This window comes from Xanthomonas sp. NCPPB 2933 (assembly GCF_056725225.1).
Window position 1 is genome coordinate 288,357 of record NZ_CM161518.1, and the last position, 228,282, is coordinate 516,638.

Genomic DNA, 228,282 nt, shown 5'->3' on the forward strand with positions numbered 1-228,282 from the left:
CTGCACTTGCCAGTGCGATACCGCTGACGTCGTCGTCCTCGCTGGCAGTGACGAGCAGGCGCTCGGCACGCTGCCACTGGCCATGATCGGCCGCGCGCAGGCCTTCGATCAGGCGGGCGCGGCCCTTCTTGCGGCGGTACTTGCCCCAGACCCGGAACGGCAGGCTGATCAGGGTCCACACCAGCCACAGCACCAGCAGCGCGATGACCAGGATCAGCAGCGCCTGCGGCATCGCCGCGCGGTAGTCGTTGCCGCCGACGCTGACCACCACATTGCCCAGGTCGTAACTGTTTTGATGCGACAACCATTGCGCACCGAGCACGCCCAGCGCCACGGCAACCAACAGAATCAAGACGGTACGCAACACTTTCATTGGGTGGATCTCCCTTCACGCATGGCCTGCAGTTGCAGCAGGGTGGTGCCCAGTTCCGGCAGGCGCGGACGCAGTGGCGCTTGTTGCAAGGTGCGCAGGCGCGTGCGGGCCTGGCGACGTTGTGGCGAATCCGGCCACAGCCGGGTGGTCCAGGTGTCCACGCGCCGCAGCGATTGGACGAAGCCGGCGGCATCGCCGCGTTCGGCCGCAGCGCGGGCCAGGCTGACTTCGATCTGCAAGGCATCGCGCGCGGCGTTGCGGTCGCCGCCGACGAGCAGTGCATCGCCACGGCTGGGGCGAATGTCCACCAGCGGTGCGAGCACTTTCTGCCACCACGGCTGCGCGGCTTCGTTCTCTTGCGCGGTGTGTTCCGGCAAGCGCTGCAGATCGGCGGCGAGTTTGTCCAGCAATTGACCGGCTTGCGCTTGCGGGCCAGCGCCGAGGCGGTCCAGTGCGTCGCGTTCCTGCACCAGCGCCTGGCGCAGATTGAGATAGCCCGGGTCGTCCACGCCGTTGAGTGCGGCATTGGCCAGCGCATAGGCACGGCGTGCGCCATCGGCGTCGCCGGCAATACTCAGGCGTTGCTGGCCGAGCCGCAGCAGCAGTTCCACTTCATCCAGACGCAGCGCCTGCGCGCCATGTCGATTGGGATCGGCCAGTTTTTGTACGGTTTCTTCAAGCAACGCGCTGCGCTGGCTCAGCCCGAGCATTTCATCGCGTAATACACGATTGGTCGCTGCGGCATCCTGCAGGCGCTCGTTGGCCAGGCGCTGATCGCGGCGCAAGGTTTCCAGCATCTGCTGGGTGCCATCCCAGCGTTGCTGCTGCGCTTGGGCCGCCTGCAGCTGCCCGCTTTGATAGGTCTGCCATGCGCGCCAGCCCAGAAACAGCGCCACGCCCACTGCCGCCACGGCAACCGCAAGCAGCAGCCAGGCCACGGGGAAGCGTCGCGTGGAAGCGGGCATTTCAGTCATTGGGACATCCTCGGGAGGTCACGACTGGCGCATGCGCCACAGTCATCTGGTACAGCATGGCGTGCCGCAGCAGACACCCGCAAGCGCTGGATGGATTCGGAGTTCAGCAAGGTCGTGATGGTGTCACGATCGCTGCAGCGGCGGCGGCCAATTGCTCGGGCAGTGGACCTGCGGCGCGCACCACATGCGTGAAGCCGGCGGCATGTGCGGATGCGCGCATGCGCTCGCTGGAGGCCACTACCGGATGGAGTCGCCAGGCATCGACCAACGCTGCGGGCAATTGCTCTAACACCAGCGATAGCGCTTCGGCGCTGCTCAATGCCAGCACGCTGCGTGGCAGTGCACTGGCCAGGGCGTGCACGGCCGATGCGCGCAATCGCAGCGCGACGCGTTGATAGACATCGGCGCGCAGGACACGGGCGCCACGCTGCTCCAGTGCCGGTGCCAGCATGCCGCGCCCGCCTGGCGCAGTGATCAGAGCGACTGTCTGCAATGGCGGCTCGAACAGTGGCAGTGCCAGAAGTCCTTCGCTATCCATGCGCGCAGGGCGCACCACTGCATCGATCCCGCAGGCCTGCAATGCGCGCGCGGTGCCGTCTCCCACGCTTACCCATTGCGCCTGCGCTGGCCGCTGCAGCGGTGAAAGACGCTGCGCGGCGTGCACCGCTGCCGGGCTGGTGAATACCGCGATCGGTGCCTGCAGCGCTTGCTCCAGTGCAGCCCGTGCCTGTGCGGTGTCGTTGGTCTGCAGCCGCCATGGCGACAGCGCGAGCAGCCGTCCGCCATGCCGGGCGGCGGCCCGCCGCAGTGGCGCGTGCTCACCGCTGGGCCGCAGCGAGATCAGGGTCCAGGCGTCGGTCGAGGAAGTGGGCCGGGTCATCTCACGATTATGCGAGAACGTTGCGGCGTCAGGGCGAGATGGCACCGCGCCGATGTCGCCGGTGGCGATCTCATCGGACCGGAATGCCGTCACTCGCAGCAGCGTTTGCAGGCGAAATCGCCTGCGTTCATGAATGAGACGGGTGTCTCATTTCGTAACCTCTTGTAAATCTCGTGGATCCGGCCACGATCCGCCTCGACAGCCACGCCGGAGTAGTACCGTGATCAAGTCCTACCTCATCAACATGCAGCGCAGTAGCGACCGTTTGCAGGCCATGTCGGCGCGGTTCCAGGCGCTGGGCATGCCGTTCGAGCGCATTCCCGCCTTCGACGGCGCCACGCTGACGCCCGAGCAGATCGCCGATTTCGTGCGCGAACGCCCGCTGGAAGGTTCCGGGGATGGCTTCAGCACTGGCCCGCGCAAGTGGACCGCTTCCAACATCGGCTGCTTTCTGAGCCATCAGGCCGCGTGGCGCATCGCGGCGGACTCCGATGACGCCTACACCGCCATCTTCGAAGACGACATGCATCTGTCCGACGCGCTGCCGGCGCTGCTGCGCAGCACCGAGTGGCTACCGGCGGGCAACAGCATCGTGCGGCTGGAACCGTCTTACAACCGCATCAAGCTCGATAGCAAGGTCGCCGACATCGGCGGGCGTCAGCTGCGCCTGGTGCGTCCATCCACCTATCAGCACTGCTGGCCGGTGTGCGCCGGCGCGCTGATCATCAGCCGCGATGCGGCACGCTTGTTGCTGGCCGCCGAAGCGCGCTGGCACACCATGGCCGATATTTTTCTGTTCGGCTGGAACGAATCGCCGGTGGCACAGCAGTTGTCCACCTATCAGCTCTCGCCGGCGGCCTGCATTCAGGACAAGTTCTTCCACAACGCCCCGGAGCAGATCGTGTTCACCAGCACCATCGATGCGCCGCTGACGCAGGCGCAGAAGCAGCGCAGTGCGCATTGGAAGGCGAAAGCGACCGCGTTGTTGCGTGTGGCGCAGGGCTATCGCAAGGTGGTGTTCGCGCCCTAAGCGGCGCGATAGCGAAGGCCTGCAACGAGACAGCGCTGAACGTGTTTTACCATGCGGTACCGCATGTATTTCAGTGCACAAGACGCTCGCAGAACATTGCGGCATGATGCCGCCCTTCGCCGTCTTTCAGCCTTCGCCGATGACTCCTTCGTGCACGCTCGCATCCGCCCTGCAGTCGCTGCAGCAGCAATTCATTGCCATGCCGCCGGTGCTGTCGATGGGCATCGCCGTCGATGGCTTGCATGACGGCGCGCTGCGCTTGCGTGCGCCGCTGCAGGCCAACGTCAACGACAAGGCCAACGCGTTCGGCGGCAGCCTGGCCTCGCTGATGACGCTGGCCAGTTGGGGCTGGCTGACCCTGCAGCTGCAATTGGCCGGCCACAGCGCCGATGTGTACGTGGCCGACAGCCAGCTGCGCTACGTCGCACCGGTGTACGAAGACCTGGTCGCCAATGCCGAGCCATCCGAGATGGGCAGTTGGGATGCGTTTCTGGCCACCTTCCGCCAACGCGGCAAGGCGCGCATCGGCATGCGTGCGCAGATTGCGCTGGGGTCGGGCTCGGCGGCGGCGACCTTGAGCGGGCGCTTCGTGGCGTTTCCAAAACGGTAGGATGCGGGCTGGATTTAGGGGAATACGCATGCGTGCAGTGATGGGGGCAATGCTGTTGCTCGGGCTGGCGATGGTGAGCGGTGTGGTGTGTGCCGGCAGCCGTGCCCAGGCGCGCGCGCTGGAGACCACCCAGGCTGCCTACACGGCCGCCGTGCGCTGGAGCGACTTCGACGCCGCGCAGGGCTTTGTCGAACCCACGTATGCCTTGGTGCATCCGCTCAGCGATCTGGAGCGCTCGCGCTACGAACAGGTGCAGATCTCCGGCTACCGCGAGGTGCGGGTGGGCGAAGATGCCGCGGGCGACCTGCGCCGCGAGGTCGAGTTGCGCGTGATCAACCGCAACACCCAGGCCGAGCGGCTGGTGCGCAGCATCGAGCTATGGCGCTGGGACGCCGAGCGCAAACGCTGGTGGCTGGCCAGCGGCCTGCCCGATCTGTGGCAGGGCCAATAGCCCGCACCGCTGCGCCCTGGCCGTCGCGTGCGCCAGCTGTGCGACAATTCCCGCCCGCTTGAACGACCCTGACCCCGTGAATTTCGAAGAGCTGCAGGCCTTTGTCGGCCGCAACCCCATGTTGTCGCTGGCCCTGGTGGGCCTGACCATCGCCCTGATCGTCACCGAGGTCGCGCGCCTGTTCCGTGGGTATCGCGCACTCACGCCGGCCGAGCTGACCCGTTTGATCAACAGCGAGAATGCGCTGGTGATCGACCTGTCGCCCACCGCCGATTTCGAAAAAGGCCATATCGCCGGCAGCCGCAATGTGGCGCTAGCCAAGTTCGACCCGGCCGGCAAATTGCTTGCCAACGCCAAGGCCTCCCCCGTGGTGGTGGTCTGCCGTAACGGCAACGCCTCGGCAGGCGCGGCCAAGACGCTCAAGAAGGCCGGCTTCGAGAAGGTGTACTGGCTCGATGGCGGCGTGGCTGCCTGGCAGATCGCCGAACTGCCGCTGGTCAAGGGTCGCGCCTGATCTCACCTTGTACGGCCGCAGGCAAGTCCCCATTGCTTGCGTGAGAGACTCGCGCTTTCACGCCTGCATCATTCAACGCTGCATCCACCGAACCGTTTTTTGGAGTTAGGAATGTCCGACGAAATCATCAACGGCGCCGTTGCGCCGGCCGACGCCGCTGCTGGCCCCGCTTTCACCATCGAGAAGATTTACGTCAAGGACGTTTCTTTCGAATCGCCGAACGCACCGGCCGTCTTCAATGACGCCAATCAGCCCGAGCTGCAGCTGAACCTCAATCAGAAGGTGCAGCGCCTCAACGACAATGCCTTCGAAGTCGTGCTGGCCGTGACCCTGACCTGCACCGCCGGTGGCAAGACCGCCTACGTGGCCGAAGTGCAGCAGGCCGGCGTGTTCGGCCTAGTGGGTTTGGAGCCGCAGGCGATCGACGTGCTGCTCGGCACCCAGTGCCCGAACATCCTGTTCCCGTATGTGCGCACCCTGGTCAGCGACCTGATCCAGGCCGGCGGCTTCCCGCCGTTCTACCTGCAGCCGATCAACTTCGAAGCCCTGTACGCAGAAACCCTGCGCCAGCGCTCGCAGGGCGAAGGCACCTCGCTGGCCGATTCCGAGCCGGCTGGCAACGCCTAAGCGTTGCGTGCGCCGATGAGCGATTCGAAGCACAAGATCGCCGTCCTCGGCGCCGGTTCCTGGGGCACGGCCCTGGCCGCGCTGCTTGCCAGACACGGTCACCCGACCGTGCTCTGGGGGCGCGATGCGGCGATGGTGGATGCCATCGACCGCAATCACGAAAACGTGCGCTATCTGCCGGGCATTCCACTGCCCGAGAGCCTGCGCGCGACCACCGACCTGCAGCTGGCCGTTGCCGATGCAAGTTGGATCCTGGTCGTGGTGCCCTCGCATGCGTTCACCGAAACGATCCAGTTGATTGCACCATTGCGTCCGGCCAGTGCCGGCGTGGCGTGGGCGACCAAGGGATTCGAGCCCGGTTCCGGGCGGTTCCTGCATGAAGTGGCGCGCGCCATCCTCGGCCCCAGCGTGCCACTGGCCGTGGTGACCGGGCCGTCCTTCGCCAAGGAAGTAACGCTTGGTTTGCCGACCGCCATCACCGTGCACGGCGACGATGCGGCGTTCGCGCAGGTCGTGGCCGATGCCATGCATGGCCCCACCTTCCGCGCCTATACCGGCGATGACATGGTGGGTGCCGAGCTCGGTGGCGCGATGAAGAACGTGCTGGCCGTGGCCACCGGTGTGGCCGATGGCATGCAGCTCGGTCTCAATGCACGCGCCGGTCTGATCACGCGTGGCTTGAACGAGATGCTGCGCCTGGCGGCGGTGATCGGTGCGCGTCCGGAGACCTTGATGGGCCTGGCCGGATTGGGCGATCTGGTACTGACCTGCACCGGCGATCTGTCGCGTAATCGGCGGCTGGGTCTGGCATTGGGGCGTGGCCAGAGCTTGAACGATGCGATCCGCGAGATCGGCCAGGTGGTCGAGTCGGTGCAAACCGCCGATGAAGTCATGCGCCAGGCCGAACATCACGGCATCGAACTGCCGATCTCCAACGCCGTGCGTGCCGTGTTGCATGGCGAGATCACACCGGAAGCCGCATTGAAGGAACTGTTGGCGCGCGAGCGCAAGCCCGAGTATCCGCAGGCGTTGTTTACCTGATTGGTCGGTAACGCGCCTCGCGCGTCGCGTGGTGGAGTGAAGACACTAAAAAGCCCGGCAATGCCGGGATTTTTAGTGTTTGCGCACTTGTCGTTGCGTGCATCAAGGCGAAAGCTTCTCGCGTCGCAGCCATGTAAACGTGCTGCGCACTACGTTCCAGCGCAACAGCCCGTCCACACGGCATCTAGCGATCGAGTGCGCTGCATTGCAATCATCCAATCGCGCAAAAGAAAGAAGCCCGGTCGTGGGACCGGGCTTCCAATGCAACGCGGGAGAGAGAGTCGCGTTGCGTTAAACGTGCGGCTTACCAGCTGAAACGCGGGCCGACCGACCATTCCTTGTTGCCGTCGCCATCCATACGGATGTCGCCGTTGATGCCCCAGTTCTGGTTCAACTTCACCTGGGCGCCAAGGCGGCCGTAGAAGGTGTCGTCCAGATCGATGCCACGCTTCTTGGAGAAATCTTCGTAGCCAGCCAGAGCGTAGACTTCGAAATGCTCGCCGAACGAGTTACGCAGGCCAGCTTCGACGCTGAAACCATCGAAGTTGATGTTCGGGGTGTCCAGGTCCAGCTTGCGGTAGGCAACGCGCGCCAGCAGGTCGGTGCTGGTGGCCACTTCGTAGTTGTAGCCCACGCCCACGCCCCATTGCTGGAAGTCGGTGTTGGAGCTTTCGAACACGTTGTTGTCGTCGTCAGCGTTCTGCTTGCTGTAATCGCCGAACACGTGGATGTTCGGGGTGATGGCGTAGGAGCCCTTCACGCCCCAACCATCGGCGTCGCGACCTTCTGTCGGAGTGCGCACATAGTCGCCTTCGACGAAGTTGTAAGAGATGTTTTCAGCAGCGGAGGCCGCAAACGGCAGAGCTGCGAGAAGGCCGAGGGCCAGCAAAGAAGTCTTCATGATCGAGATACCTGTACTTATTGATTTGGGCCGGCGCTGAGGCGGATGCCGTTCGCTGCCGAGATGTAAATTCTCCGTTATTCGATGGAACGCGACATGAATTTTGAACTGACTGGTGCATGAATCATCGCGCCCGGTTCAGTTCCGGTTTTTGTCATCAAGCTGCAATGCGTGTGGCGCACACGCAAAGCGTGATGGGGTGTGAGTTACCTCGCGCCAATGTGAGATGCGCGTGTAGAAGCACCTGTTTTACAGCGATTTTTGCCATCTGCATCAAGGCGAGGACATTGCACTGACGCTGCGGCTGGGACCATGCAGGCTTGTTGAACATCTCTGGAGCTGCATCGTGGCGAAGAAAAAGACGTTGGCGCGGTTTCTGGCCGAGACGCTGCAGAGCGCGGGTGTGGAGCGGATCTGGGGTGTGACCGGCGACAGCCTCAACGGCTTGACCGATGCCTTGCGTGAGATGCAGACGATCGAGTGGATGCATGTGCGCCACGAAGAAGTCGCCGCATTCGCCGCTGGCGCCGAGGCGGCAGTGACCGGCCAGCTGGCCGTGTGTGCGGGCAGCTGCGGGCCGGGCAATCTGCACCTGATCAACGGGCTGTTCGATTGCCATCGCAGCCGTCAGCCGGTGCTGGCGATCGCCGCGCATATTCCCTCGTCCGAGATCGGGCTGAGTTATTTTCAGGAGACCCACCCGCAGGAGTTGTTCCGCGAGTGCAGTCACTTCGTGGAGTTGGTGACCAACCCGGCGCAGCTGCCGGAAGTGCTGCATCGGGCGATGCGCACCGCCATCCTGCAGCAGGGTGTGGCGGTGGTGGTGATCCCCGGCGATATCGCGTTGCTGGAAATGGACAAGCACGTGTCCAGTGCCTGGCCGCAACTGCGCCAGCCGCGCGTGCTGCCAGCCGCCGAAGACGTGGCGCAGTTGGCCGAGCTGTTGCAGCAAAGCGAGGCGATCACGCTGTTGTGCGGCAGCGGCTGTGCGGGTGCACACGATGCGGTGGTGGCATTGGCCGACACCTTGGGTGCGCCGATCGTGCACGCGTTGCGCGGGAAAGAATATGTGGAGTGGGAAAACCCGTTCGATGTCGGCATGACCGGTCTGATCGGTTTCAGTTCCGGCTACCACGCAATGCTCAACTGCGACACCTTGATCATGTTGGGCACGGATTTCCCGTATCGGCAGTTCTACCCGAAGGACGCGACCATCGTGCAGGTGGATCGCGACCCCGGCGCATTGGGACGGCGCACGCCCTTGCAACTGGGTATCGCAGCGGATGTGGGTGAAACCATTGCCGCCTTGCTGCCGCACCTGCAGCAACGCGAGAAGCGCGACTTCCTGGAGAAATCGCTTGCGCATTACCGCAAGGCGCGCGAAGGGCTGGACGATCTGGCGGTGCCGGCAGACCCGGGCGAGCCGCTGCATCCGCAATTCGTGGTGCGGATGATCAGCCAGATTGCCGACCAGGATGCAGTGTTTACCTGCGATGTCGGCACGCCGACGGTGTGGGCCGCGCGCTATCTGCGCATGAACGGACAACGCCGTTTGCTCGGCTCGTTCAATCACGGTTCGATGGCCAATGCGATGCCGCAGGCGCTGGGTGCGCAAGCGGCGTTTCCGGGCCGTCAGGTGATTTCGCTGTCTGGCGATGGCGGCTTTGCGATGTTGATGGGCGATTTCATCTCGCTGGCGCAGCTGCGTCTGCCGGTGAAGATCGTGGTGTTCAACAATGCCTCGCTGGGATTTGTGGCGATGGAGATGAAGGCCGCCGGCTATCTGGACACCGGCACCGAGTTGCGCAATCCGGACTTCGCTGCGATGAGCAATGCGATGGGTATTTTGGGCATCCGTGTGGATGAGTCGTCGCAGCTGGAACGTGCATTGCGGCAGGCGTTTGCGCATTCCGGCCCGGCGTTGGTGGATGTGCGCATCGCCACACAGGAACTGGCAGTGCCGCCGGCGATCAAGTTGGAACAGGCCAAGGGGATGGGCCTGTATCTGCTCAAGGCGGTGATGAGTGGTCGCGGCGATGAGGTGATCGATCTGGTCAAGACCAATATGCGTTAACGCCATCGCCGCGTTCGCCACTGCACGTCTTCATCGGATCCTTTCGTATGCCTCGTTCGTTGTTGCGCCAATTGCTGTTGATCTGGGTGGTGATCCTTGCCGCCTGCGTGGGCGTGGCCACGATGTTGTATGGCCTTTACCGACAGACCGAAGGCGTGCGGTTGGACGAAGCGCGCCAGCAATTGACCGCGCAGTGCACGCGCATCGTGCAGCGCTACGCCGGTGCAAGCGAGGCCGCGCGCAGTGGCGACAACGGGGCCGGGCTGGCGGCGGTGGTGGTGCAGTTGGTGCTGGCCGATGCGCCCGGTGTGGAGGGCGGCGTGTGGAATCTCGACAAGGGATTCATTGCGTACGCCTATCCCACTTACGACGGCAGCGATCACAAGACCGATATCCCCGCTGCCGAGTGGACCACGATCGTCAGTACCGCGCGGCAGAGCGCAGTGGGCAACAAGGCGGTGGAATTTCGTCGCGATGGCAGTCGCGAAGTGGTGTTGATCAGCGCCTGCCCGCTGGCCTCGGGCACCGCCGCATGGACCATGTCGCGGGTGCCGGCGAGTACCTCCGATGCCTGGCGGCCGTTGGTGATCGGCATGTTGCTGATCTTCGCCATGGTGGCGGTGTCGGCGATTGCGTTAGGCGTGGTGGTACGGCGTTGGAGTCAGCGCCTGCGGCGGATCCAGCAGGCGATCGCCGCCGATACCGAGCTCCCGCAGATTCCGGTCACCGGTGCCCCCGAGCTGGATCGGTTGGGCGCTGCGGTGAGCGACTACGCACAGCGCAATGCGCAAGCGCTGGCGCAGACACGGCGGCTGGCCGACGAGCTATCCCGGCACGAACGTCTGGCCGCGCTGGGCCGCCTGACAGCGACGGTGGCGCATGAGATTCGTAACCCGATCGCCACCATGCGTCTGGCGGTGGAAAACGATATCGCCAGCCGGCAGAGCACGCCGGACGATGCCGCGCATGGCGAGCTGATGCTGGGGCAGATCCGCCGCCTGGATGGGGTGGTGGAAAGTCTGCTCGGCATGGTGCAGCCGATCCGTCTGCAGTTGGAAACGGTGGTGGTGCAGGACTGGTTGGCGACCTTGCTGGATCCGGCCTTGCTACCGCCAGGCACGCCTGCGCCACAGCTGCGCGTGCCTGCTATGCCGTTGCAATGGACGCTCGACCCGCAGCAGCTCGGGCGCGCCGTGCACAATCTGCTGCGCAACGCGTTGCAGCATGCCGACGCAGGCAGCACGGTGACGTTGGAGGCCAGCGCCAGCGATGATTTGTTGCAGCTACAGGTCTGCAATCGCGGCGCGGCGATTGCCAAGACCATTGCAGCGCAGTTGTTCGAGCCGTTCGTCAGCGGTCGCAGCGATGGCAATGGCCTCGGTCTTGCCCTGGTGCGCGAGATCGCGCGCGCGCATGGCGGGCAGGTGCGTTACGTACATGCCGATGGCATGACCCATTTCATTGTGGAGCTGCCATGGCGCGCATCCTGATTATCGATGACGATGCGGCGTTTCTTGCCACCTTGCAGGCAACGCTGCGCTCGCTCGGCCATACGGTGATCGCGGTCGATAACGGCGCCGATGGATTGGCGCGCTTGAACGAGGGCGGTATCGAGCTGGCGTTCGTGGACTTCCGCATGCCCGGGATGGACGGGATCCAGGTGCTGCGCGCGCGGGCGGACGATGCCCGTGCGCATCAGGTGCCCTTGGTGATGCTCACCGCGTACGCGTCCAGCGGCAACACCATCGAAGCGATGACGCTGGGTGCGTTCGATCACCTGGTCAAACCGGTGGGGCGTGCCGATATCGTCGAGGTGGTGGAGCGTGCATTGGCAAGTCGCGCTGACACCGACGCCGATACCGCGGCGACCGAGCTGCCTGAAGACGACGATGCCCTGGTCGGCCACAGCCCGGCGATGCGTAACGTGCATAAACGCATCGGGTTGGCGGCAGCCTCCGATTTGCCGGTGTTGATCACAGGCGAGACCGGCACCGGCAAGGAGCTCGCCGCGCGCGCCTTGCATCGTGCCAGCGCACGCGCGAATGCGGCGTTCGTGGCGGTCAATTGCGCGGCGATTCCGTTGGAGTTGATGGAGAGCGAGTTGTTCGGCCATCGCAAGGGCGCGTTTTCCGGGGCGACCGGCGACCGCATTGGCCTGATTCGCGAGGCCGATGGCGGTACCTTGTTTCTGGACGAGATCGGCGACATGCCGCTGCCGATGCAGGCCAAGTTGCTGCGCTTTCTGCAGGAAGGTGAAGTCACGCCCCTGGGTGGCCGCGGCGCGCAGAAGGTGGATGTGCGCGTGCTGGCGGCCACGCATCGCGATCTGGCGGCGTGGGTGACCGCAGGCCAGTTCCGCAGCGACCTGCGTTATCGCCTGAATGTGGTGCCGATCGAGCTGCCGCCGCTGCGCGAACGCGGGCAGGACATCGTGCTGCTTGCGCAGTATTTTTTGCGCACCGGCGAAGGCGCAGCGCGTGCGTTGTCGCCGGACGCGCAAGCTCGGCTGCTGGCCTATCCGTGGCCCGGCAACGTGCGTGAGCTACGGAATGTCATGCAACGCAGTCAGCTGCTGGTGCGTGGCCACAGCATCACCGCCGAGGATCTGGACGAGGCGCTTGGTCACAGTGCCGAGCAACCCGTGACGACGGCGCCGCAGGAAGGCACCTTGCCCGAGGCAGTAGCGCGACTGGAAAAACAGATGATCCAGGACGCATTGGCGCACAGTGGCGGTAACCGCGCCGAAGCCGCGCGCCGGCTCGGCATTCATCGCCAGCTGCTGTATCGCAAGCTCGATGAGTATGGGTTGTAGTAGGCGCAGCGATAAAACCCGAATGCGATGTTTGCAGGCTGGCGTAGTCGGTGTTTTGGCTGCGATGCAGTACGCGCACAGCAACACGCGCACATGTGGGTGATTGCAGGCCGCTGGTGCCACACGCAGTGCTTGGCCACTGATGTTCACAGCAGATCTTGCGCCGGGAGAGTGCTCTTGCTTTCGCATAGTCATGCATAAAGAGGCTGAAAAGTGTCTGCAAAGCGGACAGTGGTGTATGAAACGCAGACGCTCATTCGTCCAACTGCATGTGCAAAACCCTTGAAAAACAACGCATTCGACGTTGGCACGATTGCTGCTTTGTCTTCAGGGCAAGCGGCGCTCCTGCCGCTCTGGAGACATCACATGATTCGTCAGACCGCACTCGCTTTCGCACTGGCCTGCAGCGTGGCGACCGCCGCCGCGCAGGTTCCTGCAGCGCCGGCCGCACCGGTTGCCCCGCGTCCGCCGGTTGGCATGCCACCACCGGCGCCGCCGATGCCGCCTGCACCACCTGCACCGGTCGCCGCTACCCCGGTGAGTGTGACCGGCACCGTCGAGCGCTTCATGCTCAATCCCAACGGCGAGGTCGACGGCCTGTGGTTGCGCGATGGCACCCAGGTGGCGTTTGCGCCGCATCTGTCCGGCGAACTGCAGGCAGCCGTGCGCCGTGGCGATGCGGTCACCGTGCAGGGTTATCGCCTGGGCAGCCTGCCGGTGCTACGTGCCAGCAGCATCCGTTCCACGCGTGGTGGGCGCGAGGTGGTCGACCGACCGCCGCCGACCGCCGCCATGCCGCCCGCGCCTCCGGCACCCGCCGCATTGACGCCGTTGCAGGCCGAGGGACGCATCGAGCGGTTGGTCTACGGCCCCGGTGGCGAGACCAATGGCGCATTGCTGAGCGATGGCACGCTGGTGCGGATGCCGCCGCATCTGGCGCTGCAGTTCGGCGATTTGTTGCGCACCGGTGCGCCGCTGAGCGTAAGCGGCTTCGGTGTTGCCACGGCCACCGGCCGCGCCATCGAAGCCACGCAGTTGGGTCGCGATCGTGCCTCGCAGCGCGCCTTGTTCAGTCCTCCGCGCCCGGATGGTCCGGTGCCGCCCGCACCACCGGCGCCGCCTGTCCCGCCGGCCGCACCGCCACCCCCGGCTCCGGCGCCGCGTTGATCCATCGCGCTGTCGCACACGCGGCGGCGCTCACACCGTTTCTCTCTATGCGCCTGTCCTGCCACGTGTCATGCGTGGCGACGGGCGCGGCTTGCCGGCATTGGCCGGTCCTACTTTCGTTGGAGTTCTTTCATGCATTGGGTCGATCCTGATTTCCTTCCCGAAACCCGCGGCACGCTGGCACGCTTTCTGCTCAATCCCAAGGCCGATATCGATGGCCTGCTGCTGACCGACGGCACCGAAGTGCACACACCGCCGCATCTGTCTGCCGCCTTGCTCAAGGCGCTCAAGCCCGGCAGCACGTTGACCGTGCGTGGCCTCAAGCCGCGCGATGTGGACATGCTGGTGGCACTGGCGATCGATCCGGAAGGCGGCAAGCGCATTCTCGATGAAGGCCCGCATGGGCCGCACGTCAAACCCAAGCCCAAACCGCCTGCCGGCAAGCCACCCAAGCCGCAACGTACCCAGCACAGCGGCAGCATTGCGCGGTTGCTGCACGGCCCGCACGGGCAGGTGCACGGCGTGTTGCTGGATGACGGGGTCACGGTGCGGTTTCCACCGCATGCTGGCGCCGACTTTTCCAAGCAGCTGATCGTTGGCAAGGCGCTGGTGGCAGAAGGCGATACCCAGGCGACGCCGCACGGCGTGCTGATCCACGCGCATGCGTTGGGCGCCAAGGCCGCATCGCTGAAGCAGATCGAGCATCCGCATGGCCCGGGTGCACATAAGCCCAAGCCCAAGCACTAGGTGCCCGCGATGCGGCTGCCGCGTTGGTGCGATGCGATCGCAATCGGGTCGGCCATGCACGCCAGCGTGCGCAGTCGCTTTCCATCGTGTAACGGAGAACGCCGATGCGCATGAGCACACCGCGCCCACGTGGCAGCCGCGCACTGGAGGCGCTGCATTTCAGCGTGGCCGATGTGCAGGACGGGCTGGGGCCGTTTCTCAGCGTGTTTTTGCAATCCAAGGGCTGGTCGGTGGCGGCGATCGGTACGGTGATGAGTGTGGGCGGCATCGCCGGCATGCTTGCCACCACGCCGGCTGGCGCACTGGTCGATACCACCCGGCGCAAGCGCGCCGTGGTGGTGGTCGGCTGTCTGACGATTCTGCTGGCCACTGCACTGATCTGGCTGCGGCCGAGCTCCTCCGGTGTGGTCGCCGCACAGATCGTCTCGGCGTTGGCGGCAGCCGGTATCGGCCCGGCGCTCACCGGCATCACCTTGGGGCTGGTGCATGCGCGTGGGTTCGATCATCAACTGGCGCGCAATCAGGTCGCCAACCATGCCGGCAACATGCTGGCCGCACTATTGGCCGGCTGGCTGGGATGGCGGTACGGGTTTGCGGCGATCTTTGTGCTCACCGCAGCTTTCGGCATGCTGGCGATCGTGGCGGTGTGGCTGATTCCGTCGGCGGCCATCGACCATCGCGCCGCGCGCGGTCTGGGCAACACCGACGGCACGGACACTCTCAGTGGTTGGCGCGTCTTGCTGACCTGCCGACCGCTGGCGTTGCTGGCCGTCACCCTGGGGCTGTTCCATCTGGGCAATGCAGCGATGTTGCCGCTCTACGGCATGGCGATCGTAGCCGCGCATGCGGGCGACCCGAGTGCGCTGACGGCCACCACGATTGTGGTGGCGCAGGCCACGATGGTGGTGGTGGCGTTGTTGGCGATGCGCTGGATCCGCGTGCACGGACATTGGTGGGTGTTGCTGGTGGCGTTCATGGCGTTGCCATTGCGCGCGCTGGTCGCCGCATCGCTGATCCAGGGCTGGGGCGTGTTTCCGGTGCAGATGCTCGATGGACTCGGTGCCGGCCTGCAGGCCGTGGTGGTGCCGGCGCTGGTGGCGCGTTTGCTGCAGGGCACCGGGCGCGTCAATGTCGGTCAGGGTGCGGTGATGACGGTGCAAGGTGTGGGCGCGGCACTGAGCCCGGCATTCGGTGGCTGGCTGGCGCACGCCTTCGGCTATCGCGTCGCGTTTTTGGCGCTGGGCGCGATCGCGTTGTTGGCGGTGGCGCTGTGGGCAGGCTGCCGCGGCATGTTGCGGTCAGCGATCGATGTGCAAGCGGTGCAGTGAAGCGGTGGCATGAGCGCGGCGCCCAGGCACAACATCGCAAGCAACAATCGAGTGGTGCGGATTGCGCGCAGAACCATCACCGTCGCGCGATACGCCGCTTTCCGGCAGCGATTAGCCGCCCGTCAGTTGTGCAGTCGTATCGATCATTGCGACTTACTGACCGCCGCTGAAGTCCCACTGCCGCCAGGCTTCGAACACCATGACCGCGACCGTGTTGGACAGATTGAGGCTGCGGTTGTCCGGTCGCATCGGCACACGCAGCCGGTGCTGTGGCGGGATGGATTCCAGTACATCGGCCGGCAGGCCACGGGTTTCCGGGCCAAACAAAAAGGCATCGCCATCTGCGAACTGCGGTGTGTCGTAACGCACGCTGCTACGCGTACTCAGTGCAAACACGCGCTTGGGCGCAATTGCGGCAAGTGCGGTGGGCAGGTCGGCATGCACCTGCAGGGTTGCGTACTCGTGATAGTCCAGGCCGGCGCGTTTGAGCTGCTTGTCGCTGAGGTCGAAGCCGAGCGGCTCGATCAGGTGCAGGCGCGCGCCGGTGTTGGCGCACAAGCGAATCACATTGCCCGTATTGGGCGGAATTTCTGGCTGAAACAGGATGACATCGAGGACGGGTGCTGACATGCGCGCAAGTGTAACTGCGCGCGTGCTTAAAGGCCGAGAGTGGCGCTGACCAGCGCTTCCAGCTCGACCGGCGCCGGCTGCAGCTGCGGCACCGGCAGGTTGACGATGACCTGCCCCATCAGCGCGCCAATGGCGGCAGCGGCCTGGCCCGAAGCGGTCTGTGCACTGGCGGCGGTGCTGCGGACCACCAGGTCGGCGCGCTGTTCGGCCGAGGGGCGGACCTGGACGGTCGCCAGGGTGACGATGCGCGGGCCAGCCTGTTCGGCGGCGAGTGCAGCCAGTTGCTCGGCCGACGGACGCACCTGCACGGCGCTCAGGGTGCGGATGTCGCTGCTGCGCTCCAGTATCTGCTGGGCGATCTGGTCGGCAGCCGGGCGAACCTGCACGGTGTCCAGCGTGGTCAGGCTGGCGGCCTGGGCAAAGCCGGCCAGGGCGGTGCCGGCGAGCAGGGCGGCGGAGAGGGCGATGCGCAGGGTCTGGGTCTTCATGGTGAGGTCTCTTGGTGTGGGTGGGCAGTGGTGTGGTAGTAATGTAGTACACCGTTTCGGTATGCGCAAGGATTTTCTTGGTGCTTTTTTATTTATTCAGCCGGGAGTCAGATTCAGGTGGATACACGACACGGCTGGGCTGCTTGCCGATGAACTAGAGCAAATGGCGTGCCAGCATCAGTACATTGATTTCAAAGGGATTTTTTGTTCGCGGCAGTGTCCGCGTCCGGACACCCGGACGCGCGCGGCGCCTGCGGACAGCGCAGCGGAGAGGTCGTCAGGGCGATGGAGGTGATATTCGGCGCGCTGAATGACTCGATGGCGGGCACACGGCACGCGCTGATTGCCGGCAGACAACTGCGGCACAATCCGGCTTTACCCACAGGTGTCTAAGACTTATGCGCGTGCTCATGCTGTCTGTTCTGGTTGCCGCTACCACCGCGGCCTGCACCTGGGTGCCGATCGAACAAAGCGGCAAGAGCGTGCAGGTCCTGCCCGCAGGCCCTGTGCCAGCTGGCTGTCAGCAGCAGGGCGAGGTCGTGGTGTCGGTCAAGAGCAAGGTCGGCTTCTATAACCGCAACCCGTTGCGGGTGCAGGAAGAGCTGGAGACGCTGGCACGCAACGAGGCCCCCGGCGCCAATGCCAACACGGTCCAAGCGCAGGGCCAGCCGGCCGATGGCAGCCAGCGTTTCAACGCGTTCCGCTGCCCGCCGCGCTGAACCGTTGGGCTAGAGCGAGGCCGGTTCAATTGTAAAGATGCGGTAAAAGCGGCCAGCAGCTAGACTGACGCCCCCTCGCCTGACGCCATGGCGCTATTTCGATGCTCTTCCAGAATGTCTCCATCGCGGGACTGGCGCATATTGATGCGCCGCACACGCTGACTTCCAAGGAAATCAACGAGCGCCTGCAACCGACCTACGACCGTCTCGGGATCAAGACCGACGTGTTGGGCGACGTTGCCGGTATCCATGCACGGCGCCTGTGGGACCAGGATGTCCAGGCATCGGACGCCGCCACGCTGGCCGCACGCAAGGCCCTGATCGACGCCGGCATCGGCATCGAAAAGATCGGCCTGCTGGTCAACACCTCGGTGAGCCGCGACTACCTGGAGCCGTCCACGGCCTCCATCGTGTCCGGCAACCTTGGGGTCGGCGACCACTGCGTGACCTTCGACGTGGCCAACGCCTGCCTTGCCTTCATCAACGGCATGGACATCGCCGCCCGCATGCTGGAGCGTGGCGAGATCGACTACGCGCTGGTCGTGGATGGCGAGACCGCCAACCTGGTCTACGAAAAGACCCTCGAGCGCATGACCTCGCCGGACGTCACCGAGGAAGAGTTCCGCAACGAACTCGCCGCGCTGACGTTAGGCTGCGGCGCTGCGGCCATGGTGATGGCGCGCACCGAGCTGGTGCCCGACGCGCCGCGCTACAAGGGTGGCGTGACCCGCTCGGCCACCGAGTGGAACAAGCTGTGCCGGGGCAACCTGGACCGCATGGTCACCGACACCCGGCTGCTGCTGATCGAAGGCATCAAGCTGGCGCAGAAGACCTTCCTGGCCGCCAAGCAGGCGATGGGCTGGGCGGTGGACGAGCTGGACCAGTTCGTCATCCACCAGGTCAGCCGCCCGCATACCGCCTCGTTCGTGAAGTCGTTCGGCATCGACCCGGCCAAGGTCATGACCATCTTCGGCGAGCACGGCAATATCGGCCCGGCGTCGGTGCCGATCGTGCTCAGCAAGCTCAAGGAGCTGGGCCGCCTGAAGAAGGGCGACCGGATCGCGCTGATGGGCATCGGGTCGGGGCTGAATTGCTCGATGGCGGAAGTGGTTTGGTGAGTTGCATCTAGCGACGTGTTAAAAAAAATGGATTTTTAGTACACGTCATTGCATCATGTTCGCTCTTGCAACATGACCGGTGTAGGCATGGACGACACGCTGGTGTTCAACCCCGAGCAGCCGTACAACGCGCTCCCGCCGCTTCCTCCGGCGGGAGACATCGAAACGCGCAGCCTGCTCAAGGCCTGCATCGTTGCACGCACCGCGCTGGCCGAGCTGAAGCAGGCCACCGCGCTGTTGCCCAATCCGGCAGTGCTCATCAACACGATCCCGATCCTGGAAGCACAGGCCAGTTCGGAGATCGAAAATATCGTCACCACAACGGACGACTTGTTCCGTTATGCAGACGATCAGGAACGCGCCCAGAACCCGGCAACCAAAGAAGCCCTGCGTTACCGCAGCGCGCTCTACGAAGGGTTCCAGTCGCTGCGGCGACGACCGCTATGTACCGACACCGCCGTGGTGGTGTGCAGCCGCATCAAGGCCGTGCAGATGCAGATCCGTCGCGTGCCCGGGACTGCGCTGGCCAATGAGCAGATCCATCAGATCATCTATACCCCGCCGGTTGGCGAGGCATTGCTGCGCGACAAGCTGGCGAACTGGGAGCGCTTTATTCACGAGCACACCGACATCGATCCGCTGATTCGGATGGCGGTGGCGCACTACCAGTTCGAAGCGATCCACCCGTTCACCGATGGCAATGGGCGCACCGGGCGTGTCTTGAATCTGCTGATGCTGATCGAGCAAGGGTTGCTCGATGTTCCCGTGCTGTACCTGTCGCGCTACCTCATCCGCCATCGCAGCGACTACTACCGCTTGCTACTAGATGTCACACGGCATGGTCGCTGGGCCGAATGGATTCAGTACATGCTCGCAGCTGTTGCCGAGACCGCTGCATGGACGACGGCAAAGATCCAGGCAATCCGCGAATTGGAAACGCAGGCGCGAGACCACGTGCGAGAACACGCTCCCAAGGCCTACAGCCGCGAACTCGTTGAACTGATCTTCAATCAGCCGTACTGCCGCATCCAGAATGTGGTGGACGTGATGGGCGTCACCCGGCAGACCGCTGCACGCCATCTCAAGGAACTGGTGGATATCGGCATGCTGCAAGAGCAGCGCCTGGGTAAAGAAAAATTGTTCCTGCATCCGGCGTTTCTGCACCTGCTATCCAGTGATGGGCATCAACTGCCGACTTATCGGATGCATTTGCGGGAAGCGGAATGACGCTGGCTGTGTACTCCGACATCTGCCACGCGTTGGAGATGTCGCAATACGGCGATCACCGTGGTGCTCCTCGTCTGTACGTGCCACGTCAACATCTGCATCACGCAGCTTCTCTTGAAACGAATTGGATACTTTTGCCATGACCTACCCCGGCTATCCCTTCACTCCCAAGCGCCTTGAGGTGCGTCCCGGCATTGCGATGTCGTATCTGGACGAAGGTCCGCGCGATGGCGAAGTCGTCGTGATGCTGCACGGCAATCCGTCGTGGAGTTATCTGTGGCGGAACCTGGTGAGTGGCCTGTCGGATCGTTACCGCTGCATCGTGCCCGACCATATCGGCATGGGGCTGTCCGACAAGCCGGACGATGCGCCCGACGCGCAGCCGCGTTACGACTACACGCTGCAGTCGCGCGTGGACGATCTGGACACGCTGTTGCGGCATCTGGATATCAGCGGGCCGATCACGCTGACGGTGCACGATTGGGGCGGCATGATCGGCTTCGGCTGGGCGTTGTCGCATCACGCGCAGGTCAAGCGGCTGGTGATCACCAACACCGCCGCATTCCCGTTGCCGCCGGAAAAGCCGATGCCGTGGCAGATTGCGATGGGCCGGCATTGGCGGCCGGGCGAGTGGTTTATCCGTACGTTCAACGCGTTTTCGTCTGGCGCTTCGTGGTTTGGCGTATCGCGGCGGATGCCGGCCGCCGTGCGTCGCGCGTATGTGGCGCCGTACAACAACTGGCGCAACCGCATCTCCACCATTCGCTTCATGCAGGACATTCCGCTGTCGCCCGCCGACCAGGCCTGGTCGCTGCTGGAACGCTCGGCGCAGGCATTGCCCTCGTTTGCCGACCGCCCGGCTTTCATCGCGTGGGGGCTGCGCGATATCTGCTTCGACAAGCACTTCCTGGCCGGCTTCCGTAAGGCATTGCCGAATGCCGAAGTCACCGCGTTCGACGATGCCAATCACTACGTGCTGGAAGACAAGCACGAAGTGCTGGTGCCGGCGATCCGTGCGTTTTTGGAGCGCAATCCACTGTAAGCGCCGCTGGTTTACTCATGCAGGCGCACAGCAGGCGCGGTGCAAGCTGCGCGCAAAAAGCGGATGGACAAGTGGAGAGAATCGGCCACGCAGTCGTTCTGTGGGTCGCTGCGAGTGGATGCCGCACTTAATCGCAGCGATCAGCCGTTACTGCGGCGGCAGCGGATTGCGCTGTGCGTCGTCCACGCCGAGCCAATCGGCCTCGGTGAGCGCGTGCAGGCCGTGCGCCAATCGCGACTTGTCGCATTGCGCGCTGCGCTCCCCAAACTCCAGCGAGGCCGGCACGGCGGCGCAGGAGGAGGGGCGGCGGTCGTGGATGCTGCAGCGGCTGTAGCGACCGATGTCCGCGTCCAGTGCGATGCAGCGCGGCTGCGATTGCGAGGTGCCGCGCATAACGCGCTCGTGCGTGCGCAATGACTCGGTCAGCTCGATCGGCACCCTGCCGCCCAATGCGGGGTCGGCTTCGCTCCAGTGGAAACTGACGCGGAAGTAGGCGCAGCAAGCGCCGCAGGTGAGGCAGGGATGTGCCATGGAATGCCGGGCCTTGCGCGGCGAAACAACGTGGAGAGCGCGGCATTCTGACCGAACCACGCCACGATACAAGTGGCACGGACGCGCGCCTGTTAGCGGTTCATCTGCGCAAGTTGGGCAAGCGCATGTACACGATGGGGGCGAGTCGCACATTGGGCAGGAAATTTAGTGCGAACCCTGCACCGCATCGCTATGGCCGCATGGCGCTTCATCAGGGCAACTCGGGGATAGGCGATGCCGGCGCGCTCCATCGGGCGTATGACGTTTTGAAATGACGCAAGCGGGGCGGCACCGTCGGCGCATGGGTGATAATGCGGCAATGACAACTCTTCTCTGCAATATCGCCGCCACCCTGCCGGAACTCGCGCGCGAGCGCCCCGAGCAGATCGCCATCCGCTGCCCGGGCCGTCGCGCCGCCAACGGATTTGCTGCCTACGATGTGACTTTGAGCTATGCCGAGCTGGACGCGCGCAGCGATGCGATCGCCGCCGGGCTGGCATTGCATGGCATCGGACGTGGCGCGCGCGCGGTGGTGATGGTGCGTCCATCGCCGGAGTTCTTCCTGTTGATGTTTGCGTTGTTCAAGGCCGGTGCGGTGCCGGTGCTGGTGGATCCGGGTATCGACAAGCGCGCGCTCAAGCAATGCCTGGACGAAGCGCAGCCGCAGGCGTTTATCGGGATTCCGCTGGCGCAGCTGGCGCGTCGTCTGTTGCGTTGGGCACGCTCTGCCAAGCAGATCGTCACCGTCGGTGGCCGCTACGGCTGGGGCGGGGTGACGCTGGCGCGCGTGGAGCGCGATGGCGCCAGCGCCGGCAGTCAATTGGCCGACACTGCGCCGGACGATGTAGCGGCTATTCTGTTCACCAGCGGCTCCACCGGCGTACCGAAGGGCGTGGTGTATCGACACCGGCATTTCGTCGGGCAGATCGAGTTGCTGCGTAATGCATTCGACATGCAGCCCGGTGGTGTGGATCTACCGACGTTCCCGCCGTTTGCCTTGTTCGATCCGGCACTGGGGCTGACCTCGGTGATTCCGGACATGGATCCGACCCGCCCGGCCACCGCCGATCCGCGTAAGTTGCACGATGCGATCAACCGCTTCGGTGTGACGCAGTTGTTCGGCTCGCCGGCATTGATGCGTGTGTTGGCGGACTATGGCCAGCCACTGCCCAACGTGCGCCTGGCCACCTCGGCCGGTGCGCCGGTGCCGCCGGATGTGGTGGCCAAGATCCGCGCGCTGCTGCCGGCAGATGCGCAATTCTGGACGCCGTATGGCGCCACCGAATGTCTGCCGGTGGCAGCGATCGAAGGCCGCACGCTGGATGCCACCCGCGCAGCCACCGAGGCAGGTGCCGGCACCTGCGTGGGCCACGTGGTAGCACCCAACGAAGTGCGCATCATCGCCATCGACGATGCGGCCATTCCCGAGTGGAGCGGCGCGCGCGTGCTGGCGGTGGGCGAGGTCGGCGAGATCACCGTTGCCGGTCCCACCACCACCGATACCTACTTCAACCGCGACGCAGCCACGCGCATCGCCAAGATCCGTGAGCGCAGCAGTGATGGCAGCGAGCGCATCGTGCATCGCATGGGCGATGTGGGGTATTTCGATGCGGAAGGGCGCTTGTGGTTCTGCGGCCGCAAGACCCATCGCGTGGAAACTGCAACGGGCCCGCTCTACACCGAGCAGGTGGAGCCGGTGTTCAACGTGCATCCGCAGGTGCGGCGCACCGCGTTGGTCGGTGTGGGCGCAGCCGGACAGCAGCAACCGGTGCTGTGCGTGGAGTTGCAGCCGGGTGTCTCGGCATCGGCGTTTGCGGAGGTGGAAACCGCATTGCGTGCGTTGGGCGCTGCGCACCCGCACACTGCAGGGATCGCGCGTTTTCTGCGCCATTCCGGGTTTCCGGTGGACATCCGCCACAACGCCAAGATCGGTCGCGAAAAGCTGGCGGTCTGGGCGGCGCAGCAGTCGCACTGAGCCCAACGATGCGCGCGCGTTATCGTCTGGATGACCTGCGCATCGATGTGGCGCGTCAGCGCGTGGAGCGCGGCGGTGTCGCGCTCGAGGTTGGCGGGCTGAGTTTCCGCCTGCTGCACTATTTGCTGCAGCAGGGGCAGCGGGTGGTCGGTTTCGACGAGTTGATCCAGAACGTGTGGGCACCGGCGCTGGTCAACGAAGAAACCGTCACCCAGCGTGTGCGCCTGTTGCGGCAAGCCTTGGGCGACGACTCGCGGCAACCGCGTTACCTGCGCTCGGTACGCGGGCAGGGTTATCAACTCTGCGTACCGGTACAGCTCGAACAAGCATCGCCCGCAGACGCGCTGCGGCGACCTGGAGTCTGGATTGCTGCCGGCATCGTGGCGTTGGTCTGCATCGGCGCAGGCGTGATCTGGTGGCTGCAAACGCGTGATGCGCCACCAGCGCAAGCCGCATTGTTGCAGCGTGCCGATTACTACGCCGGCATCGGCCAGCGCGACGACAACGAACGCGCCATCGGCTTGTATCGCCAACGCCTGCAGGAAGCACCGGACGATCGACAGGCGCAACTCGGCCTCAGCCGCGCCTACAGTGCGCGCGTGTGCCAATACGACAGTGATGCCGCGTTTGCGCTACAAGCCTTGCGACTGGCCGATGCTGTTGTGGCCGTGCAACCGGGCCTTGCGGCAGCGTACGCCGCGCGTGGTTATGCGCTGGATTGTCAGGGCCGCAATGGCGATGCCTTGGCAGCCTACGAACAGGCACTGCAGCTGGATCCCAGTGCCGATGCGGTGCGCGGCTCGGCTGCGTATCTGTACGAGCGCCAGGGGAAATTGATGCAGGCGCTGTCGGCCAACCTGGCGGTGCGCGACCCGACGCGCGTGCGATTTTTGCCGATCCAGATCGCCAGCAATCTGAGTCTGCTCGGTTATGCGAGTGCAGCCGAGGCGCGCTACCGAAAGAATTTTCAGCTGTACCCGGACGATCCTTTCTCCAATCTGGCCTGGCCTACGTTCCTGTTCGAACATGGCCGCGCGGCCGAAGCGCAGACGGCGTTGAACGAGGCGCAGAGCCGTGGCACCGAGTACGCAGGGCTGTCGTTGCTACAGGCCGAGCTTGCGTGGCTACGTGATGACAAGGCGCTTGCGCGTGTAGCGGCGCTTCGTGCGGTGCAGCTCCGACCGCAGGGCAGCTTCGCGCAGACCGTGGCGTGGACGCTGCAGGCGCAGCCGCTACCGGAAGCCGCAACGCTGCATGTGCGCGCGCAGGAATTACTGCTCAGCGTGGAGCGCGGAGGCGACCCGTTCGATGCAGTCGACGCGGCAATGCTGCTGCTGTGTGCGGATGCTCCGGACGCGGCGATGCGCGCCCTGCAGCATGCCGAAGCCGCCGGCTACCGCAACGCCGGCTATCTGCGTCAGTCGCCGCTGCTGCAGCCGCTGCGCGCCCTGCCGGAGTTTGTAGCGTTGCTGACACGTATCGATGCCGATCTTGCTGCCCAGCGTGCGCAACTGCGTCGCCGCAATCTGTTGCCGGCAGATGCCGTGTGCGAGCGGGGCTAAGACACTGCATCGATTCGTTTGGATGCGCTTCACGCTCAAATCGCAGTACATGCGCTGTATGCCGCATACAGCAACTGCGCTCGCTGCTCATTGCGTAGTCGTGCGGTAAGCCACTTCGGAAAATTACTACACACACTGCTAGCCGGGCGCGGCCGGGTTTGTAGTTTTCATCAGCACTCGACAACGTAGACAGGTGCGATGTCCTCACCGCTTGCGGGACCGTGTGGCGGCATGGATGCCGCCACCGAGCCCCCAAGGATGGGTTCACGGCGTGTCCCGCAAGCGGTGAGGGCATCGCGCCCTCGACCCGCTCGGCCTGGGAGCATCCAACTGCGCCGAAGCTCAAGCTCTCGGTTGCTTTGAAAGCTGATCGAGCGGTGCGGATGCCTCGGGTGTAGAGCGCTTGGTCTGCGGTTTTTCTGCAGGGCCCTTGCCCGGCCACCATCGCGGGACACGCTGCAAGTACGTCCTTGTAAGCTCTTACGCGGCATCCATGCCGCGTAAGGTCCCGCGACGGTGGCCGGGCAAGGACCAGTCGAGAGGGTCGCTGTGCGTGGTTACAAGCAGTGTTGCGAGCATTGCATGCAGCGCGGCGTTCAGATGCGGTGGGGTCTGATCGGCTCCTTTCGATCTGCAATGTCACTGCCATTCCTGACATCACTCCACTCGTCAACGAAGGCGAATGCAGCCAGCGGGTTGGCGCTATCGATGCAGTTTTGGAGAGGTTTCGTTAGCGCGCTTGGTTGCCCTCAGGCAGCGCCTTGAGCACATAGTCGGTCAGCAACCGATGTGATTGCTGGTGCATCTGCCGGGTGTTGTAGGCGCTGCGCGTGAGCACTACCACCAACCGTTCTGCGGGTACGACGAAGACGTAGTTGCCGCCATTGCCGGACATCGCCCAGGTGTCGCGTTGCACGCCGTGCACCGGAAACAGGAAGTGCCAGAGTTGGTAGCCATAATCGACGTCCTCGCGTGCCTGCGCATGCACGCTGGTCATCGTGCCTATCCAGTTGGCGGCAATCACCTGGCGGCCTTGCCAACGTCCCTGTGCAAGTAGCAACTGGCCGAGTTTGGCCAGGTCGCGGCTGCGATAACGGGTGCCGCCACCGCCCATGCCCACCCCTTCGGACGACACATTCCACTGCACCTGCTCGATCCCGAGCGGCTTTTCGAGCACCTGTGCGGAGAATGCCTGCAGCCGCTGTCCGCTGGCTTTTTCCAGCACCGCACCGAGCAGGAAGGAGCCTGCGGTGCAATACGAAAACGCGCGGCCGTGCGGGCTCTGCGCGGGCCGCTGCGTCCATGGCGCGTAGCCACGGATCGGCAGATCCAGGGCGAACTGCGTCCAGTCCGCACTGACGTACATGCGCTCTTCGTTGCCGGCGGAAAAGGCGTTGTCGTCGTTGCATTCCAGCTGCGAGCTCATCGTGAGCAGGTCTTCGAGGGTGATGTCGCGCTTGCGCGGATCCGGATGCTGCCATTGGCGATCGCCGAAGTAGTCGTAGACCTTGGCTTGCGCGTTGGGGATCAACTTGCGCGCGATGGCCGCACCGACCAGCAGCCCGGTGACGCTCTTGGTCAACGAGCGGGTGTCGTGCAAGGTCTGGCGATCGGCATCGCCCAGGTAGTGTTCGTAGACCAGTACGCCATCGCGCACGATCAGCACGCTGGTGGTGGATGGCGCCAGATCGCCTGCCAGTGCCTGTTCCATCTGTGCAAGCACGGGCAGGTTCCAGCCGCTGGCGGCAGCGTTGGCGACCGGCCAGCCGTCATCCAGGGCCGGCGGCGGGGTGGCCGCTGGAGGCACAGTCGGTGACGCGGCAGCCGATGGACCTGGTGTGGCAATGCCTGGAGTGGCGGCTCTTGGAGAAGCGGCTCCTGGAGAAGCAATAGGCGGGGCGGCATGCAGCGGGAAGATGACGAGCAGGGCGGACAACAGCAGCGACAGGCGGGTCATGGTGACTCCAGCGATCCAGGGTCCCGCCATGACGCCAGCAGCGCGAATGAACTGCCTGATGTCTCAATGAAGATTTATGAAGCTCTTTGCGATCAATGGCTTGCGTAAGCCGCAGGCGGTTGCCTGCGCGCGTCGCATCGCGATAACGGTCCGGTCCGGCTATTGTGTGCGCCCTGCAGGAACAATGGATGTGGCGCAATGAAGGTGCTGGTGACCGGTGGTGGTGGCTTTCTCGGCCAGGCGTTATGCCGCGGCCTGCGCGCGCGCGGGCATGAGGTGGTGAGTTTCCAGCGCGGCGATTACCCGATTCTGCAGACCTTGGGCGTGGGCCAGATCCGTGGCGACTTGGTCGACCCGCAAGCGGTGCGGCACGCTTTTGCCGGTATCGATGCGGTCTTCCACAACGCGGCCAAGGCCGGTGCGTGGGGCAGCTACGACAGCTATCACCAGGCCAATGTGGTCGGTACGCAGAACGTGATCGACGCGTGTCGTGCCAATGGCGTGCCGCGCCTGATCTACACCTCCACACCCAGCGTGACCCATCGCGCCACCAATCCGGTGGAAGGTCTGGGGGCCGACGAAGTGCCCTACGGCGAAGACCTGCGCGCAGCGTATGCAGCCACCAAGGCGATCGCCGAGCGTGCGGTGCTGGCGGCCAACGATGCGCAGCTGGCGACGGTGGCCTTGCGTCCGCGTCTGATCTGGGGGCCGGGCGACAATCACCTGCTGCCGCGCCTGGCAGCACGTGCGCGCGCCGGGCGACTGCGCATGGTCGGCGATGGCAGCAACCTGGTGGACAGCACCTACATCGACAACGCCGCACAAGCGCACTTTGATGCGTTCGAGCACCTTGCACACGGGGCTGCCTGCGCAGGCAAGGCGTACTTCATTTCCAATGGCGAACCGTTGCCGATGCGCGAGTTGCTCAATCGCTTGCTGGCCGCAGTGGGTGCACCGGCAGTGACGCGTTCGCTGTCGTTCAAGACCGCCTACAGAATCGGTGCGGTGTGCGAGACCATGTGGCCACTGTTGCGTCTGCCAGGCGAAGTGCCGTTGACGCGTTTTCTGGTGGAACAATTGTGCACGCCGCATTGGTACAGCATGGAACCGGCGCGTCGCGACTTTGGTTATATACCTAGTATCAGCATCGAAGAAGGCCTACAGCGGCTGCGATCCTCATCTTCCAACGACATCGCCATCACCCGGTAAAGACCGCCATATCTTCAGGATACGTCTGCGCCGATTCGGCACGACAACTTCTGGAATCCTTGCCATGCTGCATTACGCCATCATTTTCTTCGTCATCGCCATCATCGCCGCTGTGCTGGGCTTCAGTGGTATCGCCGGTGCGGCGACCAACATCGCCTGGATCCTGTTCGTGGTGTTCCTGATCCTGGCAGTGATCTCGATGTTCCGTCGCGGCAAGGTTTAACCATCTAGCTGCGAGACGTCACGGCAGCGGCGCTGCCGATTGACGCTCACATGGCCCGCTTCCGCAAGGAGGCGGGCCATGTGCGTTGTGGACGCTCTACAATTGAATTGCGGCTGTTTTAAAGCAGTTTTTCGAGGTATTGCACGTGCTTACCGTTGGCCAGTAGCGCATCGCCGATCGGCAGGAAACCCAACTGCAGATGCAGTGCCAGCGATGCCGGATTGGGTGGGAGCAGGTTGACCTCGCAGACCAGTCGCGGTTGCGCTGCCGTGCGTGCGACGCGGATGAGGTCGTCATACAACTGCCTGGCAAGGCCGCGCCCCTGCGCATGCGCAGCAACTACGATGCGGTCGATGTAGACGAAGCGCGCGAAGCGTTGCGCCATCCACGCGAAGTTCGAATTGGCGTACGCCGCATTTTGATCCAACGCGATCAACAAGCCATCCGCTGGCGCGACGATGCGTGCGTGCCAGGCCAGTTGCACCAATGCGGCCAGTCCATCGGCATCCAGCAACGACAATTCGGTGGCATGCGCATTGTTGAGTGCGAGCAGTGCCGGGTGATCGTGCAACTGCACCTCGTGCAACTGCGATGGACTCATCAGCGCGGTTCCACCGCACTACGCAGCAGTTGATCGTCAGCGTGCCGCTGCAACGCCAGCTCGATCAACTGCGTGATCAAACTCCGATAGTCCAGCCCGCTTGCCTGCCATAGCTTGGGATACATGCTGATCCGGGTGAAACCCGGCAGCGTGTTGACCTCGTTGATCACGATGCGGCCATCTGCGCAGAGAAACACGTCCACACGCGCCATGCCGGCGCAGTCCAGCGCTTGGTAAGCCTGCACCGCAATCTGCTGGATGCGCTGCTGTGTCTGCGCATCGATGTTGGCCGGAATCACGATCTCGGCGCCGTGTTCGCTGATGTACTTGGTCTGGTAAGAGTAAAACGCGTCGTGCACCACGACTTCACCGCATACGCTGGCCTGCGGTCTGGCATTGCCCAGCACGGCGCATTCGATCTCGCGCCCAGTTACCGCTGCTTCCACCAGCACCTTGTGGTCATACGCCAGCGCCAACGCGAGTGCGGCGGCAAACTGCTCCGCAGTGCGCACCTGGCTGACGCCGACCGATGAGCCTTGATTGGCCGGTTTGACGAACAACGGCAAACCGAACTGTGCAACCAACGCATGCACGTCGGCGTGTGCGGCGGTGTGGCGGTTGAAGCACACGAACGGCGCCACCTCCAGCCCGGCATCGCGCAGCACGCGTTTGGCCATGTCTTTGTCCATCGCCACTGCTGAGCCGAGCACGCCGGAGCCGACGAAGGCCAGATTGGCCATGCGCAATAGCCCTTGCAGCGAGCCGTCTTCGCCCAGCGTGCCGTGCACGATCGGAAACACCACATCGATCTGCGCCAGCGCCTGCTCCGGCTGGGTCGGACGCAATTGCTGCTGGTGCGCACCCGGCAGCAGCGCCACGCCGCGACCGCTGCGATGCAAGGCGATGCGCGCCGGGTCGTCGGCATTGAGCAGGAAGCTGTCCGGGTCGTTGACGTGCCACTGGCCTTGCTTGTCGATGCCGATCAGCACCGGCTCGAAGCGCTGCGGATCGAGCGCATCCAGAATATTTCTCGCCGATTGCAGCGAGACCTCGTGCTCGGCCGATTTGCCGCCGAAGATGAGACCGACCCGGATCTTGCGCATCGCCTGCTCCTGCTACCTGTTCAATGAGGTCGCCAGCATGCCCGCGGCCGGCGCGCTGAAGGAAGTCCTCCATGACCGACGCAAGCGGCCTTGCCACCAAGGCGAGCTGCCATGACCGCCGCGTCCGCCTCCGGCGTGCACTCGCCAGCTCACCATCAAGCAGTTGCGACATGCGGGGACGGTAGAATGGGCCCATGCCCGGATCACTGCTCAACTCACTCAAGCCGCTCGCCGGCCAGGCCCTGCAAGCCGCGCTCAATCGCGCGCTGGCGCTGGACCCGGATACCCGCGACGCCCTGTTGCCGCTGGAAGGCCAGCGCATCGCGCTGACCCTGGAAGCCCCCGCACTGGCCTTGCAGATCCGCGTGCACGAGCGCCGGCTGCTGGTCGGCCCGGTGGACCAAACGCAGGAGCCAGACCTCGCCGTGCGCAGCACCCTGGCCGGCCTGCTCGGCCAGCTGCCGTTTCTGGCCAATGCGCGCCGCAGTGGTGCGCCGGCGGGCCGGCTCAAGGTCTCCGGCGATGCCGAACTGGCGCGCCAGCTGCAGCAATTGGCAGGGCGGTTCGATCCGGATTGGCAACTGCCGTTCGTGGCGGTGTTCGGCGATATCCTGGGCGTGCAGATCGCCAGCGCGGTGCGTGCAGCGCTGCAGCAGGCGCGCCGCAGTGCAGTGGATCTGGCGCATAGCGCGGCCGAATTCGTCACCGAAGAATCGCGCGATGTGGTGCCACGCGCCGAACTCGAAGCCTTCCACGACGATGTCGACGAACTACGTGACGACGTCGAACGTCTGGCCGCACGCGTCACCCGCCTGCGTGCTGCCGGAGGTGCGGCATGAAGGCGCTGCTGCGGGCCAGCCGCATCGGCCGGGTGATCCTGCGCTATCGGCTGGACGTCTTGCTGCAAGGCACGCCGGCCGAGCGCTGGCTGCGCCTGGCCAAGCCATTCGTGCCGCGTGCCAGCGCCGAGATCGCCGCGCAATCGCGCGGTGCGCGCCTGCGTCTGGCGCTGCAGGAACTGGGGCCGATCTTCGTCAAGTTCGGGCAGATCCTGTCGACCCGGCGCGACCTGATTCCGGCCGACGTCGCTGACGAATTGACCCTGCTGCAGGACCGGGTCAAACCGTTCGACGGCGAAGTTGCGCGGTTGATCGTGGAGCGTGCGCTGGGCCTGCCGGTGAGCGTGGCATTCGCCGCATTCGACACCGTGCCGTTGGCCTCGGCCTCGATCGCGCAGGTGCACGCAGCGACTTTGCCGCCGGACGCCAATGGCGTGCGCCGCGAAGTGGTGGTCAAGGTGTTGCGCCCGGATATCGAGCGCCAGATCGATGCCGATATCGCCTTGCTGCATTCGTTGGCCACCCTGGTCGAGCGCACCCACCCGCGTGCGGACAAGATCCGCCCGCGCGAAGTGGTGGCCGAGATCGAAGCCACCTTGTCGGCCGAACTCGATCTGCAACGCGAAGGCGCCAACGCCAGCGTGCTGCGCCGCTTCTGGGAAGGCTCGGACGATTTGTACGTGCCCGAGGTGATCTGGTCGCACACCGCCGAGCGCGCGCTCACCCTGGAGCGCGTGTACGGCATTCCCTCCGACGACATTGTCAAGCTCGATGCGGCCGGTATCGATCGCAAGGCGCTGGCGGCCAAGGGCGTGCGCGTGTTCTACACGCAGGTGTTCCGCGACAACTTCTTCCATGCCGATGCGCACGCCGGCAACATCTGGGTCGACTCGGACCCGGAGCGCCGGCTCAATCCGCGCTTCATCGCGCTGGATTTCGGCATCATGGGGCAGCTCTCGCAGGAAGATCAGTACTACCTGGCCGAGAACTTCATGGCGATCTTCCACAAGGATTATCGCCGCATGGCCGAGTTGCACGTGGAGGCAGGCTGGATGCCGGACAACGTGCGCATCGACGAACTGGAAGCGGCCGCGCGCTCGGTGTGCGAGCCGTACTTTACCCGGCCGTTGTCGGAGATTTCGCTGGCCGAAGTGCTGATCAAATTGTTCCGCGTCGCGCAGCGTTACGAATTGACGCTGCAGCCGCAGCTGATCCTGTTGCAGAAGACCTTGCTCAATATCGAAGGTGTCGGTCGTCAGCTGGATCCGAAACTGGATATCTGGGCGGTGGCGCGGCCGGTGCTCGAACGTATCCTGCGCGAGCGTTACAGCCCGCGCCGGGTGCTGGGCGAATTGCGCAAGCGTCTGCCTGAAATCATGACGCATGCGCCGGACATGCCGCGCCTGGTGCACAGCTGGTTGAAGCAGCAGGTGGAAGGCCGCCATCAGCTCGATATCCGCTCGGCCGAGTTGCGCGCGCTGGATGTGAGCCTGCGCAAGTTGCAGACGCGCGTGGTCACCGCCATCACCGGCAGCGGCCTGCTGGTGGTCGCCGCCGTGCTGTATGGCCTGCACCCGAACGGCTGGTATCTGGGCACTGTGCCGGTGTGGAGCTGGGTCAGTGGCACAGCCGGCTCGGTAGCCTTGCTGATCGCCTGGCTGCGCCGCTGACACATTGCGATAGGTGGCCCGCTGCATTCGGCTGCACTTCGGCAGTGCCTGCAGCGGGGCACCAACGCGGCCTTCGAGTCGTGGCGCGGCAACGCAGTGGCATGCGGTGTCAGCGATGCGGATAATCCGCCGGTGAGCACATCCCCCAAGCATCTGCAGATTCTCCACCAGGACGATGTCCTGGCCGTCGTCAATAAACCCGCGGGCCTGATGGTCCACGACAGCAAGCTGGCGCGCGGTGAGGACGACTTTCTGGCCGACCGCCTGCGCGAGCAGCTGGGCCGGCCGATCTTTCTGGTGCACCGGCTCGATCGCGCGACCAGCGGTTGCTTGCTGCTTGCGTTCGATCGCGAGAGCGCCAGCACGCTGGGCAAGGCCTTGATGGCCGGCGAATTGGAGAAGGACTATCTGACGGTGTGCCGCGGCTGGCCGGCCGAGCAGCAGTTCATCGTCGATCACGATCTGGACGGCGGCCCCGGCAAGCCGGTCAAGAAGCCGGCAGTGACCCATTTCCAGCGGCTGGCCATCGGCGAGCTGGAGATTCCGTCCACCGGCTTTGCCACCTCGCGCTATGCGTTGCTGCGCTGCCAGCCGCAGACCGGGCGTTTTCGGCAGATCCGCCGGCACATGAAACACCTGTCGCATCACATGATCGGCGACACCAGCCACGGCGATGGTCGGCATAACCGGAGTTTTCGCATGCTGGGCATCCGTCGCATGTTGCTGCACGCCGAGCGCTTGGGGTTTCCGCATCCGGCCGATGGGCGGCGTCTCAGCGTGGTGGCGCCGCTGGATGTGGAGTTTGCGAAAGCGTGTGCATTGTTCGGGTGGGACGTGGCGGGATTGCAAGGCACGACACACGTGCAGTGATGCGGCGTGGTCATGGATGTGTCAGTGCATCAACGTCGAACGGCAACGTTTTCAGGCAGCCGTACCCTCACCCCAACCCCTCTCCCGACGGGAGAGGGGCTTGACTGTTCCTTCTCCCCTCGGGAGAAGGTGCCCCGTAGGGGCGGATGAGGGTGCGAGCGAAGCCTGGTGGAGTTTGAATGCACGCGCGGCTTCGCCTCTTACCCTCATCACGCCAACCCCCTCTGCCGCAGTAGAGGGGCTAAAGCAGGCGTCTCTCGCTGACAGGAAAGTTGGGCGCTGCCGTCCTCGTATGCGCAATCAACCCCACATCCGCAACCGTCGGGATCACGCTGTTACGAATCCCCAATCCCAATTCCCCAATCCCAGCCCTTCAGGGCTTCTGAGCCGCCGCCGGCTCATTGACGATCTTCTCCAGATCCTTCTGCAGATCGGCAAACAGCGGCAGCATCTTCTGCTGGATCGCGCCCATCAGGTTCTGGGTCAGGGCCGGGGTCTTGTCGAGCAGGCTCTGGCCGGCCGAGCTCTCGTAGAACTCGGCCATGGCCAGCACGTCCTCGCGCGAGAACGAGCGCTTGTAGATGTCCACATACATCGGGCGCAGCTCCGACCACGACAGTGCCTTGCGTACGGTCTGGCGGGTACGGTCCTGGATGCGCTGCAACTGCGCCTGTTGGGCAGCGTCGAGTTGGCGCTGCGCGGTGAGCTGGGCGAATTGCTGCTGCTGCATCGCTTCGATCTGCGGCAGCATCGTGTCCAGCATGGTCTGCGCGCGTGAGGCCGCCAGCAATCGGTTGACGTCGGCATCGCTGGGCGCCTGCGCAAACGCAGCGGGCGTGGCGAGTGCCAGTGCGGCCAGCACGATCAGACGGCGCGCGAAGGCGCGGGCGGCGGCAACGGAACGAGGTGGTGTCATCGGAGCATCCTGCAAAACTGGGGACCGGCCGCAGCATACGGGAGCCGGCGTTCGCGCGCGCGTCCACGCCGCTGCCGATACAATCGCCGGACAATGGCCAGCGACCCGATCCAGATCACCCCCAGCCTGACGATTCCGCCCAGCGAGATCGTCGAACGCTTCGTGCGCGCCAGCGGCGCCGGTGGGCAGAACGTCAACAAGGTCTCCACCGCGGTGGAGCTGCGTTTCGACGTGGCCGGATCGCCGTCGCTGCCCGAACCGCTGCGCGCGCGGCTGCTGTCGCGGCGCGACCGCCGCATGACCGCCGAGGGCGTGCTGGTGATCGACGCGCAGCGCTTTCGCACCCAGGACCGCAACCGCGAGGATGCGCGCGAGCGGTTGGTCGAAATCATCAATGCGTGCCTGTCGGTGCCCAAGCGCCGGGTCGCCACCAAACCGAGTCATGGTGCCAAGCTGCGGCGGCTGGATGCCAAGCGTGAGCGCAGCCATATCAAGCGTGGACGCTCTGCGTCCCACTGGGAGTAAGCGTGAGTCACACCGACCCGTCGTTGCCACCGGTAACACAGGCCAACATCCTGCTGCAGTCAACCCCGCCCAGAATGCCGCGTGCTCACGGCCGCTTCGGCCGCTGGCTGGGCCGCACCGCACTGCGCCTGACCGGATGGCGCTTGCTCGGGCGGCTGCCCGACGAACCCAAGCTGGTGATGATCGTTGCCCCGCATTCGTCCAACTGGGACGGCTTTGTGGGCTTTGCGGCCAAGTTCGCGCTGGGCTTCGATGTGCGCGTGCTGGGCAAGGCGCAGTTGTTCTGGTGGCCGCTGGGCCCGCTGCTGCGCAAACTGGGCGCCATCCCGCTGGACCGCAGCTCGCCGCAGGGCACCATCGGCCAGGCGGTGCGGCTGATCCGCAACTCCGAGCAGATGTGGTACGTGATCACCCCCGAAGGCACCCGCAAGCGCGTGGAAAACTGGAAGGCGGGCTTCTGGAAGATCGCCTCCGACTCCAAGGTGCCGATCCTGCCGGTGTATTTCGACTATCCCAGCAAGACCGTGGGCATCGGCGAGCCGTTCTGGACCGGCACGGACATGGCCGCCGATATCGCCGCCATCCGCACCTGGTACCGGCCGTGGCGCGGCAAGCATCGCGATACGCTGTGAGGATGCGGCCGCGCGCTTGAAAGGTTTTGTCACTGCCGGTCGCCTGCATTCATGACCGGCGCCGCTAGGTACCTCGCTGCCTCCACCGAGGAAACACCATGATGGGCTCGTCCGCACGCGCACTGTGTTTGTCGCTCTCGCTCCTGCTTGCTGCCGGCCCGGCGCTGGCGGCCACGCCGATGCTGGTGATCCACGGCGGCGCAGGTGTCGAAAAAGCCGGCCTTTCCAAAGACGAACAGGCGCAGGCGCGCGAGGCGATGCAACGCGCGCTGCGAGCCGGTCACGCGGTGCTGCAACGCGGTGGCAGCGCAGTGGATGCGGTGGCCGCCACCATCACCGTGCTGGAGGACGCCCCGCAGTTCAACGCCGGGCGCGGCGCGGTGTTCACCCATGACGGCAAGAACGAACTGGATGCGGCGATCATGGACGGCGCCACCGGCAAGGCCGGCGCGATTGCCGGCGTGCACACGGTCAAGAACCCGATCCAGCTGGCGCGCAGCGTCATGGACCGCTCCAAGCACGTGATGCTGGCCGGCGCTGGCGCCGAACAGTTCGCGCGCGAGCAAGGTGTCACCCTGGTCGACCCAAGCTATTTCCGCACCGACAAGCGTTGGCAGCAACTGCAGAAAGCGCTCAAGGCCGAGGCCGGCGACCGCAAGGCGCAGGCCGAACTGGATCTGGAAACCGCCAAGCACTTCGGCACTGTCGGTGCGCTGGCGCTGGATCGCGAAGGACACTTGGCCGCCGGCACCTCCACCGGCGGCATGACCAACAAACGCTACGGCCGCGTCGGCGATGCGCCGATCATCGGCGCCGGCACCTACGCCAACAGCCAGTGCGCGGTGTCCGGTACCGGCTGGGGCGAGTTCTACATCCGCGCGGTGGCCGCCTACGACATCTGCGCGCGCATGAAATACGCCGGCCAGTCGTTGCAACAGGCGGCCGAAGCAGTGATCGACCAGGAGATTCCCAAGGCCGGTGGTGACGGCGGCGCCATCGCGTTGGATGCGCAGGGCAATGCCGCGTTCCCGTTCAACACCGAGGGCATGTATCGCGGCTGGATCGGCGCCGATGGCACGCCGCACGTGGCGATCTTCAAGGACGAGACGTTGTAGCGCACATCCTCAACCGAACCCGTCCATCCAATCCAACGGCACATGCCAGCGGCCCGCAAACCCGCTAGCGTGACCGGCTGCTCTACCCACTCAGGAATTACACGCCATGTCGCGTACCGTCGTTCTGGCCGCTGCCATCACCCTGGCACTGGCTGCTTGTTCTGGAAAAGATTCGTCCGGTAAGGAGTCCACCACCGTGCCCGAGAAGACCGCCGCCACCCCGGCCGCCGATGCCGCGCCGAACCCGCTGCTGACCCCCAGCACGCTGCCGTTCCAGGCGCCGCCGTTCGACAAGATCAAGGACAGCGATTACCTGCCGGCCTTCGAAGAAGGCATGCGCCTGCAGTTGGCCGAGATCCGCAAGATCGCCGACAACCCCGAACCGCCCACCTTCGACAACACCATCGAAGCGATGGAGCGTGGTGGCGAAACGCTCTCGCGCGTGTCGCGCATCTTCTTCGGACTGGTGCAGGCCGATACCAGCGACGCACGCCAGAAGATCCAGGAAGAGATCGCGCCCAAGCTGGCCGCGCACCAGGACGAAATCAATCTCGATCCCAAGCTCTTCGCACGCGTCAAAACCCTCTACGACCAGCGCGACACGCTGAGCCTGGACCCGGAGCAGAAGCGTCTGCTCGAGCGCGATTACGAAGAACTCGTGCGCGCCGGTGCGCAGCTGTCCGATGCCGACAAGGACAGCCTGCGCAAGCTCAATATCGAAGAGACCACGCTCTCCACCCAGTTCCATACCCGTCTGGTCGCCGCCTCGGCTGCCGGTGCGGTGGTGGTGGACGACAAGGCCAGGCTCGATGGCCTGAGCGAAGGCGATATCGCCGCCGCCGCCGATGCGGCCAAGGCGCGCAAGCTCGACGGCAAGTACCTGCTCACCTTGCAGAACACCACCCAGCAGCCGGTACTGGCCTCGCTGAAGGACCGCCAGCTGCGCGCCGATGTGCTCAAGGCCTCGGAGACGCGCGCGGAAAAGGGCGATGCCAACGACACCCGCCAGACCATCCAGCGTCTGGCGCAACTGCGCGCGCAAAAGGCCAAGCTGCTCGGTTTCGACAACTACGCCGCCTACAGCCTGGGCGACCAGATGGCCAAGACCCCGGCCGCCGCGCTCAAGCTGCTGACCGACACCGTGCCGGCGGCCACCGCCAAGGCACGCCGCGAAGTGGCCGAGATGCAGAAGGTGATCGACGCCCAGCGTGCTGATTCAAAGACCGGCGGTTTCAAACTCGCCGCCTCCGATTGGGACTTCTACGCCGAGCAGGTGCGCAAGGCCAAGTACGACCTGGACGAGTCGCAGATCAAGCCGTATTTCGAACTGGACAACGTGCTGCAGAACGGCGTTTTCTACGCGGCCACGCAGCTGTACGGCATCACCTTCAAGCAGCGCACCGACATCCCGACCTATCACGCGGACATGAAGGTGTATGAAGTGTTCGACGCAGACGGCACCTCGATGGCGCTGTTCTATACCGACTACTTCAAGCGCGACAGCAAGTCCGGTGGCGCCTGGATGGACGTGTTCGTCGAACAGGACGGCCTCACCGGTGCCAAGCCGGTGGTCTACAACGTCTGCAACTTCACCAAGCCGGCCGCCGGCCAGCCGGCGCTGCTGAGTTTCGACGACGTCACCACCTTGTTCCATGAGTTCGGCCACGCGCTGCACGGCATGTTCTCCAAGGTGAAGTACCCCTCGATCGCCGGCACCAGCACCTCGCGCGATTTTGTCGAGTTCCCCTCGCAGTTCAACGAACACTGGGCCTCCGACCACAAGGTCTTCGCCAACTACGCCAAGCACTACCAGACCGGCGCGGCGATGCCGGCCGAGCTGGTGGAAAAGATCAAGAAGGCCAAGACCTTCAACAGCGGCTATGCGACTACCGAATATCTCTCGGCCGCGTTGCTCGATCTGGCCTGGCACACCCAGCCGGCCGACGCATCGTTGCAGGACGTGAGCAAGTTCGAAGCCGATGCGTTGAAGCGCTTCAAGGTGGACTTGGCCGAAGTGCCGCCGCGTTATCGCAGCAGCTATTTCGACCACATCTGGGGCGGCGGGTATTCGGCCGGGTATTACGCCTACTTTTGGTCGGAAGTGCTCGACGACGACGCGTTCGAATGGTTCAAGGAAAATGGCGGTCTGGATCGCAAGAACGGCGACATCTTCCGCGCCAAGATCCTCTCGCGCGGCAACACGGTGGACCTTGCCACGCTGTACCGCGACTTCCGCGGCAAGGATCCCAGCGTCAAGGCGCTGCTGGAGAATCGTGGGCTGACCGAGTAAGTCGAGGTAGCACGCCGATGCAAGCGAAACGGGATGGCCTAGGCCATCCCGTTTCGGTTAGAGGAACAGCGATTCGTCGTTGGCACGTTCGCTTGGGACGGAGCAGGGAATACTGATGACCCGCCAACGCTGGCGAATGCTGCACGGATGTTCCGGCAATCCGCCACCGGCGCTGTCCGCAAGCGTACGGCGCGCACCGCTAGCGGCACCTTTCGCCAGCAATTAACTCACCCCGCCTGTGCAGGCCATTCAGTGGAAGCGCATGTGGTGGATGCCGATAGATCCGCTACATCGCCCGCCGCGCCTCCCCGCTCATAGGAATGACCCACAGCATGCTCCGTACCCTCGCCCTGGCCGCCGCCATCACCCTGGCACTGGCTGCCTGTTCCGGAAAAGAGTCGCCGGGTCAGCCACCCACCGACGCGACCGGGAAGACCACAGCTGCGCAGGTGCCCGATCTCCGCTCGAATCCGCTACTGATTCCCAGCACGTTACCGTTCCAGGCGCCGCCGTTCGACAAGATTCAGGACAGCGATTATCTGCCCGCGTTTGAAGAAGGCATTCGGCTGAGTCGAATCGATTTGCGCAAGATCGCCGACAACCCCGAGCCAGCGACGTTTGAAAATACGGTGGAAGCGCTCGAGCGTAGCGGCGAAACGCTGTCCAGGGTATCGAATATTTTCTTCGCATTATCGTCGGCCGATACCAATGATGTGCGCCAAAAGATCAAGCAAGAGATCGGGCCAGAATTGGCCACACTTGGGGATGAGTTCGGTCTGGACCCAAAGCTGTTTGCACGCTTCAAGACCCTCTACGATCAGCGCGACACCCTTGCCCTGAATCCGGAGCAGAAGCGCCTGCTCGAACACGATTACAACGCCTTCATTCGTGATGGCGCGCAACTGTCCGATGCCGACAAAAGCAGCTTGCGCAAGCTCAATGTGGAAGAAACCACGCTCACCACCCAGTTCCACACCAAACTGACCGCTGCGACACTCGCCGCAGCGGTGGTGGTGAACGACAAGTCCAGACTCGATGGGCTCAGCGATGGCGATATCGCCGCTGCCGCCGCTGCCGCCAAGGCGCGCAAACTCGACGGAAGCTATTTGCTGAGCTTGGAAAACACCACGCAGCAACCGGTGCTAGCGCAATTGAAGGATCGCGCGCTGCGTGCGCAGATCATGAAAGCCGCGGAAACGCGCGCAGAACAGGGCGATGCCAATGACACCCGCCAGATCGTCCAGCGCCTGACCCAATTGCGTGCGCAAAAGGCCAAGCTGCTCGGCTTCGATACCTATGCCGCCTACAGCCTGGGCGACCAGATGGCCAAGACGCCGCAGACCGCGCTGAAGCTGCTAACCGACACCGTGCCGGCAGCCACCGCCAAGGCTCGGCGCGAAGCAGCCGAGATCCAGAAACTGATCGACACCCAGCATGGCGGTTTCACGCTTGCCGCTTCCGATTGGAACTATTACGCCGAGCAGGTTCGCAAGGCCAAGTACGATCTGGATGACGCGCAGATCAAGCCGTACTTTGAGTTGGATAATGTGCTGCAGAACGGGGTTTTCTACGCTGCCACCCAGCTGTACGGCGTAACTTTCAAGCGGCGCACCGACATCCCGACCTATCACCCGGACGTCAAGGTGTATGAGGTCTTGGATGCGGATGGCACCTCGATAGCGCTGTTCTACGCCGACTATTTCAAGCGTGACAGTAAGTCGGGCGGCTCCTGGAACGGCTCGTTTGCGGAGCACAACGGACTGAGTGGCGCCAAGCCGGTGGTCGTCAACGTCTGTAATTTTACCAAGCCCGCTGCCGGTCAGCCCGCGCTGCTGAGCATGGTGGAGGTCACCTTGATGTTTCATGAGTTTGGCCATGCGTTGCACCACATGTTTTTCGCAGGGAAATACCCATCCTTGGGCAGCGGCAACACCCCGCGCGACTTTGTTGAATTTCCTTCACAGTTCAACGAGCACTGGGCGTCGGATCCGGCTGTTTTCGCCCACTATGCCAAGCACTATCAGACCGGCGCAGCGATGCCGACCGAGTTGGTGGAGAAGCTGAAAAAATCCAGGACCTTCGACAGCGGCTATAAGATCACCGAGACACTGTCGGCCCAACTGCTGGACCTGGCGTTGCACACTCGGCCCGCCGACGCACCCGTGCTGGATGTGAGCAAGTTCGAAGCCGATGCGCTGAAACGCTTCAAGGTGGATTTGCCCCAGGTGCCGCCGCGCTACCACACCAGCTATTTTGATCACATCTGGAGCCGTGGATACTCGGCGCGTTACTACGCCTACTTCTGGTCGGAAGTACTCGACGACGAAGCATTCGAATGGTTCAAGGAAAACGGCGGCTTGAACCGCAAGAACGGCGATCTCTTCCGCGCCAAGATTCTTTCGCGCGGTAACACCATGGACCTTGCCACGCTGTATCGCGATTTCCGCGGCAAGGATCCCGGCGTCAAGGCACTGCTGGAAAACCGCGGTTTGGCGGAGTGAGCGATGCGCGTGTGTAGGTGTTGCATGCGCTTTTTTCGCGTGCAATGAGCAACTGAGACGGGATGGCCATGCGCCATCCCGTTTTTGTTTGTGGATAGACCGCATCAGGTAATGGTGTTGCTATTTGCTGCCGCTGCGGTATCGGGCCCGGAGAGCAGAAAGCCGAGGCAACGGCATCAACAGCACGCCACCAACAGCAACGCGTCCAGTGCCATGCCTTTCGTCACTTCCGCCGATCCGCTGCGCAAGCGCATCTTCGACAGGCCATCGCCCGCCCGCCATTCACACCAACAGGTGCCTCATGAACCAACCCACTGACACCGCTTCACGTCTGCAACGCGCCGCGCACTGGTCGCGCAAGGAACTGCTGCCGTTGCTTGTGCTACTGGTGCTGATGACCGCAGCACGCTCCTCGTTCGCCAATCATTACCAGGTGCCGAGTGGCTCGATGCAGCCCACCCTGGAGCCGGGCGATCGCGTGGTGGTGGACATGCATGCTTACGGCTGGCGACTGCCGTTGAGCAATCGCATTCTCGTCAATGGGGATCAGCCGCAACGTGGCGAGGTGGTGGTGTTCGATTCGCCGCGCGATGGTACACGTTTGATCAAGCGTGTGGTGGCAGTGGCAGGCGACCGAGTCGACTTGATCGACGGCCATCTGCAGATCAACGGTGAGCCCTTGGCATCGGAAGGCCGCGATGCCGAGCGCTTCGGCGCGCATATGGCGCAGTTGAATCTCGGCAATGGCGGTGGCCCCAACATCGCCGGGCTGACAGTGCCGCCCGGCAAGCTGCTGATGTTGGGCGACCATCGTGGCAACAGCCTGGATGGCCGCTATTTTGGATTGGTCGATGTACCGGCGGTCTATGGCAAGGCGGTGGCGGTGTATTACCGGCGTGGCGAAGGATTGGAGTGGCAGCGCTTGTGATCCGCGATGCTCCTCGCTTCAAGTCAACCAGGCGCATACGCATCGCCCAGCTGTGTTGGATGCGCTTAGCGCAGCTGAGTCCCCAGGCAACGCCAGCACTGGACGATGCGTTGTAGGCGTCGATAGCAGGCGGTGGCAATAGCACGTTGCGCAAACACCACGCGCTCGTGCGCCACTGCCGCCATTCAACCAGCTACTGCGTCGCCACCATTCCATCCGACGCCGCTGCCGCCGCATCCTGCCGCCACCAACGCACGCGATTGGCTGGCGCCTGCAGATCCACCCGCTCGCCCATGCACGGCGTGACCAGTGCGACGCCGGCGCTGTCGGCTAGTGTCACGATCCGGTCCAGCGGCTCCTGCCACGCGTGCATGGCCAGATCGAAGGTGCCGTTGTGGATCGGCAGCAGCGTCTGCCCGCCCACGTCCAGATATGCCTGCAGGCTCTGCTCCGGTTGCATGTGCACATGCGGCCACTGCTGGTCGTAGGCGCCGTTTTCGATCAGCGCCACGTCGAACGGGCCGAGCTGCTCGCCGATGGTCTTGAAGTGCGGGCCATAGCCGCCGTCGCCGCTGAAGAACACGCGCAGGTCGCGGTCCTGGATCGCCCAGGAACACCACAGCGACCGCCCGCTATCGAACAACCCGCGCCCGGAAAAATGCTGCGACGGGGTGGCGGTGAGTTGCAGGCCATCGATGGTGATCGCCTCCCACCAATCCAGCTGACGCACCTTGGCCGGGTCCACGCCCCAGCGCACCAGCAGATCGCCCACACCCAGCGGTGCGACAAACACGCCCACGCGGTCGGCCAGCGCGCGGATGCTGGCGCGGTCGAGATGGTCGTAATGGTTGTGCGACAGGATCACCCCGACCAGTGGCGGCACATCGTCCAGCGCGATCGGTGGCGCGTGGAAACGCTTGGGCCCGGCGAACGGCACCGGCGAGGCGCGCTTGGAGAACACCGGGTCGGTCAGCCACCACCCGCCGGCCAGCTTCATCAGCACGGTGGAATGGCCCAGGCGATACAAACTCCGATCGGGTGCGGCAAGCAGCTGCGCGCGCGTCAACGGCTGCACCGGCAACGGGGCGGACGGCACCGTGGTGCTGGGCTTGGCGAAGAAGACCCTCCACAGCAGTCCGATCTGCTCGCGCAGGCTCAGCGTGACAGTCGGCAGCGGCAGCACATTGCGAAACCGGCCACCGCGGAACTGCGGCGAGGCGGCATAGGGGGAAGGGCGAGGAGAAGCCATAGGAGAGTCCGACCGAGACGTGGGAATAGCGATAAGGAATGCGAGCGACCAAACACGACTGCGCGACTGCCAGATGGGCTGTGCTCGGCGCTGAGGAGCTGCAGAGACCGTTCGTACGCTGCGGTTCCTACGCGCCGGCTGCGCCCGCGTGACACTCGCGTGTCACGCTGCTGACTGCCGAGATTACACTACACAGTGTAGTTTTATTTCTGTGAAAGTAAACTACCGGGTGTAAAATCGGCAAATGTCGACTGCCTCTTCCCCTCCAGCCGCGCCGCAGCGGCTGACCGACCGCAAGCGCCACGCCATCGTGGAGGCGGCCATTGCCGAGTTCCGCCAGCACGGTTTCGAGGCCACTAGCATGGACCGCGTGGCGGCCACCGCCGGGGTGTCCAAGCGCACCGTCTACAACCATTTCCCCAGCAAGGACGCGCTGTTTGGCGAAATCCTGCGCGGGCTGTGGCAGCGCAGCGCCGATGCGGTGAACCTGGCGTACCGGCCCGACCAGCCGTTGCGCGCGCAGTTGATAACGTTGCTGCAGCAGAAGCTGCGTCTGCTCGACGACCCGGCGTTTATCGATCTGTCGCGTGTGGCCCTCGCCGAGGGCATTCACTCCCCGGCGCGTGCCCGCGAACTGATATCGCAGCTGGGCAGCAAGGAAGAAGGCACCACCACCTGGCTGCGCGCCGCACTGGCCGACGGCCGCCTGGCCGGCGTGGAGGCGGACTTCGCCTCACAGCAGCTGCAGGCACTGGTCAAAGGCTTCGCGTTCTGGCCGCAGCTCACCATGGGCCAGCCGCCTTTGTCGCCGCAGCAACAGACGCAAGTGGCCGAATCGGCGGTGGCGATGTTTTTGGGGTTGTACGGGCGCGAGTGAGTGCGCTCGTGATGCGCCTTTAGTCCTTCGACCACACCGCCAATGCATAGCCGTGCGGATCGGCGAAATGAAAGCGTCGCCCGCCCGGAAACGCGAATAGCGGTTTGGTGATCTTTCCGCCAGCCGCTTCGATGCGGGCCTGGCTATGGGCAAGGTCATCGGAGGCAAGCACCACCAACGCGCCGCCGGGCTGCGCAGGGCCGTGGAAGAAGCCGCCGGTCAGGCGCCCGTCGCGGAATTCGCAATAGTCCGGGCCGTAATCCTGAAACGTCCAGTCAAATGCTTGCGCGTAAAAGGTCTTGGCGATGGCGATCGAGTCGACGGCGAATTCGAGGTAATCAATGCGGTGCTGTGGCGCGTTGTCGGTCATGGCGTGCTCCTGGAATGGAGGCACAGCATGCAATCGGTGCATGCACGTGGCTTGGCGAAAACGGCCAGCTCAGCACGCGTGCTGCTGTACCAACACGCGCGGGCTCAGGCCGCTGAGCTGGCGTGCATCGCGCACTAGATGTGGCGCATCGCCATAGCCTGCGTCCAGCGCAGCGTCGGTCAACGTGCGGTGCTGGCGGGCGATACGCAGAAAACGCTGCAACCGAAGAATCCGTTCCAAGGTCTTGCTGCCGTAGCCGAATGCGTCCTGGCAGCGGTGGCGCAATGAGCGCTCGCTGATGCCCAGCGATTGGGTCAGCTCGGCAAGCCGCATCGGCCTGCCGACAGCCAACTGATCGAACAGCCAACTGATCGAACAGCCATGCCATCTGTTGATCTTGCGATGTGGTGTGCTGTTGGCAGAGCGTGTGCAAGGTATGCAGTGGATCGGCGCCATCTTCCAGGCGATGTTGCCAGGTGCGGCCCTGCACGCCCCATAGCGATTCCAAGGCAACGCGTTGGTCAGCGATGGCGTGCAACGGGAGCTTCAACAGGCCGGCCGCTGTACCCGCAGCCAGACGCACTCCGCTCAGCACACTTCCCGACGCGGGCGATGCCATAGCGGCTGTGCGATCCGGCCCGGCAACGAAAACCGTGGTGCCATCCCAGATCAGATCGACGCTGCCATCGGGCAATATCAGTACGGGTTCCATCGAAATCGTGCTCTGGCGAAATCGCCAGCTGCACTGCAGTTGCGCACGCAACGCAGGAGGCGCTGCGCTTTCGGCATAACAGGACTCAGAGGGGTCGGACATCACTGCGCCATGTAAAGAAGTGGATGCGGTGCTGCTCAGCTACTGCAGCGTTGAGAATGCACATTGCCAATCGCATGCATTCGACACGAAATGCCAATACGGAAGTACGCAACGCGGCGACCGGCGCCACACGCAGTCTGCCAGCGCTGCAGCGTCAATGCGTTGAGTTACCCGCACCCAACCCATTGGCATCGGCCGCGTGCCGGCCACGTTGCAACCAGGCCACCATCGGCGAGGTCATCACCGTGGTCACCAGGGTCATGCCGAATAGCAGCGTAAACAGATCCGGCCCGATCACGCCGCTGTCCAGGCCGATCTTGATCACCACCAGCTCCATCAGGCCGCGCGCGTTCATCAGTGAGCCCACGGTCAGGCTGTCGCGCCAATCGTGGCCGCTCAGGCGCGCGCCCAAGGTGCAGCCAACCAGCTTGCCGGTCACCGCCACGCCGACCACCAGCGCGAAGCCGGCGATGCCTGCGCCCACCAAGACGCCCGGGCTGGTGGCCTGGCCGGCGACCGCAAACAGCACCGGCATCAGCAAGGTGATCGCCAATGGCTCGATACGCCCGGCCAGGTGTTCCAACAAGCGGTCTTCGCGCGGCACGCAGATGCCGAACAGGAACGCGCCGAAGATCGCATGCAGGCCGATCCATTCGGCCACTGCGGCGCAAGCCAGCAAACCGATCAACACCCACACCAACGCAGTTGGCGCATAGCGCCCATCGCTCACACGCGGCCGCAGCAGGCGCGCGTAAGCGGGCTTCAACAGGCCGAACACCACCGCAATCAACACCAACGCACCGGCGGCAGTGAAGCCGACACCGCCATGCGTGTTGCCGCCGGTCAGCGTGAGCACGAGCGCCAGGAAGATCCACACCGTGGCATCGTCGATCACCGCCGCGCCCAGCGCCAACCGGCCCGCAGGCGTGCGGGTCAGATTGCGGTCCTTGAGGATGCGCGCCAGCACCGGAAATGCGGTGACCGACATCGCTGCGGCGATGAACAACGCAAACCGCCAGAAGCCGATGCCCTGCGGTGCAAAGTGCGCAAACAACCACGGTGCCGCAGCCAGGCCGAGCAACAACGGCAGCACGATGCCCGACAAGCCCACCAGGATCGATGCACGCACCTGCGCTTTGGTGCCTTCCGGCGCGCGCAGCTCCACGCCCACAATGAACATGAAGAGCACCACGCCGATGTTGGCCAAGCCGGACAACGGCGGCAGGCTGTTGAAGGCGAACAACACGCCGTGCAAGTCCGGCAACCATGCGCCGAATGCGATCGGCCCCAGCAACAACCCGGCCGCCATTTCGCCGATCACCGGCGGCTGCCCGACGCGTTGCAACAGCGCGCCGCATGCACGTGCCGCGCCCAGGATCACCGCCAACTGCACCAGCAACAACGTGGTCGGATTCATTGCGTCAGCCTTTGCATCGGTTGAGTCGGCTCGCCCCGCAATGCGGGTGTGCTGTGCGTAAGCTCAGTCGTTCCCCCGGACCGAGCAGCTGTTGATGACATGTAGTGATACCCACAGCATCGGCCCAGTCTATGACGATAACCACAGTGCAATGGCGTCGAGCCGACAGGAATTCTGCTTGATGCTGAGTGGTTCTTGCTGCCTACGTTAGCCTCTCGCCTACGCCGCCTTGTGGCGCTTGCAGGCCTTGATCACGCTGCGCTTTGAAGCGGCGACGTGCCTGCCGTGCAAGACATCGCCCACGTAGAGCGCATGCCGAACTCATGCGCAGTGCTTGTCGCAACGTCCGACGAGTCGAACTTATACGCATGCAGCAGGCAGAAGAAACTCACCGCTCCGAATCGCCACTTTCGTCATACCCGCGCGGGGTAAACAGATCCGGCTGGATCAGCTCGATAAACGCGCGCGCCTGCGGCGAGAGATACTTGCCTTTGCGTACCACTACGCCATAGCTGCGGGTAGGGAAATAGTCCTTAAGCGAGCGTGTAGCGAGTTTGTCGCGGTCGGCGTCGGTGACGCAGATTGCGGTGACGATGGAAATGCCCATGCCCATCGCCACGTATTGCTTGATCACCTCCCAACCGCCCACTTCCAAGGCCACTGTGTAGGGCACGCGTGCCTGCTGGAAGACCAGATCGACCAGTCGATAGGTCACCTGCCTGCGCGGCGGCAGGATCAGCGGATACGGCGACAGATCCTGCAACGTGACGGTGGGCTTGCTGGCCAGCGGGTGATCGGGCGGGGTGATCAACAACTGTTCGAAACGATACACCGGCGCGTAGTTGAGGTCGGCCGGCACGTCCAGCATCGAGCCGACGGCCAGGTCCACCGCATCCTCGCGCAGCAGGTCGGTGCCGTCGGCGCTGATGGCGTTGTGCAGGGTCAGCCGCACGTCCGGATGGCGCGCACGGAAGTTCGCCACGATGCGCGGCAGCAGATACAGGATGGTGGAGCTGTTGGCGGCGATATTGAGCTCGCCCGCATCCAGCCCGCGCACCTTCTCGCGAAAGCTCGCCTCCAGACCGTCCAGGCTTTCCACCAGCGGCAGTGCCATTTCGTAGAGCAGCTGGCCCTCGCGGCTGGGTGTCATCCGCCGCCCGGAGCGCTCGAACAAGGCCACGCCCAGGTCGCGTTCCAGCGCCTGCAATTGCAGCGTCACCGCCGGCTGGCTGACGTAAAGCGCCTCAGCCGCCCGTGAGACCGAGCCTAATCTAACCGTCTGGCAGAACGCACGCAGCGGCTTGAGCCGGTCGGATTTGTAGGAAAATCGAGGGGTTGGCGCCATTTGGGTGGGTACGAAAATCCACTATAAGCTTGGCTTATTTACAGCATTGATAAAACTGCTTTGTCAAATAGTTGCTGGCAGCGCACGGTGCAAGTCCGGATGCAAAGGACTTACGCCATGTCTGCCACCGCTTTCGCTCCACGCTCTACCGAACGCGCCACTCCCGGTCTGTCGCTGACCACGCAGGTGGCCGGTCAGGCAGAACTCCTGCCAGCCGCCGCGTTGGCGTTGCTGGTGTCGCTGCACCGGGCGATCGAACCCGGTCGCCAGCAGCGCCTCGCCCAGCGGCGGGTGCGCCAGGCCGAGTTCGACGCCGGCCAGTTGCCGGACTTCCGCCCCGACACCCGCGCCATCCGCGCCGGCGACTGGCGCGTGGCCGCACTGCCGGCGGCGCTACAGGACCGCCGCGTCGAGATCACTGGCCCCACCGATCCGAAGATGGTCATCAACGCGCTGAATTCCGGCGCCAAGGTGTTCATGGCCGACTTCGAAGATTCCACCGCGCCGACCTGGCGCAACCTGCTGGCCGGCCAGCGCACGTTGGCCGCCGCAGTGCGCGGCGATCTCAGCTTCGATGCGCCCAACGGCAAGCACTACGCGCTGCGCCCGGAAGCCGAGCGCGCGGTGTTGATCGTGCGCCCACGCGGTTGGCACCTGGACGAGAAGCACGTGCTCATCGATGGTCAGCCGCTGGCCGGCGGCCTGTTCGATGCCGCCCTGTTCGCCTACCACAACGGCCGCGCGCTGCTGGCCAAGGACCGCGGCCCGTATCTGTATCTGCCCAAGCTGCAGAGCATGGAAGAAGCTGCACTGTGGGAGACCGCGCTGGCGCATATCGAAGCGATGCTCGGCCTGCCGCATGGGCAGATCAAGGTCACCGTGCTGATCGAAACGCTGCCGGCGGTGTTCGAGATGGACGAGATTCTGCACGCGCTGCGCGATCGTATCGTCGGGCTCAATTGCGGGCGCTGGGATTACATCTTTTCGTATCTGAAAACCTTCCGGGCGCATCGCGACCGCGTACTGCCCGAGCGTGGCCAGGTCACCATGACCCAGCCGTTCTTGAAGGCGTATTCGGAACTGTTGATCAAGACCTGCCATCGCCGTGGCGCGCATGCGATGGGCGGCATGGCCGCGCAGATTCCGATCAACCACGACGAAGCCGCCAACGAGCAGGCGATGGCCCGCGTGCGTGCCGACAAGTTGCGCGAAGTGACAGCCGGGCACGATGGCACCTGGGTAGCGCATCCGGCCTTGATTCCGGTGGCAATGAAGCTGTTCGACGAGCACATGCCCACCGCGCATCAGCATCACGTCTTGCGCAACGATGTGCAGGTGACGCGCGATATGTTGATCGCCCCCTCGCCGGGCAACGTCACCCGCGCAGGGTTCGAAGGCAATGTGGAAGTGTGCGTGCGTTATCTGGCCGCCTGGCTGGACGGCAATGGCTGCGTGCCGATCCACAACCTCATGGAAGACGCCGCCACTGCAGAAATCAGCCGTGCGCAACTATGGCAGTGGCTGCATCACGGCCAGCATCTGGACGACGGCACTGCCATCGATCAGCAGTTATTGCAGACCGCGTTGCGGGCGCTGCCGGCACGCCTGGGCGCGACCAACGCACTGCCTGGCGCTGCGCGCATCGATGACGCCATTGCCTTGCTGGAAACACTCAGCCGCGCCGATGAACTGGCCGACTTCCTCACCGTGCCGGCCTACCGATTGATCGATTGATCTATCCACTGCAGCGACAGGCCACAGCACGCGCGTTGTCGCCGTAACCCTTCAACACAACGCATCACGACAACGCAGCACATCGCCCGATTGCGCCGACGCGCGCAACGACGGCTTTGCCATGCCTTGAGCACACCTCAACGCGCCATTCCTTCCTCGTTGCATCCGCCGTATCCCTGTCAGGAGAACGCACCATGAGCAACACACTGCAGACCGCCGAACAGATCCAGCAGGACTGGGCCAGCAACCCGCGCTGGACCGGCATCACCCGCAACTACACCGCGGCCGATGTGGTGCGCTTGCGTGGCACCGTGCATGTCGAGCATTCGCTGGCACGGCTGGGCGCGCATAAGTTGTGGAACTCCTTGCACACCACGCCGTTCGTCAATGCGCTGGGCGCGTTGACCGGCAATCAGGCGATGCAGCAGGTCAAGGCCGGTTTGAAGGCGATTTACCTGTCCGGTTGGCAGGTCGCCGCCGATGCGAATCTGGCCGGGCAGATGTACCCGGACCAATCGCTGTATCCGGCCGATTCGGTACCGGCAGTGGTCAAGCGCATCAACAACACGCTGCTGCGTGCGGATCAATTGCACCACGCCGAAGGCAACGATGACATCGACTTCCTGCAGCCCATCGTGGCCGATGCCGAAGCCGGCTTCGGCGGCGTGCTCAACGCCTTCGAGCTGATGAAGGCGATGATCGAAGCCGGCGCCGCCGGCGTGCATTTCGAAGATCAACTGGCGTCGGTGAAAAAGTGCGGCCACATGGGCGGCAAGGTGCTGGTGCCTACGCGTGAGGCGATCGAAAAGTTGAATGCCGCGCGTCTGGCGGCCGATGTGCTGGGCGTGCCCACCCTATTGATCGCACGCACCGATGCCGAAGCGGCCGATCTGATCACCAGCGATGTAGATGCCAACGATCAGCCGTTCACCACCGGGCAGCGTACTGTCGAAGGCTTCTTCAAGACCCGCAACGGACTGGATCAGGCGATCAGCCGTGGGCTGGCTTACGCACCGTATGCGGATCTGATCTGGTGCGAGACCGGCAAGCCGGATCTGGAATTCGCGCGCGCCTTCGCCCAAGCCATCCATGCCAAGTTCCCCGGCAAATTGTTGGCCTATAACTGCTCGCCGAGCTTCAACTGGAAGAAGCACCTGGACGACGCCACCATCGCCAGATTCCAGACCGAACTGGCGAGCTACGGCTATAAATTCCAGTTCATCACCCTGGCCGGCTTCCACGCCTTGAACTACGGCATGTTCAACCTGGCCCATGGTTACGCACGCCGCCAGATGAGCGCCTTCGTCGAGTTGCAGCAGGCCGAGTTCGCAGCGGCAGACATGGGCTTTACCGCAGTCAAGCATCAGCGCGAGGTGGGCACCGGGTACTTCGACGCGGTGACGCAGGCGATTCAGCAGGGGCAGTCGTCTACCACCGCGCTACGTGGGTCGACCGAGGAAGAGCAATTTCATAGTGAAAAGGCGGCTTAGAGCGACTAACAAAACGTGGCGAGCGCCTGCCTGGCGGCCGCGCAGTAGTTTTTGTTAGCCGCTCTTAGCCTGCAGCAGGCCACCAGGTGCAGCTCGGGAGGGAGAGGGCTCGGGAAACCGGGCCCTTTTTTTTCACTTCATACCCGTCATTCCGTCTCTTCATCTGTGAGAAATAGTGTGACCTGGTGCTGAACAAAGGGGTCCTGTAGGATTTGTCCATGGGCTAACGTTGTAGGCCAGCCTAAGGAAATCTGGATGACTTGCCACAACACCGCAGGCGCGGTCGAACCGACTGGAGGCGTTGCCAAAACGTTGTCCGACGGGCTGCATGCGCTGATGACTGCCGAAGAGCTGGCGTTTTTCGCCCGCTTCGGCCGTGCGCGCGAGTTGGCGGCGGGCCAGGCGCTGTTCGAGCGTGGTGCCGTGGGCACGCAGATGTTCATCGTTGTCAGCGGCCAGATCGATCTGGATTTTGGTGAGGACCTGATGCTCAAGCATCTGGGCCCGGGCGAATTCTTCGGCGAACTTGGCTTGCTGATCGGCGACCACGCACGCAGTGCCGGCGCCAGTGCCTCCACCGACAGCCGTTTGATCGAACTGGCACACGACGATTTTCAGCGCCTGGTCGATCACGACCCGTCGATGGTGGCGCATTTTCTGCGCCGCTCCATCGTGCGTGTGGTCAACAACGAGCAGTTGCTGATCCGTCAGCTGCGCCGTCGCAACCACGATCTGGAAGCGGCGCTGGACAATCTCTATGTCACCTCGCACAAACTCAACCACACCGAAGAGTTGAGTCGCACCGACGAGCTCACCGGCCTGCACAACCGCCGCGGTCTGGCGCTGCATCTGCAGGAATGTCGGCGTTCCGGCGCGGTGCCCGGTGTGGGCCTGATCCTGATCGATTGCGACCGTTTCAAGCGCATCAATGACGAATTCGGTCATCTGGCCGGCGACCGTGTGCTGCAGAACGTTGCCCATGCACTGCGCTCGGTGATCGCCGATGGCGATCTGGCCTGCCGGCTGGGCGGCGACGAATTCTGCGTGCTGGTCGCGCAAGGCACGCGGGAACTGATGCACCACATCGGCGAATGCATCGTGCGCGCGGTGGAAGCACGCCTGGGCAACACCCAGAGCGAGCAAGGCTGCTCGGTCAGTCTTGGCCTATGCATGATCGATGCGGATGCGGCATGGAACGACTGGTACACGCTGGCCGATAGCGCGTTGTACCAGGCCAAGCGGCAGGGCGGTAACGTGTTGTGCATGCACGAAGCACCTGCGCCGGGTAGCACGCTGGTATCGGGTAACACGCTCGCCTCTGGCAATCACTGAGCAATGAGCACGCGCACCCACGCACGCAAGGATGCGTCGTCGGAAGCGATCCAGGCGCCGCGTCTGCGCACCTTGCTGTTGACCGATCTATGCGATTCCACCGCACTGGTCGAGCGTATTGGTGACAACGCCGCCGCCGCATTGTTCCGCGAGCATGACCGTCTGGTGGTTAAACTGCAGCAGCAATGGCGCGGCCGTCTGATCGACCGCTCGGACGGGCTGTTGCTGCTGTTCGATCGCCCCATCGATGGCCTGGGCTTCGCACTGGATTACGCACGTGGACTCAAGGCGATGGGCGATGCCCGCGCGCTGACGCTATGCGCGCGCCAGGGCCTGCACGTCGGCGAAGTGCTGACCTGGCGCAACAGCGACGAAGCGGTGAGCATCGGCGCCAAACCGCTGGAAGTGGAAGGCCTGGCCAAGCCCACCGCCGCCCGCCTGATGTCGATGGCACGGCCCGGGCAGATCCTGATCTCGGCGGTGGCCGAGTCGCTGACGCATCGCGCTGCGCGCGAACTGGGCACGCATGCTGAGCGACTGTTGTGGAAATCCCACGGTCGCTGGCGCTTCAAGGGCGTGCCTACGCCAATGGAGATTTACGAGGTCGGCGAGATCGATGTCACGCCGCTGCGCGCGCCCAGGCATTCGCCCAAGGCATGGCGGGATATTCCGCTATGGCGCCGGCCGGCAGCGCTGTTGGCAGAAACGTTGTTGGTCGTCACTGTCTGTGTGTCGGTGTGGTTTTTCACTCGCGCCGAGCCCGCGATCGCTTTCGCCGAACGCGGTTGGGTGGTGGTGGGCGACTTGCGCAATCTGACGGGCAATACGCTGCTCGACAGTTCGCTGGAGCAGGCGCTACGTATCAGCCTGGAGCAGTCGCGCTACGTCAATGTCCTGAGCGATATGAAAGTGCGCGACACAATGACCCGGATGAAACGCGATCCGGACAGCGTTGTCGTCGATCGTGCCATCGCCTCGGAAGTGGCCATGCGCGATGGCGCCAGTGCAGTCATTCTGCCGACTGTGGCCGAGATTGGGGGCAAGCTCCGCTTCAGTGTGGAGTTGGTGGATCCACGCACGCAGACCACGGTGTACTCGGAGTTTGTGCAAGGCGATGGCTTACCGTCCGCGCTGTCGTCCGTAGATCAGGTCACCCGTAAGTTGAGGCAGGGACTTGGCGAAGTTGTCGCTTCGATCGACAAGCATTCGGTGCCATTACCCGCCGTTACCACCTCAAGCCTGGATGCATTGCGTGCCTATGCCCTCGGTGTCGACGCCACGGTGAAAGGCCAGTGGAGCCAAGGCATGGAACTCTTCGAGCGCGCGGTTGGCATCGACCCGGAATTTGCCTTGGCCTATCTGGGCGCAGCACGCATCAAGGTCGCCATCTCCAACCGCGATGGCGCGCTGCCGTATCTGGATCAAGCGATCCGTTTCCGCCGGCGTTTGCCGGAGCGTGACCAGCTCTATCTGGATGCCTGGGCGGCCGAGTTGCGTGCGCCCGAGAAAGCGTTGCCGCTGTGGCGAACCCTCGCATCGCTGTATCCGGACAACTTCGCTGGAACCGCCAATGCCTCCTGGCATCTATTCGTTGCCAATCGTTTTGCCGAGGCGCTTCCCTATGCGCAGGCAGCCGATGTTCCGCAGGATCCGCTACGTGCGATCGCCACGGATCGGGTTGGACGCATTTTGCTGGCTCAGGGAAAAGCCGAGGCCGCATTAAAGTATTTTGTCCCTGATGACGTTGATCGCGCCGGTCCGCTACGGCGGCGGGCCAGCGCGTTGGCATCACTGAATCGCTACGCCGAAGCACAGCAAGCGCTCGATACGATCGTGAGGAGCGGCTATGTCAACGACGATGTGGTGCCGTTGATCGACCGCACCAGTATTGCGATCGATCAGGCCGACTGGATGGCTGCGCGCGCTTCCATTGCGCAAGCTCTGACGCGTAGCAAGCAGGCCGACGATTTCCTTTATCGGCAGTTCCTGGTCATTGCGTTGACGACGGACGCCCTAACCGATCCGGCCACCCCAACCAAGCTGAAGCCGACGTTCGATCGGTTGACATCAGCAGTAACCGACGACAGGTTGGCGATGGCGAACCAGCAGGACAATGCAGCGATGGTCTTGATAGTGGCCAGCCACGCACAACGCAGCGGCGACGATAGTCTGACCGCGCGCGCGCTTGAGGCGATCAGGCCGGCACTGGTACATGAAACGCCGGTACTCGCCGACCTTCGCGCGATTGTCGAAGCCCAACATCTTGCGCTGACGGGCGACCGCGCGGCGGCTATTGCGCACCTGCCAGTCGGTGACGACACGCTCTTCCAGACCCGCGTTGCGCTGTATGCGCTGCTGAGTGACAGCGGACGACATGCCGAAGCGCTGCAACAAGCACGTTGGCTATCCCTGCGCCGAGGTCGCGCTTACATCGAAGCGAACGCGTCACAAACGCTGCAGCCGCTCAATGTGGCCGATGCGCGGCTGGCACAGCTCTGGATGGCCGAGTCGTTGCATGCACTCGGCCGCACCCACGAGGCACGCGAACAGGCGCAGGCATTTGTGCGTGCGTGGCCTGTATCGCGTCTGCCCGCTTACCTGCGCACCAGGGTAGAGCGGATGCTCTCCGACTCGAAGGCGAAAATCACGGTGTGATTGGCGTTCTCGGTCAGGTAGCTATGCAGCTCGGTGCGGGCCAGTGCGATCTCTTCCTTCGAAGCGAGCTGGTTGGTGGTCATACAGAAGTATGGCTCTCCCATGCTGGGCACGCGGTCGTCGGCGTTCGCACCGGCCGCGCCAATCCGGGCAAGCGCTTGAGCCGGATTAGATTGAAAGCATTCGCGGAAGTCGTCGTCGCTGGACAGCAGCTCCAGCAGCTTGTCGGCAATGGATGCATCCAGCGGAGGATGTGCGTTATCGGCTGAGTCGGTCATGGTCTTGCCTGCGGAATGAGGGTGTGTGGTGCGTGGTGTGACAGGAGAGCTGACACAATATCGACCATGCTCATGCGTCCTTGAGATGTTCCTATGCAGATCCGTCGCTGTGCCACGCTGTTCTTCGAACTTCGCAACGATGCGGTGTTCGATCTTGCTCACTTGCTTGCCGGCGGCGATGGGCTGCGTCGTCGCGCACGATGGCTGGCACTGGCGCCGCATCTCGATGCAGAAGTGGAGGTCGGCACAGCCGAGCGCGAGTGGTTGGGTGAGTTGAGCCCAACGCGCTGGCGGTCAATCGATCAGATGCAGCCACCACCGGCCTGGCTCGATGGATTGATCGAGCAGGGGCTTGTGATCAGCGATCAACCGGAGCATGCAGCGCATCGCCACAATGACGAGCGGGTGCAGCAGCAGCGCTGGTGGCCATTGGCTGCGTTGTGGCACCGCTTCGCGCGTTGGAAAGGCGAGGACAGCGTGGCGACGATGGAGGCGCAAGGTCTGACGACTGCAGAAGGCATGGTGGAGCGCCTGGGTGCGCCGCCGGCAGAGGTTGTTAGCCGTGGCGAGGAAGGCGCCGAAGCCCGAATAGCGTTGCCGCGCGCAACGCCGGGTACGTTCGATCAACTGCTGGCGCGGCGCGTGACCTGCCGCAATTTCGATACGCAGCGCCCGCTATCAAGCGAATTATTGGCCCAGATGCTCGAACGCAGCGTCATGGCGAGCGCGCGGATCGAGGTGGGGCACGATACCGCATTCTTGAAGAAGCCAGTGCCATCGGGAGGCAGTCTGCATCCCACCGAAACCTATCTGCTGGTACAGCGGGTCGAGGGCATAGCAAGTGGCCTGTATCACTACCGCCCGCTCGACCATGCATTGCACCCCTTGCCATCGCCTGCACAGCCGCTCGCGGAATTCGCACGCAAGGCGGTGTCGGGGCAGCACTGGTTTGCCGATGCGCCGGTGCTGTTGATTCTGGCGCCGCGGTTTTTACGCAGCTTCTGGAAATATCGGAACCATGCCAAGGCTTACCGTGCAATGATTCTGGACGTGGGCCATATTGCACAGACGCTCTATTTGAGCGCGACCGATTTGGGGCTGGGAGCGTTTGTCACCTCGGCAATCAACGAGGTGGATATCGAACACGCGCTAGGCCTGGATGGCCTGCAGGATGGCCCGTTGGCCATCTGCGGCTTCGGTTGGCGTGCCGAGGAAATGAAAAATACCGAGCTGGATCCTGGCGGCGCAGTGTGGTCGATCGGTCTTGATCGAGAGGCTTCCAGAGAGATCGGGCAACAGTAGCGAGCAAGCATCGGGCCTCGACACATCTATCGTGCGTTGAGGCGATTTTATGCGTGCTGCGTGCTGCGTGCTTCGAACGCCGGAGGTGCACGCGTCAGCGCTCGCCTTTGCAGGCGAGCGCAATAGCAGGTGCCATCACTGGGAAGCGATCGACCCCTTTGGCCGATTACCGCCGAATCGCCTGCGTATGCGTCTTCAACGCATCGCTCAAGCCTTGCACCTTGTCCGCGCCTTCCGGGACGGTGATGCTGGAGCCGGTCAGATCTTCGCCGATGGGTTGCACGCGGCCGCCCAGGCATTGGCCCAGGAAACCCTCGGTCACCGCGTTGAAGGCCTTGCTGTTTTCCGGGCGCCGGAAGCCGTGGCCTTCGTCCGGGAACAGCACGTAGGTCACCGGAATGTTCTTGGCCTTCATCGCGTTGACGATCTGGTCGCTCTCGGCCTGTTTGACGCGCGGGTCGTTGGCGCCCTGGCCGATCAGCAGCGGCTTGCTGATCTTGTCGACATGCGTGAGCGGTGAGCGATCGGTCAGCCATTGCTTGCCGGCAGCGGTGGCCGGGTCGCCCATGCGCTTGGTCGCCTGCTTGTAGAAGCTGGCCCAGTACGGCGGGATGGTGGCGAGCAAGGTGTTGAGGTTGGCCGGGCCGACGATGTCCACGCCGCACTTGAACGCGTCCGGGGTGAAGGTCATGCCGGCTAGCGTGGCGTAGCCGCCGTAGCTGCCGCCCATGATGGCGACCTCATTGGGGGTGGTCACGCCCTGTTTGACTGCCCACTGCACCGCGTCGAGCAAGTCGTCGTGCATCTTGCCGCCCCACTCGCCGTTGCCGGCATTGGTGAACGCCTTGCCGAAGCCGGTGGAGCCGCGGAAATTGACCGCCAGCACCGCATAGCCGCGATTGGCCAACCATTGCTCGTACGGCCCGTAGCCGTAGCTATCGCGCGCCCACGGGCCGCCATGCACGAACAGCACCAGCGGCACCGGTTTATCCGCCTTGCCGTCGTGGTTGGCGTCGGCCTCGGCGGGCAGGGTGAGATAGCTGACCAGCTTGAGGCCGTCGCGCGAGGTCAGTTCCTGTGGCCACATCGGCACCAGCGGTTTGCCATCCAGCGCAGGTCGGGCGGAGAACAGCTTGGTCAGCTTGCCGCCATCGGCGCGATCGTAGCGGTAGTAGGTCAGCGGTGTTTCCGCTGCCGAATACGCCACGATCCAGGTGCGGTCATCGAGCGTGCGTGATGCGATGCTGGCATCGCCTGCGCCAAGTGATTTGAGTTTCTGCAGATCGGCGGCGATGCCGGTATCCAAGGCCTTCCACTCTTCGCGCAGGTAGTCGGTGGACACCGCCTGCACCACGCCGGTCCTGGGGTCGTTCAAGGTGGTGCCGACATCGGCGCGCGGGTTTTCGAACAGCAGCGTGCGTGCATTGCTGGCGGTGTCGATGGCATACAGCGCCGAGGTGTCGCGGTTGCGCGAATCCTGCATGTACAGCGTCTTGCCGTCGTCGGTGAGCCCCTCGGGCGCGGTGTTGGTGACATCTTCGAACGGGATGCGGTCCACGCGCTTCCATGCCTTGCCGTCGGGCACCAGCAGTTCTCTGCCGGCATCGTCGGTGGCGCGGGTGGCGTAGCGCAGTCGGTAGTCGCCGTCGAGCAGATAGCTTTCCAGACTGTCGGTGTTCTTCTGCACCAGCGTGCGCTTGCCCGAGGCCAGGTCGACCCGGTACAGATCGTGCCACTTGGCGTCGCGGTCGTTCATGCCCACCATGATCGATTCGGGATGCTGCGCGCTGACGCGGTACATCTCGGCCGTGGTCTTCTTGAACGGCGTGAGGTCCTTGCTGCTGCCATCGGTCAGATTGACCGAGAACAGATGGAAGTCTTCATCGCCGCCGTCATCGCGCAGATACAGCAGCGTATTGGGTTGATACGTCCAGAAATAATTGCGGATGCCGCGGGCGGTGTCCTTGGTGATTGCATGCGCCTGATCCGGCGCATCCACCGGCGCGACCCAGACATTGAGCACGCCCTCCAGCGGTGCCACCCAGCTGAGGTATTTGCCGTCCGGGCTGATGGTCACGTTGGCGCGCTCGGGATTGCCGAACAGCGCATCGCGGGTGATCAGTTCCGGGGGTGCTGCCGGCGCTGTCGCGGTTGCTGCGGGCGGTGCGGCCTGATCGGTCGTGGACGCGGTTTTGTCGCTGCAGGCAGCCAGCGCCAGCACGATGCTGGAAACAAGAAGCAGGCGTTGCATGAAAGCCTCCGGTGAGAATCGCAGCCACGCCGGCCGCTTTCCCCAACGCTAGGCGCAATGCCCGCGCATACGAGCGTGCCGTTGGTCACCCTTTGGTGCGGCGCTACGCAGACGCGGACACAAATTCCACTAGCGCAACACCATCGGCGACCAGATCGCCTTCTGCGACCAGATACGCCTGCACGGTGCCATCGCCGGGGGCGTGCAGGGTGTGTTCCATCTTCATTGCTTCGAGCACCACCAGGGCTTGCCCGCGCGTGACCGGCTGGCCGACCGCGGCAACCAGCGACACGATGCGGCCCGGCATCGGTGCGGTCAGGCCGCCGGTTTCATGCGCGGGTTGATCTGCCTCGACCAATGCGTCGTGGTGGCGGAAGACCGCACGGTCTTCAGCGCCGATCAGGGTCAGCGTGCTGCCGTCGCGCAGCACCTGTGCGCGCCATTGCCGTCCATCCATTTCCACGCGTAGCGCGGTGTCCTGCGTTTGGTAGCGCAGGGCGTGCGTGTTGCCCAGGTCAGTAACCTGCCAAGCATCGGCCAGCCGCCGCACGCCTAGCTGGCGCCGCTCGCCTGCGGCCTCCAGCGTGATGGCGTGCGCTGCATGCGCCCCGATACGCCATCCATCGGTGTTTCCCCATGGCGAGAACGGGTCGGCCGGATCGGGCGTGGCGTCGGGCACCGCCTCGGCCATCAGTACGGCAGCCAGGCACCACCACGCACTGTCTGGCGCATGCGCTTGCGGAAACAGGGCCGCATGCTCGCGTTCGATCAAGGCGGTGTCCAGATCGGCCGAGGCAAACGCCTTGGTGCCGATCAGGCGCGACAGAAATGCACTATTGGTCGTGACACCGACTGCATGGCACTGCGCAAGCGCCTGACGCATGCGTGCAAGCGCAGCGGGGCGATCGACATCCCACACGATCAGCTTGGCAATCATCGGGTCGTAATACGGACTGATGGTGTCGCCTTGCTCCACGCCCGCATCGATGCGCACATGCGCACTGGGTGCAGGCAGCTGCAGCTGCCGCAGCGTGCCGGTCGAGGGCAGAAAGCCGCGCTCGGCATCCTCGGCATACAGGCGCGCTTCCAGCGCATGCCCGTGGATGCGCAGTTCGTGCTGACGCTGCGGCAGCGGCTCGCCGGCGGCCACACGCAGCTGCCACTCGACCAGATCGGTACCGGTGATCAACTCGGTCACCGGGTGCTCGACCTGCAGCCGGGTGTTCATTTCCATGAAATAGAAATCGCCATCCGGGCCGGCAATGAACTCCACCGTACCCGCACCGACATAGCCCACGGCGCGCGCAGCGTCCACGGCGGCCTTGCCCATCGCTGCGCGGCGTTGTTCGCTCATGCCGGGGGCGGGCGCTTCTTCCAGCACCTTTTGATGGCGGCGCTGCACCGAGCAGTCGCGTTCGAACAGATACACCACCTCGCCCTGCGTATCGCCGAACACCTGGATCTCGATATGGCGCGGGCGTTCGACATACTTTTCCACCAGCACCTGTGCATTGCCGAATGCCGACTGGGCCTCGCGCTGGCAGCTGGCCAAGGCCTCTTCGAAGACAGCGCTGGCATCCACGCGGCGCATGCCCTTGCCACCGCCGCCAGCACTGGCCTTGATCAAGACGGGGTAGCCGATCGCATCGGCCTGCGCGCGCAGGAAAGCCGGCGCCTGTTCGTCGCCGTGGTAGCCCGGCGTCAGCGGCACACCGGCGCGTTGCATCAGCGCCTTGGCCGCACTCTTGTCGCCCATCGCGCGAATCGCGGCTGCAGGTGGGCCGATAAACGCGATGCCAGCCTGCGCACAGGCATCGGCAAACGCCGCATTTTCCGATAGAAAGCCATAACCCGGATGGATCGCCTGCGCGCCGCTTGCGCGTGCGGCATCAAGAATGACCTCGCCGCGCAAATAACTCTGCTGCGCCGGTGCCGGACCGATATGGATCGCTTCATCGGCCAGGCGTACATGCCGCGCATCGCGATCGGCATCCGAATACACCGCCACCGTCGCGATGCCGAGCTTGCGACAGGTGTCGATGACCCGGCACGCGATCTCGCCGCGATTGGCGATCAGGATCTTGTCGAAGTACGGCTGTGTTGCTGTGGCGTTGGATTCGCGCTGGGTCATGACGAAGTTCTCTGCACGTCGCCATGGCGGCGGGGACTGCGATGAAAAAACGATTTGTTCACCGCCTCACATCCGGAACACGCCGAAGCGTGTCGTTTCGATCGGCGCATTCAACGCAGCCGACAATCCCAGCCCAAGCACACGACGTGTATCGGCCGGATCGATGATGCCGTCGTCCCACAACCGCGCACTGGCGTAATACGGATGCCCCTGCTGCTCGAACTGTGCCCGGATCGGCGCCTTGAACGCCTCTTCTTCCTCGCCCGACCAGGCCCCACCCTTGGCCTCGATGCCGTCGCGGCGCACCGTTGCCAACACGCTGGCGGCCTGTTCGCCGCCCATCACACCGATGCGTGCATTCGGCCACATCCACAGGAAGTTTGGCGAGTACGCCCGGCCGCACATGCCGTAATTGCCGGCACCGAACGAGCCGCCGATCACCACGGTGAACTTGGGCACCTTGGCGCAGGCCACCGCCATCACCAGCTTGGCACCGTCCTTGGCAATGCCGCCGTGCTCGTATTTGCGCCCGACCATAAAGCCGGTGATGTTCTGCAAAAACACCAGCGGAATGCCGCGCTGCGTGCACAGCTCGATGAAGTGCGCGCCCTTGAGCGCGGACTCGGAAAACAGGATGCCGTTGTTGGCGATGATGCCGACCGGGTAGCCGTGCAGATGCGCAAAGCCGGTGACCAGGGTACTGCCATAGCGTGGCTTGAATTCGTCCAGCTGCGAGTCGTCGACGATGCGCGCGATCACTTCGCGCACATCGAAGGGCTTGCGTGTATCGGCAGGAATCACGCCATACAGTTCGTCGGCGGCATGCCGCGGCGGCAGTGGTGCACGCAGTGCCAATGTTGCTGCCGGCTTGCGCCAATTGAGTTGCGCGATGATGGCGCGCACGCGCGCCAAGGCCTGCAGATCGTTGTCGGCAAAGTGATCGGCCACACCGGAGATGCGCGTGTGCACATCCGCACCGCCGAGTTCTTCGGCACTGACTTCTTCGCCGGTGGCCGCCTTGACCAGCGGTGGGCCGCCGAGAAAGATCGTGCCTTGCTCGCGCACGATCACCGTCTCATCGCTCATCGCCGGCACGTAGGCACCGCCGGCGGTGCACGACCCCATCACGCAGGCGATCTGCGGGATGCCGTTGGCCGAGAGGTTGGCCTGGTTGTAGAAGATGCGCCCGAAATGATCGCGGTCGGGAAACACTTCATCCTGCAGCGGCAGAAACGCACCGCCGGAGTCGACCAGATAGATGCACGGCAAGCGGTTCTGCTGCGCGATTTCCTGCGCGCGCAGATGCTTCTTCACCGTCATCGGGTAATAGGTGCCGCCCTTGACGGTGGCATCGTTGGCCACGATCACGCATTCCACCCCGGACACGCGCCCGATGCCGGCCACCACGCCGGCGCAGGGCACCTGATCGTCGTACATGCCGTGTGCGGCCAGCGGCGCGATTTCCAGCAAGGCGCTGCCCGGATCCAGCAAAGCATCGATGCGATCGCGCACCAGCAATTTGCCGCGGGCGGTGTGCTTGGCGCGCGCGGCCTCGCTGCCGCCCAATGCGGTCTGCGCCAGCGTGCTGCGCAGATCCTCGATCACTGCACGCAGTGCGGCAGCGTTGTGTTGGAAGCTCTCGCTACTGACCTGCAGCTGGCTGGTGATCACGCTCATGATGGCTCCGTCAGGCGGTGCGTTCGAACAACTCGCGGCCGATCAACATGCGTCGGATCTCCGATGTACCTGCACCGATTTCGTATAGCTTGGCATCGCGCCACAGGCGCCCGGTGGGATAGTCGTTGATGTAGCCGTTACCACCCAATACCTGGATCGCCTGGCCGGTGAGCCAGGTCGCCTTTTCGGCGGCGTAGAGAATCGCGCCGGCCGCGTCCTGGCGTGTGGTCTGCCCGGCATCGCAGGCGCGCGCCACTGCATATACGTACGCGCGGCAGGCGTTGAGCCCGACGTACATGTCGGCCAACTTGGCCTGCATCAACTGGAAGGTGCCGATCGGCTCGCCGAACTGCTTGCGCTCGTGCACGTACGGCAGCACCACATCCATCGCGGCGGCCATCAATCCCAGCGGGCCACCGGCCAACACCACACGTTCGAAATCCAATCCGGACATCAGTACGCGCACACCACCGTTGAGCGTGCCCAGCACGTTCTCGGCCGGCACTTCGCAATCGGTGAACACCAATTCGCAGGTGTTGGAGCCGCGCATGCCGAGCTTGTCGAGCTTCTGCGCAGTCGAAAAGCCGGGCATGCCCTTTTCGACGATGAAGGCGGTGATGCCGCGTGCGCCGGCGCCCGGATCGGTCTTGGCGTACACCACCAGCACATCGGCGTCCGGGCCGTTGGTGATCCACATCTTGTTGCCGTTGAGCACAAAGCGGTCGCCGCGCGCGTCGGCACGCAGCTTCATCGACACCACGTCCGAGCCGGAGCCGGCCTCGCTCATCGCCAGCGCGCCGACATGCTCGCCGGTGCACAGCTTGGGCAGGTAGCGTTGCTTCTGCTCGGGCGTGGCGTTCTTGCGCAGCTGGTTGAGGCACAGGTTGGAATGCGCGCCGTAGGACAGCCCGATCGCGCCGCCGGCCCGCGAGATTTCTTCCATCGCCACCACATGCGCCAGATAGCCCATGCCGCTGCCGCCGTAGTCTTCTTCCACGGTCAACCCGAGCAGGCCCTGCTCGCCGAACAGGCGCCACAGCTGCGCGGGGAAAACATTGTCCTGATCGGCAGCGGCCGCGAGCGGGGCAATATGGTGGCTGGCAAAGGCCGCTACGCTTTCGCGCAGCAGATCGATTTCTTCGCCAAGCGCGAAGTTCAAGGACGGCACGTGCATGGAGCGACTCCGCAAGGATCGGGGTGTGCCGGGTGGGAGCGGGCAGGCCGCACGGCGTTTGTGCGCAGCCTAGCGGTCCGCAGTGAAAAAGTGAACTAAAATTCAACTATTGAACCCAGAATCACACCATGGCTTATCGACGCTCCGCCCTGATGGAAGAACGCCTGGCCGGCAACCGCGAACGCATCCTGCACGCGGCCCGCGCCCTGATCGCCGAAGGCGGCTACCGCAATGCACCTGTGACCGCCGTCGCCGCCGCAGCCGGCGTCTCGACCGGGCAGATTTACCGACATTTCCCTTCGAAAGCCGAGCTTTTCGTGGAAGTTCTCAACGAAGCCGTGCAGCGCGAGATGATCATCCTGCACACCATCGCCACCACCCAGGCCAGTGCCGCCGAGCGCCTGCGTAACGCCATTGCCACCTTCGTGCGGCGTGCGCTGGCCGGCCCTGCGTTGGCCTACGCGTTCATCGCCGAGCCAGTGGAAAGCGAAGTGGATGCCGAGCGCATCCGCGGCCGGCGCCTGTTTGGCGAGGTGTTCCGCCAGTTGCTCGCCGAAGGCGTGGCGGCCGGCGAATTCCCGCAGCAATCGCTGGACGCAGCGGCGGCCTGCATCGTCGGCGCCTTCACCGAGGCCTTGGTGGGCCCGGTTGCCCCCAGCCGCGGCGACCCGCAACAGGGCGAGCAACTGGTCGAGGCGATCTGCGGCTTCTGCTTGCGCGCGGTGGGTGCGCGGCAGTCGGCCAGCTGACAGTGCACTGACCACGGACAGGCTGTGCTTCATTGATGCGCCTAACTGTGCATATACTGTGCAAACCCCTTGCTGGAGTCGTGCGATGGTCGCCGTCCTCAATCCCCTGGCCCTGACCGAACGCCTGCGCGTGCCGGATCGCACCATCCTGTCGCCGTCGGCCATGGCCGGCCTGCTGGATCTATCGCAACAGGAACTGGCCGAACTGGCCGGCGTGCATCGCAACAGCCTGCGCGTGCACCCGGAAAGCCCGCGCGTGCAGGACCTGCTGCGCAACCTGTCGCGCTTGCTGGTGGCGATGGCGCAAGTCCAACCGGACGAACGCCAGGTGGTGTTCCACCTCAAGAACACGCCGATCCCCGCGTTCGAATTCGCCACCTTGCTGGAGGTGGTCAAACAGGGCCGCACCGACGATGCATTGACCTACCTGCGCACCGTTGAAGCCGGGGCTGCCGGTTGAAGCTGAGCGCCCCGGCGCACTGCACGTTGTATCGCGCCTTCACCCCGCGCTGGGCCGCCGAACCGCTGAGCGGCGCCGGTGCCGCGCGCTCGGGCGGGCGCTTCAATCGTTTCGGTCAACCCGCCTTGTATCTCTCGCAGCAACTGGAAACCGCTGCCGCCGAATACGCGCAGGCCGCGCCGTTTCTACCGCCGTTTACGTTGGTCAGTTACGCCGCCGATCTGCCCGCGTTGGCCGATTTGCGCCTGCTCGATGCAAGCTGGGATCCGCTCTGGGTCGATTGGACCGAGGACTGGCGCAAGGCGATGGTCAACAAGATCGAACCGGTGAGCTGGGTACTCGGCGACATGCTGCGCGAGGCAGGGATTCCGGGCGTGATCTTTCCCAGCATGGCGTTGCCGGAGGGCATCAACGTGGTGCTGTTCCTGGACATGCTGCAGCCTGAGCAAGTGCTGCGCGTGCTCGACGATGGCCGCCTGCCGCGCGATGGGCGGAGTTGGGGCGATCCGTCGGTTGTGGTGTAACGCGCGCGCGAGACATGACGCCACGCTCGAATTTTCAACCAACCAACAGCTGCACCACACCGGCCAGCACCGGCGCGGCCACTGCCGTCGGCAGAATCAATCCACGCCGATACGGCAGCAACCACAGCGACAGCAACGCCGCAGCACCGGTCAAGGTACCAATCCACAACACCGAACCGATGCCCCAGCCCTGCGCGTGTACCGCCAGGCCAAAGGTGAGCAGCAACAGCAGCCAACCCAGCGCACGCAATTGCCGCGAGCGCGCAGCGCCCAGCATGCGGCCACGCACTTCCTGCTGATGCTTGTCCATCGCCAGGCATAACGCAGCGAATCCCGAAAAATTCAGTGCCAGCAAGAGCAATACACTCATGCGCTTTCCTGCATCGGCACGCTGTTCTGCGCAGGCGCAGTGGCGCGCGCGCGTCGCGCAGATGCCGATTGCGGGGCCTTCCAATGCTGCAAACGCCAACCTGCGATCCCCAGACACACGCCAAGGAACAGGCACACCAGATCGACACCGGCCAGCGCCCATTGCCCGACCGGCAACGTCACGCCCAGATGCACATCGGTGGTGATCGCGTTGAGCAGCGGCACCAGCGCGAACAACGCCGCGCCCAGATACAGCTGCCAACTCCACATCGCGCGCCGTGGCCAGACGAAGGCGGCCAGCAATGCGGCGGCCCATGCAGCGAAAAACAGATTGGCTTCCATCGCCGCGCGTGCGTCCAGCGTCACCGGTAGCAATCGGTTGGCCCAGAAGAAACTGGCAAAGGCGATCGGCAAACCGGCGACCGTGCCGATGTTGAGCGCATCCACCAGACGCAGCCCGAAGCCGATGCGTCCGGCCTTCAGGTGTTTGGGGCGTTCTTTCACCGCCCACATCACCACACCGCTGGCCACCATCAAACAACCGAGCAAACCGGAGCCGAAGAACAGTGCGCGCATCCATGGCCCGGCAAAGTGGGCGATATGCAGGCCCACCATCGTGCCGCGCGTCTGGCTGGCGCCACCCGGCGCGCCGCTACGCTGCAGGCGCTGGCCGCTGATCGCATCGAACAGAATGGACGGCGCATCGGTGGAGAGACTGCCGGCCACCTGAGTCACGCCGACCGCGGCATGCGCATCGTTGGGAAGCGACACCGCCACGTTGCCGATCTCGCCACCGCGCCAGTCGCTGCGCGCACGCGCCACGAACTGTTCCAGCGGCAGCATGTGCGCCGGTGTGCCCGATGCCTTCCGCGTATCGGCAACCCGGTTGGCGGATTCTTCGTAGAAACGCATTTCGTTGTCGGGGTACTGCGCCTTGATGCCCCACGGCAAGTACATGAACATCAATGTCACGATGCCGGTGTAGGTGATCATCGCGTGGTACGGCAACGCGGTCACCGCACTGACGTTGTGGAAATCCAGCCACGAGCGCAGGCCCTTGCCCGGGCGAAAGGTAAAGAAATCCTTGAAGATCTTCTTGTGCGTGATCACCCCGCTGATGATCGCCACCAGCATGAACATCGCGCAGAAACCCACGATATAGCGCGACCACAGCACCGGCAGATAATGCAGATCGAAATGCAGCCGGTAGAAGAAGTCGCCGCCCAGGGTGTCGCGTGCGGCGATCTCCTTGCCGGTGGCCGGGTCGATGATGGCATTGCCATACATCTCGCGGCGACTGGCGGGTTTGCCATCGGCCGGCGCAGGATTTTGCCAGTACATGCTCACCACCGGATTGCGCGTGTCCGGCAAGGTGATGTTCCAGCTCTGCGCATCGGCCGCATGCGCTTGCAGATACTGTTCGGCGCTGCGCAGCGCGGTCGCGTTGCTCACCGTGGTGGTGGGCAGTTCCGGGCGCATCCAGCGGCTGATTTCGTCGCGGTAATAACTCGCCGTGCCGCCCATGAAGATCAGCAGCAACACCCAGCCGACCAGCAGGCCGGTCCAGGTGTGCAGCCACGCCATCGACTGGCGGAATCCCTGCTTCATGCCACGCCCCGTTGCAGCCATGCGGCCAGCGCGAACATCAGCGCCGCCGGCACAGCGATACCTGCCCACGCCCGCCACACGCTGGCGGTGGCAAAGGCCCACAGCGGGGCACACGCGCACACCACGATGCCGACCAGCATGCTGGTCAGCACCGCTTCGCTGGGCGGCATCGGCAGTACCAGCGCCAGCAACAGATTGGTGGCGCTGGCCAATGCATAGCCGCCAAAGATCGCGGCCAGCGTGCGCGCAAGCACGCCCAGCCAGGGGCGCCTGAACCAGGGAAGCGACAGGGGCGGTGCGGTAGACATCAGCTGTGCTGCATGTGCGGCCGATTTACTCGGCCAGGAAGGTCAACGTGCTGATGTGGTGGATCATCGCCACCTGCTTGCCGGCGATCTCGCGCTTCACCGGCTCCTTGTTGGTGGCGACCAGGATGTGGCGGCCGGCGCGCAGCTTGGGCAAGGTCACCTGGCCCTTGGCATCGGAGGTCAGCGTCTTCTGCCACTTCTGCGGGTCGATCACTGTCACCTCGACCTTGGGCAGCGGCTTGTTGCGATAGAGCACGGTCAGCGTGTTGCTGTTGGCGGCAGTGGGCACCAGTTCGAAATCGAGCTTGGCCGCGGGTGTGGCGCGGCCGGCGCGGGCGTAATAGCTCACCGTCTCGAAACCGCCGGCTTCGCCCTTCCACGGCTCGAATACGCTGTCGTCGCTCAACCAGGCATCGCCGGTGCCGGACAGCGGCGCGCTGAGAAACTCGCTGCCGCGCTGCAACGCGCCGGCCTTGCCGGCCGTGCCGAACACGGTCGGCTTGACCACGCGCTTGATCTCGTCTTCGCCGTGGTCGAGGGTGTCCTGCGCCGGCTCGCCGAAGTAGATCCGCACCGGGCCGCTGCCGTCGCGCTCGATCCAGATTTCATGGGCCTGGGCAGACAGACTGATGCTGGCCAAGGCCAGGCAGGACAGCAGAAAGGACTTCATCGCGGCGACTCCTCGTAAGCGGGACCGGGCGAGGCGAGAACCGCGTCACCGTGGGTTGATGGGAATGATACGCAATTCCACGAAACGAGACCAACGCGCCATCCGGGACCTGCGGGGTTCGACCAGCGCCTGGTCATCACGCGGGCAAGCGGGTTCGGTCCCGGAGGCGAGGAATGCCAGGCGACCAGTTATGCGGCATCGCGGCAATTTGTCAGCGGCACGCGAGGGGTGGCTACACACAAGACGTACAGCCCGCCAAGCTGTAGGACGCATCGCGGCGATAACTGTCATGCACAGTGGCCAGACTGGCGCGAACTGTGCTCTATACTCCGGCGCTAGCAGAGGTCTTCGACCAACAGCCAGGGGTGAGCGCGTGCGGAATTACGACCTCGAGTTCCTGAAAAAATTCTCGATGGTGATCGGACTACTGGTAGTGATCACCCTGGGCCTGATCGCCCTGGCAGCCTATTTGCAACGCGCCATTCCTGACGAAGTCTCGCCCACTGCGGCCAAACGCGTGCAGCAACGCATCGCCCCGGCCGGCGCGGTGTATGCCGGCACCACCGGCGCGTCCGCACAAGCGGCGGCTCAGGCAGCAGCACTGGCCAAGGCCTCCTCGCAGTCCGCCTATGGCGGCAGCACCGACGGCAAGACCATCTTCGACAATCTGTGCACCGCCTGCCATACCACCGGCGTAGGCAAGGCGCCGACCCTGGATCATTCGCATTGGGACGCGCGCATCGCCCAGGGCAAGGACACCTTGTACAAGCACGCGATCGAGGGCTACACCGGCCCGGACGGCGGCATCATGCCGGCCAAGGGCGGCAACCCGGCGCTGACCGAAGAACAGGTCCGTGCCACGGTCGATTGGATGCTGGGCAATCTGAAGTAGGCGCCTGAAACAAGCGCCTCCACGCACCATCTGGTCGCAATTCGCAGCGGTTTGTTAGCCTGTTGCAACGCTCAGCCGCTCATGCGCCGCCTTCCGGGCGGCGCTTGCATTTTGGTCTACGTCTTTCTGGAGTGTGTCGATGTCGCGTTGCTCGCTTGTTGTGCTCGGTGTGATCGGTCTGCTGGCTCCGCTGCTGGGCAGTGCCGCCGATGGCGCGCCGCAACGCCTGTCGATTGCCGATGTGCAGGGAGAAGACACGCGTAGCCCCTACGACGGCCGCGTGGTGGAGGTCGAGGGTATCGTCACTGCCGATACCCGCATCGGCCTTGCCGGCCTGTTCGTGCAGCAGCCCGGGTTTGAGCCGCGGCGCTCGCACGGCTTGTTCGTCACCGGCACCGGCGATGCTGAGGTGGCAGCGGGTGATCGCGTGCGCATCATCGGCACTGTGCGCGAAGTGTCGGCAGGCGGCGAGGCGAGCCTGACCACGGTGGATGCCAGCAGCATCGAGCGGCTCGCCAGCGGCCAGCCGGTACCGGTGCGTATGCTCAGCGGGCCGCCGGCCAACTGGGAAGCGCTCGAGGGCGAGCATGTGCGCATCGCTGCGTTGACGCTCAACGGCAGCGATCGCCTGGAGACTTATGGCGAGCTGGTCGCCGCCTTCGGTGGGCGCTTATGGCAGCCGAGCGAAGTGGCCGCGACCGGCACTCCGGCTTTCACGCAGGTTGAAGCGGAGAGCGCACGTCGCCGGGTGCTGCTGGACGATGCACGCAATGGCCGCAGCCCCAAGACGGTGGCCTATCTGCCGGCAGATGCGGTGTTGCGCGCCGGCAGCCTGCTCAAGTCGGTGGATGGCATCGTCGACCAGCGCTACGACGGCAACTACCGCATCCAGGTGCTAAATCCGCTGACGCTGCCGGCGATGCCGACCGCGGTGGCGCCGCAGGTCGGCGGCGATCTGCGCATTGCCTCGTTCAATCTGGAGAACTTCTTCAACGGCAATGGCCGCGGCGGCGGCTTCCCGACCAAGCGCGGTGCACGCACGCATGAGCAGTTCCAGGCGCAGCTGGCCAAGCTGGTGTCCACCATCGTGCCGTTGCGCGCCGACGTAGCCGCGTTGATGGAGCTGGAAAACGACGGCAACGGCGCCGATGCCGCAGTGGCGCAACTGGTGGCCGCGCTCAACGCTGCCGGCAAGGACAAGGACTGGCAGTTCGTCGACACCGGCAGCGGCCCGGGCGATGACGCGATCCGGGTTGGCATCGTCTATCGCAGCACCCAGGTCACCCCGGTCGGCAAGCCGGCCACGCTGACCGGCGGGCCGTTCGACAGCCACAGCCGTGTGCCGTTGGCGCAGGCGTTTCGCAGCACCCGCGGCGCCACTTTCTTGGTGGTTGCCAATCACTTCAAGTCCAAGGGGTGCGGCACCGCCAACGGCGCCGATGCCGACCAGCGCGACGGCCAGGCTTGCTGGAACGCCACCCGCACCGAGTCGGCCAAGCGCCTGCACCAGTGGCTGCAGACCGACCCCACCGGCGCGCAGACCAAACTTGCCGTGCTGCTGGGCGACTTCAACGCCTACGCCATGGAGAGCCCGATGCGCAGCCTGCGCGCCAGCGGCTGGCAGGATGCGTTCGCGGTGGCCGGAGTGAAGCAGCCTTACAGCTACGTCTACGATGGTATGAGCGGCCGGCTGGACCACGCCTTGCTAAGCCCGGCGATGGCCAAGCAGCTGCGCGGCGCGGTGGAATGGCATATCAACGCCGATGTCATGGACGATGCCGGCTACGCCAAGCGCAACCTGGCCGGTCCGTGGCGCAGTTCCGACCACGACCCGGTGCTGCTGGGCTTTTCGCTGTAGCGCAAGCTGGCGTTCGAATCCCGATGCAGGCGCGTGCGCGATACGTGCTGTCTGCAACGTGTTTTCGCGCGCTGCTGCGCTGCCATGGAAAAAAGCAGGCCGCGAGCGCGCGCGGGGCTTGCACCTAGCTCGCGCAATGCCCCGCGCGGCGACGTAGCCGCAGATTGACCAGATGCGTGCTGGCCAGCAGCAGGCTGCCGGTCACCGTGATCGGGGTTTCCAGCGTGCCGCCGGCCACCCCGCTTGCGCCGAGCACCAGGCCGGCCAGTCCGAATGCTGCCAATGCCCACACCGGCGCGGGCAGTGCGTGTCGGCGATGGCTGCTCCACAGCGCGTAGCCGCTGAGCGGCACGGCGGCGGTGGCGAACACCACATGCACCCATTCGGCCCGGCTCCAGGCGCCTAGCAGCGGGAGTGCGGCGGCCAGCAGCGGCAGGGCCAGACAGTGCAGCAGACACAGGCTGGACAGCGCGATGGCCGAGCGATCCAGCACAGAAGCGATAACGCGCATGGAGCGTGTCCTGTCGAGTAAGTGTTATATAGTAACACTTCACTCCAGCCAGGCTCTCAGGATGTCTCTGTCCCCCAAGCGCGATTCACGTCTTCCCGTCACCGTGCTGTCCGGCTTCCTTGGTGCCGGCAAGACCACCTTGCTCAACCGCATCCTGCATAACCGCGACGGCCTGCGCGTGGCGGTGATCGTCAACGACATGAGCGAGGTCAACATCGACGCGCAGCTGGTACGCGACGGCGGCGCGGCCTTGCGACGCACCGAAGAGACGCTGGTGGAATTCAGCAACGGCTGCATCTGCTGCACGCTGCGCGACGACCTGTTGCAGGAAGTGCGGCGGCTGGCCGAGCAGAAGCGCTACGACTATCTGTTGATCGAATCGACCGGCATCGCCGAGCCGATGCCGGTGGCGGCCACCTTCGCAGTGCGCGATGCCGATGGCTTCAGCCTGTCGGATATCGCCCGGCTCGACACCATGGTGACGGTGGTGGACGGCAGCCGCTTTCTGCAGGATTTCGGCTCGGCCGCCACGCTGGCCGAACTTGGCCAGCAAGCCGGCCCGGACGATACGCGCGGGCTGGTGCAGTTGTTGGGCGAACAGGTGGAGTTCGCCGACGTTCTGGTGATCAGCAAGTGCGACCGGATCGATGCGCAGCAACTGATGCGGCTGCGCGCGGTATTGCGTGCGCTCAATCGCGAGGCGGCGATTGTGGACGCCACGCATGGCGAGGTTCCGCTGCGTACCTTGCTCGATACCGGGCGCTTCGATTTCACCCGTGCGCAGCTGGCGCCGGGCTGGATGCAGGAACTGCGCGGCCAGCACACGCCGGAGACCGAGGAGTACGGCATCAGCAGTTTCGTGTACCGCGCGCGCCGGCCGTTCCATCCGCAGCGCTTCGCGCGGATGGTGCAAAGCGGTCTGCCGCAGGTGATTCGCAGCAAGGGCTTTTTCTGGCTGGCCAGCCGGATGGATTGGGTGGGCGAGTTGTCCAGCGTGGGCGGTGCCACCCAAACCAACGCCGCTGGCTTCTGGTTTGCTGCACGCCATCGCGTGGATGCACACGCGATCGGCGAGCCGCTGCAGACCAGCATCACCCCGCTGCCGTACACCGACATCGGCTGGCAACGTCAGCAGGCCGACTGCTGGACTGCGCCCTTGCCGCAATTGCACGAAGTAGGCGATGCCAGCGAATACGCCGCAATGCAGCGGCTATGGCATCCGCTATGGGGCGACCGCCGCCAGGAGCTGGCGGTGATCGGCGTGGACATGGACGCACCGGGCACGCGCGCTGCGCTGGACGCGTGCCTGCTCAGCGATCACGAACTGCGCCAGGGCCCGGCGCAATGGCAACTGCTGGATGATCCGTTTCCCCATTGGGAGCGGTGAAGCGACTTGGTCATACTGCCAAAGTCAGCCCGCCGGCAGACCGTATGTCATCGGCTACACGCTGTGCAAAACCTTTCGTGGCGTGCAGGATGCAAACCACATGGGCGCCTATTGCTGGCGGCATCTGTGCTGACCGCCTGGCTGCAGGGGCGTGCCGAGTTTCGACTCTCACAAATAACCATTGTCGATTGCCTCTTGATGATCGTTACGTTCTATGTCGTAGGACCGCTTACGCTCTTGCGCTGTGGTTGGCATCAATGACATCTGTCGCGGCGCTCCAATTTTATGCAGATGGTTGTCTGTTTGCTCGGTGATATTCTTCAGAGAAACCAGATTCTTGTAGCCCTGCATCATGCGTCGAAGACGCGCTATCCCGGGGGAGGGCATGGCGCCTTCTTCAAGGGACTCCAGGTACCGCTCGGCGAGCGCATAATTCTTCTTTAACATATCGCCATCGATGTTTTTATTGATGAACTCCCATAACTTGGCGCTGTTGAAGTTCACCGCTACTGCGTTGTCTTTGACCCATGACTTGGCGCTGTTGAAGGGAAGAGTGATGGGTTTCGGTGCAGGAATGTCTTCAACTGGTGCGAGCGCGGCCAATAATGTTTCGAGCTGAGGAACGCGGCCTTGCGATAGTGTGGGTGCGACCGGTACGAGCTGTGGTGTTGGCACGGTATGCTGCGGATGCTGCCTCTTATCAGGGCGCACGTTGTTGGAAGATGCCAGTTGCACTTTCCCCGCTTCTTTCAGGGCAAGCATGTTCTGGTAACCCTGCATCATGCGCTTCAGTTGGCGCATCTTAGCAGGCGGTGCGCCGCTTTCCTCCAGACTGTCTAGGCGCCGCGCTGCGCGCGTGTAATATTTTTTCAGCACCTCTTCGTCAACAAACTGGAGTTCTTTCTCAAGCGATTTCAACTCGCGCTGATTATGTTCCCTGGCAAACTGCGGTATCGCGCCGGTCGTGGCGTGTGGTGCAGAGATGTCTTGCATCGGTGCGAGTGCGGCCAACAGTGCATTGAGCTCGCTGTCGCGGACTTCATTGCGCTTGGCGAGCAGCGCATAACGTTGCTCTATCACCTGCTCTTCTGCTGACGTTGCATCGCGATCCTCAACAAACAGCTGTTTGCTGATCTCGTTGTAGCGTTTGTTGATCTCCGCAAAATCCTGAGTCAAGCGGCGTAGCGATGGTTGCCGTTCCATGCGGGCGCGCGGAGAGGCCACTGTCGACGACGCTGGCTCTACTGCAGGCGGCACAGATCGCGCACTCCCCGCGTTGTGTCCCGGCTTCGGCTGCTGCGGGGTTTCGCGATGCCTTGCGTTGGAAATGAGCCCTTGCAATCCGTGTTCGGTGCGAGGTTGCCGCTGCTGTGCCTGCTGCACATGCCCGGGTCCGGGCATGACCGGCGATGTCGCCAGTGGCGGAGAAGCTATCGGGATAGGTGCTTGCCTGATCGGAGCTGGCCGCGGTATCGAGGCAGTCCGCTGTGGTTCGGGCCCCTTTATGCGCGCCGGCCCGGCGGCCTGTGGAGCAGGCTGCTGCCGGCGTGCATCGACAACGGGCTGCGCGCCATGCTTTTGCGGTGGGCGAGCTGGCGTGGCCACCTGCGTCACGTAAGGCCTGGGCGCAGCCGAAGTGCGCGTTGGCCGTAGCGCTGAGGAGCTCATGTGCATTGACGGCAGCTGCTTGCGCAAGGACTCGAATGATTTACGCGCGGACGCAAGAAGGGCTTGGGTAGATGTTTTCGCCGCGCCCTGCGGTTTGCTGCGCTTGTGTGCTTGAGACAGCGGATGCTGCGTGGTCGTCTCAATGTGCTTTGTGGTGGTGGTCGAGGCGGGGCTGGGCGGTTCTGGAGCAATCTGGCTGCGGCTGCTCGAAAACAGTTTCAGGCGCATGACGAACTCCTGTCGGTCGTATGTGCCCACAGTAGCGACCGCCTCCCATGGCGTGATGCAGGCTGCGAACCGGCGTCGCGCAAGCCGAAATGTCACTCTCAATCGATGTGCACGCCGCAGGCGATCGCCGCGCTTGCAGGTGCCGCCTTCCGCTCGGCGTCGAGGTATCCAACCACGTGGTCATGCATGTCCGTCACCTTGCTTCCGCTGTTGGTTGACTTCATTCAGGTCATTTATCAGAGCCGACAGTCTGAGCCGCCAGGGTGCGGTAGCGCTGCATGAGCCGTTGCAGTTTCAGGATCCGCTCGCACGGCGCAGCGCTTTCCTGCAAGCCATCCAGCTGCACTTCGGCATGCCTGAAGACCTCGGCCAGGCAGGTCGAGCGAGCTATCGCGTTCAATGCCAGCGATCGCACGTGAGCGCGCTGTATCGCATCGTTATGCGTATTCGTCAGCTGGTCGGCTGTCGTGGTCGGGGCATCCACTTGCTCCAACGGTGCAAGTGCCTGCAGCAGAAACTCCAATTGACTGTCGCGTACCTGATTGCGCCGCGCCAATAGACGATTGCGTTGATCGAGCACGCGTTGTTCCTGCGGCATTGCCTGGCGCTCCTCAAGAAACAAGCGCGTGGTGATGGCGTGGTATTGCGTGTTGAGTTGTATCAGGCGGCGGTTCATGCCTTGCAACAGCGACCGCATTCCAGCGCGCGGCAATCGTGCATCGCTCGGCGGTGATGCGTGGGACGCAACACCAGCCAAGCACGGCGATGATGGAAACCAGGCCTGCGCTGCCTGTTGCTGCGTCCGTTGAAGCGTGCAGGCAGGTGCTTGCTCCTGTCGTACGGCAGCCGCATGCCGCAAATTTACGCCGCCAGCCGCCGCAGGCAGCCTGCGCGGTTGGGCAAACAGCCGCGACGTGCCTGAGCCGGAGGCACCGGTTGCATCTGCGGCAGCGCTCGTTGCCTGCTGTTCTTTCAACCAGGGATTTAGCCGCATGACCCACTCCAACCGGACGACAAGCCCTGTGTGTGGTCGCTACGGTATCGAGCTTGTTTTACCGAACCCGGTACGCTGCGAACAAACGGCCCACTAACCGAACGGCTGATGTTTTCAAGCGGTGTACATGCCCCATGCAATGGCGGCGATCGCCGGGACCGCCAGCAGCAGACCCACGCGTACGCGTGTACCAAGACGCTCCTTGAACCCGAGCGCGCCCACCAGCACGCCAAGGACGACCACGCCGATGTTCATGCTCGCAAAGACCGTAGCGGGGCTGTGCGGCAATGCTTGATGGGCGCGCACATAGCAAAAGATGTTGCCGAAATTGAGCATGCCCAGCAGCACGCCGGCCACGACGTTGCGGCCGTCCATCCGCACGCCGCGTGTCCAGCGTAGACCCTGCAGCAGCGACATCAGGACGAAGGCGATGGCGAAGCACAGCGTCAGCGAGGTCAGCGACGACGTACCGGCCTGCGCGATGGTCTTGAGCAACAGATCGATCAGTGCAAAGCCCATCCACACACCCAGTAACCACAGCCACGCAGACGAGGGAGATGGCGCAGCGCGGTCGCGCGGATCTGCGCGTTGCACGATGCATACGATGGCCAGCAGGCCCACGCCCAGTCCAGTCAGCTTCCATCCGTTGAACGGCTCGCCGAACAGGGTGAAAGCCGCCGCCAACGACAGCAGCAACGACAAACGTTGTGCCATCTCGGTACGCACGATGCCGGCGGTGGTCACGGCGCGCGCCAGCACCATGAAGATCGACGGCAGCGCAACCGAAAGCGCCAGCAATGCTGCCCACGGTGTGGACGGCGCATGCAACGTGTCCAACGCAGGATCCAGCAACAGCCACGCCAGGACGGCAGCGGTGGCGTAGTTCCAGGTGATGGTCTGGGCAGCATCCAGGCGATAGCGCGGCACCAAGTTGAGAAGCACCGACACCAGGACACTGCAAACAACGGCAAACAGCAGGAAATACATAGGCAACGCAACGAAGTGTGCAGGCAGGGCGATGAACGCGGCCGGCGGGGCGGCTATTATGAGGGCATGTCCAATCTCCCATTCCCCACTGAATCGGCTGCGTTGACGTTGGAGGGGCCGGTCGGCCCGCTCGATATCGCGGTCGATCTGCCCGAGCCGGACGTCGCTGTGCAACCGGTCACCGCCATCGTCTGCCATCCGCTCTCCACCGAGGGCGGCAGCATGCACAACAAGGTCGTCACCATGGCCGCGCGCGCGTTGCGCGAGCTGGGCATCACCGTGGTGCGCTTCAATTTCCGCAGTGTCGGCAACTCGGCCGGTGCGTTCGATCATGGCGATGGCGAGCAGGACGATCTGCGTGCGGTCGCCGCGTGGGTGCGCAGCCAGCGCCCGGGCGACACGCTGTGGCTGGCCGGTTTCAGCTTCGGCGCCTACGTGTCGTTGCGCGCTGCCGGCTCGCTCGAACCGCAGGTGTTGATCTCGATCGCGCCGCCGGCCGGGCGCTGGGATTTCAGCGACATGCAGCCGCCTGCGCACTGGTTGGTGATTCAGGGCGATGCCGATGAAATCGTCGACCCGCAGGCGGTCTACGACTGGCTGGATACGTTGGAGCAGCAACCCGAGCTGGTGCGCATGCCCGACACCAGCCACTTCTTCCACCGCAAATTGATCGACCTGCGCGGTGCGATCCAGCATGGTGTCCGGCGCTGGTTGCCGGCCGCAGTCTGACCGCGGCATGGCCCACGCATATGCGTATCGCTCTGCGATGCGCCGTTAAGCGGGCTTGGCAGCAGCCGGCCCGCGGAGAACACGATGACTGAGATGACCCCGTCGCAGCGCTACGCCGCCGGCGTACAACGCGGCGACTGGCGCGCCGATCCTGCGCAGCAGGCGGCACTGGCGGAGCTGGACCGCATCCATGAGGCCTTGGTGGACAGCGCGCAGGATGGCTGGCTGGACCGGCTGTCGGCCTTCTGGAAAAAGCCCGAGCCGGTGCGCGGCCTGTATTTCTGGGGTGGGGTGGGGCGCGGCAAGACCTTCCTGGTCGACCTGTTCTACGACGGCCTACCGATCAAGCAGAAATACCGCACGCATTTCCACAGGTTCATGCGCGGCGTGCACGAGCAATTGCGCGAGCATGCCGGGCAAAGCGACCCGTTGGCCAAGATCGCCCAGCAGTGGCGGGAGAATCTGCGCGTGCTGGTGCTGGACGAATTCTTCGTCACCGACATCGGCGATGCGATGTTGCTGGCGCGCCTGCTGGAACGCCTGTTCGCCGAAGGTGTGACCCTGGTGACCACCTCCAACACCGCGCCGGAAAACCTCTACGCCAATGGCTTGCAGCGCGACAGCTTCATGCCGGCGATCGGCTTGCTGCAGAAGTTCTGCGTCGAGCTGTATGCCGAAGGCACCGAGGATTACCGCATGCGCGCATTGACGCGTTCGCCGGTGTACCGCGCGCCGCTGGATGCGCAGGCCGATGAGTGGCTCAGCCAGCGCTGGAGCGAATTGAGCGGAAATGCCGAGGCACGTGGCGGCAATATCGAAATCGAAGCGCGCAAGATTGCGGTGCGTGCGCGCGGCAAGAGCATCGCCTGGTTCGACTTTGCTGCGCTGTGCGAAGGCCCGCGCGGCCCGGGCGACTACATCGAGATCGCGCGCGAATTCACCACGGTGCTGCTGGGTGGCATTCCGCATTTCGACCGCATGAACGAGGACGCGGCGCGCCGTTTCGTCAATCTGATCGACGAACTGTACGACCGCCACGTCAATCTGGTCTGCACCGCGCAGGACGCCCCGCCGGCGTTGTACAGCGGCCAGCGCCTGGCCGGCGCCTTCGAGCGCACCGCCTCGCGTTTGATCGAGATGCAGAGCGCCGAATATCTGGCCACTGCGCATCGGGCATAACATGCAGACGCGTCCTGGCCCCGGATTCCACAGGATCATTGTCAGCGATTCGGACTGCGGCCTGGGCCAGTTTGGCGGCGGTGCGTGGCTGGACGACGCAGCGCTATGGCCAACAGACCCATCGACTGGTCAGCCGATGCTGCCCATCGTCATGCTCACCGCGTTGTTTTTGCCGACTCCCTATCTGCCCGACGGCATGGCGCTGACTGTCTTTGCATCGATCGAGCGGTCTGGCGATGGCGACAACCGAGCATCGCTGCGCAGGCTCGCCGTCAATCAGCAAAGCGAATTCGACAAGACTGCGCTGGGGCATAGCAAGGTGCTGTTGCATCGACATGCGACACAGGAGGTGTGCGTCGGTGACAGTGCGCTGTTGCTCGGGCGTCACTGCGTTGGTCTGCAGCCCTTCGATGATGACGACATGGATAAAGAGCTGGAAGACGACGACAACGGCGCAGGGATGAGCAAACAACTCGACCGACCGTGCTGGTTGCAGGACCCAATCCATACGAGTCAACGCTATTACTTTCTTGCCCAGTTGGTCGAGTCGGAGCTGCGCCGGATGGATCCCGGCTATGACGGCATCTTCGGTGATGGCACCGGCTATCTGTTTGCAGACCAGCGCGCCAAGAAACTGGGCGAAGGCGATGCGGCGGGGCATTTCTTTATCCAGTTCACCTGAGTCGCTAAGCAGTGCGATTGCATGCGTGCGTATTGCAGCCACTTACCTTGGCGAGCTAAGTCCGTTCAGAAATATCGCTTGCAATTAAATAGTGCGCTATGTAAATTGCAGCCATGGACACCGCCACAGCCACCACCGCCCGGACCAACGCGCTGCTGCAGCTCGACAACCAGCTGTGCTTTGCGCTGTACTCGGCCAACCTGGCGATGCACAAGCTCTACCGCGGGCTACTCAAGGCGCTGGACCTGACCTATCCGCAGTACCTGGTGATGCTGGTGCTGTGGGAGACCGACGGGCGCAGCGTGTCGGAGATCGGCGAGCGCCTGTACCTGGACTCGGCCACGCTGACGCCGCTGCTCAAGCGCTTGCAGGCCGCCGGTTTGGTCACCCGCACGCGCGCCGTCAGCGACGAGCGTCAGGTGATCATCGGGCTGACCGACGCCGGTCGCGCCTTGCGCAGCAAGGCGGGCGCGGTGCCGGAGCAGGTGTTCTGTGCGTCGGCGTGTTCGTTGGACGAACTGCGTCAACTCAAGCAGGAACTGGAAAAGCTACGCTCCAGCCTCGGCAAGGCGTGAGTCGATCCACCTGTGCCACGTTCTTAATTTACATGTCGCACACGATTCAATCGTCAACGATTCAACTACATCCTGCGCCGAGAGCGCTCACTCTGGAGAACCACCATGGCCTCACCTGAAAAGATCCTCTACACCGCCCACGCCACCGCAACCGGCGGCCGCGAAGGCCGCGCCGTGTCCTCGGACAAGGCGCTGGACGCCAAGCTGTCCACCCCGCGCGAGCTGGGCGGCGCTGGCGGCGACGGCACCAACCCGGAGCAGCTGTTCGCTGCCGGTTATGCGGCCTGCTTCATCGGCGCGATGAAGGCCGTTGCAGGTCAGGACAAGCTCAAGCTGCCGGGCGAAGTGAGCATCGACAGCAGCGTCGGCATCGGCCAGATTCCGGGCGGCTTCGGTATTGCGGTGGAGCTGCGCATCGCGGTGCCGGGCATGGACAAGGCCGAACTGCAGGCGCTGGTTGACAAGGCCCACCAGGTCTGCCCGTACTCCAACGCCACGCGCGGCAACATCGACGTCACCCTGACCCTGGCCTGATCCACGCCAGTGCTGCCGCGCATATCGCGTAGCAGTGTCAGAAGCGGCCCGGCGCATGCGTCGGGCCGCGTTCGTTTGGACGTGCTGGCGATGCCCGCAGCCGCGCGGCACACTACGGCGATGACAGTGCTTGTTTCGCCGGCGCCGACCGGAATCTTCTGCGCATGAGCGCGCCGCGTCCCACCTTGTTGCTGCTGCCGGGCCTGCTCAACGATGCGCAGCTGTGGCACGCGCAGCGCGTGGCATTGGCCGACGTTGCCGAGTGCGTGGTCGGCGACATCACCCAGGGCGAGAGCATGCGCGCGCTGGCGACGCAGGTGCTGGCGCAGATGCCGCCGCGTTTCGCATTGGCCGGTTTCTCGTTGGGCGGCTATGTGGCGCAGGACATCCTGCGCATCGCGCCCGAGCGTGTGGAGCGCCTGGCCTTGCTGGATACCTCCGCCCGTGCCGATTCGTCCGAGCGTGTTGCGCAACGGCGCGCGCAGGAAGCGAGCGTGCGTGGCGGAAAGACGTTTCTTGGATTCGGCGAACGGCTGATGCGGCACTACGTGCATCCATCGCGCTGGCAGGACGCGGCCTTGCTGGAACGTGTGCGCGGCATGACCCAGCGCCTGGGCGTGGAGGTCTTCGTGCGCCAGAACCGGCTGGAGCGGGAAGATGGTCGCGCGTTGCTACGCGCCTACACCGGCCCGCTGCTGGTGCTGTGCGGTCAGGACGATGCGATCACCCCGCCCGCGTTACACGAAGAAATGGCTGCGCTCGCCGTGCAGGCGCAGTTGGTGCAAGTGCCTGCGTGTGGCCATCTGTCGCCATTGGAGCAGCCGCAGGCGGTATCGGATGCGCTGCGGGAATGGCTGCTGGCCTGATACGCGCTCTCAGTGCGCAGCCGTCACCACCACGCTGTTGGAAGCCGGCGTATCGTCTTGCTCGTTTTGCCGATGCGTCTTGAGCTCCAGCATCTGCAAGCGCTCACCATGAAAGCGATAGTCCAGCGCCTGTTGTACCGCGTACAACGCTTCTACCTGTGTGCATAAGGTGTGCGCCTGTGCCTCCAGCGCTTCGCTGCGTGCCTGCATCTGTTGTTCCATCCGCGCGTCCAACTGCTCCCCGCGGCGCTCCAGCTGCGCGGTGCGTCCGGTCATCACGGTCCACATCACGCTGCGGGTCAGGCCGCCGGCCAACTCTTCTGCGGCCTGTTCGACATTGGCTTCGAAGTGTTCGTCGAACAGCTCCTGCTCCCAGCGCCCGCGCCCCAGGGTGGTATCGACCTGCGCAAGTGCGGTGACGCGCAGCCGCTCCACCTTGCGCTCCTGGCGCGTGCTGCCGGTGAGCATCTGCACCACGCCGGCCAGCGCATCGAAGGTGATGTCGACCACCGATCGGGCGATGTCGGTCACTGCCGGCATCAGCGTGCGGGCGCCGTACTCGATGTCGCGCAGACGTTGCGCATCGGAAGCACTGACCGGTTGCGGTTGGCGATCCACGTTGAGCTCGCCACCGTGGAAAAAGATCTCGCGCGGCACGCCCTGTTTGCGGCGTAGCCAGATGCCGCCGCTGTCGGCCAGCACGTCGTAGGACGTACGGACCTCGCACTGCTGCGAGGACACCTGCGGCTTGGCGGTTTCGGCCTGCGCGCTACAGGCCGCCACCAGTAACAGCGGCGCGAGAAAGGCAGTGGGGCGCATGGCGGCGGCCTGGGAATCGGAGGACCCCAGCATCACGCGTGGCGATGCGCATCGCCATGGGCAGGAAGTCAGGGTGCCGCACCCCTTTATCCAAACAAACGGCAACTGCAAAAGCGTGAAACGGGTCGAGCACCTGCACGCTGACATCTTTTTAGCGGCTGGCTCACTTGACTCTCACGGCGTATGGTGTGAATTATGTTGCACAGCAGCATCGGAGCTCCGCAATGCTCGACTCACGCATCGAAAAGGTTGATCTGGCGCTGACCGAGATCGCCCAGAATCCATCGGAAAAGGTGGCGCTGTGGCAATGGGCCTGCCGCGAGATGTTGCACGAGACGCTGATCGGCATGCACCAGCTCTCGCATCTGGCCGGCATCGCCCGGCAGGTGGCCAACGACTGGCGCGAACCGGTGGATGTGATCGCTCCGGCAAAGCCCTATCTGGCTGCCTCGGCATTGGCCGATCGGCGTCTGCCGCAGGTGCTGGACGGCCTGGGCAGCACCCACGACGACAACGACCGCGCCAACTTATGGCGGCTGCGGTATGCCAGCCTGATCGCTGCCACCCTGCAAGGCATGCAGGCACTGGCCGAAAAACACCGCATCGATCGGCAGGCGATGGCGATGGGGCAGTTGAACTAAGCGTTTATTGCGGCACTGCGTGGCTGAGCGGCTGCGCAATTGTTCGAGCCGCCGCTTCAGTGCCGAACGGCCGCCTCTTCCATATGCCGCCAGGCATGCCGCACGATCCAGCGCGCCTCATCCCAGGGCACCGACAGCATCGGTTGATAGTGGTAAAAGCCGTCCTGCAACACGCGGTAGAGCTGCGCCTCGGTAGCGCGCGGGTAAGCCAGATAAATGTCATAGCCGAGCTTAAGCAGCCGGGCATAGTCGGCAAAATCGTAGCCGCCCAGATGGCCTTCTGCGTGGACATCGCGCCAATAGGCGATCTCTGCGTCGAGGTTGACGACGCGGCGGGTCAAGACGGATGCGGTGTGCATGGGTAGGACTCCGTTGCCGAGACTTACCCCCCTGTGGCTGGCACCGTAGCAGCGCCTGTCACGTGCAACCAGCACGCGACGACGAGCGGTCGTCGCGGCTGTTATGCCCCCCTATCGGGCGATGCCGATACATGGAAAAACCGAGAACTCAATCCCAGTCGGGGGCGATCGCCTTCGGATTGGCCAGGCGCTGACCGCGGTCGAGTGCGGCAATCTCGCGCATGTCCTGCTCGCTCAGCTGCAACGACTGGGCCTTGAGATTGCTTGCAAGATTTTCGCGCTTGGTCGAGGACGGAATCACCGAATACCCCTGCTGCAGCGCCCAGGCCAAGGTCACCTGTGCCGGTGTGGCGTCGTGGCGCGCGGCAATTGCCTGGATCACCGGATCCTTCAACACCTCGCCGACCGCCAGCGTCATGTACGAGGTGACATGGATGCCTTGCTCGCGCAGGAACGCGATCAGCGCGCGGTTCTGCAGGTAGGGATGCACTTCGATCTGGTTGGTGGCGATGGCATCGGCGCCCAGGATCTCGATGGCCTGTTTGATCAGTGCGATGGTGAAGTTGGATACACCGATCGCGCGGGTCAGGCCCTGCTGCCTGGCCTGGGCCAGCGCCTCCAGATACTCGCGCATCGGCACCTGATCTTTCGGCGAGGGCCAGTGAATCAGGGTGAGGTCGACATGCTCGGTGCCGAGCTTGCGCAGGCTTTCCTGCAGGCTCGGCAGCAAGGCATCGCGGCCGAACTTGTCGACCCAGATCTTGGTGGTCAGATACAGCTGATCGCGCGGCACGTTGGAGGCGGCAATGGCCTGGCCGACCTGTTCTTCATTGTCGTAGATCTGCGCGGTATCGACGGCGCGGTAGCCCAACTCCAGCGCATTGCGCACCGAGTCGATGACGATCTGGTCCTTGAGACGAAAGGTGCCGAGGCCGAATGCGGGGACTGTCATGGTGTTCCTTTGGTAACGGGATTCGGGAATGGGGATTTGTAAGAAGTGAAGTGTTCGGGGCGCTGTGAGCTGAGCTAGTCGAGCGCGACGACGGCCTTGCCGAAGTTTTCGCCACGTAGCAGGCTGATCAGGCCTTGCGGTGCGCTGTGCAGGCCGTGCAGCACGTGTTCGCGATACTGAATCTGGTCTTCGCGCAGCCACTGGCCCATTTCGCGCAGGAAGGCGGGCATCAGGCGAATGAAATCGTGCTGGATGAAGCCGCGCACGGTCAGTCGTTTGCGCAGTACCTGACCCATGAAGTCCGGCAGACGGTCCGGCCCCGGCAGCGCCTGGCCACGGCTGTTCTAGGTGGCGATCACGCCGCACACCGGGATGCGTGCGAACGCGTTCAACTGCGGCAATACCGCGTCGAACACCTTGCCGCCGACGTTCTCGAAATAGATGTCGATGCCGTCCGGCGTGGCGGTGCGCAACTGCTCGGCAAACTCGTCGGCGCGGTGGTCCAGTGCCACATCCACGCGCAACGTCTCGCGCAGGTAACGCACCTTTTCTTCGCCACCGGCAATGGCCACCACGCGTAACCCTTGCAGGCGTGCCAGCTGCGCCACGGTGGCGCCGACCGGGCCGCTGGCCGCCGCAACCACCAATGTCTCGCCTGACTGCGGCTTGCCGATTTCATGCAGGCCGGCGTAGGCGGTGAAGCCGGGCATGCCGTACACGCCGAGCGCGGTGCTCAGCGGCAAGGCATCGTCTTTGGGCAGCTTGCGCAATGGCGTGTCAGGGGTGAACAGGCTATGCGTCTGCCAGCCGCCCGGCAGCACCAGCAGATCGCCGGGTTGATAGTCGGGATGATGCGATTCGAGCACTTCGCCCACGGTGCCGCCTTCCATCACCGCATCGATCTCCACCGGTGCGGCGTAGGACGGGCCTTCGTCCATGCGTCCACGCATGTACGGATCCAGCGAGAGAAAGCGATTGCGCACCAGAATCTGTTCGTGCCCGGTGGGCGGCAAGGCGACCTCTTCCAGGCGGAAGCTGTCGGCGCTTGGCTCGCCGTGCGGGCGTGAGGCCAGCACGATGCGGCGGTTGGTGATCGATGTCATGCGAAATTCCTCGCGGAAAGGACCACGCGTGCGCGGTCGAGGGAGCACAGCCGCACGGCGGCTGCGCGAGGGAGTGGGTGCGATGGGTTACATGCGCTGCAGAGGCGAGGCGTCAAGCGGCTTCGGAAGGATCCGGCGCGCTTGCGCTATCCAGCTGCGCAATCTGATCGGCGCTCAGCGACACGCGCGCTGCCGCCAGTACATCGTGCAGCTGGGTCACGCTGGTGGCACTGACGATCGGCGCGCTCAGGCCCGGCCGTGCGATCAACCAGGCCAATGCGATCTGCGCGGGCGTGGCGGTGTGCGTGGCGGCCAGATCGTCCAGCGCCTGCAGGATGCGCAAGCCACGCGGATTGACGTACTGCTTGACCACCGACGCACCGCGCGCGCTGCTCTTGCTGGCGTCGTCTGCACTGCGGTACTTGCCGGTGAGAAAGCCGCTGGCCAGCGAGTAATAACTGATCACACCGACCTCGCGCTCGCGCACCAGCGGTTCCAGCTCGGCTTCGTAACCGACGCGGTCGTAGAGGTTGTATTCCGGCTGCAGGCTTTCGTAGCGCGGTAACTTGTATTGCTCGGAAATATCCAGTGCATCGCGCAGGCGTGCGGCGCTGTAGTTGGAGGCGCCAATCGCGCGCACCTTGCCTTGTTCGATCAAGCGGCCAAATGCGGCCAGCGTGGCTTCCAGCGGAACCGATTCGTCGTCTGCGTGGGCCTGATACAGATCGATCACATCGGTCTGCAGACGCGTGAGCGAATCCTCCACAGCTGCGACGATGTTTTCCGGTGACAAGCCCGGATGCTCGCTCCACTTGCCTACCTTGGTGGCGATCAACACTTTGTCGCGCTTGCCACTGCGTGCGAGCCAGCGCCCGATGATGGTTTCCGATTCGCCGCCATGGTTGCCAGGCACCCAGCCGGAGTAGGCATCGGCGGTATCGATCAGATTGAAACCGGCGTCGACGAAGGCATCGAGCAGCGCAAACGAGGTTGCTTCATCGGCGCTCCAGCCGAATACATTGCCGCCGAAGACGATTGGTTGAATCTGCAGGCCGGAGCGGCCCAGCGCGCGGGAGTGAGTCATGGTGAAAGCTCCTGATTCGAAACTGCCGAACAGGATAGTCATGCACGCCGGCGTTGCGTGTGACACCAACGTGGATTCAGCGTTCCGCCCAGCTGCTGCAATGCCTCACAGAATTTGAACATGTGGTGCGTCGCGCGCAGTGCAGCATGCGAAGTCCTGCACATGGCAGGCTCCAAATCGCATGCTAGGCTCGCGCTACTTTTTCCCGTAAAGGGCGCTGTGATGATCCGCAACAAGCTGGTGTGTGCATGTGTGGTGGGGATGGCAGTGGCGATGAGCGCGCCGCTGGCAATGGCAATCAAACCGGCCGATAGCGCAACCCTGCCGGCGCCCGATGCGGCGCTGCAGGCGGCCATCGACGGCAACTGGCGCGACCGTGTGTATGTGCAGCGCGACGTGTATCGCCATCCGGGTCAGACGCTGGCGTTCTTCGGCATCAAGCCGACCCAGACCGTTATCGAGATCACTCCGGGCGGTGGCTGGTATTCGGAAATTCTGGCGCCGTATCTGCGCGAGAAGGGCAAGTACGTAGCAGCGGTGGTCGACCCGGCGGCGGTGCCGGAAGGCCGTGGCCGCGACTCCGCGCAGCGCGGGCGCGACGAGCTGGAAAAGAAGTTCCAGGCCAAGCCGCAGGTGTATGGCAAGCCCGCGTTCGTGTCGTATGTGCCGAAGACGCCCTCGTTTGGCGTGGACAATTCGGCCGACCTGGTGCTGACCTTCCGCAACGTGCACAACTGGCGCATGGCCGGTAATGCCGAGGCGATGTTCAGTGGCTTCTACAAGGTGCTCAAGCCCGGCGGCGTCCTCGGTGTGGTGGAGCATCGTGCCAAGGCCGATGTGCCGGCGGACGACAAGAGCGGTTACGTGGGCCAGGCGCAGTTGATTGCGATGGCCGAAGCGGCCGGTTTCAAGCTGGCCGGCAAGAGCGAGGTCAACGCCAACCCGCGCGACACCAAGGACTATGCCGGTGGCGTGTGGACGTTGCCGCCGAGCAACAGCCACGACAAGGCCGACGATGCCAAGTACAAGGCGATCGGCGAGAGCGACCGCATGACCTTGAAGTTCGTCAAGCAGTGAGGCAGTGCCTGCATGCCGGCGCGCAGTGCGCGTTCGGCATGCAGGTGTTTGCATACCGCCAACCAACGCATGACGCTACGCACGCGCATTGCGTCCTGCTTGCGCTGTGCATCGCTCTGACGCAACAGGATTGGCATGTTGGTGTTGTTGAATAAACCTTATGGCGTGCTGTCGCAATTCAGCGACCGCTCGCAGCCGCCCAAACGGACACTGGCCGAATTCGGCTTGCCTGCCGACGTGTATGCGGCCGGCCGTCTGGATCACGACAGCGAAGGCTTGCTGCTCCTGACCGACGATGGCGCATTGGCGCACCGCTTGACCGACCCGCGCCACAAACAACCCAAGACCTACTGGGTGCAGGTGGAAGGTACGCCTGCGCCTTCGCAGTTGCAGGCCTTGCGCGATGGCGTGGTGCTCAACGATGGCCCGACCCGTCCGGCCAAGGTGCGCAGCATCGATCCGTCACCGCAGGTGTGGCCGCGCGATCCGCCGGTACGCGTGCGCAAGACCGTGCCCGACGCATGGCTGGAACTGCAGATCACCGAGGGCCGTAACCGTCAGGTGCGGCGCATGACCGCGTCGGTTGGCCTACCCACCTTGCGTCTGATCCGCGTGGCGATTGGTGACTGGACGTTGGACACTCTGGCGCCTGGGCAGTGGCGCGCGGACGAAACCCATCACGCGCGGCCAAGCCGGACGCGACGCTGAGTTGTCTGCTTTCTCAGCGTTCGTTCCGTGCACAGCAGCGAGGCACAACAACGCACCGCGACCTAGGGCCGCGATGCGTGCGTTCAAGGGCAACTGACAGCAGCAATCGACACAACCACCGTGCGACACATGCGCGCTCGCAGCGCCTTGTCAGCCGCACGCAGCCTCAATAATCGAAGCTCACGCTCACCCGCAACGAACGCGGTGCCTGCCGCACATTGGCCGCCCCGTACAGCGGATTCGGTTGCCCGGGTTCCAGTTCCGAATACGGATAGCGCCACAACGCGGTCTGGGTATTGAACACGTTGAACACATCCAGATTGAAACCGAGCTTGCCGTTGCCAAAACCAGGGCGATAGGCCATGCCCAGATCCAGTTGCGTCATCGTCGGCAGGCGGCCCTGGCTGCCCGGAGGCGCAGGTTGGCCCTGGTAGTAGTGGTAGGCGATGCCGTAGCCGGCCGGGTCGGTTTGATCGGCGCCATACGAGCCGAGCGGGCTGAACGGTGCGCCGGTCACCACGGCCAGGTTGGCCGACACCAGCCACTGCGGGGTGATCTGGTAATACCCATACAGCTTGAGCTGGTGGGTGTGGTCGTTGCTCTGCGGGCCGTTGGTATGCTCCATCAGCTGCGCGTAATCCCAGGCCTGCGATGTGGCCACCGCGGTCTGGCCGATGTTGGAAAGCAGCTGGCCTTCGGTGGTGCCGTAGCTGCGCGAGAAGGTGTAGTCGGCCTTGGCGTACCAGCGGCTGTCGAAGGGATGTTCCAGCGACAGGTTGAGCGCGTAGTAGTTGCGCTTGAAGGCCGGCATGCCGAGCTCGGCGTTGCTCAGCGGCACGCTGACGTAGTTGCCGCCGGTATCGACCAGGGTGAAGGTGTTGGCCTTGCCCGGATTGATCAGCCAGCAGCTGACCGGATTGCTCTGCTTGGTGACGTCGTAGCCCAGCGCATCGGACTTGGCCAATACTGCATCGATATCGCAGTAATCATCTACGCCACTGCGCAATAAACGGTAGGTTGCCTTGGCGCCGTACACCCAGCTGTCGCCGAGCGTCTTGGAAAAGCCCAGGATGAATTCGTCCTGGAACGAGGGCTTGATGCCGGAGGTCGCCACGGTCTTGGGGTCTGGCAGGATCCCGTAATTGTTGTTGGACGAGACCGGGTCGGAGAACTGGGTCAGATCGGTGGGATAGCCGTTGGCATCGATGCCGCCATAGGTGTAATACGTCGACGTCGCCAAAGTGGCACCGGCCGCGTTGAAGGCCGGATTCAGCGGCAGTGCCAGGTAGTAACGCCCCGCATTGCCGAACACCTTGAAACGCCCGTCGCCATCGACGTCCCAGCTGAAGCCCAGACGCGGCGCCCATTGCCCGCTGGACTGCTTGATGTAGGCATCGCCATCGCGGTTGAAGTTGGTGAACTGATCCAGCCGCAAGCCAAGATTGAGCAACAGCCGGTCGCTGACTTGCCAGTTGTCTTCGATGTATTGCGCGCGTTGCGCCGAGCGCACCGAGGCCAGCGAACTGGAGACATAGCGACGCACGTAATAGCCGTCTTCGCCATTGACGATGCCGCCAGTGGCCGGCACGCCCAGGCCGGTACTGATCGGCACATTCGGATTGGACTGGCCGTAAATCCAGTAATACCCATCGCCGGAGGACACCGAGCCGCGATTGAGGGCGCGTGCATTCTGGTTGTCGATCCCGACGGTGATCGAGTGATTGCCGATGACGTAATTCAGATCCAGCCGGAGATTATCGCTGCGGTTGCCGCGATCCGGATCGACCAGCGATGAGGTGGTCTGCGCATTGGTGATCGGGTTGCCGCCATTGAGCGCGGGATTCTGCAGCGAGGCATTGGACAGAAACGTCAGCGAGCTGTCATAGGCAGGATTGCCGACGTAGTCGTCGGATTTCATCTTGCCGTACAGCGCGCTGACGGTGAGGCGGTCGGTGAGATAACCGGTGTATTTGGCGCTCCACAGATTGCCGCCGGTCTTGGTGGTGTCGTCCTGGCCACGCAGGCTGCCGCGACTCAACGCGTCGTAATCGTAGTTGTAGATGCTGCCGCGATACACGTTGCGGCTGGAGGCGCCGGTGAGTTCCAGCAGGTGGTTGTCGGTGATGTTCCAATCCAGCTTGCCGTACCAGCGCGGGCGGTCGTATCGATAGCTGGTGTCGGCATTGGTGTCTTCCACGCTTTCCAGTTCGCGGCCCTGGCGGCGCTCCAGTTCATAGGAGCCGAACAGGAACAGCTTGTCCTGGATCAACGGCCCGCCGGCATACACGCTTCGGGTGGACACCCATTGGCGGTCCTGATTGTCGGGGCGATACAGCGCGCCATTGGCTGGGTAGCGCACATCGTCCTTGTCCGCGCGCGCAGACGCCGGCTCCCACAATGCCTGACCACCGAAGTGCCAGTCGTTGGTGCCGCGCTTGCCCACTGCATTGATCACGCCGCCATCGGAGCGCCCGTACTTGGCGCTGTAGCCGCCGGTATAGACCTCCAGCTGATATCGATGCTGCCGTAGGGCAGGGTCAGGCCGCCCAAGCCACGCAGCGGATCGGTGGTGTTGAAGCCGTTGATGTAATAGGCGTTCTCCGCGGCCGAAGAACCGCCGAAGCTCACCAACTGCTCGCCGCTCGGGCCGCTATAGGTGCCGCTGCCACTGTTGCCCACCACGCCCGGTGCCAGCTGCGCGATCGCTTCGGCCGAACGGCCAAGTGGCAACCGCTGCAATTGCTCGGCAGTGATGACGGTGCGCGAATCCACGGTGGTGACATCGATCGCGGCTGCCGCACGATCGGCGGTGACGCTGACGCCATCCAGTTGTGTCACCCCACCGAACGACACATCGGTGGTGGTGCCCACCGTCAGCGTCACTGCCTCGCGTGTGTTCAACACGTTTCCGGCGGCATCTTTGGCCACGACCGAGTAAGTGCCCAACGGCAACTGGCCCAAGGCGTAGCGGCCGCGTGCATCGACGTCCACTTCGCGGGTGAGGCCGGTATCGCTACGCACCACAACGCGGCTGGCCGAGGCAGGGGCCTGGCCGGCGATGCTGCCAGTGGTGGATTGAGCCAAGGCCAACGGTGAGGCAGTGGCAAGCAGGAGCGCCAACGCGAGTGCGTTGGGCCGGAAGAGGGGAGAGCGAACGGTCATGAACAATCACTTCTGGATGTGGGGAGGTGGGAGCACCCCGCAAGCGCGCAATTGCGACGCCGATCTCGGTGTGGCTCCCCGCGGACATTAATCACCGCCGAGCCCGCTATTCAGAAATGGAGTGTGGTTATGTCGCTACGCCAAATGGCCATGGTGATTGCAGTGGTGTGTCACGCGTTGACATCAATGCACCGCGATGACTGCATCCCACAAACGACAACGCCACGGCGCAGGGCCGTGGCGTTGTCTGATTTACCTGGCGAGATGGCTTATTCGATGCCGTCGCTCGGGGTCACTGCACCGCGACGCTGGTAGGCCGCGCGACGTGCGCTGGCGTTGCCGGCGTTTTCGCGATCGAAACGATGCACGTTGCCGCCGAGCACCTGCTGATCACGCTGGCGCTTGCGATACACCGCATAGCCGATCAGGCCGAGGCCGGCGACGGCCGCTGCCACGGTGATGGCAGGGTTGCGCTTGACCGCCTTGCTGACAACCTTGCCGCCGGTACGCACGGCACCCAGCGCGGCGCCGGTCTTGAGCCATTCGCTGGCACCGGGGCTGAAATGACGCAGGCTGCTGCCCGCGTTGCGTGCCTTGTCGCCCGCGTCGGACGCGGCGTGACGCAGGTGGTCGCCGGCAGTGCCAGCCAGTTCCAGGGCACGCTCCAGGGCGCGTTCGGTGATCACAGTCAGCTTGCTCATTGGAGGCGTTTCCTTTCTGAGTACGTGGGCCGCAGTGTGTGGGCTGGTGCGTATAGACGGTGTTAGCGGTAGTGGAGCTTGTTTGGGTTGCGGTTAAGTAATGATGCGGGGTGTTGGTGCATGGGAGTCTGAGGTAGCGATAAAAACAGATCTGATGGGCATGTGCAGCACTTCCCTTCTCCCATCGGGAGAAGGTGCCCCGAAGGGGCGGATGAGGGTACGAGCGAAGCCTCGTGCAGTTGGAGCAACACGGGTGCTTCGCTCCGTACCCTCACCCCAACCCCTCTCCCGACGGGAGAGGGGCTTTAAGTGCCACGTGGTTTTGCTCTGTGCGTTGCCGCCGCGGTCCACGGATCGTCGGGCCATGGATGTCTGGGATAGCGCCCCTTCATCTCCTTCCTGACCTCCGGATACGTCGTTACCCAGAAGCTCTTCAGATCCTGCGTGACCTGCAACGGTCGCCCACCTGGTGAGAGCAGGTGCAAGGTCAACGGGATGCGGCCGTCGGCGATGCGCGGGGTTTCGGCCAGGCCGAACAGTTCCTGCAGCTTGACCGCCAGCACCGGCGGCAACGGTTGTTCGGCGTGATCGACGGCGTAACTGATCTGCCGCTCCATGCCCGAGGGCACGCTGATCCGGGTGGGCGCGTGGCGGTCGATGGCCTGGCGGCGGTCCCATGGCAAGGCGGCCTTGAGCGCTTCGCCCAGGCTGCTTTCGTCGAGTGCGTCGAGCCGGGTCTTGCCGACGAATGCAGGGCGCAGCCAGGTCTCCAGCGTGGCCATCAGGGCTGCATCGGAGAGATCGGGCAACGCGAGTTCCGGCATCCAGGCGCACAGCGACTGCACGCGTGCGCGCCATTGGCGCAGGCCGTCGGTCCAGGGCAGGGCATCCAGACCCAGTTGGCGCACCGCCTCGGTGAGTGCGCTGGCGGCTTGGGCGGGATCGACGCGGCCGGCCGGGCGGCTATCGAGCACGATGCGGTCGAAGCTGGATTGCCGGCGCGCGACCAACGCGCGCTTGTCCGCATCCCACTGAACCAGATCCTGCTGCACGAAGCGCTCGGGCACGCTGCGGCGCAGATAGCCTTCGTCCACCGGCGCGGCGCGCAGCAGCAGCGCGTCCTTGGCTTCGTAACGCAATTCGCTGGCGACCAGCCAGGGTTCGCCGCGCAGGTCGCTGTGGTCGAACAGGCGCGCGCTGCGGCCGTTGGCGAGCAGGTAGCGCAGCGGGTCGGCAGGATGGCGCGCAGCGATGCGGTCGGGGAAGGCGTGCGAGAGCAGATCGCCGAGTGCATGCGCCTCCACGCTGGCGGGCGGTGCGCTATCGCAACGCAGCCGGCGTCGCCATTGTTTGGCGGCGCTGTCGATCGCGGCCAGGGCGCCGCGGTTCGCGTCGTGCCCACTGCGGCCCTGGCGGAATGCGGCCAGCGCACGCCAGCGGGCAGCCAGCCCATCGCCGCCCTGACGCAGCGGGTCGCGCGCTTCCAGCAAGGCGGCCAGGTCGCAGGCCAGCGCTACGCGCGGGGCATCGCCGGCCTGCGCCAGCATCGCGGCTAGACGTGGATGCGTGCCCAGCGCGAGCATGCGCCGGCCCACGGTGGTGATGCTGCCGCTGTCGGTGAGTGCGCCCAGCCGTTGCAGCAATTCGTGTGCGGCGGCGAGCGCGCCGGGGGGCGGTGCATCGACAAAACGCAGCGCGGCACTGCCCCAGGCCGCCAATTCCAGCGCCAGGCCGGCCAGTTCCACCTGGGTGATCTCGGCACGCCGCTGCGGTTCCAGCCGTTGCGATTGCGGCCACAGCCGGTACGCCCAACCGCTGGCCACGCGCCCGGCGCGGCCGGCGCGTTGGTCGGCCGAGGCTTGCGCAATGGTGGTGATGTCCAGCCGCGAGAAGCCGCTGTTGGGGTCGTAATGCGGCTCGCGCGCCAGCCCGCTGTCGATGACCACGCGCACGCCTGGCAGGGTCACCGAGGACTCGGCCACGTTGGTCGCCAGCACCACCCGCCGGCGCCCTGATGGGTCGGGTTGCAGCACCTGGCTTTGCGCCTCGACCGGCAATTCGCCATGCAGCGGCAACACCTGCACCGCCGGGTCCAGCACCTCTTGCAACGCGCTGTGCACGCGCGCGATCTCGCGCTGGCCGGGCAGGAACACCAGCACATCGCCCGGATGGGTGGCCAAGGAGTGTTCCACCGCGCGCCGGGTCTGCGGCTCCAGCGCCTCGTCGCGCCGCGCAGGAAAGTGTGCGATGTCCACCGGGAAACTGCGCCCGGCGCTGCTCAGGCGCGGTGCGTCGAGAAAGCCGGCCAGGCGCTCGCCATCGAGCGTGGCCGACATCGCCACGATGCGCAGGTCTTCGCGCACCTGTGCCTGCACATCCAGCGCCAGCGCCAGACCGAGGTCGCCGGCCAGATGGCGTTCGTGGAATTCGTCGAACAGCAGTGCGCCGATGCTCTCCAGCATCGGGTCGTCCTGGATCAGCCGGGTCAGGATGCCCTCGGTGACGACCTCGATGCGGGTGCGCGGCGAGGTCTTGTTCTCGAAGCGGATGCGGTAGCCCACGGTCTCGCCGACCGGCTCGCCGAGCTGGCGCGCCATGAACATCGCCGCGCTACGGGCGGCCACGCGGCGCGGTTCGAGCATCACGATCTTGCGACCGGCCAGCCACGGCGCGTCCAGCAAGGCCAGCGGCACCTGGGTGGTCTTGCCGGCGCCGGGCGGAGCTTCCAGCACCAGCCGCGGATGGGCGGCCAGGCTGTCGCGGATTTGCGGCAATAACGGGGAGATCGGAAACGCGTGGTCGGTCATGCGCGGGAAGGATACGGGGCGGCCCGAATCGGCGCGATGGTCGGGTTGGTGGGTGAAGGCTGTCAGGGAATGCCGAGTGGCGAAGTGCATGCCTAGGCATCCCCAACTGTTTTGAAGGCCGAGCTTGCTTCAGACCCGGGCAGGGCGTCGATAACCGATCTAATCCCCTTCTTCTGGATTCACCATGTCTGCTGCTACCCCGAAGTTCGTCAGCCTGCAAAGCAAACTGCTCGGCGCCCTTGCGCTTGGCCTGGCGGTCATCTTGCTGTGTGCGCTCGGCGGCTTGGGGACGGCGTGGCTGAGCCTGTCGGGCAAGGTGCCGCCAGAAGTGGCGCAGGCCTCCAGCAGCGAGGAGATCAGCCGTGATTTCCGCTTGCAGGTACAGGAGTGGAAGAACGTGCTGATCCGCGGCCGCGATCCGGCGCAGCTGGACAAGCATCTGAGCGCCTTCCGTAAGGACGGCACCAAGGTACAGGCAGGCACCGAAGCGCTGATCAAGGCAACCCAGGACCCGCAGGCGCGCGCGCTGGCGCAGGACTTCGCCAAGGCGCATCTGGCCTTGCAGAGCAATTACGAAGCGGCGCTGGGCAAGTTCGCGCAGGCCGGCTACGACACCCAGGTGGGCGACCAGCTGGTCAAGGGCATGGACCGTGCGCCCAGCCAGACGCTGGAAGCGCTGGTAACGCGCAGCAAGACCCTGGCCGATGCCGCCGTGCTCGCCAGTTCGCAGTCGGCGCAGCACAAGCTGGTGCTGTCGGCGGTGGCCACGATTGTTGCGGCGCTGTGTCTGGTGGTGGTGTTGGGCTGGTGGATCCGCCGCTCGATCGTGCGCCCGATCGAAACCGTTGCACGTGCGGCACGCTCGGTGGCCGCCGGCGATCTGTCGGCACGCGCGGTGGTCAGCAATCGCGATGAAATCGGCTTGCTCGGTCAGGCGATGGGCCAGGTGGTCACCACATTGACCGATGTCTCCACCGCACAAGCCGACATGGCGCAGCGTCACGAAGCCGGACAGATGAGTTACCGCATGGACGCGCAAGCCTTCCCGGGTGCATACGGCCGCATGGTCGACGACACCAATGGCTTGATCGGCGCGCAGGTGGAATTGATCGGCGGCATGCTGCAAGTGATGCAGCGTTACGCGGTGGGCGACATGTCGGTGGATATGCCGCGCTTGCCGGGCGAAAAGGCGCAGATCACCGAAGCGATGGACGCCACCAAGCGCAATCTGGCTGCGATCAATGGCGAAATCCGTGGCCTGGTCGAAGCGGCTGCGGCGGGCGACTTCGCCACGCGCGGCAATGCCGAGGCCTACCAGTTCGAATTCCGCGGCATGGTCACCGGCCTCAATGGCTTGATGCAGAACGTGGACCAGAATCTGGCCGAGTTGTCGCAGCTGCTCAAGGCGATTGCCGAGGGCGACCTGACCGCACGCATGCACGGCAACCAGCAAGGCGTGTTCGCACGCATGCGCGACGACGCCAATGCCACCGTGCAGCGCCTGACCGATATCGTCGGCGACATCACCGTGGCAGCGCAGACCATTCGCACCGCGTCGGCAGAGATCGCCGCCGGCAACAACGATTTGGCGCAGCGCACCGAACAGCAGGCCGCCAATCTGGAAGAAACCGCCGCCTCGATGGAAGAACTCACCTCCACCGTGCGGCAGAATTCGGACACCGCGCAGCAGGCCAGCCGCGGTGCGCAGGCCGCCGCCGAGATCGCCGGCCGCGGTGGCGAGATGGTGGCCAGCGTGGTCGACACCATGGGCGAGATCGAAGTCTCGTCCAAAAAAATCGCCGAGATCATCAGTGTGATCGACGGCATCGCGTTCCAGACCAATATCCTGGCGTTGAACGCAGCGGTGGAAGCCGCACGTGCGGGCGAACAGGGCCGTGGTTTCGCCGTGGTCGCTTCGGAAGTGCGCGCGCTGGCGCAGCGTTCGGCCGGTGCGGCCAAGGAGGTCAAGCAGTTGATCGAGGCCTCGGTGGCCAGCGTGGAGCGCGGCAGCGCACGCGTGGATCAGGCCGGGCAGACGATGCAGCAGATCGTGCAATCGGTGCAGCAGGTGACCACGTTGATCGCGGAAATTTCTTCGGCGTCGCGCGAGCAGTCATCCGGCATCGAGCAGGTCGCCCGCACGGTCAACGACATGGACGAAACCACTCAGCGCAATGCCGCACTGGTGGAAGAAGCCTCAGCGGCAGCACGTGCAATGGAGGAGCAGGCGGTGGAACTGAGCGAGGCGGTGTCGGTGTTCCGCCTGGATGCACGCCGGCCGCGGCTTGCGGCTGCGGCGTAAGGCTCCAGATCGCCGTGTCACTGCTTGCCGAAGCACTGACGCACCACTCTTGCACTCACGTTGAGTGCAAGAGTGGTGCAGCACAACGTTTGGGACAGCGCGGCGCGCAGTCGATATCCGTCTAGATGCAATCAAGAGCTGAGTTCGTCGAGGGCGCGATGCCCTCACCGCTCGCGGGACACCCCGCAAGTACGTCCGTGTAGGCTCGGTGGCGGCATCCATGCCGCCACACGGTCCCGCAATCGGCGAGGGCACCGCACCAGAATGTTGGTCGGTCGCTGGGTAAAAAGCTGAGCGTCTCGCAAGTTGCGTGGGCTTGCTGGTGCGGGTCGCAGAACGACACGATAGCTAGCCAATCAGAAGCACGTCATGCAGTGCTTGCAACCCTGCACACCGACACTCTCGACTGGCCCTTGCCCGCCCACCGTCGCGGGACCTTACGCGGCATGGATGCCGCGTAAGAGCCTACACGGACGTACTTGCGGCGTGTCTCGCGATGGTGGGCGGGCAAGGGCCCTGCAGCCAAGCAGCAGATCATCCGCTCTGCAACTGATCTATCCGCTCTGTCCAACCAGGTGCGATGACAGCGGGATAAGAGCCAGGAAACAAGGTCGGCTGTTCCGCACTCAGACGTTTTTGAAGGATTTCCGGCGCTGCGCCTGTACGACATCATGGATGGCCTGCCGGGCGTCGCCCAGCGGGCCACGCCCAAGTTGCACTTGCCACGCGTTGCTCGTGACACACAACAGGCCAGTCACCCAGGCATCAACCCGCTTCGCGCATCCGGGCGGTCAGGCCTTTGAGGAAGGCGCGCAGCAACTGGTCCAGGCAGGGGCGGAAATTCTTGTGGCCGGGCTGGCGGAACAGCGCAGACAACTCCGGCTTGGACAGCGGGAAGCCGGCGCTGGCGAAGATCGCGTGCATGTCCACGTCCTTCAGCTCGAACGCCACCCGCAGCTTCTTCAGCACCAAGTTGTTGCCGACCTTGGTCTCCAGCGGGCGCACCGGCTGGCTCTCGTCGCGGCCGCGGAAGCGCAGCACCAGGCCATCGAGAAAGCGCGCCATCATCGCGTCGGGGCAGGGCTCGAAGCCGGGCTCGTCTTCCTTCTTCAGCCAGGCCTGCAACTGCGCCTTGTCGAGCGCGAACTCCGGGTCGGCCAGGTGGGTGATTTCCACCACCTTGTCGTCGCTGAGGTCGAGCATGTAACGGATGCTGCGCAGTACATCGTTGTGGATCATGACAATTCCGGGGCCCCGGCCTGTCGCCGGAAAGGCGCCATTCTACGGGGCCGATGCGCAACGCGGCGTGTGCCGAGCCGATCCCTTGCGGACCTGAAGTCGCTCAGCTGCCGCGATAAGTGGAATACCCGTACGGCGAAAGCAGCAGCGGTACGTGATAGTGGCCCTCGCCGGCGATGCCGAAGGCGATCGGCACCTGCTCCAGAAACGGCGGGTCGGTCAACGCTACGCCGGCTGCGCGCCAATACCCGGCCACCTCGAATTCCAGCCGATACCGGCCGGATTGCAGCGTAAGCACCCCCAGCTCGGGACAGCGTCCATCGGCGTTGGTGACCCCCTCGAAGCGCAGCGTATCGCCGGCGAACAGGCGCAACGCGATACCTGCGGCGGGGCGGCCGCTGGCGGTATCCAGCACATGCGTAGAGAGCGTGCTCATGCCACCGCCTGGGTCGGTTGCGGCCATTGGCCGACGAATTCGGGCTGGTCGTAGGCCAGGTAGCTGTCGACGATGGCCTGGCGATCGTCCAGAAACAGCTGATCGGCCACCGCGCGCGCCAGCCGTGGCAACGCGATCTTTAGCCCGGACAATGCCGCCGCCGAAGGGCCATGATTGATCAGCGCCGAATAGTTGAAGGCGAACAGCCCGTGCAGCAGCGCGGCATCCTCGGGCGTACGCGGCAGCAGTTCGAAGCCCGGCCCCAGGTAGGGGTGCGCATCAAGCACCGCATTGGCCTGGCCCGGTGGCGGCTGGTAGCGGTCGGCCCAGCAGGCGATACGGCCGGACAGCGCGGCCAGTTCCGGGCGCAGCTGCGGGTCGGTGACCAGGCCGGTAGCAACGGCGAGAAAATCGAAGCGATGTTCGCCCTGTGGCGTGCGCACCACCACTTCGCCATCGCGCTCGGCCACCTCCAGCCACGGCGCGCCCAGATGCAATGCAAAGCCGGCATGCGCGCAGGCGCGTTGGAAGGTGTCGTTGGTCGGCGGCTGGTTGTGCGCGAAGAAGCTGGCCATCATCCGGTACTTGTCCGCATCGGGCAGCGTCAGAAAGCGTGGAATGATGCCGGCCTGCTCCATGTGGCGGAACGGATTGATACGCGGCAATTCGCTGCGGCGCACGAACACTTCGGCAGTGGCGACGCCTTGATCCAGCGCGAAACAGGCGTTGTCGAATGCAGAGGCGCCGCCGCCCAGAATGCCAACGCGCTTGCCGGCCAGTGCAGCGAAATCGATATGGCCGGAGGTATGCGCGTAGCGCTGTGCGGGCAGCGCGCTGCTGATCCACTCCGGCACCATCCATTGCCCGCCGCCCTGGATACCGGTGGCCAGGATCAGCTTGCGTGTCAGCAGCGGCGCGCCCATCGCCAGATGCAGGCGGTGGATGCCCGGCGCCACGTCCGGTTCCACCCGCGCCAGTTGCGTGGCGTTACGCACCGGCAGGCGCAGCACTGCGCGGTACCAGCGCAGATAGTCCATCCAGCTGCCGCGCGGAATCTTGTCCAGCGCGTCCCAGCCGGCAGTGCCGTGCTGGGCCTCCCACCAGGCGCGGAAGGTCAGCGATGGTACGCCCAGGTCGATCGAGGTGATCTGCTTGGGCGTGCGCAAGGTCTGCATGCGCGCGTAGGTCACCCACGGGCCTTCCTGGCCGGCGGGGTTCTCGTCGATGACCAGCACGTTGTGCACGCGCTCGCGTTGCAGCGCGAACGCCGCGCCCAGGCCGCTCTGGCCGGCGCCGACAATCACCACGTCATAGACATGTCCGGCCGGATGCACGCGCGGCTGCGTCCATGCGTCGCCGCCGTGGGCCAGGCGTTGCAGATCGTGGTGGAGCTCGCGTTCGAGTTGGGCCAGGCTCATGGCAGTGCCTCCAGGCGCAGGTGAACGATCTTGCCGATCTCGGCGAGAGCGGTGGAAATTTCTTCGCTGCGCGATGCGTCCAGTCGGCGTTCCAGCGCGGCCAGAATGCCGGCCTTGTCGTGCAGCCGCACGCAGATCACGAATGGAAATCCGAAACGATGGCGATACGCCTGATTGAGCGCGTGGAAGCGCTTGAACTCGGCTTCGCTGAGCCGGTCCAGCCCGGCGGAGGCCTGTTCGGCGGCCGAGGCGGCGGTGAGCGTGCGATCGATCGCGGCCTTGCCAGCCAGCTCCGGATGCGCGCGGATCAACGCGACTTGATCTACCTGCGATGCCTCCAGCACCACCTGCATCAGCCCGCGATGTACATCGTCGAACGGACGCCGTTGTGCAGCGCGTTCCACCACCCACGGCGAGTGCTCGAACAACTCGCGGTAGCGCGCCACGAAGGCGGCATTGTCCAGCGCGTTGGCATCGACCACGCTCATGCGTGCGTGCCTTGCAGCGAGACATGCGCGGCCACCACTTTCCAGCCATCGGCAAAGCGCACCCAGCTCTGGCTCTGGCGGCCGCGCGCGCTGCTGCCGTCGCGAACGAATTCCGCATGCGTGGTGGCGAAATCACGGCCGAAGCCGTGCACTTGCACATGCGCGAGCCGGCGCTGCGGCGAACCGCCGCGGCCGATGCGAAACGCGCGGATCGCCTCGATGCCGTACAGCACTTCGCCTACGCCATAGCGCACCGTGCTTGGCGCGGCGTGAAACAGCGCGTCCATTGCGGCGATGTCGTCGCCCATCAAGGCATCCTCGTAGGCATGGAAGGCGGCAGTCACTTGTGCGATCACTTCAGGCAGATCGATGTCGGAGGCGTGGATGCTCATGCCGGGTTTACCTGCAGCCAGTGGCGTGCGATGTCGATGCGGCGCGCTACCCACGCATCGCCGCTGGCCAGCACATGATCGACAAAACGTGCCAGTGCGGCCGCGCGTGCCGGCTTGCCGACGATGCGCCCGTGCAGGCCGATCGACAGCATGCGCCCGCCTTCGCTGCGCAGTTGCTCGAAGCTGTCGCGCAGATAGCGGAAGAACGGCTCGCCATCGGCAAAGCCGTTGTAGGCGACGAATTTCATGTCGTTGGCATCCAGCGTGTACGGCACGATCAACTGTGCGTGGCCGTGGCGCGTGTCGTAATACGGCACATCGTCGGCATAGCTGTCGGCGTCGTAGACAAAGCCGCCTTCTTCGGCTACCAGTCGCGCAGTGTTGGGGCTGGTGCGGCCCTGATACCAGCCCAGCGGGCGGCTGCCGGTGACGCGGGTATGCACGGCGATGGCCTCGGCGATATGCGCCCGTTCGGTGGCCTCATCCATGTGCTGATAATCGATCCAGCGCAGGCCGTGGCTGGCGATTTCCCAGTCTGCCGCACGCATCGCGGCGACTGCCTCGGGATTGGAGGCCAATGCCTGCGCCACGCCGAACACGGTCACCGGCACGTTGCGCGCGGTGAACAGCCGATGCAGCCGCCAGAAGCCGGCGCGGCTGCCGTACTCGTACAGGCTTTCCATCGCCATGGCGCGCGCGCCGGGTTGCGATTGCGTGCCGACCATTTCCGACAGAAACGCTTCCGAGCCGGCATCGCCGTTGAGCACGCAGTTCTCTGCGCCCTCTTCGTAGTTGATGACGAACTGCACCGCGATGCGTGCGCCACCGGGCCACTGCGCCGCAGGCGGGGTGGCGCCATAGCCGACCAGGTCGCGCGTTGTGCTCATGCATGCGGCTCCGCATGCCAGGCCGCCAGTGCGGCTTCCACCGCCAGCCCTGGCGTGCACGCGTAACCTTCGGCGCGCAACACTGCTTCCAGCGCGGCCAAAGTAATCAAAACCTTGTGCTTCATCGCGTTGTAGCCCATCGCGCCGATGCGCCAGATCCTGCCTTGCAACGGACCAAACGCGGTGCCGATCTCGATCTCGAAATCCTCGCGCATGCGCCGCCGCACCGCATCGCTGTCGATGCCTGGCGGAATCACCACGCCGGTGACATTGGTCATGCGGTGCGCATCGTCGCCGAACACCTCCAGCCCCAATGCACGGATGCCGGCACTCACCGCGCGCCCGGCCGCAGCATGGCGGGCGAAGCGGGCATCCAACCCTTCCTGCAGGGCCACGCGCGCACATTCGCGGGCGCCGTAGAGCATGGTGGTGGCTTCGGTGTGGTGGTTGAGGCGTTTGTCGGACCAGTAATCCATGATCATCGCCAGGTCGAAATAATTCGAGGCGATACGCGGGCCGCTGCCATTAACGATGTCCTCGCGCACGATGCCGCGTTCGACATGGCGACGCGCGAAGATCGCTTCGGCCGCCGCGTTGGAGACCGTGATCGGTGCCGAGCCGGACGGCCCGCCCAGACATTTCTGTAGGCCGCCGGTCACCACGTCCACATCCCAGCGATCGCTGGCGATCTCCATCCCGCCGATGGTGGCGGTGGCATCCACGTAACTCAGCGCGCCGGCCGCGCGACACAGCGCGCCGAGGCCATCGAGCGGCTGCGCCATCGTGGTGGAAGTGTCGCCGTGCACGGTGGCGACTAACTTGGGTGCCACGCGCTCGATCGCTTCGGCAATCGCGCTTAGCGGCACCACCTCGCCCCAGGGCGCATCCACGGTGTGCACCTCGGCACCGAGCCGGCCCAGGATTTCGGTGAGCAGCAAGCCGAAGCGCCCGAAGTTGATGACCAGCACGCGATCGCCCGGGGTGACCAGCGAGACCAAGGCAGCTTCGATACCGGCGCGCGCAGTGCCGTCGACCAAAAAGGTCCAGCGGTTCTCGGTGCCGAACAACGGCCGGTACAGCGCCATCACCTCGTTCATGTAGGTGGTCATTTCCGGGTCGAACTGGCCGAGCAGATCGGCCGCCATCGCGCGCAGCACGCGCGGATGCGCATTGACCGGGCCCGGACCCATCAGCAGCCGCTGCGGGGGATCGAGTTCGCCGAAGGTATGCAGGTGACGCAGATCAGGTGACAAGGGGATCTCCCAGGTGTTCGATGAAGTGGCGCATGACCGCCAAGGCAACCTCGGCATCGGCCGGGGCGACGTGTTCGTCCGGATGATGGCTGATGCCGCCGGCGCAGCGCACGAACAGCATCGCGGTGGGGCATAGCGCAGCCATCACCATCGCATCGTGGCCGGCACCGGAGACCAGTTGTCGCGGCGCGATGCCTTGTGCGGCGATTGCGTGTTGCAGGCGCGCGATCAACGCCGGTGCACAGGGGCTGGCGGCGAGTGTCTGCAACGGGTCGATGGCGATGGCGATGCCGCGTTCCTTGCTGATCTGTGCGAGTGCGTGTTCGATCTGTAGCACGGCCGCATCGCGGCTGGCATCGTCGCCTGCGCGCACGTCCAGCGTGCAGTCCACCCGGCCCGGCACCACGTTGGTGGCGCCGGGCGCGACCCGCAGTTTGCCGACGGTGGCGACCAGATCGTCGCTGCCGGCGCGGGCGATGCGCTCGATCGCCAGGAGTGCTTCGGCCGCTGCGCTCAACGCGTCGCGGCGCAAGCCCATCGTGTTGGTGCCGGCATGGCCGGCGCGGCCGTCGAAGCGCAGGGCGAAGCGTCGTTGCGCGGCAATGGCGGTGACGATGCCGACCGGCAGACCTTCTGCTTCCAGCACCGGGCCTTGTTCAATATGGGTTTCCAGATAGGCCAGCACGCTGCCCGGGGCGCGTGCGGCGTGGCCGATCGCTGCGATATCCAGGCCCCAGTTGGTGAGTGCCGCCGCCACCTCGACGCCGTCGGCATCGACCACGGCCAGTGTGGTGGGATCGAGTGTGCCGGCTACGGCGCGGCTGCAGAACATCGATGCCGGGAAACGCGAACCTTCTTCGTCGCCGAAGGCGATGACTTGGATCGCAAACGGTAGGCGCCGACCCTGTGCATGCAGCGCGGCCACGCATTCGATGCCGAGCATGATGCCGAGCGGGCCGTCGTAGCGGCCGGCATCGCGCACGCTGTCCAGATGGCTGCCGATCAGCAGCACCGGTGCATCTGCATGTGCGCCGTCGTAGCGGCCGATCAGATTGGCCGCTGCGTCCAGTCGCACCTGCATGCCGGCCTGGCGCATCCACTCGCTCACCTGCGCGGTGGCCGCGCGATGCGCCGGGCTGAGCCAGGCGCGGAACAGGCCGCCGGGTGTGTCGCTGTACGGTGCCACGCCCAGTGCATCGCAGCGCGCCACCGCGCGTGCGCCGGAGCAATGGTCGGTAGTTGCGGTGATTGAAGCGCTCAGCATGTTGCGCCGTGCAGGTACTTTGTTTCACAGGCGCTGCGCGGACCGCAAGGCGAAAGATGCTGACGCATGGAACCTCCGCAGGCGGCGTGGAAAGGGGGCGCGCCGACAGTTGGTCGCCCTTGCAGCGATGGCGACAGGAGCGTGCACGGCAGTCGGCAGCCGTCCAATCGACTATACGAACCGCCCCCGTCACCCCAAAGCGGTTTTTTTAGGGTCAGGCGTTGCAAAAAATGCGACGGGCGGTGGCGGCTGCGTTTTGTTCCTTCTCCCATAGGGAAAAGGTGCCCCGAAGGGGCGGATGAGGGTACGGCAGCGTCGAGAATGCTGGGCGGCCGTACCCTCACCCCAACCCCTCTGCCGAAAAAAGGAGAGCGGCAGAAGCGCCGCCGCCTCGCATCCGAACGGCTGCTACAGTCGCCTACATTCCATGAATCGGATTCACCAATGGCCCGCGACAGTTTCAAGGACCTGCTGGCGCTGATCGCCATCGTTCGCGAGGGCAGCTTCACGCGTGCTGCAGCCAAGTTGGGTGTCTCGCAATCGGCGTTGAGTCACACCATTCGTGGGCTGGAAGCCAGCCTCGGGCTGCGGTTACTGACCCGCACCACGCGTAGCGTGGCACCGACCGAAGCCGGCGAGCGCCTGATCCAGACGGTGGCGCCGCGCTTTGCAGAAATCGAAGAGGCGCTGTCTGCACTCAGCGAAATGCGCGACACGCCCGCAGGCACGGTGCGCATCACCGCCACCGACTACGCCGCGCGCGCGATCCTGTGGCCCAAGTTGTCCAAGCTGCTGCGTCAATACCCCGACATCAAGGTCGAGATCGTGGTCGACAACGGTCTGACCGACATCGTGGCCGACCGCTACGACCTGGGCGTGCGCCTGGGCGATCAGGTGGAAAAAGACATGATCGCCGCGCGCATCGCGCCGGACATGCGCATGGCGATCGTCGCGGCACCGTCCTATCTTGCGCGCCGGCCCATCCCCAAGACGCCACAGGATCTCACCGCGCACAACTGCATCAACCTGCGCATGAAAACCGCCGGCGGCATCTACGCCTGGGAACTGGAAAAAGACGGCCGCGAGGTCATTGTGCGCGTGGATGGTCAGCTGACCTTCAACGGCACCTACGAAGCATTGGACGCGGCGGTGGATGGTTTCGGCATTGCGTTCGTGCAGGAAGATCTGGCGCGCCCGCATCTCAAGGCCGGGCGCCTGCGCTGGGTGATGAAGGATTGGTCGCCCACCTGGCCGGGCTTGCACGCGTTCTATCCCAGTCGCCGGCATTCCTCGCCGGCGTTCAACCTGGTGGTCGATGCGTTGCGCTACAAAGGCTGATAGATGCGCGGCTTGGATAGGCGTTCGATGCAAACACGCCGTTGATGAGCGGGCTTCATAAGCCCGTGCGGATCAGCCATCTTTATCGCCGCCCGCTGCCTGCGTAAGCTGCAGCACCTCCAGACACGCGCACGCCCGAGCCGCAGCATCCGTTGCTGCATTGCGCCCGTCGTGCGTCGCTGCAGTGGCATGTCGATGCGTCGCATCGCTGTCTGCAGCGCATCCCTCTCGAACGCCAGGTTCGCTCTCGAGCGGCGCTACATCGCGCGCTTGCGGCGTGGCGTTCTTACCGCATCCACTCTTCGCGCAAGGCCCCCACATGCCAGCCAGTTCGCTCGCCACAGACACACCATCCCGTGCCGCACCTGCAGCAACACGCCAGACCTGGAGCGCGGTCGGTTCGATGTCGCTATGCGTTGCGCTGTTGATCGCCTCCGAATTCATGCCGGTGAGCCTGCTCACGCCGATCGCTGCGGATCTGCACGCAAGCGCTGGCATGGCCGGACAGGCGATTTCGATCTCCGGCCTGTTCGCCGTGGTCGCCAGCTTGCTGATCGCACCGCTGTCGTCGCGCTTCAATCGGCGCCATGTGCTGCTCACGCTGACCACGATGATGTTGGTGTCGCTGTTGTTGATCGCCAACGCGCACAGCTTCGGCATGTTGATGGCCGCGCGTGCGCTGCTCGGCGTCGTCATTGGTGGGTTCTGGGCGCTGTCCACCGCCACGGTGATGCGCATCATGCCCGAGCATGCGGTACCCAAGGCCTTGGGCATCATATTTATCGGTAACGCGGTCGCTGCCGCATTCGCCGCGCCGTTGGGCAGTTATCTGGGTGCAACCATCGGCTGGCGCGGTGTGTTCTGGGGCATGCTGCCGCTGGTTGCGCTCACCATCGTCTGGCAGTGGCGCAGCCTGCCGTCGATGCCAGCGCAAGGCGCCACTTCGCTGAGCGGTATCGTCACCTTGTTGAAGCGTCGTTATGTTGCGCGCGCCATGCTGGCGGTGATGCTGGGGTTTGCCGGTGCGTTCTCTGCGTTCACTTATTTCCGCCCTTTTCTGGAAACCATTGCGCAGGTCGACGTCTCGCAACTGTCGTTGTTGCTGCTTGGCCTGGGTTTGGCTGGGTTCGTCGGGACCTATGCCGCCACCGCGTTGGTGCCCAAGCGCTTGTTCACCCTGCTCACTGTGCTGCCGGTCGCGCTGGGTGTGGCGACCATGTGCATGCTGCTCGCCGGCCATGTGGTGTGGGCTGTGGCAATTGCGATGATCGCCTGGGGCACGCTCAATTCGGCGATGCCGGTGGCCTGGTCCACCTGGCTGAGCCGCTGCATCAAGGATGCACCGGAAAGTGGTGGCGGCTTGATGGTTGCCGCGATCCAGCTCTCCATCATGCTGGGCGGCGCCGCAGGCGGTGTCCTGCTGGATCATGTCTCCATTGGTGCCACGTTCGTGGGTGCCAGCGTGTTGCTGCTGGCATCGTCCTTGGTGGCAGGGCGGGGCGATCGTTTGCAGCCCTGAGTGCTGGTGATTGCACGATGCAGCGCTCATCGCATGGAAGGCAGCTCGCGCCACGCTATGCCGCCAGAGCAAGGGTTCGATCAAGTCATCAGCTCAAACGCCAGCGTAAAAACCCAGATCCTGCCGCAGGGCATCCACGCAATAATCGACAAACGTGTGCACCTTGGATGAGCCCCGGCGTCCTTCCACGTAGACCACGTGCACCGGCTCTGGTGCGATCTCGAACGTGTCGAGGATGCACGTGAGCTTGCCGCTCTGCAGGTGTTCGCGGATCTGGTAAGACGGCACCTGCGTCAATCCCCAGCCCTGCACTGCGGCGATGATGGCGGCGTTGAACGAGGTCACATTGAGGCGTGAGGCGACCTCTACCAGATGCTCATGGCCATCGATGCGGAACGGCCATTTGGGTGGACGCTCGGAAGATGCGGTGGAGATGGTGGCGTGCTGCAACAAATCGTCCGGCCGCTGCGCAGTGCCGTGCTCTGCCAGATAGCCGGGCGAGGCGCAGACCATGCGACGCACGCTGCCGACCGGGATGGCAGTCAGCGACGAGTCGGGCAGTACGCCGATGCGTACCGCGACATCGATGCCTTCGTCCAGTAGCGGCAGAACGCGGTCGACCAGCACGGCGCGCGCAGTCATCGATGGGTATTGACTCAGAAAGCGCGTCAATAGCGGTGTGACATGCAATGCGCCGAACATCTGCGGCGCGGTCACCGTCAGCAAGCCGTTGGGAAGTGCATGCAATCCGGCCGCTCTATTTTCGATGTCGTCCAAATCGGCAAGCAGGCGACGGCAATCGATGGCGTACTGCTGCCCGGCTTCGGTGAGCCGCATGTTGCGTGTGGTGCGCACGACCAGCAGCACGCCCAGGCGGTTTTCCAGCTGCGCGATGGTGCGGGTGACCGTTGCGGTGGAAATGCCAAGACGCCGCGCAACGCCGGCAAAGCTTGTTTGCTCTGCAAGCGCGGCAAACAGTGTCATTTCCTGGATGCGGTCCACGGGCGTCCCAAAGTCGGAGGTGGCGGGAGGGTAGCAGCCTGCCGATGCGCGCTACGCGACCCACGCAATGACTGGCGATCGCACGCAGTGCGCATCTGCGCGCAGCATTGCAGCAACGGCAATGGTGAATTGACACCCTTGGCGGTTCTCGACAGCTGCCTGTGCACCTAGCATGGCCGCCACCTCATCGATCTGGAAATTTCCATGGCGCATACCGATGCGCTCATCGCAGCCACTACCGACAACGCCACAACAGGGATCAGCCGCCGCGCCCCGCTGCTGGCATCGTGCATAGGCACCGCGTACGCACTTGGCGCCGGCGCGCTCGGCGCTGCCGAACCTTCCAACACGATGACACTCAAGGAGAACACCATGCCGAACGACGAAGCGTGCCGCGTCACTTTCCACACGCAACAGGTCGGCGATGTCGAGGTGTTCTATCGCGCGGCCGGGCGCAAGGACGCGCCGGTGCTGTTGCTGCTGCACGGGTTCCCCAGTGCCAGCCATATGTTCCGCGATCTGATGCCGCTGCTGGCAAGCCGGTACCGGCTGATTGCGCCGGATCTGCCGGGCTTCGGCAATACCAAGGCACCGCCGCGCGGGCAGTTCGATTACACGTTTGAGAACCTTTACAAAGTGATCGAAGGCTTCACCGAGGCGTTGGGACTCGCCAGCTACAGCATGTATGTGTTCGATTACGGTGCGCCGGTCGGTTTTCGATTGGCTGCGGCAAATCCGCACAAGGTGAGCGCCATCATCAGCCAGAACGGTAATGCGTATCTGGAAGGTTTCAGCGACCAATGGGGGCCTTGGCAGACGTATTGGCGTGAGCCAACCGCAGCCAATCGCCAGGCTTGCCGCAGGTCGCTGTCACCGCAAACCATCCGCGACTGGCAATACGGCACCGGCGCCGACCCGAGCAGGCTGTCGCCCGATGGCTACACGCTGGATATCGCGTACATGGCGCGCCCGGGTTCCGAAGAGATCCAGCTCGATCTGATCCTGGACTACCGCAGCAACGTGGCCGCCTATCCGGGATTCCACGCGTATTTCCGCAAGCATCAGCCACCGTTGCTGGCGGTGTGGGGCAAGCACGATCCAGCCTTCATTCCGCCGGGCGCGCAGGCGTATCGCAAGGATCTGCCGAAGGCCGAAGTGCATCTGCTGGATGCGGGCCACTTCGCGCTGGAAACGCATGCGCCGGAGATTGCGCAGTACATTGGCGAGTTCCTGTCGCGCACGTTCAAGGCATCGGCGTAACTGCGTCGTTTGCACGCGTCCTGCGGACGCAGCGACAGGGCTGCGTTCGCGCGCATATGAGCCGTCGTGTCGGCGTGCTAGGTTGCTGTGATCATTCCCCGGAGAACTACCGAGATGCTCACCGCGTACCGATGGAGTGGGTTACTGGTGCTTGCCAGCCTTTTGCCGGTGTCCGCGGTTGCCGGCACGCCCGATGGCGGTTACCGGCAGCCACCGGAGCCATTGTTGAGCGTGTTGCGCGCACCGCTCAATCCGTCGCCGCGGTTGGACCCCACCGGCAAGACCTTGTTGCTGGTGCAGCGCACCCAGTACCCGCCGATCGCACGCGTGGCCGAGCCGTATCTGAAGCTGGCCGGCGTGCGTGTGGAGCCGCGCACGCATAGCCGCCACGACATGTCCAACGGTTACGGCATTCGTTCCTGCCTGCAGGGCTTCAGCCTGGTGGATGTTGCAAGCGGCAAGCAGACTGCCGTGAGCCTGCCGGCCGGTGCCTGTCCGGCAGCGCCGGTGTGGTCGCCGGACGGGCGTCGCTTCGCCTTCAACAACACTGCGGCCGATCGCGTCGAGCTGTGGGTGGGCGAGGTGGCCACCGGCAACGTGCGCAGGATCGACGGCGTGCAACTCAACCCGGTGCTGGGCGGCGAGATCCAGTGGCTGGGCGGCAGCGACACCCTGCTGCTGAAGACGGTGCCGCAAGACCTGGGCGCCGCCCCGCGCAAGGCCGCGGTGCCGCCAGGCCCGGAGGTCAAGGAAACCATCCAGGGCAAGGGCGAAAGCAGCACCTACGAGGCGCGCGATACGCTCTCCAGCCCCGAAGACGAGGCCTTGTTCACCTACTACGCCACCTCCCAGCTGCTCACGGTGGATGTGGCCAACGGCAGCCAGCGCAAGCTCGGTACACCTGCGGTCTACAGCAACGTGGATGGCGCGCCCGATGGCCGCCACGTGCTGGTGCAACGGTTGAAGCAGCCGTACTCCTACGTCACTACCTACGCACGTTTCGCTCACGCTGTGGCGGTGTTGGATCTGGCCAATGGCAGCGAGCGCGTGCTGGCCGACCTGCCGGTTGCCGACCGGGTGCCGGTGCAAGGCGTGCCGACCGGCCCGCGTGCCTATTCCTGGCGCGCCAACCAGCCGGCCACGCTGGTCTGGGCCGAAGCGCTGGATGGTGGCGATTGGAAAACCAATGTGCCCGCGCGCGACAAGTTGATGACGCTGGCTGCACCGTTCACCGCCAAACCGCGTGAAGTCACCCGCGTGCAGCAGCGTTATTCCGGCTTGTCGTGGTTTGCCGAAGGCGGGCAAGCGCTGCTGGACGAATACGACGAAAACCGTCATTGGCGGCGTACCACCTTGCTGGATGCCGACCGCCCCGGCACTGGCGGACGGGTGTTGTTCGACCTGTCCACCGACGACCTGTACGCCGATCCTGGCCTGACGGAGATGCGTGTGCTGGCCAACGGCCAGGCCGTGCTGCGCGAAGAGCGGGGTGCGTTGTTCCTGAGCGGGCAGGGCGCCTCGCCGGCGGGCGACCGGCCGTTTCTGGATCGCTATGCGCTGGCCAGTGGCAAGACCCAGCGGCTGTTCCGCAGCGATGCCAGTGTGGACGAGCTGTTCTTCGGTTTTGCCGGCGACGATGTGTCGCGCCTGTTGACCTGGCACCAGTCGCTGACCGACCCGCCCAATGTGTATCTGCGCACGCTGGGCCAGCCGCTGCCGACGGCGGCTACGGGCGAGGCGGTCCTTGCCTCGACCGCAACGCCGGTCACCCACTTTCCGGATCCGACTCCGCTGGTGCGGCAGATCAAGAAGCGGCTGGTGACCTACAAGCGCAAGGACGGCGTGGAGCTGTCGTTCACTCTGTACACGCCGCCCGGCTATAAGGAAGGCACGCGCGTGCCGGCGATCCTGTATGCCTACCCGCTCGACTATGCAGACCCCTCCAAGGCAGGCCAAGTCAGCGGCGCCAGCGAACGCGACTTCACCCGGCTGAGCTACTACCAGGTGCTGCTGCTGGCCGGTTACGCGATCATCGACGATGCCGCGTTCCCCATTGTTGGAGACCCCAAGACCGCGTACGACACCTACCTGCAGCAACTGGTGGACGACGCCACCGCAGCGGTGGACAAGGCGGTGGAATTGGGCGTGGTCGATCGCCAGCGGATCGGCGTCACCGGGCATAGCCACGGCGCGCTGATGACGGCCAACCTGTTGGCACAGACCGACCTGTTCCGCGCCGGCGCGGCCACCAGCGGCAGCTACAACAAGACGCTGACGCCCTTCGGTTTTCAGAACGAGCGCCGTTCGTTCTGGGCCGCGCCGGAGGTCTATGCACAGGCGTCTGCGTTCTTCCACGCCGACAAGATCAACGAACCGTTGTTGATCGTGCACGGCATGGACGACGCCAACCCCGGGACCGAAACCACTCAGGCACCGAGGTTGTTCCAGGCGATCCGTGGCAACGGCGGCACTGCGCGGCTGGTGTTGCTGCCGTTCGAACCGCATTGGTACACCGCACGCGAATCCACCGAAGACGTGGTCGCCGAGATGCTGGACTGGTTCGACCGTTACGTGAAAAACGCCCCGCCGCGCGACGCGGCTAGCAAGCCAAAGCAGGCGGCTGGCAAGCCAAAGCAGTAAGTGGCGTGCCAATGCAGCGTGTTATTCAAAGCTGGCATTGGCATCAGCGCGGGGTTGGAGTGTTCTTTGCAGGCAGATGCTGTCTGGTAAAGCGCGCTCCGGCCCCGTTTGGTGAGTGGCTGCATTGGCGGCCACAGCGCTGTGCACGTATCACGCAAACATGCCACGCACCACATCGGCATTGCTTTGCCCGTTGGGGTTGCCCACCGTGCTGTCGGAAGCAAGGTTCCAGCAACTCAGATGCGCCAGCGCGTTGACCAACGGATAGGACAGATGCAGCTGGGTGACCGTGCCATAGAGCGGAAAATCGTCCACGCTTTGCAGATCCAGCTCAATCTGCGTTTCATCCGGCAATTGCTTCCACCATGCACGCACCAGATCGTTGTACACCCACAGCACCTCGACCGACTGCTGCGCCGGCACGTTGAACCAGCTATTTGCCAGCACGCGCAAGGTCTGCCGCACCAGTAACGCGCCACCGGATTTTTTGGCTGCCAGCAGCCCCTGTTTCAAGGCATCGAATGCGGCGGTGTCGAACACCTGGTTGTGCCGGAACATGCCGTTGGCGTCTTCGCACAATTGCTCGTTGGCGTATGCCGGATAGCTGCGCGTTTTCTCGCAGAACGGCTGTAGCCCGAACAGCGGCGGCAGGTCGTCGGCAACCACGGTTTCGCCTGATTCCGGGTCGATGTTCACCCCTTGATCGGAATTGACGAACACCAGCAGACGCGCAATACCGCGTGCCAGCAGCGGCATGATGCCCAGGTTCTCCAGGTTGCCGCCGTCGGCGAAGCGGTAACTTAGCGTCGGTTGGCTCTCACGACCATCGACCGGCCAGTACGGATAACGCGGCACCAGGCCATTGATCTCGGGAAACTTCTCTTCGAAGTCCTGCGCCGGCGCCATGCTGCTGCAACCGGCGATGTCATTGAGACTGAAGACGCGCAGCGGCACGCTGGTAGTGACTCCGTCGGCACCAGCGTCGGCGATGTAATCGCTGCCCATCGCGAACGACTCGATCAGACCTCCACCCATGACACCGAGTTGCTCAGGCTGGTTGAAAACGCCACGTACGCCAAGCAACCAGTTGGCTTCGAACGGCACCAGATCCGAGGTCACGCTGTCGTTGATGAAGACAGACGTATTGAAGATCGGTAACGGCCGCCCGTCGCGGATGGTGTAGAAGTTGTCGCTGCTCAACTGCGGATTGCGCAGTAGCGGGCCTTCCGCCAGATACTGCGTCGTGCCGGTGAAATAACGTGGATCCACGCCTGTGGCATCCGGATTCCACAAGCCGAAATCCTTCAATACCAGCTTGCCGATCACCGCCTGCCACATATCCGCCGGCGCGTAGCGTTTGCTCAGCCGGTACTCGGCCAGTTCGGCGACGATCGGCAACGTGCCGAGCCGGTACGGCACCTGGCCGAGATTGTTGCTGCCCATCTTTCCCAACTCGTCCAAGGTGAGTTGCGATGGATCCAGCACCACCGGCCCCAGGAAGTCGTCATCGCTGATCGACGTCGGCAGATAGGTGAACAACACATTGGCCCATGTCCCGCCGGACACCGAAGAGATCGCCGCCACCTTGTCCAGAAGCCCCAGGGAGCGCAGCCCGCGCAGTTGACCCAGCGCACACGACAGCGCACGACTGCCGCCGCCGGAGAGACAGATGCCGACCGCGTCCGACGAGGTCTCGCTTTGGGCTGCGCCCAGTGGATCGATTGCCACGCTGAATGTCGCCATGGTGTTCTCCCTGTGTGGCGCTTGGCCCTTTCAAAGCGCCGTCAGCAGCCTAGCGTCTGCGGATCCACTCGCCACGTGGCGTTGCGCACAGATCGCGTCGCGCAGCATTCGCGCTCTTGCCGATCTTTCAGATAGTCCGGTGTGAGATGACGGGCACCTCACACGAAGACCGAGCCTGCCAGGCCTAATCTGCCGAGAGCGATCCCAGGGTAAAGCCGGAGACGGCATTCACCTTGCCGCGCCACAGCACACCACGGTTGCTGGGCAGGGGCTGGCCGCCGGGCGAGAAGCAACGCGACTCGATCAGGTGAAGGAACTGCGGAGGTGTGCTGCTCTGCTGAGCGTCCTCTTCCGTGTCGTAGATGCTGGCATGGCTGGCAAACGCGCGACGGATATCTTCTTTTTCTTCGGCGTTGCCGGGATAGGCCGCAGAAAATTCCTGCGCGAATGCCTCGAAGTACTGCTTGCCGCTGACCAGCTGGCCAGAAACGATGATGCCTTCGACAAACAGCGTAATGCCGAACTGCACGTTCGAACTATTGACGGTCGCGACCAGCTTCTGCAGATACCAATCCAGGCTCTGGCCGTCGAACGCCAGCTTGACGTCTTCCAGGTTCGGTTGATTGTCGTCTTGATCTGTCATGTGGCTCTCCTTGGTGGAAGGTGTAACGCGTATGTTGAAGTAAGCGCAGCGACGTGCCTACGCATCGCCCCGCATGCCCAAGAAAGCAAGTGCGTCCTGTCCAGTGATCGGCGTGGTTGAGTCCGCCATGGTCGCCTTGGAGAGCATGCGCAGAGTCTATGACAAGTTCACCTTGTCGGTCTGCCCTGGCTGGGGCTAGTGATCCGATGCGCCAGCCTGTGCTGCTGGGCAAGTTTTCTCTCTCTTGCGCGTGTGCCTGAGCGATATGCTTATGGCGGTTGCAGCAACGATAGACCGTCTTTTGATTCTTTCGACGCACTAGTGATCAGTGGTCGCACTTGAATTCCCCGGCAATCGTCTTGCCTGCGATCCTCATGAGAGTATTTTTTCCCACTCCCTTGAGAGTAAAGGATGGCAACAGCTGCGGATTGCCAGGGTTGCGATACGTCAGGCTGATTGTCCTGGTCATTTCTTCGAATTCAATGACCTGGTAGGAGCCACTCGGTAGGCTTTTCGGTCCGTCTGATCGAGGCAGGTGAAAAAGAATTTGCTGAATTTCGCCGTAGCCAAGAAACTCAAGGTCATTAGCTGGACTACCGCTAGGGGCAGTGAAAGTACACATTGTGCTACTGGCGGTGGCTGGTGCCGCGACAAGAAAGAGTGCAGCTGAAATTGCCCAGGTAGTTTTCATGCTTGATCAGTTGGCCGGATGAAGTGCTTCGCGTTGGATGGAGTCGATGCCGTCTTGAGGGCCAGTGCAATGCTCCACGGAAAGTACGCTCAGGCTTTTGACCAGGACAGCATGAAGGCGTTTAAAGTCGAAGTTCTTGGGTTTTCGTTTGGCAAGCGCGATGCGTGAGACTGCATCGAGGAGTGATTCTTTGAAAAGCTGTAACTGTGACGCAGCCGTCATGTGTTTGACGTCATTTCAATCCAGTTGGCCGACAGAAATGAATGACTTGCTCTTGGGTCTGTAACTCATGTAGCCCTTGGTCGATTCAAAATTGAATCCCTCCGCAATATCAGTCAGCTCAAAGCCGAAATAGAAAGCTTCGACAGATACGCCAAAGCTCTCTTCCGCAAGAGCATCTTTGATGTGGTACTCAATGCTATTTAGCCACAGCCACCATGCACCCTTGGACGTGTCGAAAGTCCATCCAGAGCCGTCGGCACACTTGACTGTCCAGCTTTGCGAAATGAGAAGGCCGAATTTCATAATTGACTGACCGCCGCTTCGCAACAGGCAACGACGTGCAGGGTCGCTATCTCCAGTGAATTCAGCGGTCTCAGTGGCTTCTTGTCTGCGCTCACCGTTGCGTCCGGTGGCGAAACGGGGTCCCTGTTCGTGTTCATGGTGTAGCGCTTCCTTGGCTAACTGGGCATGACGCTATCATGTTGCTGCGGGAAAGTTTGTTCAACGTGCCCATCCGTCACCACCCAGCCACCGCACCATCGGAGCGCGGATCGCTTGCTCCACTGATCACGCCATCCACCTCGCGGACCAATGCGCCCGCGTGTCCCATGATCGAGGTATATGCGGGCAACAGTTCCACCGCATGTCCGGCATCGCGCAGTGCTTGCACGACTGCTGGATCAAAGCGGTCTTCCAGCTTCAGTGAAGTGCTGTCTTCGCCCCATGTGCGGCCGAGCAACCAACGTGGTGCCGTGATGGCCTGTTGTAGCGGCACGCCGAAGCGGGCGTAGCGGGAAAAGAGGGCGGCCTGTGTCTGTGGTTGGCCTTCGCCGCCCATGGTGCCGTAGGCCATGACACGGCCATCGTCGAAGGTGGCGAGTGCGGGGTTGAGGGTGTGGAAGGGTTTGCGGCCCGGTGCGAGGGCATTCCAGCCGTCGGCGGCGAGGCGGAAGCTGCAGCCGCGGTTTTGCCAGGTGATGCCGGTGCGCGGCAGCACCAGGCCGGAGCCGAATTCGAAATACGTTGACTGGATGCAGCTGACGGCGCGGCCGTGCGCATCGATGGCGCCGAACCAGACGGTGTCGCCGGCCTGCGAGGGCTGCGGCCAAGGCAGAGCGGTGCGCATATCGATGCGTGCGGCCAGCGCGTCGAGTGCGGCCTTGTCGTCTAGCAGGGCCTGTGCGTCGAGCGTCATCCAGGCGGGGTCGCCGATGTGTGCGTCGCGGATCAGGAAGGCCTGTTTGGTGGCTTCGATCAGGCCGTGCAGGTGTGCGTAGCTGTCGGGGTGTTCGGCGTGCAGGCGATCGAACAACGCGAGGATCAACAGCGATGCCAATCCTTGCGTGGGCGGTGCGTGGTTGTAGAGGCGCGCGCCGTGGATGGCGACCGAGAGCGGTACGCTGGCGTCGGCATGATGGCTTGCGAGGTCGTGTGCGTTGAGCGGGCTACCGAGCGCTTGCAGGTCGGCGGCGATGTCGTCGGCCACTGCGCCGCGATAGAAACTCTCCAGGCCATGGTCGGCCAGCCGTTGCAAGGTGCGTGCGAGGTGCGCTTGTTGCAGCAGTGCGCCTTCGTGCAGGGGGACGCCGTATGGTTCGAAGATGCTGGCGTAGGCGCCGGGTTGCACGCGCAGTTCGGCGCTCTTGCTGGCGGCGATGTGCGCGCCGCCTAGCGTGACCGGCACGCCCTCGCTGGCGTGGTGGATGGCGTCCTGCAATAAGCGTTGCAGCGATAAGCTGCCGCCTGCGTGCTGCAGGGCGAGCGCCCAGCCGGAGACGGTACCGGCCACGGTATTCGCCGCGCCGGGGCCGCGCCACGGAATGTTGCTGTGGCCGCGATAGAAGTCCAAGGTTGCCGCCTGTGCAGCGCGGCCGCAGGCATCGATGGCGTTTACGTGGCCGTCGGGTTCGTGGATCAGCCAGAAGCCGTCGCCACCGATGCCGGTCATGTGCGGATACACCACGGCCAGGCAGGCGGCGGTGGCGACGGCGGCTTCGATGGCGTTGCCGCCGTCGCGCAGGACATCACGCCCGGCTTGTGCGGCCAGATGATGCGGGGCCACGACCATGCCGCGACGCGCGCGCAAGGTGTGCAGCATCAGCGCGTCTCCGCCGGTGGGCTGAAGGTGAGCAGGCCGTCGCGTTCGAGTTGCGCGGCGAGTGCGAACAAGCGGTCTTCGCGGCCGGGCGCGGCAATCAATTGCACGCCCAGCGGCAGGCGGCCGGGGCGCGGCAACGGTGCGGCCAATACCGGGCAGGCAGCAAGCCCAAGCGGTTGGGTGAAGATGCCCAAGTTGGCGCGCGCAGACACTGGCAGGCCATCGATCTGGATGGTGTCCTGGTCGATGCGTGGTGCCACGCACGGTGTGGTTGGCGCGATCAGCACATCCACCTCGTCCCACAGGCGTTGCATGGCGGCGCCAAACCACTGCGCGAAGCGGTGTGCATCGGCGACCGCGCTGGCAGGCAATTGCAGGCCGGCAAGCAGGCGGTCGCGGGTGGCCGGGTCGAACTGCTCGGCATGCGTGCTCAAACCGGCGCGATGACGATGGCCGCCCTCGGCAGCGGTGAGTACGAAGGCGGCAGCGCGGGCGCGCTCTGCTTCGGGTAATTCGATCATGGTGGTGCTGTTGCAGGCGGTGAGCAATGCGCTGAGGCCGGCATCCAGGTCGGGGTCGAGATTGCGTTGGAACCAGCCGCCCAGGCGTGCGATGCGCAAGCTGCCGGCATTGCAGGAGGCAACGGCGTGACCAAGCATCACTTCGTAGACGCGGCGTAGATCGGCGATGGAGGTGGCGAACGGGCCGACCACATCCAGCGCATCGACGAAGCCGAACACGCCTTCCAGCGGCAACGCGCCATGCGTGGGGCGCAGGCCGTACACGCCGCACAATGCGGCCGGGACGCGGATGGAGCCGTTGGTATCCGAGCCCAGCGCGAATGGCACCAGCCCGGCGGCCACCGCGGCAGCCGAGCCGCCCGACGAACCACCGGCCAGATGGCGGTGATCGTGCGGGTTGGCGGTGGTGCCGTAATGCGCATTGACGGTGGCGAAACCGTAAGCGAATTCGTCCATGTTGGCGGTGCCCACCAGCATCGCGCCCGCATCGCTCAGCCGTTGCACCACAGCCGCATCGCGGATGGCAGGTGCGCATTGTGCGCGGACGACGGCACCAGCGGTGGTGACCTGGCCGGCGACATCGAACAGATCCTTGACCACGAACGGCACGCCGGCCAACGCACCGCCATCGCTGCCGCCGGCCAGCGCGGCCTGCACGCGCGTGGCATCGGCTGCGGCGCGTGCGGGCAATAGGCGGGTGATCGCACGCAGGCGGTCGTTGGCCTGGTGGATATGCGTGAGCGTCTGGGTGGCATGGCGTGCGGCCAGTGTGGGCTGGCTGCGGGTGGTGCTGACGATGGAGGCGATCTGCCCGCGCGGAGTGGTGCTGCCCTGTTGCGTTGGGCGCGGGGCGGTGAAGCTGGCGAGCAGCTGCGCGTGGCCGCGCAGGACCTCGGTATTGCGATCGATGCCGGCCTGCCACTGCGCTGGGAGTTGCATGGGGTCACCTTGGGTTGCTGGAAGTTGCGGGTGTGGGTGTCGTCCAAGCCCCTCTCCCGCCGGGAGAGGGGTTGGGGTGAGGGTGCCCCGCTAGTTGGAGACGTATCAGGTACGCGTTTACCTTGCTTGCACCCTACTCAACTGGCGCAGCATTTTTCTCAGTTGCCGCACCCTCATCCGCCCTTCGGGCCTCTTCTCCCGACGGGAGAGGGGGTAACGGCAATCCCACTGCCGGCGGCTGCGGCGCAGTGAGGTGATCGACCAGTAATTGCTCGAACGCGTCCACATCCACCGCATGCACTACCGTCTGTGCCTGTTCGCCCAGTCCAGGCTGATAGCCTGGTGCCCACGACAGGATGTCGCCATAGCCGGCATCGAAGGCGGTATTGGTATCGACATAAAGCGTCTCGGTGTGCGTTGCCAATTCGGGGCGCAGCCACACCGCAGTGGCCAGCTCATCCCACATCGGAAAGCCGGTTTCGCGACGGCGCAATGCGTGGCCGATGCTGGTATCGGCCGCGCTCATGCGCGCCAGCAGCGCTGGCGTGAGTTCGGTCGCAGTGGATGGATCCACCGGCACCATGGTGATCTTGCGCCAGGGCGCGCGCATGACGATGCTGGCCGCTTCCGGATCCCAGCGGATGTTGAATTCGCGGCGTGGCGAGTTGACGAATTCGCGCGCGAATTGCTGCGCGCTGATGCTGTTGCGTTGCTGCCGCGGGTTGAGGCTGCCGCCCATGTAGACCAGCTCGCACGCCAGCGTGGCGAAGGCCGGATCCAGCGATTGTGCAAGCGCCAGATTGGTCAGCGGGCCCGTCGCAATGATGCTCACCTCGCCTGGATACAGGCGCACCATGCGCAGCATGAACAACGCAGCCGGTTCGTCGGATGCGCGCACCACGCTGGGATTGCCCAACGCCAGATCGGGCACCACGTCGTGGGCGTGATAACGCGGCGCGCTCTGCACGGTGTCGCCATCCACCCAGTGTTTGGTCCATGCACCTTTCCAGACCAGCTTGCCGTACAGCGCTTCCCAACGCTCGGTGGCGAGCTCGCTGTTGAGCAGCGGATGCACCGGGCCGGGTAGTACCGGAATCTGCGGCTGGCCGGCCAGTTCCAGCAGACGGCAGCTATGCGCCAGCACTTCGTCGCGCCAGATGTTGCCGCTGACCGCGCTGATGCCCAGCACCTCGACCTCGGGCGATTGCAACAGCAGCAGCTGCGCGGGGGTGAAGCCGTCGATATCGTCTTCGAGAATGACGCGGCGTTTGGTGGGGGCGGCGTGCGAGTGGGTCATTGCGCTTTGGTCATAAGGGTGGAATGCATCGCGGCGAAGATGGAATGGAGGCTGCGTTTGATGGAGGTTGCGTTTGTAGGAGCGTGCTTGCGCGCGACGAGGCGTTATCGGTGAAGCCTCTTCGCGCGCAAGCGCGCTCCTACGGGCTATGCGTCAGCTGGTGTTGTCTGCACTTTGCGTTGCTGCAACAGCATGCGCTCGTATTGCGCCAGATCGGTTTCAAGCTGCCATTGCAGCCGTGCTTTCTCGCTGCTCTGGCGAAATGCTTGGCACGCAGCATCATCGGTTTCGCGCTGCAATGCGGTGACGCAGGCCTGTGCAGCTGTACCGTCTGCGCTCCACAAGCTGGTGCCCGGCAGGAAGCTGTAAGTCAGCCCGTTGCGGGCGAGCAGCTTGAGCGTGGGGTAATCGATGCCTTGCTCCTGCATCGCGCGTTGATACTCGTGGGTCATGTCCGCACGCGAGACGCCGGCATCGTCGGTGGACAGCACCACCGGCACACCGGCACGCAGATACATCGCCAGCGGATGCGCGCCACCTTTGACGCCCAGAATCACATCGTTGCTGGTGAGGTTGATCTCCACCGCGATCTGATCGCGGCGCATGCGCTGCAGCAATCCATCCACGTCGTCTTCGTAGGGAAGATCCACACCGTGACCGATGCGGCGTGCACCCACGTCCACCGCCTGGCGGATATGCGAGTGCAGTTGCGCGGGTGGCACCAGACCCAACGTCAGCTCGCCGGCATGCAGGGACAGCGGCACGTTGGGATAGCGCGTTGCGAAGAAACGGAACATCGCCATGTGGCGCGCGTAATCGGCCAGCGCCACCGGGTTGTCTTCGGGCGCAACGATGTTCAACGCCACCGCGCGGCTTCCGCCGGCAGCGATCAGCGCGTGCGCCAACGCCATCTGCCCGAACACCATCGGTTGCGGCAACACGCGCAACACGTAAGGCACGTAGCGATACGCGACCCGGCAGCCGGGACGTGCATCGGGCTGGTCGCACCGCAGCACGCGGCGCACCTGGGCATCGGTGTCGGCAAGGTCGCGTTGCGCAGCCTGCACCAGCGGCGGCAAGGCATCCTGCAGGGCGCGCAGATTGGCTGCGTCGTCATCGGCCTTCCATGGCAGAGCCTGCATTTGTTTTGCGGCCTGATCCATCTGCGGCGGGTTGGCGATGATTTCCACATAGGGCACGCGGTCGCGTGCGGCTTGCTCCAGCACCGCGGCCACGGTGTCGGCGACGCGCGTGCGCACCACCGCGTCGAACTTGCCAAAGGTGCTGAAGAACTGATCGTGTCCGGTGGGTTGCAATGAGCTGGGCAGGAACTTGCGCATCGACAAGCTATCCACCACCCGGCCATACAGCGCGGCATTGCGCGTTGCCAGGTCGCGTGCAGGCTCCTGGCCTTTACCGCACGGCGGCGCGCGCAGGCTCAGATCGTCCAGCTGCACGCAGGCGCCGTCGTCGCTGGCCCATTGCAGATAGTTCTCGGCATAGACCGAGCCGGAGAGATGGTTATGCAGGTCGCCGCCCTTGGGCATGGCTTGCAGCCACGCGCGCAATTGCGCAGGTTGCGCGGCCGCGTCGTGAAACAGCTGCGCCACCTGCTGCTCGCGCTGTTGCGCAGGCGCCTGCGCCGGGCGTGCGAGCGTCATGCCCGGTAACAAGGTGCACAAGCTGAGGATCAGACAGCGATAACGATGTGGCATGTGGTGAGCTCTGGGAATGAGACAGCACCGTCGTGGCGCTGCCGGTTGCGGTGCAGCTTGCCGCGCGACGCGATGGGTGACCAGGGGGCAGGAGCTGAAATAGCTACGGCGATACGCTCACTCCAAGGCATAGCGCAGCACGAACAGGCCCGCAATCGCCCAGGTGGCCGGATGCACGGCGCGCCAGCGGCCGCTGCCCAGCTTGAGTGCCGCATAGGTGATGAAGCCGAAGGCCAGGCCGGTGGCGATGGAATAGGTGAGCGGCATGGCCAGCATGCAGATCGCGGCCGGTAGCGCGTCGCCGACATCGTCCCACTGGATCTGCGTGCACTCGCGCAGCATCACCGATGCCAGGTAGATCAGCGCCGGTGCGGTGGCATACGCCGGCACCATCGCCGCCAATGGCGAGAACAGCAGCGCCAGCAGAAACAGCGCTGCCACCACCAGCGCGGTGAGCCCGGTACGCCCACCCACCTGTACACCGGCAGCGCTTTCCACGTAGGCGGTGGTGCTGGAAGTGCCAAGCAGCGAGCCGGCCAGGATGGCGGTGCTGTCGGCGAGCAGGGCGCGGTCGAACTGGCGACGGTGCGCCTGTGTGTGCAACAGGCCGGCGCGCTGGGCCACGCCCATCAAGGTGCCGGTGGCATCGAACATTTCCACCAGCACGAACACCAGCACCACGTGCAGGACGGCGGTCAGTGCGCCGCTGCCACCATGGCCTTGCAAGGCGCCGGCAATATCCAGCTGCAGCAGCGTAGGCGCCAGGCTCGGCGGCAGCGACAGCACGCCCTGATAGTGCACCAGACCCAGCGCCAGCGCAGCGACGGTGACCGCCAGGATGCCCAGCAACATCGCCCCGCGCACGCGGCGCACTTCCAGTACGCCGATCAGCAGCAGCCCCGCCAACGCAAGCAATGGCTCGGGCCGATGCAAGTCGCCCAGGGTCACCAGCGTCTGCGGATGCGCCACCACCAGCCCGGCTTTTTGCAAGCCGATCAACGCCAGGAACAGGCCGATGCCCGCTGCAATCGCACTACGCAAGGTGGGTGGGATGCCATCCACCAGCCAGCGTCGCGCGCCGGTGACACTGAGCAGCAGGAACACGCAGCCGGACACGAACACCAGCCCCAGCGTCTGCTGCCAGCTGTAACCCAGCGTGCCCACCACAGAGAAAGCGAAAAACGCATTCAAGCCCATGCCCGGTGCCATGCCGATGGGATAGTTGGCCAGCACGCCCATCAGCAGCGAGCCAAGCGCGGCGGCCAGACAGGTCGCCACGAACACCGCGCCGTGGTCCATGCCGGTGGTGGCCAGGATGTCGGGGTTGACGAAGACGATGTAGGCCATCGTCAGGAAGGTGGTGGCACCGGCCAGGACCTCGGTACGCACGCTGCTGCCATTGGCGGACAGCGCAAATCCGGGCCAGCGCATCAGCGTGCGCCCCGGCACGGGCGGGCGAAGGCGATCACACAAACAACCATCGGCAGGCATCTCATCGGCACAGAGGGGCACGCGCGATTGCGGTGGACGCGCGTGGGCCAAATATCTTGCGCTGTGCGACGGCGGTTGCCACGGACCTTGGGCACGGATTGCTGCAAGTGCAATGCGTGTTGCGCGGTGTAATGGCATAACCGCAGGCTTTGTCTGTATCTGCGCAGGTGGCGCCTTGTGCACCCATCGATCAAACCGTGAAGGAAGATGCGGGGCTCACGTCCGTCCACAGGTGTCCTGCGACGTTGGCGGCCGCTTCGCGCTGCAGCGTGACCGGCGTCAGCCACCTGCGCGCCCGCTGTCGTCCTGTCTGCGCAGGCGCACGACATACGGAGCGCTCAAAGATCCAGCACCAGGCGTGGCGAACGGCTGCGCGAGCAACACAGCGTGATCTGGGTATTGGCGGCGTGCGCGCTGTCGCTGAGCACGCTGTCGCGGTGATCCGGCGTCCCGGCAACCACGCCGGTCAGGCAGGCGCCGCACATGCCTTGCTCGCACGACAGCGGCACCTCGATGCCGGCGTCCAGCAAGGCGCTGGCGATGCTGCAATCGGCCGGCACCTGTACCACGCGGCCGCTGGCGGCCAGCTCCACTTCGAAGGCGCTATCGGCATTGTGGGCCAGGCTGGTTTCGGCAGCAGCAAAGTGTTCGCGGTGCAGTTGCTCCGACGCCCAGCCGTGGGTTTTGGCAAGCAGCGTGAAGTGGTCCATGAACGCTGCAGGTCCGCACAGATACAGCTGGTCGCGCGCACGCGCCTGCGCCAGTTCGTCGGGCACATGAACGCGCGGGCTTTCGCCGCCATCGCTCAGATGCACCTGCACCTGGCCATGCGTGAAGCCCTGTTGCAGCCGCTGCCCGAACGCCACATCGGCATGCCGGCGCGCGTAGTAATGCAGCACGAAGGCCTCGCCGCGCGCTTCCAGCGCCTCGGCCATCGACAGCAGTGGAGTAATGCCGATGCCGGCGGCCAGCAGCACGTGGCGTTCGCCCGGATGCAAGGGAAACAGATTGCGCGGTGTGGAGATACGCAGGCGGTCGCCGGTACTCAGCTGCTCGCACAGATGCCGCGAGCCGCCGCGCGACGCATCGGCCAACTTCACGCACAGCAGATAGTGATCACGCACATGCGGCGCACTGGCGATCGAGTATTGGCGGATCAAGCCGTCGGGCAGATGCAGGTCCACATGCGCACCGGCTTCGAATGCCGGCAATTCCGCGCCCACCGGCTCCAACCGGATCGCGCGTTGGCGGTGGCCCTGGTCGAAGACGTCGGCGACGCGGACCTCGTGCAGTTGCATAGCGTGCTCCTCGGCCGTCAACGCAGAAAGAAGTCGCTATAGCCCTGACTGCGCAGGCCACGGCGGTAAGCGATCGAACTGCGATCGGCCGGGATATGCACTTCCAGCAGCGGGTCCAGCGGCAGGTATTCGGGGCGCTGCGCCTCCACCATGGCGCGGTCTTCCTCGAACACGCGCAGGTTGAAGGCGTGCACGTCTTCCACTGGCAGATGGGTGTCGAAGTTGCGCGCGATCGGTACCAGCAGGCGCGTCTTGTGCTTGGACACCGGGCTGGCCGCGTTCATGATCACCAGCCGCTTGCCCGGCACCGGGAAGTGGATGGTGAGCGTGGCGGTGAACGGCAGATGCACCTCGAAATGGCGCAGCCACTGAAAACTGGGGTCCACGTCCGGCAACGGCATGTCCACTGAATAATTGGCCACCGAGCTCAGGTAATCGGCATTGAAGCCGGTGGGCGTTTCGGTGGTGGTGTAGGCCGGCACCTCGCGCTTGTCCGGCTGGGCGAAGGTCGCGGTGTGCACGAAGGCGAAATGCGCCACGTCGATGAAACCTTCCAGCTGACGTGCGGCGCTGCCGCCGATATCGAAAGCCGGGCAGACGATCTGCTGAAAGCCCTCTTCGTCCCAGCCGGGCATCGGCGGGATCTGCACCTCGGCCTCGCTGACGCCGGCCGGTTTGGCCAGGCATACCCAGATCAGCCCGTAGCGCTCGGCCACCGCGTAGGTATGCAGGCGCATCTTGGCCGGGATGTTCTGGTTGGGACTGGCGGGAATGTGGTTGCAGCGCCCACCGCTTCCGAAGCGCAGTCCGTGGTAGGCGCACACCACACCGCCGCCATCGGCGGTGCCCATGCTCAGCGGCACGCCGCGGTGCGGGCAGACATCGCGTGCGGCCACCAGCTCGCTGCCCAGCCGGTACAGCACCAGCGGCTCGTCCAGCAGGGTGGCCTTGAACGGCGCCTCGCTCACTTCGCTGCTCAGCGCCACCGCGTGCCAGTGCTGGGCCAGGCGCTGCCAATCGGCGGCCTCGAAGGTGCAGTGCAGCGGCAAGGCGGGGACGGCGACATCCATGGGTCCAGTCTCTGGCGTAGGGCGGGAGCGGTGCCGGATTGACTCTAGGAAGCCGGGGGTGTGTTATCAAACATCGATTTTCAGCCAAGCCATTGCAAAAAATGCAACGCCAACCGAGCCCCACCGCATGCTGACCTTTTCCCGCTTCACCCGTTACTTCATCGAAGTGGCCCGCTGCGGCAGCATCCGCAAGGCCTCCGACGTGCTGCACGTGTCGGCATCGGCGATCGACCGGCAGATCCTCAAGGCCGAGGAAGAACTGGGCGCGCAGCTGTTCGAGCGCCTGCCCGGCCGGCTGCGCCTGACCGCCGCTGGCGAGCTGCTGCTGGTGGACGTGCGCGGCTGGGAGAAAGCCTACGCGCGCACGCTGGAGCGCTTCGACGAGCTCAAGGGGCTGCGCCGCGGGCATGTGGAGATCGCCATGATCGACGCGCTCAGCGAGGGCGTGGTGCCGGCGGCGGTCGCCGCGTTGGTGCAGGAATACCCAGGCATCACCTTCAACCTCTCCACCGCGCGCAACCAGCGGGTGATGGAAATGGTGACCTCGGCCGATGTGGACATCGGCCTGCTGCTGGACCCGGTGAGCAGCGTGGACCTGGAGGTGCGCGCATTCGCCGACATCCCGCTGGGGATTGCGATGCCGGTGGGCCACCCGCTGAGCACCCGCACCGAGCTGCAGCTGAGCGAGACGCTGGAGCATCGGCTGCTGCTGCCGGCTGCCCCACTGATCGTCGGCGAGCACGCCAAGGTGCTCTACCAACGCCAGCACATCGACGTGAAGCGGCTGACCCACTGCAACGATGTGCGCACCCTGCGTGGGCTGGTGCGCGCCGGTGCGGGTGTGGGTTTGATGTCGTGGCTGGATGCCGCCCCGGATGTGGCGGATGGGCGGCTGGCGTTCGTGCCGTTCCGCCGTCATTTGACCAAGCCGATGACGCTGGCACTGTGTGTGGCTCCGCAGCGGCAGCTTTCACGCTCGGCGCAACTGGCGATCCAGGCGCTGGCGGCGCGCATCGAGGCGATGGCTGTGCCGGTGGTTGGTTGAACCCCTCTCCCTCTTGGAAGAAGGGAGCAAAGCCCCTCTCCTGCGGGAGATGGGTTGGGGTGAGGGTCCGGGGCGAAGCCACTACGAGTGGCGTGTAACGCTGGGCTTCGCTCGCACCCTCATCCGGCGCTACGCGCCACCTTCTCCCGGCGGGAGAAGGGGTCAAAGCCCCTCTCCCGGCGGGAGAGGGGTTGGGGTGAGGGTACGGCGGCGCAGCAGTCGGTGCAGCACTTCTGAAGGCGCGTGGCGACGCGTTTGTCACTGCAGGCACTGACAGATGCAGGAGGCGCCATCCGGCGCTGCGCGCCACCTTCTCCCGATGGGAGAAGGGAAGCGAAACACATACAACCCCCACTCGTTACACTTGCCAAGCTCTCTCCACACGACACCCGCACCATGCAGTTGATCGATATCGGCGCCAATCTCACCCATGACTCCTTCGACCGCGACCGCGATGCGGTACTGCAACGCGCACGCGACGCAGGCGTTACGCAACTGGTGATCACCGGCGCCAGCCGTGAGCACTCACCACGCGCCCTGCAACTGGCACAACAGCACCCCGGATTTCTCTACGCCACCGCCGGCGTGCACCCGCACCACGCGGTGGAATTCACCGCCGAATGCGAGGCCGAAATGCGCACGCTGCACGCGCACCCGCAAGTGGTGGCGGTAGGCGAATGCGGGCTGGATTACTTCCGCGATTTCGCCCCGCGCCCGGCGCAGCACCGGGCCTTCGAACGGCAACTGCAATTGGCCGCCGACAACGGCAAACCGTTGTTCCTGCATCAGCGCGATGCGCACGACGACTTCCTCTCGATCATGCGCAGCTTCGATGGCCGCCTGGGCCCGGCGGTGGTGCATTGCTTCACCGGCACGCGCGAAGAACTGTTCGCGTATCTGGATCGCGATTACTACATCGGCATCACCGGCTGGCTCTGCGATGAGCGCCGCGGTGCGCATCTGCGCGAGCTGGTGCGCAGTATTCCCGCCAATCGCTTGATGATCGAAACAGACGCGCCTTACCTGCTGCCGCGCACGCTCAAGCCGATGCCCAAGGACCGCCGCAACGAGCCGATGTTTCTGTCGCATATCGTGGAAGAACTTGCACGCGATCGTGGTGAGGACGTGGCGCTGACTGCGGCCAATAGCACGGCAGCAGCACGTGCGTTTTTTCGTTTGCCCGAGCCTGCGGTCGCTGCCTGAGTCGAGCGGCGGCGGATCACGCCGCCAGCAATTCCCACCCTTGCGCGTCGCGTAGCCGCAGCCCCGGTTGCGGTGCATCCACGCTGATCCGTAAACCATCGGCCCAGGGTAGCTGCCGCTGTTGCGGAAACCAGCGCCGCGCCTGGTCGACCACGATCAACAGGCCCTGATCGTCACCCAGCGCCACAAAGCCTTCCAGTGCCGGTGCAAACGGGTGTATGCCGAAGTGATTGGCGATGCTGCTGGTGACCGCTTCGACGTTGTTGCTGGGCAACCCGATCTCGCTCAGGCACAGCAATTCTTCACCATGAAAATCGCCTTGCCCGGTGGTGGTCTGTTGCAGCGCATTGCGCGCGATCAGTTCCAGCGCCGCCCCGTCGGGGCCGGCGAAATACACCGACTGCGACTGCCAGACGCCACCCAGTTCAAACTGCCGACGGCCCTGCGGATCGGCCAGCAGCGTTGCGCGCGCGCCGATCCACTGCGCAGCTGCCTCGAAGCGGGACGGCGCCACGTTGAAGGCCAGATGCACACTGCCCACCGGCTGCTGTGCCTGCACGCATTCCAGCGTGCTCCAGCCGATACGCAACGCATTGCCGTACTGCGGCAGCTGCAGCACATCGCGATAGAACCGCAGGCTGAGATCGGGGTCGAGGCAGGGCAGCAACAGGTGGCGAAGATGCATGGCAGGCGCACGTGGCAGAAGGTGCATGTATTGAACGACCTCAATCGCGGTTGAGGTCAAGACGTGTTCAAGCCTGGATGCGGGTAGGAGCGCACTTGTGCGCGAGGGGGCGATACCGGGAGAGCCACATCGCGCACGAGTGCGCTCCTACAAAAATCGCGCTGCTTTCACTGCTATCGGCTCCCATCGCTTTCGCTCAAAGCAGCTCCGCCAGCGCCCATAGATGCCGTACCAATGGCGCGGTGTCCAACGCGCCTGGCGAGACCGCCAACGCAAGCCTTGCCAGCGGCATCTGTCCTTCGATGTCCAGATAGCGCACGCCGGGCAGTTGCAGTTGCGCAGTGGAGGCGGGCACCACCGAGACGCCCAATTCGGCGGCGACCAGGTTGACGATGGACGACATCTGCGGCGCGTCCTGGGTGATGCGCAAGGTCACGCCGGATGCGCGGCACGCGGCGAGGATTTCGTCGTACAGGCTCGAACCGAAACTGCGCGGAAACAGGATGAACGGCTCGCCGGCCAGCGCGGCCAACGGCGCGCTGCTGCGTGCAGCCAGGCGATGCGCGGTGGGTACGGCGATCTTCATCGGCTCATCGGCAAAGCGCAGCAGCTGCAGATCGGGCGGCGTGCTCAGGCCGTAACGCACAAACGCCGCGTCCAGGCGGCCATCTGCCAGTGCCACCAATAATCCGGCGGTGTTGGTTTCTTCCAGCAGCAACTCGACCTGCGGCCATTGCCGGCGAAAGTCGCGGATCAGATGCGGCACCACCGGGTTGAACGCAGCCGAGGCGGTAAAGCCCAGCCGCAGCCGGCCGGATTCGCCACGCGCCACCCGGCGCGCCGTTTCGGCAGCGCGCTCCACATCGGCGAGCACGCGGCGCACCTCGACCAGGAATGCCTCGCCGGCCGGGGTCAGCTCGGCGCCGCTGTGGGTGCGCCGGAACAGTGGCGTGCCCAGATCGCGCTCCAGTGCCTGGATCTGCTGACTCAGCGGTGGCTGGCCGATACCGACCCGCGCTGCTGCCCGAGTGAAGTTGCCTTCTTCGGCGACGGCCAGGAAGTAGCGGAAATGGCGAAGCTCCATGCTATCTGTTCTGCATATGGCAACTGCCAGCATCATATATTGGACAGGGGGTAGTGGCAGGCGAATACTCGCCGTCCCATGTCTCATCATCGCCCCCGTGTCTTGTTCTGATCGCCCCTCCGGCACGTCACCGGATACCGCCGCCAGCCGTGCAACCCAGCCGCCTGCCATCGAGGCGCCCGCCAGCGGCCGCATCCGGTTGGCATTGTTTCTGGCCGGCTTTGCCACCTTCTCGCTGCTGTACAGCGTGCAGCCGGTGCTGCCCGAATTTGCGCGCGCCTTCGGCGTGGACGCGGCCACCGCCTCGCTGCCGTTGTCGCTGGCCACCGGTGCGCTGGCGCTGGCGATCTTCTGCGCTGGCGCAGTGTCGGAAAACCTCGGCCGGCGCGGGCTGATGTTCGTGTCGATCGCACTGGCCGCAGTGCTCAACCTGGTCGCTGCGTTCCTGCCGCATTGGGGCGCGTTGGTGTTGGTGCGTACCTTGTCGGGCATCGCGCTGGGCGGAGTGCCGGCGGTGGCGATGGTCTACCTGGGCGAAGAGCTGCCGGCCAGCAAGATGGGCGCGGCCACCGGGTTGTATGTGGCCGGCAATGCGTTCGGCGGCATGAGCGGGCGCATCGTGATGAGCGTGCTGACCGATCACTACGACTGGCGCACCGCACTGGCGGTGTTGAGCGTGTTCGACCTGCTGTGCGCGCTGGCGTTCTTCTGGTTGCTGCCACCGTCGCGCAACTTCGTGCGCCGGCACGGCATCAATCTGCGCTTCCATCTGCGCGCCTGGGCCGGGCATCTGCGCGATCGCAATCTGCCGTTCTTGTTCGCGTTGCCGTTTTTGTTGATGGGTGTGTTCGTATGCCTCTACAACTACGCCGGCTTTCGGTTGGGCGGGCCGGAGTTCGGCTTGAGCCAGAGCCAGATCGGCATGATCTTCAGCGCGTATGTGTTCGGTATCGTCAGTTCGTCGGTGGCTGGTGCGGCGTCGGATCGTTTCGGTCGCGGCCCGGTGGTCACCACCGGCATCGTGTTGTGCGTGCTTGGCGTGGCGTTGACCCTGGCGCATGTCCTGGCGCTGGTGGTGGCCGGCATCGTGTTGTTGACGATCGGTTTTTTCATCGCGCATTCGGCCGCCAGCGCCTGGGTGAGCCGGCTCGGCGGTGCGCATCGCAGTCATGCGGCGTCGTTGTATCTGCTGGCGTATTACGCAGGCTCCAGCGTGATCGGCGCGCTCGGTGGCTGGTTCTGGCAACACGGTGGCTGGGGCGAGTTGGTGGGCATGTGCCTGACGTTGCTGGCACTCGCCTTTGCAGCTGCGCACGTGTTGCGTCAACGCGCCGACGACACGCGGCCTTACGGCCGGTTTGCACCGCACCCTGCACGGGGCGAGTGATGCAGATCGACCAACGCGTCTAAGCGCGACTGAAAACACGACTACGCGGCGTTTGTCAGCCGCTCTGAGGCGCCCGCTTGCTGCGTTTGATCTGCGCTAAAGGCGATCGCGTTGTGGCTGCATCCGCCGCACCCTGCGCCAGGGTTTCCAGCAAACGCGCACGTCGCCGCTCCAGGTCGGCCAGCTGGCGCTCGATCAGCTGCAGGCGCGCGCGATGCGCCTGCGCGGTTTCCGGGCACATCTGCGCGCCTTCCACCAGGCGCATGCAATCGGGGAAGCCGAGAATGTCGTCCAGGCTGAAGCCGGTGGCGATCAACCGCTGGATCTGCCGCACCTGTGCAACGCAGGCGGCGGGAAACACCCGGTAGCCATTGGCGCTGCGCGAGGACGTCAGCAGGCCATGCGCGTCGTAGTGGCGAAGCGAGCGCACGCTGGCGCCGGTCTGCAGCGCCAGTGCGCCAATGCTCAGCGATGGGTCGGACGATCTCGTCATGCGCCAAGCATACGTTGCACGCAACGCTTGACCCTCACATTGGTGTGAGGCTCCAGGATGGCGGCTCCCATTGTCTGGAGCTCGCTGCGATGTCTGTTCGCTTCCTCCCTGTCATCGGCATGCTGCCGATGCGCTACGCGCTGGCTTGCCTGCTGCTGGTTTCTTCAACAGTGGCTGCGGCGGGCCCGGCGGTCACCCCTGCTGCCCGCAGCTACACCGTGACCGCGCCCGATGGCGTCACCCTGGCCGTGCAGGAACATGGCGCCACCGATGGTCCGGCGATCGTGTTCGTGCACGGCCTGCTCGGTAGCCGCATCAATTGGGATGCGCAGCTGGCCGATGCACGCCTGCACGGCTACCGCCTGATCACCTACGACCTGCGCGGGCATGGCTTATCCGGCAAGCCGACTGCAGCGTCGGCCTATCGGGATGGCATGCGCTGGGCTGACGATCTTGCTGCCGTGTTGAAAGCCGCAAACGCGCGCGACGCCGTGCTGGTGGGCTGGTCGCTGGGCGGCGCGGTGATCACCAACTACCTCACGCGCCACGGAGATGCGGGGCTTGCGGGTGTGGTGTATGTCGATGGTGTGATCGAACTGCGTGCGGAACAGTTGGGCGCGCATCCGGCGATCTATCGCGATCTGGTCTCCGATGACTTGCGCACGCATCTGCAGGCGGTGCAGGACTTTCTGCGGCTGTGCTTTGCCACTCAACCGCCTGCACCGGTGTTCGACACCTTGCTGGCCAACGCATCGCTGGCCTCATGGGACATGCAGCGTGCCGTGCAAGGCATGTCGATCGATGTCGCCGGCCTGCAGCGCACGCGCCTGCCGGTGCTGCTGATGTACGGTGCACGCGATGCGCTGGTGAGCACCGAGCCGACGCTGGCGCGTGCGCGGCAATTGCAGCCGCGTGCGCAGACGCGCGTTTATCCCGATGCCGGACATGCGCCATTTGTGGAAGACAGCGTGCACTTCAATCAGGATCTGCTGCGCTTTGTCGAACAGGCCGAGGCGGTCCACTGACGCCACGTGACGGCATGCCCGATCTGGATTGCCCGCTGCGCTGCCGACAGGCGCGCAGCGGCCATTGGCCGGCGTGCGCGTCGGCCAATGGCGGCGCACCCATCTCGCCAACGGCGGTTACAAGGTTGGCGAGGTGCCGGCAGGCGCGGATCCGGTCGCCGGGTCGTACTGGGGATGGCTCGGGTCCATGCTGCGCGGCAGCGTTGATGTGCCCGGCTGCAGCGCGCTTTCTCGCCAGGCGCGCACCAGCAGATCGCGCAGCATCGCCGCGCCATCGCCGGCGGTGAGATAGACCATCGCGCGGCCGTCGCTGCGGGCGGCATCGTCGAAGGCGCCGGATTTTTCCAGGCGATACACCTGCTCGACACGGCCGGTACCGGTGTCGAGAAAGCCCAGGATCTGTTCGAACACATCGCCCTGCTGATGCGCCAGGGCCGGCATGCGGCTCAGCAGGTCCTGCGGGGTCAGCGCAATCTTGTCGACATAATCGCTCTCGAACTTGCCGTGCACCTTCGGGTCGGTGCTATAGCCGTTCGGGTTTGGCCCTTGCCAGCCATCGTGATGGATGCTGTCGTGTTGCGGCTGCGCGCCATCGCCGATGTAGTGCGCAAACCAGCTGACGAAGAACGCGCAGGTGCGTTCGAGCTCGCGCGTGTCCTGGCCCTTGGCGCGCAGCGTGCGGATCTGACGCATGGTGGCGACGATGCGCTCGTAACCCTCGGTAGCCGCGTACGGCAGGGTGCCGGCCCAGCGCACGTTCATGCGCTGCGCCAGTTGCGGGTTGCGCTTGGCGATGCGGCGCTGCTCGTCGTAGAGCGCCAGCACAAAGGCGTAACGCGAACGCGGCGGGTGTTGCATGAAGGAAAACTGCTCGCGGAACCAGCCGTGGTTGGGGTCTTCTTCGATCTTGAGAAACGGCTCGCTTTCGCTGCGCCAGCCATCCGGCAGGGTGGCGCCGTCGGCAATCACCTGCGCGTACTGTTTGAGAAAGGCCGGGCCATCGTCAGGCAGGGCCTGCACCGCGGCGCTGTTGATGGCGGCATGCGCGCGGTGGCCCCAGGCGGCGGCATCGCCGGAACACGTGACTGCTGCAAACAGCAGCGCATAGGCAAGGCGGGAAGGCGTCATGAAAGTCCTTTGTGGCCTGCAGCGGGCATGCCACGCTGCAGGCGATGCATCGGGAACGTAAGGCGCTGACATCGAGCGATGCGGCACTCAACGTCAGCGCGCTCAGAAGTGGTAAGTCACCACCAGCCGCGAATTGCGCTCGTAGATCGGCCGGCCGTAGATCGGCTCGCGCGTGCCCTGGCCGGAGATGGTGTCGGTGCGTGGGTTGCCTTCGGTGAGCGCAAACGTGTTGGTCAGATTGTCCACCGACAGCTGCACATCCCACGGCCCGCTGCGGACCAGGATATTGGCCGCCAAGGTGTCGTAAGCGGCCAGCTCGGTGGTGTTTTCCAGGTCGGCGTAGCGCTTGCCCACATAGGCGTAGCGCAACGAGGTTTCCCAATCGAACTTGCCGGTGGTGAAGAACACCGTTGGCCCCGCATTGCCGTACACCTTTGGCTGGCGGTTGGGCATGTTGCCGTCCACATCGACCACGGCCACCGCGCCATTGGCCACCACTTCGGTCAGGTCGGACACCTTGGTGTCGTTGTAGGTCAGATTCGCATCGAAACGCAGCCACTGCGCCGGTGTCCATACCGCCGCCAGTTCGATACCCGGGTTGGTGACGCTGCCGCGGTAGTCCTTGGATTCGGCTGCGCCGGTTTGCGGGTTCACCGCGCTGGTGCCGATGTTGTACGGGTCGTACTTGGTGTAGAAGGCGGTGGCGAACACGTCCAGCGTGTCGAAATTGAGCTTGGTGCCGAGCTCGAACTGATCGGCGGTGGGGATGTTGACGTTGCCTTCGTTGGCGCCCTCGCTGGGCGCGCGGTGCGCACGCGAGGCGCGGCCGTAGATGCCGACCATCGGGTTGATGTCGTAGTTGAAACCCGCCGTCCAGTTGGTCACGCCCACGTCCAGCGCGGTATGCGCGCGGGCACCGGTGAACAGGCGTGCGGCATCGTCGGCCAGGGTGTCGGTCATGCCCAGGTTGCCGGTGCTGCGCAGCATGCTCCAGGCGCGATAGCGGTAGCGCTCGTAACGCACGCCGCCTTCCAGACGCAGCTTGTCGGTCACCTGCCAGGTGTCGGCGATGTAGGGCGCCAGCATGCTGGTGTAGGCCTTGCCCTGGGTGCGGTCGGCGCCGTAGATCACCACGCCGTCCTTGGTCACGCCACCGACCACGTTGCCGGCCGCGTCGTAGCCGAGCAGGTCGATCGTGCGCGGGTTCTGCCGCATCTCGAACAGATAACTCTGATAGCGCGAGTTGTAGGAGCGGGCGTAATAGGCGCCGTAGAGGCCCAACGTGATGTCATGGGTGTCGCCGCCCCAATCGAAGCTGCGATGCAGGCGCAGATCATCGGCAAACGAATCGGCACGCACGTTCATGGCGCGGTACTGGCCCTGGATCACCAGGCCGTCGGTGCTGGCCGGGTCGAAGCGGCTGCCATCGTCGGTGTACGCATAGCCGAGCGAGGTCAGGCCGGGAAATGCTGCGCTGGCGGCAGCGCGTCGGCTGTTGGCATAGGCAGTGGCATCCTGCGGCGCATTGCTGGAATACAGTGCATCGAAAGTCATGTCCAGGCGATTGACGATGGCCTTGTTGGACAGGCTCCAGCCATTGTCGAAAGCCAGGTCCAGATTGGCACCCAGATGATTGAACTTCATGTGGCGGCCATCGGAGAGATCGCGCAACTCGCGCTGCGGCGCGCCGTTGGCATCGCTGGAAATAATCGTGGCGCGTTTGAGTTGCGCGGTGCTCAAGGTGCCGGTGAAGCGGTCGATCAACGGGTCCAGCGAGCGCGTGGTGTCACGCGGGTCGTACAGCGGGATCGGCATGTAGAACGCGTTCTTGTCGTCCAGATGCTTGGCGGTGAAGGTGATCTTGCCGTTGTCCAGCGTGTGCGTGAGGTTCATGCGGAACTGCCCGCCCTCGTCGGCCGGAAAGCCCACATCGCGGTAGCCGTCGTTGCGCCGCATGAAACCGCCGGCAGCCAGATACCAGCCTTCGGCCAACTTGCCCGACCAATAGCCATCGAGCCGGTACAGCCCGGTGTCGCCGACGGTGGTGCGCACTGCGCCTTCGGGCGTGTCGCCGCCCTGGCGGGTGACGAAATTGACGATGGCCGCAGCATTGGAGGCAAAAATTGGCGAGGGCCCGCCGCGCACGGTTTCCACCGATTCGACCATCAAATCCGGGCGCACCAGGCCTTCGGTCTTGTAGAAATAGCCGTTGTTGTCCGGGTAAGGGCTGATGCCGTCTTCCTGGATCACCGCAAACGAGCCTTCGTCGGGAATGCCGCGGATACGGTAGACGTTCTGCACTTCACCGCCGGTGGATTCGGCATAGATGCCGGGCATCGAGCCGATCAGGCTTGCCAGGTTGAGTGGTGCCAGTTTGTCGATCTGTTCGGCGGTCAGCGCGGTGATCGCATACGAGGCGTCGAATTGATTCTGGGCCTGGCCTGCGCCGGTGACGATCATCCGGTCCAGCGAGAAGATGCCGTCATCGCTCTTGCGCGTGGCAGGCGTGGAGGGCGCGCCGGTTTCCTGCGCGAATGCGGGTGTGGCCAGGGTCAGTGCAAGGACGATGGCGAGCGGACGACGCGACACGGCACGACGCACTCCGGAGCGTGTCCGGATGTGGGGGTAGGGCATGGCAAGGAGTGGGGCAGCGGGGGAGTTGCCCACTGTCGCGGCGACATGTTTCCGCAGCGTTGCGTGTGCACCCGATCACGCTAGCTTGGCGGACCCGCGTGCCAATATGCGACGTGGTGCCTATTTTCAAGCGGTTTCAACCGTGCGCAGCAGGTTGCCGGCTGTGCGTCATTCGGTGCGCATCACCAAGCCAGTCGTCCGCTCCGGTGTCATCGCGTCGGTGCCAAGCTCGGACATCGCAAGCTGCGCCACGCAGCTCCCTTGCCAGCAGCACGATGAAGGCATCAGGCGTGGTCGGCACCGTCGCGCAGCGCAACAGGCGCGGAGCTGGACAGAAGACGCTTCCTTGGAATCACCAAGAAGGCCCCCCAGACTAGGTGTCATCCGTCAGTGTGTACATTCGCATTCGTGAGCACCTCCTTGCCGCTGCAAAAAACGCGTAAATCCCCACAACAAGCGCGTTCGCGCGCCACCGTGGAGGTCATCCGCCAGGCCAGCATTCAGGTTTTGGTGGCCGACGGACTGCAGGGTTGCACCACCACGCGGGTGGCCGAGCGCGCCGGTGTGTCGGTGGGCAGCGTGTATCAGTACTACCCGAACCGTCAGGCCATGTTGACCGCCTTGCTGGACTGGCATCTGCAGGCGGCGATCCACGCGGTGGAGCAGGCCTGCGCGCAACACCATGGGTGCACGCTGGCGCAGCAATGCGAGGCGCTGGTGCATGCCTTCGTGCAGGCCAAATTGCAGCATGTGGATGTCTCGCGCGCGCTGTATGCCATCGCCGAACTGCATGGTGGCGCCGCATTGGGATCGCAGGCGCGCAAGCGCTCGCAGCAGGCGTTTGCGGCAGCGCTCGCCACCGCATCGGATGTGCGCTTCGATGACTGCGAGGCAGTGGCCAAGATCGGGATGGCCGCCATTGTCGGGCCGGTGAGAAACCTGCTGGAAGATGGTGCGCCTGCGGCGCGTGTTGAACCGCTACAGGCGCAACTGGTGCTGTTGCTGCACAGTTATCTCATTGCCACCGGAGTTGCACGATGACTGCGGCACTTGTTCAGGACAGCTACGTGCTGCAGGACTTCATCGAGCGTCATCGGCGCCTGTTCGTGCTCACGGGCGCCGGTTGCAGCACCGATTCGGGCATCCCCGATTACCGCGATCTGCAAGGCGGCTGGAAGCGTCCGCAACCGGTGACCTTCCAGGCTTTCATGGGCGAGCTGTCCACGCGGCAGCGGTATTGGGCGCGCAGTCTGGTCGGCTGGCCGCGCTTCGGCCTGGCGCAACCCAATGCCACCCATCACGCACTCGCCGCGCTGGAAGCGCGTGGCCAGCTGGAACTGCTGCTGACGCAAAATGTGGATCGCCTGCATCAGGCCGCCGGCAGCCAGGCGGTGATCGATCTGCATGGCCGGCTGGATGTGGTGCGCTGCATGGGCTGCGAGCGGCGCATGCCACGCACCGAGTTTCAGGGGTTGCTCGAACAGGCCAACCCCGGTTGGGCCGAGCTGGACGCCGCGCAGGCCCCCGATGGCGATGCCGATCTGGACGATGTGGCCTTCGACCGTTTTGCGGTGCCGCCATGCCCGGTGTGCGGCGGCGTGCTCAAGCCGGATGTGGTGTTCTTCGGCGAGAACGTGCCGCGCGAGCGCGTGGAGCGCGCGTTTGCGCATCTGCAGGCGGCCGATGCGGTGCTGGTGGTGGGATCGTCGCTGATGGTGTATTCGGGCTTCCGTTTCGTGCAGACCGCCGCGCGCAACGGCCTGCCGATCGCCGCGCTCAACTTCGGGCGCACCCGTGCCGACGAACTGCTCAGTCTGAAGGTGGAACAGCCGTGCGCGCAGGCGTTGGCGTTCCTGCTGCCGCACCCGGCTGCCTGACCGCTCCGGCCGATCCTGTCGCTGTACTTTCGCGATCCAGCCGGGGCGATCGAGTTCAGCAGTGTCCTGCAGCGCGTCAGCATCTGCCGGCCAGGCGCACCCATGCACGCTACGAACCGGCGCGCGCTGCAGTTTTCGTCGTATGTCGTCGTGCCGGAAATCGCAACGGGCTTATTGAAGGCCCGCGATCGGATTCTTATGCGCCGGCCGACATTTGGCATCAGGTGTCAGACATGTGGCTAAAGCAGAGGCGCCTATGTCCGGGTTCTATTCGGCGTGATGCCACTTGCATATGCCATTCAACACAGGAAGGAGCCGGCCATTGCCAGTCGGCTTTACCACCACACCGTCAATCACTTCGCCGTCCCGGTTGATCGTGACGTCCGCCTGCAAGATGTCGTTGGACGAACTGTCGAATCTTTCGTGCTCCGTCCACTGGTAAATCGTTCTCGTGCCTGGGTCGAACTGCGACTGCGGCTTTGTGATGTAACTGGTGGCCTCGCCATGGAATAGCGCCATTACGATGTAACGTCCTGGCTTGATTCGGGTGAACATGAACTCGCCATTGGCGTTCGTCTTGCCCGCAAGGCCTGATGCAAAAGCACGGTTATCTACTTCAACCCGCACTTTCTCGCTTTTCTTGCGGTTGGCATCAATCAGGTCGATCGCTTCCTTCAGATAGGGAGTGTAAGGAAAAAGCATGATTCCCTGATTCGGCGCCGTCTGAAATTGAGAGCCATTTACCGTTATCACTCGCCCGCATGTGAAGCCTTTGATCGTCGAGTTGCCTTCGGACTGCAGCCTCGTATCCGCGTCTGTGGGGCTGAATATCGCGTTGGGCCTGACAACCTTGCGGCGGTCCGCGATTTTAGGCGCCGCACCGCGGTCGCTATCAGCGCTGGCGACGGCTGTTTCTCGGCTAGCGGTCACCGATGCCTTGGCGGCCTCGTCTGCACTCATACCGCCATTCAGCGCGGCCAGCAGTGGTTTGGCGAGTGCGGAATTGCGAGCGGCATTGCGTCGGCTGGAATTTGCAGGCTGTCCATTCAATTTTGCCTCATCAAAAAACGAACAGACGTTGCCTTTCGCATCGGGCGCAGTCATGCCTTTTGGCAATTCGAAGGAGATGACCGCTGCATCAGTGTCGGGTGCCACTATCATGACAACAGGAAAGCCGCGCGAGGTCGCGGATGCTTCCTGCGCGTAGACCATGGTGATGAGGCCGTCTTCGAGAATGGAGGGACCTTGGATGAGTTGGAAAGTCTGTTTCTTTGCCATGGCCGCAAGGCTGGATGTCACTGCGGCCTTGTCGGCGCCGTATAGTCCAACGAAGCTCTGGTGGATAACGCCGCCATTGGAGCCGGGAGATGAACTATAGTTTTGCTCGCATTCGCTCGCTGCATGGGCGCCCTGCGCATAAAGCAGCATCCCCAAACATATTCCGTAAGCACTACACTTAATCGCCCCAACCATTGCCTTTTCCATGGCGCCTACATCCTGTTTCTGTGAAGGGAATTGTTGTTCTGGATCGGCCTAATGATAGCAAACGGCACCAAAGGTTGCCGGTGTTCAGATGATGGTGGTCACGCGGTGCGGTGCCAGTGACGCATTTTACACCGCATTTCCATTGCCTAAAGCGTGTTGTCGACTCGATGCGATCTCGCTGTCATGGCTGAATGCACGCGCCGTATCCAGCCGAATTTTCCGATGTAGAGTGGGTATTAAAATTATCTGGCCTGAAGGCGGAATGGGCTCCGTAGTGCGAGTATGCGTTGCGGGCGATCTTCAATTCCTTACGCTCGATGGCGTGAACTGGATCGCCACGATGTCTCCTGCCCAATGACGGCACGCTATGGAGCGTGGCCCCAAGCAGTGGGAAGCGCGTAGCCGGCTCGAATTGCTGCCGACCCATAACGTGGACCGCCGGCACCAGGCCGCCGGCAGCGGATCGATGATCGACCTGCCCGGTTACGCTGCACGGCGTGGGCAGGCGCCCGATGGCGCGCCGACGTGGAAGGCGTGGACTTCGCCGCCTTCGCGGTGCCGGCCTGCACGCAATGCGGCGGCGTGCTCAAGCCGGATGTGGTGTTCTTCGGCGAGAACGTGCCGCGCGAGCGCGTGGAGCGCGCGTTTGCGCATCTGCAGGCGGCCGATGCGGTGCTGGTGGTGGGCTCGTCGCTGATGGTGTATTCGGGCTTTCGTTTCGTGCAGACCGCCGCGCGCAACGGCTTGCCGATCGCCGCGCTCAACTTCGGGCGCACCCGTGCCGACGAACTGCTCAGTCTGAAGGTGGAACAGTCGTGCGCGCAGGCCTTGGCGTTCCTGCATGCGCCGGTCGACCCGCAGCGTACGCGCGGCGTCAATGTCGTCAGTGCGCGCTCGGCATGACGCAGTGATCCATCGCAGCGGTTGTGCGCACGCGCGCGGCGCAGTGCAATGGGCATCCCCGTGTCATGTGTGGATGCCCTCTTGAGCCAGCTGTTCTCCCCCATTCGCTTCGGTCCGCTTGCGCTTGCCAACCGGATCGTCATCGCCCCGATGTGCCAGTACTCCGCACAGGACGGCCGCGCCAGCGACTGGCACCGCATCCATCTGGGCACCTTGTCGCAATCCGGTGCCGGCCTGCTGATTCTGGAAGCGGCCGCAGTGCAGCCGCAGGGGCGCATTTCCTACGCCGATCTGGGCTTGTACGACGACGCCACCGAGCAGGCATTGGACGAGGTGCTGCAATCGGTACGGCGCTGGTCGCCGATGCCGATCGGCATTCAATTGGCACATGCCGGGCGCAAGGCCTCCACCGATCTGCCGTGGAAAGGTGGCGAGGCGATCGCACCGGACCACGCGCATGGCTGGCAGACCGTGTCTGCATCGGCGCTGGCGTTTCGCGAGGGCCAGCCGTTGCCGCAGGCGCTGGATGAAGCCGGCATCGATGCAGTGGTCGATGCATTTGTCGCCTCGGCACAGCGCGCCGAACGTCTGGGCCTGGAGTTGATCGAGCTGCATGCCGCGCATGGCTATCTGATGCATCAGTTCCTGTCGCCGCTGAGCAATCAGCGCAGCGATGCGTATGGCGGTTCCCTGGAAAACCGCATGCGGCTGACCTTGCGCATCTTCGATGCGGTGCGTGCGGCGGTGTCGGACAAGATCGCCATCGGCGTGCGGATTTCTGCCACCGATTGGGTGGAGGGCGGTTGGGATCTTGCGCAGAGCATTGCCTTGTCCAAGGCGCTGGATGCACGCGGTGCGCACTACATCCATGTCTCCAGCGGCGGGCTGGATCCGCGCCAGCAGATTCCGGTGCAGGCCGGCTATCAGATTCCGTTTGCGCAGCAGATCAAGGCGCAGGTCGACACGCCGGTGATCGGCGTGGGCCTGATCACCGAGCCGGCGCAGGCCGAGGCGATTGTGCAAGACGGCCAGGTCGATGCCATCGCACTGGCGCGCGGCATTCTGTACGACCCGCGCTGGCCGTGGCATGCGGCCGCTGCACTCGGTGCCTCGGTCACGCCGGCGCCGCAATATTTGCGCTGCGAGCCACGTGAGGCGCGCGGCGTGTTCGCCAGCTGATTGACGCCGGGAGTGGTAAACAAGCAGAGCGGGCTGGTGTTTGGATCGCCGCTCTTGACGCAAGATCGCATAAGGAAAACAGATGCCGATAGGATTTCTGGGCTTGGGCACGATGGGCCTGCCGATGGCACACAACCTGCTGCGCGGCGGGTTCGAGCTGAGTGTGTGGAATCGCTCGCCCGAGCGTGCGCAGTCGCTGCGGCAGGCCGGTGCAACGGTGGTGGACGCACCGCGCGACGTCGCACACGGCCCGCTGTTGTTCTCGATGCTGGCCGACGACAACGCGGTGCGTGAAACCCTGCTGGAACGCGGTGTGCTGGACGCGCTGCCGGCCGGCAGCGTGCACGTCAACATGGCCACCATCTCGGTGGCGTTGGCGCACGAGTTGACCGCCCTGCACGCCGAGCGCGGCGTGGCCTACGTGGCCGCACCCGTACTCGGCCGCGTCGATGTGGCCGAAGCCGGCAAGCTCAACATTCTGGCAGCTGGCGACGAGGCGGCATTGGCGCGCGTGCAGCCGATGTTCGATGTGCTTGGCCAACGCACCTGGGAGATCGGCCGCACCCCCGAGCAGGCCAATGCGGTCAAGCTGGCGGCCAACTTCTGCCTGGCCAGCGCGATCGGCGCCATGGCCGAAGCCAGCGCGCTGGCACGCGGCCACGGCGTGGAGGCCACCCAGTTCCTGGGCATGCTTACCAGCACCTTGTTCGCCGCGCCCGCGTATCAGGGCTACGGCCGCTTGATCATGCAACGCGAGTATCTGCCGGCCGGCTTCACCGCCACGCTGGGCCGCAAGGATGTGGATCTGGCGATCCAGGCCGGCGCCGACAAGCAGGTGCCGATGCCGTTGGGCGAGTTGCTGCGCGCCGGCCTGGACGAGGCGATCGCCCATGGCGACGGCAACGCCGATTGGGCGGTACTGGCAGAGGTGTCGGCGCGCCGGGCAGGGCAGGTGGCCTGATCGCAGCGCCGGGGCGCGAGTGGGTTGCGCGCATCGCGCTTCGCTTGAGGGCGATGCGCGATGCATCTTGCTCACCCCAACATGCAGCAGACCTTCTAAAATGCCGGCTCGTTATAGCCGCCGCTCCAGGGAGGATGCGATGCGACACCTGCATATCACGCTCGGTTCGACCGAGCTCACACCGCGCGCACTTGCCTGCGCCGGTGCTACACGATGACCGCCGCACCGGTCGTCGACCAGGGCCCGGTGGGCCCGGAGCATCCCGAGCATCCGGACCATTATCTGTTCGCGCAGATCCGCGAAGCGGTGGCAGTGCTCGATGCCGAGTTGAACAAACCCACCGACGAGGCCAGCGTGCGCATGGCTGCACGCCTGTTGCCGCTGGCCAAACAGCACGGCTTCGATCAGGTGGACTACGTGGTGCTCAGCCGGCATGTGGGCGAAGTGGGCGAGAACGTGTTCCTGGTGCGTGGCGAGCTGGCCGACCCCGCGCATCTGCGCGCCCACATCACCACGCACGAAGCGATGGAAACCTCGGTGGAGGCATCGATGGCGCAACTGGACGAGATCAATCGGCGGCTGATGCTGCGCCTGCCGCCGCGCTGAGTCGGATGGAAAAGTTACGGGCGCAAGCACCGCGCCCGCAGCTGCGCGCATTGGCTATCATTGTGCAGATGCGCTCCGACTACATCCTCACCCTGTCCTGTCCCGACCGTACCGGCATCGTCTATCGCGTGACCGGGCTGCTGTTCGATCTGGCCTGCAATATTCTCGACGCGCAGCAGTTCGGCGACGACGAAAGCGGCCGCTTCTTTCTGCGCGTGCACTTCAACAAGCCGCAGGCCACCGAGATCGCCGGTCTGGAGCGGCGCTTTGCGCTGCTGGCCGACGAATTCCAGATGCAGTGGCAATTGCACGACGCGCGCCGTCGTGCGCGCTTGCTGGTGCTGGTGAGCAAGCAGGGGCATTGCCTCAACGATCTGCTGTTCCGCATGCATAGCCGGCAACTGCCGGTGGACATCGCCGCGGTGGTCTCCAACCACGCCGACTTCGCGCCGCTGGCGGCCTCCTACGGCATCGCCTTCCACCATCTGCCGGTGAGTGCAGACACGCGCGCTGCGCAGGAAGCGCAACTGCTCGCACTGGTCGAGGCCTTGCAGATCGATCTGGTGGTGCTGGCGCGCTACATGCAGATTCTTTCGCCGGAACTATGCCGCGCATTGGCCGGGCGCGCGATCAATATCCATCACAGCTTTTTGCCCAGCTTCAAGGGCGCGCAGCCGTACCACCAGGCGCACGCGCGCGGGGTCAAGATCATCGGCGCCACCGCGCATTACGTCACCGAAGACCTGGACGAAGGCCCGATCATCGAACAGGACGTCGCCCGCGTGGACCACGCAATGACGCCGCGCGATCTGGTGCGGCTGGGCAGCGATACCGAATCGCTGGTGCTGGCGCGTGCGGTGCGCCGTCATGTCGAACATCGCGTGGTGCTCAATGGCCATCGCACGGTTGTGTTTCGCTAGCGGTTGACGCGTCTTATCCCATCAGCCAGGGACGGTTGCAGCAAGCGTGGTGGAGCAGTGGTCATGCCACGTTTCAACCAGCGAGCGCGCCGGCTTGGCGGCCCCGTTGCCGTTTCTGTTCGCCGCTCCTATTGGAATTGTTTGCATGTCGCTTGCACCTATCTCCAGCGCTCCCGCGCAGCAACACGCCACGCGCGCAGCGTTCTTCATTCCCGGCTTTGCTGCGGCCATCTGGGCGGTGCTGGTGCCGTTCGCCAAGGCCAGGACCGGCGTGGACGATGGTGCGCTCGGGTTGATCCTGCTGTGCCTGGGCGCAGGCTCGTTTCTGGCGATGCCGCTGGCCGGCGCCCTGTCGGCGCGCTTCGGCTTTCGCACGGTGATGGCGGTGACGACGGCATTGATCTGCATCAGCCTGCCGTTTCTGGCGGTTGTCGCCAACCCGTGGATGCTGGGCGCGGTGCTGTTCGTGTTCGGCGCCGGCGTGGGCGCGATGGATTGCGCGATGAACATGCAGGCGGTGGTGGTCGAACGCGACGCCAAGCGCGCGATGATGTCCGGATTCCATGCGTTTTTCAGCATCGGCGGCTTTGTCGGTGCCGGTGCGATGACGCTGCTGTTGTCGGCGCACATTGGTCCGCTGAGCGCTGCGATCGCCGGTGTGATTGCCATGCTGCTTGTCGGTGCACTGTCCGTTCGGCATTGGCGTGCCGAGCGCATTTCACAGCAGGGGCCGTTGCTCGCGCTGCCCAAGGGCATCGTGCTGTTTATCGGCATTCTGGCGTTTGTGGTGTTTCTGGCCGAGGGCACCATTCTGGACTGGAGCTCGGTGTTCCTGGCCGATGTGCACCAGGTCAACCCGAGCACCGCCGGCCTGGGCTATGTGGCGTTTGCACTGACCATGACGGTGACGCGTCTGTTGGGCGACTCGGTGGTGGAGCGGCTGGGGCGCATCCGCTCGATCGTGCTTGGCGCGCTGTTGGCCAGCGCGGGGTTTCTGGTGCTCACGCTGGTGAGCCCGTGGCAGGCCTCGTTGGCCGGCTACGTGTTGGTGGGGCTGGGGTGCGCCAATATCGTGCCGGCCCTGTTCTCGCTGGCCGGCAACCAGACGCGCATGCCGGAGAGCATCGCCATCACCGCAGTCACCACGTTGGGTTACGCCGGCATTCTGGCCGGGCCGGCATTGATCGGGTTCGCCGCCCACGGCATCGGCCTGGTCGGTGCCTTGATCGGGGTTGCGGTGCTGATGGTGGGCGTGGCGATTTCCACGCGGTGGTTGAAGGTGTGAGTGATGGGTGTCACCCGCCTGTCGTTGGTGGGTTGTCGGTCATGCGTCGCGCGCGGGCGCGCTCCTACCAAGAGCGGAGCGGGGATTACGCCTCGGTGGGTAAATACTCGAAGCGATAGCCCACGCCGTACACCGAGCGCACCCATTCTTCGCCGCCCACATCGGCCAGTTTGCGGCGCAGATTCTTGATGTGGCTGTCCACGGTGCGGTCGGTGACGATGCGGTGGTCCACATACACACGGTCCATCAGCTGTTCGCGCGAATACACCCGCCCAGGGGATGCGGAGAGTGTACGCAACAGGCGGAATTCGACCTGCGTGAGATCCAGGTCGCGTCCGCCCACGCTGGCCCGGCAGGCGGCGTCATCGATGACCAGGCCGTGCGTTGGCTCGCTGTTGGGATCATGCCGGTGCCGGCGCAGCACCGCGCGTACGCGCGCAATCACCTCGCGCGGGCTGAAGGGTTTGCAGATGTAATCGTCGGCGCCGATCTCCAGCCCGAGCAGGCGGTCGATCTCTTCGGCGCGCGCAGTCACCATGATCACCGGTACCGCGCTGAGGCTGCGCAGTTCGCGGCAGATGTCCAGGCCATCGCGATTTGGCAGCATCAGATCCAGCAACAGCAGATCCGGCGCCTGCGCGCGAAACGCTGCGATCGCCTGCGCGCCATCGGCCACCCAATGATGCGAATAGCCGGCCGCGTGCAGATACTCGCCCAGCACCGCGGCCAGTCGCGGTTCGTCTTCGACGATGAGCACATGTGCGGCCGGTGCGGTCTGGGTGTCCATTAGGCCTCCAATGCCGGCAGCCGTAGCGTCACGCGCAGGCCGCCCAACGGCGAAGCGGTCGCGTGGATCTCGCCATCGTGCGCGCCGACGATATTGCGGCAGATCGCCAGGCCCAGCCCGCTGCCACCGCTGGCGCGATTGCGCGAGCCTTCCACACGATAGAAGCGCTCGAACAGGCGATCCAGCTTGTCTGCCGGCACACCGGGCGCACTGTCTTCCACCACGATTTCCACTGCATGTCCGCGTCGTGCGCAATGCACAACGAGTTGGCCGCCGGCATCGGTATAGCGCAACGAATTCTCCAGCAGATTGGAGAGCAACTGCTGCAGGCGGCGCTCATCGCCGTTGACATGCAGCGGCGCATCGATGCCGTCGGCGCGTAGCGTGAGCCCGGCTGCAGCGATGCGCATCTGCATGCCGGCCAGTGTGGATTGCAGCACCACACTCAGATCGATCGGCGCGCGCCGATACGCCAACGCGCCCACATCGGTCAGCGACAGGTCGTAGAGATCTTCGATCAGCTTGCCGAGTTGGCCGACCTCCTGATGCAGCGAGGTCAGCGACTCACGCGTCATCGGCCGGATACCGTCCTGCAGCGCTTCAAGTTCGGCGCGCAGTACGGCCAGTGGCGTGCGCAGTTCGTGCGAGACATCGGCCATGAATTCGCGGCGCGCGCGCTCGTTGTTGTCCAGTGCCTGCGCCAGCTGGTTGAAGTCGCGCGCGAGCTGGTCGAGTTCATCGCGCATGCCCGCGTGCAATCGCGTGCCGTAGTCGCCGGCGGCCAGGCGATGGGTTGCCACGGTCAAACCACGCAGGCGGCGCAGCAAGGTGCGCGACAACAACCAGCCAAACAACGCGGCGACACCGATCGATGCCGCGCCCACTGTCCACCACACACGTTGCTGGGCTTGAAAGAAGCGTGCGTCGTTGGCGGTCAGCACCTTTTCGAACGGCAGCATGCCCATCCAGCCCACCGTCTGCCCGCGCACCACGACCGGGCGCAGCGTGTCGGTGCGGCTGACATCGGGGTTGCCGATGATCACGCGGTAATCGCGATCCAGCAGCGCGAAGCGAAACACTGCGCCGGTCTGGTCGGAGATCGGCGGCGCGCGCGGTGGCAGATTTTGCGCCAGCTCCGGGCGCATCAGCACGAACCAGGCATCGGGATTGTCGCGGATGAAGTTCCAGTCGCCATGCTTGGCGTAATCGGCCTGCACGCGCGGCAACACTTCCATCATCCGCTCGATGCCTTGCTCGCTGAGATAGTCGAGAAACTGCTTTCTGAGTAATAGCTGCCCGGCCAGGCCATTGATCAGCAGCACTGCGATGCACGCGCTCAGGATGGCGAGAAAGAGTTTGGCGGTGATTCCGAGTTTCATCGACGTTGGGAAAACCTTGTTGCGAATGAGGTCACGCACGTGCGCTTGCTGTCATGACTGCCTGCATTGAATGGCGACTGCAGCGGCGTCGACTGCAGACGCCAAGTGCGCCGCCTGTCTTGCACACCCGTATTGGGACTTCATTAAACCCTGAAAGCAAGCGGCTGCTGTCTGTCAACGCAAATCTTCAAATTTGCTCCATATTCGCAGCGTAGCGTGCGCATCCTCCGATCATTCCCGAGTGCGCCGCATGCGTTCCGTCGCTTCTTCCCGTTCTGCCGTGGTACCGCGCCAATGGCTGCTGGCCGCCATGATCACCGTCGCGCTGGCGGCCTGTTCGCCTGCGCAAACGCCGCAGCAGCGGCAAGTGGAAGTGGGCGTGCAACGCGTGGACGTGCAGCGCCTGGCGTTGGACCAGACCCTGCCCGGTCGCACGGTGGCCTATCAGAGCGCCCAAGTACGCCCGCAAGTGGGCGGCATCCTGCGCAAGCGGCTGTTCACCGAAGGCGAGCAGGTGCAGGCCGGGCAGGTGCTGTACCAGATCGAGCCAGCCGCGTTTCAGGCCGCGTATGCCTCCGCGCAGGGCGAGCTGGCGCAGGCGCAAGCGGCAGTGCTCTCGGCCAAGCCCAAGGCGCAGCGGTATCAGACACTGGTCAAGCTGGATGCAGTGAGTCAGCAGGATGGCGATGATGCGATTGCCACGTTGCGTCAGAACGAGGCCGCGGTGACCGCCGCAAAGGCCGCGTTGCAGACCGCAAAACTCAATCTGGATTTTACCCGCATCACCGCGCCGATCAGCGGCCGTATCGGCACCTCGAGCTTTACCCCGGGCGCACTGGTCACTGCCGACCAGACCGATGTGCTGACCACCATCAACCAGCTCGACCCGATCTATGTGGATGTCAGCCAATCCAGCGCGCAGCTGCTGCAGTTGCGCCGCAAGCTCGATGCCGGCCAGGTCAAGGCGGTGGACGGCAAGGCGGAGGTCAAGTTGCTGCTGGAAGACGGCAGCGCTTACGCGCGTACCGGCACGCTGGAAGTGGTGGACACCGCGGTGGATGCCACCACCGGCACGGTGAAACTGCGTGCGGTGATTCCGAACCCCGACCATCTGCTGTTGCCCGGCATGTACGTCAAGGCGGTGCTGTCGATGGCCGTCAACGAGCAGGCGATCCTGGTGCCGCAGCAGGCCGTCACCCGCAACAGCAAGGGCGAGGCGGTGGCGATGGTGGTCGGTGCCGACGGCAAGGTGGCGCAGCGCGTGCTCAAGACAGGCGATGCAGTGGGCGATCGCTGGGTGGTCAGCGAAGGCCTGTCTGCGGGCGAGAGCGTGATCGTGCAGGGCCTGCAGAAAATCCAGGTCGGCATGCCGGTGAAGACGCGCGAAGTAAAGGCCGCCGCGGCCACGCCAGCTGCAGCGGCGCCGGTTGCACCCACAGCAGTGACGCCGAGTGCACCTGCCGCAGCTACGCCCAATGCCAAGCCAACAGCGCCGGCCAGCGCCACGCCCAAGGCCGACTGAGGAACTCTTATGGCTCGTTTCTTTATCGACCGCCCCATCTTCGCGTGGGTCATCGCCATCGTCATCACGCTGGCCGGCGCCATCTCGATCTTCTCGCTGCCGCTGGAGCAATACCCGGACATCGCACCGCCCTCGGTGACGGTCAGCGCGACCTACACCGGCGCTTCTGCAGAGACCGTGCAGAACTCGGTCACGCAGATCCTCGAGCAGCAGATGACCGGTCTGGATAATCTGCTCTACATGTCCTCCAGCAGCAGCTCGGCTGGTACTGCGCAACTCACGCTCACCTTCGACTCCGGCACCGACCCGGATACCGCGCAGGTGCAGGTGCAGAACAAGGTGTCGCAAGGCGAGGCGTTGCTGCCCGACGAGGTCAAGACCAACGGCATCACCGTCACCAAATCGGCCAGCGGCAGCATGTTCATGGTGCTGGCCTTCACTTCCGAAGACGGCAGCATGGACAGCACCGACATCGGCGACTACATGGTGTCCTCGTTGCAGGACCCGATCAGCCGCCTCAACGGTATCGGCAGCGTCAACGTGTTCGGCGCCGAATACGCGATGCGCGTATGGCTGGATCCGGAAAAACTGCACACCTACGCATTGATGCCATCGGATGTGAGCAGCGCAATCGCCGCGCAGAACGCCGATGTGTCCTCCGGCGCGCTGGGTGCATTGCCGGCGCTGCAAGGCCAGCAGTTGAACGCCACGGTAACCTCGCGCAGCAAGCTCAGGACACCCGCGCAGTTCGAGAACATCGTGCTCAAGTCCGATGCCAGCGGCGCCACCGTGTACCTGCGCGATGTCGCGCGGGTGGAGTTGGGTTCGGAATCCTACGGTTCCAGTTCCAAGTTCAACGGCAAGGCTGCCTCGGGCATGGGCCTGCAGCTGGCGACCGGCGCCAATGCGCTGGACGCCGCCAAACTGGTGGAAGCCAAGCTCGATGCGCTCAAGCCGTACTTCCCGGCCGGGCTGAAGTACGAGGTCGCCTACGACACCACGCCGTTCGTGCGTATCTCCATCGAGGAAGTGGTCAAGACCCTGATCGAAGCGATCGTGCTGGTGGTCGTGGTGATGTATCTGTTCCTGCAGAACTGGCGTGCCACGCTGGTGCCGGTGATCGCGGTGCCGGTGGTGTTGATGGGCACCTTCGGCGTGTTGTCGCTGCTGGGTTTTTCGATCAACACGCTGACCATGTTCGCGATGGTGCTGGCGATCGGTTTGTTGGTCGACGATGCCATCGTGGTGGTGGAAAACGTCGAGCGGCTGATGGCCGAGCAAGGCATGTCGCCGCGCGAGGCCACGCATACCTCGATGGGCCAGATCACCGGCGCGTTGGTCGGCATCGCGCTGGTGCTCACGGCGGTCTTCCTGCCGATGGCCTTCTTCGGCGGTGCCACTGGCGAGATCTATCGGCAGTTCTCGGTGACGATTGCCGCGGCGATGATCCTGTCGTTGGTGGTCGCACTGACCTTGAGCCCTGCGCTATGCGCTACCTTGCTCAAGCCCATCGACAAGGGCGGCCATGTCTCGCGCAAGGGCATGCTGGGCAGGTTCTTCACCTGGTTCAACACGCGCTTCGATCGCGGCACCGAGAGTTACGGGCGCGGTGTGGAGCGCATCGTCAGCCATCGCAAGCTGGGCTCGCTGATCTATGTGGTGCTGCTGGTGGTGCTGGGCCTGCTGTTCTGGCGCCTGCCCAGCGCGTTCCTGCCAGAGGAAGACCAGGGCATGCTGATGGTGATGTTCAGCGCACCGGCCGGCGCCACGCAGCAACGCACCCAGCAGTCGATCGACCAGGCCACCCAGTTCATCCTCAAGCAACCGGAAGTGCAGGGCATCATGACCATCTCCGGCTTCAGTCTGGCCGGTAGCAGCCAGAACTCGGGCATGGGCTTTATCCGTCTGAAGGACTGGGCCGACCGCGACGGCTCGGCGCAGGAAGTGGCGCAACGCATCACCGGCGCGATGATGATGACGCTGCCGGATGCGCAGGTGTTTGCGTTGACGCCACCGGCCATCAACGGGCTGGGCACCAGCTCCGGTTTCACCCTGCAGTTGCAGGATGCCGCCGGCAACGGACACGAGGCCTTGGTGGAAGCACGCAAGCAATTGCTGCAGCTGGCCAACGGCAATCAGAACCTAAGTGCAGTGCGCTTCAACGGGCTGGACGATGCGCCCACCTACCGCGTGCAGATCGACGACGCCAAGGCCGGTGCGTTGGGCGTGGCCGCGGCCGACATCAACACCACCTTGTCCACGGTGATGGGCGGGCGCTACGTCAACGACTTCCTCAACAACAACCGAGTCAAGCGTGTGTATGTGCAGGGCGAAGCATCCGCACGCATGTTGCCCAGCGATATCGAGCGTTGGTACGTGCGCAACAGCGATGCCGCGATGGTGCCGTTCTCGGCGTTCGCAAGCAGTGCGTGGGCCTACGCACCGCAAGTGCTGACGCGCTTCAACGGCAGCGAATCGATGGAAATCACCGGTAGCGCCGCACCGGGCATCAGCTCGGGCGATGCGATGACGGCGGTGGCCGGCGAAGTCGATGGCATGGGCAAGGGCGTGGGCTACGCCTGGTCGGGCATGTCATATCAGGAGCAGGCTGCCGGCACCCAGACCTGGATGTTGTATGCGGTATCGCTGGTGTTCGTGTTCCTGTGTCTGGCCGCGCTGTACGAAAGCTGGTCGATCCCGATCTCGGTGATGCTGGCGGTGCCGGTAGGCATTGTCGGTGCGCTGCTGGCGACCTGGATGCGCGATCTGTCCAACGACATCTACTTCCAGGTTGGCTTGCTGGCGACGATGGGTCTTGCCGCCAAGAACGGCATCCTGATCGTGGAATTTGCAAAAGAACTGGAAGAAAAAGGCCAGCCGTTGATCGAAGCCACCTTGCATGCCGCCCGCATGCGCTTGCGCCCGATCCTGATGACCTCGTTGGCCTTCATGCTCGGCGTGCTGCCGATGGTGATCAGCAGCGGCGCCGGCTCCGGTGGGCGTCATTCGTTGGGCACCGGCGTGCTCGGCGGCACCCTGGCCTCCACGGTGCTGGGCATCTTCTTCGTGCCGTTGTTCTACGTGATGGTGCGCAGCCTGTTTCCCGGCAAGGTGTCCGATCACACGACTATCGTTCGTACGTCCGAGGTGACCCCGTGAAGCGCAACCTGTCCGTAAGTCTGGCGGTGGCCTGTGCCATCGCATTGAGTGGCTGCGCCAGCATGGCGCCGCGGTATGCACGCCCGGATGCGCCGGTGCCCAGTGTGGTCGGCGCCACCGGCAGCGCGGAGAGCACTACGTCCAATGCAGCTGCGCTGGATTGGCGGCAAGTGCTGGTCGACCCACGCCTGCAGCAAGTGGTCGCACTGGCGCTGGACAACAATCGCGATCTGCGCGTGGCGGTGCTCAATATCGAACAGACACGCGCGCAGTACCGCATTCAACGTGCGGACCTGTTCCCGGCGGTGGATGTCACCGTCTCGCACAGTGCGCAACGTGCTGCGGCAGCGACCAGTTTCACCGGTGCGCCGCAGATCATCCGCAGCGCCACCGGGCAAGTGGGCATCACCAGTTGGGAGCTGGATCTGTTCGGGCGCATCCGCAGCCTCAAGAACGAGGCGCTGGAAACCTATCTCGCCAGCGAGCAGACCCAACGCAGCACGCGTCTGAGCCTGGTGGCCGAAGTGGCCAGCGGCTGGCTCACCGTGGCTGCCGATCAGCAGCGGCTGGCGCTTGCCCAGCAAACACTGGAGAGCCAACGCAAGACGCTACGCCTGACCGAGTTGCAACACGAGAACGGCATCGTCTCCAGGTTGGATCTGGCGCAGATCCAGACCAGTGTGGAAAGTGCGCGTGCCGATGTGGCCAGTTTCACCACCCAGCTGGCGCAGTCGCGCAATGCCTTGAATCTGGTCGCCGGCACGCAGGTGCCAGCGGCGTTGCTCCCGGCTGCCGATGCGATCGATACCGGTGTGGCATTGGCACCGCTACCGGCCCAGCTGGAATCGCGCGTGCTGCTGCAGCGCCCGGACGTATTGTCGGCCGAGCACACGCTCAAGGCCGCCAATGCCGACATCGGCGCCGCCCGCGCCGCGTTCTTCCCCACCATCTCGCTCACCGGCAATGTCGGGCGCGGCAGCGATGCCTTGTCCAGCCTGTTCGAGGGCGACCACACCTGGTCGTTCTCGCCCAGCGTCAGCGTGCCGATCTTCCGTGCCGGCGCCTTGAAGGCCGAACTGGACGTGGCCAAGCTGCAGAAAGACATCACCATCGCGCAGTACGAACTGGCGATCCAGACTGCCTTCAGCGAAGTGGCCGATGCATTGGCCGAACGCACCCAGCTGGACGAGCGCATGGATGCGCAGCGCGCCCTGGTCGATGCCGCACAACGCGGCTTCACCCTGTCGGATGCGCGCTATCGCAATGGCGTAGAGAGTTATCTGGTGGCGCTGGACGCGCAACGCACGCTCTATAGCGCGCAACAGACCTTGATCAGCCTGCGTCTGACCGAGGCGAGCAATCGGGTGAGCCTGTACAAGGTGCTCGGCGGTGGAGCCGATGCGCAGTCGCAACCGTTGGCGCAACAGTAGCCTTGCATGGAGGCGCGAGCGTCGGGGGAGTCGAGTGCGCGGTGCCCTCACCGCTTGCGGGACACGCCGCAAGTACGTCCATGTAGGCTCGGTGGCGGCATCCATGCCGCCACACGGTCCCGCAAGCGGCGAGGACACCGCACCAGAGAGTGAATCGGTTGCTTTGAGAAGAGCTACGCACACCGACCATCTTGACTGGCCCTTGCCCGCCCACCGTCGCGGGACCTTACGCGGCATGGATGCCGCGTAAGAGCCTACACGGACGTACTTGCGGCGTGTCCCGCGACGGTGGGCGGGCAAGGGCCCTGCAGCAAACCCACAGATCATCCGCTCTAAAAGCCCAAGCACCCACGCCGTTCAATCACCTCTCAAGCCAACCAAGATCCGTGAACGTAGGAGTTGTGTTGGCCGCGCTTAGGCGAGCAAGAACTAACTGCATGCAACACGCAAAGAGCGGCTATCAAAACTACTGCGCACCCACCTGACGACTACTCGCTACGTTTTGTTAACCGCTCTAAGTGTTCCCAAGCGTACTGCGATGGCCGACGCAGACGCCGGCCATCGCAGTGCACACAGCTAAAACCGCATTACTTCGCTGCGTTGGCGTTCATCACCGCATTGCGGCTGGCATCCAGATACTGCGCCGGATCACGCATGCCGGTGGTATGGCATTGCCCCGTGGTGTGGCCGCGATTGACGCCCCCCGGCAGCTGCGCATTGACCTGCTCCACCGTGCCGTCTTCCGGGTCGTTCAACACCAGATCCGAGGCCGCGTTGCAGTAGTCGTTGGTGTACCAGTTGGTCTTGGCGAACGAGGTCGTGTAGTAGTTGACCTTGGCCCGCGCATCGGCCGGAATGCCGGCCAGCCACGCCTTCGCACCGTCGTAGGTCATGTCGGTATTGGTGCCGCAGCCCACCCCGAACCACGAACCCACCGCCGCCAGAATGCCCGACAGGTTGGTGCCCTGATACGGCGTGCCCACCGACTGCATCACCCGCCCACCGCTGGCGTTATCCAGCCCGCTCCAGTAGTAGGTATACAGATGCAGCGCGGCCATGCCGCCCTGGCTGTGCGCCACCGTGGCAAACGAGGACCACTGGCTGGCGAACTGCGCCAACCGCTGCGCGAACTGGTCGTTGCTGCGGTTCTGTTTGGCATCGATGAACGACGAGGCATTGGTAAATTGCGCCTGCGGCCACACGCCGTTGGAGCAATAGCCGTGCACCAGCACCAGTTGCGAGCCGGTGGCCTGCGGCTGCGCCATTGCACTGGCACTGGCCAACGCAGTCGGACGCGGCCCCATACGCATGCTTTCGTCGATCGCACCGGCAGACCGCGCGATGCTGGCACGCCGTAATGCGGGCAGCTGCAACGGCAGCGTGTCGGCCTGCACCAGCGGGATGTAATGGTCCGGATCTTCGATGCGCAGCCCACGCACGCTAAACGGCGCACGTGCACCGGCACGCGCAATCCAGCGTTCGTCCAGGCTCAGCGGCAGCTGGCCTTGTTGCGGCGTCAGCATGCCGCCGATCCATGCTACCGGCACCTCCTTGCCTTTGGCATCGGTGCCCCACACCTGGCCGAACACACGGTAGTGCGACGGCGCCTTGCCGCGCGCGGCGATCGGCAACGCAATGCTGAGCCGCGTGCCATCGGCAGCACGTGCGCTCAGTGCATTGCCGAGCAAACGCAACGAGGTATCCAGCACCGGCAACACATGCTCGCTGGTGCGCACGAACGGCTGCCCTGCCTGGTCGTGACCGTGCACGATCACCTGTGCGATCCAGGTGCCTTCGGCCGTCGGTTGGAACGTACCGCCATACACGCCATCGCCGGCTGCGCCATCGTCGTGTTGCCCGTCATCGGCCATCGGCAGCGTGCGGATGCCGCCTTGCGGATCGATCACACGTAGGCTGGCTGTCTCGATCTGCCCAGCCTGCGCGGCAAGCAAGGTCGCACCGCGCGCATCGTTGCCGCTGAGCAGCGCATTGAGCGTCAACGATTGACCCACCTGCTGGTGACGATTGCGCGGGTACGAAGCCAACTGCGTGCGTGCATCGCCTTCCATCAAGACATAGCCGCGTTGCGCCACCGGCGATGCCGATTGCAGGGTCAGCGACCATGCACCGTTCTGTGCCGATTCCACTGCGTAATGCATGCCGCTGGTGCCACTCTCTGCGCTGCCCAGCAATGTGCGTTGTGCTTGCAGTTGCGGTGCAACGGCAGCGTCACGCGCGCCGGCAATGCGTGGTGCAGTCACTGCCGCATCCCACGGCTGGTCGCCGGCCAATACCATGAAACGCAGGTGGCCGTTTTCCACCGGCAAGGTGCCTTGCCAGCGCGCCGATTTACCGGCCGGCGTCAATTCCACCGGTAGTAATGCGCTCTTGGACAGAATCGCCGACTCGGCCGGATCGGGCGCGCGCATCTGCGCGAACTCCTCCGGTGGGCCAGCCAGTTGTTTGGGCTGCAGCTCCGCCGCCGCAAGCGGCAGGGACACGAGCGACAGGCTGCACAGTAACGACAATAGCGACGGCTTCGGCATGGCGACATCTCTCCTTGAACGTTGCGAAGCGATGCCGCTGCGCATGGCAACGACACCGGATGCAGCGCCCCCTCGCCGCGATTCGCCGATGGTTATACCGCGCGCTTGTGACAGGTCTGCTGTGCGCTGCAGCACCTCACGCGCAGCCAACAAATCCACAGAAATGAATAGTACGGACTGTGATCCAGGTCGTGGACATGTCGACGATCCACACTTCCGTACCAACTAAAACTGTAAGTCTGCGGTCGCTGTTGACCGCCGAACTCTGCGGGTCTCAGTCCGCACGGACTGCAGACTACCGTGCGAAATCTATTGCGATCTTCGCGATGCCGAGGTCTACAAGATGTGGGCGGCGGTGCGGGAGCGATACTGCTCTACCCACGCGACAGACTGCGCAATGCCGCCGAAGGGAAAGAAGTGCAGGCTGACGTCGCCATGCGCTTCAGTGAGGCCGGTGGCGAGGCGATCCACAAAACGATCCGGCCCCGCGCTACCGAACAGCTTGCCGATCGAGATGCCGTACTTGGACAGCATCGATGCGCATGCGCCCACACCGCAGCGTGCGGCATAGCGCGCGAGCACCGCGACGCCCGCAGGACCGGGAACGCCCACACGCACGGGATGTGCAATGCCACGCGCGCGCAGCGCTTCCAGCCACGTCAGCACGATGTCGGCATCGAACGCGAATTGGGTGACGATCAGCGGCGCCATGCCGCGCTCGGCGATGCTGCGACACTTACGTTCCAGCACATCCCATTGATCGGTTGCAGGCATGCCCGGATGTCCTTCCGGATGCCCTGCCACGCCGATGGTGGTGATGCCCGAGCGCTCGAAAACACCTGTATCGATCAGCGACAAGCTGTCCGAAAACGGCCCGATCGCAGAAGGCGCATCACCCGCTATCACCAGGCAGCGCTCAACGCCGGCTTCATCGACGGCACGCCCGACGAAGGCGTGTAGCGCGTCGAGCGAGGCGATGCGGCGCGCGGAAAGGTGGGGCATGGGCGCGAAGCCGAGGGTGCGCACCCTCTGTGCTGCAGCCAGTCGCGCGTCGTCGTTCTGGCTGGGCAGGTAGGGGATGGCAATGGTTGAGCCACGCAGGATCCGCGGCGCCGCTGCGGTCAGCGCGGGCATGTCGTTTGCGCCGACTTCCAACGAATAGGCGTCGGTGAGGGTGCCGGCGAGGCTGGGCGGATCCGGAGACATCAAAGGGATTGCCGTCCTCTGGTGGCGATTGGGTGGCTCCCGCATGTCAGCGCTGATCGAGCGGGAAGGCGGCCCGTGCAACACACGCGCCTGGCGATGGTGTCCATCAGTGGGCTCCCGGCGGAGTGGCGCTGCCATTGCCAGGCGCGCGCGCCAGTTCGATAAAGGCGCGCAGGTAGTCGATGGCGATATCCGCCTCGCGTGCGCCCAGGAAGATCTGCTTGGGGATGCCGCGCGCACCCAGCCGCACCGGCACCACGTCCATCCTGGAGGCATATTCCTCCACCAGCCAGCGTGGCATGGCGGCCACGCCGCGGCCACTGGCCACCATCTGCATCATGATGTCGGTGGTTTCGATGGCCTTGTGGCGCCTGGGCGTGACACCGGCCGGCAGCAGGAACTGGCTGTAGATGTCCAGCCGCTCAAGGTCCACGGGATAGCTGATGAGCACCTCGCGTGTCAGCTGCTGCGGCTTGACGTAGGCCGCCGACGCCAGCGCATGGCCGCTGGCCACGACCAGCACCTGCTCGTAGTCGAACACCGGCTCGAACCGCAGCCCTGGCTTGTACAGCGGGTCGGGTGTGACCAGCAGATCGATCTCGTAGCCGAACAGTGCGCCAATGCCGCCGAACTGGAACTTCTGCTTGACGTCCACATCCACATCCGGCCAGGTGGCCAGATAGGGCGCCACCAGCTTGAGCAGCCACTGGTAGCAGGGATGGCATTCCATGCCGATGCGCAGCGCACCGCGCTCGCCCTGCGCGAACTGCCCCAGGCGCTCTTCGGCCAGGTCCAGTTGCGGCAGCACCCGGTTGGCCACCGCCAGCAGATACTGGCCGGCCTGGGTCAGCCGCAGGCTGCGGCCCTCGCGCAGCCAGACGTCGGTGCCCAGCTGCTGCTCCAGCTTTTTCATGCTGTGGCTCAGCGCCGACTGGGTCAGGTTCAACACGCCGGCGGCGGCCGTCAGCGAGCCTTGCTGCTCGACCTGCTGGACGATGGTGAGGTGGATGCGCTCAAGCATTCAGATGATCCGAATTCATGGATTGTTGAAATAACACCATTTTACTTCATTAAATGCGAGCCCTAGCATCGGGGTTCGTCGTTCTAGGTCCACCTGCATGACTGTCAACGTGCCACACCCCCTCCGCGTCGTCGCGGTCTCCGGCGGGATGCAACGCCCCTCCAAGGCCGTCGCCCTGGCCGAGCATCTGCTGGCGCTGATCGCCGACGCAGTGCCGTGCGAGCAACATCTGGTCGAACTCGGGGCGTTGGCAACGCAGTTCGCCGGGGCGGTCTGGCGCTCGCAGTTGCCCGCAACGGTGGAGCAGGAACTGATCGCCGTGGAGCAGGCCGACGTGCTAGTGGTGACAACGCCGGTCTATCGCGGGTCCTTCACCGGGCTGTTCAAGCATTTCTTCGACTTCATCCATCAGGACGCCTTGATCGACACGCCCGTCCTGCTGGCTGCAACCGGCGGCAGCGACCGCCATGCGTTGGTGATCGACCACCAGCTGCGGCCGCTTTTCAGTTTCTTCCAGGCACGCACGTTGCCGCTGGGCGTCTACGCCACCGATCGGGACTTTCTGGACTACCGCGTGCACAACGAGGCCCTGGCAGAGCGGGCCAGGCTGGCGGTGCAGCGGGCATTGCCGCTGATCGCATTGACGCGGCAGCCAAGTTCCATCGCCGCAGAAAAAGTAGCTGCGGCCTGAGGGCCGCCACGCCCTCTTCGGCCACCGGATCGGTTGGCGATGGCCCGCCGATCCAGAGTCCCGGCGTCCATCCAGCAGGCATCAACAGCTTCGCTGAGAAGTGCGCTCGTATTTAATCTCGAAACAAGGCGTCAGCTTGCAATGACTCAGGAATTGACCTTCAGCATCAAGAGCCTTTGGTTCGATGAGGATTACCGTCCCGCGGCCAATACGCGCAACACGACCAACTTTGCCAACCTGGCCAGGGGGCAGCGTCGTCAGGAAAATCTGCGTAACACGCTGGCGATGATTAACAACCGCTTCAACGACCTGGCGCATTGGGATAACCCCACGCTTGACCGCTATACGGTCGAACTCGAAATCATCTCTGTCGAGATGAAGATCGGTGGGAGCGAAGCAGGCGATGCATTTCCGCTGATCGAGATATTGAAACCCAGCATCCTCGATAAAACGACCGGCGCGCGCATCGACGGCATTGCAGGAAATAATTTTTCCTCCTATGTGCGCGACTACGATTTCAGCGTGCTGCTGCCAGCGCACAATCAGGACGCGTCCAACTTCAGCCTGCCGAATGATTTCGGCAGCCTGCATGGCAAGCTGTTCAAGCACTTCGTGCACTCGGACGCCTACAAGGCGCGGTTCACCAAGCCGCCGGTCATCTGCATCAGCGTCTCCAGCAGCAAGGTCTATCACCGCACCGGAAACCAGCACCCCATCCTGGGCATCGAATACAGGCAGGACGAAGGTTCATTGACGGATCGGTATTTCGAGAAAATGGGCCTGCAGGTGCGCTATTTCATGCCGCCCAACAGTGTCGCCCCGTTGGCGTTTTACTTTCTCGGCGACCTGCTGAACGACTACACCAATCTTGAGCTGATCGGCACCATCAGCACCATGGAGACGTTCCAGAAGATTTACCGGCCAGAGATCTACAACGCCAATTCCGCAGCAGGGGCCATCTACCAGCCGAGCCTGAAGCATCAGGATTACTCGTCTACCCAGATCGTTTACGACCGGGAAGAGCGCAGCCAGCTCGCGGTGACGCAGGGCAAATTCACGCAGGAGCACTTCATCAAGCCCTACGGGAACATTCTCGAGCAGTGGGCCTCCAGCCACGCTGTCTAATCAACACGAACGCAAGACATCACTCATCATGAATAAGCTGCTCCCCACCTCAACCGCCGGTAGCCTGCCCAAGCCGTCCTGGCTCGCGCAACCGGAGAAACTCTGGTCTCCCTGGAAGCTGCAGGACGAGGAACTGATCGAAGGCAAGCAGGACGCATTGCGCTTGTCGCTGCAGGAACAGCAGCACGCCGGCATCGATATCGTGAGCGACGGCGAGCAGACCCGTCAGCATTTCGTCACCACCTTCATCGAACACCTCAGCGGTGTGGATTTCGAAAAGCGCGAGACGGTCAGGATTCGCGATCGCTATGACGCCAGCGTCCCCACCGTTGTTGGCGCGGTGAGCCGCCCGAAGTCCGTCTTCGTCGACGACGCCAAGTTCCTGCGCCAGCAAACCCGGCAGCCGATCAAATGGGCGCTGCCTGGTCCCATGACGATGATCGATACGCTCTTTGATGCGCACTACAAAAGCCGTGAAAAGCTGGCATGGGAGTTTGCGAAGATCCTCAATCAGGAAGCCAGGGAGCTCGAAGCTGCCGGCGTGGACATCATCCAGTTCGATGAGCCGGCCTTCAATGTCTTCTTCGACGAGGTCAACGACTGGGGCGTTGCCACCCTTGAACGGGCCATCGAAGGCCTAAGATGCGAGACTGCCGTCCATATCTGCTATGGCTACGGCATCAAGGCCAATACCGACTGGAAGCAGACGCTGGGGTCGGAGTGGCGTCAGTACGAAGAATCGTTCCCCAAGCTGCAGACATCCAATATCGACATCGTCTCGCTGGAGTGCCACAACTCGCACGTGCCGATCGATCTGATCGAACTCGTTCGCGGCAAGAAGGTGATGGTCGGCGCCATTGACGTGGCAAGCAATACGATCGAAACACCGCAGGAGGTGGCCGACACGCTGCGCAAAGCGCTTCGGTTTGTCGATGCCGACAAGCTCTATCCGTCCACCAACTGCGGGATGGCGCCGCTCGCCCGGCACGTCGCAAGAGGCAAACTCACTGCCCTCAGTGCAGGTGCAGACATCATTCGTGCAGAACTGGCGGCACGGTAGCGCGCTGGTGCTTGCGTAGATCATCGGCCGAAGGAGGGGCGCGCACTCCATCCTCCCGGTGTAACGGGTGACCACTCCCGGCGATGCAACAGGCAATAACAAAAAAGCCCCCGCAACCGGGGGCTTTTTTGTTGTTCTTCATCGGGTTGCAGGGATCAGTAATTGACCTGCAACTGCAGCCGCAGCAAATCGCCTTCCACCACCGGATACGGCGCCGTGGTGACGTCGGTGCGCTTCATCTTCGAATACGCAAACACCAGTTCCAGCGCATCCATCGGTTGCCACTCGACGCCGGCTTCCACTTCGTCCAGGCGCATGCGCGGCGCATTGGTATCGAACTTGGAACCGCCGCGGTAGGTCTGCCATTTCAGGTACGGCAGCAGGGTGCCGTAATTGAAGTCGTGCTTGAACATCGCCTGCACGTAACCGCCGCTCAGCGAACGTGTACGGATACGCCGCTGCGCGACATCCAGCTCCGGGCCGCGACCCACTGTCCACTCGGCCTGCAAACCGAACGGCTGCGGGTAGTAAATGATGTGGGCGGCCACGCGTTGGTCGGTGTAGCCGTTCGGGTCGGTGATGGCGGGGGTGAAACTGCGGCCGCCGATATTCACCGCAGCCGCAGTCGGCACGAAGCGGCCGCTGTAGGCATCGGCGCCCACTTCAAGATACTGGCCATTGGCGAATTTGAACGGGTAGGTCGCGTGCACCACCGCATGCATGCCGTCGTTACGCTCGGCACGGTTGGCGCCCTGGCCGTTGTAGACGCCCGCACCGAGTACACCGTAATCGCCCGATCCCTTCAGGCCCGACTTGACCAGATCCTGAAAGCGGCCCTTGGCCACGGTGGGGCTGTAATAGAACACCGCACCGATATCGCGTTCGTCGCGCAGGCCGGAGTTGAGCGCGTCGGCGCGATCCAGCGTGAGACGGTTCTGGCTGGACTGCAGGTTTTCCCAGCCGTACGGCATCTTCGACTGGCCCACACGCACGCGGTATTCGCGCTTCTTGTCGAAGTAGATATCGGCATAGGCATCGCGCAGCTGCGCGAAGTTGGAGGTGGTCGAACCGGTCGGCGTGCTCGCGAAATCCGGCTGGAAGTAAAGCGACACGTGCTCGTTGAGATCGCCGCTCAGCACCAGACGCGCACGCCGGATGCCCAGGCTCTGGTCGTTGCCGATAAAGCGGTCGCCAGGCGCACGCAGGTCCTGCGCGTCGCCGCCGATGCCCTGGTTGTAGCGGATCTGGGTGTAGCCGCGCAGGCTCAGTTTGTCGTACCACTTCTTGCCGGCTTCGCCGGGCTTGGCCGGCGCCGCTGCCGGCACGGGTGCAGGTGCGGTCTGGGCGATGGCGGTGTCGGCCGCCACTGGCGCGGCAGGCGGCGGTGGCAATGCCGGCGCGGCAGGCAGTGCCGAGGCCGGCAGCTTGCCGTTCTCGTCCACCTGCACGAACTTGCCCAGCTTGTCGCGCCCCGGTGCCGGCTCGGCGAAGATCTGCTTGGTCTTGCGGTCGACGTACAGCTCCAGCTCGGCGGCCAGCGTACTGCCGCTGGCGGTCGCGCTGAGGGCGCACAGAACGGTGGCGAGATTGCGTTTTTTCATGGGTCCGGCTCGTGCAAGGGAAACGGGTCGGCGGCAGCGTCAGGCCTGCGGCTGCCCCCAACCGGGGCGGCGAACATGGCGGCTGAGCGCCTGCCAGGCGCCCAGGTCGTCCTGACGTAGCGGCAATGGCAGCAGTTATATTTAGATTTGATGTCAGTTTGGTGACATCGACCGCGCCTGCGTACGCATGCCTGTGTCAACAGCGTGTCCGGCCGATGTCAGTTATGCGACGCGCGGGAGGCGAACCCATCAGCGCGCAATGTGAGGTGCGGGCGTTTTTGCAACGCTCTTGTTGCCGCCGCGCGTCCTCAAGTCTGCAGTGCCACTGGCAGGCAGCGACGCCATGAGGCGGATAGTGATGCAGGGCGGAAGGCGCGCGCCGCGTACGGCAACCGCGCTGCTGTCGTCATCTTCCCGAGCAGCGGTGGGCGAGGGGGACGAATGGATCAAAACGCGGCGAAGGCGGGTCAGAGCCCGCCGTCGTCTGATCAAACACCCTGGCGTATCGCCGAGCAGGTGCTGGTCAACGCATGTCGACCAGCACCGTGCCGACGCCCGACTCAGGCTGCCGGTGCCGCCTTCAACGCCGCAGCCACCGCATCGTGCAGCGAGGTGGTCGGGCGGCCGATCAACCCGCTCAAGGTGTGGCTGTCGTCGAACAGGCTGCCGCCGCGCGAGGACGCCGAGCACTGCGCCAGCACCTGGGCGAACGGAGCCGGCAAGCCGATTTGCACCAGCGCCGCCGCATAGTCGGCTTCGGGCAGATCGTGATAGGCCACCGGCTTGCCGGACTGCTGCGCCAGCTCGGCGGCATAGTCGGCCATGGTGAAGGCGGTATCGCCTGCCAGCTCGTAGACCTTGCCGGCCTGCGGTGTGTCGGCGGCCAGCACCGCTGCGGCGGCGGCGGCGTAATCGGCACGCGTGGCCGCACTGATCTTGCCCTCGCCAGCGCTGCCGATCACCGCGCAATGCGCCACTTCGGCCGCGATCGAGCCGGTGTAGTTCTCGGTGTACCAGCCATTGCGCAGCAGCACATGCGGCACGCCGCTCTCGCGCAACAGCGCTTCGGTGACCACATGCTCGTCGGCCAGCGACAGCGTGCTGGTATCGGCGTGCAGCACGCTCGTATAGGCCAGCAATTCCACGCCGGCACGCTTGGCCGCCTCGATCACGTTGCGGTGCTGCGGCACGCGTTCGCCCACCGCATTGGACGACACCAGCAGCACGCGGCCCACTCCGGCGAAGGCCTCATCCAGGCTCTGCGGGTCTGCATAGTCGGCGCGACGCACGCTGATGTCGCGTTTTGCGAACTTTGCGAGTGACGCAGTATCGCGGGCCGTTGCTACGATGCGTGCCGCTGGCACACGCTCTAGCAAGGCTTCGACGACCAACGCGCCCAACTGCCCGCTGGCGCCGGTGACGAGGATCAGGGGGGAAGTGTGTGCCATGGTGAACTCCAGTTGGTATTGATAAGAGGTGTGGTCTACTATCTAGACTCTAGGTCCGCGCACTCATTATCAGGGCCGTTCGATCCTCCACAAGGAGGCAGTTTTCTTCCCCCTGGTTACCGTGAGATACCCCCGTGAACGCGATTGCTCTGTTTCCACCGCCGCCGTCCCTGCAAGGCATGCCCTTCGACGCCACCAAGTGCCCGGTGCGCGATGTGCTCGATCAGATCGGCGACAAATGGACCATGCTGATCCTGCTGACGTTGATCCCCGGCCCGTCCCGCTTCAGCGCCATCCAGCGCGCCGTGCCGGACATCTCCAAGCGGATGCTGACCCAGACCCTGCGCAACCTCGAGCGCAACGGCATGATCACCCGCAAGGTCTACGCCACCAAGCCGCCCAGCGTGGAATATGCCTTGTCCAAGCTTGGCGTGGCGCTGCTCGGCCCGATCTCGCAGTTGCTCAACTGGGCAGGCGAGAACCATGCGGCCATTCGCTCCGCACGCGAACGCTTCGATCATGCCCAGCAGCCGGCGGTCGCGCTGGATGCCGACGAAGCGATGGCGTAAGCGCTGCACTGCAGGGCTGACGAGGGAACTGACGGCGCCGGCCTGATTAGGTTGGCGCGTCGCTACGTCGGTTGATCGTTGGCTTGCGCGCGTGCCAAACATGGATCGACTGTTGCCGCCTGGCACTCGCCAGCGGCTTGCGTCTCCGCAATGGGCCCAATGCAAAGATGTGAGCGCGTGCTCACAAAATCCCGTGCTGGATAAACGCCTGGTAGCGCAATCATGCCGGCTGTAGCGCGCAAACCCTTACTGCGTCAGCACGATGTCGCGGCCTATCGCTGCCATCGCAAACTTCAATCGAAAGCCGACTCAAGCGTAGGCGCTCGCACCCGATAAGGGCTCACCTTATCTCGCGAACCCGCTGCGCCATGCCCGTCTTCGGCACCTTGTCCGCCTCAACGCGACGCACCCTGGGCGTTGCCCTGCTCGCGCTGTGGTGCGGCTGGATTGCCGTGGCCTGGTCCACGCCACGTATGCCGAGCAACGACGTGGCCAGTGCCTGGGCGCAGGTCCAGGCCAGCCTGCCGGCCACGCAGCAGGCGCCGATGTTGATCGGCGTCGCAGGCGCTTGCGCCTGTACCGACCTTGCATCCAATCGCGCCTGGGCCGTGCTCAGCAGCGCGGTGCGCGCGCGTGGCGGCCAGGTGCGCATGCTCGACATGCCAACGCTGCGTGGCAGCGGCTATTCGGTGTGGTTGCTCGGCGCTGACGGCCAACCGCGCTATGCCGGCCCGGCCGATGGCGGTGCCGTGTGCGGCACGGCAGGCGCGGCCGATTGGTCGCGCTGGCTTCCCAACGTGCTGGCGCGCACTGCGAGTGCTGCGGTGGCGTTCCCTTGTCCTTGTGCCGTGGAGTCGCTGTCATGATGGAACTGTCCGCATCGGCATCGCCGACCTCCACCTACGCCACCCGCCTGGCGATCAAGGCCGATCGGCTGTTTCTGTGGCTGGCCGTGCTGCAGAGCCTTGGCTCGCTGGGCCTGGCTTGGTATCAAGGCCAGTGGACCACCTTTCTCGCCGTCACGCTGCCCAGCCTGTTGCTGATGGCCTGGCAGGTGCATGCCAACCCCGGCACGCGCCTGACCCGCATCACCAACGCCTTGGTGCTGATGGCCCTGGTCGCTGCCACCATCCAGCAGGCGCATGGCTTGGTGGAGATGCACTTCGGCGTCTTCGTGATCCTGGCGCTGCTGCTCTATTACCGCGACTGGTTGCCGGTGGTGGTCGCCGCCGGTGCCATCGCCGTGCACCACCTGGCGTTCTATTGGCTGCAATCGCGTGGCATGCCGGTGCAGGCGTTTACTGTCGGCAGCGGCTTCGGCATCGTGCTGCTGCATGCCGGTTATGTGATCGTCGAAACCGCCTTCGTCTGCGTCATGGCGATTCAACTACGTCGCCAGGTCGATGCGCTCGACCACGAGGCCGAATCGCTGGTGGAACTGGCCGACACCCTGGCAACCGGCGCCACCTTGCCGCCGGCCATCCTGCAGCAGAGCTTCCGCAGCGGATCACTGGCGCAGGCGCTGGTGCGCATGAGCGTGCAGGTGGAAGAGCGCATCGCCCAACAACAGCAGTTACTGCTGGAAAATCGGCGCATCCGCCTGGCGCTGGATGCATCGGCGATGGCCGTGGCGATTGTTGATGGGCAGGGCGAAGCCATCTATCGCAATCAGTCGTTCCAGCTACTGAGCACGCAGGTCGACACCCACGTGCTGCACACCGCGCTCGCCGATGCCGTGCAGTTGGGGCATGACGCCGGCACCAGCAGAACGCGCGCGCTCGCTGCGCTGCAGCTGCAGGAAAACATCACCCCCGTCCGCGACCACGACGGCGCCTCGCTGGGCGTGGTGGTGGAATGGCAAGACCGCACCCAGGAACTGGCGCTGGAAGCACAGCTGGCCACGGTCATCGCCCATGCCACGCGTGGCGAGCTTGGCGCACGGCTGCAGGGGCACGCCAAGGGCGGCACGCTCGGCCAGCTCGCCGATGGCATCAATCAATTCCTCGCCATCACCGACGACAGCCTGCAGGACATGCGCCGCATGCTGGCGGCGATGTCGCGTGGCGACCTGTCGCAGCGCATCGATCGTCATTGCGAAGGCGTGTTCGAGCAGATGAAGCGCGATGCCAACGCCACCGCCGACGAGCTGGCGCGCATCATCACGCAGATCCGCAGCTCCAGCACCGCCATCAATCACGCCGCCGGCCACATCCTCACCCGTAACGATGCGTTGGAGCAGCAGGTGCAGCGCCAATCGGCCACCCTGGGCCGCACCGCCACCCAGATGCAGGCAGTGCTCGGCACCATGCAGCAACACACCGCACAGGCCGCGGACGCCGACAAACTCACCGCCGCCGCATCGGAGGCCGCACGCACTGGCGGCGACACCATGCATCAGGCGATGGGCACCATGCAGCAGATGGAGCAGGCCTCGCGGCGTATCCAGGACATCGTCTCGGTCATCGACGGCCTCGCCTTCCAGACCAACATCCTCGCCTTGAACGCCGCCGTCGAAGCCGCACGCGCTGGCCACGAAGGTCGCGGCTTTGCCGTGGTCGCCAGCGAAGTGCGCGCGCTGGCGCTACGCTCGTCCACCGCCGCCAGCCAGATCAAAACACTCATCGGCGAATCGGTCACGCATATGCAAGCCGGCGTGCAACAGGTCCGCCACGCAGGCGAAGGCATGCAGCACATCGTCAGCACCATCGGCCAGGTCAGCAGCACGCTCAGCAAGATCGCCGTCGCCTCGCAACAAGAGGCCGGCAGCATCGCGCAGGTGCATCACACCCTCGCCGGCGTGGACACCGACATGCGCGACGGCGTCACCCGCATGCAGGACGCCAGCGCCGCCGCACGCGCCATGGGCGACCATGCCGCGCAGCTGGAAGATGCGGTGAGTGCGTTTGTGGCGGAGGCACGCGACGGCAGCGCTGATGCAGTGCACAGGCTGCGCGTTGCCTGATCGACGCTGGCGTATTAGTTACGCAGCTCCTGCAGCTTGCCAGTGAACCAGGATTGGCTCGATACCGGCGCAGCGTTGCCGCAACGCACCTGATACGGCGTGCCCGACATGCTGCTCTTGGTGGCGGCAAGTTCGATAAAGGACTCGGTGGAGGTCACCAGCCCCTTATTCTGCAGGTACTCGTACTTGCGCTGCAAATGTTCGCTGGCTTTCGGCGCCGCATACCACGACCCATTGCGCGAAAATTCGCAGTTGGACTGCGCAAGAACTTTGAAAAGCTGACCGACCTCACGTGTCGTGGCCGGCGAAACATCTTGCGCCGATGCAGAGACGCTGAGCAGGAGTGCAATCAGAAAAAATTTGGCGTTCATCAGCCGAATCTTAGCGCAACAGGTCACCATCTCAGCAGGCACGCTGATCGGTCGAAGTGACAGTGGCCGACCTTCCTTTCAAAGCTCGGTCCACTGACGCTAAACAGGTTCAGGGACGTAGCGCAACAGCGTCGAACCCTCAAAGTAATTCCCGTAATACTCGCCCTTCCGCAAACCTGGATTCGCCTCAAAATCGATATAGGGCTTGGCGCAATGCGGGCAGCGGAAGGGATTGAGGTAGGCGTAGCGGGACCCGTCCGGTGCCAATGGCAGTGCGTCTTCCAGCGCAGCAAGCGCTTCGGCATCGGGCTCGGACAGCGCTGCAGGGCTGCCCGGCAGATGGCTATCGACCGTGATGGTGTAGTTGCCAGACCCCGAGTAGAGGTATCCCGCGTTGCTGAAACCCGCGTGATAGGAGCGGATCAGGAACGAACGCTTGCAGTGGTCGCATTCACAGGAAAGCAGCACGTTGCCACCGGTGACTAATCCGCTGAAGTGCAGACCCCTGGCAAAAAGCCCCTTGCCTGCAAGTGCGGAACTGCTGACGCTGGCGCCCGGCAGGAAGAACGGCTGAAACCTGATCCCGGATGCTTGGCCATTCGCAAACGCGTCTGGATCGAGCTGCTCGGTCTGCGAAATGACACAGTCTGCCTGGCACCCGAGGTTGGGATGCACGCGAACGGAAAAGTGGAACCACCCCGTCGCAGCACCAAGTTCATGCCGATGCACCTCTCCCGCCGAGTCGGCAAACTCCAGGACGCTATTGGGCTTCAACCATGCGCAAGGCTTGATCTCACACGGGAAATCGCTCTGGCTAACGCGACACAACTCTCGCCCATCGGCTCGAACGATCAGTAACGGAGCGGCTTTCTTCTTGAAGATGGAGAACATGCTTTCCTTGGCGGTAGTGCGTGAGTGGCAGATTGGAGCGCGAGCGCAGCAGAACAATGGTAGCTCTACCGAAGGTTCGGCGCTGCGCTCGCGGTGCTCCTCTTGAAGGCCATGCCTACACTGGCAGGCGCAGTCAACACGAAACCGAACTGCTGATAGAGCCTGTAGGCCTGACCATCCGCAATCAGACTGACATACGCGGACGCGGGTACTTCCCGCTCTATGTAGCCTGCGATTTCACCCATGACAGCCTTACCCAGGCCACGGCCCTGATGCTCTGGCAAAACGGCAATGTCCACCACCTGATAAAAACAGCCGCCATCGCCGATGACGCGCCCCATCGCCACCGGTTCGCCATTGCAAAGTACCTGCACGCTGAAGAGCGAATTGGGTAGCCCGCGCTCGGCGGCTTCCAGTGTCTTCGGGCTCAAGCCGCTTGCTTGCCGAAGATGCCGGTACGCTTCGACCGTCGGTTTTTGATGCACGATGCGATAGGGCGTTGAATGAGTCATTGCAAATTCCCTGTAGCACCGAACGGCTACGCTCATTCGATCTAAGAGGCGGATGAGGCTTGATTGAAATTCTAGGACAAATCAGCGGGAGAACCAATAAATGCTCTGTTTGCCTCGGTCACTGGAGCAAGTATTCCCAGGAGAGCTTTAGCCAACAAGCGAACCTGCTCCCAAGCGGGGTGCCGCATTGCTGCAAGATTTGCGGTGCGCCCCGAGCCTCCTGGCATCTCATTGACCGGAACAGGATGTACCGCAGCAATAAATGCAAGAACAGCAGATTCCTGCTGTTCTGTGAAGAAGCCAGTACCTATCAGGTTATGTCCGTACAGAGCATCATCTCGTAGCTACCAAGCGGTGTTGTAGTCGCCCATCGCTTGGCACTGCTCTTCCGTTGGCTCGGCCAACGTCTCTACAGTAAAGAGGAAAACATTGTATGAGAGGTGTGATGCCTCAATTGCCGATATTTGTGGGGATCAGACATGGATTTCAACAGCCTGGCTAAGTTGGGTCATTAGGCGTCTTCGGCTTGAACAAATTGTTAGGCCGCATGCTGATACGTCACAGTTACAAAACCAATGATTGCTGCAAGGACAAGCATGACAATCCATCCGGATCTTTGATGGAACGGCACCGGATTTCGACCAATCTGTGCTTCTGCCGCCGAAGCGTTAACTATCCAGCCGTGGGAGCAAACGGGGCAAATGAGCTGGTACTGCTTGGAGATAACCCATCCGAAAAGATGGTAGAAGTGTCCGTACTTGTACTTGAGACGCAGCGCAAAATCTTGATGCTGCTCGCACTGCTGGCAGTGCTCATGCTCTGCCAGATCGAAGGTCAGCACTCGCTCGCCCAATCCCCAAAGAATCATCTGTCTCTCTCGAAATATTTCTAGCGGTCTAACAACTGGCTTAAGCCGACCCGCGAAGTGGATCCGGCTTGAACGAATTGCCAGGCGTCGCCATTAGTCACTGCTCCCGGCGCAGCCAGAGTCTCCGGCATCGCAGCCAGAGAACCCAAGGTCTTGACCCTCCGATGCGCTACCATCGGATGATGGATAAGGCGGGTCAATTGTACTGGACGATCTGGGGCCAAGTGCCTGAGAAGAAGCAAACGCCGCACAAACGACCGCGCCAATGACTGGAATAATCCAGATGAGGGCAAGTTGCAGTGCGCGTTGTGATGGCGAGAGCACCGAAACGCGAAGTACTGCAACCGATGCAACGATATTGCCAAGAGCAAGCACCGCACCCAATAGAAGCATCAACTCCATCGAAACCTCCAAGTCGCCTGGCTATCATTGGGCCGCCTGAGCGCGGTGTAACACGATCCTCGCCGAGGCGTTGACGGCCGTCAATCGCTGCAAGCCTATGAATTGCACGGCCTTCGCAGCAGTGCGGCTGCCCATGACCAGGTGCCATGCCGCATCTTTGCAGGGACACCGCGTTACGTTCGACGACGTGCGGCGTAACGAGGCAAGTCGCTGAGATTTCAAGATGCCGTCATGCGACAACAAGTGAGCCAACAGTAGGTCCAAGCCAACCTAGCCGCCATCTTCGGCGTGCAGAGACGACCTGCCCGGCCTTTGCTCCACCCGCTGCTCAAGCATCTCGCGCACGGCATGGGCGGCATCGAAGATGGCTTGTCCCAACGTCGGCAGCGTCTGCACCTCCAGGCACTCCGGTTTGCTCATGGCGATCACGTCGCCGTGGGCGATGAGGATGCGTAGCAGGCGGTCGAGCTGGTCGCGTTGGTCCAGCGTGAGATGCAAGACGACGGCGGGGTGGTCCATCTGTGTCCTCCTCGGCGCGGTGAGCGGGAGCGCGCACGGTGTACGACATGCGTGTTGCACTCGATGCGGGCGCGCACGTGCGTGCTGCGCGTGCGGGGCACACCGGCTCAGTCGGCGGGTGCCAGGCTGACGACCAGCTCGCCATCGCGTAGGCGGATGTGGAGTTTGCTGCCGATGGCAAAGCCCAGTTGTTCCAACCAGCGGCCGCGTAGGCGTAGCGTGGGGATGCGTTGGTCGCTGGCGGGGTAGTAGCCGTAGCCGACGGTGCAGTGTTGCGGGGCACGCGGGTGGCCGGGACGCGGTGGGCGGGCTTCGGTGCGGGGTTGGGGGATGGGGGTGCGCTCGACATAGGGCCGCGGCTTGATCGAGGGGTCGAGCGAATGCCAGCCGATCTCGCGGGGCGGTGGCTCCGTGGCGCGCTTGCGTGCCGATGTGGGACGGGACGTGGATCGACGCATGGCAAAGCCCTCCTTGACGAACAGGCCCCGCCGCCGGGTGGCGACGGGATGTCGGGAGGTTAGAAACCGCGTACAGACGGCGGGCTTATTCCCCTTGCGGGTTTTGTATTGGCCGCCCTCCCGACGCAGAGCATCGCGTCGGTTGCACCTGCAGGAATCTGCAGGCACAAAAAACCCACCGGTCTTTCGGAGGTGGGTACCGCTGTACGAGGAGTTTCTACGCTCCTTGCCGAGGAGACTGCTACGTGCTGCGTGACATGTCAACCGATTGATGCTGGCGCTCTTGATAGCGTTGATAGAAGATCTGCGCGTTGGCGCTTCACTCGGCAAAGTCAGAGCTGGGCATTGGTCAAGAGCGGATTAGTCAATGCACATTCGCTACACTCCGACAAAGGATCTTCCAGCTGCACAAACGGTGTTCCTGGATTTATCCAAGGCCCAGTAGCTGCTTCGTGGATGCCGGACGGCTGATGATAGGTCTTTGGTTTGCAGTCACTGCGACTCAGGCCGTACCGCACCGGCAGGCCGTTCGCTCCCAACTCTAAACGCGCAGGGCACCGAGGTGGCATGAACGTGTATTTCAAAATCAAGATTGTCGGATGTCTTTTCCTAGTCCTTTTGACGGGGTGCAACCCAATGAATGCTGCGTCTGAGAAGTACGAAAAAAACGGCGAGACCACGGCTGACGGAGACCCGGTCTATCGGAAAAATCAACATCCGACGGAAGCTTACAAGCTCACCATGACGATCGAGGATGCGCCGGGTCCGTTTGAGTGGATATCGGGCACCGCCTTTTATCAAATGACGAATCATGAGCAATGCACGCCGATAGAGCCTATTGCGGGTGTTTGGAGTAAGTCAAAAGAAGATGGGATACCCATCAATTTTCAAAAAATAGATCCGACGAAATATGTCGCGACGATCTATGCAGATGGCATGGTCGATGCGGATTATTACGGAAAGGGTGTGTGTACTTTTGAACTCAATGGTGTTGGTATCTCGCTGAAAGCAACCGGCAAACAAGCGGATACACGCTTTCAACCAGCGCTATTCAAGAGTGAAATACTAAGTTCTACCCCTAAGGTTACTTACTTCTGGAAGGGGCGCTATCCGAAAGAAGATATGGATAACTTTCCTGATGGTGGTAAGACGAATATTGATCAGTTCAATGATAGTACACGCAACAACATATTCAAGATCACCTTAACAGCTGAGAAGGTGGCCCCATGAGCCTTACAAGTCAGCAATATGCAGCGCTTGCGGATGATTCCTACAAGATGCCGCGTGAGACGGGGCCTGATAGTAGTCCCGTCGATATTGGTGGCGTCTCTTACAAACGTCTTGAGTATATGGATCGCCCATCTGGCTATCAGGGCATCATCTATCAGCGAGCGGATACGGGCGAAATTGTTGTCGCCCACCGTGGAACCGAGTTTGATCGTCAACCAAAGCAGGATGGTCTCTACGCCGACGGCGGCATGGTTACGGGGAGACACAACAACCAGGCCGCCGATGCGGTTGAGCTAACGCAGCACGCGCTGAAATATGCCGAAAAATTCGGCAAGGACGGCAAGACACCGGAAGTGACCGTTACGGGTCATTCGCTGGGCGGCAACCTCGCCCAGGTCACTGCCCACCACTTCGGCCTCAAGGGAGAGACCTTTAACGCCTATGGCGCGGTCAGCCTGGACCGGCGCATTCCGGAAGGTGGCAACGACGTGATCAATCACGTGATGGCAGGCGATGCCGTGAGTGCTGCAAGTAAGCACTATGGGCAGGTGAAGGTATACGCCGTGTCGCATGAGATCACTGCGTTGGATAGGGCTGGTTATGCCAACGACAGCAGTCTTTTGGATGCACGCAATCCGATGGTCGCAACGGACTTGGGAGATTCGCATCGGATCCACAACTTCCTGCCGTTGGACGCCAACGGCAAACCGGACCACTCGGTGTTGGAAGACCCTCAAACGCAGCTGCTGGCCCGGCAACATGCGCCGATGATCGACAAGTATCGCGGCGAAGTTGAGACGTTGAGGATGAGCGTGACCTTCAATGCGAGGGTCATCCAAGGGATGAGCCTGGCGGATGGCATCGATCACTTGCGCGATCCGCTTCCCCCAGGTGCTGGACGCATGGAAATGGCTGCGACACGGTGGCAGGAGGTGCAGCAGCGCATGCAAAGCGAGGATGCGCCAGCGTATTTGCCACCGGGCTGGAAGATGCCAATTGGTGAGTCGTTGGAGCGCTGCGTTGCGCCGGCACCTGCGATGGTCTCCAACGACCCTCTGTATCGATCGATTCACAGCAAGCTGCCAGAGGGCACCTCTGATGAGGTTGCAATGCACGCCACCGTCGAAGCCAAGCGCGCGGGCATCCTTCGTGACGATCAGCTGCAGAGCGTGACCCTACACCAAGGAAGCATTTTTATTCTTGGCCAGACGCCGGGCTTCCGTGCCAAGGTGGATCTGTCTGAGGCCGTGCCTCCACTGCAGGAAAGCGTCCGGCAGTCTCAGGCCCTGGATGCGCAGCGGTCGCAGCAGGATACGGTTGAGCAAGCACCTACACGGTCGATGTAAAAGTCGAGCCGCGAAGTGGCTTCGGCTTGAATGAATTGTTAGGCCCCATGCAGCGAGCCTTGGAGAGCTTCACATAGTTCAGAGAACCTTGCGTAGTAAGAGTCGCATGCATCGCCAGCCGAAGATAAACTAGCCATGTAAGACGCCAGATCTGATTGGCCTATGGTGCTCAAGAACTCGGCCAAGTTGATGGCTGCCGTTGGCCGAAAATCCTCCAGCGCCTCCATGTCGCCAGCATTGCGAACTGCATAGTCCACCGCCCAAAGATCGTAGACAGCGGTCTCCACTGCGCTAATACTCGTCGCTCCAAGCTGATGCTCTTTGTAGATGATTTCATCCCCGAACTCGATGAGCCACGTTTCAAGATCGTTAGTGTCTTTCATGTAAGCCCTAACGCCTGAGTTAAGCCGTGCCACGAAGCGGCATCGGCTTGAATGAATTGTTAGGCCTCATCGCTGGGTCACTCCCAGCCATCGGCTCTGCCAACATAGTCACCATGCAGCCCCATGCCGCTGAGATCAACTGGCATCGGCTGGCCATGTACGGTAAGGCCAATGCCGCGGGAGTCAATCCACCAGGTAAGTGTAGCTAATGTGTCGTGGATTGCGCTGTGCCGCTCTTGCAACAAGATCTCAGAAAGAAGCGTTCGTTGCTCTTGGGTGAGGGACGACAACAACCTGTTAAAAGCCGACTGCTCGCTCTCGACTGGAAATGGCTCGTTTGCCTCTGCGCGCTTCGCTAAAGCGCTATACATCCGAGTCTCACTAACTAGTTGATCGATGATATCTCGGTAAATGGATATTCGGACAGCTGAATCTACCATGAGGTCTAACGCCTGAGATAAGCCGACTGGCGAAGCCAGTTCGGCTTGAATGACTTATTAGAGGTGGTCACTTGATGCCACAGGTGTGAGATTGGGTGCTGCCCTGCTTGACGTAGCTGGCAGTGCTGCCGGTCTTTTCACTGTGCAAAAGCAGCTTGTCAAATCCTGGGGGAGGAGGTTAGCTCAATGGGAATGGCGTACCCATTTGCGTTGGCGAGCAGGGATACGGACTGTCCAGAGTGCTTGTGCAAGAACTCGACGTTGCCCTTTGCGCGAATGACTAGGCCGGTGCCATCTGCGTTGAACTGCAGCGAGTCCTTTGGGCTGTTGTCGGGGTCCTCGCAGAGCACCCAAGTGCCGAAGAGCCAACCCGACGCGGGCGCTGGGTTTTGGGTAGCCGCTGTCCCCAAAGTGGCCAGAAGTGACAGCAGCCCAACTATCAGCTTGCGAGAACTCATAACTACCTCTAACACCTGAGTTAAGCCGCGCCGGAAAGCGGCGTCGGCTTGAATGAATTGTTAGCCTTCAAGGCTGTATGGGTACAGCAGAGAGAGACCAGATGATACTTGCTCAATTGACTGTTCCGCATGTGCGATCAGATTTGGATCATCAGCAGATTCGAATTGACGAATGATGTCGGCCAACTGAAGCCATTGGCCAAAATTGATCCCGAGATTTTGAGGTGTCGCGTCCAGTCCGGAATCATGATCCAAAAAAGCAACGCGTTGATCGTTGCCGGTAGAAATAAGCCAAGCGTCTCCCGTGCCAGATGTTGCAAAGACCCACCAATCTTTACCAAGTCCTGCCAGGGGCGCATCACGGCCTTCTGTCTCATTCTTGGCAGAGAGGGAGTCAAGAAAAGCGAAGTCTCCTGCAATCTCAATGAATGGAAGACTGTGATCTTGGCTTAAATGAGGCAAATCAGAAACTGAAAGTAACTCAAGTGCGATTGTCCGAGGATTGCGGAGTTCTAACATTGCGGTCTAGTGCCTGAATTAAGCCGAGTCGCAAAGCGGGTTCGGCTTGAATGAATTGTTAGGCCTCATCTGCGGGCCAAACCTCGACCAAGTCACCGTCGACAAAGCCGACACATACTGCGGTAGCGATGCGAAGCACATTTGCCTGTGAGGTAGATGAGTTCTCAATAAAAGATCTGACCTCTTTAGTCACGTACGCCAGTGCTTGTTCCCACCCGGTGCCCGCGACAGAGCGTGCGAGTACGAACTCGAGTGGTTGAGATGACCATAACTCAGGTGGACAAGCCCACTCAGGATCATCTTGGTCGTAAGTGTCAGCTCCAATCAACTCTACGATCCAATCACCGCATTCCGCCAAGTTGAAGTTGTAAGCCACGACTCCATCAGGAGTGCTGGATGGTACGGCTTGGTGGAGCCAGTTGGAGAAGGACAAAGTTTGGGATTCTGTCATGAGGCCTAACGCTTGAATTAAGCTGAGCCACGAAGTGGCTTCGGCTTGAATGAATTTTTAGGCAGTGAGTGGTCGCGAAGGTTGGTGGTGCAACCATGCTCCCCAGCACTGCCGCCTGGGCAGAGTGTGCCACAGCTTGCGGGATGGAGCTTGCCCGCGGATGCAGCGGCGAGCGATGCCACCGAAGCCAAATGCAATGAGCGCGGTGCAGTAACAACGTGCGAGTACGAAGCCCCGAACTTGCCGCAGCCCACAACGGTGATGACTGCCGCCCGGAGCCGGCCGCATGCATGCCAGTCAGCGCACCGAAGCAGGACCCAACAACGCGTTTGCTCCACCGCTGCCTAACACCTGAGTTAAGCCGCGCCGCGAAGCGGCGTCGGCTTGGACGAATTGTTACGGGGCAGGCAGCGGTGCATAACTGCTCACTCCGATGTAGCGATCAAACGGCTCGCGCTCGGCTGCAGGAAGGCGGCTCCGTTGAATGCGAAGCGAGTAGCCGCCTTGCATAACGCCCGAGCTTACCAAAGCCCAATCGGCTACTTCCGATTCCGGCACGAACTTCCTTGTGCCGGGGGATAGGTCAGTGAACTCAGGCGGCGCCTCGAAGACGGACGCGTTGAGCCCAGAGGGCGTAGCGGACTCCACGCTTAGCCAAAGCCACATGCCGCCACCTGCCGGATCAGAGATGTATGTTTTTACCATCGGCGGGACGTCAGTCGGTGTCCCATCGGCTAGGAGCCGACGAAAGTAGCTTAGCGAGCCGTGAGCTGCTCGGGCGGCGTCCGCAAGCTCCCAGTTGGGAATCGCCATAAACAGAGGTTCGTCTTCGGGTTGCTCAAATTTGCTGGTGGTATCGGCTTGGCCAAGGCCCAGCATGCCGCGTACGAACCCAAGGATCTTGCCCACGTTGCTCACTCCCGAAGCCCCCTAACGCTTGAATTAATCCGAGTTGCGAAGCAACTTCGGCTTGAATGAATTGTTAGATCAATGGCCGATAACCATGTATTTGGCGCATTTCTCGTCAAGCACTGAGTACTGTGCGATCAGCCATTTTAGTGTCTCTGCCTTGAGCTTGATGTGCTTGCTTCGCTCAGGGTCGCCCCTTGGAGCATCGTAGCCAATAGTTTGATGCAGCTCTAGATCGACGATTTTGTGCCAAAGAGTCTCACTAAGATAGGTGTCCAGCTCTCGGCCAAATAACCATTTAGCTGCCTGTATTCCGGTCAGGTACGCGACCTGCTGCTCGTTGCTGATTTTCCCTTTCGACCCGATGTGCCCAAGAGTGTCGCGAACAGCTTGGTACACAAGCATTCGTTTGTCGAAGAGATCTAGTTTCAGCTTGTTCTGCGCGGTGCGCCACTGCCGATACGCTATGACGGCACCGAACAACGCCAAGACCGGCAGAGTGAGTGCTGTCACATAGGCTGTCCAGTGAATTTCAACCATTGATCTAACGCCCGAGATAAGCCCACTAGCGAAGCCAGTTCGGCTTGATTGAGTTGTTAGGTGTGAGCAATCGCTTGGGCCACAGCTTGGCTAGGGATTGACGCAGCCGCGAGTACAGCACCTATGGAGTTCCACCTGGATTGAGCGGCCAAGGTCTCCCGAACCTCCCCGCCGTCAAAAGTTACTCCGGAGAGATCAGGGGCATTGCCGCTTCTATCAGCAGCGCGACGGCGCCGCGATAGTGCTTCCTCACGCGAAACCTTTACGCAGCTCGCATAGAGCCAAGCCCCGGCTGACGCCAATGCGAATCCGATTGATATGACTGTCAGGAAGCTCATGAGCTTGATCTCACACCTAACGTTTGACATAAGCTGCATGACCCGGCTTGCCGGGGTATGTCAGCTTGATGGAAGGGTTAGACGCCATAGCGGCGCTTGATCGCGAGGTGAACCAAGTTGAAGTATGCGTCGAACGTATCGAGTGTGTGCTTCAGATAGCCTGCCTGAAGCAGCACTTCTGTCGTACCCGTAAGCAATGCTGAGGACTCAACATATCGCACCACCCCGCCTCGTTCCTGTCCGTCGTGGCTGCTTAGGCGCCCATCAGCGTGCACGACTAGGTTGCGAAGCGCTTGAATGTTTTTGATCTCGTTCCATGCAGCCGCGACGGGATCAACGTCGAGTGATGCAACCTTGCGAAGGTAAGTCTTCGCGCGTTCGATCCCTGCTCCAGCGATGTCGCGAAAAGAAACGTTGTAGTCCTCGGTTCTCTGGAGCAAGGTGCAGAGCTTGTTGAGTTCGTACTCGAAGAACGAAAACAAGGTAATCAGCGCGGAACGTCGCTGCAAGTTGGGGAAGTACTCTCCGAATATCTCTCGTAGATCCCAGGTCGCATCGTCCAGTCCCTGGTGAACTTTGATGAACTGAGGCGGTTCGTCAGGATGAATTCCTTCTGCTACGATTTTCTCAGCATTCGCGTGAAAATTGGCGATGCTCTTGTTGACTTGAACTTCCATGTCCGCGACATAGCTGTCCAAGAGTTCGATGGACCCTCGCACGTCGTACTCGTACCAGTTCAGCGGATGATCAAGTGGGCGGAATAGCATTGATGACGCCTAACGCTTGAATTAAGCCGAGTTGCGAAGCAACTTCGGCTTGAATGAGTTGTTAGGCAGTGAGTGGTCGCGAAGGTTGGATGGTGCAACCATGCTTCCCAGCACTGCCGCCTTGACCGAGTGTGCCACAGCTTGCGGGATGAAGCTTGCCCAGTGATGCAGCGGCGCGTGATGCCACCGAAGTCAAACACAATGAACGCAGCGCGGCGATGACGGACAAGGGCGACGCACCGAATTTACCGCAGCCCACGATGGTGATGACTGCTGCCCGGAGCCGACCGCATGCATGCCAGCCAACTCACCGAAGTTGCACCCATCGCTGCATTTGCTCCACCGCTGCCTAACGCCTGAATTAAGCCGACCCGCGAAGCGGGTTCGGCTTGAATGAATTGTTAGGCCCCAGCTAACGCTGTGACCGACTCGACTGTGATGCCGCCATTAAATGGCATCCGAGAACTCGTCCGTCAGGGCAGAACCATCTATGTCGTAGTCGTTGTCCGCTTGCAGCAGCAGCCGAGAGCCTTTCCACGAGCACTGAACGATCTGGTGCCAGGGTCGGTGCGTGAATTCATCAGCGATGTCACAGGCAGTGGCAACGCCGACCCGCGCAGGAACTCCACTACAGGCAAGGACTACTCCATACATGGGGCCTAACACCTGAGTTAAGCCGAGCCGCGAAGCGGCTTCGGCTTGAATGAATTGTTAGGTGCCGATCGATTACGGCATATAGACCAGATGAAATCTAACCGAGAAGACAGGAGCGTCGGTTACGTGGGCATGGAGCACTAGATCGCTCCGACCCTCTCTTTGGGTCCACAGGTCAATAAGTGTGTCCCAGTGGCTACCGGTCCATATGCAAACAGAAGACTCCCAAGTCTCGTCCGGCAGGTTTGTCAATGTGGCGCCATAGCTGCGGATGTAGCGTTGAATCCGAGTGGCCGTCTCAGTTGAGACTGGCTCGACTCCTGGAATTCCTTCCAGACGATAGTCGGCAGTCGTAAAGGCAGCCACGACTTCCCGAAATGTCTGCCGCCAATGATTTGGGATTGGTCGTTGTTCGCTTTCGTCGCTCATGCTGCAATCACTGAGGTGCGGCGCCTAACGCCTGATTAAGTCGACCCGTGAAGGGGGGGTGGCTTGAATGCTCTTTAAGTGCCAAGCCCGACCAAAGAATCAGCATCGGGAATGCCAAAGGCCTTGGCCAATGCTAATGCATTGGGACGAATTCGCTCCGGAGAATCCTTGTCAAAGGGCGCAGGGAACCCGCTGAGGTTGTAGAGGGTCTTGGCACAGACCTCCTCAAAGCAGTACTGGGTATTGCTCAGGCGGTCACCGGCTCGCTCTGCGGCCAAAGTCTTGGAACGAATCCTCTGAAACAACTTGTGCCCCTCAGACCACTGGTTTGGCTCTGCAGCCATCGTATCGAGGGCCAATAAGGTCTCGCGGTCATTGCAACGCGGCAGGAACAACCAAACGAGCTGTTGGATCTCTGCTGCAGTTTGCGTTGCTGTCGCCATTGTGGCTTAACGCCTGAGTTAAGCCGAGCCACAAAGCGGCTTCGGCTTGAATGAATTATTAGGCCTCATAGCCAGCGCGAGGCCTGCCTGCAGAATGCAGCGTACGTGTCCGGGAAGCGAGCGGACAGATACCGCTCCTCCGGCTGAATTTGGAACCGCGTGATGTAGAGCATGAAGGCAGGGACGGCCATGAGCGTGGCCGCATTGTGGAGGTGGAGCGTCCAGCCCAAGAGGATCATGGAGTGGCCCAAGTACATTGGGTTGCGGGTGTAGCGATAAATGCCAGATGTGACCAGGTGCGTGGCTGAGGCCGGCCTGAGTGGGTTGACCGTAGTACCGACGCGCTGAAAGGCGAGTTTGGGAAGAATGTTGAGCGCCAAGCCCACAACGGCTAGAGCAACAGCGACGGGTGTGCGTAGTGGAAGCTCGAACGAGAGCACGGGCATGAAGTATGCTGCACCGAACGCGGCAACGCCCAAGAGCACCATGACAACCGGCGGCGGGATTTTTGTCTCAAGCCATTGCATGTAGGTTGGAATGAGGCCTAACGCTTGAATTAAGCCGAGTTGCGAAGCAACTTCGGCTTGAATGAATTGTTAGGCAGTGAGTGGCCGCGAAGGTTGGATGGTGCAACCATGCTCCCCAGCACTGCCGCCTGGACCGAGTGTGCCACAGCTTGCGGGAGGGAGCTTGCCCAGCGATGCAGTGGCGCGTGATGCCACCGAAGCCAACTGCATCGAGCGCAGCGCGGGAACGACGTGCCAAGGCGAGCACCGAACTTACCGTAACCAGCAACGGTGATGAATGCTGTCCGGAGCCAACCGCATGCACGCCTGCCAATTCACCGAAGCGGCAACCACCAACGCATTTGCTCCACCACTGCCTAACACCGGAGTTGAGCCGCGCCGCGAAGCGACGTCGGCTTGAACGAATTGTTAGGCATCAGCCGACGATGCCCGGGTTTGAGAAATCCTGAACTGCCAGTCTAGCTCGCCTTTTGGCGCAAGCTCACCGCCTGGAAAGTACAAGGACTCATTGAAGTCACGCGCTTGCTCAGGCGGCACATTGATGTACAAAGTATCGCGGGTGTCTTCGATTGTGACGCAAGACCGTGGCGTTGAGTTTGGAACACAATCTCGAACGGTCACAGCAAGCTCTACTTGCGACAGCGTGAACTCTTGCGAGTTGTTTGTGATGCGGCCAGTGAATTGGTACGTGGCGTACTGCAGATTGATGCGACCCCCGGAGATGACAACGTGCGACGCCGAGATGCGCGTCTTGGCAAGCTCTTCTTGCCGCCGGTCATGGAGGTAGTAGATGCCGCCGCCGATGGCAGCAAGGACGACAATAACAAGCGCGAACTTTCGGAATCCGGCGGAAACGACAAGCAGGATCAGTACCGCAATGGCAAACAGCCAGCCCATCTCTCCCCCTGATGCCTAACGTTTGACTTAAGCGGCGTGCCGAAGGCACGTCCGCTTGAAGGAAGGGTTAGAGCGCACGTTCATACCTTTGGCCTAGCCTGCCCGATAGCGAAAGTTGCTTTGACAATTTGTCCTGCGTCTACTTCGTAGATGCAGATCATCTCCACTGTTTCTAGCCCGTCTGGAAATGTGCGCGTAACGAACTCGTGGTCAATGACGATGTTGTCCATGACAGTACGTGAAACCAGCTCGGCATGCAGCGCCGGATCGTTGAAGCGATCAATCATTCTCTTCCGAATGGCTTCATGGCCGGAAGCCAAGAGGCCTGCATGCAGCAGGTATTGTTCTGCGTCTGCCTTGTAGGTTGCGAGCCAACCTTCCAAGTCTCGTGCGTTGTAGGCTTCCAGCTGCTGCTGGACGACAGTTTCAGCCTTAATCAATATGGACAGAGCGGCAGGCTGGAGTTCCATTTCAAACATTCCTTGACGGAGAGCTGGGAGTGTTTCGTGCGGTCTAACACCTGAGTTAATCCGCGCCGCGAAGCAGTGTCGGCTTGAACGAATAGTTAGGGCTCACCGCCCTTAAGTTGGTTGAAACATAACCCAATGCTGGCCAAGCCGAACCCGCACAAAAAGACGCCCATGCCGTAGAAAAGGAGGACGAAGGCCCAGTACTCCAACGGCCGCTGCGTCGAGTCTGCATGAAGCAGCCCGGAGTACCGCGTCGAGACGCTAAATACGCCTGAGCCCATCTCAGACAACACAGCAAAGGTCGAGAGCGCCCCAAGCGAAATGGCGAACAGCCCGCCGAGCACGAATGCTAGCGGTCTGTGCTTAGGCGGGCGGAGCGCGGGATACAAGCGTGCCCCAATCACCGCAGCGAGCGGAACGAAGGCCGCTACAAGCAATAGCGCCATAGCTGTCCACGGTTCTCTCATATGTCCGTTGTGAGCCCTAACGCCTGAATTAAGCCGACCCGCACTGGATTGGCACCGAAGTCGATGTTACCCAGAACGACCCGAAGTTAGCGAACGTGATGCGGGTTCGGCTTGAATGAATTGTTAGGCCACACCCTAGTTGAGGTAGAGAAGCGCTGCATCGCCGCGCTCCGCTGCGGCCTGATAGAACGAGGTTAACTGATTGTAATAGTGCAATACGTACTCCAAGCCATCAGGTCCGTCACTCTCCCAAATCTGCGGATAGATTTGCGCAGCATCCATTGCGGTCGGATCGAACTTGGCGCCAAAGGTTTCAGGGGTGATGGCAGACAATGCGGCCGCAACCGCTTTAACTTGTGCAGGATCCAAGTAACGGGCGGGACCGTAACCAACATCCTCTCCAATCGCTTCACCACCTAGGATAGCCAGCGAAAGCGGCTCCTCACCCTCCCACGTCTTTCCATTGAGGGTGTAGTGAATGGCGTGCCATGTCTTATCAATGTCTAGATGATTGGCTGGCTCGACCCCGCCATCCTCTGGATAGAGGACCGATGAGATCAAATCCGGATCAGCAACGAGCGCGGCTAGCTGATTTGGAGGAATAGCAACGAAGTTTCCAATCATTGACATACGAGATTCCTTTCAGTGTGGCCTAACACCTGAGTTAAGCCGAGCCGCGAAGCGGCGTCGGCTTGAATGAATTGTTAGGCCTCAGCCTTGCGCACTGAGTGCGCAAGTCCGGCAGCCTCCAAAAACAGATCACGAGCTATCCCTCGAGCCTCGGAAAGGTTCGTGGCCGAACGCCCGAATGAGCGGCGCGCATGCTTCGCAACCCCCTGGGGTAGCCTACGGTCCAGCGGCCAATTGTCACAGATGTAGCGAGCTACAGCCTGCTTGTCCGGGGAGAGCAGGTGAGAGTGTTTCTGAAGAAGCTCAATTGATCGATCTGCCGTCATGAAGCCTAACGCTTGAATTAAGCCGAGTTGCGAAGCAACTTCGGCTTGAATGAGTTGTTAGGCAGTGAGTGGCCGCGAAGGTTGGATGGTGCAACCATGCTCCCCAGCACTGCCGCCTGGACCGAGTGTGCCACAGCTTGCGGGATGGAGCTTGCCCAGCGATACAGCGGCGCGTGATGCCACCGAAACCAAGTGCAATGAGCGCAGCACGGGAACGACGTGCCAAGGCGAAGTACCAAACTTACCGCAACCAGCAACCGTGATGACTGCTGTCCGGAGCCAACCGCATGCACGCCTGCCAATTCACCGAAGCGGCAACCACCAACGCATTTGCTCTACCACGGCCTAACGCCTGAATTAAGCCGAGCCGCAAAGCGGCTTCGGCTTGAATGAATTGTTAGACCGCGCCCTCACTGCTCATCTTCCGGGCGCAGTGGAGAGTGGGACCAGTCAAAAGCGGTCAGAACGTGTTTGGCCAGAGCATCGAACTCCTCACGGTAGTGATGCTCATGTGGTGCCGGAACCTCAGGCCACCCTAGGGCAAAGCCCATCGACCTTAGAGTGGAAGAGTACCGCTCAAGTGGGCCATAGCCGAATACTTGGTTATGACGGTCCCACACAACAGTGGCCTTGTCTCCTGGAGAGTATGCCCAGAGGTCAAAGCGTGCATCTGCAGAGAGAAACGGCGCAAACCGGGCTAGGAACTCTTTGACCTGAGCCAGCGACAAGGCTGGGCTTTGGTAACGGCCAGGCAGCGCCTCTCCGCGAGGAGTGTGAAGCACGTACAGCAAGTAGTACGGTGGCTCCAAGCACTCAACTAACCGCTCAAAAACGACAGGGTCTCCGCCGGGAGCGCCCGCAATTACGTGCTGCCCGACGTCGAAAACGGGCAGGTGCGAGTGGGCAGCCCACTCGCCGTTAACAAGGTGGCCGAGACGGTACATAGCGGTCTAACGCTTGAATTAAGCCGAGTTGCGAAGCAACTTCGGCTTGAATGAGTTGTTAGGCAGTGAGTGGCCGCAAAGGTTGGATGGTGTAACCATGCCCCCAGCACTGCCGCATAGACAGAGTGTGCCACAGCTTTTGGGATGGAGCTTGCCCAGCGACTCCGCCGGTCCGTAATGCTACAGAAGACAATGCGTCGAGCGCAGCGCTGTAATGATCTACAAGGGCGAAGCACCTAACTTACCGCAACCAGCAACGGTGATGATCACTGCCCGGAGCCGATCGCCTGTAGGCCAGCCAACCAACCGAAGCCGGGCCCACCAACTGATTTGCTCCACCACCGCCTAACGCCTGAATTAAGCCGACCCGCGAAGCGGGTTCGGCTTGAATGAATTGTTAGACGTCATCCGCCGGCTCCCGGCGAACTTTCGCTTGAAAACGGTCTGAGCGTCAACGGCGCCGGCAGAAAATGCGGCGCATCGCCGGAGAGGCCGTATACCTCGATCCCGCTCAGAATGCCGTTGCATGAGTAAATGAAGGCGCCGGAGTGCTCGCCGTCCGAGTCAAAGACATAGTCGCCAAGAACGTGTACTCCGGGAGGCGCTGGAGCATGGCCCTGTAACTGGAAGTTGATGCTCGCGCACCCGCACGGACAACGCCAAGATGTGGCCTCCGCGCGTTCCAGTTGCTCAATGAAGTCACGAGCCTCCGTGGTTCCATGCTCAAGCATGTAGCGGGCGAGCGCGCGCTCTTCCTCGGTGAGTGGCCGATTTCCTTCTGTCTCGCCCATGACGTCTAACGCCTGAATTAAGCCGCGCCGCGAAGCGGCGTCGGATTGAATGAATTGTTAGGCCGCACTCTCAGGCTCCCAACGTCGGTAGACCACATGTCTCAGCGGCTTTAGGGCACTAGGGGCGGGAACAGACACATGTTGCTCATTGAGGTCCCAGGGTGCAGCCAAGTCCGCAATGACCTCTGTGGCTGCGCAAGAACAGCTTTCTTGCGCGAGACCGGCAGCTAAACCGTCGTACTCGAAGCGGAGGCGAACGATAAAGGCGTTTTCATCGGCCTCGATCGAGGCTTGACGCAATTCCGGGTGGACCTCGCCACAGAGGGCGCGGACTAGGGAGAGCACTAATGTCTGACGCGATGCGGTGCTGTCCATGCGGTCTAACGCCTGAATTAAGCCGACCCGCGAAGCGGGTTCGGCTTGAATGAATTGTTAGGCCCCAGCTAACGCTGTGACCGACTCGACTGTGATGCTGCCATTAAAGCCCTCTGCAATGCACGCTGCGATGGCGTCCGAGAACTCGTCCGTCAGGGCAGAACCATCTGTGTCGTAGTCGTTGTCCGCTTGCAGCAGCAGCCGAGAGCCGTTCCACGAGCACTGAACGTTCTGGTGCCAGGGTCGGTGCGTGAATTCATCAGCGATGTCACAGGTAGCGGCAGCGCCGACGCGCTCAGGAACTCCACTACAGGCAAGGACTACTCGATACATGGGGCCTAACGCCTGAATTAAGCGGACGCGCAAAGCGCGTTCGGCTTGAATGAATTGTTAGGTACGTGTACGACGTTGCACCGAGATTTGCTGTGCAATGCGACGATTGATCTTGCGCTTCCATTCAAGCTGCCTGTCTGAAAGCTTCCGCTTGAGGCGTGTGCTGACCAAGAACGCATATTCAGTGTCATAGATGTATCCCATTTTGCGTCCATGCTCAATGACGTCGAGGTTAGCGTTGGCATATGGATCTTTTGCAATTCGCTTCAGTCCGTCGAACAAGGTGCCGGTGTCAATGCCAATGAAGCGATTGATGCACACATTTCCAACGTACGTCGACTGCCCGGTGATGCGATTTGTTATGTAGCAATGTTCTTTGATCTCTTGCCCGCAGGGGCAGCTATCGAACTCTTCCGTGATCTCAACACTCACCAAATCCCACTCAATGCGGGCTACCTCGAATACTCTCGATTGCGACAGGGGAAGTATGTGGGCTTTCAATCGCTCGAAGTTATGTTCCACCGCGGCCTCCCGTACGCGCCTAACTACTCTTGGACCGCCTAAAAGCGGTGTTGCGCCAAGTATCGACTAAGGCCGGAGGTCTGGGAAGGGGGAATTCCTGTTCCCTAACAATGACTTGCCGGATGGCAATCGACGGTCTTGGCGTCGATGCTGGTTGCGTTATCCGACGTTTGAGCAGGCGTATGAGTTACACCCGTGACGATGCAGCCGTAACTACGCGTCTGACCCCCAAGCTGTTGGATCAGGTCCGTGGTCGGCTGCGGCTTCGCCACTACAGCTTGCTACCTAGCAGGCGTATGTGGGCTGGATCCGACGCTTCATTCTGGCCAACGGCAAACGGCATCCAGTACAGATGCGGCGGGTAGAGGTCGAGGCGTTTCTCACCGAACTGGTGACGCGGGGCAGGTGTCGGCCGGCACGCAGAATCAGGCGCTGGCGGCACTACTGTTCCTGTATCGCGAGGTCCTGGGCATGGAGTTGCCCTGGATGGAGAATCTAGTGCGCGCCAAGCGGTCGCGGCCCATTCCGGTGGTGCTCTCGGCCGAGGAGGTCGCGCGCACCGTGCGGGGGCTGTTGGGCCACAAGGATGTGGCAACCACACAGATCTGCGCGCAGGTGCTGGGGCGCGGGGCCTCGGCGATGCGCAGCCCGATGGATGGGCTGCGCATCGGCGGTGGGTGATGTTGTCGCCAAGAAAAACCAACCCGCTGTGATTTTTGCGGTCAGGCGTCGGTACTGAAGTGCCTCCCGCAGTCCGATGCCAGATACGATGAAGACCGCTAAAAATCCGCGGTCTTCATGGCAATGCTTCAGCCGTCAAGCAGTGCCTTGTCGCGCACCGCACCCTTATCCGCACTGGTCGCCAGCAACGCGTACGCCTTCAACGCCGTGGTGACCTTGCGTGGACGTATTTCCACCGGCTTCCAGCCCTTGGCGTCCTGCTCTGCGCGACGAAGGGCAAGTTCCTCGTCCGAGATCAGCAGGTTGATCGAGCGGTTGGGGATATCGATCAGGATCTTGTCGCCGTCGCGCACCAGGCCGATCGCGCCGCCTGCGGCGGCTTCCGGCGAGGCGTGGCCGATCGACAGGCCCGAGGTGCCGCCGGAGAAGCGGCCGTCGGTGAGCAGGGCGCATTGCTTGCCCAGGCCCTTGGATTTGAGATAGCTGGTGGGGTATAGCATTTCCTGCATGCCGGGGCCGCCCTTGGGGCCTTCGTAGCGGATCACCACGATGTCGCCGGCTTTGACTTCGTCGGCCAGGATGCCTTTGACCGCCGAATCCTGGCTCTCATAGACGCGGGCGTTGCCTTCGAAGACGTGGATGGATTCGTCCACGCCCGCGGTCTTCACCACGCAGCCGTCGCGGGCGATATTGCCGTACAGCACGGCCAGGCCGCCTTCCTGCGAGAACGCGTGTGCGACATCGCGGATGCAGCCGTCGCTGCGGTCGGTATCCAGCGTGTCCCAACGCGTGGCCTGGCTGAAGGCGATCTGCGTGGGGATGCCGGCCGGGCCGGCCTTGTAGAACGTGTGCACGGTCTCTGCGTTGGTCTGGGTGACGTCCCACTGCGCGATGGCGTCGGCCAGCGTGCGTGCGTGCACCGTGGCCGCGTTGGTATGCAGCAGGCCGCCACGTGCCAGTTCGCCGAGGATGGCCATGATGCCGCCCGCGCGATGCACGTCTTCGATGTGGTACTTCGGTGTGTTCGGGGCGACCTTGCACAGCTGCGGCACGCGCTTGGACAGGCGGTCGATATCGCGCATGCCGAACGGGATTTCGCCTTCCTGCGCGGCGGCGAGCAGATGCAGGATGGTATTGGTCGAGCCGCCCATGGCGATATCCAGGGTCATCGCGTTTTCGAAGGCTTCGAAGGTGGCGATGCCGCGCGGCAGGGCGGTGGGATCTTCGCCGCCGTACCAGCGATGGCACAGCTCCACCGCCACGCGTCCGGCGCGCAGAAACAGCTGCTCGCGGTCGGCGTGCGTGGCCACCACGGTGCCGTTGCCCGGCAACGACAGGCCCAGCGCTTCGGTCAGGCAGTTCATCGAGTTGGCGGTGAACATGCCCGAGCACGAGCCGCAGGTGGGGCAGGCGCTGCGTTCGAACTCGGCCACCTTTTCATCGGAGGCGCTGTCGTCGGCGGCGATGACCATTGCGTCGATCAAATCGAGTTTATGTTCGGACAACCTGGTCTTGCCGGCTTCCATCGGGCCGCCGGAGACGAACACGGTGGGGATATTGAGCCGCAGCGCGGCCATCAACATGCCGGGGGTGATCTTGTCGCAATTGGAAATGCACACCAGCGCGTCGGCGCAATGCGCGTTGACCATGTACTCGACTGAGTCGGCGATGATCTCGCGGCTGGGCAGCGAATACAGCATGCCGTCGTGGCCCATGGCGATGCCGTCGTCCACGGCGATGGTGTCGAACTCCTTGGCCACGCCGCCGACGCGTTCGATCTCGCGCGCGACCAGCTGGCCGAGATCCTTCAGGTGCACATGCCCGGGCACGAACTGGGTGAACGAGTTGGCGATGGCGATGATGGGCTTGTGGAAATCCCCATCGCGCATGCCGGTGGCGCGCCACAGTGCGCGGGCGCCGGCCATGTTGCGGCCGTGGGTGGAGGTCTTGGAGCGGTACTCGGGCATGGCGAATTCGACGGCTGATTGGCGAGCGGTGGCTGGCAATTAGAGCGCGTCGCAACTGTTGCTGCTGCAACCGTCGCGGCGCGTTCTGGTGATCTGGCACGTTAGCACGCAGCTGTTCGGCGCGGCCGTCATTGCAGCGTGCACGCTGCCGGGCGATCAGGCTGCAGTGGGCTGGTTTCAACGCAAGTGGAGTGCGCGGGCAGCGCGTCCGGGTGGCGGCGTTCCGGATAGGCTGCTAGGCAAGTACGGTTTTTTTTGCCAGCGCCGCACTTGCGCCGCGCCGCTACACTGTGCCGATGTCTTCCACGCTTTCCTGCCGCCCGGGCTGCGCTGCCTGCTGCATCGCGCCCTCGATCAGTTCGCCGATTCCCGGCATGCCCAATGGCAAGCCGGCCGGGGTGGCGTGCGTGCAGCTGGATGCGCAGCTGGGCTGCCGGTTGTTCGGCTCGCCGCAGCGCCCGGCGGTATGCGGCAGCCTGCGGCCATCGCTGGAGATGTGCGGCGCTTCGCGTGAGCAAGCGTTGACGATGCTGACGGCCTTGGAGCGTGCGACGCAGCCTTGAACCGGTGCGTCAACGCCAGGTGCGAGCCCGCCTGGCAGACCCTCAATCAATCGCCAGTCGGCACACCCAGATACTGATCCTTGAGCCGCACATAATGTTGCGCGGAGTAATGCAGGCTTTCGATTTCCTTGTCGCTGAGCGTGCGTGCCAGGCGCGCGGGATTGCCCAGCCACAGTTCGCCTTCGCCAACGACCTTGCCCGGGCCGACCACCGCACCGGCGCCGACGAATCCGTAGCGTTTGACGGTAGCGCCGTCGAGCACGCAGGCGCCCATGCCGATCAGGCACAGGTCTTCGATGGTGCAGGCATGCAGGATGGTGCCGTGGCCAACGGTGACGTCTGCGCCAATCACGGTGGGATAGCCGGCCTTGTTGAACGGGCTATGGTGACTGACGTGGATGATGGTGCCGTCCTGCACGTTGGTGCGGGAGCCGATCTGCACATGATTGACGTCGCCGCGAATCACCGTGCCCGGCCAGACCGAGACGTCATCGCCCAGGCTCACCTTGCCGATGATGGTGCAGGCGGGGTCGATATAGACGCGTGCGCCCAGCTGCGGGGTGTGGTCCAGGAACGAACGAATCGGGGTCACGGCACTCTCCGGCAAATCAGCGTGCCGCCCAATGCATGCACTGTTTGCATGATAACTGGCCGTCTGCAGGTGTGCAGAACAGGCCACGCGTGGTGGATATACCGCGTGGCTGCGCACCGAGGCCATCAAGGCTGCAAAGACAGAGTGGTTACGCCTTCCTTTTGTAGTGCATGCGATGCACACGACGCAGGCGTTTGATTGCAGTCACCAGCAACGAACGCGTGAGCTTCGAAACGAAGCGGCATGCGGGCCTGTTCGATAAGCGCACACCAGTGCAGGCAGTCGTCTTGAACGCTGCCTGCGATCGGCCTAGCGTGGCCACGCACTGTTGCAGCGGTGTTGGTTTGCCACTGCATCGCAACGCGACATGTCGTCGAAACTGCCGATTCGTGTAACCGCCTCGGCTGCATCCATGGGCTCGATCTGCGCCGCACTGTGCGGGGCCCTCTCGGACGACCTGCATGCAGGTCGGCGCACTGCGGCAATCACCCTTCTCCATCACAGGATTCACGCATGCCGCATAGCGCAGTAACACCCGCAAGCTTCGTGCTGCAGCGGATGACGCCCTTCCAGTGGAGAGCGGTGGCGGTCTGCGTGCTGCTCACCATGCTCGACGGCTTCGATGTGATGGCAATGGCCTTCACCGCGCCGCATGTGTCGGCGCAGTGGCAGTTGTCGGGCAAGTTGCTCGGCGTGTTGTTCAGTGCCGGCCTGGTCGGCATGGCGGTGGGATCGTTGTTGCTGGCGCCGTTGGCCGACCGCATCGGGCGTCGCGCGATGATTCTGGTGTGCCTGGCGATATTGACCGTCGGCATGGGCGCCTCCGCCTTGGCCAGCAGCGCGTGGCAACTCGGTGCGCTGCGCGCGTTCACCGGTATCGGGATCGGCGGCATGCTGGCCTGCGTTGCGGTGATCGCCGCCGAATATTCCACCGCGCATTGGCGCAGCACCGCATTGGCGCTGCAGGCCACCGGTTATCCGATCGGCGCGACCCTGGGCGGTGCGATCGCGGCATTATTGCTGCAGCAGTGGTCGTGGCACGCGGTGTTCCTGCTTGGTGCGGCCGGCTCGCTGCTGTGCGTGCCGTTGGTGCTGGCCTTGCTGCCCGAATCGCTGGAATTTCTGATCGCGCGTCGCCCGCCCGGTGCGTCTGCACGCTTTAACGCGGTGCTGGCCCGCATGGGCATGCCGCCGTGTGCCGACTTGCCATTGCCGCCACCACAGGTGGCCGATGATGCGCAGGGCTACGCGGCCTTGTTCGTGCCTGGCTTGCGGCGCCAGTCGCTGCTGATCGCGCTGGCGTTCTTCCTGCTGATGTTCGCGTTCTACTTCGTGCTCAGCTGGACGCCGAAGCTGCTGGTGGTGGCCGGGCTGTCGGCGGAGCAGGGCGTCACTGGCGGGGTGCTGTTGAATCTGGGCGGCATCGCTGGCGGCGGGATGTTCAGCTGGCTGGCGGCGCGTGCGCGGTTGTCGCGGCTGACGGCCGGGGCGCTGCTGTTGTCGGCGCTGGCCATGCTTGCGTTCGGGCTCTACAGCACGGTGTTGAGCTGGGCGTTCGTGATCGCGCTGTTGACCGGTGCGGCCATGTTTGCCGCCATTGCCGGCCTGTATGCGGTGGCGCCGGTGGTCTTCACGGCGGCGGTGCGCTCCACCGGCATGGGCTGGGCGATCGGCGTGGGCCGCTTCGGCGCGATTGCCTCGCCGCTGTGCGTCGGCGCGCTGGTGGATGCAGGCTGGTCGCCGGCCACGCTCTATCTGGCTTGCAGCCTGCCTCTGCTGCTGGCTGCGGCGGCCGTGCTGAGCATGCGTCTGCCCGTTCGCTGAACCGCTCACGCTGCGTCAGCCAGGTGCCGCTAGCGGAGTCGACCGCGCCAAAGAAATCCACTGCACTGCCGATAACTCGTCAGACCCCCCATCCCTGTGGCGGGCTCTTCCGCGGATTTCAAGCAGACCAGCGCCGGCATGCTCAGAACCATCGACTCAGATCAACTCCGCCCCGGCATGTATGTCTACAAGCTGCTGGGCGCGTGGGTGCACCACCCGTTCTGGAAGACCTCGTTTCTGGTCGACTCCGACGATGTGGACAAGATCCATGGCAGCCGCATCGAGCAGTTGGTGATCGATACCGCGCGTGGATTGGATCTGGAAACGCCGGCCGCAGCGCACGCAACATCGGATGCACCGCCCGAACCGGAGCTGCCGGAGCCATCGGAACCGCCCAAGCCTGCATGTACCTCCCGCACAGCGCGCACCAACAGCGTCACCGCACAGGTCGGCATCGAGTCCGAAGTGGTGCGTGCCCGCAAGATCTTCGAAGACGGCCGCGACATGGTCGAGGCAATGTTCCGCGACGTGCGGCTTGGCCGTACCGTCGACACCGAGGCGGCGATGCCGCTGGTGCAGGCCATCAACGATTCGGTGCTGCGGCATCCACAGGCCTTGATCAGCGTGGCGCGGCTCAAGACTGCCGACGACTACACCTATCTGCATTCGATGGCCGTGGCCGGCCTGATGAGCGGGCTGGCGCGTCAGCTGGGGTTGCCCGAGGCGCAGGTGGTGGAGGCGGCGATGGGCGGCCTGCTGCACGACATGGGCAAGGCGGTGACGCCGCTGGACATTCTCAACAAGCCCGGCAAGCTCACCGACGAAGAGATGGACATCATGCGCCAGCACCCGATGGATGGTCATCGCTTGCTGGTGGCTGGCGGTGTGCAGAACGCGGTGGTATTGGAGATCGCGCTGCATCATCACGAGAAGATGGACGGCACCGGTTATCCGAATCAGCTGGCGGGCGACACAATTTCGTTGATGTCGCGGATGGGTGCGGTGTGCGATGTGTACGACGCCATCAGCTCGGATCGCCCGTATAAACGGGCCTGGGATCCGGCCGAATCGCTCAAGCGCATGGCATCGTGGCAGGGGCATTTCGACCCCGCGGTATTCCAGGCGTTCGTGCGGCGGCTGGGTATTTATCCGGTCGGTTCGCTGGTGCGGCTGGAGTCGCAGAAACTGGCGGTGGTGATCGAGCAGACGGCCGATGCGCTGCTCAAGCCCAAGGTGCGCGTGTTCTATTCGGCCAAGCTGCGCAGCCATGTGCTGGTGCAGGACATCGATCTGTCGCGGCCGGACTGTCAGGACCGCATCGCGCAGATGGAAAGCCCCACCGATTGGGGCTTTCGCGATCTCGAGAAACTCTGGCTGCCATAAGCGGCTGCACCGCGTGAACACGCTGGCGAGCGCGACCATGCTGCGCTGCAGCTTGGCAATGTAGTTATGATCCATAACTATTCCGGAACGCAATCAATGCCGACCCGGATCTCATGCCCACGCCGTGCCTGGATCACCGCCGTTCCCTACGTGCTGCAGCTGCCGCACGCAGCTGCCATGCGCTGGCGCCGGCCGGCCGTTGGCCGGCTGCGCGGGTCTGCAGGCAGCAACGGGCAGCATCGGCAACGCACACGCCCGCATCGGTACCCCCGGCCACGTCTACAATGCAGCTCACGCCGCGGATCGGCGTTGCGGGCGGGGAGTGTTGCGCGCACCGGTCCGCCCGCTGCCATCGTTGCGAGAACCGTCATGTCCGTCACTGCCAATGCCGCACTGCTGCCCGATGCCGTCACCACGGTGGACCAGGCGCGCCTGCTGCGGTTGCTGGGCTACCGCATCACCCGCACCGAGCTGCTGGTGCGGCGGATGTTTCAGGACTGCGTGGCGGCGTTCGACCTCAAGCCGGTGGATTTTTCGCTGCTGATGCTGGTGGACGGCAACCCGGGCATCAACCAGCGCCAGATCGGCGATGTGCTGCACGTGTCGCCGCCCAATCTGGCGATCGTGGTGGCGCGGCTGGTCAAGCGCCGCCTGCTGCGGCAGGTGCGTGGACGCCAGGACCGGCGCATGCAGCATCTGTCGCTGACCGCTGCCGGCGTGGCCTTGCTGACCGATGCCGAAGCCGAGGTGCTGCGCATGGAACAGCAACTCAGCGCGGTGCTTGGCAGCAGCGAAGCGCCGTTGCTGCGCGCACTCGACCGGCTGGATCGTCTCGACACGCAGTGATCCGCCGCTGCCGAGCCTGCGCCCGGCAGTACCGTCCCCCCAAATTGACCATCGCACGTGCCTTGAGCGGCGCGGCGATTGCGCCTGCCTGACCGTTGCCACGTCCTATCTACCGCTGTTTCCTCCCAACGCTGGAGATGTTCGCAGTGAGTTATCTATCGGTTGTGCGCCACGTGGGTTGGCGTGGGTTACTGCAGTGCAGTGTCCTGCTCGGGGTGATGTCGCTGCTGGCAGCCGGGCCTGCGTTTGCGCAGGGCGTGCCGCAGAGTGCAACGCTGACCAATGGCATCAACACCGGCGGCACCAGCTTCTTCGATGGGTTCACACGCACCACGCCGGGTTGGGCGGTGATCACCTATCTGCGTCAGAGTTCGCTGGATGCGATCAAGGACGCGCGCGGCAACGATGTGCCGGTGTTCGATAATCCGCGCATCGATTCCACCCTGTTGCTGACGCAGATCGCCTATGTCACGCCCTACAAGCTCTTTGGCGGCGCACTGGGCATCAATACGCTGGTTCCGCTGATCAACCTGGACGCCTCGTTCGGCCGCAACAGCATCGCCACACTACGCGATAACGGCGCCGGTGTGGGCGATCTGACCTTCGGGCCGTACCTGCAGATGTTGCCGGTGATACGCGGTGGCCGCCCCGTGTTTTCGCAGCGCTTCGAGATCAATGCCATCGCACCTATCGGCAAGTTCGATCGCGACCGCGACCTCAATCAAAGTGCAGGCTATTGGTCGGTGGTGGCGAACTACGCATTGACCTGGCTGCCGACGCCGAGCTGGGAAATCAGTGCGCGCCTGAATTACATCTACAACTTTCGCAGCGAGCGTCGTCCGAATCTGCCGCCCGGCTTCGCGTTCCGCAATGGGCAGGCCGGCGATGCGGGCTGGATCAACTTCGCCACCTCCTGGGAAGTGGCACCGGATATCCATCTGGGCGTGAATGCGTATTACCTCACCCAGTTCCGCGATAACCGCACCAATGGGCAGCGCGTTGCAGACACGCGTCAAAGCGTGTTCTACGCCGGACCAGGCGGCTCATGGCGGCTGGATGCCAGCAACATCGTGTTCGCCAATCTCTATCTGCCGGTGGAAGTGAAGAATGCCGCCTCCGGCAACAACGTCAACCTGCAGTACGTCCATGTGTTCTAGTGCCGGCGTGGCCGGCCTCTTCGGAGAGTGGCAATGAATTTGCAGAACAAGACGATCGTGGTCACCGGTGTGGCCTCGGGTATCGGTGCAGAAGTCGCGCGGCTGGCGCGGTTTCATGGCGCCACCGTGATCGGCATCGACCGCACACCGGTGCAGATGACGCTGCATGGGTTTCACCAGGCCGACCTAGGCGACCCGGCGTCCATCGATACGCTGGTGAAGGCGTTGCCGGAGCGTATCGACGCGCTGGCCAACGTGGCCGGCGTGCCCGGCACAGCACCGCTCGAGCTGGTGGCACGCGTCAACTATCTGGGACTGCGTCATCTCAGCCAGGCCTTGCTGCCGCGTATCGTGCCGGGCGGCAGCATCATCAACGTGGCCTCGATCCTGGGCGCCGAATGGCCACAGCGGTTGGACCTGCACAAGCAACTGGCCGCCACCGACAGCTTTGCTGCCGGCAGCGCGTGGTTGGCGGAACATCCGGTGGCACACGACACTTGCTACCAGTACTTCAAGGAAGCGTTGATCGTGTGGACGTTGCTGCAATCGCGGCCCTGGTTTGCCGAGCGTGGGGTGCGCGTCAACAACGTCTCGCCAGGGCCGGTGTTCACGCCGATTCTGGGCGACTTTGCCGCCATGCTCGGCGAAGAGCGCGTCAAGGAAGATGCCAAGCGCATGACCCGCCCGGCGTATGCCGATGAAGTGGCCGAGGCCATCGTGTTTCTTGCGTCCGATGCTGCGCGCTGGATCAACGGCATCACGCTGCCGGTTGACGGCGGGCTGGCGTCGACCACTCTGTAACTCCACCCCACAGCAGGAGGCTAGACCATGAATGCTCTCCCCAACGTTGCAGTATCCGCGCCCACCACCCCGGCGTGGCACGGCTGCATTTTCAATGGCGATTGGGTGCCCGGCAACGGCGGCACCTTGCAGATCTACGAGCCCGCCACCGGCAACCTATTGCATGAAGTGAGCAAGGCCGATCTGTCCGATGTTGCAGCTGCGGTGGCGCAAGCCAAACATGCGCAGCGTGCGTGGGCCGCCACTGCGCCGCGTGAGCGCGCTGCGATATTTCACCGCGCCGCGCAGCTGATGGAAGCGCGCAGTGCAGAAGCCGCGCTGCTGATTGCGCGCGAAACCGGCGGCATCCTGCCCAAGGCACAGCGCGAAGTGAACGAGTCGGTGGTGTTTTATCAGCAGGCTGCGGCGCTGCCGCTGCAGGCCGTGGGCCAGGTACTGCCGACCGGTGCCGGTCAGCTCAGCCTGGCGCGGCATCTGCCGTTGGGCGTGATTGCGGTGATTTCGCCGTTCAACTTCCCGTTGATCCTGTCGCTGCGTTCGGTCGCACCGGCGCTGGCAATGGGCAATGCGGTAGTGCTCAAGCCCGATCCGCGCACGCCGTATACCGGCGGCGTGATCATCGCGCAGGTGCTGGAAGAAGCCGGTCTGCCAAAGGGCTTGCTGCATGTGCTGCATGGCGATGCGCAGATCGGTCAGGCGCTGGTCGAATCGCCGGATGTGCCGATGATCGCCTTCACCGGTTCCACCGCTGCCGGCCGACGCATCGGCGAGATTGCAGGGCGGCACTTGAAGAAGGTCGCGCTGGAACTGGGCGGCAACAACGCAGTGATCGTGCTCGACGACGCGGATCTGGACAAGGCCGCATCGGCAATCGCGTTTGGCGCCTACATGCATCAAGGCCAGATCTGCATGGCCACCGGCCGGGTGCTGGTACAACGCAGTGTGGCCGAGGCATTGACGCAGCGGCTGGCCGAAAAAGCCCGTCATCTTCCCGTTGGCGATCCGGTCAGCGGCACCGTGGCGCTGGGCCCGATCATCGACCAACGCCAGCTGCAACGCGTGATCGATATCGTGCGCGACAGTGTCGCTGCCGGTGCGGTGGTCGAAGCCGGCGCGACAAACGAAGGCCTGTTCTATGCGCCGACCGTGTTGTCCAATGTGCGCCCGGGCATGCGCGCATTCGACGAAGAGGTATTCGGCCCGGTGATCAACATCACCGTGTTCGATACCGACGACGAAGCGGCGGAACTGGCCAACTACGGCGAGTATGGGTTGGCCGCAGGCATCATGTCGGCATCGGTGTCGCGTGCGATGAACCTGGGTGAGCAACTGTACATCGGCTCGCTGCATATCAACGACCAGACGGTGGTGGACGAAGTCATCAACCCGTTTGGCGGCACCGGTGCGTCGGGCAATGGCACCAGCGTCGGCGGCCCGGCGGATTGGGAGCAGTACACGCATTGGCAGTGGCTGACGATCAAGAACACGGTGCCGCAATACCCGTTCTGATCTGCGTGGCGCAACCGACTTGGAGTTGCTGACAAAACCTCTCTAACGCTGCATTGATGGTTGCAGCGTATTGGTTTCACCCGACTTTCGTTGTTTGGCTGTATCCCTGGCGTCGTCTTTGATGCAGCCGAAAGCCTGGTTAGTCGAGCGCGCGGTGCCCTCACCGCTCGCGGGACACGCCGCAAGTACGTCCATGTAGGCTCGGTGGCGGCATCCATGCCGCCACACGGTCCCGCAATCGGTGAGGGCACCGCACCAGAGAGTTGGTCGGTAGTTGGATGAAAGCCTGCCTGCTGATCGTGTTGCGTTTTGCGTTGCGAAACTAATCGGCCGCGGCATTATCCGAACAACGCACCTCATGCCTTGCTTTCACCTGCACACCGACCATCTCCACTGGTCCTTGCCCGCCCACCGTCGCGGGACCTTACGCGGCATGGATGCCGCGTAAGAGCCTACAGGGACGTACTTGCGGCGTGTCCCGCGATGGTGGGCGGGCAAGGACCCTGCAGCAAAGTCACAGACCAGCCGCCCTGGCAACTAAGCTATCCGTGCTCTGCAATCACTTCAAAACATACGGGAATTGAGTAATGCCAGGCTTCGCCCAACTAGCCGTGAGCGCAATAGTCTTGTCAGCCGCTCCTAATCGCCAGCACGGAAGCGCGTCGGCGAGCAGCCGGTGTGGCGGGCGAAGTAGCGGCTGAAATACGCAGCGTCGAAAAATCCAAGACTGGCGGCGATCTGTTGCACGCTCAGGCTGGTGTAGCGCAGGCTGCGGCGTGCTTCCAGCATGATCCGGCGCTGCAGCAGGTGTAATGCCGAGGCACCTGCCAGTCGCTGGCACAGCGCGTTGAGATGGCCCGGGGTCAGTCCCAATTGATCGGCGTAGCGGGAGATCGGCCAATGCGCGCGATAGTGCTGGTCGATCAGGGCCTGGTAGCCGCGTAGATGGCGCAATGCCGGATCGGCCTGCGGGCTTACCGCAGCTGCATCTTGTGCGCGTTCCAGTGCAGTGCGCGCCGTCCAGATCAACAGCTGCGCCGCCGCCGCCTGCAACGCGGCCTCGTGGCCGATGCGCTGGCGTGCGTGATCGTCGGCAATGGTGGCGAACAACACGTCGAGCAATCCGCGTGCTTGATTGACCTGCAGCACCAAAGGCGCCGCCAATGCGCGCTGCAGCAGTGGTGTGGCACTGAGTGCACTGCGTACCAACGGCATGCACAAGGTGATGATGTGCCCGCGCACCTGTGGATCGAATCCGAAGCCGTGCACGCATAACGGTGGCAGCCACACTACGGTTGCGCCGCGCGCACGCTGGCTGCGGCCATCCAGCTGCAGCGTTGCAGGCCCGCGCTGCACGTAGAGCAGCTGCGCCAGGTCTTCGTGGCGGTGCGGCACGATATGCCAATCGTGCAACCGGCTACGTGCGGCGATCGACTCCCAGTGCAATAACTCCGGCGCGTCGGCATCGTGCTCGCCGTACAGACCGAAGGCGGGAACGTGGGTGGCTGCAGCAAGATCGGGCGCGCGTGTCGGCATCGTCGAAAAGTCCAAGCACTGCACGCAATCATCCCTTCAAAGCGCACGCTTGGCTACCGACACTGGCCTGCATCAGCCCGCTGAGGCAGGAGCAGTGCATGCGAACCCAGGTTGCGATCATCGGCGCAGGTCCCTCCGGGCTGTTGCTTGGCGAGCTGTTGCTGCGCGCCGGCATCGATACCGTCATTATCGAACGGCAGAAACCCGAGCACGTGCTCGGCCGCATTCGCGCCGGCGTGCTGGAGCAGGGCAGTGTAGAGCTGCTGCAGCGCGCAGGCGTCGGCGAGCGCCTGCAGCGCGAAGGCTTGCTGCATCACGGCTTCGAACTGTCGCTGGATGGCCAGCGTGAGCGCATCGACCTGCTGCGCGGCTGCGGGCGTGGCGTCACCGTCTACGGCCAGACTGAGGTCACCGCCGATCTGATGCAGGCACGTGCGCGCAGCGCTGCGCCGACCTATTACAACGCCCAGGACGTCACCCTGTGCGAGGTACAAAGCAATACGCCCGCAGTGGAATTCACCCATGATGGTCAACGCCGGCGTATCGCCTGCGACTATATCGTTGGCTGCGACGGCTTCCATGGCATCAGCCGCGCCAGCATTCCGCCCGAGCGACTGCGCCTGTTCGAGCGCGTGTATCCGTTCGGATGGCTGGGCGTGCTTGCCGACACACCGCCAGTGCACGATGAGCTGATCTACGCACGTCACCCACGTGGGTTTGCGTTGTGTTCGATGCGCTCGCCCACACGTACGCGCTATTACGTGCAGGTGCCTGCCGATGCGCGTGTGGAGGCCTGGAGCGACCAGGCATTCTGGAATGAATTGCGCGCGCGGTTGCCAGACACCTTGGCTGCGCAACTGGTGACCGGCCCATCGATCGAAAAGAGCATTGCGCCGTTGCGCAGTTTTGTCGCCGAACCGATGCAGTACGGTCGTCTGTTTCTGGCCGGCGACGCGGCGCATATCGTGCCGCCGACCGGCGCGAAGGGCTTGAACCTGGCGCTGGCCGATGTCGGCCTGCTCGCACAGTTGTTCGAACGCTGGAACACATCCGGCGATGCCGGCGTGCTGCAGCAGTATTCGGCGCTCGCGCTGCAACGGGTCTGGAAGGCCGAGCGGTTTTCATGGTGGATGACCACCTTGCTGCACACCTTCGACCACGAAGATGCATTTACTGCGCGCATCCGCACAGCCGAGCTGGATTATCTTCTGAGCAGCGAGGCCGGTCGCGCCACGGTGGCAGAAAACTATGCCGGCCTGCCGTTGGTGGAGTTGCCTGACGAGTGATCTGACCAGGGCGGTTGACCCAGCGCTGCGCTGCCGTCAGGCAAGTATTCTTGCTGCTCGGAATGGGCACGGATTCGTGCGTTGTGCGGTTTGCGCGCCACTCGAGCTCACACATCGGAGCGCTCCTGGCATGCATTCACCATGCTTGGTAACACGACACGCGTCACGTTAAGAGGTGATTTTTTTCTCACCACCCATTTCAGAGGTGCCCTGGTGCACTTTCAGGCGGCTAGCGGGCGAGCGAACGCGGCCGTTAGGCTGGCGGCGACGCGTAGAAATCGCTGTGTGCAAGGGCGCGTCATTCCCCCAATCAGCGGAGCATCGTGCTGCTGCCTGCAGCGAGCGCAGTGCCCGTCTCCACCCAGGAGTGCTCCATGAAAACCCTGTTCTCCCGTGCCCTATTACTGGTCATGCTGGTGGCGCCCGTGGCTGCGTTCGCGCAGACCGCAGTGACAGCCAATCCCAACCACCAGAAGATGCTGGTCGGTTCCACCTGGTTCGAAACCGCCAACAAGCGCCTGGTCTACGATTTCTGGCGCACCGTGTTCGAAGCCGGTCAGGTGCAGTACGCGCCGATGTACATGGACAAGAACTACATTCAGCACAACCCGAATGTGGCCAACGGGCGCGACGCCTTCATTGCATTTCTGACCGCCTTCGTGCCGCCGACGCCGGTGCAGGAACGCGTGCAGTTGCCGCTGGTCGCGATCACCGCAGATCGCGATCTGGTCACGCTGGTGTCGGTGCGCACGCTGCCGGATCCGCGCGATCCGAGCAAGACCTACACCACCACCTGGTTCGACATGTTCCGCATCGAAAAAGGCCTGATCAAGGAACATTGGGATCCGGACACGATTGCCGGCCGTGCCAACACCGGCGGCCAGTAAGTGCTGCGGCATTGCAGGGCTGCAGCGTGCAGCCCTGCAATGCGTAACTCACGCGAGTTGCCAACCTAACGTTGCGCCCACCTATTGGTGGGCGCAGTCGTTTCCATGGCAGCGTTTAGCTGATGCGGAAACCCATCGTGGCCTCCACCGCCTGCTGCCAGCCGGCATACAGCTGTTCGCGCTTGTCGTCGGCCATGTTCGGCTCGAACCGGCGATCCACTGCCCACTGCTTGGCGATCTCTTCGCGGCTGCTCCAGAAGCCGGTCGCCAGCCCTGCCAGATAGGCCGCGCCGAGTGCGGTGGTTTCTGAAACTTCCGGACGCAGCACCGGTACGTTGAGAATGTCGCTCTGGAACTGCGCCATGAAGTCGTTGGCGATCGCGCCGCCGTCGGCACGCAGCTCTTTCAGCTCGATGCCCGAATCGGCCTGCATTGCCGTGAGTACGTCGCGGGTCTGATACGCCATCGATTCCACCGCCGCGCGCACGAAGTGTTCCTTGGTGGTGCCGCGGGTCAGCCCGAACACCGCACCGCGGATATCGCTGCGCCAATACGGCGCGCCCAGGCCGACGAAGGCCGGCACCAGATACACACCGTCGTTGTCGCCGGCGCGCTCGGCATAGGCCTGCGAGTCGCTGGCCTTGCCCAGCATGCGCAGGCCGTCGCGCAGCCATTGCACCACCGAGCCGGCAACGAAGATCGAGCCTTCCAGCGCGTATTCGACCTTGCCGTCGATGCCCCAGGCGATCGTGGTCAGCAGGCCGGCCTTGGAGGCGACGGCCTTCTCGCCGGTATTCATCAGCGCAAAGCAGCCGGTGCCATAGGTGTTCTTGGCCATGCCCGGCTCGAAGCAGGCCTGGCCGAACAACGCAGCCTGCTGGTCGCCGGCGATGCCTGCGATGGGCACCTGCTCGCCGTAGAAATACTGGGTCTGGGTCATGCCGTAGATTTCGCTGGACGAGCGCACCTCAGGCAGCATTGCCGCGGGCACGTCGAGCATCGCCAGCAGCTCGGCGTCCCACTCCAGCGTGTGGATGTTGTACATCAGCGTGCGCGAGGCATTGGTGTAGTCGGTGACGTGCACCTTGCCGCCGGTGAGATTCCAGATCAGCCAGCTGTCGATGGTGCCGAAGGCCAGTTCGCCTTTCTGCGCGCGTTCGCGTGCGCCTTCCACATGGTCGAGAATCCACTTGACCTTGGTGCCGGAAAAATACGCATCGATCAGCAAGCCGGTCTTGTCGCGCACCATCTGCTCGTGCCCGGCTTCCTTGAGCTGCGTGCAGATGTCCTTGGTCTGCCGCGATTGCCACACGATGGCGTTGTAGATCGGCTGGCCGGTGGCCTTGTCCCACACCACTGCGGTTTCGCGCTGGTTGGTGATGCCGATGCCGGCGATCGAACGCGCATCGATCTGCGCGTTGTTGAGCAGCTCGGTGATGGTGGTGTAGACGCTGGTCATGATCTCGCGCGGGTTGTGTTCCACCCAGCCCGGCTGCGGAAAGATCTGGCCGAACTCGCGCTGCGCCACACCGGCCACCTTGCCCTGGCGGTCGAACAACATCGCGCGTGAGCTGGTGGTGCCTTGATCGATCGCAAGGACGTATTGCTTTTCCATCGGAGATTCCTCAAACAGTGCCGGCGCTGGCGCACGGCGAGAAAGTGGGTGGTGCACGCCGTTGTGTGAGAGGCCGTTAAAAACTCAAGACCTGCTCAACAGCGGCGCTGTGCTGTCAGTCGCGCAGCGGTGCGATTACCGCGGGTCGAGCGGCGGTTTGCCGCCCTGCAGATGCCGCACGCGTGCCGGCAGAAATGGCAGGATCAGCCATTGGTAGGCGAGCGCGCCGATGGGGCCGCCGATCAACGGACCGACGATCGGGATCCACCAGTAATTGTCCTTGGCCGGCAACGCGGCCTCGCCCCAGCCGGCGAAGTAGGCGAACAGGCGCGGGCCGAAGTCGCGCGCCGGGTTCATCGCCCAGGCTTCCAGATAGCCCATCGACGCGCCCAGCGTGGCCACCAGCAGACCGATCATCAGCGCGCCGGAGTTGGCGGTCGGCGCGGCTTCGTTGAACTGTTCGGTGATGGCGAAGATGCCGAAGATCAGGAACGCAGTGATGATGATCTGGTCCACCAACGCATGCATCGGCGTGACCGCAAGGCCGGGTGCGGTGAAGAACACCCCGGCTGCGCCACCGGCTTCGCGGGTGAGCTGTTGCACCTGGTTGTAGTGATCGATCACCGGCCCGTACATCTGGTAGACGATGGCCGCGCCCAGAAATGCACCGATCACTTGCGCGCCCCAGTACGGCAGCACTTTCTTCCAGGAGAAATCGCGGAACAATGCCAGCGCCAGCGTCACTGCCGGATTGGCATGCGTGCCGGATACCGAGCCGGTGACATAGATCGCCAGCGTCACCGACAGGCCCCAGGCGATACACACGCCCCAGTAGGCGTTCTGATACGGGCTGGGGTCGTAGAGGATGTACATCGCCGCGACCGAATCGCCGAGCGCGATGATGATGAACATCGCCACCGCTTCGGAGATCAACTCACCTACGAGTTGGCGGCTCATGCGCGCGACCTCATGGTTGTGACAGTGCCGATGCTGGCCTCAATGACGCAGGCAGGGTGGTGCGGCGCGCATGTTGGCGCGCAGGGGTGTTGGTTGGTGCTCATCTGGGTTGCCCTCCACGTGACTCAGGATGATGCTGGCGAATGCGCCAGGATACGTTGCCGAACGACCCGTCCTCGCCGGCAACGTTGTGCGATCAGGCCGGTACCACGTCCACCTGCTGGACCGATTGCGTCTGCAGATAGTCTTCCAGGCGCTGGCGCCCGGCCGCATCGATGCGCAGACCGAGTTTGCTGCGGCGCCACAGGATGTCGTCGGCGGTCACGGCCCACTCGTGGGTACGCAGGTAGTCCACCTCGGCCTGGTACAGATCGGCGCCGAAGTGCGTACCCAAGGCCGCGATGTCCTGCGCCTCGCCCAGCAGCTGCTCCGCGCAGGTGCCGTAGTTGCGTACCAGCCGCTGTGCGGTGGGTGCCGGCAGCCACGGCCGCGCGCTGCTGACGCGTTCGAGCAGGCTGGCGATATCGCGCTGTTCGCCGCCGGGCAATGCGTCGCCGCGCGCCGTCCATGCCGGCTTGCGCGCACCTAATGCCTGAGTCAGGCGGTCGACCGCCTCTTCGGCAAGCTTGCGATACGTGGTCAGTTTGCCGCCGAACACATTGAGTAATGGCGCGCCGTCGGTGAGCACTTCCAGTTGGTAATCGCGGGTGACTTCGGCGGCGTTGTCCTCGGCATCGTCGAGCAGCGGGCGCACGCCGCTATAGCTCCAGACCACATCGGCGGGGCTGATCTGCTGCTGGAAATACAGGTTCACCGCCTCGCACAGATACTGCACCTCGGCCGCGTCGATCTTGGGCGTGGCGGGGTCGTCTTCGTGGTCGACATCGGTGGTGCCGATCAAGGTGAAGTCGTGCTCGTACGGAATGGCGAACACGATGCGCCGGTCCGGTTGCTGGAAGATGTACGCATGGTCGTGGTCGAACAGTTTGGGTACCACGATGTGGCTGCCCTTGACCAGGCGCAGCGCATGCTTGTGCGGCACTGCGGCCACCTTGTCCAGGAACGACACCGCCCACGGGCCGGCCGCATTGGCCAGCGCACGCGCCTGCACGGTGCGGCGGCGGCCGTCGCGACCTTCGAGTTCGGCATACCAGAACCCGGCATCGCGCCAGGCACCGACACAGCGCGTGCGCGTATGGATCTGCGCGCCACGCCTGGCGGCGTCCATCGCATTGAGCACCACCAGCCGCGCGTCCTGCACCCAGGCATCGGAGTACACAAAACCGGTGCGCAGCGATTCCTGCAATGGCTGGCCGACAGGGTGCGTGCGCAGCGACAGCCGGCGCGAGCGCGGCAGGCTGCGCTTGCTGCCGCCGAGATGGTCGTACAGAAACAGGCCGGCACGAATCATCCATGCCGGACGCAGATGCGGTTGATGCGGCAGCAGGAAACGCAGCGGCCAGATGATGTGCGGGGCCAGCCGCAGCAGTACCTCGCGCTCGGCCAGTGCCTTGCCGACCAGCGCGAACTCGTACTGCTCCAGATAGCGCAGGCCGCCGTGAATGAGCTTGGTGCTGGCGCTGCTGGTGTGCGCAGCCAGATCGTCCTGCTCGCACAGGCACACCGACAAGCCGCGCCCGGCCGCATCGCGGGCGATGCCGACCCCGTTGATACCGCCGCCTATCACCAGAAGATCGTATATCTCGCCCATCGGTGTCTCCGTCCGGGCGCGCCACAAGAGCGAACCCAAGTTGTCATGTTCGAACATATTCGAACATCAAACCTTGTCGGGACGTGAAGGGGCATCAAACTCCCGTTTTAGGACAGCTTTCCGCTGAGGAATCTATTGGAAGTGGAATTTCGATTGCTATTCAGGATCGAAAATGGTGATCCAGAGGTGTGCGCTTATCGCAAACGCACAAAAACGAACAATCGGCTCAGCTTGCGTCGCCAGGGTTTGCCAGATGCACCCGGGTGCCGGCCTCGGCCAGCACCGCGGCCAGTTCCTGCGGCGGTGGCCGGTCGGTGAACCAGTCGTGCACCTGGGCGATCGCGCCCAGCCGCACCATGGCGTTGCGGCCGAACTTGCTGTGGTCGGCAGCCAGCAACACCTGCCGCGAGTGCTCGATGATGGCCTGGGCCACGCGCACCTCTTGGTAGTCGAAGTCCAGCAAGGTGCCGTCCAGGTCGATGCCGGAAATGCCGATCACCCCGAAGTCCACCTTGAACTGGCGGATCAGCTCCACCGTCGCCTCGCCAGTCACGCCCTGGTCGCGTCCGCGTACCACGCCGCCGGCCACGATGACCTCGAAGCTGGGGTTGGCGCTGAGCATCACCGCCACGTTGAGGTTGTTGGTGATCACACGCAGGCCGCGGTGCTGCAGCAATGCGCGCGCGACTTCTTCATTGGTGGTGCCCAGGTTGATGAACAGCGAGGCATCGTCGGGAATGAAGCGGGCGACCTGTGCGGCGATGTGCTGCTTTTCGCGCGCCTGTAGCGCCTTGCGCGCGGTGTAGGCAAGGTTTTCCACGCTCGAGGGCATGCTGACGCCGCCGTGATAGCGGCGCAGCACGCCGGCATCGCACAGCAACGTGAGGTCGCGGCGAATGGTCTGCGGGGTGACGTCGAAGCGCGTTGCCAGCCCTTCCACCTCGGCAAAGCCCTGCTGCCGCACCAATGCCACCAATTGCTCCTGGCGCGGGTTGAGTGCCGGCGCCGGGACCGTCCTGTAGTGAGTCGACTCCATGCGCAGATGATCGCGCATGTGCGTGAGGATGCAAACACGGCTGTGTGCAAGCCGTAGCGAGCAGGCGTCGGGTGGGCGTGGACGGCCCACGCAGAAACCGCGGACGCCGCAGCGAGCGCCTGCCGCGCCTGGCTGAGGGCGCAGCAGTTTTGCTGCGCCCTCAGCCCAGCTCGCCGCGATACCCCGTATCGATACTTATGCTGCCACCCACCGCGCGCGAAACGCAGGCGCACAGTTTGCGGTTCTCGCGGCGTTGTTCGTCGCTGAAGAACACATCGCGGTGGTCGATATCGGCCGCGCTGTCCAGCACCTCCACCGCGCACAGCCCGCATTCGCCACGACGGCATTCGGCGATCAGCTCCACCCCGGCATCGGCCAGGGCATCCAGCATCGATTCGTTTTCCGCCACCGGCACTTCCAGGCCGAGCCCGGGCAACTTGACCACGAAGGCCTGCGCCGGCACCCGCCCGCTATTGCCGAAGGTTTCGAAATGCAGCCGTGCGCGCGAACGCCCGGCGGCGTGCCAGTGCTGGCGCACCGCTTCGAGCATGCCCAGCGGCCCGCACACATACACCTCGGCATTGGGAGACAGGCGCGCCAATTCGGCGGCAAGATCCGGCTGCCCAGCGGTGTCGTCGCAATGCAGCTGCAGGCGCTCGCCGAGCAAGGTTTCCAACTCGTCCGCATAGGCCATCGCAGCGCGCGAGCGGCCGACGTACAGCAGGCGAAAGGACCGGTGACGACGTGACAGCCGCTGCGCCATGCCGATGATCGGCGTGATGCCGATGCCGCCGGCGATCAACAGGATTTCCTCGCCGCTCTCATCCAGCGCAAAGTTGTTGCTGGGCGGCGAGATCTCCACCACGTCGCCGGGCTGCAAGGTCCACATATGCCGCGAGCCGCCGCGGCTGTCGGGCATCTGCCGTACCGCGATCTGGTAATAGCCATCGGAGCGCGGTTCGCCCACCAGCGAGTACGAACGCACATCGGCGCGGCCATGCAACTGCACGCGAAAATCCAGATGACTGCCCACCTCGAACGGGCGCGCCGCAGTGCCGGGATCGAGCACGATCTCGCGCACGCCCTCGCAGGCATCGGCAATGCTGACGACGTGGGCGCGGTGCCACTGGGTGTCTTTACGCATGGGGAACTCCGGGCAGAAGGGTGTGCTGGCTGCTGCCAGCGTTGGACGGATGGGCGCGGCCGATCAAGGCGCCACCGCGCACCTGGGTGATCGCCGCCGGGGTTTGCAGTACGTGGCGCAGATTGCGATGCGCAAGCCGTGCGTGTTCGCGCATCAGCGCTTCGGCACGCGCGCCCTGGCGGTATTCGATGGCAGCGATGACTTCGCGATGCTGGTCTTGCGCCAGCGTCAGAATCAGTTGTGCCTCGGCGCTGGTGGTCTGCGCCATGACCAGGCTATTGGGCGAGGCGAACGGCAGCTGCAGCACGCGCGTGAGCTCGCGGCCCAGCACATCGCTGCCGGCCATGGCGACCAGCAACGCGTGGAACTGCGCATTGGCCTGCACGTATGCGGTGAAGTCGATGGCGTGCAGCGGCGAGCCGACGATGCCGTCGAGCGTGTCCAGCAACTGGCGAGCCTGAGCCAGCGACGCGGCGGATGCCCCGCGTTCGGCGGCCATGCGCGCGGCCAGGCCTTCGAGCGTGCCGCGCAGTTCGATCGCATCGTGCACATCGCGTTCGCTGAAGGCCTGCACCGCGTAGCCGCCGCCCGGCAGTGCGCTGGCCAGGCCTTCTTCGCACAGCCGCTGCAACGCGGCGCGCACCGGCGTGCGCGACATGCCCAGCCGCTGCACCACCGCCAGCTCGGACAGCCGCGCGCCGGCCGGCAGGGTGCCGTCGAGAATCAGTTCGCGTAGCGACAGCAGTGCGCGCGTGGTCTGCGCGGCACTGCTGCGAAACGGGGTGGTCGGTGACATGCGAACCTCCGTCGCGGTGCTTTAGCCCACCATGCGCAGCGACAATTCCTGCGCGCGCTGTTCCTGTGCGATCAGCCGATCGATCACGCGGCGCGCCCACATGCCGCCGGCATCGACGTTGAGGTTGTAGAAGGTGTGATCCGGATGCGCGTCGATGGCGCGCTGTTGCGCTTCCAGCACCGCCTCGTCTTCGCCGAACACGCCGGTGACGCCGGCCCGGGTCAGCGTGGTCAGCGATTGATCGTGCAGCGCATAGTTGCGCATGAACGCCCAGAAGTAGTGGCAGGTGGTGTCGGTTTCGGGCGTGATGGTATTGAGCACGTAGCCGTTGACACCCTGGCTGCGGTCGCCTTCCGGCGCACCGGTGCCGGCGATGGCCACACCGACATCGATGGCGATGGTGCCGGGCGCTTCGAAGCGGATGATCTGCCAGCGATCGACCTTGCCGTGGTAATCCAGATGGCGCGCGATCTGGCTGGCCCAGAACGGTGGCGCGTCGATATTGCGCATCCAACGCGACACCACAACCGAGCGGTCGCCGTGCATCACATCGAACGGCGCTTCGGCGATCTCGTCTTGGCCGATGCTGGAGCCATGCACGAAGGTCTCGTGGGTCAGGTCCATCAGGTTGTCCAGCACCAGCCGGTAGTCGCACTTGGCGTAGATGGTGCGGCCGTCGCCGGCCCAGGCCGGGTCGTGCGCCCAATGCAGATCGGGAATCAGGCTGGTGTCGGCCTGCGCCGGGTCGCCGGGCCAGATCCACACATAGCGATGCTTCTCGGCCACCGGAAAACTGCGCACGCATGCGGACGGGTTGATGGTTTCCTGCGAAGGCATGTGCACGCAGCGGCCTTGCGTGTTGTAGACCAGCCCGTGATAACCGCAGACCACATCGTCGCCGCGCAGCTTGCCCATCGACAGCGGTACCAGGCGATGCCAGCACGCGTCTTCGAGTGCGATCACGGCCCCGGCGGTGCTGCGATACAGCACCACATCCAGGTTGCAGACCTTGCGCGGGGCCAGCGCGTGCTTGATCTCGTGGTCCCAGGCGACGGCATACCACGCGTTGAGGGGAAACAGCTGCTTGGACTGGGACATGACCGTGACTCCTGGGGTTTGTATACAACCTGGGGTGCGGATCGGCAGTGGTGCGCCGGCTGGCAACCAGTTGACGCGCTTGCCAGCGCTGGCGTCTGCTTGCAAGCGAAGTTATGTATACACCGGAGACAATGTTGGAGTGTCAGTCGCCAAGCGAAATTGTGCGATTATCGAATACGCACACCGATAATCGGATTGACCGGGCTGTGCCGCTGCGCCTACCGTGACCGCACGCTCGCTGCGCAGGACATTGCAATGGCCCAAATCGTCTCCCTCTCAGAAGCGGTGTCCCAGCTGATCGCCGATGGCGATTGCGTGGCGATGGAAGGCTTCACCCATCTGATCCCGCACGCCGCCGGTCATGAGGTGATCCGCCAGCGCAAGCGCGACCTGCGCCTGGTGCGCATGACGCCGGACCTGATCTACGACCAACTGATCGGCGCCGGGTGCGCGGCGGCATTGCGGTTTTCCTGGGGCGGCAATCCCGGCGTCGGCTCGCTGCACCGGCTGCGCGATGCGGTCGAACATGCCTGGCCGCAGCCGCTCCAGATCCGCGAACACAGCCATGCCGATATGGCCAACGCCTACGTGGCCGGTGCCTCGGGCCTGCCGTTCGCGGTGTTGCGCGGTTATGTCGGCTCGGACCTGCCGCGCGTCAACGACAGCATCAAGTTCCTGCAATGCCCGTACACCGGCGAAACGCTGGCCACCACGCCGGCAGTGAATCCCGATGTCACCGTGATCCATGCGCAGCAGGCCGACCGCCGCGGCAATGTGCTGCTATGGGGCATTCTGGGCGTGCAGAAAGAAGCCGCATTGGCGGCGCGCAAGGTGATCGTGACGGTGGAAGAGATCGTCGACACGCTGGATGCGCCGCCCAACGCCTGCATCCTGCCGCGCTGGGTGGTGGATGCGGTCTGCCACGTGCCCGGCGGCGCCGCACCGTCGTATGCGCATGGCTACTACGCCCGCGACAATCGCTTCTATCTGGCCTGGGATGCGATCGCCCGCGACCGTGCGCGCTTCCAGGCATGGATCCAGACGCATATTCTCGATACCGAGAATTTCGCTGCCTTCCAGCGCGTGTACGCGCACTCGCTGTTGCAGGTGGCCGCATGAGCGACTACAGCACCAACGAAATGATGACCGTGGCGGCGGCGCGGCGCCTGCCCGATAACGCGGTGTGCTTCGTCGGCATCGGCCTGCCATCCACTGCCGCCAACCTGGCGCGGCTGACGCATGCGCCGGACGTCACCTTGATCTACGAATCCGGCCCGATCGGCGCGCGCCCGGACGTGCTGCCGCTGTCGATCGGCGATGGCGAACTGGCCGACACCGCCGACACCGTGGTCTCCACGCCGGAGATCTTTCGCTACTGGTTGCAGGGCGGTCGCGTGGATGTGGGCTTTCTGGGCGCGGCGCAGATCGATCGCCATGCCAACCTCAACACCACGGTGATCGGCCCCTACGATGCGCCGAAAACGCGGCTGCCAGGCGCAGGTGGCGCGCCGGAGATTGCGGCCAGCGCCAAGCAGGTGTTCATCATCATTCGCCAATCCACACGCAGCTTCGTGCCGGTGCTGGACTTCATCACCACGGTCGGGCATCTGGACGGTGGCGATGCGCGCCAGCGTGCCGGCCTGCCTGGCGCCGGCCCGACCGTGGTGGTTACCGATCTGTGCGTGATGGAGCCCGACCCCGTGACCCGTGAACTCACCGTCACCGCCTTGCACCCCGGCAGCACCCGCGAACAGGTGAGTGCCGCCACCGGCTGGCCGATCCGCTTCGCCGCCGATCTGGCGCAGACCACCCCACCGAGCGCTGCGGAATTGCAGGCGCTGCGCGCGCTGCAGGCACGCACCGATGCGGCGCATGGCAAGCAGGCTGCGGGAGCCGAGGCATGAGCGAGGTCTATCTGATCGATGGCATCCGCACGCCGATCGGCCGTTACGGCGGCGCTCTGGCCAGCGTGCGTGCCGATGACCTCGGCGCGGTACCGATCGCCGCGTTGATGGCGCGTCATCCGCAACTGGAACCGGCGCTGATCGAAGACGTGTATCTGGGCTGCGCAAACCAGGCCGGCGAAGACAATCGCAATGTCGCGCGCATGAGTCTGTTGCTGGCGGGGTTGCCGTCTTCGGTACCGGGTAGCACGCTCAATCGCCTGTGCGGGTCCGGGCTGGATGCGATCGGCACGGTGGCGCGCGGCATCCGTGCCGGCGAACTGGGGCTGGCGATCGCCGGCGGGGTCGAATCGATGACGCGCGCGCCGTGGGTGATGGGCAAGGCCGAGGGCGCATTCGCCCGCACGCAAAAGCTGGAAGACACCACGATGGGCTGGCGTTTCGTCAATCCGCGTCTGCAGGGCGCCTATGGCGTGGAGTTGATGGGCGAAACTGCAGAGAACGTGGCGCAGCGCTATGCCATCGCGCGCGAAGACCAGGATGCCTTTGCATTGCGCAGTCAGCAACGCGTTGCCGCTGCACAGGCGGCCCGGTTCTTCGATGGAGAAATCACGCCGGTGACCGTGGCCCCACGCAAAGGTGGCGAGGCAACCGCTGTCGATCGCGACGAGCCCCCGCGCCCGAATACCACGGCCGAGATGCTGGCCAAGCTCAAGCCGGTCTTTCGCCAGCCTGGCACGGTGACTGCCGGCAATGCCTCGGGCCTCAACGATGGCGCTGCCGCCTTGTTGCTGGCCTCCGCGCAGGCGGTGCAGACGCATGGGCTGACCCCGCGCGCACGCGTGCTCGGCTTCGCCTCCGCCGGTGTGGAGCCGGCCTTCATGGGGATCGGTCCGGTGCCGGCCACGCAGCGCTTGCTGGCGCGGTTGGGCCTGACCATCGAACAGTTCGATGCGATCGAGCTCAACGAAGCCTTTGCCGCGCAGGCGCTCGCCTGCACGCGCGCGTTCGGGCTGGCCGACGATGCGCCGCACGTCAACGCCAACGGCGGCGCCATCGCACTCGGCCACCCATTGGGGATGAGCGGCGCGCGGCTGGCGTTGACCTTGCTGCGGCAACTGGAAGCCAGCAACGGACGGCTTGGCCTGGCCAGCATGTGCATTGGCGTGGGGCAGGGCGTGGCGCTGGCGATCGAGCGCGTGTAGTGCGCCCGTTGCAACCACCGCTGCCGTTACCGCACACCCATAGCGTTCTCGACGCTTGCAGCGTTGACGCCAGCATTCTCGACCGCGCCGCAGCGCAACCGATGGAGATCCCGCATGCGCGACCCCAGCTCTGACACGCCAATCGATCCGCTGCTCGGCTATCGCCGCATCCGGATCGGCACGCAGCCGGCGTATCTGCATCTTCCCTATGCATCCACCGCGTTGCGCGGCCCCACACGCGCGCCGATCGACATCCCGGTCACGCTGTCGGAAGTCACCGGCCCGCGACTGGATCGGCTCACGCTGGGCGAGCATGCCGCCGATCTCACTGCCGGCTTTGCCGGCGAGCCGTTGGGCGAGCGCATCATCGTCTCCGGCCGCGTACTCGACGAAAACGGCAAGCCGGTGCGCAACAGCGTGGTGGAAGTGTGGCAATGCAACGCGGCTGGCCGCTATCAACATGCGGGCGATCGGCACGATGCGCCGCTGGATCCCAATTTTCGTGGTACCGGCCAGGTGCTCACCGACGACCACGGCCGCTATGCGTTCAAGACCATCAAGCCGGGTGCGTATCCGTGGCGCAATCACTACAACGCCTGGCGGCCGGCGCATATCCATTTTTCGCTGCATGGCGATGGCATCGGACAGCGCTTGATCACCCAGATGTACTTCCCCGGCGATCCGTTGCTGGCGCACGACCCGATCTACAACTGCGTGGACGATGCGCTGGCACGCGAACGCATGGTGTCCAGTTTCGACTGGGAAAACGCGGTGAGCGAATACGCGCTGGCCTACCGCTTCGACATCGTGTTGCGCGGTCGCAAACAGACGGTCTGGGAGTGAATCGATGAGCCTGCACACCACCCCGTCGCAAACCGTTGGCCCGTATTACCGGCTCGGGCTGGAGCCGCTGTATCGTGACCAGCTCGCATCTGCGCAGGCCACAGGCACGCAGGTGCAGATCAGCGGTTGTGTCTTCGATGGCGCCGGCACTCCGGTGGCCGACGCGGTGCTGGAAGTGTGGCAAGCCGATGCGGCCGGCATTTACGCGCATGCCGCGGACACTCGCTATGAAACGCATGACCCCAGCTTCGATGGCTGGGGCCGTGTGCCGACCGATGCGCAGGGGCGATTTTCCTTCAGCACCATCAAGCCAGGCCAGGTCGCCGGGCCCGACGGCAAGCTGCAGGCCGCGCATCTGACCGTGCTGGTGTTCATGCGCGGGCTGCTGCGCGGCGTGTCGACACGGCTGTACTTCGCCGACGACCCGCAACTGAGCAGTGATCCTATCCTTGCCCTGGTGTCGGCCGAGCGTCGCGCCACACTGCTGGCGCAATCGCGTGGTAGTGGCAACTACGTGTGGGACATCCACATGCAGGGCGATGCGGAAACGGTGTTCTTTCATTATTGACCGCAGCATCATTGCGCGTTTGCCCATGCTGCGATGCGCGCGCGTGCGCACCGCGCACGCCAGTTGGCACTCCTGCGTATCGATGCCATGCTGCCCGCACGCCAAGAGAGGCCATGCATGACTGCGACGTCTTCCCTGTTGGGATCCTTGTTTGGCGAGCCCGCGTGCGACGCGTTGTTCGACGACGCGGCGCGTGTGCAGGCGATGCTGGCGTTCGAATCCGCGCTCGCCCGCGCGCAGGCGCAGTGCGGCGTGATTCCGGCCGAGGCCGCGCAGGCCATTGCCAATGCCTGCGACGTGCAGCACTACGATCTGGCCGCGCTGGCGCAGGCCACCGCACTCGCCGGCAACCCCGCCATTCCATTGGTCAAGGCACTGACTGCGCGCGTGGCCGAACACGATGCGCAGGCCGCGCGCTGGGTGCACTGGGGTGCCACCAGTCAGGACGTCATCGATACCGGCACAGTGCTGCAGCTGCGCGCTGCGCTCGACCTGTTGCTACCGCGTCTGCAACGCCTGTGCGCCGATCTGGCCGCACTGGCCGAACGCGAACGCAACACCGGCCTGCCCGGTCGCACCTTGTTGCAGCAGGCGGTGCCGGTCACCTTCGGGCTCAAGGTCGCCGGCTGGCTGGATGCGTTGCGGCGCGCGCACCACCGCCTGCAGGCCTTGCAGCGCGATGCCTTGGTACTGCAGTTCGGTGGCGCCGCCGGTACGTTGGCGTCGTTGCAGGAGCGCGGCCTCGATGTCGCCCAGGCACTGGCCACGACGCTGGCGCTGCCGTTGCCCGCATTGCCGTGGCACACCGCGCGCGACCGCCTCGTCGAGGTCGGCTGCGCCTTCGGCCTGTTGGCCGGCACCTTGGGCAAGATCGGCGGCGATGTGGTGCTGCTGATGCAATCGGAAGTCGGCGAAGTGTTCGAGCCTGCCGCTGCCGGCAAAGGCGGCTCCTCGGCGATGCCGCACAAACGCAATCCGGTCTCCAGTGTCGCCGCGATTGCGGCTGCCACGCGCGTGCCCGGCCTGGTCGCGACCTTGTTCAGCGCGATGGCGCAGCCGCATGAGCGCGCCGCCGGGCAATGGCACGCCGAATGGGAGACCTTGCCGCAGATCGTCTGCCTCACTGCCGGAAGTGTTGCGCAGATGCAGCTGTGCCTGGCCGATCTGGAACTGGACCGCGAGCGCATGCGCGCGCATCTGGATAGCCATGGCGGTGTGTTGTATGCCGAAGCGGTGGTGTTCGCGATCGCAGCGCAGCTCGGCAAAGCGCAGGCGCATGCCCTGGTGGAGCAGGCGGTGGCACGTGCGCAGGCGCAGCAGCGGCATCTGCGCGAGGTGCTCGCCGAGGATGCACTGGTCAGTGCGGTGCTCACGCATGCGCAACTGCAGGCGCTGTTCGATGTGGACAGCTGGCGCGGCATGTCCTCGGTCTGGATCGATCGCGTGCTTGCCGCTTCTTCTTCTTCTTAGCTGAAGGTACTTCGATGGCCTATCTGCAGTTGCCCACGCACCGCCTGCGCTATCGGCTGGACGGCACCGAAGGTCGCCCCTGGCTGACCTTCTGCAACTCGCTCGGCACCGACCTGCATATGTGGGACACGCAGATCGCCGCCTTTGCGCCGCACTACCGCATCCTGCGTTACGACCGCCGCGGCCATGGCGATTCGGACACGCCGCCCGGCCCCTACAGCGTTGGCGACCTGGGCCAGGACGTGCTGGCGCTATGGGATGCGCTGCAGATCACCCGAAGCGACTTCTGCGGCGTGTCGATCGGCGGCCTCACCGGGCAGTGGCTGGGCCTGCACGCACCGCAACCGCTGCGGCGGCTGGTGGTGTGCGCCACTGCGCAGAAGATCGGTAGCAGCGAGAGCTGGAACGCGCGCATCGCACAGGTGCGCAGCGAAGGCCTGGCCGCACTGGTCGATGCCACCTTGCAGCGCTGGTTCACGCCGCCGTTTGCCAGCAGCCACGCGCACCGGCTGGAGATGATCGTGGCCGCGTTCGTGGCGACCTCGCCGGACGGCTATATCGCCTGCTGCCAGGCCGTGGCAGATGCCGATTTCCGTGGCGCGCTCGACACGCTGGCGCTGCCATTGCTCGCAGTCGCTGGCGAAGATGACCCGGTCTGCCCGCCCAACGATCTGCGCGAGATCGCCTCTGCCGCTCCGCACGGCCATTACGCGCAGGTGCCCGGCCGGCATATCTGCAATCTGGAGTCGCCGGCCGCGTTCAATGACACCGTTTTGCGCTTTCTTCAGGCCGACTAAAGCAGCTGTCAGCACGCCAGCGCTGCACGGCCGCTCCAACCATTCCCCACGCAAGAGAGATCCGATGCACGAAGACGAGCGTTACCAGGCCGGCCTGCACGAGCGCCGGCGCGTTCTCGGCGATGCGCATGTCGACCGCTCGCTGGCCGCACGCACCGAGTTCACCGAAGAGTTTCAGGAACTGATCACCCGCTACGCCTGGGGCAGCATCTGGACCCGCGACGGCCTGCCCGCGCATACCCGCTCGCTGCTGACGCTGGTGATGATGGTGGCGCTGGGCCATGACGAAGAGTTCAAGCTGCACGTGCGCGCCGCGCGCAACAACGGCGTCACGCCCGATCAGATCAAGGAGGTGTTGTTGCAGGCGGCGGTCTATTGCGGCGTGCCGGCGGCCAATCACGCATTCGCGCTGGCCAAACCAATTCTCGAAGAGCAGGCCGCCGAAGGCTGAGCCGCTAGCATCGCGTCAGACACTCTGACGAGCGACACCGGAACACGCTGCGCATGCCGGCAGCGCAACCACGTGTGTCGTGCTCGAGGCGCGAGCAGCAAGAGCGGCCAAAAAACGATTACGTAGCCGCTAGGTGGGCACGTCGGTGCCCGGAATCGGCATGTGCCACTCGTACACCGCCAAGCATCGCAGGCAAGATGGCCGCTATCGGACATCACGTCCCAGGGAGATGACTCATGACGTTGCGCTTTGCCTGCCTGCTGATGCTGCTGCTCGCCACCTGTGCGCTGCAGGCGCAGCCGCATCCCGGACCGGGCACGCAGTTGTCGCAGGTTCGCGCCGACGATGGCCAGACGCTGGCGGTGTGGTCGCGCGTACCGGCACAACCGCGTGGCACGATCCTGCTGGTGCATGGGCGTACCTGGAGTGCGCTGCCTAATTTCGACCTGCAGGTTCCCGGCGAAGCGCGCGATTCGCGATCGGTGCTCGCGGCCTTGGCGCAGGCCGGGTATGCCGCCTACGCGGTGGACCTGCGCGGCTATGGCGGCAGTGCGCGCGATGGCAGCGGCTGGAACACGCCAGCGCGCGCAGTGGCCGATGTCGCCGAGGTGCTGGCCTGGATCGCCCGCAAGCACGCGCACTTGCCGCCGCCGGCGCTGCTCGGTTATTCCAACGGCGCGCGGGTGGCGCTGCTGATCGGCCAGCAACACCCGCAGGCGCTGTCTGCGCTGGTGCTGTACGGCTTTCCGGACGATGTCGATGCAGCTCCCGATGCAACACCACCGTCCGCGCAGCCATTGCGCGCACGCACCACGGTCGAAGCAGCCGGCGAGGATTTCATCACCGCCAATGCCGCGCCCTCTGGCGTGCGTGCGGCCTACGCTGCGCAGGCGGTGTCGGCCGATCCGGTGCGCACCGACTGGCGCGCGATGGAGCAGTTCGCCTTCCAGCCCGAGCAGGTGGCAACGCTGCCGGTGCTGCTGCTGCGTGGCGTCGACGATCCCATCGCGACCCAGCCGGACAACGCCCACCTGTACGCACGCCTGCGCAGCGAAGATCGCAGTTGGGTCACGCTGCCGCACGCCGACCATGTGGCGCATGTCGAAGACACGCATGCCGCCTGGGTGGATGCGGTGGTCGGCTTTCTGCGCCGGCCGCGCTGAGCGTGTTCGACAAACCCTAACTCAACAACGCCCCCAGCCGCTGCGCCGCCTGCTTCAGCGGTTCCAGCAGCTGCGTCTGCATCGTCTGCAGGCTCACGCGCCCGGCCTGGGCACCGATGTTGAGCGCGGCGATCACCTCGCCACGCAGGTTGCGCACCGGTACCGCGATTGAGCGCAGGCCGATCTCCAGCTCCTGGTCGGTCAGGCACATGCCTTCGCGGCGCGCGCGTGACAGCAGCTCCAGCAGCGCCGATGCCTGGGTCACCGTGCGGTCGGTGCGCGGGCGCAGCGTGGTGCGCTCCAGATACGCCTGCAAGGTGTCGCCGGGCAGGGCGGCCAGCAGCACCCGGCCCATCGAGGTGCAGTAGGCCGGCAGGCGCGTGCCCGGGCGCAGCCCGATCGACATGATGCGCACCGTCTCGGCGCGCGCCACGTACAACAGGTCGTCGCCGTCCAGCACGCCCAGCGAGCAGGATTCGTGCAGCTGGTCACGCAAGCCGTCCAGCACCGGCTGCGCCGCCGCGGTCATCGACGAAGAGGCCGCATACGCACCGCCGATCCCCAGCACACGCGGCAGCAGCACATAGCCGCGGCCCTGCTCGCCGACATAGCCCAGCTTGGCCAAGGTGTGCAGCACCCGCCGCACCGCTGCGCGCGAGATGCCGGTTTCCAGGCTGATCTGCGACATCGTCACCTCGCGCGCGTGCTGGGCGAACACGCTGAGTACCACCAGCCCGCGTCCCAGCGAGGTCATGAAGTCCGGGTCGCCCTGGGCAGCGGCGATCTGCTGCATCAACTCATGCGGCAGGCCGCGTTCGCTCCCGACTGCGGGCACGGCGGTGGGGCGTTTGCGGCGGCTGGCGGCGGGCTCGGGCATTGGGTCGCAGGTTGGACAGGTTCCCGCATGGTAAGCGCTCACGCCGATGCATGCCCCCGGTCGCAGCTTGTGCCTGGACATGTAATCGCTTCACCCTGCTTGCCGCATAATCGTCGCTGATTTGTTCCGGATCGGTCCTCTTAGTCCATGAAAACCCCCAAGGGCCTGCAACCGCTGATCGACGACGGCATCATCGACGAAGTGTTGCGACCACTGAAGAGCGGCAAGGAAGCATCCGTCTATGTGGTCAGCACAGGCGCCGACATCCTGTGCGCGAAGGTCTACAAAGACATGGCGCAGCGCAGCTTCCAGGCGCGCGTGCAATACCAGGAAGGCCGCAAGGTGCGCGGCAGCCGCCAGGCACGCGCGATGGGCAAGGCCACCAAGTTCGGCCGCCGCGAAGCCGAGACCGCGTGGAAGAACACTGAAGCCGAGGTGCTCTACCAGCTGATGGATGCCAGCGTGCATGTGCCCAAGCCGCGCGGCTATTTCCACGGCGTGCTGCTGATGGATCTGGTCACCGACGAAGCCGGCCACAGCGCACCGCGGCTGGGCGAGGTGGAGCTGGAACCGGAGCAGGCGCGCGTGTTCCACACCAGCCTGATCGGCGATGTGGTCAAGATGCTGTCGCTTGGCTTGGTGCACGGCGATCTGTCCGAATACAACGTGCTGGTCTCGCCCGAGGGCCCGGTGTTGATCGACTTCCCCCAGGTGGTCAGCGCCGCCGGCAACAATGCCGCGCGCGACATGCTGCTGCGCGATGTGCACAACCTGCGCGATTGCCTCGGCCGTTTTGCGCCGGAGTTGCTGGAAACCTACTACGGCGAAGAGATGTGGGCGCTGTTCGAAAAGGGCGAGCTGCGCCCGGACAGCGTGCTGACCGGACGCTTCAAGTTCGACACCCACCGCGCCGACGTACGCGCCATCCGTGCCTCGATCGAAGACGCACGCCAGGAAAATCTCATTCGCCAGCAAGGCCGCGAGGCAGCTGCGGAAGACGAAGATTAGCCAGCGGCTGTCGCGCCCTATGCGGCGCGACACTGGCAACGGCGCACAAGGCGCACTGCCAGCGTTCACTGTTCATGGGCAACGTGTCGGTGCGCGCTGAGCGCGCCGATGCCAGCGCGTGCAGACGCGATGCGGCGCAGCAAAAAAACCAACTGACGCTGATTGCGTGACTGTCGCACAAGCCCGCCAGGCACTGCCCTTGCCGCCGCATGCAAGGCCAGTCAAGGGTTTTGCAGCGCTGCGGCGTGCATCAGGCAATGCCATTGAAATTATTTATGCAATTTAATGGTGATTGATCATAAGTATCTGGCAGGCTCGCTCCTCGTCTCCTGGAGGGTCTGTCATGTCGTTTGATCCTGATGTCGTGCGCCTGTTTGCCCAGCTTCAACAATCCGGTCAACCGGCCATGGACACCCTACCGATCGAAGGTGCGCGCGCGATGATGCGCGCGCTCGGCGCGCAGCTCGGCTTCCCGCGCGTGGAGATGGCGCAGGTGCGCGATCTGCACGCCGACACCGCTGCCGGCCCGGTGCCGTTGCGGTTGTATCGACCATCCGAGCTTGCCCCTGGCCCCGCCCCGACCTGCCTGTTCGTGCACGGCGGCGGCGGTGTGGTGGGCGATCTGGACTCCCATGACGACGTCTGCCGGCAACTGGCTGCGCGTGCCGGCTGTCAGCTGTTGGCGGTCGACTATCGTCTGGCGCCGGAACACCCTGCACCGGCCGGCGTGGAAGACGTGATTGCCACCCTGCAGTGGCTGGTGGCCCAGCCCGATACGGTTGGTGCCGACGTGCAGCGGCTGGCCGTTGCTGGCGACAGCATCGGCGGCGCCATGGCCGCAGTTGCAGCGCTGGCCGCGCGCGACGCCGGGATCGCGTTGCGCTGCCAGGTGTTGGTATATCCGCTCACCGATGCACGCGAGGACACGGGGGTGTACCCGTCGCGATCGCACAATGCCGGCCTGCCGCCGCTCACCGCAGATGCGGTGCGCTTTTTCAATCGGCATCTGTTGCCCGACCCCGCCATTGCACAGGACTGGCGCGTCTCGCCAATGCTGGTGCCGGATGTGGCCGGCGTTGCGCCTGCACTGGTCGTGGTGGGCGATCGCGACATGCTCTGCGACGAAGGACGCGCCTATGCCGAGCGTCTGCGTGCTGCCGGCGTGGAAGTCACCTTGCACAGCTTCCCCGGCATGATCCACGGTTTCATCAACATGGGCGGTGTATTGCGCGCCGCCGATGAGACGTTGGCGCTGGCAGCACTGGTGCTGCGCCAGCGTTTGCTGCCCGCCATCGGGCGGTGGGCAAGTGACTAGAAATTGAAGCGGAAGGTGGTCATCAGCACGTGGTTTTCGCGGTCCACTGCAGGCGTATTGACGAACTGATTCAGATACCCGACATCGACATTGGAGATGGCGTTGAACTTCCAGTTAATGCCAACGAATACGCGGTTCTGGTCGAGACCGCGTCGCGCGCCCCATTCGGTCTGATCGAGATTGACGAACAGTTCGTTGAACGCCACCCACGACAATTGCGGCGACAACGCACTGGGGCGCACGGCCCGGATCATCTGGCGCACCCGGTACCCTTCATCGCTGAAACCTTCGCGGTGGCGTTGCTCCAGACGCGTGCGGCTGGTAATGGTGATATTGGCAATCGGATCGAACTGATATTGAAACTGCCCCCACCAGCGATTTTCGCGGTTGGAGGATTGCCCGGCCGGGTGGCTGATAATGGTGTCGTAGCCCATCCAGACACTGGCTTTGGGATTGAGCCGGTAAAACACGGCGGGGCGCAGAATCAGTTGGTCGAACTGCTCGCCTTCCTCGCGCCAGCGCGGATGGATATCCATGCTCCAGTACAGATTTTCGACCGGCAACTTGCCCTGGGCATACACACTTAACCAGTAACGGCCATCTTCTTCGGTAGTGGCCATCGCTGGCGCGATGTTCGCCAGCATCAGCACTAAAAGCAGACAGGCACTGCGCAGATTTGCCTTCAATATCGCACTCGATCTGTTCATAGATTAGAAAGTCGTCATAGTTGATCGAGCATAGCAACTTCCCCCGTGCCGCTAGAGTCCGCCGGACGAGCGGCAAGCCTGCGCGTGCCGGTGGCTTCGTCTATGGCGACATGACATCGCATGCTGACATCTGTTGGCAACGTTTCGCGCGTCGGTCCACTGAGGGCGCTTGTACGCGCACCGGCGTGGGGCTCGCCGCAAGTACGTCCCTGTAGGCGCTTATGCGGCATCCCTGCCGCATAAGATCCCACGCCGGTACGCGCGCGCGCCACCGACTGTTGTCGGTGGCTGTGGGACAAGCGACGGCTGGTTGATTGATCTAGCTGTACGCGAGACCTTCGCTGGCGACCGAGTGGCAGCGCGATGGATGACCGACGTCATCGTGGAATCCGTCGGAACACTTGCTTGCCGAGCAGCGACGTAATCGATTAACCACAAGCCCCTTACGCCACCTGGCTGCGCCGCGCGCGTTCCAGATGCACCAGCAGCAGCGAGATCGCCGCCGGCGTCATGCCGGCAATGCGCTGTGCCTGGCCGATACTTTGCGGGCGCACGCGTTCGAGTTTCTGCTGCACTTCGATCGACAGGCCACGCACGCCGGCATAATCGAACCCTTCTGGAATCGGCGTGGTTTCGTGGCGTTGCTGACGCGCGATGTCGTCGCGTTGGCGGTCCAGATAACCGGCGTATTTGACGCTGATCTCCACCTGCTCGGCCACCTGCGCATCGTCCACGCCCGGCCCCAGCGTCGGCACGCGCATCAGCGCGGCGTAGTTGAGTTCGGGGCGCTTGATCAGATCCAGTACGTTGGTCTCGCGGCTCACCGCCACGCCCAGGGTCTGGGCCACTTCGCGGCCCAGCGCATTGCCCGGGGTTGCCCACAGTGCCTGCAGGCGCGCGCTTTCGCGCTGCACCGCTTCCTGCTTGGCCGAAAACCGCGCCCAGCGCGCATCGTCGACCAGGCCCATCGCACGGCCCACACCGGTCAGGCGTGCGTCGGCATTGTCTTCGCGCAACTGCAGCCGGTATTCGGCGCGGCTGGTAAACATGCGATACGGCTCGGTGGTGCCGTGGGTGATCAGATCGTCCACCAGCACGCCCAGGTACGCCTCATCGCGACGCGGCGACCACGCCGGCAAGGCCTGCACATGACGCGCGGCATTGAGGCCGGCCAGCAACCCTTGCGCGGCAGCTTCCTCGTAACCGGTGGTGCCATTGATCTGCCCGGCGAAAAACAGCCCGCCTACCGCCTTGGTTTCCAGCGAGGCCTTGAGCCCGCGCGGGTCGAAGAAGTCGTACTCGATCGCATAGCCGGGGCGGGTGATATGCGCCTGCGCAAACCCATGGATCGAGCGCACCAGCGCCAGCTGCACATCGAACGGCAGCGAGGTGGAGATGCCGTTGGGATAGATCTCGGTGACCTCCAGGCCTTCGGGCTCGACGAAGATCTGGTGGCTGGTCTTCTCGGCGAAGCGCACCACCTTGTCTTCGATCGACGGGCAATAACGCGGGCCGATGCCTTCGATCTGTCCCGAATACAGCGGCGAGCGATGCAGCGCGCTGCGGATGATGTCGTGGGTCTGTTCGGTGGTGTGGGTGATCCAGCAGCTGACCTGGCGCGGGTGATCGCTGCGCTGGCCCATGAACGACATCACCGGCAACGGATCGTCGCCCGGCTGTTCCTGCATGACGCCGTAATCGAGCGTGCGCCCGTCGATGCGCGGCGGGGTGCCGGTCTTGAGCCGGTCGATCGAAAACGGCCGCTCGCGCAGGCGCGCGGCCAGCGTGGTGGCCGGCGGGTCGCCCATCCGCCCGGCCGCGTACTGGGTCTCGCCAACATGGATCTTGCCGGCCAGGAAGGTGCCGGCGGTCAGCACCACCGAGGTCGCTTCGAAGTGCAGCCCGGTCTGGGTGATCACCCCGCGCACGCTGTCGCCCTCGGTGGCGCCATTGTGGATGAGTAGATCGTCCACTGCTGCCTGGAACACGGTCAGGTTGGGCTGCGCCTCGACGATGCAGCGGATCGCATTGCGATACAGAGTGCGGTCGGCCTGGCAGCGGGTGGCGCGCACTGCCGGCCCCTTGGAGGCATTGAGCGTGCGCCACTGGATGCCGGCCAAGTCTGCCGCGCGCGCCATCGCCCCGCCCAGCGCGTCGATTTCCTTGACCAGATGGCCCTTGCCGATCCCGCCGATGGCCGGATTGCAGCTCATCGCGCCCACCGTCTCGATGTTGTGGGTCAGCAGCAAGGTGCGGGCACCGGCGCGCGCAGAGGCCAACGCGGCCTCGGTGCCGGCGTGGCCGCCGCCGATCACGATGACGTCGTAGCGATAAAAGGAATCGGACATGGGCGTGGACTGGGAAGCGGAAGGAAGACAAGCGGCCGCGGAATTATCGGCTGAAGGGCGATTGAGGTCACTCAATCGATAAAAATGTGATGTGAATCACATTTTCGAATAGTGGCACTCAAGTTGGCATGTTCCGTGCGGATATCCCTAATGCACCCGTCGTGGCATTGCGACATGGGCGCAAGGCTGGAATTGGAACAGGGGCCAGCCGCGCGTGCGATGGGGTAGCGTAAGGGTCGGTAGTCGGGGGACTGCCGACCCTTATTTTTTTTCTGCGGTTGGCGCCGCTGCCGCTGCCCTCTGCCAAGCTGATGCGGTCAAGTGCTGCCAGATTAAGCATAAGGACAAACGCATAAAGCCCCGGCATGCCGGGGCTTTATGCGTTGAAGGCGCCGATATCCGACAGGGCCGGAACAGGGGGGATCCAGATTTCCCTGTCGGACATCGACATAAGTCAGTCAGTGGAACGCGTCAGGTCAAAAAATGACGTGGCGGGTCACACAGAGCACCTAGCTTGCAACCAAGTGCCGGCTGAACGCAAGCCCCCAATCTATCCATTTGTGGGCCGCGTCGCAGTCAGCAACTCAGGGGATCTGCTCACGGGTATTGCGGGGTGCTGTCTGCCGTTGAATCTGCCGAATCACCCCAGGCGGCGCACCGATGCGTGCCGGCGGCCGCGACGGCGGAGCGCCGGTTGCCGGTGGACGATTGGGCTGCTGCGGACGCGGGCCATTGGGGCGGGGACCGTTCGGACGCGGGCCATTGTGGTACGAACCGTTCGGGCGCGGCGGCCGGTATTGTGGGCGCCGATCGTTCTGCCGGTAGTAGTAGCCGCCACCGCCGCGATAGACCGGATATACCGGGTAGTCGTACAACCCGATCGAACCGGCGCCATAGGGGGTGCCGTACGGATTGCCGTAGAAATACGGCGAGTAACCTGGCGGGTAGCGATACTGTACGGCCGGAGCGCCACGGTAATAGCCGCCCGACCCACCGCCGGTGTAGTCGTAAGTCGCGCAGCCGCTCAGAGCCAATAGCCCGGCGGCGAAGATCAGACGGAATTTCATGGATGGTGCCCTCCTGCAACCATGGTCCCACTTTCGAACCGATGCATTGAATCGGTCCTTAACTGTGTCGCTATGTGGCGCTTTTTCATCGATCCAGCATGCGCGGGAATTGTGCGCGCAACCGTGAAGAGTGGGGGATACGTTAATCTTGCAGGCATGATCGAGACGGTTTCTCTTGCCCATTCCGACGTCCTGCAAGCCGCTGCGCGCATCGCGCCGCAATGCGAGCCGACACCGTTGCTGACCTCGCACAGCCTGGATGCGCTCTGCGGCGCGCAGCTGTTCTTCAAGGCCGAACACCTGCAGCGCAGCGGTGCATTCAAGTTCCGTGGCGCCTGCAATGCGGTGTGGTCGTTGCCCGAGGAGCTGGCCGCGCGCGGCGTGGTCACGCATTCGTCCGGCAACCACGGCGCTGCCTTGGCGCTGGCCGCGCGCACCCGTGGCATCGGTTGCCATGTAGTGGTGCCGGAGGGTGCGGTGGCCGCCAAGTTGGCCAATATTTCCCGGCACGGCGCCACGCTGTGGCGCTGCGCACCGACCATCGCCGCGCGCGAGCAGCTGTGCGCGGAAGTGCAGGCCAGCAGCGGCGCGACGCTGGTCCATCCCTACACCGATCCGGCCGTGATCGCCGGACAGGGCACCGCCACGCTGGAACTGTTGCACCAGAGCGGCGGCCTGGACGTGCTGGTGGCGCCGGTCGGCGGCGGCGGGCTGGCTGCCGGTGCGGCCTTGGCGCTGCAGGCCGCGCCGGGTTGCGCACTGGTGCTGGCCGAGCCCAGCGGGGCGGCCGACACTGCGCGCTCGCTGGCGGCAGGCGAGCGCCTGGTCGATTTTGTCCCCGACACCATTTGCGACGGCCTGCGTGGCACCCTGGGCGCGCCGAATTTCGCGCTGTTGCAGG

Annotated in this window: 202 protein-coding genes and 5 pseudogenes (2 of these 207 running past the window's edge); 100 read left to right on the top strand and 107 right to left on the bottom strand. The window is 63.8% G+C overall.

Annotated elements, in window-relative coordinates; genetic code table 11:
- The 3 genes from AC1PLU_RS01170 to AC1PLU_RS01180 form a co-directional block, all read right to left on the bottom strand.
- Nucleotides 1–373: the beginning of a heme biosynthesis HemY N-terminal domain-containing protein gene (locus AC1PLU_RS01170; RefSeq protein WP_481107459.1), read on the bottom strand. 893 nt of this gene lie to the left of the window's left edge; only the first 373 of its 1,266 coding nucleotides appear in the window; the start codon lies at nt 371–373; its stop codon lies off the left edge, out of view.
- Entirely contained in the window at nt 370–1,347 is a 978-nt protein-coding gene (locus AC1PLU_RS01175; protein WP_180314883.1) for a uroporphyrinogen-III C-methyltransferase, read from the bottom strand. The genes AC1PLU_RS01170 and AC1PLU_RS01175 overlap by 4 nt, the downstream gene beginning before the upstream one ends.
- Nucleotides 1,348–1,450: 103 nt before the next feature.
- On the bottom strand, nt 1,451–2,227 hold the full coding sequence (locus AC1PLU_RS01180) for a uroporphyrinogen-III synthase (protein ID WP_481107460.1): 777 nt from the start codon (nt 2,225–2,227) through the stop codon (nt 1,451–1,453).
- Between the two features lie 220 nt (nt 2,228–2,447).
- Between AC1PLU_RS01180 and AC1PLU_RS01185 the strand changes: the two genes are divergently transcribed.
- The 6 genes from AC1PLU_RS01185 (at nt 2,448) to AC1PLU_RS01210 (ending at nt 6,500) form a co-directional block, all read left to right on the top strand.
- Nucleotides 2,448–3,257, top strand: coding sequence for a glycosyltransferase family 25 protein (locus AC1PLU_RS01185; RefSeq protein WP_023902120.1), 810 nt, complete (start codon nt 2,448–2,450; stop codon nt 3,255–3,257).
- A gap of 139 nt (nt 3,258–3,396) precedes the next feature.
- Complete coding sequence (locus AC1PLU_RS01190) at nt 3,397–3,867, top strand: YiiD C-terminal domain-containing protein (RefSeq protein WP_481107461.1); 471 nt, start codon at nt 3,397–3,399, stop codon at nt 3,865–3,867.
- 28 nt (nt 3,868–3,895) lie between these two features.
- Nucleotides 3,896–4,318, top strand: coding sequence for a hypothetical protein (locus AC1PLU_RS01195; RefSeq protein ID WP_481107462.1), 423 nt, complete (start codon nt 3,896–3,898; stop codon nt 4,316–4,318).
- A 76-nt stretch (nt 4,319–4,394) separates the two neighbouring features.
- Nucleotides 4,395–4,832: a rhodanese-like domain-containing protein gene (locus tag AC1PLU_RS01200; RefSeq protein WP_023902123.1), complete on the top strand. Its 438-nt coding sequence runs from the start codon at nt 4,395–4,397 to the stop codon at nt 4,830–4,832.
- Between the two features lie 111 nt (nt 4,833–4,943).
- Nucleotides 4,944–5,459 (top strand): protein-export chaperone SecB, encoded by a 516-nt coding sequence (secB, locus tag AC1PLU_RS01205; RefSeq protein ID WP_006451124.1) that lies wholly within the window; start codon nt 4,944–4,946, stop codon nt 5,457–5,459.
- A 15-nt stretch (nt 5,460–5,474) separates the two neighbouring features.
- On the top strand, nt 5,475–6,500 hold the full coding sequence (locus AC1PLU_RS01210; RefSeq protein WP_481093869.1) for an NAD(P)H-dependent glycerol-3-phosphate dehydrogenase: 1,026 nt from the start codon (nt 5,475–5,477) through the stop codon (nt 6,498–6,500).
- 304 nt (nt 6,501–6,804) lie between these two features.
- On the opposite strand, the gene AC1PLU_RS01215 is transcribed toward AC1PLU_RS01210, so the two are convergent.
- Nucleotides 6,805–7,401: an OmpO family porin gene (locus AC1PLU_RS01215; RefSeq protein WP_481107463.1), complete on the bottom strand. Its 597-nt coding sequence runs from the start codon at nt 7,399–7,401 to the stop codon at nt 6,805–6,807.
- Nucleotides 7,402–7,765: 364 nt separating this feature from the next.
- Between AC1PLU_RS01215 and poxB the strand changes: the two genes are divergently transcribed.
- The 6 genes from poxB (at nt 7,766) to AC1PLU_RS01245 (ending at nt 15,529) form a co-directional block, all read left to right on the top strand.
- Entirely contained in the window at nt 7,766–9,475 is a 1,710-nt protein-coding gene (gene poxB / locus AC1PLU_RS01220) for a ubiquinone-dependent pyruvate dehydrogenase (protein ID WP_481108441.1), read from the top strand.
- A gap of 47 nt (nt 9,476–9,522) precedes the next feature.
- The gene (locus tag AC1PLU_RS01225; RefSeq protein WP_481107464.1) at nt 9,523–10,965 is read left to right on the top strand and encodes a sensor histidine kinase; all 1,443 of its coding nucleotides are present in this window, start codon (nt 9,523–9,525) and stop codon (nt 10,963–10,965) included.
- Entirely contained in the window at nt 10,950–12,287 is a 1,338-nt protein-coding gene (locus tag AC1PLU_RS01230; protein ID WP_481107465.1) for a sigma-54-dependent transcriptional regulator, read from the top strand. Before AC1PLU_RS01225 ends, AC1PLU_RS01230 begins: the two co-directional genes overlap by 16 nt.
- Before the next feature lie 366 nt (nt 12,288–12,653).
- Nucleotides 12,654–13,454, top strand: coding sequence for a hypothetical protein (locus tag AC1PLU_RS01235; RefSeq protein WP_481107466.1), 801 nt, complete (start codon nt 12,654–12,656; stop codon nt 13,452–13,454).
- A 132-nt stretch (nt 13,455–13,586) separates the two neighbouring features.
- Complete coding sequence (locus AC1PLU_RS01240; RefSeq protein WP_481107467.1) at nt 13,587–14,201, top strand: hypothetical protein; 615 nt, start codon at nt 13,587–13,589, stop codon at nt 14,199–14,201.
- Between the two features lie 104 nt (nt 14,202–14,305).
- Entirely contained in the window at nt 14,306–15,529 is a 1,224-nt protein-coding gene (locus tag AC1PLU_RS01245) for an MFS transporter (protein ID WP_481107468.1), read from the top strand.
- Between the two features lie 153 nt (nt 15,530–15,682).
- On the opposite strand, the gene AC1PLU_RS01250 is transcribed toward AC1PLU_RS01245, so the two are convergent.
- Complete coding sequence (locus AC1PLU_RS01250) at nt 15,683–16,159, bottom strand: tRNA (cytidine(34)-2'-O)-methyltransferase (protein ID WP_104549545.1); 477 nt, start codon at nt 16,157–16,159, stop codon at nt 15,683–15,685.
- Between the two features lie 26 nt (nt 16,160–16,185).
- On the bottom strand, nt 16,186–16,647 hold the full coding sequence (locus AC1PLU_RS01255) for an XAC0231 family protein (protein ID WP_481107469.1): 462 nt from the start codon (nt 16,645–16,647) through the stop codon (nt 16,186–16,188).
- Nucleotides 16,648–17,045: 398 nt separating this feature from the next.
- Here AC1PLU_RS01255 and AC1PLU_RS01260 point away from each other — a divergent pair, with 398 nt between their 5' ends.
- The 4 genes from AC1PLU_RS01260 to AC1PLU_RS01275 all read left to right on the top strand — a co-directional run bounded on the left by AC1PLU_RS01260 (nt 17,046) and on the right by AC1PLU_RS01275 (nt 20,753).
- Nucleotides 17,046–17,366 (top strand): DUF4156 domain-containing protein, encoded by a 321-nt coding sequence (locus AC1PLU_RS01260; protein WP_229011602.1) that lies wholly within the window; start codon nt 17,046–17,048, stop codon nt 17,364–17,366.
- A 101-nt stretch (nt 17,367–17,467) separates the two neighbouring features.
- Nucleotides 17,468–18,484, top strand: coding sequence for a 3-oxoacyl-ACP synthase III (locus tag AC1PLU_RS01265; protein WP_023902138.1), 1,017 nt, complete (start codon nt 17,468–17,470; stop codon nt 18,482–18,484).
- A gap of 87 nt (nt 18,485–18,571) precedes the next feature.
- Nucleotides 18,572–19,711, top strand: coding sequence for a protein adenylyltransferase Fic (fic, locus tag AC1PLU_RS01270; RefSeq protein ID WP_481107470.1), 1,140 nt, complete (start codon nt 18,572–18,574; stop codon nt 19,709–19,711).
- 139 nt (nt 19,712–19,850) lie between these two features.
- Nucleotides 19,851–20,753, top strand: coding sequence for an alpha/beta fold hydrolase (locus tag AC1PLU_RS01275; RefSeq protein ID WP_481107471.1), 903 nt, complete (start codon nt 19,851–19,853; stop codon nt 20,751–20,753).
- Between the two features lie 147 nt (nt 20,754–20,900).
- On the opposite strand, the gene AC1PLU_RS01280 is transcribed toward AC1PLU_RS01275, so the two are convergent.
- Entirely contained in the window at nt 20,901–21,284 is a 384-nt protein-coding gene (locus tag AC1PLU_RS01280) for a YkgJ family cysteine cluster protein (protein ID WP_115037089.1), read from the bottom strand.
- A 319-nt stretch (nt 21,285–21,603) separates the two neighbouring features.
- Here AC1PLU_RS01280 and oleC point away from each other — a divergent pair, with 319 nt between their 5' ends.
- Nucleotides 21,604–23,259 (top strand): olefin beta-lactone synthetase, encoded by a 1,656-nt coding sequence (gene oleC, locus AC1PLU_RS01285; RefSeq protein WP_481107472.1) that lies wholly within the window; start codon nt 21,604–21,606, stop codon nt 23,257–23,259.
- A gap of 8 nt (nt 23,260–23,267) precedes the next feature.
- The gene (locus tag AC1PLU_RS01290; RefSeq protein ID WP_481107473.1) at nt 23,268–24,821 is read left to right on the top strand and encodes a winged helix-turn-helix domain-containing protein; all 1,554 of its coding nucleotides are present in this window, start codon (nt 23,268–23,270) and stop codon (nt 24,819–24,821) included.
- 730 nt (nt 24,822–25,551) lie between these two features.
- Here the strand turns inward: AC1PLU_RS01290 and AC1PLU_RS01295 are convergent.
- Nucleotides 25,552–26,532 carry a serine hydrolase domain-containing protein gene (locus AC1PLU_RS01295; RefSeq protein WP_481108442.1) on the bottom strand — a complete coding sequence of 327 codons (981 nt, stop codon included), beginning with the start codon at nt 26,530–26,532 and terminating at the stop codon, nt 25,552–25,554.
- Between the two features lie 444 nt (nt 26,533–26,976).
- On the opposite strand from AC1PLU_RS01295, the gene oleD reads away from it, so the two are divergent.
- Together oleD and AC1PLU_RS01305 are read left to right on the top strand one after the other, a co-directional pair.
- On the top strand, nt 26,977–27,987 hold the full coding sequence (gene oleD, locus AC1PLU_RS01300; RefSeq protein WP_481107474.1) for a 2-alkyl-3-oxoalkanoate reductase: 1,011 nt from the start codon (nt 26,977–26,979) through the stop codon (nt 27,985–27,987).
- A 64-nt stretch (nt 27,988–28,051) separates the two neighbouring features.
- Entirely contained in the window at nt 28,052–28,210 is a 159-nt protein-coding gene (locus AC1PLU_RS01305; RefSeq protein WP_003468167.1) for a DUF1328 domain-containing protein, read from the top strand.
- A 118-nt stretch (nt 28,211–28,328) separates the two neighbouring features.
- On the opposite strand, the gene AC1PLU_RS01310 is transcribed toward AC1PLU_RS01305, so the two are convergent.
- Nucleotides 28,329–28,811: a GNAT family N-acetyltransferase gene (locus tag AC1PLU_RS01310; RefSeq protein WP_481107475.1), complete on the bottom strand. Its 483-nt coding sequence runs from the start codon at nt 28,809–28,811 to the stop codon at nt 28,329–28,331.
- On the bottom strand, nt 28,811–29,914 hold the full coding sequence (gene ddlA, locus AC1PLU_RS01315) for a D-alanine--D-alanine ligase (RefSeq protein WP_229010178.1): 1,104 nt from the start codon (nt 29,912–29,914) through the stop codon (nt 28,811–28,813). Before ddlA ends, AC1PLU_RS01310 begins: the two co-directional genes overlap by 1 nt.
- Before the next feature lie 194 nt (nt 29,915–30,108).
- Here ddlA and AC1PLU_RS01320 point away from each other — a divergent pair, with 194 nt between their 5' ends.
- From AC1PLU_RS01320 to AC1PLU_RS01330, 3 genes are all read left to right on the top strand, one after another.
- Nucleotides 30,109–30,753 carry a ubiquinone biosynthesis accessory factor UbiJ gene (locus AC1PLU_RS01320; protein ID WP_006449821.1) on the top strand — a complete coding sequence of 215 codons (645 nt, stop codon included), beginning with the start codon at nt 30,109–30,111 and terminating at the stop codon, nt 30,751–30,753.
- Entirely contained in the window at nt 30,750–32,423 is a 1,674-nt protein-coding gene (ubiB, locus tag AC1PLU_RS01325) for a ubiquinone biosynthesis regulatory protein kinase UbiB (RefSeq protein WP_481107476.1), read from the top strand. Before AC1PLU_RS01320 ends, ubiB begins: the two co-directional genes overlap by 4 nt.
- A gap of 96 nt (nt 32,424–32,519) precedes the next feature.
- Nucleotides 32,520–33,293: a pseudouridine synthase gene (locus AC1PLU_RS01330; protein ID WP_481107477.1), complete on the top strand. Its 774-nt coding sequence runs from the start codon at nt 32,520–32,522 to the stop codon at nt 33,291–33,293.
- A gap of 373 nt (nt 33,294–33,666) precedes the next feature.
- Here the strand turns inward: AC1PLU_RS01330 and AC1PLU_RS01335 are convergent, their stop codons facing one another.
- Entirely contained in the window at nt 33,667–34,209 is a 543-nt protein-coding gene (locus tag AC1PLU_RS01335; protein WP_481107478.1) for a DUF2059 domain-containing protein, read from the bottom strand.
- Between the two features lie 93 nt (nt 34,210–34,302).
- On the opposite strand from AC1PLU_RS01335, the gene arfB reads away from it, so the two are divergent.
- From arfB to lepB, 6 genes are all read left to right on the top strand, one after another.
- Nucleotides 34,303–34,734, top strand: coding sequence for an alternative ribosome rescue aminoacyl-tRNA hydrolase ArfB (gene arfB / locus AC1PLU_RS01340; RefSeq protein ID WP_104549913.1), 432 nt, complete (start codon nt 34,303–34,305; stop codon nt 34,732–34,734).
- 2 nt (nt 34,735–34,736) lie between these two features.
- Entirely contained in the window at nt 34,737–35,366 is a 630-nt protein-coding gene (locus AC1PLU_RS01345) for a lysophosphatidylcholine acyltransferase (RefSeq protein ID WP_104549914.1), read from the top strand.
- Nucleotides 35,367–35,464: 98 nt separating this feature from the next.
- Nucleotides 35,465–36,481, top strand: coding sequence for an isoaspartyl peptidase/L-asparaginase family protein (locus tag AC1PLU_RS01350; protein ID WP_481107479.1), 1,017 nt, complete (start codon nt 35,465–35,467; stop codon nt 36,479–36,481).
- Nucleotides 36,482–36,587: 106 nt separating this feature from the next.
- Nucleotides 36,588–38,771, top strand: a complete 2,184-nt coding sequence (dcp, locus tag AC1PLU_RS01355; protein ID WP_481107480.1) for a peptidyl-dipeptidase Dcp — start codon at nt 36,588–36,590, stop codon at nt 38,769–38,771.
- Between the two features lie 332 nt (nt 38,772–39,103).
- The gene (locus AC1PLU_RS01360; protein WP_481107481.1) at nt 39,104–41,272 is read left to right on the top strand and encodes a M3 family metallopeptidase; all 2,169 of its coding nucleotides are present in this window, start codon (nt 39,104–39,106) and stop codon (nt 41,270–41,272) included.
- Between the two features lie 301 nt (nt 41,273–41,573).
- Complete coding sequence (gene lepB / locus AC1PLU_RS01365) at nt 41,574–42,200, top strand: signal peptidase I (RefSeq protein ID WP_481107482.1); 627 nt, start codon at nt 41,574–41,576, stop codon at nt 42,198–42,200.
- A gap of 193 nt (nt 42,201–42,393) precedes the next feature.
- Here the strand turns inward: lepB and AC1PLU_RS01370 are convergent, their stop codons facing one another.
- On the bottom strand, nt 42,394–43,449 hold the full coding sequence (locus AC1PLU_RS01370) for an MBL fold metallo-hydrolase (protein ID WP_481107483.1): 1,056 nt from the start codon (nt 43,447–43,449) through the stop codon (nt 42,394–42,396).
- Nucleotides 43,450–43,693: 244 nt separating this feature from the next.
- On the opposite strand from AC1PLU_RS01370, the gene AC1PLU_RS01375 reads away from it, so the two are divergent.
- Entirely contained in the window at nt 43,694–44,326 is a 633-nt protein-coding gene (locus AC1PLU_RS01375) for a TetR/AcrR family transcriptional regulator (RefSeq protein WP_104549918.1), read from the top strand.
- Nucleotides 44,327–44,345: 19 nt separating this feature from the next.
- On the opposite strand, the gene AC1PLU_RS01380 is transcribed toward AC1PLU_RS01375, so the two are convergent.
- The 4 genes and pseudogenes from AC1PLU_RS01380 to AC1PLU_RS01395 all read right to left on the bottom strand — a co-directional run bounded on the left by AC1PLU_RS01380 (nt 44,346) and on the right by AC1PLU_RS01395 (nt 48,272).
- Nucleotides 44,346–44,696 (bottom strand): VOC family protein, encoded by a 351-nt coding sequence (locus tag AC1PLU_RS01380; protein ID WP_023902164.1) that lies wholly within the window; start codon nt 44,694–44,696, stop codon nt 44,346–44,348.
- A gap of 69 nt (nt 44,697–44,765) precedes the next feature.
- Nucleotides 44,766–45,510 (bottom strand): annotated as a pseudogene (locus AC1PLU_RS01385) (helix-turn-helix domain-containing protein).
- 154 nt (nt 45,511–45,664) lie between these two features.
- On the bottom strand, nt 45,665–46,927 hold the full coding sequence (locus AC1PLU_RS01390) for a cation:proton antiporter (RefSeq protein WP_481093845.1): 1,263 nt from the start codon (nt 46,925–46,927) through the stop codon (nt 45,665–45,667).
- Nucleotides 46,928–47,315: 388 nt separating this feature from the next.
- Nucleotides 47,316–48,272 carry a LysR family transcriptional regulator gene (locus AC1PLU_RS01395; RefSeq protein ID WP_481093844.1) on the bottom strand — a complete coding sequence of 319 codons (957 nt, stop codon included), beginning with the start codon at nt 48,270–48,272 and terminating at the stop codon, nt 47,316–47,318.
- Between the two features lie 117 nt (nt 48,273–48,389).
- On the opposite strand from AC1PLU_RS01395, the gene aceB reads away from it, so the two are divergent.
- The 4 genes from aceB to AC1PLU_RS01415 all read left to right on the top strand — a co-directional run bounded on the left by aceB (nt 48,390) and on the right by AC1PLU_RS01415 (nt 55,483).
- Nucleotides 48,390–50,006 carry a malate synthase A gene (aceB, locus tag AC1PLU_RS01400; RefSeq protein ID WP_349810406.1) on the top strand — a complete coding sequence of 539 codons (1,617 nt, stop codon included), beginning with the start codon at nt 48,390–48,392 and terminating at the stop codon, nt 50,004–50,006.
- A 194-nt stretch (nt 50,007–50,200) separates the two neighbouring features.
- Nucleotides 50,201–51,496 (top strand): isocitrate lyase, encoded by a 1,296-nt coding sequence (gene aceA / locus AC1PLU_RS01405; protein WP_481107484.1) that lies wholly within the window; start codon nt 50,201–50,203, stop codon nt 51,494–51,496.
- A 255-nt stretch (nt 51,497–51,751) separates the two neighbouring features.
- Entirely contained in the window at nt 51,752–52,828 is a 1,077-nt protein-coding gene (locus AC1PLU_RS01410) for a GGDEF domain-containing protein (RefSeq protein ID WP_006450098.1), read from the top strand.
- 3 nt (nt 52,829–52,831) lie between these two features.
- On the top strand, nt 52,832–55,483 hold the full coding sequence (locus AC1PLU_RS01415; protein WP_481107485.1) for a putative peptide modification system cyclase: 2,652 nt from the start codon (nt 52,832–52,834) through the stop codon (nt 55,481–55,483).
- On the opposite strand, the gene AC1PLU_RS01420 is transcribed toward AC1PLU_RS01415, so the two are convergent.
- Nucleotides 55,423–55,761, bottom strand: coding sequence for an NHLP-related RiPP peptide (locus AC1PLU_RS01420; protein ID WP_481107486.1), 339 nt, complete (start codon nt 55,759–55,761; stop codon nt 55,423–55,425). The genes AC1PLU_RS01415 and AC1PLU_RS01420 overlap by 61 nt on opposite strands.
- A 93-nt stretch (nt 55,762–55,854) precedes the next feature.
- On the opposite strand from AC1PLU_RS01420, the gene AC1PLU_RS01425 reads away from it, so the two are divergent.
- Nucleotides 55,855–57,063 (top strand): putative peptide maturation dehydrogenase, encoded by a 1,209-nt coding sequence (locus tag AC1PLU_RS01425; RefSeq protein WP_481093839.1) that lies wholly within the window; start codon nt 55,855–55,857, stop codon nt 57,061–57,063.
- A gap of 166 nt (nt 57,064–57,229) precedes the next feature.
- Here the strand turns inward: AC1PLU_RS01425 and AC1PLU_RS01430 are convergent, their stop codons facing one another.
- The 4 genes from AC1PLU_RS01430 to AC1PLU_RS01445 all read right to left on the bottom strand — a co-directional run bounded on the left by AC1PLU_RS01430 (nt 57,230) and on the right by AC1PLU_RS01445 (nt 64,296).
- Nucleotides 57,230–59,314, bottom strand: a complete 2,085-nt coding sequence (locus AC1PLU_RS01430; protein WP_481093838.1) for a S9 family peptidase — start codon at nt 59,312–59,314, stop codon at nt 57,230–57,232.
- Nucleotides 59,315–59,417: 103 nt separating this feature from the next.
- A complete protein-coding gene (locus AC1PLU_RS01435; protein ID WP_481093837.1) occupies nt 59,418–61,445 on the bottom strand; it encodes an acetyl/propionyl/methylcrotonyl-CoA carboxylase subunit alpha in 2,028 nt (675 codons plus the stop codon).
- Nucleotides 61,446–61,511: 66 nt separating this feature from the next.
- Nucleotides 61,512–63,122, bottom strand: a complete 1,611-nt coding sequence (locus tag AC1PLU_RS01440) for a carboxyl transferase domain-containing protein (protein WP_481093836.1) — start codon at nt 63,120–63,122, stop codon at nt 61,512–61,514.
- Nucleotides 63,123–63,132: 10 nt separating this feature from the next.
- Nucleotides 63,133–64,296, bottom strand: coding sequence for an isovaleryl-CoA dehydrogenase (locus tag AC1PLU_RS01445; protein ID WP_481093835.1), 1,164 nt, complete (start codon nt 64,294–64,296; stop codon nt 63,133–63,135).
- A gap of 128 nt (nt 64,297–64,424) precedes the next feature.
- Between AC1PLU_RS01445 and AC1PLU_RS01450 the strand changes: the two genes are divergently transcribed.
- The 3 genes from AC1PLU_RS01450 (at nt 64,425) to AC1PLU_RS01460 (ending at nt 66,029) form a co-directional block, all read left to right on the top strand.
- Entirely contained in the window at nt 64,425–65,045 is a 621-nt protein-coding gene (locus AC1PLU_RS01450; protein WP_481093834.1) for a TetR/AcrR family transcriptional regulator, read from the top strand.
- An 85-nt stretch (nt 65,046–65,130) separates the two neighbouring features.
- Nucleotides 65,131–65,505 (top strand): hypothetical protein, encoded by a 375-nt coding sequence (locus AC1PLU_RS01455; protein ID WP_006450089.1) that lies wholly within the window; start codon nt 65,131–65,133, stop codon nt 65,503–65,505.
- Nucleotides 65,502–66,029 carry an RES family NAD+ phosphorylase gene (locus tag AC1PLU_RS01460; protein ID WP_481093833.1) on the top strand — a complete coding sequence of 176 codons (528 nt, stop codon included), beginning with the start codon at nt 65,502–65,504 and terminating at the stop codon, nt 66,027–66,029. The genes AC1PLU_RS01455 and AC1PLU_RS01460 overlap by 4 nt, the downstream gene beginning before the upstream one ends.
- A 34-nt stretch (nt 66,030–66,063) precedes the next feature.
- Here AC1PLU_RS01460 and AC1PLU_RS01465 read toward each other — a convergent pair whose 3' ends face one another.
- Genes AC1PLU_RS01465 through AC1PLU_RS01480 form a run of 4 tightly spaced genes read right to left on the bottom strand, consistent with a single transcriptional unit; the run spans nt 66,064 to nt 68,984 of the window.
- Nucleotides 66,064–66,399 (bottom strand): DUF3325 domain-containing protein, encoded by a 336-nt coding sequence (locus AC1PLU_RS01465; protein ID WP_043888837.1) that lies wholly within the window; start codon nt 66,397–66,399, stop codon nt 66,064–66,066.
- A complete protein-coding gene (locus AC1PLU_RS01470; protein WP_481093832.1) occupies nt 66,396–68,006 on the bottom strand; it encodes a PepSY-associated TM helix domain-containing protein in 1,611 nt (536 codons plus the stop codon). The genes AC1PLU_RS01465 and AC1PLU_RS01470 overlap by 4 nt, the downstream gene beginning before the upstream one ends.
- The gene (locus tag AC1PLU_RS01475; RefSeq protein ID WP_006450085.1) at nt 68,003–68,314 is read right to left on the bottom strand and encodes a DUF3649 domain-containing protein; all 312 of its coding nucleotides are present in this window, start codon (nt 68,312–68,314) and stop codon (nt 68,003–68,005) included. Before AC1PLU_RS01475 ends, AC1PLU_RS01470 begins: the two co-directional genes overlap by 4 nt.
- A gap of 25 nt (nt 68,315–68,339) precedes the next feature.
- Nucleotides 68,340–68,984, bottom strand: a complete 645-nt coding sequence (locus tag AC1PLU_RS01480; RefSeq protein ID WP_176340048.1) for a DUF4198 domain-containing protein — start codon at nt 68,982–68,984, stop codon at nt 68,340–68,342.
- Nucleotides 68,985–69,357: 373 nt separating this feature from the next.
- On the opposite strand from AC1PLU_RS01480, the gene AC1PLU_RS01485 reads away from it, so the two are divergent.
- Both AC1PLU_RS01485 and AC1PLU_RS01490 read left to right on the top strand, forming a co-directional pair.
- Entirely contained in the window at nt 69,358–69,876 is a 519-nt protein-coding gene (locus tag AC1PLU_RS01485; protein WP_074058609.1) for a c-type cytochrome, read from the top strand.
- Between the two features lie 139 nt (nt 69,877–70,015).
- On the top strand, nt 70,016–71,734 hold the full coding sequence (locus AC1PLU_RS01490; RefSeq protein ID WP_481107487.1) for an ExeM/NucH family extracellular endonuclease: 1,719 nt from the start codon (nt 70,016–70,018) through the stop codon (nt 71,732–71,734).
- Between the two features lie 124 nt (nt 71,735–71,858).
- Here AC1PLU_RS01490 and AC1PLU_RS01495 read toward each other — a convergent pair whose 3' ends face one another.
- Nucleotides 71,859–72,245 (bottom strand): MerC domain-containing protein, encoded by a 387-nt coding sequence (locus tag AC1PLU_RS01495; RefSeq protein WP_481107488.1) that lies wholly within the window; start codon nt 72,243–72,245, stop codon nt 71,859–71,861.
- A 61-nt stretch (nt 72,246–72,306) separates the two neighbouring features.
- Between AC1PLU_RS01495 and AC1PLU_RS01500 the strand changes: the two genes are divergently transcribed.
- A complete protein-coding gene (locus AC1PLU_RS01500) occupies nt 72,307–73,632 on the top strand; it encodes a GTP-binding protein (RefSeq protein ID WP_481107489.1) in 1,326 nt (441 codons plus the stop codon).
- A gap of 168 nt (nt 73,633–73,800) precedes the next feature.
- Here the strand turns inward: AC1PLU_RS01500 and AC1PLU_RS01505 are convergent, their stop codons facing one another.
- From AC1PLU_RS01505 to AC1PLU_RS01520, 4 genes are all read right to left on the bottom strand, one after another.
- Nucleotides 73,801–75,528 (bottom strand): hypothetical protein, encoded by a 1,728-nt coding sequence (locus AC1PLU_RS01505; RefSeq protein ID WP_481107490.1) that lies wholly within the window; start codon nt 75,526–75,528, stop codon nt 73,801–73,803.
- A 98-nt stretch (nt 75,529–75,626) separates the two neighbouring features.
- Nucleotides 75,627–75,752, bottom strand: coding sequence for a hypothetical protein (locus AC1PLU_RS01510; protein ID WP_481107491.1), 126 nt, complete (start codon nt 75,750–75,752; stop codon nt 75,627–75,629).
- A gap of 5 nt (nt 75,753–75,757) precedes the next feature.
- Nucleotides 75,758–76,204, bottom strand: coding sequence for a hypothetical protein (locus AC1PLU_RS01515; RefSeq protein WP_481107492.1), 447 nt, complete (start codon nt 76,202–76,204; stop codon nt 75,758–75,760).
- Nucleotides 76,205–76,636: 432 nt separating this feature from the next.
- Nucleotides 76,637–77,509, bottom strand: a complete 873-nt coding sequence (locus AC1PLU_RS01520; protein WP_481107493.1) for a hypothetical protein — start codon at nt 77,507–77,509, stop codon at nt 76,637–76,639.
- Nucleotides 77,510–77,575: 66 nt separating this feature from the next.
- On the opposite strand from AC1PLU_RS01520, the gene AC1PLU_RS01525 reads away from it, so the two are divergent.
- The 6 genes from AC1PLU_RS01525 (at nt 77,576) to AC1PLU_RS01550 (ending at nt 82,074) form a co-directional block, all read left to right on the top strand.
- Nucleotides 77,576–78,238, top strand: a complete 663-nt coding sequence (locus tag AC1PLU_RS01525; protein WP_349778960.1) for an alpha/beta hydrolase — start codon at nt 77,576–77,578, stop codon at nt 78,236–78,238.
- An 84-nt stretch (nt 78,239–78,322) separates the two neighbouring features.
- The gene (gene zapE, locus AC1PLU_RS01530) at nt 78,323–79,417 is read left to right on the top strand and encodes a cell division protein ZapE (protein WP_006450075.1); all 1,095 of its coding nucleotides are present in this window, start codon (nt 78,323–78,325) and stop codon (nt 79,415–79,417) included.
- A gap of 136 nt (nt 79,418–79,553) precedes the next feature.
- Nucleotides 79,554–80,099 carry a hypothetical protein gene (locus AC1PLU_RS01535; RefSeq protein ID WP_481107494.1) on the top strand — a complete coding sequence of 182 codons (546 nt, stop codon included), beginning with the start codon at nt 79,554–79,556 and terminating at the stop codon, nt 80,097–80,099.
- Nucleotides 80,100–80,212: 113 nt separating this feature from the next.
- The gene (locus AC1PLU_RS01540; RefSeq protein WP_481107495.1) at nt 80,213–80,674 is read left to right on the top strand and encodes a MarR family winged helix-turn-helix transcriptional regulator; all 462 of its coding nucleotides are present in this window, start codon (nt 80,213–80,215) and stop codon (nt 80,672–80,674) included.
- 105 nt (nt 80,675–80,779) lie between these two features.
- Nucleotides 80,780–81,208 carry an organic hydroperoxide resistance protein gene (locus tag AC1PLU_RS01545; protein ID WP_023902199.1) on the top strand — a complete coding sequence of 143 codons (429 nt, stop codon included), beginning with the start codon at nt 80,780–80,782 and terminating at the stop codon, nt 81,206–81,208.
- A gap of 164 nt (nt 81,209–81,372) precedes the next feature.
- Nucleotides 81,373–82,074: an alpha/beta fold hydrolase gene (locus AC1PLU_RS01550; RefSeq protein ID WP_481107496.1), complete on the top strand. Its 702-nt coding sequence runs from the start codon at nt 81,373–81,375 to the stop codon at nt 82,072–82,074.
- Nucleotides 82,075–82,083: 9 nt separating this feature from the next.
- Here AC1PLU_RS01550 and AC1PLU_RS01555 read toward each other — a convergent pair whose 3' ends face one another.
- A complete protein-coding gene (locus tag AC1PLU_RS01555; RefSeq protein ID WP_481107497.1) occupies nt 82,084–82,926 on the bottom strand; it encodes a DUF2884 family protein in 843 nt (280 codons plus the stop codon).
- A gap of 191 nt (nt 82,927–83,117) precedes the next feature.
- Here AC1PLU_RS01555 and AC1PLU_RS01560 point away from each other — a divergent pair, with 191 nt between their 5' ends.
- Nucleotides 83,118–83,534 carry a hypothetical protein gene (locus AC1PLU_RS01560; protein ID WP_043888840.1) on the top strand — a complete coding sequence of 139 codons (417 nt, stop codon included), beginning with the start codon at nt 83,118–83,120 and terminating at the stop codon, nt 83,532–83,534.
- A gap of 56 nt (nt 83,535–83,590) precedes the next feature.
- On the opposite strand, the gene AC1PLU_RS01565 is transcribed toward AC1PLU_RS01560, so the two are convergent.
- The 4 genes and pseudogenes from AC1PLU_RS01565 to AC1PLU_RS01580 form a co-directional block, all read right to left on the bottom strand.
- Nucleotides 83,591–83,893: a hypothetical protein gene (locus AC1PLU_RS01565; protein WP_023902203.1), complete on the bottom strand. Its 303-nt coding sequence runs from the start codon at nt 83,891–83,893 to the stop codon at nt 83,591–83,593.
- 148 nt (nt 83,894–84,041) lie between these two features.
- The gene (gene dkgB, locus AC1PLU_RS01570) at nt 84,042–84,845 is read right to left on the bottom strand and encodes a 2,5-didehydrogluconate reductase DkgB (RefSeq protein WP_481107498.1); all 804 of its coding nucleotides are present in this window, start codon (nt 84,843–84,845) and stop codon (nt 84,042–84,044) included.
- Nucleotides 84,846–84,919: 74 nt separating this feature from the next.
- A pseudogene (locus AC1PLU_RS01575) lies at nt 84,920–85,948 on the bottom strand (NADP-dependent oxidoreductase).
- A 112-nt stretch (nt 85,949–86,060) separates the two neighbouring features.
- Complete coding sequence (locus AC1PLU_RS01580; RefSeq protein WP_180316275.1) at nt 86,061–87,032, bottom strand: aldo/keto reductase; 972 nt, start codon at nt 87,030–87,032, stop codon at nt 86,061–86,063.
- A gap of 222 nt (nt 87,033–87,254) precedes the next feature.
- Here AC1PLU_RS01580 and AC1PLU_RS01585 point away from each other — a divergent pair, with 222 nt between their 5' ends.
- Nucleotides 87,255–88,109: a class I SAM-dependent methyltransferase gene (locus AC1PLU_RS01585; RefSeq protein ID WP_043908307.1), complete on the top strand. Its 855-nt coding sequence runs from the start codon at nt 87,255–87,257 to the stop codon at nt 88,107–88,109.
- A gap of 135 nt (nt 88,110–88,244) precedes the next feature.
- Complete coding sequence (locus tag AC1PLU_RS01590; protein ID WP_006450062.1) at nt 88,245–88,817, top strand: pseudouridine synthase; 573 nt, start codon at nt 88,245–88,247, stop codon at nt 88,815–88,817.
- A 166-nt stretch (nt 88,818–88,983) separates the two neighbouring features.
- Here the strand turns inward: AC1PLU_RS01590 and AC1PLU_RS01595 are convergent.
- From AC1PLU_RS01595 to hrpB, 3 genes and pseudogenes are all read right to left on the bottom strand, one after another.
- Nucleotides 88,984–91,979, bottom strand: a pseudogene (locus AC1PLU_RS01595) (TonB-dependent receptor).
- A gap of 269 nt (nt 91,980–92,248) precedes the next feature.
- Nucleotides 92,249–92,680: a hypothetical protein gene (locus tag AC1PLU_RS01600; RefSeq protein ID WP_168958566.1), complete on the bottom strand. Its 432-nt coding sequence runs from the start codon at nt 92,678–92,680 to the stop codon at nt 92,249–92,251.
- A 305-nt stretch (nt 92,681–92,985) separates the two neighbouring features.
- Nucleotides 92,986–95,487, bottom strand: a complete 2,502-nt coding sequence (gene hrpB, locus AC1PLU_RS01605) for an ATP-dependent helicase HrpB (protein WP_481107499.1) — start codon at nt 95,485–95,487, stop codon at nt 92,986–92,988.
- A gap of 184 nt (nt 95,488–95,671) precedes the next feature.
- Here hrpB and AC1PLU_RS01610 point away from each other — a divergent pair, with 184 nt between their 5' ends.
- Nucleotides 95,672–97,789, top strand: coding sequence for a methyl-accepting chemotaxis protein (locus AC1PLU_RS01610; RefSeq protein WP_481107500.1), 2,118 nt, complete (start codon nt 95,672–95,674; stop codon nt 97,787–97,789).
- Nucleotides 97,790–98,554: 765 nt separating this feature from the next.
- On the opposite strand, the gene AC1PLU_RS01615 is transcribed toward AC1PLU_RS01610, so the two are convergent.
- From AC1PLU_RS01615 to AC1PLU_RS01650, 8 genes are all read right to left on the bottom strand, one after another.
- The gene (locus AC1PLU_RS01615; RefSeq protein WP_023902212.1) at nt 98,555–99,028 is read right to left on the bottom strand and encodes a YehS family protein; all 474 of its coding nucleotides are present in this window, start codon (nt 99,026–99,028) and stop codon (nt 98,555–98,557) included.
- Nucleotides 99,029–99,131: 103 nt separating this feature from the next.
- Nucleotides 99,132–99,491 carry a hydroxyisourate hydrolase gene (uraH, locus tag AC1PLU_RS01620; RefSeq protein ID WP_481093814.1) on the bottom strand — a complete coding sequence of 120 codons (360 nt, stop codon included), beginning with the start codon at nt 99,489–99,491 and terminating at the stop codon, nt 99,132–99,134.
- Complete coding sequence (gene hpyO, locus AC1PLU_RS01625; RefSeq protein ID WP_481093813.1) at nt 99,461–100,882, bottom strand: FAD-dependent urate hydroxylase HpyO; 1,422 nt, start codon at nt 100,880–100,882, stop codon at nt 99,461–99,463. Before hpyO ends, uraH begins: the two co-directional genes overlap by 31 nt.
- Nucleotides 100,879–101,370, bottom strand: a complete 492-nt coding sequence (uraD, locus tag AC1PLU_RS01630) for a 2-oxo-4-hydroxy-4-carboxy-5-ureidoimidazoline decarboxylase (RefSeq protein ID WP_168958561.1) — start codon at nt 101,368–101,370, stop codon at nt 100,879–100,881. The genes hpyO and uraD overlap by 4 nt, the downstream gene beginning before the upstream one ends.
- Nucleotides 101,367–101,762, bottom strand: a complete 396-nt coding sequence (hpxZ, locus tag AC1PLU_RS01635) for an oxalurate catabolism protein HpxZ (RefSeq protein ID WP_481107501.1) — start codon at nt 101,760–101,762, stop codon at nt 101,367–101,369. The genes uraD and hpxZ overlap by 4 nt, the downstream gene beginning before the upstream one ends.
- Entirely contained in the window at nt 101,759–102,649 is an 891-nt protein-coding gene (gene puuE / locus AC1PLU_RS01640) for an allantoinase PuuE (RefSeq protein ID WP_481093811.1), read from the bottom strand. Before puuE ends, hpxZ begins: the two co-directional genes overlap by 4 nt.
- Complete coding sequence (locus AC1PLU_RS01645; RefSeq protein WP_481093810.1) at nt 102,646–103,902, bottom strand: pyridoxal-phosphate-dependent aminotransferase family protein; 1,257 nt, start codon at nt 103,900–103,902, stop codon at nt 102,646–102,648. The genes puuE and AC1PLU_RS01645 overlap by 4 nt, the downstream gene beginning before the upstream one ends.
- Nucleotides 103,892–105,166, bottom strand: coding sequence for an allantoate amidohydrolase (locus AC1PLU_RS01650; protein ID WP_481093809.1), 1,275 nt, complete (start codon nt 105,164–105,166; stop codon nt 103,892–103,894). Before AC1PLU_RS01650 ends, AC1PLU_RS01645 begins: the two co-directional genes overlap by 11 nt.
- 444 nt (nt 105,167–105,610) lie before the next feature.
- Between AC1PLU_RS01650 and AC1PLU_RS01655 the strand changes: the two genes are divergently transcribed.
- Both AC1PLU_RS01655 and AC1PLU_RS01660 read left to right on the top strand, forming a co-directional pair.
- Nucleotides 105,611–106,504 (top strand): LysR family transcriptional regulator, encoded by an 894-nt coding sequence (locus AC1PLU_RS01655; protein ID WP_481093808.1) that lies wholly within the window; start codon nt 105,611–105,613, stop codon nt 106,502–106,504.
- A gap of 319 nt (nt 106,505–106,823) precedes the next feature.
- Nucleotides 106,824–108,023 (top strand): MFS transporter, encoded by a 1,200-nt coding sequence (locus AC1PLU_RS01660; RefSeq protein ID WP_481093807.1) that lies wholly within the window; start codon nt 106,824–106,826, stop codon nt 108,021–108,023.
- 93 nt (nt 108,024–108,116) lie between these two features.
- On the opposite strand, the gene AC1PLU_RS01665 is transcribed toward AC1PLU_RS01660, so the two are convergent.
- The gene (locus AC1PLU_RS01665; protein WP_481093806.1) at nt 108,117–109,007 is read right to left on the bottom strand and encodes a LysR family transcriptional regulator; all 891 of its coding nucleotides are present in this window, start codon (nt 109,005–109,007) and stop codon (nt 108,117–108,119) included.
- 390 nt (nt 109,008–109,397) lie between these two features.
- On the opposite strand from AC1PLU_RS01665, the gene AC1PLU_RS01670 reads away from it, so the two are divergent.
- Together AC1PLU_RS01670 and AC1PLU_RS01675 are read left to right on the top strand one after the other, a co-directional pair.
- The gene (locus AC1PLU_RS01670; RefSeq protein WP_481108443.1) at nt 109,398–110,285 is read left to right on the top strand and encodes an alpha/beta fold hydrolase; all 888 of its coding nucleotides are present in this window, start codon (nt 109,398–109,400) and stop codon (nt 110,283–110,285) included.
- Nucleotides 110,286–110,399: 114 nt separating this feature from the next.
- On the top strand, nt 110,400–112,925 hold the full coding sequence (locus tag AC1PLU_RS01675) for a S9 family peptidase (protein ID WP_481107502.1): 2,526 nt from the start codon (nt 110,400–110,402) through the stop codon (nt 112,923–112,925).
- A gap of 150 nt (nt 112,926–113,075) precedes the next feature.
- Here AC1PLU_RS01675 and AC1PLU_RS01680 read toward each other — a convergent pair whose 3' ends face one another.
- From AC1PLU_RS01680 to AC1PLU_RS01735, 12 genes are all read right to left on the bottom strand, one after another.
- Nucleotides 113,076–114,668 carry a hypothetical protein gene (locus tag AC1PLU_RS01680; RefSeq protein ID WP_481107503.1) on the bottom strand — a complete coding sequence of 531 codons (1,593 nt, stop codon included), beginning with the start codon at nt 114,666–114,668 and terminating at the stop codon, nt 113,076–113,078.
- A gap of 184 nt (nt 114,669–114,852) precedes the next feature.
- Nucleotides 114,853–115,311: a gas vesicle accessory protein GvpU gene (gene gvpU, locus AC1PLU_RS01685; RefSeq protein WP_481093803.1), complete on the bottom strand. Its 459-nt coding sequence runs from the start codon at nt 115,309–115,311 to the stop codon at nt 114,853–114,855.
- Nucleotides 115,312–115,636: 325 nt separating this feature from the next.
- A complete protein-coding gene (locus AC1PLU_RS01690; RefSeq protein WP_481107504.1) occupies nt 115,637–116,002 on the bottom strand; it encodes a hypothetical protein in 366 nt (121 codons plus the stop codon).
- 6 nt (nt 116,003–116,008) lie between these two features.
- On the bottom strand, nt 116,009–116,224 hold the full coding sequence (locus AC1PLU_RS01695) for a hypothetical protein (protein WP_481107505.1): 216 nt from the start codon (nt 116,222–116,224) through the stop codon (nt 116,009–116,011).
- 15 nt (nt 116,225–116,239) lie between these two features.
- Nucleotides 116,240–116,527 carry a hypothetical protein gene (locus AC1PLU_RS01700; protein WP_481107506.1) on the bottom strand — a complete coding sequence of 96 codons (288 nt, stop codon included), beginning with the start codon at nt 116,525–116,527 and terminating at the stop codon, nt 116,240–116,242.
- A 214-nt stretch (nt 116,528–116,741) separates the two neighbouring features.
- On the bottom strand, nt 116,742–118,322 hold the full coding sequence (locus AC1PLU_RS01705; protein ID WP_481107507.1) for a gamma-glutamyltransferase family protein: 1,581 nt from the start codon (nt 118,320–118,322) through the stop codon (nt 116,742–116,744).
- Nucleotides 118,322–119,782, bottom strand: a complete 1,461-nt coding sequence (locus AC1PLU_RS01710) for an AtzE family amidohydrolase (RefSeq protein WP_481107508.1) — start codon at nt 119,780–119,782, stop codon at nt 118,322–118,324. Before AC1PLU_RS01710 ends, AC1PLU_RS01705 begins: the two co-directional genes overlap by 1 nt.
- A gap of 133 nt (nt 119,783–119,915) precedes the next feature.
- On the bottom strand, nt 119,916–121,079 hold the full coding sequence (locus AC1PLU_RS01715; protein WP_481107509.1) for a nucleoside hydrolase: 1,164 nt from the start codon (nt 121,077–121,079) through the stop codon (nt 119,916–119,918).
- Nucleotides 121,080–121,225: 146 nt separating this feature from the next.
- Nucleotides 121,226–122,794 (bottom strand): adenosine deaminase family protein, encoded by a 1,569-nt coding sequence (locus tag AC1PLU_RS01720; protein WP_481107510.1) that lies wholly within the window; start codon nt 122,792–122,794, stop codon nt 121,226–121,228.
- A gap of 117 nt (nt 122,795–122,911) precedes the next feature.
- Nucleotides 122,912–124,225: an NCS2 family permease gene (locus tag AC1PLU_RS01725; protein WP_176340088.1), complete on the bottom strand. Its 1,314-nt coding sequence runs from the start codon at nt 124,223–124,225 to the stop codon at nt 122,912–122,914.
- 398 nt (nt 124,226–124,623) lie between these two features.
- Entirely contained in the window at nt 124,624–125,583 is a 960-nt protein-coding gene (locus AC1PLU_RS01730; RefSeq protein WP_481107511.1) for a PDR/VanB family oxidoreductase, read from the bottom strand.
- A gap of 17 nt (nt 125,584–125,600) precedes the next feature.
- Entirely contained in the window at nt 125,601–126,653 is a 1,053-nt protein-coding gene (locus AC1PLU_RS01735; protein ID WP_481107512.1) for a Rieske 2Fe-2S domain-containing protein, read from the bottom strand.
- 127 nt (nt 126,654–126,780) lie between these two features.
- Between AC1PLU_RS01735 and AC1PLU_RS01740 the strand changes: the two genes are divergently transcribed.
- Complete coding sequence (locus AC1PLU_RS01740) at nt 126,781–127,698, top strand: LysR family transcriptional regulator (protein WP_043888849.1); 918 nt, start codon at nt 126,781–126,783, stop codon at nt 127,696–127,698.
- Nucleotides 127,699–128,094: 396 nt separating this feature from the next.
- The gene (locus AC1PLU_RS01745; protein WP_481107513.1) at nt 128,095–128,901 is read left to right on the top strand and encodes a TatD family hydrolase; all 807 of its coding nucleotides are present in this window, start codon (nt 128,095–128,097) and stop codon (nt 128,899–128,901) included.
- Nucleotides 128,902–128,917: 16 nt separating this feature from the next.
- Here AC1PLU_RS01745 and AC1PLU_RS01750 read toward each other — a convergent pair whose 3' ends face one another.
- Complete coding sequence (locus tag AC1PLU_RS01750) at nt 128,918–129,586, bottom strand: VOC family protein (RefSeq protein WP_481107514.1); 669 nt, start codon at nt 129,584–129,586, stop codon at nt 128,918–128,920.
- A 196-nt stretch (nt 129,587–129,782) separates the two neighbouring features.
- A complete protein-coding gene (locus AC1PLU_RS01755) occupies nt 129,783–130,670 on the bottom strand; it encodes a LysR family transcriptional regulator (protein WP_481107515.1) in 888 nt (295 codons plus the stop codon).
- A 97-nt stretch (nt 130,671–130,767) separates the two neighbouring features.
- On the opposite strand from AC1PLU_RS01755, the gene AC1PLU_RS01760 reads away from it, so the two are divergent.
- Nucleotides 130,768–132,057: an MFS transporter gene (locus AC1PLU_RS01760; RefSeq protein WP_162498222.1), complete on the top strand. Its 1,290-nt coding sequence runs from the start codon at nt 130,768–130,770 to the stop codon at nt 132,055–132,057.
- 55 nt (nt 132,058–132,112) lie between these two features.
- On the opposite strand, the gene AC1PLU_RS01765 is transcribed toward AC1PLU_RS01760, so the two are convergent.
- Entirely contained in the window at nt 132,113–132,550 is a 438-nt protein-coding gene (locus AC1PLU_RS01765; RefSeq protein WP_481107516.1) for a MerR family transcriptional regulator, read from the bottom strand.
- Between the two features lie 89 nt (nt 132,551–132,639).
- On the opposite strand from AC1PLU_RS01765, the gene AC1PLU_RS01770 reads away from it, so the two are divergent.
- Nucleotides 132,640–133,575: an alpha/beta fold hydrolase gene (locus tag AC1PLU_RS01770; RefSeq protein ID WP_115037226.1), complete on the top strand. Its 936-nt coding sequence runs from the start codon at nt 132,640–132,642 to the stop codon at nt 133,573–133,575.
- 117 nt (nt 133,576–133,692) lie between these two features.
- Here AC1PLU_RS01770 and AC1PLU_RS01775 read toward each other — a convergent pair whose 3' ends face one another.
- Both AC1PLU_RS01775 and AC1PLU_RS01780 read right to left on the bottom strand, forming a co-directional pair.
- Nucleotides 133,693–134,703 (bottom strand): phospholipase C/P1 nuclease family protein, encoded by a 1,011-nt coding sequence (locus AC1PLU_RS01775; protein ID WP_481107517.1) that lies wholly within the window; start codon nt 134,701–134,703, stop codon nt 133,693–133,695.
- 102 nt (nt 134,704–134,805) lie between these two features.
- The gene (locus AC1PLU_RS01780) at nt 134,806–137,292 is read right to left on the bottom strand and encodes a TonB-dependent receptor (protein WP_481107518.1); all 2,487 of its coding nucleotides are present in this window, start codon (nt 137,290–137,292) and stop codon (nt 134,806–134,808) included.
- A 465-nt stretch (nt 137,293–137,757) separates the two neighbouring features.
- Here AC1PLU_RS01780 and AC1PLU_RS01785 point away from each other — a divergent pair, with 465 nt between their 5' ends.
- Complete coding sequence (locus AC1PLU_RS01785; RefSeq protein ID WP_481108444.1) at nt 137,758–138,378, top strand: TetR/AcrR family transcriptional regulator; 621 nt, start codon at nt 137,758–137,760, stop codon at nt 138,376–138,378.
- Nucleotides 138,375–139,214: an NAD-dependent protein deacetylase gene (locus AC1PLU_RS01790; protein ID WP_481107519.1), complete on the top strand. Its 840-nt coding sequence runs from the start codon at nt 138,375–138,377 to the stop codon at nt 139,212–139,214. The genes AC1PLU_RS01785 and AC1PLU_RS01790 overlap by 4 nt, the downstream gene beginning before the upstream one ends.
- Before the next feature lie 267 nt (nt 139,215–139,481).
- Here the strand turns inward: AC1PLU_RS01790 and AC1PLU_RS01795 are convergent, their stop codons facing one another.
- A complete protein-coding gene (locus AC1PLU_RS01795) occupies nt 139,482–140,699 on the bottom strand; it encodes a hypothetical protein (RefSeq protein ID WP_481107520.1) in 1,218 nt (405 codons plus the stop codon).
- Between the two features lie 391 nt (nt 140,700–141,090).
- Here AC1PLU_RS01795 and AC1PLU_RS01800 point away from each other — a divergent pair.
- From AC1PLU_RS01800 to AC1PLU_RS01825, 6 genes and pseudogenes are all read left to right on the top strand, one after another.
- Nucleotides 141,091–141,602 (top strand): annotated as a pseudogene (locus tag AC1PLU_RS01800) (Sir2 family NAD-dependent protein deacetylase); the annotation flags it as partial.
- 60 nt (nt 141,603–141,662) lie between these two features.
- Complete coding sequence (locus tag AC1PLU_RS01805; RefSeq protein ID WP_481107521.1) at nt 141,663–142,781, top strand: NADH:flavin oxidoreductase/NADH oxidase; 1,119 nt, start codon at nt 141,663–141,665, stop codon at nt 142,779–142,781.
- An 82-nt stretch (nt 142,782–142,863) separates the two neighbouring features.
- A complete protein-coding gene (locus AC1PLU_RS01810; protein WP_481107522.1) occupies nt 142,864–143,742 on the top strand; it encodes an NAD(P)-dependent oxidoreductase in 879 nt (292 codons plus the stop codon).
- Between the two features lie 213 nt (nt 143,743–143,955).
- The gene (locus tag AC1PLU_RS01815) at nt 143,956–144,348 is read left to right on the top strand and encodes an XVIPCD domain-containing protein (protein ID WP_481107523.1); all 393 of its coding nucleotides are present in this window, start codon (nt 143,956–143,958) and stop codon (nt 144,346–144,348) included.
- 68 nt (nt 144,349–144,416) lie between these two features.
- Complete coding sequence (purU, locus tag AC1PLU_RS01820) at nt 144,417–145,268, top strand: formyltetrahydrofolate deformylase (protein ID WP_481108445.1); 852 nt, start codon at nt 144,417–144,419, stop codon at nt 145,266–145,268.
- 145 nt (nt 145,269–145,413) lie between these two features.
- Complete coding sequence (locus tag AC1PLU_RS01825) at nt 145,414–146,553, top strand: MFS transporter (RefSeq protein WP_481107524.1); 1,140 nt, start codon at nt 145,414–145,416, stop codon at nt 146,551–146,553.
- Between the two features lie 85 nt (nt 146,554–146,638).
- Here the strand turns inward: AC1PLU_RS01825 and AC1PLU_RS01830 are convergent, their stop codons facing one another.
- Together AC1PLU_RS01830 and baeS are read right to left on the bottom strand one after the other, a co-directional pair.
- Complete coding sequence (locus AC1PLU_RS01830) at nt 146,639–147,340, bottom strand: response regulator (RefSeq protein ID WP_481107525.1); 702 nt, start codon at nt 147,338–147,340, stop codon at nt 146,639–146,641.
- Nucleotides 147,340–148,719: a sensor histidine kinase efflux regulator BaeS gene (gene baeS, locus AC1PLU_RS01835; RefSeq protein WP_481107526.1), complete on the bottom strand. Its 1,380-nt coding sequence runs from the start codon at nt 148,717–148,719 to the stop codon at nt 147,340–147,342. Before baeS ends, AC1PLU_RS01830 begins: the two co-directional genes overlap by 1 nt.
- Before the next feature lie 250 nt (nt 148,720–148,969).
- On the opposite strand from baeS, the gene AC1PLU_RS01840 reads away from it, so the two are divergent.
- Genes AC1PLU_RS01840 through AC1PLU_RS01850 form a run of 3 tightly spaced genes read left to right on the top strand, consistent with a single transcriptional unit; the run spans nt 148,970 to nt 154,830 of the window.
- Entirely contained in the window at nt 148,970–150,241 is a 1,272-nt protein-coding gene (locus AC1PLU_RS01840) for an efflux RND transporter periplasmic adaptor subunit (RefSeq protein WP_481107527.1), read from the top strand.
- Nucleotides 150,242–150,250: 9 nt separating this feature from the next.
- On the top strand, nt 150,251–153,400 hold the full coding sequence (locus tag AC1PLU_RS01845) for an efflux RND transporter permease subunit (protein ID WP_481107528.1): 3,150 nt from the start codon (nt 150,251–150,253) through the stop codon (nt 153,398–153,400).
- Nucleotides 153,397–154,830 carry an efflux transporter outer membrane subunit gene (locus tag AC1PLU_RS01850; RefSeq protein ID WP_481107529.1) on the top strand — a complete coding sequence of 478 codons (1,434 nt, stop codon included), beginning with the start codon at nt 153,397–153,399 and terminating at the stop codon, nt 154,828–154,830. The genes AC1PLU_RS01845 and AC1PLU_RS01850 overlap by 4 nt, the downstream gene beginning before the upstream one ends.
- Before the next feature lie 587 nt (nt 154,831–155,417).
- Here AC1PLU_RS01850 and AC1PLU_RS01855 read toward each other — a convergent pair.
- The 3 genes from AC1PLU_RS01855 to AC1PLU_RS01865 all read right to left on the bottom strand — a co-directional run bounded on the left by AC1PLU_RS01855 (nt 155,418) and on the right by AC1PLU_RS01865 (nt 159,603).
- Nucleotides 155,418–157,376 (bottom strand): choice-of-anchor X domain-containing protein, encoded by a 1,959-nt coding sequence (locus tag AC1PLU_RS01855; RefSeq protein ID WP_481107530.1) that lies wholly within the window; start codon nt 157,374–157,376, stop codon nt 155,418–155,420.
- Between the two features lie 336 nt (nt 157,377–157,712).
- Nucleotides 157,713–158,585 carry a methylenetetrahydrofolate reductase gene (locus AC1PLU_RS01860; RefSeq protein ID WP_481107531.1) on the bottom strand — a complete coding sequence of 291 codons (873 nt, stop codon included), beginning with the start codon at nt 158,583–158,585 and terminating at the stop codon, nt 157,713–157,715.
- Nucleotides 158,586–158,688: 103 nt separating this feature from the next.
- A complete protein-coding gene (locus AC1PLU_RS01865) occupies nt 158,689–159,603 on the bottom strand; it encodes a LysR family transcriptional regulator (RefSeq protein WP_023903024.1) in 915 nt (304 codons plus the stop codon).
- 97 nt (nt 159,604–159,700) lie between these two features.
- On the opposite strand from AC1PLU_RS01865, the gene msuE reads away from it, so the two are divergent.
- The 3 genes from msuE (at nt 159,701) to AC1PLU_RS01880 (ending at nt 162,479) form a co-directional block, all read left to right on the top strand.
- A complete protein-coding gene (gene msuE, locus AC1PLU_RS01870; RefSeq protein WP_481107532.1) occupies nt 159,701–160,294 on the top strand; it encodes an FMN reductase in 594 nt (197 codons plus the stop codon).
- A gap of 141 nt (nt 160,295–160,435) precedes the next feature.
- Nucleotides 160,436–161,419 (top strand): DUF1852 domain-containing protein, encoded by a 984-nt coding sequence (locus AC1PLU_RS01875; protein WP_481108446.1) that lies wholly within the window; start codon nt 160,436–160,438, stop codon nt 161,417–161,419.
- Between the two features lie 28 nt (nt 161,420–161,447).
- Nucleotides 161,448–162,479 (top strand): methionine synthase, encoded by a 1,032-nt coding sequence (locus tag AC1PLU_RS01880; RefSeq protein ID WP_481107533.1) that lies wholly within the window; start codon nt 161,448–161,450, stop codon nt 162,477–162,479.
- Nucleotides 162,480–162,634: 155 nt separating this feature from the next.
- Here AC1PLU_RS01880 and AC1PLU_RS01885 read toward each other — a convergent pair whose 3' ends face one another.
- A complete protein-coding gene (locus AC1PLU_RS01885; RefSeq protein ID WP_076037414.1) occupies nt 162,635–164,080 on the bottom strand; it encodes an OprO/OprP family phosphate-selective porin in 1,446 nt (481 codons plus the stop codon).
- Nucleotides 164,081–164,640: 560 nt separating this feature from the next.
- The gene (locus AC1PLU_RS01890) at nt 164,641–165,528 is read right to left on the bottom strand and encodes an SDR family oxidoreductase (protein WP_481107534.1); all 888 of its coding nucleotides are present in this window, start codon (nt 165,526–165,528) and stop codon (nt 164,641–164,643) included.
- A 134-nt stretch (nt 165,529–165,662) separates the two neighbouring features.
- Between AC1PLU_RS01890 and AC1PLU_RS01895 the strand changes: the two genes are divergently transcribed.
- The 3 genes from AC1PLU_RS01895 (at nt 165,663) to AC1PLU_RS01905 (ending at nt 169,059) form a co-directional block, all read left to right on the top strand.
- Nucleotides 165,663–166,097 carry a winged helix-turn-helix transcriptional regulator gene (locus AC1PLU_RS01895; protein WP_039513244.1) on the top strand — a complete coding sequence of 145 codons (435 nt, stop codon included), beginning with the start codon at nt 165,663–165,665 and terminating at the stop codon, nt 166,095–166,097.
- A 368-nt stretch (nt 166,098–166,465) separates the two neighbouring features.
- Nucleotides 166,466–166,963 (top strand): hypothetical protein, encoded by a 498-nt coding sequence (locus tag AC1PLU_RS01900; protein WP_115037262.1) that lies wholly within the window; start codon nt 166,466–166,468, stop codon nt 166,961–166,963.
- Nucleotides 166,960–169,059, top strand: a complete 2,100-nt coding sequence (locus AC1PLU_RS01905) for a methyl-accepting chemotaxis protein (RefSeq protein WP_481107535.1) — start codon at nt 166,960–166,962, stop codon at nt 169,057–169,059. Before AC1PLU_RS01900 ends, AC1PLU_RS01905 begins: the two co-directional genes overlap by 4 nt.
- Nucleotides 169,060–169,073: 14 nt before the next feature.
- Here the strand turns inward: AC1PLU_RS01905 and AC1PLU_RS01910 are convergent, their stop codons facing one another.
- From AC1PLU_RS01910 to AC1PLU_RS01935, 6 genes are all read right to left on the bottom strand, one after another.
- Nucleotides 169,074–169,472, bottom strand: a complete 399-nt coding sequence (locus AC1PLU_RS01910; protein WP_481107536.1) for a YfeK family protein — start codon at nt 169,470–169,472, stop codon at nt 169,074–169,076.
- Between the two features lie 57 nt (nt 169,473–169,529).
- Nucleotides 169,530–170,321, bottom strand: a complete 792-nt coding sequence (locus AC1PLU_RS01915; protein ID WP_481107537.1) for a hypothetical protein — start codon at nt 170,319–170,321, stop codon at nt 169,530–169,532.
- A gap of 65 nt (nt 170,322–170,386) precedes the next feature.
- Nucleotides 170,387–170,833 carry a GNAT family N-acetyltransferase gene (locus AC1PLU_RS01920; RefSeq protein WP_481107538.1) on the bottom strand — a complete coding sequence of 149 codons (447 nt, stop codon included), beginning with the start codon at nt 170,831–170,833 and terminating at the stop codon, nt 170,387–170,389.
- Between the two features lie 538 nt (nt 170,834–171,371).
- Nucleotides 171,372–171,701, bottom strand: a complete 330-nt coding sequence (locus AC1PLU_RS01925; RefSeq protein ID WP_481107539.1) for a hypothetical protein — start codon at nt 171,699–171,701, stop codon at nt 171,372–171,374.
- A gap of 672 nt (nt 171,702–172,373) precedes the next feature.
- Nucleotides 172,374–172,622: a hypothetical protein gene (locus AC1PLU_RS01930; RefSeq protein ID WP_481107540.1), complete on the bottom strand. Its 249-nt coding sequence runs from the start codon at nt 172,620–172,622 to the stop codon at nt 172,374–172,376.
- 107 nt (nt 172,623–172,729) lie between these two features.
- Entirely contained in the window at nt 172,730–173,080 is a 351-nt protein-coding gene (locus AC1PLU_RS01935) for a SymE family type I addiction module toxin (RefSeq protein WP_481107541.1), read from the bottom strand.
- A 567-nt stretch (nt 173,081–173,647) separates the two neighbouring features.
- On the opposite strand from AC1PLU_RS01935, the gene AC1PLU_RS01940 reads away from it, so the two are divergent.
- Nucleotides 173,648–174,310: a hypothetical protein gene (locus AC1PLU_RS01940; RefSeq protein ID WP_481107542.1), complete on the top strand. Its 663-nt coding sequence runs from the start codon at nt 173,648–173,650 to the stop codon at nt 174,308–174,310.
- Nucleotides 174,307–175,656, top strand: coding sequence for a Tle-like phospholipase domain-containing protein (locus AC1PLU_RS01945; protein ID WP_481107543.1), 1,350 nt, complete (start codon nt 174,307–174,309; stop codon nt 175,654–175,656). Before AC1PLU_RS01940 ends, AC1PLU_RS01945 begins: the two co-directional genes overlap by 4 nt.
- A gap of 38 nt (nt 175,657–175,694) precedes the next feature.
- On the opposite strand, the gene AC1PLU_RS01950 is transcribed toward AC1PLU_RS01945, so the two are convergent.
- The 15 genes from AC1PLU_RS01950 to AC1PLU_RS02020 form a co-directional block, all read right to left on the bottom strand.
- Nucleotides 175,695–176,039, bottom strand: coding sequence for a hypothetical protein (locus tag AC1PLU_RS01950; RefSeq protein WP_481107544.1), 345 nt, complete (start codon nt 176,037–176,039; stop codon nt 175,695–175,697).
- A gap of 77 nt (nt 176,040–176,116) precedes the next feature.
- On the bottom strand, nt 176,117–176,479 hold the full coding sequence (locus tag AC1PLU_RS01955) for a DUF6547 family protein (RefSeq protein WP_481107545.1): 363 nt from the start codon (nt 176,477–176,479) through the stop codon (nt 176,117–176,119).
- Between the two features lie 518 nt (nt 176,480–176,997).
- Nucleotides 176,998–177,456, bottom strand: coding sequence for a hypothetical protein (locus tag AC1PLU_RS01960; RefSeq protein WP_481107546.1), 459 nt, complete (start codon nt 177,454–177,456; stop codon nt 176,998–177,000).
- An 847-nt stretch (nt 177,457–178,303) separates the two neighbouring features.
- Nucleotides 178,304–178,816: a DUF2314 domain-containing protein gene (locus tag AC1PLU_RS01965; RefSeq protein WP_481107547.1), complete on the bottom strand. Its 513-nt coding sequence runs from the start codon at nt 178,814–178,816 to the stop codon at nt 178,304–178,306.
- Between the two features lie 78 nt (nt 178,817–178,894).
- Nucleotides 178,895–179,356: a hypothetical protein gene (locus tag AC1PLU_RS01970; protein WP_481107548.1), complete on the bottom strand. Its 462-nt coding sequence runs from the start codon at nt 179,354–179,356 to the stop codon at nt 178,895–178,897.
- A 415-nt stretch (nt 179,357–179,771) separates the two neighbouring features.
- Nucleotides 179,772–180,461: a hypothetical protein gene (locus AC1PLU_RS01975; protein WP_481107549.1), complete on the bottom strand. Its 690-nt coding sequence runs from the start codon at nt 180,459–180,461 to the stop codon at nt 179,772–179,774.
- 726 nt (nt 180,462–181,187) lie between these two features.
- Nucleotides 181,188–181,544, bottom strand: coding sequence for a DUF7668 domain-containing protein (locus AC1PLU_RS01980; protein WP_481107550.1), 357 nt, complete (start codon nt 181,542–181,544; stop codon nt 181,188–181,190).
- Nucleotides 181,545–181,618: 74 nt separating this feature from the next.
- Entirely contained in the window at nt 181,619–181,987 is a 369-nt protein-coding gene (locus AC1PLU_RS01985) for a hypothetical protein (RefSeq protein WP_481107551.1), read from the bottom strand.
- 65 nt (nt 181,988–182,052) lie between these two features.
- Nucleotides 182,053–182,514, bottom strand: coding sequence for a methyltransferase family protein (locus AC1PLU_RS01990; protein ID WP_481107552.1), 462 nt, complete (start codon nt 182,512–182,514; stop codon nt 182,053–182,055).
- A gap of 408 nt (nt 182,515–182,922) precedes the next feature.
- Nucleotides 182,923–183,411, bottom strand: coding sequence for a hypothetical protein (locus AC1PLU_RS01995; RefSeq protein ID WP_481107553.1), 489 nt, complete (start codon nt 183,409–183,411; stop codon nt 182,923–182,925).
- An 80-nt stretch (nt 183,412–183,491) separates the two neighbouring features.
- Entirely contained in the window at nt 183,492–183,881 is a 390-nt protein-coding gene (locus AC1PLU_RS02000; protein WP_481107554.1) for a nuclear transport factor 2 family protein, read from the bottom strand.
- Between the two features lie 602 nt (nt 183,882–184,483).
- Entirely contained in the window at nt 184,484–184,978 is a 495-nt protein-coding gene (locus AC1PLU_RS02005) for a YfbM family protein (RefSeq protein ID WP_481107555.1), read from the bottom strand.
- 1,674 nt (nt 184,979–186,652) lie between these two features.
- Nucleotides 186,653–187,039, bottom strand: coding sequence for a hypothetical protein (locus AC1PLU_RS02010; protein WP_481107556.1), 387 nt, complete (start codon nt 187,037–187,039; stop codon nt 186,653–186,655).
- Between the two features lie 57 nt (nt 187,040–187,096).
- The gene (locus AC1PLU_RS02015) at nt 187,097–187,414 is read right to left on the bottom strand and encodes a MafI2 family immunity protein (protein ID WP_481107557.1); all 318 of its coding nucleotides are present in this window, start codon (nt 187,412–187,414) and stop codon (nt 187,097–187,099) included.
- Between the two features lie 390 nt (nt 187,415–187,804).
- The gene (locus tag AC1PLU_RS02020; RefSeq protein WP_481107558.1) at nt 187,805–188,269 is read right to left on the bottom strand and encodes a hypothetical protein; all 465 of its coding nucleotides are present in this window, start codon (nt 188,267–188,269) and stop codon (nt 187,805–187,807) included.
- A gap of 182 nt (nt 188,270–188,451) precedes the next feature.
- Here AC1PLU_RS02020 and AC1PLU_RS02025 point away from each other — a divergent pair.
- Nucleotides 188,452–188,848, top strand: a pseudogene (locus AC1PLU_RS02025) (phage integrase N-terminal SAM-like domain-containing protein); the annotation flags it as partial.
- 230 nt (nt 188,849–189,078) lie between these two features.
- Here AC1PLU_RS02025 and ilvD read toward each other — a convergent pair.
- The gene (ilvD, locus tag AC1PLU_RS02030; protein ID WP_481107559.1) at nt 189,079–190,917 is read right to left on the bottom strand and encodes a dihydroxy-acid dehydratase; all 1,839 of its coding nucleotides are present in this window, start codon (nt 190,915–190,917) and stop codon (nt 189,079–189,081) included.
- Between the two features lie 296 nt (nt 190,918–191,213).
- Here ilvD and AC1PLU_RS02035 point away from each other — a divergent pair, with 296 nt between their 5' ends.
- Nucleotides 191,214–191,480: a YkgJ family cysteine cluster protein gene (locus AC1PLU_RS02035; RefSeq protein WP_481107560.1), complete on the top strand. Its 267-nt coding sequence runs from the start codon at nt 191,214–191,216 to the stop codon at nt 191,478–191,480.
- Nucleotides 191,481–191,526: 46 nt separating this feature from the next.
- On the opposite strand, the gene AC1PLU_RS02040 is transcribed toward AC1PLU_RS02035, so the two are convergent.
- A complete protein-coding gene (locus tag AC1PLU_RS02040; protein WP_481107561.1) occupies nt 191,527–192,072 on the bottom strand; it encodes a gamma carbonic anhydrase family protein in 546 nt (181 codons plus the stop codon).
- 513 nt (nt 192,073–192,585) lie between these two features.
- Between AC1PLU_RS02040 and AC1PLU_RS02045 the strand changes: the two genes are divergently transcribed.
- The 6 genes from AC1PLU_RS02045 to AC1PLU_RS02070 all read left to right on the top strand — a co-directional run bounded on the left by AC1PLU_RS02045 (nt 192,586) and on the right by AC1PLU_RS02070 (nt 199,592).
- Nucleotides 192,586–193,896, top strand: coding sequence for an MFS transporter (locus tag AC1PLU_RS02045; RefSeq protein WP_481107562.1), 1,311 nt, complete (start codon nt 192,586–192,588; stop codon nt 193,894–193,896).
- Nucleotides 193,897–194,034: 138 nt separating this feature from the next.
- Nucleotides 194,035–195,279, top strand: a complete 1,245-nt coding sequence (locus tag AC1PLU_RS02050; RefSeq protein ID WP_481107563.1) for an HD-GYP domain-containing protein — start codon at nt 194,035–194,037, stop codon at nt 195,277–195,279.
- A gap of 369 nt (nt 195,280–195,648) precedes the next feature.
- Nucleotides 195,649–196,125 carry a MarR family winged helix-turn-helix transcriptional regulator gene (locus tag AC1PLU_RS02055; protein ID WP_006451709.1) on the top strand — a complete coding sequence of 159 codons (477 nt, stop codon included), beginning with the start codon at nt 195,649–195,651 and terminating at the stop codon, nt 196,123–196,125.
- A 137-nt stretch (nt 196,126–196,262) separates the two neighbouring features.
- Entirely contained in the window at nt 196,263–197,282 is a 1,020-nt protein-coding gene (locus AC1PLU_RS02060; RefSeq protein WP_481108447.1) for a SphA family protein, read from the top strand.
- Nucleotides 197,283–197,315: 33 nt separating this feature from the next.
- Nucleotides 197,316–198,083: a coniferyl-alcohol dehydrogenase gene (locus tag AC1PLU_RS02065; protein ID WP_210762749.1), complete on the top strand. Its 768-nt coding sequence runs from the start codon at nt 197,316–197,318 to the stop codon at nt 198,081–198,083.
- 27 nt (nt 198,084–198,110) lie between these two features.
- On the top strand, nt 198,111–199,592 hold the full coding sequence (locus AC1PLU_RS02070; protein WP_023902276.1) for a benzaldehyde dehydrogenase: 1,482 nt from the start codon (nt 198,111–198,113) through the stop codon (nt 199,590–199,592).
- Between the two features lie 639 nt (nt 199,593–200,231).
- Here the strand turns inward: AC1PLU_RS02070 and AC1PLU_RS02075 are convergent.
- Nucleotides 200,232–201,128, bottom strand: coding sequence for a helix-turn-helix domain-containing protein (locus AC1PLU_RS02075; protein WP_481107564.1), 897 nt, complete (start codon nt 201,126–201,128; stop codon nt 200,232–200,234).
- Nucleotides 201,129–201,226: 98 nt separating this feature from the next.
- Between AC1PLU_RS02075 and pobA the strand changes: the two genes are divergently transcribed.
- Together pobA and AC1PLU_RS02085 are read left to right on the top strand one after the other, a co-directional pair.
- On the top strand, nt 201,227–202,414 hold the full coding sequence (pobA, locus tag AC1PLU_RS02080) for a 4-hydroxybenzoate 3-monooxygenase (protein ID WP_481107565.1): 1,188 nt from the start codon (nt 201,227–201,229) through the stop codon (nt 202,412–202,414).
- Nucleotides 202,415–202,788: 374 nt separating this feature from the next.
- Nucleotides 202,789–203,301, top strand: coding sequence for a nuclear transport factor 2 family protein (locus AC1PLU_RS02085; protein ID WP_043888863.1), 513 nt, complete (start codon nt 202,789–202,791; stop codon nt 203,299–203,301).
- 115 nt (nt 203,302–203,416) lie between these two features.
- On the opposite strand, the gene glpK is transcribed toward AC1PLU_RS02085, so the two are convergent.
- The 7 genes from glpK to AC1PLU_RS02120 all read right to left on the bottom strand — a co-directional run bounded on the left by glpK (nt 203,417) and on the right by AC1PLU_RS02120 (nt 211,658).
- Nucleotides 203,417–204,916, bottom strand: coding sequence for a glycerol kinase GlpK (gene glpK / locus AC1PLU_RS02090; protein ID WP_104592572.1), 1,500 nt, complete (start codon nt 204,914–204,916; stop codon nt 203,417–203,419).
- Nucleotides 204,917–205,051: 135 nt separating this feature from the next.
- Nucleotides 205,052–205,873 carry an MIP/aquaporin family protein gene (locus tag AC1PLU_RS02095; protein WP_268213866.1) on the bottom strand — a complete coding sequence of 274 codons (822 nt, stop codon included), beginning with the start codon at nt 205,871–205,873 and terminating at the stop codon, nt 205,052–205,054.
- A 196-nt stretch (nt 205,874–206,069) separates the two neighbouring features.
- Nucleotides 206,070–207,584 (bottom strand): glycerol-3-phosphate dehydrogenase, encoded by a 1,515-nt coding sequence (gene glpD, locus AC1PLU_RS02100; protein WP_481094099.1) that lies wholly within the window; start codon nt 207,582–207,584, stop codon nt 206,070–206,072.
- Nucleotides 207,585–207,810: 226 nt separating this feature from the next.
- Nucleotides 207,811–208,638 (bottom strand): DeoR/GlpR family DNA-binding transcription regulator, encoded by an 828-nt coding sequence (locus AC1PLU_RS02105; RefSeq protein WP_104551345.1) that lies wholly within the window; start codon nt 208,636–208,638, stop codon nt 207,811–207,813.
- A 142-nt stretch (nt 208,639–208,780) separates the two neighbouring features.
- The gene (locus tag AC1PLU_RS02110; protein WP_210762758.1) at nt 208,781–209,764 is read right to left on the bottom strand and encodes a PDR/VanB family oxidoreductase; all 984 of its coding nucleotides are present in this window, start codon (nt 209,762–209,764) and stop codon (nt 208,781–208,783) included.
- The gene (locus tag AC1PLU_RS02115; protein WP_481107566.1) at nt 209,757–210,560 is read right to left on the bottom strand and encodes a GntR family transcriptional regulator; all 804 of its coding nucleotides are present in this window, start codon (nt 210,558–210,560) and stop codon (nt 209,757–209,759) included. Before AC1PLU_RS02115 ends, AC1PLU_RS02110 begins: the two co-directional genes overlap by 8 nt.
- A 21-nt stretch (nt 210,561–210,581) precedes the next feature.
- Nucleotides 210,582–211,658, bottom strand: a complete 1,077-nt coding sequence (locus tag AC1PLU_RS02120) for an aromatic ring-hydroxylating dioxygenase subunit alpha (RefSeq protein ID WP_006449036.1) — start codon at nt 211,656–211,658, stop codon at nt 210,582–210,584.
- Between the two features lie 255 nt (nt 211,659–211,913).
- Between AC1PLU_RS02120 and AC1PLU_RS02125 the strand changes: the two genes are divergently transcribed.
- The 9 genes from AC1PLU_RS02125 (at nt 211,914) to AC1PLU_RS02165 (ending at nt 220,059) form a co-directional block, all read left to right on the top strand.
- A complete protein-coding gene (locus AC1PLU_RS02125) occupies nt 211,914–212,777 on the top strand; it encodes a CoA transferase subunit A (protein WP_481094097.1) in 864 nt (287 codons plus the stop codon).
- Nucleotides 212,774–213,562, top strand: a complete 789-nt coding sequence (locus AC1PLU_RS02130) for a CoA-transferase subunit beta (protein ID WP_104551341.1) — start codon at nt 212,774–212,776, stop codon at nt 213,560–213,562. Before AC1PLU_RS02125 ends, AC1PLU_RS02130 begins: the two co-directional genes overlap by 4 nt.
- Nucleotides 213,559–214,767, top strand: a complete 1,209-nt coding sequence (gene pcaF / locus AC1PLU_RS02135) for a 3-oxoadipyl-CoA thiolase (RefSeq protein WP_481107567.1) — start codon at nt 213,559–213,561, stop codon at nt 214,765–214,767. The genes AC1PLU_RS02130 and pcaF overlap by 4 nt, the downstream gene beginning before the upstream one ends.
- A gap of 114 nt (nt 214,768–214,881) precedes the next feature.
- A complete protein-coding gene (gene pcaH / locus AC1PLU_RS02140) occupies nt 214,882–215,610 on the top strand; it encodes a protocatechuate 3,4-dioxygenase subunit beta (protein ID WP_481107568.1) in 729 nt (242 codons plus the stop codon).
- A gap of 4 nt (nt 215,611–215,614) precedes the next feature.
- Entirely contained in the window at nt 215,615–216,178 is a 564-nt protein-coding gene (gene pcaG / locus AC1PLU_RS02145) for a protocatechuate 3,4-dioxygenase subunit alpha (protein ID WP_481107569.1), read from the top strand.
- 117 nt (nt 216,179–216,295) lie between these two features.
- Nucleotides 216,296–217,648 carry a 3-carboxy-cis,cis-muconate cycloisomerase gene (locus AC1PLU_RS02150; RefSeq protein ID WP_481107570.1) on the top strand — a complete coding sequence of 451 codons (1,353 nt, stop codon included), beginning with the start codon at nt 216,296–216,298 and terminating at the stop codon, nt 217,646–217,648.
- Nucleotides 217,649–217,662: 14 nt separating this feature from the next.
- Nucleotides 217,663–218,445 carry a 3-oxoadipate enol-lactonase gene (gene pcaD, locus AC1PLU_RS02155; protein WP_481107571.1) on the top strand — a complete coding sequence of 261 codons (783 nt, stop codon included), beginning with the start codon at nt 217,663–217,665 and terminating at the stop codon, nt 218,443–218,445.
- Nucleotides 218,446–218,509: 64 nt separating this feature from the next.
- Nucleotides 218,510–218,896 carry a 4-carboxymuconolactone decarboxylase gene (pcaC, locus tag AC1PLU_RS02160; protein WP_481107572.1) on the top strand — a complete coding sequence of 129 codons (387 nt, stop codon included), beginning with the start codon at nt 218,510–218,512 and terminating at the stop codon, nt 218,894–218,896.
- Nucleotides 218,897–219,132: 236 nt separating this feature from the next.
- A complete protein-coding gene (locus AC1PLU_RS02165) occupies nt 219,133–220,059 on the top strand; it encodes an alpha/beta hydrolase (protein WP_481094091.1) in 927 nt (308 codons plus the stop codon).
- 16 nt (nt 220,060–220,075) lie between these two features.
- Here AC1PLU_RS02165 and AC1PLU_RS02170 read toward each other — a convergent pair whose 3' ends face one another.
- The gene (locus tag AC1PLU_RS02170) at nt 220,076–220,936 is read right to left on the bottom strand and encodes an IclR family transcriptional regulator domain-containing protein (protein ID WP_023902295.1); all 861 of its coding nucleotides are present in this window, start codon (nt 220,934–220,936) and stop codon (nt 220,076–220,078) included.
- A 147-nt stretch (nt 220,937–221,083) separates the two neighbouring features.
- On the opposite strand from AC1PLU_RS02170, the gene AC1PLU_RS02175 reads away from it, so the two are divergent.
- Both AC1PLU_RS02175 and AC1PLU_RS02180 read left to right on the top strand, forming a co-directional pair.
- Nucleotides 221,084–221,944, top strand: coding sequence for a PA4780 family RIO1-like protein kinase (locus AC1PLU_RS02175; RefSeq protein ID WP_006451961.1), 861 nt, complete (start codon nt 221,084–221,086; stop codon nt 221,942–221,944).
- A gap of 343 nt (nt 221,945–222,287) precedes the next feature.
- Complete coding sequence (locus AC1PLU_RS02180) at nt 222,288–223,259, top strand: alpha/beta hydrolase (protein WP_481107573.1); 972 nt, start codon at nt 222,288–222,290, stop codon at nt 223,257–223,259.
- On the opposite strand, the gene AC1PLU_RS02185 is transcribed toward AC1PLU_RS02180, so the two are convergent.
- The 3 genes from AC1PLU_RS02185 to AC1PLU_RS02195 form a co-directional block, all read right to left on the bottom strand.
- Nucleotides 223,256–223,966: a DUF2490 domain-containing protein gene (locus tag AC1PLU_RS02185; RefSeq protein ID WP_481107574.1), complete on the bottom strand. Its 711-nt coding sequence runs from the start codon at nt 223,964–223,966 to the stop codon at nt 223,256–223,258. The genes AC1PLU_RS02180 and AC1PLU_RS02185 overlap by 4 nt on opposite strands.
- Nucleotides 223,967–224,409: 443 nt before the next feature.
- On the bottom strand, nt 224,410–226,314 hold the full coding sequence (gene mnmG / locus AC1PLU_RS02190) for a tRNA uridine-5-carboxymethylaminomethyl(34) synthesis enzyme MnmG (protein WP_481107575.1): 1,905 nt from the start codon (nt 226,312–226,314) through the stop codon (nt 224,410–224,412).
- A 584-nt stretch (nt 226,315–226,898) separates the two neighbouring features.
- A complete protein-coding gene (locus tag AC1PLU_RS02195) occupies nt 226,899–227,381 on the bottom strand; it encodes a hypothetical protein (RefSeq protein WP_481107576.1) in 483 nt (160 codons plus the stop codon).
- A 156-nt stretch (nt 227,382–227,537) separates the two neighbouring features.
- On the opposite strand from AC1PLU_RS02195, the gene AC1PLU_RS02200 reads away from it, so the two are divergent.
- Nucleotides 227,538–228,282 carry the 5' portion of a pyridoxal-phosphate dependent enzyme gene (locus tag AC1PLU_RS02200; RefSeq protein WP_481107577.1) on the top strand. Its footprint extends 215 nt past the window's final position, so 745 of the gene's 960 nt are visible here — the first part of the coding sequence; the start codon lies at nt 227,538–227,540; its stop codon lies off the right edge, out of view.

Excerpts from the sequence above, each read along its gene's own strand:
- AC1PLU_RS01175 (WP_180314883.1), bottom strand. The coding sequence starts at position 1,347 with ATGACTGAAATGCCCGCTTCCACGCGACGCTTCCCCGTGGCCTGGCTG.
- AC1PLU_RS01180 (WP_481107460.1), bottom strand. The coding sequence starts at position 2,227 with ATGACCCGGCCCACTTCCTCGACCGACGCCTGGACCCTGATCTCGCTG.
- AC1PLU_RS01190 (WP_481107461.1), top strand. The coding sequence starts at position 3,397 with ATGACTCCTTCGTGCACGCTCGCATCCGCCCTGCAGTCGCTGCAGCAG.
- AC1PLU_RS01195 (WP_481107462.1), top strand. The coding sequence starts at position 3,896 with ATGCGTGCAGTGATGGGGGCAATGCTGTTGCTCGGGCTGGCGATGGTG.
- secB (WP_006451124.1), top strand. The coding sequence starts at position 4,944 with ATGTCCGACGAAATCATCAACGGCGCCGTTGCGCCGGCCGACGCCGCT.
- AC1PLU_RS01210 (WP_481093869.1), top strand. The coding sequence starts at position 5,475 with ATGAGCGATTCGAAGCACAAGATCGCCGTCCTCGGCGCCGGTTCCTGG.
- AC1PLU_RS01215 (WP_481107463.1), bottom strand. The coding sequence starts at position 7,401 with ATGAAGACTTCTTTGCTGGCCCTCGGCCTTCTCGCAGCTCTGCCGTTT.
- AC1PLU_RS01225 (WP_481107464.1), top strand. The coding sequence starts at position 9,523 with ATGCCTCGTTCGTTGTTGCGCCAATTGCTGTTGATCTGGGTGGTGATC.
- AC1PLU_RS01230 (WP_481107465.1), top strand. The coding sequence starts at position 10,950 with ATGGCGCGCATCCTGATTATCGATGACGATGCGGCGTTTCTTGCCACC.
- AC1PLU_RS01235 (WP_481107466.1), top strand. The coding sequence starts at position 12,654 with ATGATTCGTCAGACCGCACTCGCTTTCGCACTGGCCTGCAGCGTGGCG.
- AC1PLU_RS01240 (WP_481107467.1), top strand. The coding sequence starts at position 13,587 with ATGCATTGGGTCGATCCTGATTTCCTTCCCGAAACCCGCGGCACGCTG.
- AC1PLU_RS01245 (WP_481107468.1), top strand. The coding sequence starts at position 14,306 with ATGCGCATGAGCACACCGCGCCCACGTGGCAGCCGCGCACTGGAGGCG.
- AC1PLU_RS01250 (WP_104549545.1), bottom strand. The coding sequence starts at position 16,159 with ATGTCAGCACCCGTCCTCGATGTCATCCTGTTTCAGCCAGAAATTCCG.
- AC1PLU_RS01255 (WP_481107469.1), bottom strand. The coding sequence starts at position 16,647 with ATGAAGACCCAGACCCTGCGCATCGCCCTCTCCGCCGCCCTGCTCGCC.
- AC1PLU_RS01260 (WP_229011602.1), top strand. The coding sequence starts at position 17,046 with ATGCGCGTGCTCATGCTGTCTGTTCTGGTTGCCGCTACCACCGCGGCC.
- AC1PLU_RS01265 (WP_023902138.1), top strand. The coding sequence starts at position 17,468 with ATGCTCTTCCAGAATGTCTCCATCGCGGGACTGGCGCATATTGATGCG.
- fic (WP_481107470.1), top strand. The coding sequence starts at position 18,572 with ATGGACGACACGCTGGTGTTCAACCCCGAGCAGCCGTACAACGCGCTC.
- AC1PLU_RS01275 (WP_481107471.1), top strand. The coding sequence starts at position 19,851 with ATGACCTACCCCGGCTATCCCTTCACTCCCAAGCGCCTTGAGGTGCGT.
- AC1PLU_RS01280 (WP_115037089.1), bottom strand. The coding sequence starts at position 21,284 with ATGGCACATCCCTGCCTCACCTGCGGCGCTTGCTGCGCCTACTTCCGC.
- oleC (WP_481107472.1), top strand. The coding sequence starts at position 21,604 with ATGACAACTCTTCTCTGCAATATCGCCGCCACCCTGCCGGAACTCGCG.
- AC1PLU_RS01290 (WP_481107473.1), top strand. The coding sequence starts at position 23,268 with ATGCGCGCGCGTTATCGTCTGGATGACCTGCGCATCGATGTGGCGCGT.
- AC1PLU_RS01295 (WP_481108442.1), bottom strand. The coding sequence starts at position 26,532 with ATGGAACAGGCACTGGCAGGCGATCTGGCGCCATCCACCACCAGCGTG.
- oleD (WP_481107474.1), top strand. The coding sequence starts at position 26,977 with ATGAAGGTGCTGGTGACCGGTGGTGGTGGCTTTCTCGGCCAGGCGTTA.
- AC1PLU_RS01305 (WP_003468167.1), top strand. The coding sequence starts at position 28,052 with ATGCTGCATTACGCCATCATTTTCTTCGTCATCGCCATCATCGCCGCT.
- AC1PLU_RS01310 (WP_481107475.1), bottom strand. The coding sequence starts at position 28,811 with ATGAGTCCATCGCAGTTGCACGAGGTGCAGTTGCACGATCACCCGGCA.
- ddlA (WP_229010178.1), bottom strand. The coding sequence starts at position 29,914 with ATGCGCAAGATCCGGGTCGGTCTCATCTTCGGCGGCAAATCGGCCGAG.
- AC1PLU_RS01320 (WP_006449821.1), top strand. The coding sequence starts at position 30,109 with ATGCCCGGATCACTGCTCAACTCACTCAAGCCGCTCGCCGGCCAGGCC.
- ubiB (WP_481107476.1), top strand. The coding sequence starts at position 30,750 with ATGAAGGCGCTGCTGCGGGCCAGCCGCATCGGCCGGGTGATCCTGCGC.
- AC1PLU_RS01335 (WP_481107478.1), bottom strand. The coding sequence starts at position 34,209 with ATGACACCACCTCGTTCCGTTGCCGCCGCCCGCGCCTTCGCGCGCCGT.
- arfB (WP_104549913.1), top strand. The coding sequence starts at position 34,303 with ATGGCCAGCGACCCGATCCAGATCACCCCCAGCCTGACGATTCCGCCC.
- AC1PLU_RS01350 (WP_481107479.1), top strand. The coding sequence starts at position 35,465 with ATGATGGGCTCGTCCGCACGCGCACTGTGTTTGTCGCTCTCGCTCCTG.
- dcp (WP_481107480.1), top strand. The coding sequence starts at position 36,588 with ATGTCGCGTACCGTCGTTCTGGCCGCTGCCATCACCCTGGCACTGGCT.
- AC1PLU_RS01360 (WP_481107481.1), top strand. The coding sequence starts at position 39,104 with ATGCTCCGTACCCTCGCCCTGGCCGCCGCCATCACCCTGGCACTGGCT.
- lepB (WP_481107482.1), top strand. The coding sequence starts at position 41,574 with ATGAACCAACCCACTGACACCGCTTCACGTCTGCAACGCGCCGCGCAC.
- AC1PLU_RS01370 (WP_481107483.1), bottom strand. The coding sequence starts at position 43,449 with ATGGCTTCTCCTCGCCCTTCCCCCTATGCCGCCTCGCCGCAGTTCCGC.
- AC1PLU_RS01375 (WP_104549918.1), top strand. The coding sequence starts at position 43,694 with ATGTCGACTGCCTCTTCCCCTCCAGCCGCGCCGCAGCGGCTGACCGAC.
- AC1PLU_RS01380 (WP_023902164.1), bottom strand. The coding sequence starts at position 44,696 with ATGACCGACAACGCGCCACAGCACCGCATTGATTACCTCGAATTCGCC.
- AC1PLU_RS01390 (WP_481093845.1), bottom strand. The coding sequence starts at position 46,927 with ATGAATCCGACCACGTTGTTGCTGGTGCAGTTGGCGGTGATCCTGGGC.
- AC1PLU_RS01395 (WP_481093844.1), bottom strand. The coding sequence starts at position 48,272 with ATGGCGCCAACCCCTCGATTTTCCTACAAATCCGACCGGCTCAAGCCG.
- aceB (WP_349810406.1), top strand. The coding sequence starts at position 48,390 with ATGTCTGCCACCGCTTTCGCTCCACGCTCTACCGAACGCGCCACTCCC.
- aceA (WP_481107484.1), top strand. The coding sequence starts at position 50,201 with ATGAGCAACACACTGCAGACCGCCGAACAGATCCAGCAGGACTGGGCC.
- AC1PLU_RS01410 (WP_006450098.1), top strand. The coding sequence starts at position 51,752 with ATGACTTGCCACAACACCGCAGGCGCGGTCGAACCGACTGGAGGCGTT.
- AC1PLU_RS01415 (WP_481107485.1), top strand. The coding sequence starts at position 52,832 with ATGAGCACGCGCACCCACGCACGCAAGGATGCGTCGTCGGAAGCGATC.
- AC1PLU_RS01420 (WP_481107486.1), bottom strand. The coding sequence starts at position 55,761 with ATGACCGACTCAGCCGATAACGCACATCCTCCGCTGGATGCATCCATT.
- AC1PLU_RS01425 (WP_481093839.1), top strand. The coding sequence starts at position 55,855 with ATGCAGATCCGTCGCTGTGCCACGCTGTTCTTCGAACTTCGCAACGAT.
- AC1PLU_RS01430 (WP_481093838.1), bottom strand. The coding sequence starts at position 59,314 with ATGCAACGCCTGCTTCTTGTTTCCAGCATCGTGCTGGCGCTGGCTGCC.
- AC1PLU_RS01435 (WP_481093837.1), bottom strand. The coding sequence starts at position 61,445 with ATGACCCAGCGCGAATCCAACGCCACAGCAACACAGCCGTACTTCGAC.
- AC1PLU_RS01440 (WP_481093836.1), bottom strand. The coding sequence starts at position 63,122 with ATGAGCGTGATCACCAGCCAGCTGCAGGTCAGTAGCGAGAGCTTCCAA.
- AC1PLU_RS01445 (WP_481093835.1), bottom strand. The coding sequence starts at position 64,296 with ATGCACGTGCCGTCCTTGAACTTCGCGCTTGGCGAAGAAATCGATCTG.
- AC1PLU_RS01450 (WP_481093834.1), top strand. The coding sequence starts at position 64,425 with ATGGCTTATCGACGCTCCGCCCTGATGGAAGAACGCCTGGCCGGCAAC.
- AC1PLU_RS01455 (WP_006450089.1), top strand. The coding sequence starts at position 65,131 with ATGGTCGCCGTCCTCAATCCCCTGGCCCTGACCGAACGCCTGCGCGTG.
- AC1PLU_RS01465 (WP_043888837.1), bottom strand. The coding sequence starts at position 66,399 with ATGAGTGTATTGCTCTTGCTGGCACTGAATTTTTCGGGATTCGCTGCG.
- AC1PLU_RS01470 (WP_481093832.1), bottom strand. The coding sequence starts at position 68,006 with ATGAAGCAGGGATTCCGCCAGTCGATGGCGTGGCTGCACACCTGGACC.
- AC1PLU_RS01475 (WP_006450085.1), bottom strand. The coding sequence starts at position 68,314 with ATGTCTACCGCACCGCCCCTGTCGCTTCCCTGGTTCAGGCGCCCCTGG.
- AC1PLU_RS01480 (WP_176340048.1), bottom strand. The coding sequence starts at position 68,984 with ATGAAGTCCTTTCTGCTGTCCTGCCTGGCCTTGGCCAGCATCAGTCTG.
- AC1PLU_RS01490 (WP_481107487.1), top strand. The coding sequence starts at position 70,016 with ATGTCGCGTTGCTCGCTTGTTGTGCTCGGTGTGATCGGTCTGCTGGCT.
- AC1PLU_RS01495 (WP_481107488.1), bottom strand. The coding sequence starts at position 72,245 with ATGCGCGTTATCGCTTCTGTGCTGGATCGCTCGGCCATCGCGCTGTCC.
- AC1PLU_RS01500 (WP_481107489.1), top strand. The coding sequence starts at position 72,307 with ATGTCTCTGTCCCCCAAGCGCGATTCACGTCTTCCCGTCACCGTGCTG.
- AC1PLU_RS01505 (WP_481107490.1), bottom strand. The coding sequence starts at position 75,528 with ATGCGCCTGAAACTGTTTTCGAGCAGCCGCAGCCAGATTGCTCCAGAA.
- AC1PLU_RS01510 (WP_481107491.1), bottom strand. The coding sequence starts at position 75,752 with ATGAAGTCAACCAACAGCGGAAGCAAGGTGACGGACATGCATGACCAC.
- AC1PLU_RS01515 (WP_481107492.1), bottom strand. The coding sequence starts at position 76,204 with ATGAACCGCCGCCTGATACAACTCAACACGCAATACCACGCCATCACC.
- AC1PLU_RS01520 (WP_481107493.1), bottom strand. The coding sequence starts at position 77,509 with ATGTATTTCCTGCTGTTTGCCGTTGTTTGCAGTGTCCTGGTGTCGGTG.
- AC1PLU_RS01525 (WP_349778960.1), top strand. The coding sequence starts at position 77,576 with ATGTCCAATCTCCCATTCCCCACTGAATCGGCTGCGTTGACGTTGGAG.
- zapE (WP_006450075.1), top strand. The coding sequence starts at position 78,323 with ATGACTGAGATGACCCCGTCGCAGCGCTACGCCGCCGGCGTACAACGC.
- AC1PLU_RS01535 (WP_481107494.1), top strand. The coding sequence starts at position 79,554 with ATGCTGCCCATCGTCATGCTCACCGCGTTGTTTTTGCCGACTCCCTAT.
- AC1PLU_RS01540 (WP_481107495.1), top strand. The coding sequence starts at position 80,213 with ATGGACACCGCCACAGCCACCACCGCCCGGACCAACGCGCTGCTGCAG.
- AC1PLU_RS01545 (WP_023902199.1), top strand. The coding sequence starts at position 80,780 with ATGGCCTCACCTGAAAAGATCCTCTACACCGCCCACGCCACCGCAACC.
- AC1PLU_RS01550 (WP_481107496.1), top strand. The coding sequence starts at position 81,373 with ATGAGCGCGCCGCGTCCCACCTTGTTGCTGCTGCCGGGCCTGCTCAAC.
- AC1PLU_RS01555 (WP_481107497.1), bottom strand. The coding sequence starts at position 82,926 with ATGCTGGGGTCCTCCGATTCCCAGGCCGCCGCCATGCGCCCCACTGCC.
- AC1PLU_RS01560 (WP_043888840.1), top strand. The coding sequence starts at position 83,118 with ATGCTCGACTCACGCATCGAAAAGGTTGATCTGGCGCTGACCGAGATC.
- AC1PLU_RS01565 (WP_023902203.1), bottom strand. The coding sequence starts at position 83,893 with ATGCACACCGCATCCGTCTTGACCCGCCGCGTCGTCAACCTCGACGCA.
- dkgB (WP_481107498.1), bottom strand. The coding sequence starts at position 84,845 with ATGACAGTCCCCGCATTCGGCCTCGGCACCTTTCGTCTCAAGGACCAG.
- AC1PLU_RS01580 (WP_180316275.1), bottom strand. The coding sequence starts at position 87,032 with ATGACTCACTCCCGCGCGCTGGGCCGCTCCGGCCTGCAGATTCAACCA.
- AC1PLU_RS01585 (WP_043908307.1), top strand. The coding sequence starts at position 87,255 with ATGATCCGCAACAAGCTGGTGTGTGCATGTGTGGTGGGGATGGCAGTG.
- AC1PLU_RS01590 (WP_006450062.1), top strand. The coding sequence starts at position 88,245 with ATGTTGGTGTTGTTGAATAAACCTTATGGCGTGCTGTCGCAATTCAGC.
- AC1PLU_RS01600 (WP_168958566.1), bottom strand. The coding sequence starts at position 92,680 with ATGAGCAAGCTGACTGTGATCACCGAACGCGCCCTGGAGCGTGCCCTG.
- hrpB (WP_481107499.1), bottom strand. The coding sequence starts at position 95,487 with ATGACCGACCACGCGTTTCCGATCTCCCCGTTATTGCCGCAAATCCGC.
- AC1PLU_RS01610 (WP_481107500.1), top strand. The coding sequence starts at position 95,672 with ATGTCTGCTGCTACCCCGAAGTTCGTCAGCCTGCAAAGCAAACTGCTC.
- AC1PLU_RS01615 (WP_023902212.1), bottom strand. The coding sequence starts at position 99,028 with ATGATCCACAACGATGTACTGCGCAGCATCCGTTACATGCTCGACCTC.
- uraH (WP_481093814.1), bottom strand. The coding sequence starts at position 99,491 with ATGGCCGCAACCGACCCAGGCGGTGGCATGAGCACGCTCTCTACGCAT.
- hpyO (WP_481093813.1), bottom strand. The coding sequence starts at position 100,882 with ATGAGCCTGGCCCAACTCGAACGCGAGCTCCACCACGATCTGCAACGC.
- uraD (WP_168958561.1), bottom strand. The coding sequence starts at position 101,370 with ATGAGCGTGGTCGATGCCAACGCGCTGGACAATGCCGCCTTCGTGGCG.
- hpxZ (WP_481107501.1), bottom strand. The coding sequence starts at position 101,762 with ATGAGCATCCACGCCTCCGACATCGATCTGCCTGAAGTGATCGCACAA.
- puuE (WP_481093811.1), bottom strand. The coding sequence starts at position 102,649 with ATGAGCACAACGCGCGACCTGGTCGGCTATGGCGCCACCCCGCCTGCG.
- AC1PLU_RS01650 (WP_481093809.1), bottom strand. The coding sequence starts at position 105,166 with ATGCTGAGCGCTTCAATCACCGCAACTACCGACCATTGCTCCGGCGCA.
- AC1PLU_RS01655 (WP_481093808.1), top strand. The coding sequence starts at position 105,611 with ATGGCCCGCGACAGTTTCAAGGACCTGCTGGCGCTGATCGCCATCGTT.
- AC1PLU_RS01660 (WP_481093807.1), top strand. The coding sequence starts at position 106,824 with ATGCCAGCCAGTTCGCTCGCCACAGACACACCATCCCGTGCCGCACCT.
- AC1PLU_RS01665 (WP_481093806.1), bottom strand. The coding sequence starts at position 109,007 with ATGACACTGTTTGCCGCGCTTGCAGAGCAAACAAGCTTTGCCGGCGTT.
- AC1PLU_RS01670 (WP_481108443.1), top strand. The coding sequence starts at position 109,398 with ATGCCGAACGACGAAGCGTGCCGCGTCACTTTCCACACGCAACAGGTC.
- AC1PLU_RS01675 (WP_481107502.1), top strand. The coding sequence starts at position 110,400 with ATGCTCACCGCGTACCGATGGAGTGGGTTACTGGTGCTTGCCAGCCTT.
- AC1PLU_RS01680 (WP_481107503.1), bottom strand. The coding sequence starts at position 114,668 with ATGGCGACATTCAGCGTGGCAATCGATCCACTGGGCGCAGCCCAAAGC.
- gvpU (WP_481093803.1), bottom strand. The coding sequence starts at position 115,311 with ATGACAGATCAAGACGACAATCAACCGAACCTGGAAGACGTCAAGCTG.
- AC1PLU_RS01690 (WP_481107504.1), bottom strand. The coding sequence starts at position 116,002 with ATGAAAACTACCTGGGCAATTTCAGCTGCACTCTTTCTTGTCGCGGCA.
- AC1PLU_RS01695 (WP_481107505.1), bottom strand. The coding sequence starts at position 116,224 with ATGACGGCTGCGTCACAGTTACAGCTTTTCAAAGAATCACTCCTCGAT.
- AC1PLU_RS01700 (WP_481107506.1), bottom strand. The coding sequence starts at position 116,527 with ATGAAATTCGGCCTTCTCATTTCGCAAAGCTGGACAGTCAAGTGTGCC.
- AC1PLU_RS01705 (WP_481107507.1), bottom strand. The coding sequence starts at position 118,322 with ATGCTGCACACCTTGCGCGCGCGTCGCGGCATGGTCGTGGCCCCGCAT.
- AC1PLU_RS01710 (WP_481107508.1), bottom strand. The coding sequence starts at position 119,782 with ATGCAACTCCCAGCGCAGTGGCAGGCCGGCATCGATCGCAATACCGAG.
- AC1PLU_RS01715 (WP_481107509.1), bottom strand. The coding sequence starts at position 121,079 with ATGACCCACTCGCACGCCGCCCCCACCAAACGCCGCGTCATTCTCGAA.
- AC1PLU_RS01720 (WP_481107510.1), bottom strand. The coding sequence starts at position 122,794 with ATGCCACATCGTTATCGCTGTCTGATCCTCAGCTTGTGCACCTTGTTA.
- AC1PLU_RS01725 (WP_176340088.1), bottom strand. The coding sequence starts at position 124,225 with ATGCGCTGGCCCGGATTTGCGCTGTCCGCCAATGGCAGCAGCGTGCGT.
- AC1PLU_RS01730 (WP_481107511.1), bottom strand. The coding sequence starts at position 125,583 with ATGCAACTGCACGAGGTCCGCGTCGCCGACGTCTTCGACCAGGGCCAC.
- AC1PLU_RS01735 (WP_481107512.1), bottom strand. The coding sequence starts at position 126,653 with ATGGATGTCGCCGTCCCCGCCTTGCCGCTGCACTGCACCTTCGAGGCC.
- AC1PLU_RS01740 (WP_043888849.1), top strand. The coding sequence starts at position 126,781 with ATGCTGACCTTTTCCCGCTTCACCCGTTACTTCATCGAAGTGGCCCGC.
- AC1PLU_RS01745 (WP_481107513.1), top strand. The coding sequence starts at position 128,095 with ATGCAGTTGATCGATATCGGCGCCAATCTCACCCATGACTCCTTCGAC.
- AC1PLU_RS01750 (WP_481107514.1), bottom strand. The coding sequence starts at position 129,586 with ATGCATCTTCGCCACCTGTTGCTGCCCTGCCTCGACCCCGATCTCAGC.
- AC1PLU_RS01755 (WP_481107515.1), bottom strand. The coding sequence starts at position 130,670 with ATGGAGCTTCGCCATTTCCGCTACTTCCTGGCCGTCGCCGAAGAAGGC.
- AC1PLU_RS01765 (WP_481107516.1), bottom strand. The coding sequence starts at position 132,550 with ATGACGAGATCGTCCGACCCATCGCTGAGCATTGGCGCACTGGCGCTG.
- AC1PLU_RS01770 (WP_115037226.1), top strand. The coding sequence starts at position 132,640 with ATGTCTGTTCGCTTCCTCCCTGTCATCGGCATGCTGCCGATGCGCTAC.
- AC1PLU_RS01775 (WP_481107517.1), bottom strand. The coding sequence starts at position 134,703 with ATGACGCCTTCCCGCCTTGCCTATGCGCTGCTGTTTGCAGCAGTCACG.
- AC1PLU_RS01790 (WP_481107519.1), top strand. The coding sequence starts at position 138,375 with ATGACTGCGGCACTTGTTCAGGACAGCTACGTGCTGCAGGACTTCATC.
- AC1PLU_RS01795 (WP_481107520.1), bottom strand. The coding sequence starts at position 140,699 with ATGGAAAAGGCAATGGTTGGGGCGATTAAGTGTAGTGCTTACGGAATA.
- AC1PLU_RS01810 (WP_481107522.1), top strand. The coding sequence starts at position 142,864 with ATGCCGATAGGATTTCTGGGCTTGGGCACGATGGGCCTGCCGATGGCA.
- AC1PLU_RS01815 (WP_481107523.1), top strand. The coding sequence starts at position 143,956 with ATGACCGCCGCACCGGTCGTCGACCAGGGCCCGGTGGGCCCGGAGCAT.
- purU (WP_481108445.1), top strand. The coding sequence starts at position 144,417 with ATGCGCTCCGACTACATCCTCACCCTGTCCTGTCCCGACCGTACCGGC.
- AC1PLU_RS01825 (WP_481107524.1), top strand. The coding sequence starts at position 145,414 with ATGTCGCTTGCACCTATCTCCAGCGCTCCCGCGCAGCAACACGCCACG.
- AC1PLU_RS01830 (WP_481107525.1), bottom strand. The coding sequence starts at position 147,340 with ATGGACACCCAGACCGCACCGGCCGCACATGTGCTCATCGTCGAAGAC.
- baeS (WP_481107526.1), bottom strand. The coding sequence starts at position 148,719 with ATGAAACTCGGAATCACCGCCAAACTCTTTCTCGCCATCCTGAGCGCG.
- AC1PLU_RS01840 (WP_481107527.1), top strand. The coding sequence starts at position 148,970 with ATGCGTTCCGTCGCTTCTTCCCGTTCTGCCGTGGTACCGCGCCAATGG.
- AC1PLU_RS01845 (WP_481107528.1), top strand. The coding sequence starts at position 150,251 with ATGGCTCGTTTCTTTATCGACCGCCCCATCTTCGCGTGGGTCATCGCC.
- AC1PLU_RS01855 (WP_481107530.1), bottom strand. The coding sequence starts at position 157,376 with ATGCCGAAGCCGTCGCTATTGTCGTTACTGTGCAGCCTGTCGCTCGTG.
- AC1PLU_RS01865 (WP_023903024.1), bottom strand. The coding sequence starts at position 159,603 with ATGCTTGAGCGCATCCACCTCACCATCGTCCAGCAGGTCGAGCAGCAA.
- msuE (WP_481107532.1), top strand. The coding sequence starts at position 159,701 with ATGACTGTCAACGTGCCACACCCCCTCCGCGTCGTCGCGGTCTCCGGC.
- AC1PLU_RS01875 (WP_481108446.1), top strand. The coding sequence starts at position 160,436 with ATGACTCAGGAATTGACCTTCAGCATCAAGAGCCTTTGGTTCGATGAG.
- AC1PLU_RS01880 (WP_481107533.1), top strand. The coding sequence starts at position 161,448 with ATGAATAAGCTGCTCCCCACCTCAACCGCCGGTAGCCTGCCCAAGCCG.
- AC1PLU_RS01885 (WP_076037414.1), bottom strand. The coding sequence starts at position 164,080 with ATGAAAAAACGCAATCTCGCCACCGTTCTGTGCGCCCTCAGCGCGACC.
- AC1PLU_RS01890 (WP_481107534.1), bottom strand. The coding sequence starts at position 165,528 with ATGGCACACACTTCCCCCCTGATCCTCGTCACCGGCGCCAGCGGGCAG.
- AC1PLU_RS01900 (WP_115037262.1), top strand. The coding sequence starts at position 166,466 with ATGCCCGTCTTCGGCACCTTGTCCGCCTCAACGCGACGCACCCTGGGC.
- AC1PLU_RS01905 (WP_481107535.1), top strand. The coding sequence starts at position 166,960 with ATGATGGAACTGTCCGCATCGGCATCGCCGACCTCCACCTACGCCACC.
- AC1PLU_RS01915 (WP_481107537.1), bottom strand. The coding sequence starts at position 170,321 with ATGTTCTCCATCTTCAAGAAGAAAGCCGCTCCGTTACTGATCGTTCGA.
- AC1PLU_RS01920 (WP_481107538.1), bottom strand. The coding sequence starts at position 170,833 with ATGACTCATTCAACGCCCTATCGCATCGTGCATCAAAAACCGACGGTC.
- AC1PLU_RS01925 (WP_481107539.1), bottom strand. The coding sequence starts at position 171,701 with ATGATTCTTTGGGGATTGGGCGAGCGAGTGCTGACCTTCGATCTGGCA.
- AC1PLU_RS01930 (WP_481107540.1), bottom strand. The coding sequence starts at position 172,622 with ATGGACCACCCCGCCGTCGTCTTGCATCTCACGCTGGACCAACGCGAC.
- AC1PLU_RS01935 (WP_481107541.1), bottom strand. The coding sequence starts at position 173,080 with ATGCGTCGATCCACGTCCCGTCCCACATCGGCACGCAAGCGCGCCACG.
- AC1PLU_RS01940 (WP_481107542.1), top strand. The coding sequence starts at position 173,648 with ATGAACGTGTATTTCAAAATCAAGATTGTCGGATGTCTTTTCCTAGTC.
- AC1PLU_RS01945 (WP_481107543.1), top strand. The coding sequence starts at position 174,307 with ATGAGCCTTACAAGTCAGCAATATGCAGCGCTTGCGGATGATTCCTAC.
- AC1PLU_RS01950 (WP_481107544.1), bottom strand. The coding sequence starts at position 176,039 with ATGAAAGACACTAACGATCTTGAAACGTGGCTCATCGAGTTCGGGGAT.
- AC1PLU_RS01955 (WP_481107545.1), bottom strand. The coding sequence starts at position 176,479 with ATGGTAGATTCAGCTGTCCGAATATCCATTTACCGAGATATCATCGAT.
- AC1PLU_RS01960 (WP_481107546.1), bottom strand. The coding sequence starts at position 177,456 with ATGTTAGAACTCCGCAATCCTCGGACAATCGCACTTGAGTTACTTTCA.
- AC1PLU_RS01970 (WP_481107548.1), bottom strand. The coding sequence starts at position 179,356 with ATGGTTGAAATTCACTGGACAGCCTATGTGACAGCACTCACTCTGCCG.
- AC1PLU_RS01975 (WP_481107549.1), bottom strand. The coding sequence starts at position 180,461 with ATGCTATTCCGCCCACTTGATCATCCGCTGAACTGGTACGAGTACGAC.
- AC1PLU_RS01980 (WP_481107550.1), bottom strand. The coding sequence starts at position 181,544 with ATGAGCGACGAAAGCGAACAACGACCAATCCCAAATCATTGGCGGCAG.
- AC1PLU_RS01985 (WP_481107551.1), bottom strand. The coding sequence starts at position 181,987 with ATGGCGACAGCAACGCAAACTGCAGCAGAGATCCAACAGCTCGTTTGG.
- AC1PLU_RS01990 (WP_481107552.1), bottom strand. The coding sequence starts at position 182,514 with ATGCAATGGCTTGAGACAAAAATCCCGCCGCCGGTTGTCATGGTGCTC.
- AC1PLU_RS01995 (WP_481107553.1), bottom strand. The coding sequence starts at position 183,411 with ATGGGCTGGCTGTTTGCCATTGCGGTACTGATCCTGCTTGTCGTTTCC.
- AC1PLU_RS02000 (WP_481107554.1), bottom strand. The coding sequence starts at position 183,881 with ATGGAACTCCAGCCTGCCGCTCTGTCCATATTGATTAAGGCTGAAACT.
- AC1PLU_RS02005 (WP_481107555.1), bottom strand. The coding sequence starts at position 184,978 with ATGTCAATGATTGGAAACTTCGTTGCTATTCCTCCAAATCAGCTAGCC.
- AC1PLU_RS02010 (WP_481107556.1), bottom strand. The coding sequence starts at position 187,039 with ATGGGCGAGACAGAAGGAAATCGGCCACTCACCGAGGAAGAGCGCGCG.
- AC1PLU_RS02015 (WP_481107557.1), bottom strand. The coding sequence starts at position 187,414 with ATGGACAGCACCGCATCGCGTCAGACATTAGTGCTCTCCCTAGTCCGC.
- ilvD (WP_481107559.1), bottom strand. The coding sequence starts at position 190,917 with ATGCCCGAGTACCGCTCCAAGACCTCCACCCACGGCCGCAACATGGCC.
- AC1PLU_RS02035 (WP_481107560.1), top strand. The coding sequence starts at position 191,214 with ATGTCTTCCACGCTTTCCTGCCGCCCGGGCTGCGCTGCCTGCTGCATC.
- AC1PLU_RS02045 (WP_481107562.1), top strand. The coding sequence starts at position 192,586 with ATGCCGCATAGCGCAGTAACACCCGCAAGCTTCGTGCTGCAGCGGATG.
- AC1PLU_RS02050 (WP_481107563.1), top strand. The coding sequence starts at position 194,035 with ATGCTCAGAACCATCGACTCAGATCAACTCCGCCCCGGCATGTATGTC.
- AC1PLU_RS02055 (WP_006451709.1), top strand. The coding sequence starts at position 195,649 with ATGTCCGTCACTGCCAATGCCGCACTGCTGCCCGATGCCGTCACCACG.
- AC1PLU_RS02060 (WP_481108447.1), top strand. The coding sequence starts at position 196,263 with ATGTTCGCAGTGAGTTATCTATCGGTTGTGCGCCACGTGGGTTGGCGT.
- AC1PLU_RS02065 (WP_210762749.1), top strand. The coding sequence starts at position 197,316 with ATGAATTTGCAGAACAAGACGATCGTGGTCACCGGTGTGGCCTCGGGT.
- AC1PLU_RS02070 (WP_023902276.1), top strand. The coding sequence starts at position 198,111 with ATGAATGCTCTCCCCAACGTTGCAGTATCCGCGCCCACCACCCCGGCG.
- AC1PLU_RS02075 (WP_481107564.1), bottom strand. The coding sequence starts at position 201,128 with ATGCCGACACGCGCGCCCGATCTTGCTGCAGCCACCCACGTTCCCGCC.
- pobA (WP_481107565.1), top strand. The coding sequence starts at position 201,227 with ATGCGAACCCAGGTTGCGATCATCGGCGCAGGTCCCTCCGGGCTGTTG.
- AC1PLU_RS02085 (WP_043888863.1), top strand. The coding sequence starts at position 202,789 with ATGAAAACCCTGTTCTCCCGTGCCCTATTACTGGTCATGCTGGTGGCG.
- glpK (WP_104592572.1), bottom strand. The coding sequence starts at position 204,916 with ATGGAAAAGCAATACGTCCTTGCGATCGATCAAGGCACCACCAGCTCA.
- AC1PLU_RS02095 (WP_268213866.1), bottom strand. The coding sequence starts at position 205,873 with ATGAGCCGCCAACTCGTAGGTGAGTTGATCTCCGAAGCGGTGGCGATG.
- glpD (WP_481094099.1), bottom strand. The coding sequence starts at position 207,584 with ATGGGCGAGATATACGATCTTCTGGTGATAGGCGGCGGTATCAACGGG.
- AC1PLU_RS02105 (WP_104551345.1), bottom strand. The coding sequence starts at position 208,638 with ATGCGCGATCATCTGCGCATGGAGTCGACTCACTACAGGACGGTCCCG.
- AC1PLU_RS02110 (WP_210762758.1), bottom strand. The coding sequence starts at position 209,764 with ATGCGTAAAGACACCCAGTGGCACCGCGCCCACGTCGTCAGCATTGCC.
- AC1PLU_RS02115 (WP_481107566.1), bottom strand. The coding sequence starts at position 210,560 with ATGTCACCGACCACCCCGTTTCGCAGCAGTGCCGCGCAGACCACGCGC.
- AC1PLU_RS02120 (WP_006449036.1), bottom strand. The coding sequence starts at position 211,658 with ATGTCCCAGTCCAAGCAGCTGTTTCCCCTCAACGCGTGGTATGCCGTC.
- AC1PLU_RS02125 (WP_481094097.1), top strand. The coding sequence starts at position 211,914 with ATGGCCCAAATCGTCTCCCTCTCAGAAGCGGTGTCCCAGCTGATCGCC.
- AC1PLU_RS02130 (WP_104551341.1), top strand. The coding sequence starts at position 212,774 with ATGAGCGACTACAGCACCAACGAAATGATGACCGTGGCGGCGGCGCGG.
- pcaF (WP_481107567.1), top strand. The coding sequence starts at position 213,559 with ATGAGCGAGGTCTATCTGATCGATGGCATCCGCACGCCGATCGGCCGT.
- pcaH (WP_481107568.1), top strand. The coding sequence starts at position 214,882 with ATGCGCGACCCCAGCTCTGACACGCCAATCGATCCGCTGCTCGGCTAT.
- pcaG (WP_481107569.1), top strand. The coding sequence starts at position 215,615 with ATGAGCCTGCACACCACCCCGTCGCAAACCGTTGGCCCGTATTACCGG.
- AC1PLU_RS02150 (WP_481107570.1), top strand. The coding sequence starts at position 216,296 with ATGACTGCGACGTCTTCCCTGTTGGGATCCTTGTTTGGCGAGCCCGCG.
- pcaD (WP_481107571.1), top strand. The coding sequence starts at position 217,663 with ATGGCCTATCTGCAGTTGCCCACGCACCGCCTGCGCTATCGGCTGGAC.
- pcaC (WP_481107572.1), top strand. The coding sequence starts at position 218,510 with ATGCACGAAGACGAGCGTTACCAGGCCGGCCTGCACGAGCGCCGGCGC.
- AC1PLU_RS02165 (WP_481094091.1), top strand. The coding sequence starts at position 219,133 with ATGACGTTGCGCTTTGCCTGCCTGCTGATGCTGCTGCTCGCCACCTGT.
- AC1PLU_RS02170 (WP_023902295.1), bottom strand. The coding sequence starts at position 220,936 with ATGCCCGAGCCCGCCGCCAGCCGCCGCAAACGCCCCACCGCCGTGCCC.
- AC1PLU_RS02175 (WP_006451961.1), top strand. The coding sequence starts at position 221,084 with ATGAAAACCCCCAAGGGCCTGCAACCGCTGATCGACGACGGCATCATC.
- AC1PLU_RS02180 (WP_481107573.1), top strand. The coding sequence starts at position 222,288 with ATGTCGTTTGATCCTGATGTCGTGCGCCTGTTTGCCCAGCTTCAACAA.
- AC1PLU_RS02185 (WP_481107574.1), bottom strand. The coding sequence starts at position 223,966 with ATGAACAGATCGAGTGCGATATTGAAGGCAAATCTGCGCAGTGCCTGT.
- mnmG (WP_481107575.1), bottom strand. The coding sequence starts at position 226,314 with ATGTCCGATTCCTTTTATCGCTACGACGTCATCGTGATCGGCGGCGGC.
- AC1PLU_RS02195 (WP_481107576.1), bottom strand. The coding sequence starts at position 227,381 with ATGAAATTCCGTCTGATCTTCGCCGCCGGGCTATTGGCTCTGAGCGGC.